201 protein-coding genes and 2 pseudogenes are annotated in these 211,129 nt (G+C 50.5%); 175 read left to right on the top strand and 28 right to left on the bottom strand.

What is annotated here, in order from left to right; all coding sequences use genetic code 11:
• Positions 1-299 precede the first annotated feature (299 nt).
• The 26 genes from NSB25_RS10890 to NSB25_RS10765 all read left to right on the top strand — a co-directional run bounded on the left by NSB25_RS10890 (position 300) and on the right by NSB25_RS10765 (position 20,560).
• Positions 300-965 (top strand): DUF3800 domain-containing protein, encoded by a 666-nt coding sequence (locus tag NSB25_RS10890; RefSeq protein ID WP_103239334.1) that lies wholly within the window; start codon positions 300-302, stop codon positions 963-965.
• A gap of 31 nt (positions 966-996) precedes the next feature.
• Complete coding sequence (locus NSB25_RS10885) at positions 997-1,149, top strand: hypothetical protein (RefSeq protein WP_172455050.1); 153 nt, start codon at positions 997-999, stop codon at positions 1,147-1,149.
• Positions 1,150-1,814: 665 nt separating this feature from the next.
• The gene (locus tag NSB25_RS10880; RefSeq protein ID WP_103239335.1) at positions 1,815-2,546 is read left to right on the top strand and encodes a LytR/AlgR family response regulator transcription factor; all 732 of its coding nucleotides are present in this window, start codon (positions 1,815-1,817) and stop codon (positions 2,544-2,546) included.
• Positions 2,543-3,961, top strand: coding sequence for a sensor histidine kinase (locus NSB25_RS10875; RefSeq protein WP_103239336.1), 1,419 nt, complete (start codon positions 2,543-2,545; stop codon positions 3,959-3,961). The genes NSB25_RS10880 and NSB25_RS10875 overlap by 4 nt, the downstream gene beginning before the upstream one ends.
• 42 nt (positions 3,962-4,003) lie before the next feature.
• On the top strand, positions 4,004-4,678 hold the full coding sequence (locus NSB25_RS10870; RefSeq protein ID WP_103239337.1) for a hypothetical protein: 675 nt from the start codon (positions 4,004-4,006) through the stop codon (positions 4,676-4,678).
• Positions 4,679-4,775: 97 nt separating this feature from the next.
• The gene (locus NSB25_RS10865) at positions 4,776-5,507 is read left to right on the top strand and encodes a DUF6033 family protein (protein ID WP_103239503.1); all 732 of its coding nucleotides are present in this window, start codon (positions 4,776-4,778) and stop codon (positions 5,505-5,507) included.
• Positions 5,508-5,645: 138 nt separating this feature from the next.
• On the top strand, positions 5,646-6,365 hold the full coding sequence (locus NSB25_RS10860) for a DUF6033 family protein (protein ID WP_103239338.1): 720 nt from the start codon (positions 5,646-5,648) through the stop codon (positions 6,363-6,365).
• Between the two features lie 136 nt (positions 6,366-6,501).
• Positions 6,502-7,164, top strand: coding sequence for a hypothetical protein (locus tag NSB25_RS10855; protein ID WP_103239339.1), 663 nt, complete (start codon positions 6,502-6,504; stop codon positions 7,162-7,164).
• Between the two features lie 100 nt (positions 7,165-7,264).
• Positions 7,265-7,597 carry a hypothetical protein gene (locus tag NSB25_RS10850; RefSeq protein WP_103239340.1) on the top strand — a complete coding sequence of 111 codons (333 nt, stop codon included), beginning with the start codon at positions 7,265-7,267 and terminating at the stop codon, positions 7,595-7,597.
• Between the two features lie 134 nt (positions 7,598-7,731).
• Complete coding sequence (locus tag NSB25_RS10845) at positions 7,732-8,943, top strand: DUF4885 family protein (RefSeq protein ID WP_103239341.1); 1,212 nt, start codon at positions 7,732-7,734, stop codon at positions 8,941-8,943.
• Positions 8,944-8,980: 37 nt separating this feature from the next.
• Positions 8,981-9,253: a hypothetical protein gene (locus NSB25_RS10840; RefSeq protein ID WP_242982383.1), complete on the top strand. Its 273-nt coding sequence runs from the start codon at positions 8,981-8,983 to the stop codon at positions 9,251-9,253.
• An 84-nt stretch (positions 9,254-9,337) separates the two neighbouring features.
• Positions 9,338-9,496 (top strand): hypothetical protein, encoded by a 159-nt coding sequence (locus tag NSB25_RS10835; RefSeq protein ID WP_172455051.1) that lies wholly within the window; start codon positions 9,338-9,340, stop codon positions 9,494-9,496.
• A gap of 323 nt (positions 9,497-9,819) precedes the next feature.
• A complete protein-coding gene (locus NSB25_RS10830) occupies positions 9,820-10,260 on the top strand; it encodes a sigma-70 RNA polymerase sigma factor region 4 domain-containing protein (protein ID WP_103239343.1) in 441 nt (146 codons plus the stop codon).
• Positions 10,261-10,404: 144 nt separating this feature from the next.
• Positions 10,405-10,563, top strand: coding sequence for a hypothetical protein (locus tag NSB25_RS10825; RefSeq protein ID WP_172455052.1), 159 nt, complete (start codon positions 10,405-10,407; stop codon positions 10,561-10,563).
• Complete coding sequence (locus NSB25_RS10820; protein ID WP_103239504.1) at positions 10,563-10,862, top strand: DUF7768 domain-containing protein; 300 nt, start codon at positions 10,563-10,565, stop codon at positions 10,860-10,862. The genes NSB25_RS10825 and NSB25_RS10820 overlap by 1 nt, the downstream gene beginning before the upstream one ends.
• A gap of 12 nt (positions 10,863-10,874) precedes the next feature.
• Positions 10,875-11,198, top strand: coding sequence for a hypothetical protein (locus tag NSB25_RS10815; protein ID WP_103239344.1), 324 nt, complete (start codon positions 10,875-10,877; stop codon positions 11,196-11,198).
• Positions 11,198-12,331, top strand: a complete 1,134-nt coding sequence (locus tag NSB25_RS10810; RefSeq protein ID WP_103239345.1) for a DUF2800 domain-containing protein — start codon at positions 11,198-11,200, stop codon at positions 12,329-12,331. Before NSB25_RS10815 ends, NSB25_RS10810 begins: the two co-directional genes overlap by 1 nt.
• A gap of 5 nt (positions 12,332-12,336) precedes the next feature.
• Positions 12,337-12,891 (top strand): DUF2815 family protein, encoded by a 555-nt coding sequence (locus NSB25_RS10805; RefSeq protein ID WP_016227732.1) that lies wholly within the window; start codon positions 12,337-12,339, stop codon positions 12,889-12,891.
• A 66-nt stretch (positions 12,892-12,957) separates the two neighbouring features.
• Complete coding sequence (locus tag NSB25_RS10800) at positions 12,958-14,898, top strand: DNA polymerase (RefSeq protein ID WP_103239346.1); 1,941 nt, start codon at positions 12,958-12,960, stop codon at positions 14,896-14,898.
• 12 nt (positions 14,899-14,910) lie between these two features.
• Positions 14,911-15,315 carry a hypothetical protein gene (locus NSB25_RS10795; protein WP_103239347.1) on the top strand — a complete coding sequence of 135 codons (405 nt, stop codon included), beginning with the start codon at positions 14,911-14,913 and terminating at the stop codon, positions 15,313-15,315.
• Positions 15,312-17,693: a virulence-associated E family protein gene (locus tag NSB25_RS10790; protein WP_172455053.1), complete on the top strand. Its 2,382-nt coding sequence runs from the start codon at positions 15,312-15,314 to the stop codon at positions 17,691-17,693. The genes NSB25_RS10795 and NSB25_RS10790 overlap by 4 nt, the downstream gene beginning before the upstream one ends.
• A 201-nt stretch (positions 17,694-17,894) precedes the next feature.
• On the top strand, positions 17,895-18,107 hold the full coding sequence (locus NSB25_RS10785) for a hypothetical protein (protein WP_016293643.1): 213 nt from the start codon (positions 17,895-17,897) through the stop codon (positions 18,105-18,107).
• Positions 18,053-18,346: a VRR-NUC domain-containing protein gene (locus NSB25_RS10780; protein ID WP_172455054.1), complete on the top strand. Its 294-nt coding sequence runs from the start codon at positions 18,053-18,055 to the stop codon at positions 18,344-18,346. Before NSB25_RS10785 ends, NSB25_RS10780 begins: the two co-directional genes overlap by 55 nt.
• Positions 18,327-19,673 carry a DEAD/DEAH box helicase gene (locus NSB25_RS10775; protein ID WP_103239348.1) on the top strand — a complete coding sequence of 449 codons (1,347 nt, stop codon included), beginning with the start codon at positions 18,327-18,329 and terminating at the stop codon, positions 19,671-19,673. Before NSB25_RS10780 ends, NSB25_RS10775 begins: the two co-directional genes overlap by 20 nt.
• Entirely contained in the window at positions 19,670-20,155 is a 486-nt protein-coding gene (locus NSB25_RS10770; RefSeq protein ID WP_103239349.1) for a hypothetical protein, read from the top strand. The genes NSB25_RS10775 and NSB25_RS10770 overlap by 4 nt, the downstream gene beginning before the upstream one ends.
• A 102-nt stretch (positions 20,156-20,257) precedes the next feature.
• The gene (locus NSB25_RS10765; protein WP_242982384.1) at positions 20,258-20,560 is read left to right on the top strand and encodes a hypothetical protein; all 303 of its coding nucleotides are present in this window, start codon (positions 20,258-20,260) and stop codon (positions 20,558-20,560) included.
• A 28-nt stretch (positions 20,561-20,588) separates the two neighbouring features.
• Here the strand turns inward: NSB25_RS10765 and NSB25_RS10760 are convergent, their stop codons facing one another.
• Positions 20,589-20,867, bottom strand: coding sequence for a hypothetical protein (locus tag NSB25_RS10760; protein WP_103239350.1), 279 nt, complete (start codon positions 20,865-20,867; stop codon positions 20,589-20,591).
• A gap of 189 nt (positions 20,868-21,056) precedes the next feature.
• Between NSB25_RS10760 and NSB25_RS10755 the strand changes: the two genes are divergently transcribed.
• From NSB25_RS10755 to NSB25_RS10585, 35 genes are all read left to right on the top strand, one after another.
• On the top strand, positions 21,057-21,476 hold the full coding sequence (locus NSB25_RS10755) for a hypothetical protein (protein WP_103239351.1): 420 nt from the start codon (positions 21,057-21,059) through the stop codon (positions 21,474-21,476).
• A gap of 21 nt (positions 21,477-21,497) precedes the next feature.
• The gene (locus NSB25_RS10750) at positions 21,498-21,851 is read left to right on the top strand and encodes an HNH endonuclease (RefSeq protein ID WP_103239352.1); all 354 of its coding nucleotides are present in this window, start codon (positions 21,498-21,500) and stop codon (positions 21,849-21,851) included.
• 318 nt (positions 21,852-22,169) lie between these two features.
• The gene (locus NSB25_RS10745) at positions 22,170-22,589 is read left to right on the top strand and encodes an RNA polymerase subunit sigma-70 (protein WP_103239353.1); all 420 of its coding nucleotides are present in this window, start codon (positions 22,170-22,172) and stop codon (positions 22,587-22,589) included.
• Positions 22,590-22,592: 3 nt separating this feature from the next.
• A complete protein-coding gene (locus tag NSB25_RS10740) occupies positions 22,593-23,834 on the top strand; it encodes a site-specific DNA-methyltransferase (protein WP_103239354.1) in 1,242 nt (413 codons plus the stop codon).
• A complete protein-coding gene (locus NSB25_RS10735) occupies positions 23,827-24,006 on the top strand; it encodes a hypothetical protein (protein WP_103239355.1) in 180 nt (59 codons plus the stop codon). Before NSB25_RS10740 ends, NSB25_RS10735 begins: the two co-directional genes overlap by 8 nt.
• Positions 23,999-27,028, top strand: coding sequence for a DNA cytosine methyltransferase (locus NSB25_RS10730; RefSeq protein ID WP_146040023.1), 3,030 nt, complete (start codon positions 23,999-24,001; stop codon positions 27,026-27,028). Before NSB25_RS10735 ends, NSB25_RS10730 begins: the two co-directional genes overlap by 8 nt.
• 104 nt (positions 27,029-27,132) lie before the next feature.
• The gene (locus tag NSB25_RS10725; RefSeq protein ID WP_103239356.1) at positions 27,133-28,017 is read left to right on the top strand and encodes a hypothetical protein; all 885 of its coding nucleotides are present in this window, start codon (positions 27,133-27,135) and stop codon (positions 28,015-28,017) included.
• 192 nt (positions 28,018-28,209) lie between these two features.
• Positions 28,210-29,100 (top strand): amidoligase family protein, encoded by an 891-nt coding sequence (locus NSB25_RS10720; RefSeq protein WP_103239357.1) that lies wholly within the window; start codon positions 28,210-28,212, stop codon positions 29,098-29,100.
• A gap of 76 nt (positions 29,101-29,176) precedes the next feature.
• Positions 29,177-29,839, top strand: a complete 663-nt coding sequence (locus NSB25_RS10715; protein ID WP_103239358.1) for a gamma-glutamylcyclotransferase family protein — start codon at positions 29,177-29,179, stop codon at positions 29,837-29,839.
• On the top strand, positions 29,829-30,095 hold the full coding sequence (locus NSB25_RS10710) for a DUF4314 domain-containing protein (RefSeq protein WP_103239359.1): 267 nt from the start codon (positions 29,829-29,831) through the stop codon (positions 30,093-30,095). The genes NSB25_RS10715 and NSB25_RS10710 overlap by 11 nt, the downstream gene beginning before the upstream one ends.
• Complete coding sequence (locus NSB25_RS10705) at positions 30,065-30,391, top strand: hypothetical protein (protein ID WP_103239360.1); 327 nt, start codon at positions 30,065-30,067, stop codon at positions 30,389-30,391. Before NSB25_RS10710 ends, NSB25_RS10705 begins: the two co-directional genes overlap by 31 nt.
• 28 nt (positions 30,392-30,419) lie before the next feature.
• Entirely contained in the window at positions 30,420-30,638 is a 219-nt protein-coding gene (locus tag NSB25_RS10700) for a hypothetical protein (protein WP_103239361.1), read from the top strand.
• A 29-nt stretch (positions 30,639-30,667) separates the two neighbouring features.
• Positions 30,668-30,847, top strand: coding sequence for a DUF5049 domain-containing protein (locus tag NSB25_RS10695; protein WP_103239362.1), 180 nt, complete (start codon positions 30,668-30,670; stop codon positions 30,845-30,847).
• A 157-nt stretch (positions 30,848-31,004) separates the two neighbouring features.
• Positions 31,005-31,241, top strand: coding sequence for a DUF7678 domain-containing protein (locus NSB25_RS10690; protein ID WP_016229200.1), 237 nt, complete (start codon positions 31,005-31,007; stop codon positions 31,239-31,241).
• A 14-nt stretch (positions 31,242-31,255) separates the two neighbouring features.
• Positions 31,256-31,441, top strand: coding sequence for a hypothetical protein (locus NSB25_RS10685; RefSeq protein WP_103239363.1), 186 nt, complete (start codon positions 31,256-31,258; stop codon positions 31,439-31,441).
• A 20-nt stretch (positions 31,442-31,461) separates the two neighbouring features.
• Entirely contained in the window at positions 31,462-31,656 is a 195-nt protein-coding gene (locus NSB25_RS10680) for a hypothetical protein (protein ID WP_016229198.1), read from the top strand.
• Positions 31,657-31,737: 81 nt separating this feature from the next.
• The gene (locus NSB25_RS10675) at positions 31,738-32,214 is read left to right on the top strand and encodes a phage terminase small subunit P27 family (protein WP_103239364.1); all 477 of its coding nucleotides are present in this window, start codon (positions 31,738-31,740) and stop codon (positions 32,212-32,214) included.
• Positions 32,214-33,764 carry a terminase large subunit gene (locus NSB25_RS10670; protein ID WP_103239365.1) on the top strand — a complete coding sequence of 517 codons (1,551 nt, stop codon included), beginning with the start codon at positions 32,214-32,216 and terminating at the stop codon, positions 33,762-33,764. Before NSB25_RS10675 ends, NSB25_RS10670 begins: the two co-directional genes overlap by 1 nt.
• 19 nt (positions 33,765-33,783) lie before the next feature.
• Positions 33,784-35,043: a phage portal protein gene (locus NSB25_RS10665; RefSeq protein WP_103239366.1), complete on the top strand. Its 1,260-nt coding sequence runs from the start codon at positions 33,784-33,786 to the stop codon at positions 35,041-35,043.
• 64 nt (positions 35,044-35,107) lie between these two features.
• Positions 35,108-35,821 carry a head maturation protease, ClpP-related gene (locus NSB25_RS10660; protein ID WP_103239367.1) on the top strand — a complete coding sequence of 238 codons (714 nt, stop codon included), beginning with the start codon at positions 35,108-35,110 and terminating at the stop codon, positions 35,819-35,821.
• A gap of 20 nt (positions 35,822-35,841) precedes the next feature.
• Positions 35,842-37,056: a phage major capsid protein gene (locus NSB25_RS10655; protein ID WP_103239368.1), complete on the top strand. Its 1,215-nt coding sequence runs from the start codon at positions 35,842-35,844 to the stop codon at positions 37,054-37,056.
• A 17-nt stretch (positions 37,057-37,073) separates the two neighbouring features.
• Positions 37,074-37,352: a head-tail connector protein gene (locus NSB25_RS10650; protein ID WP_103239369.1), complete on the top strand. Its 279-nt coding sequence runs from the start codon at positions 37,074-37,076 to the stop codon at positions 37,350-37,352.
• The gene (locus NSB25_RS10645; protein ID WP_103239370.1) at positions 37,352-37,690 is read left to right on the top strand and encodes a phage head closure protein; all 339 of its coding nucleotides are present in this window, start codon (positions 37,352-37,354) and stop codon (positions 37,688-37,690) included. Before NSB25_RS10650 ends, NSB25_RS10645 begins: the two co-directional genes overlap by 1 nt.
• 30 nt (positions 37,691-37,720) lie before the next feature.
• Positions 37,721-38,104 carry an HK97 gp10 family phage protein gene (locus NSB25_RS10640; protein WP_103239371.1) on the top strand — a complete coding sequence of 128 codons (384 nt, stop codon included), beginning with the start codon at positions 37,721-37,723 and terminating at the stop codon, positions 38,102-38,104.
• On the top strand, positions 38,101-38,418 hold the full coding sequence (locus NSB25_RS10635; protein WP_016293603.1) for a hypothetical protein: 318 nt from the start codon (positions 38,101-38,103) through the stop codon (positions 38,416-38,418). The genes NSB25_RS10640 and NSB25_RS10635 overlap by 4 nt, the downstream gene beginning before the upstream one ends.
• A gap of 1 nt (position 38,419) precedes the next feature.
• Positions 38,420-39,016: a major tail protein gene (locus NSB25_RS10630; protein WP_103239372.1), complete on the top strand. Its 597-nt coding sequence runs from the start codon at positions 38,420-38,422 to the stop codon at positions 39,014-39,016.
• Positions 39,017-39,032: 16 nt separating this feature from the next.
• Positions 39,033-39,410 (top strand): hypothetical protein, encoded by a 378-nt coding sequence (locus NSB25_RS10625; RefSeq protein WP_016229187.1) that lies wholly within the window; start codon positions 39,033-39,035, stop codon positions 39,408-39,410.
• A gap of 272 nt (positions 39,411-39,682) precedes the next feature.
• Positions 39,683-40,846: a hypothetical protein gene (locus NSB25_RS10620; RefSeq protein WP_103239373.1), complete on the top strand. Its 1,164-nt coding sequence runs from the start codon at positions 39,683-39,685 to the stop codon at positions 40,844-40,846.
• Positions 40,847-40,963: 117 nt separating this feature from the next.
• Entirely contained in the window at positions 40,964-44,047 is a 3,084-nt protein-coding gene (locus NSB25_RS10615) for a phage tail tape measure protein (protein WP_103239374.1), read from the top strand.
• Entirely contained in the window at positions 44,044-44,880 is an 837-nt protein-coding gene (locus NSB25_RS10610; RefSeq protein WP_103239375.1) for a phage distal tail protein domain-containing protein, read from the top strand. The genes NSB25_RS10615 and NSB25_RS10610 overlap by 4 nt, the downstream gene beginning before the upstream one ends.
• Entirely contained in the window at positions 44,867-45,946 is a 1,080-nt protein-coding gene (locus tag NSB25_RS10605) for a hypothetical protein (protein WP_103239376.1), read from the top strand. The genes NSB25_RS10610 and NSB25_RS10605 overlap by 14 nt, the downstream gene beginning before the upstream one ends.
• Positions 45,939-48,059, top strand: a complete 2,121-nt coding sequence (locus NSB25_RS10600) for a glycine-rich protein (RefSeq protein ID WP_103239377.1) — start codon at positions 45,939-45,941, stop codon at positions 48,057-48,059. Before NSB25_RS10605 ends, NSB25_RS10600 begins: the two co-directional genes overlap by 8 nt.
• A gap of 58 nt (positions 48,060-48,117) precedes the next feature.
• Positions 48,118-48,522 (top strand): phage holin family protein, encoded by a 405-nt coding sequence (locus NSB25_RS10595; RefSeq protein ID WP_103239378.1) that lies wholly within the window; start codon positions 48,118-48,120, stop codon positions 48,520-48,522.
• Positions 48,523-48,591: 69 nt separating this feature from the next.
• Positions 48,592-49,905: an N-acetylmuramoyl-L-alanine amidase gene (locus NSB25_RS10590; protein ID WP_103239379.1), complete on the top strand. Its 1,314-nt coding sequence runs from the start codon at positions 48,592-48,594 to the stop codon at positions 49,903-49,905.
• Positions 49,906-50,137: 232 nt separating this feature from the next.
• Positions 50,138-51,850, top strand: a complete 1,713-nt coding sequence (locus NSB25_RS10585) for a recombinase family protein (RefSeq protein ID WP_103239508.1) — start codon at positions 50,138-50,140, stop codon at positions 51,848-51,850.
• 64 nt (positions 51,851-51,914) lie between these two features.
• Here NSB25_RS10585 and NSB25_RS10580 read toward each other — a convergent pair whose 3' ends face one another.
• Both NSB25_RS10580 and NSB25_RS10575 read right to left on the bottom strand, forming a co-directional pair.
• The gene (locus NSB25_RS10580; RefSeq protein WP_103239509.1) at positions 51,915-52,223 is read right to left on the bottom strand and encodes a hypothetical protein; all 309 of its coding nucleotides are present in this window, start codon (positions 52,221-52,223) and stop codon (positions 51,915-51,917) included.
• A 1,285-nt stretch (positions 52,224-53,508) separates the two neighbouring features.
• Positions 53,509-54,102: a transposase gene (locus NSB25_RS10575; protein ID WP_242982385.1), complete on the bottom strand. Its 594-nt coding sequence runs from the start codon at positions 54,100-54,102 to the stop codon at positions 53,509-53,511.
• Between the two features lie 130 nt (positions 54,103-54,232).
• Between NSB25_RS10575 and NSB25_RS10570 the strand changes: the two genes are divergently transcribed.
• From NSB25_RS10570 to NSB25_RS10545, 6 genes are all read left to right on the top strand, one after another.
• The gene (locus NSB25_RS10570; protein ID WP_242982386.1) at positions 54,233-54,478 is read left to right on the top strand and encodes a helix-turn-helix domain-containing protein; all 246 of its coding nucleotides are present in this window, start codon (positions 54,233-54,235) and stop codon (positions 54,476-54,478) included.
• 144 nt (positions 54,479-54,622) lie between these two features.
• Positions 54,623-55,621, top strand: coding sequence for a tyrosine-type recombinase/integrase (locus NSB25_RS10565; RefSeq protein WP_242982387.1), 999 nt, complete (start codon positions 54,623-54,625; stop codon positions 55,619-55,621).
• A gap of 462 nt (positions 55,622-56,083) precedes the next feature.
• Complete coding sequence (locus NSB25_RS10560; RefSeq protein WP_103239380.1) at positions 56,084-56,920, top strand: tyrosine-type recombinase/integrase; 837 nt, start codon at positions 56,084-56,086, stop codon at positions 56,918-56,920.
• A gap of 2 nt (positions 56,921-56,922) precedes the next feature.
• Complete coding sequence (locus tag NSB25_RS10555) at positions 56,923-58,110, top strand: BTAD domain-containing putative transcriptional regulator (RefSeq protein ID WP_103239381.1); 1,188 nt, start codon at positions 56,923-56,925, stop codon at positions 58,108-58,110.
• Between the two features lie 67 nt (positions 58,111-58,177).
• Positions 58,178-58,555, top strand: coding sequence for a hypothetical protein (locus NSB25_RS10550; protein ID WP_103239382.1), 378 nt, complete (start codon positions 58,178-58,180; stop codon positions 58,553-58,555).
• A 15-nt stretch (positions 58,556-58,570) separates the two neighbouring features.
• Positions 58,571-66,730, top strand: a complete 8,160-nt coding sequence (locus NSB25_RS10545; RefSeq protein ID WP_103239383.1) for a DUF7601 domain-containing protein — start codon at positions 58,571-58,573, stop codon at positions 66,728-66,730.
• Positions 66,731-66,909: 179 nt separating this feature from the next.
• Here NSB25_RS10545 and NSB25_RS10540 read toward each other — a convergent pair whose 3' ends face one another.
• A complete protein-coding gene (locus tag NSB25_RS10540; RefSeq protein WP_257479251.1) occupies positions 66,910-68,397 on the bottom strand; it encodes a hypothetical protein in 1,488 nt (495 codons plus the stop codon).
• 220 nt (positions 68,398-68,617) lie between these two features.
• Between NSB25_RS10540 and NSB25_RS10535 the strand changes: the two genes are divergently transcribed.
• The 16 genes from NSB25_RS10535 (at position 68,618) to pstB (ending at position 86,672) form a co-directional block, all read left to right on the top strand.
• Positions 68,618-71,596, top strand: coding sequence for a DUF7601 domain-containing protein (locus tag NSB25_RS10535; RefSeq protein ID WP_103239386.1), 2,979 nt, complete (start codon positions 68,618-68,620; stop codon positions 71,594-71,596).
• A 263-nt stretch (positions 71,597-71,859) separates the two neighbouring features.
• A complete protein-coding gene (locus NSB25_RS10530; RefSeq protein ID WP_103239388.1) occupies positions 71,860-73,545 on the top strand; it encodes a SpaA isopeptide-forming pilin-related protein in 1,686 nt (561 codons plus the stop codon).
• Positions 73,546-73,793: 248 nt separating this feature from the next.
• Complete coding sequence (locus NSB25_RS10525) at positions 73,794-74,678, top strand: class C sortase (protein WP_103239511.1); 885 nt, start codon at positions 73,794-73,796, stop codon at positions 74,676-74,678.
• The gene (locus NSB25_RS10520; protein WP_103239389.1) at positions 74,675-75,553 is read left to right on the top strand and encodes a class C sortase; all 879 of its coding nucleotides are present in this window, start codon (positions 74,675-74,677) and stop codon (positions 75,551-75,553) included. Before NSB25_RS10525 ends, NSB25_RS10520 begins: the two co-directional genes overlap by 4 nt.
• A 122-nt stretch (positions 75,554-75,675) precedes the next feature.
• Positions 75,676-76,962, top strand: a complete 1,287-nt coding sequence (locus NSB25_RS10515) for a DUF5979 domain-containing protein (RefSeq protein WP_103239390.1) — start codon at positions 75,676-75,678, stop codon at positions 76,960-76,962.
• A 22-nt stretch (positions 76,963-76,984) separates the two neighbouring features.
• Positions 76,985-77,602 carry a hypothetical protein gene (locus NSB25_RS10510; RefSeq protein WP_103239391.1) on the top strand — a complete coding sequence of 206 codons (618 nt, stop codon included), beginning with the start codon at positions 76,985-76,987 and terminating at the stop codon, positions 77,600-77,602.
• Positions 77,599-78,351, top strand: coding sequence for a hypothetical protein (locus NSB25_RS10505; protein WP_103239392.1), 753 nt, complete (start codon positions 77,599-77,601; stop codon positions 78,349-78,351). Before NSB25_RS10510 ends, NSB25_RS10505 begins: the two co-directional genes overlap by 4 nt.
• A complete protein-coding gene (locus NSB25_RS10500; RefSeq protein ID WP_103239393.1) occupies positions 78,348-78,875 on the top strand; it encodes a signal peptidase I in 528 nt (175 codons plus the stop codon). The genes NSB25_RS10505 and NSB25_RS10500 overlap by 4 nt, the downstream gene beginning before the upstream one ends.
• A 546-nt stretch (positions 78,876-79,421) precedes the next feature.
• Positions 79,422-80,231, top strand: a complete 810-nt coding sequence (locus NSB25_RS10495; protein WP_103239394.1) for a hypothetical protein — start codon at positions 79,422-79,424, stop codon at positions 80,229-80,231.
• Complete coding sequence (locus tag NSB25_RS10490) at positions 80,228-81,322, top strand: MucBP domain-containing protein (protein ID WP_103239395.1); 1,095 nt, start codon at positions 80,228-80,230, stop codon at positions 81,320-81,322. Before NSB25_RS10495 ends, NSB25_RS10490 begins: the two co-directional genes overlap by 4 nt.
• Before the next feature lie 114 nt (positions 81,323-81,436).
• Complete coding sequence (locus tag NSB25_RS10485; RefSeq protein ID WP_103239396.1) at positions 81,437-82,336, top strand: class B sortase; 900 nt, start codon at positions 81,437-81,439, stop codon at positions 82,334-82,336.
• A 64-nt stretch (positions 82,337-82,400) separates the two neighbouring features.
• Positions 82,401-82,934, top strand: coding sequence for an N-acetylmuramoyl-L-alanine amidase family protein (locus NSB25_RS10480; protein WP_103239397.1), 534 nt, complete (start codon positions 82,401-82,403; stop codon positions 82,932-82,934).
• 2 nt (positions 82,935-82,936) lie between these two features.
• A complete protein-coding gene (locus tag NSB25_RS10475; RefSeq protein WP_103239512.1) occupies positions 82,937-83,884 on the top strand; it encodes a phosphate ABC transporter substrate-binding protein in 948 nt (315 codons plus the stop codon).
• A gap of 221 nt (positions 83,885-84,105) precedes the next feature.
• The gene (pstC, locus tag NSB25_RS10470) at positions 84,106-84,966 is read left to right on the top strand and encodes a phosphate ABC transporter permease subunit PstC (RefSeq protein WP_103239513.1); all 861 of its coding nucleotides are present in this window, start codon (positions 84,106-84,108) and stop codon (positions 84,964-84,966) included.
• 34 nt (positions 84,967-85,000) lie between these two features.
• Positions 85,001-85,927, top strand: a complete 927-nt coding sequence (gene pstA / locus NSB25_RS10465; RefSeq protein WP_103239398.1) for a phosphate ABC transporter permease PstA — start codon at positions 85,001-85,003, stop codon at positions 85,925-85,927.
• A complete protein-coding gene (gene pstB, locus NSB25_RS10460; RefSeq protein ID WP_103239399.1) occupies positions 85,914-86,672 on the top strand; it encodes a phosphate ABC transporter ATP-binding protein PstB in 759 nt (252 codons plus the stop codon). Before pstA ends, pstB begins: the two co-directional genes overlap by 14 nt.
• 78 nt (positions 86,673-86,750) lie before the next feature.
• Here pstB and NSB25_RS10455 read toward each other — a convergent pair whose 3' ends face one another.
• A complete protein-coding gene (locus NSB25_RS10455; RefSeq protein ID WP_242982388.1) occupies positions 86,751-88,055 on the bottom strand; it encodes an HlyC/CorC family transporter in 1,305 nt (434 codons plus the stop codon).
• Positions 88,056-88,220: 165 nt separating this feature from the next.
• On the opposite strand from NSB25_RS10455, the gene NSB25_RS10450 reads away from it, so the two are divergent.
• The 6 genes from NSB25_RS10450 to NSB25_RS10425 all read left to right on the top strand — a co-directional run bounded on the left by NSB25_RS10450 (position 88,221) and on the right by NSB25_RS10425 (position 95,324).
• Positions 88,221-88,607 (top strand): TIGR04086 family membrane protein, encoded by a 387-nt coding sequence (locus tag NSB25_RS10450; RefSeq protein WP_103239401.1) that lies wholly within the window; start codon positions 88,221-88,223, stop codon positions 88,605-88,607.
• Positions 88,608-88,724: 117 nt separating this feature from the next.
• Positions 88,725-88,868 carry a six-cysteine ranthipeptide SCIFF gene (gene scfA / locus NSB25_RS10445; RefSeq protein WP_103239402.1) on the top strand — a complete coding sequence of 48 codons (144 nt, stop codon included), beginning with the start codon at positions 88,725-88,727 and terminating at the stop codon, positions 88,866-88,868.
• Between the two features lie 81 nt (positions 88,869-88,949).
• Positions 88,950-90,335 (top strand): thioether cross-link-forming SCIFF peptide maturase, encoded by a 1,386-nt coding sequence (gene scfB / locus NSB25_RS10440; protein WP_103239403.1) that lies wholly within the window; start codon positions 88,950-88,952, stop codon positions 90,333-90,335.
• A gap of 138 nt (positions 90,336-90,473) precedes the next feature.
• Entirely contained in the window at positions 90,474-92,735 is a 2,262-nt protein-coding gene (gene secD / locus NSB25_RS10435; protein ID WP_103239404.1) for a protein translocase subunit SecD, read from the top strand.
• A gap of 272 nt (positions 92,736-93,007) precedes the next feature.
• Positions 93,008-93,367, top strand: a complete 360-nt coding sequence (locus NSB25_RS10430) for a BlaI/MecI/CopY family transcriptional regulator (protein WP_103239406.1) — start codon at positions 93,008-93,010, stop codon at positions 93,365-93,367.
• Between the two features lie 7 nt (positions 93,368-93,374).
• Positions 93,375-95,324 (top strand): M56 family metallopeptidase, encoded by a 1,950-nt coding sequence (locus NSB25_RS10425; protein WP_103239407.1) that lies wholly within the window; start codon positions 93,375-93,377, stop codon positions 95,322-95,324.
• Between the two features lie 80 nt (positions 95,325-95,404).
• On the opposite strand, the gene NSB25_RS10420 is transcribed toward NSB25_RS10425, so the two are convergent.
• Positions 95,405-96,718, bottom strand: a complete 1,314-nt coding sequence (locus NSB25_RS10420; protein WP_103239408.1) for an OFA family MFS transporter — start codon at positions 96,716-96,718, stop codon at positions 95,405-95,407.
• A gap of 304 nt (positions 96,719-97,022) precedes the next feature.
• Between NSB25_RS10420 and pyrF the strand changes: the two genes are divergently transcribed.
• The 16 genes from pyrF to NSB25_RS10340 all read left to right on the top strand — a co-directional run bounded on the left by pyrF (position 97,023) and on the right by NSB25_RS10340 (position 112,762).
• The gene (gene pyrF / locus NSB25_RS10415) at positions 97,023-97,985 is read left to right on the top strand and encodes an orotidine-5'-phosphate decarboxylase (RefSeq protein ID WP_103239409.1); all 963 of its coding nucleotides are present in this window, start codon (positions 97,023-97,025) and stop codon (positions 97,983-97,985) included.
• A gap of 41 nt (positions 97,986-98,026) precedes the next feature.
• Positions 98,027-98,821 (top strand): APH(3') family aminoglycoside O-phosphotransferase, encoded by a 795-nt coding sequence (locus NSB25_RS10410; RefSeq protein WP_103239410.1) that lies wholly within the window; start codon positions 98,027-98,029, stop codon positions 98,819-98,821.
• 148 nt (positions 98,822-98,969) lie between these two features.
• Positions 98,970-100,226, top strand: coding sequence for a CobW family GTP-binding protein (locus NSB25_RS10405; protein ID WP_103239411.1), 1,257 nt, complete (start codon positions 98,970-98,972; stop codon positions 100,224-100,226).
• A 53-nt stretch (positions 100,227-100,279) separates the two neighbouring features.
• The gene (locus NSB25_RS10400) at positions 100,280-101,212 is read left to right on the top strand and encodes a TIGR03943 family putative permease subunit (RefSeq protein ID WP_103239412.1); all 933 of its coding nucleotides are present in this window, start codon (positions 100,280-100,282) and stop codon (positions 101,210-101,212) included.
• A 12-nt stretch (positions 101,213-101,224) separates the two neighbouring features.
• Positions 101,225-102,001: a YlmH/Sll1252 family protein gene (locus NSB25_RS10395; protein WP_103239413.1), complete on the top strand. Its 777-nt coding sequence runs from the start codon at positions 101,225-101,227 to the stop codon at positions 101,999-102,001.
• A 75-nt stretch (positions 102,002-102,076) separates the two neighbouring features.
• Positions 102,077-103,051: a putative ABC transporter permease gene (locus NSB25_RS10390; protein ID WP_103239414.1), complete on the top strand. Its 975-nt coding sequence runs from the start codon at positions 102,077-102,079 to the stop codon at positions 103,049-103,051.
• Between the two features lie 321 nt (positions 103,052-103,372).
• Entirely contained in the window at positions 103,373-104,065 is a 693-nt protein-coding gene (locus NSB25_RS10385) for a response regulator transcription factor (RefSeq protein WP_103239415.1), read from the top strand.
• Positions 104,066-104,202: 137 nt separating this feature from the next.
• The gene (locus tag NSB25_RS10380) at positions 104,203-106,299 is read left to right on the top strand and encodes a sensor histidine kinase (RefSeq protein WP_103239416.1); all 2,097 of its coding nucleotides are present in this window, start codon (positions 104,203-104,205) and stop codon (positions 106,297-106,299) included.
• Between the two features lie 322 nt (positions 106,300-106,621).
• Positions 106,622-106,864 (top strand): hypothetical protein, encoded by a 243-nt coding sequence (locus NSB25_RS10375; RefSeq protein WP_103239417.1) that lies wholly within the window; start codon positions 106,622-106,624, stop codon positions 106,862-106,864.
• Positions 106,865-106,867: 3 nt separating this feature from the next.
• Positions 106,868-107,008: a hypothetical protein gene (locus NSB25_RS10370; RefSeq protein ID WP_172455055.1), complete on the top strand. Its 141-nt coding sequence runs from the start codon at positions 106,868-106,870 to the stop codon at positions 107,006-107,008.
• 48 nt (positions 107,009-107,056) lie between these two features.
• Complete coding sequence (locus tag NSB25_RS10365) at positions 107,057-108,268, top strand: RNA polymerase sigma factor (protein WP_103239418.1); 1,212 nt, start codon at positions 107,057-107,059, stop codon at positions 108,266-108,268.
• Positions 108,269-108,308: 40 nt separating this feature from the next.
• Positions 108,309-108,536: a hypothetical protein gene (locus NSB25_RS10360; RefSeq protein WP_103239419.1), complete on the top strand. Its 228-nt coding sequence runs from the start codon at positions 108,309-108,311 to the stop codon at positions 108,534-108,536.
• 64 nt (positions 108,537-108,600) lie between these two features.
• Positions 108,601-110,148 carry a hypothetical protein gene (locus NSB25_RS10355; protein WP_103239420.1) on the top strand — a complete coding sequence of 516 codons (1,548 nt, stop codon included), beginning with the start codon at positions 108,601-108,603 and terminating at the stop codon, positions 110,146-110,148.
• A 37-nt stretch (positions 110,149-110,185) separates the two neighbouring features.
• The gene (locus tag NSB25_RS10350; RefSeq protein ID WP_103239421.1) at positions 110,186-111,007 is read left to right on the top strand and encodes a hypothetical protein; all 822 of its coding nucleotides are present in this window, start codon (positions 110,186-110,188) and stop codon (positions 111,005-111,007) included.
• A 35-nt stretch (positions 111,008-111,042) separates the two neighbouring features.
• The gene (locus tag NSB25_RS10345; protein WP_103239422.1) at positions 111,043-111,780 is read left to right on the top strand and encodes a hypothetical protein; all 738 of its coding nucleotides are present in this window, start codon (positions 111,043-111,045) and stop codon (positions 111,778-111,780) included.
• Positions 111,781-111,898: 118 nt separating this feature from the next.
• Entirely contained in the window at positions 111,899-112,762 is an 864-nt protein-coding gene (locus NSB25_RS10340) for a DUF362 domain-containing protein (RefSeq protein WP_103239423.1), read from the top strand.
• Positions 112,763-112,864: 102 nt separating this feature from the next.
• On the opposite strand, the gene NSB25_RS10335 is transcribed toward NSB25_RS10340, so the two are convergent.
• The 4 genes from NSB25_RS10335 to NSB25_RS10320 all read right to left on the bottom strand — a co-directional run bounded on the left by NSB25_RS10335 (position 112,865) and on the right by NSB25_RS10320 (position 116,122).
• A complete protein-coding gene (locus NSB25_RS10335) occupies positions 112,865-113,305 on the bottom strand; it encodes an aspartate carbamoyltransferase regulatory subunit (protein WP_103239424.1) in 441 nt (146 codons plus the stop codon).
• 142 nt (positions 113,306-113,447) lie between these two features.
• Positions 113,448-114,362, bottom strand: coding sequence for an aspartate carbamoyltransferase (gene pyrB, locus NSB25_RS10330; RefSeq protein ID WP_103239425.1), 915 nt, complete (start codon positions 114,360-114,362; stop codon positions 113,448-113,450).
• A 111-nt stretch (positions 114,363-114,473) separates the two neighbouring features.
• Entirely contained in the window at positions 114,474-115,013 is a 540-nt protein-coding gene (locus NSB25_RS10325) for a nitroreductase family protein (protein ID WP_103239426.1), read from the bottom strand.
• Positions 115,014-115,429: 416 nt separating this feature from the next.
• Positions 115,430-116,122 carry a YjjG family noncanonical pyrimidine nucleotidase gene (locus tag NSB25_RS10320; RefSeq protein ID WP_103239514.1) on the bottom strand — a complete coding sequence of 231 codons (693 nt, stop codon included), beginning with the start codon at positions 116,120-116,122 and terminating at the stop codon, positions 115,430-115,432.
• A gap of 189 nt (positions 116,123-116,311) precedes the next feature.
• On the opposite strand from NSB25_RS10320, the gene NSB25_RS10315 reads away from it, so the two are divergent.
• Positions 116,312-116,806 carry a GNAT family N-acetyltransferase gene (locus NSB25_RS10315; protein WP_103239427.1) on the top strand — a complete coding sequence of 165 codons (495 nt, stop codon included), beginning with the start codon at positions 116,312-116,314 and terminating at the stop codon, positions 116,804-116,806.
• Positions 116,807-116,957: 151 nt separating this feature from the next.
• On the opposite strand, the gene NSB25_RS10310 is transcribed toward NSB25_RS10315, so the two are convergent.
• From NSB25_RS10310 to NSB25_RS10295, 4 genes are read right to left on the bottom strand one after another with little or no spacing between them, the layout of a single operon-like run.
• Positions 116,958-117,386 carry an RrF2 family transcriptional regulator gene (locus tag NSB25_RS10310; RefSeq protein WP_103239428.1) on the bottom strand — a complete coding sequence of 143 codons (429 nt, stop codon included), beginning with the start codon at positions 117,384-117,386 and terminating at the stop codon, positions 116,958-116,960.
• Positions 117,383-117,766, bottom strand: coding sequence for a Fe-S cluster assembly scaffold protein NifU (nifU, locus tag NSB25_RS10305; protein WP_103239429.1), 384 nt, complete (start codon positions 117,764-117,766; stop codon positions 117,383-117,385). Before nifU ends, NSB25_RS10310 begins: the two co-directional genes overlap by 4 nt.
• Before the next feature lie 10 nt (positions 117,767-117,776).
• Positions 117,777-118,967: a cysteine desulfurase family protein gene (locus tag NSB25_RS10300; protein WP_103239430.1), complete on the bottom strand. Its 1,191-nt coding sequence runs from the start codon at positions 118,965-118,967 to the stop codon at positions 117,777-117,779.
• A gap of 20 nt (positions 118,968-118,987) precedes the next feature.
• Positions 118,988-120,271, bottom strand: coding sequence for an O-acetylhomoserine aminocarboxypropyltransferase/cysteine synthase family protein (locus NSB25_RS10295; RefSeq protein ID WP_103239431.1), 1,284 nt, complete (start codon positions 120,269-120,271; stop codon positions 118,988-118,990).
• A gap of 726 nt (positions 120,272-120,997) precedes the next feature.
• Here NSB25_RS10295 and NSB25_RS10290 point away from each other — a divergent pair.
• The 3 genes from NSB25_RS10290 to NSB25_RS10280 all read left to right on the top strand — a co-directional run bounded on the left by NSB25_RS10290 (position 120,998) and on the right by NSB25_RS10280 (position 123,048).
• Positions 120,998-122,392, top strand: a complete 1,395-nt coding sequence (locus NSB25_RS10290) for a TrpB-like pyridoxal phosphate-dependent enzyme (RefSeq protein WP_103239515.1) — start codon at positions 120,998-121,000, stop codon at positions 122,390-122,392.
• Positions 122,393-122,557: a hypothetical protein gene (locus NSB25_RS10285; RefSeq protein ID WP_172455056.1), complete on the top strand. Its 165-nt coding sequence runs from the start codon at positions 122,393-122,395 to the stop codon at positions 122,555-122,557.
• 113 nt (positions 122,558-122,670) lie between these two features.
• Complete coding sequence (locus NSB25_RS10280; protein WP_103239433.1) at positions 122,671-123,048, top strand: PH domain-containing protein; 378 nt, start codon at positions 122,671-122,673, stop codon at positions 123,046-123,048.
• Between the two features lie 46 nt (positions 123,049-123,094).
• On the opposite strand, the gene NSB25_RS10275 is transcribed toward NSB25_RS10280, so the two are convergent.
• A complete protein-coding gene (locus NSB25_RS10275; protein WP_103239434.1) occupies positions 123,095-123,544 on the bottom strand; it encodes a putative ABC transporter permease in 450 nt (149 codons plus the stop codon).
• A 233-nt stretch (positions 123,545-123,777) separates the two neighbouring features.
• Between NSB25_RS10275 and NSB25_RS10270 the strand changes: the two genes are divergently transcribed.
• The 4 genes from NSB25_RS10270 (at position 123,778) to folK (ending at position 127,463) form a co-directional block, all read left to right on the top strand.
• Positions 123,778-125,082, top strand: coding sequence for a bifunctional folylpolyglutamate synthase/dihydrofolate synthase (locus NSB25_RS10270; protein ID WP_103239516.1), 1,305 nt, complete (start codon positions 123,778-123,780; stop codon positions 125,080-125,082).
• A complete protein-coding gene (gene folE / locus NSB25_RS10265; RefSeq protein ID WP_103239435.1) occupies positions 125,079-125,636 on the top strand; it encodes a GTP cyclohydrolase I FolE in 558 nt (185 codons plus the stop codon). Before NSB25_RS10270 ends, folE begins: the two co-directional genes overlap by 4 nt.
• A gap of 114 nt (positions 125,637-125,750) precedes the next feature.
• The gene (folP, locus tag NSB25_RS10260; protein ID WP_103239436.1) at positions 125,751-126,575 is read left to right on the top strand and encodes a dihydropteroate synthase; all 825 of its coding nucleotides are present in this window, start codon (positions 125,751-125,753) and stop codon (positions 126,573-126,575) included.
• 45 nt (positions 126,576-126,620) lie between these two features.
• Entirely contained in the window at positions 126,621-127,463 is an 843-nt protein-coding gene (folK, locus tag NSB25_RS10255) for a 2-amino-4-hydroxy-6-hydroxymethyldihydropteridine diphosphokinase (protein ID WP_103239517.1), read from the top strand.
• 23 nt (positions 127,464-127,486) lie between these two features.
• Here folK and NSB25_RS10250 read toward each other — a convergent pair whose 3' ends face one another.
• Positions 127,487-128,005 carry a Gx transporter family protein gene (locus NSB25_RS10250; protein WP_103239437.1) on the bottom strand — a complete coding sequence of 173 codons (519 nt, stop codon included), beginning with the start codon at positions 128,003-128,005 and terminating at the stop codon, positions 127,487-127,489.
• Positions 128,006-128,031: 26 nt separating this feature from the next.
• Entirely contained in the window at positions 128,032-128,457 is a 426-nt protein-coding gene (locus tag NSB25_RS10245) for a NusG domain II-containing protein (protein WP_103239438.1), read from the bottom strand.
• 129 nt (positions 128,458-128,586) lie between these two features.
• Between NSB25_RS10245 and NSB25_RS10240 the strand changes: the two genes are divergently transcribed.
• Entirely contained in the window at positions 128,587-129,711 is a 1,125-nt protein-coding gene (locus NSB25_RS10240; RefSeq protein ID WP_103239439.1) for an FAD:protein FMN transferase, read from the top strand.
• Between the two features lie 66 nt (positions 129,712-129,777).
• Here the strand turns inward: NSB25_RS10240 and NSB25_RS10235 are convergent, their stop codons facing one another.
• On the bottom strand, positions 129,778-130,896 hold the full coding sequence (locus NSB25_RS10235) for an MFS transporter (protein WP_103239440.1): 1,119 nt from the start codon (positions 130,894-130,896) through the stop codon (positions 129,778-129,780).
• Positions 130,897-131,014: 118 nt separating this feature from the next.
• On the opposite strand from NSB25_RS10235, the gene NSB25_RS10230 reads away from it, so the two are divergent.
• The 25 genes from NSB25_RS10230 (at position 131,015) to NSB25_RS10110 (ending at position 160,628) form a co-directional block, all read left to right on the top strand.
• On the top strand, positions 131,015-131,362 hold the full coding sequence (locus NSB25_RS10230) for a DUF2087 domain-containing protein (protein WP_103239441.1): 348 nt from the start codon (positions 131,015-131,017) through the stop codon (positions 131,360-131,362).
• A 111-nt stretch (positions 131,363-131,473) separates the two neighbouring features.
• Positions 131,474-132,532 (top strand): N-acetyl-gamma-glutamyl-phosphate reductase, encoded by a 1,059-nt coding sequence (argC, locus tag NSB25_RS10225; RefSeq protein ID WP_103239442.1) that lies wholly within the window; start codon positions 131,474-131,476, stop codon positions 132,530-132,532.
• 78 nt (positions 132,533-132,610) lie between these two features.
• Positions 132,611-133,039: a pyridoxamine 5'-phosphate oxidase family protein gene (locus NSB25_RS10220; protein WP_103239443.1), complete on the top strand. Its 429-nt coding sequence runs from the start codon at positions 132,611-132,613 to the stop codon at positions 133,037-133,039.
• A 26-nt stretch (positions 133,040-133,065) separates the two neighbouring features.
• Entirely contained in the window at positions 133,066-133,530 is a 465-nt protein-coding gene (locus NSB25_RS10215; RefSeq protein WP_103239518.1) for a GNAT family N-acetyltransferase, read from the top strand.
• Between the two features lie 77 nt (positions 133,531-133,607).
• Positions 133,608-134,831 carry a bifunctional ornithine acetyltransferase/N-acetylglutamate synthase gene (argJ, locus tag NSB25_RS10210; protein WP_103239519.1) on the top strand — a complete coding sequence of 408 codons (1,224 nt, stop codon included), beginning with the start codon at positions 133,608-133,610 and terminating at the stop codon, positions 134,829-134,831.
• A 69-nt stretch (positions 134,832-134,900) separates the two neighbouring features.
• The gene (argB, locus tag NSB25_RS10205) at positions 134,901-135,791 is read left to right on the top strand and encodes an acetylglutamate kinase (protein ID WP_103239444.1); all 891 of its coding nucleotides are present in this window, start codon (positions 134,901-134,903) and stop codon (positions 135,789-135,791) included.
• A gap of 197 nt (positions 135,792-135,988) precedes the next feature.
• Positions 135,989-137,179, top strand: a complete 1,191-nt coding sequence (locus NSB25_RS10200; RefSeq protein ID WP_103239445.1) for an aspartate aminotransferase family protein — start codon at positions 135,989-135,991, stop codon at positions 137,177-137,179.
• 88 nt (positions 137,180-137,267) lie between these two features.
• Complete coding sequence (locus NSB25_RS10195; protein WP_146040019.1) at positions 137,268-138,662, top strand: sugar ABC transporter substrate-binding protein; 1,395 nt, start codon at positions 137,268-137,270, stop codon at positions 138,660-138,662.
• 70 nt (positions 138,663-138,732) lie between these two features.
• The gene (locus NSB25_RS10190) at positions 138,733-139,164 is read left to right on the top strand and encodes a DMT family transporter (RefSeq protein ID WP_103239447.1); all 432 of its coding nucleotides are present in this window, start codon (positions 138,733-138,735) and stop codon (positions 139,162-139,164) included.
• Between the two features lie 134 nt (positions 139,165-139,298).
• Positions 139,299-139,943: a helix-hairpin-helix domain-containing protein gene (locus tag NSB25_RS10185; protein WP_257479250.1), complete on the top strand. Its 645-nt coding sequence runs from the start codon at positions 139,299-139,301 to the stop codon at positions 139,941-139,943.
• 117 nt (positions 139,944-140,060) lie between these two features.
• Positions 140,061-140,762 carry a response regulator transcription factor gene (locus tag NSB25_RS10180; RefSeq protein WP_103239449.1) on the top strand — a complete coding sequence of 234 codons (702 nt, stop codon included), beginning with the start codon at positions 140,061-140,063 and terminating at the stop codon, positions 140,760-140,762.
• 30 nt (positions 140,763-140,792) lie between these two features.
• Positions 140,793-142,352, top strand: a complete 1,560-nt coding sequence (locus tag NSB25_RS10175) for a sensor histidine kinase (RefSeq protein ID WP_306817588.1) — start codon at positions 140,793-140,795, stop codon at positions 142,350-142,352.
• Positions 142,353-142,360: 8 nt separating this feature from the next.
• On the top strand, positions 142,361-143,278 hold the full coding sequence (locus tag NSB25_RS10170; protein WP_146040020.1) for a GerMN domain-containing protein: 918 nt from the start codon (positions 142,361-142,363) through the stop codon (positions 143,276-143,278).
• On the top strand, positions 143,279-143,992 hold the full coding sequence (locus NSB25_RS10165) for a response regulator transcription factor (protein ID WP_242982389.1): 714 nt from the start codon (positions 143,279-143,281) through the stop codon (positions 143,990-143,992).
• Positions 143,993-144,037: 45 nt separating this feature from the next.
• Positions 144,038-145,717 (top strand): sensor histidine kinase, encoded by a 1,680-nt coding sequence (locus tag NSB25_RS10160; protein ID WP_103239451.1) that lies wholly within the window; start codon positions 144,038-144,040, stop codon positions 145,715-145,717.
• Positions 145,718-145,769: 52 nt separating this feature from the next.
• Positions 145,770-146,639 (top strand): ATP-binding cassette domain-containing protein, encoded by an 870-nt coding sequence (locus NSB25_RS10155; RefSeq protein ID WP_172455057.1) that lies wholly within the window; start codon positions 145,770-145,772, stop codon positions 146,637-146,639.
• A complete protein-coding gene (locus NSB25_RS10150) occupies positions 146,633-147,418 on the top strand; it encodes an ABC transporter permease (RefSeq protein ID WP_103239452.1) in 786 nt (261 codons plus the stop codon). Before NSB25_RS10155 ends, NSB25_RS10150 begins: the two co-directional genes overlap by 7 nt.
• Positions 147,419-147,470: 52 nt before the next feature.
• Positions 147,471-149,783, top strand: coding sequence for a DNA internalization-related competence protein ComEC/Rec2 (locus NSB25_RS10145; protein ID WP_103239453.1), 2,313 nt, complete (start codon positions 147,471-147,473; stop codon positions 149,781-149,783).
• A gap of 168 nt (positions 149,784-149,951) precedes the next feature.
• A complete protein-coding gene (locus NSB25_RS10140; RefSeq protein WP_146040021.1) occupies positions 149,952-150,686 on the top strand; it encodes a LytR/AlgR family response regulator transcription factor in 735 nt (244 codons plus the stop codon).
• Positions 150,683-151,873 carry a GHKL domain-containing protein gene (locus NSB25_RS10135; RefSeq protein WP_172455058.1) on the top strand — a complete coding sequence of 397 codons (1,191 nt, stop codon included), beginning with the start codon at positions 150,683-150,685 and terminating at the stop codon, positions 151,871-151,873. The genes NSB25_RS10140 and NSB25_RS10135 overlap by 4 nt, the downstream gene beginning before the upstream one ends.
• A 141-nt stretch (positions 151,874-152,014) precedes the next feature.
• A complete protein-coding gene (locus NSB25_RS10130) occupies positions 152,015-153,832 on the top strand; it encodes an ABC transporter ATP-binding protein (RefSeq protein ID WP_103239456.1) in 1,818 nt (605 codons plus the stop codon).
• 19 nt (positions 153,833-153,851) lie between these two features.
• The gene (locus NSB25_RS10125; protein WP_172455059.1) at positions 153,852-155,723 is read left to right on the top strand and encodes an ABC transporter ATP-binding protein; all 1,872 of its coding nucleotides are present in this window, start codon (positions 153,852-153,854) and stop codon (positions 155,721-155,723) included.
• Positions 155,724-155,957: 234 nt separating this feature from the next.
• Positions 155,958-157,727, top strand: a complete 1,770-nt coding sequence (locus tag NSB25_RS10120; RefSeq protein WP_257479249.1) for a sensor histidine kinase — start codon at positions 155,958-155,960, stop codon at positions 157,725-157,727.
• Positions 157,715-159,364: a response regulator gene (locus tag NSB25_RS10115; protein WP_103239459.1), complete on the top strand. Its 1,650-nt coding sequence runs from the start codon at positions 157,715-157,717 to the stop codon at positions 159,362-159,364. Before NSB25_RS10120 ends, NSB25_RS10115 begins: the two co-directional genes overlap by 13 nt.
• Complete coding sequence (locus NSB25_RS10110) at positions 159,324-160,628, top strand: MFS transporter (RefSeq protein ID WP_242982390.1); 1,305 nt, start codon at positions 159,324-159,326, stop codon at positions 160,626-160,628. The genes NSB25_RS10115 and NSB25_RS10110 overlap by 41 nt, the downstream gene beginning before the upstream one ends.
• A gap of 248 nt (positions 160,629-160,876) precedes the next feature.
• Here NSB25_RS10110 and NSB25_RS29200 read toward each other — a convergent pair.
• Positions 160,877-162,079: pseudogene (locus tag NSB25_RS29200) on the bottom strand (DUF6669 family protein); the annotation flags it as partial.
• Between the two features lie 241 nt (positions 162,080-162,320).
• On the opposite strand from NSB25_RS29200, the gene NSB25_RS10100 reads away from it, so the two are divergent.
• The 12 genes from NSB25_RS10100 to NSB25_RS10045 all read left to right on the top strand — a co-directional run bounded on the left by NSB25_RS10100 (position 162,321) and on the right by NSB25_RS10045 (position 176,899).
• Positions 162,321-163,253, top strand: a complete 933-nt coding sequence (locus tag NSB25_RS10100) for a metallophosphoesterase family protein (RefSeq protein ID WP_172455061.1) — start codon at positions 162,321-162,323, stop codon at positions 163,251-163,253.
• On the top strand, positions 163,250-164,008 hold the full coding sequence (locus tag NSB25_RS10095; protein WP_103239463.1) for an endonuclease/exonuclease/phosphatase family protein: 759 nt from the start codon (positions 163,250-163,252) through the stop codon (positions 164,006-164,008). Before NSB25_RS10100 ends, NSB25_RS10095 begins: the two co-directional genes overlap by 4 nt.
• A gap of 79 nt (positions 164,009-164,087) precedes the next feature.
• Positions 164,088-165,020 (top strand): ABC transporter permease, encoded by a 933-nt coding sequence (locus tag NSB25_RS10090; RefSeq protein ID WP_103239464.1) that lies wholly within the window; start codon positions 164,088-164,090, stop codon positions 165,018-165,020.
• Between the two features lie 54 nt (positions 165,021-165,074).
• Positions 165,075-166,883: an extracellular solute-binding protein gene (locus NSB25_RS10085; RefSeq protein WP_103239465.1), complete on the top strand. Its 1,809-nt coding sequence runs from the start codon at positions 165,075-165,077 to the stop codon at positions 166,881-166,883.
• 104 nt (positions 166,884-166,987) lie between these two features.
• Positions 166,988-167,911 carry a carbohydrate ABC transporter permease gene (locus NSB25_RS10080; RefSeq protein WP_103239466.1) on the top strand — a complete coding sequence of 308 codons (924 nt, stop codon included), beginning with the start codon at positions 166,988-166,990 and terminating at the stop codon, positions 167,909-167,911.
• Between the two features lie 29 nt (positions 167,912-167,940).
• Positions 167,941-168,123 carry a hypothetical protein gene (locus NSB25_RS10075; protein ID WP_103239467.1) on the top strand — a complete coding sequence of 61 codons (183 nt, stop codon included), beginning with the start codon at positions 167,941-167,943 and terminating at the stop codon, positions 168,121-168,123.
• A gap of 65 nt (positions 168,124-168,188) precedes the next feature.
• Positions 168,189-169,124, top strand: a complete 936-nt coding sequence (locus tag NSB25_RS10070; RefSeq protein WP_103239468.1) for a carbohydrate kinase family protein — start codon at positions 168,189-168,191, stop codon at positions 169,122-169,124.
• Positions 169,125-169,293: 169 nt separating this feature from the next.
• Positions 169,294-170,658 (top strand): family 4 glycosyl hydrolase, encoded by a 1,365-nt coding sequence (locus NSB25_RS10065; protein ID WP_103239469.1) that lies wholly within the window; start codon positions 169,294-169,296, stop codon positions 170,656-170,658.
• A 79-nt stretch (positions 170,659-170,737) separates the two neighbouring features.
• Entirely contained in the window at positions 170,738-172,057 is a 1,320-nt protein-coding gene (locus NSB25_RS10060; RefSeq protein ID WP_103239470.1) for a leucyl aminopeptidase family protein, read from the top strand.
• A gap of 179 nt (positions 172,058-172,236) precedes the next feature.
• The gene (locus NSB25_RS10055) at positions 172,237-173,535 is read left to right on the top strand and encodes a glycoside hydrolase family 125 protein (RefSeq protein WP_103239471.1); all 1,299 of its coding nucleotides are present in this window, start codon (positions 172,237-172,239) and stop codon (positions 173,533-173,535) included.
• A gap of 21 nt (positions 173,536-173,556) precedes the next feature.
• The gene (locus tag NSB25_RS10050) at positions 173,557-175,137 is read left to right on the top strand and encodes a hypothetical protein (RefSeq protein WP_103239472.1); all 1,581 of its coding nucleotides are present in this window, start codon (positions 173,557-173,559) and stop codon (positions 175,135-175,137) included.
• Complete coding sequence (locus NSB25_RS10045; protein ID WP_103239473.1) at positions 175,130-176,899, top strand: DUF4091 domain-containing protein; 1,770 nt, start codon at positions 175,130-175,132, stop codon at positions 176,897-176,899. The genes NSB25_RS10050 and NSB25_RS10045 overlap by 8 nt, the downstream gene beginning before the upstream one ends.
• 290 nt (positions 176,900-177,189) lie before the next feature.
• Here the strand turns inward: NSB25_RS10045 and NSB25_RS10040 are convergent, their stop codons facing one another.
• Complete coding sequence (locus tag NSB25_RS10040; RefSeq protein ID WP_103239474.1) at positions 177,190-177,726, bottom strand: TetR/AcrR family transcriptional regulator; 537 nt, start codon at positions 177,724-177,726, stop codon at positions 177,190-177,192.
• A 112-nt stretch (positions 177,727-177,838) separates the two neighbouring features.
• Here NSB25_RS10040 and NSB25_RS10035 point away from each other — a divergent pair, with 112 nt between their 5' ends.
• A complete protein-coding gene (locus NSB25_RS10035) occupies positions 177,839-177,973 on the top strand; it encodes a hypothetical protein (protein ID WP_257479248.1) in 135 nt (44 codons plus the stop codon).
• Entirely contained in the window at positions 177,970-178,974 is a 1,005-nt protein-coding gene (locus NSB25_RS10030; protein ID WP_103239475.1) for an alpha/beta hydrolase, read from the top strand. The genes NSB25_RS10035 and NSB25_RS10030 overlap by 4 nt, the downstream gene beginning before the upstream one ends.
• 2 nt (positions 178,975-178,976) lie before the next feature.
• On the opposite strand, the gene NSB25_RS10025 is transcribed toward NSB25_RS10030, so the two are convergent.
• Entirely contained in the window at positions 178,977-180,818 is a 1,842-nt protein-coding gene (locus NSB25_RS10025) for a DUF3298 domain-containing protein (protein WP_103239476.1), read from the bottom strand.
• Positions 180,819-181,042: 224 nt separating this feature from the next.
• Between NSB25_RS10025 and NSB25_RS10020 the strand changes: the two genes are divergently transcribed.
• The 13 genes from NSB25_RS10020 (at position 181,043) to hisC (ending at position 192,578) form a co-directional block, all read left to right on the top strand.
• Positions 181,043-181,909 (top strand): TrmH family RNA methyltransferase, encoded by an 867-nt coding sequence (locus NSB25_RS10020; protein ID WP_103239477.1) that lies wholly within the window; start codon positions 181,043-181,045, stop codon positions 181,907-181,909.
• Positions 181,910-181,977: 68 nt separating this feature from the next.
• The gene (locus NSB25_RS10015; protein ID WP_103239478.1) at positions 181,978-182,928 is read left to right on the top strand and encodes a pectinesterase family protein; all 951 of its coding nucleotides are present in this window, start codon (positions 181,978-181,980) and stop codon (positions 182,926-182,928) included.
• 78 nt (positions 182,929-183,006) lie between these two features.
• Positions 183,007-183,678 carry a rhamnogalacturonan acetylesterase gene (locus tag NSB25_RS10010; RefSeq protein WP_103239479.1) on the top strand — a complete coding sequence of 224 codons (672 nt, stop codon included), beginning with the start codon at positions 183,007-183,009 and terminating at the stop codon, positions 183,676-183,678.
• 143 nt (positions 183,679-183,821) lie between these two features.
• Positions 183,822-185,306, top strand: a complete 1,485-nt coding sequence (locus NSB25_RS10005) for an L-fucose/L-arabinose isomerase family protein (protein ID WP_103239480.1) — start codon at positions 183,822-183,824, stop codon at positions 185,304-185,306.
• Positions 185,307-185,449: 143 nt separating this feature from the next.
• Complete coding sequence (locus tag NSB25_RS10000; RefSeq protein ID WP_103239481.1) at positions 185,450-185,944, top strand: AAA family ATPase; 495 nt, start codon at positions 185,450-185,452, stop codon at positions 185,942-185,944.
• Positions 185,926-187,422 (top strand): alpha-N-arabinofuranosidase, encoded by a 1,497-nt coding sequence (locus NSB25_RS09995; protein WP_103239482.1) that lies wholly within the window; start codon positions 185,926-185,928, stop codon positions 187,420-187,422. The genes NSB25_RS10000 and NSB25_RS09995 overlap by 19 nt, the downstream gene beginning before the upstream one ends.
• Complete coding sequence (locus NSB25_RS09990; RefSeq protein WP_103239483.1) at positions 187,422-187,949, top strand: class I SAM-dependent methyltransferase; 528 nt, start codon at positions 187,422-187,424, stop codon at positions 187,947-187,949. Before NSB25_RS09995 ends, NSB25_RS09990 begins: the two co-directional genes overlap by 1 nt.
• A 17-nt stretch (positions 187,950-187,966) precedes the next feature.
• Positions 187,967-188,575 carry a pyroglutamyl-peptidase I gene (gene pcp, locus NSB25_RS09985; RefSeq protein WP_103239523.1) on the top strand — a complete coding sequence of 203 codons (609 nt, stop codon included), beginning with the start codon at positions 187,967-187,969 and terminating at the stop codon, positions 188,573-188,575.
• Positions 188,576-189,117: 542 nt separating this feature from the next.
• A complete protein-coding gene (locus NSB25_RS09980) occupies positions 189,118-189,312 on the top strand; it encodes a hypothetical protein (RefSeq protein WP_103239484.1) in 195 nt (64 codons plus the stop codon).
• On the top strand, positions 189,296-189,907 hold the full coding sequence (locus tag NSB25_RS09975; protein ID WP_103239485.1) for a GNAT family acetyltransferase: 612 nt from the start codon (positions 189,296-189,298) through the stop codon (positions 189,905-189,907). Before NSB25_RS09980 ends, NSB25_RS09975 begins: the two co-directional genes overlap by 17 nt.
• A 184-nt stretch (positions 189,908-190,091) precedes the next feature.
• Positions 190,092-191,102 (top strand): glycosyltransferase family 2 protein, encoded by a 1,011-nt coding sequence (locus tag NSB25_RS09970; RefSeq protein ID WP_103239486.1) that lies wholly within the window; start codon positions 190,092-190,094, stop codon positions 191,100-191,102.
• A 40-nt stretch (positions 191,103-191,142) separates the two neighbouring features.
• On the top strand, positions 191,143-191,274 hold the full coding sequence (locus NSB25_RS09965) for a hypothetical protein (protein ID WP_257479247.1): 132 nt from the start codon (positions 191,143-191,145) through the stop codon (positions 191,272-191,274).
• A 245-nt stretch (positions 191,275-191,519) separates the two neighbouring features.
• Complete coding sequence (gene hisC, locus NSB25_RS09960) at positions 191,520-192,578, top strand: histidinol-phosphate transaminase (protein WP_103239487.1); 1,059 nt, start codon at positions 191,520-191,522, stop codon at positions 192,576-192,578.
• Positions 192,579-192,640: 62 nt separating this feature from the next.
• Here the strand turns inward: hisC and NSB25_RS29920 are convergent.
• A pseudogene (locus tag NSB25_RS29920) lies at positions 192,641-193,159 on the bottom strand (helix-turn-helix transcriptional regulator); the annotation flags it as partial.
• Positions 193,160-193,504: 345 nt separating this feature from the next.
• Between NSB25_RS29920 and NSB25_RS09955 the strand changes: the two are divergent.
• The 5 genes from NSB25_RS09955 (at position 193,505) to NSB25_RS09935 (ending at position 200,091) form a co-directional block, all read left to right on the top strand.
• Positions 193,505-195,241: an AAA family ATPase gene (locus NSB25_RS09955; RefSeq protein ID WP_103239488.1), complete on the top strand. Its 1,737-nt coding sequence runs from the start codon at positions 193,505-193,507 to the stop codon at positions 195,239-195,241.
• Between the two features lie 115 nt (positions 195,242-195,356).
• Positions 195,357-196,202 carry a DUF368 domain-containing protein gene (locus tag NSB25_RS09950; RefSeq protein ID WP_103239489.1) on the top strand — a complete coding sequence of 282 codons (846 nt, stop codon included), beginning with the start codon at positions 195,357-195,359 and terminating at the stop codon, positions 196,200-196,202.
• 186 nt (positions 196,203-196,388) lie between these two features.
• Positions 196,389-197,186: a class I SAM-dependent DNA methyltransferase gene (locus tag NSB25_RS09945; protein ID WP_103239524.1), complete on the top strand. Its 798-nt coding sequence runs from the start codon at positions 196,389-196,391 to the stop codon at positions 197,184-197,186.
• 66 nt (positions 197,187-197,252) lie between these two features.
• Positions 197,253-198,131 carry an Hsp33 family molecular chaperone HslO gene (gene hslO, locus NSB25_RS09940; RefSeq protein WP_103239490.1) on the top strand — a complete coding sequence of 293 codons (879 nt, stop codon included), beginning with the start codon at positions 197,253-197,255 and terminating at the stop codon, positions 198,129-198,131.
• A gap of 49 nt (positions 198,132-198,180) precedes the next feature.
• Complete coding sequence (locus tag NSB25_RS09935) at positions 198,181-200,091, top strand: NAD(+) synthase (protein WP_103239491.1); 1,911 nt, start codon at positions 198,181-198,183, stop codon at positions 200,089-200,091.
• Between the two features lie 190 nt (positions 200,092-200,281).
• Here NSB25_RS09935 and NSB25_RS09930 read toward each other — a convergent pair whose 3' ends face one another.
• Positions 200,282-200,752, bottom strand: coding sequence for a hypothetical protein (locus tag NSB25_RS09930; RefSeq protein WP_103239492.1), 471 nt, complete (start codon positions 200,750-200,752; stop codon positions 200,282-200,284).
• A 193-nt stretch (positions 200,753-200,945) separates the two neighbouring features.
• On the opposite strand from NSB25_RS09930, the gene NSB25_RS09925 reads away from it, so the two are divergent.
• From NSB25_RS09925 to NSB25_RS09910, 4 genes are all read left to right on the top strand, one after another.
• On the top strand, positions 200,946-202,010 hold the full coding sequence (locus NSB25_RS09925) for an L-threonylcarbamoyladenylate synthase (protein ID WP_103239493.1): 1,065 nt from the start codon (positions 200,946-200,948) through the stop codon (positions 202,008-202,010).
• A 143-nt stretch (positions 202,011-202,153) separates the two neighbouring features.
• Positions 202,154-202,585: a ribose 5-phosphate isomerase B gene (gene rpiB / locus NSB25_RS09920; RefSeq protein ID WP_103239494.1), complete on the top strand. Its 432-nt coding sequence runs from the start codon at positions 202,154-202,156 to the stop codon at positions 202,583-202,585.
• A gap of 63 nt (positions 202,586-202,648) precedes the next feature.
• A complete protein-coding gene (gene upp, locus NSB25_RS09915; RefSeq protein WP_103239495.1) occupies positions 202,649-203,278 on the top strand; it encodes a uracil phosphoribosyltransferase in 630 nt (209 codons plus the stop codon).
• A gap of 26 nt (positions 203,279-203,304) precedes the next feature.
• Entirely contained in the window at positions 203,305-204,474 is a 1,170-nt protein-coding gene (locus NSB25_RS09910) for a cell wall hydrolase (protein WP_242982391.1), read from the top strand.
• A gap of 104 nt (positions 204,475-204,578) precedes the next feature.
• Here the strand turns inward: NSB25_RS09910 and NSB25_RS09905 are convergent, their stop codons facing one another.
• From NSB25_RS09905 to murC, 5 genes are all read right to left on the bottom strand, one after another.
• Positions 204,579-205,058, bottom strand: a complete 480-nt coding sequence (locus NSB25_RS09905; protein WP_103239496.1) for a ribonuclease FAU-1 family protein — start codon at positions 205,056-205,058, stop codon at positions 204,579-204,581.
• Positions 205,059-205,074: 16 nt separating this feature from the next.
• Entirely contained in the window at positions 205,075-206,268 is a 1,194-nt protein-coding gene (locus NSB25_RS09900) for a ribose-phosphate pyrophosphokinase (protein WP_103239497.1), read from the bottom strand.
• Between the two features lie 32 nt (positions 206,269-206,300).
• Complete coding sequence (locus NSB25_RS09895; RefSeq protein WP_103239498.1) at positions 206,301-207,281, bottom strand: ATP-binding protein; 981 nt, start codon at positions 207,279-207,281, stop codon at positions 206,301-206,303.
• Between the two features lie 83 nt (positions 207,282-207,364).
• The gene (locus tag NSB25_RS09890; RefSeq protein WP_103239499.1) at positions 207,365-208,486 is read right to left on the bottom strand and encodes a DnaD domain protein; all 1,122 of its coding nucleotides are present in this window, start codon (positions 208,484-208,486) and stop codon (positions 207,365-207,367) included.
• Between the two features lie 286 nt (positions 208,487-208,772).
• Positions 208,773-210,152 (bottom strand): UDP-N-acetylmuramate--L-alanine ligase, encoded by a 1,380-nt coding sequence (gene murC / locus NSB25_RS09885; protein ID WP_103239500.1) that lies wholly within the window; start codon positions 210,150-210,152, stop codon positions 208,773-208,775.
• Positions 210,153-211,129: the final 977 nt, after the last annotated feature.

Genomic DNA, 211,129 nt, shown 5'->3' with positions numbered 1-211,129 from the left:
ATGTCACTAAGAAGGAAGCGGTTTAACATAAGCTTTGCACCGGCACAGTTTATCGAAGAACTGATGAAAATTTAAAAATCCGCAATTTAGGATTTGAGTGGGAGTAAACATTCATGCGTTTGTCGTGGTTTTTTTCTGAACATCATTGACAGTGAGGTATATTTCCGTTAATATTAACATATAAATAAGTCAGTGGTATCACTGATTGGGCTGGTCGAAAGACCCTGGTCCACCGAACGGCGGGGAATTTCCCCGCTATTTTTGTTAGGGAAATCTGAGAGGGATGAAGGAAATAATCTATGGCTGAAAAGATTTTAAGTGTTTTTATAGATGAATCGGGCGATTTTGGGCCATACGATTTTCATGCGCCATTTTATCTGGTTGCAATGGTTTTACATAATCAGGATGTGGATATTAGCAAAAATGTTGATGATTTGGAGAGTCATTTGGCGAACATCGGATATAAGCAGCATGCCATCCATACAGGACCGCTGATTCGCAGAGAATCCGTTTATGCTAATGACCTTATGGAAGAAAGAAAACGCCTTTTTAATGCATTATTTAATTTTGCCCGTAAATTGGATTTCCGATATGTTTGTGCCAAAATAAGGAAAGATGAATGTCCGGATGTAATTACTTTAACAGCGAGAATATCAAAAGCGATTGCAGGAATACTAAAGGAACATCAAAATTTTTGGGAGCAGTTTAACCGCATTATAATCTATTACGACAATGGGCAGATTGAGCTTACCAAAATTCTGACTTCTGTTTTTAATACGCTTTATGCCAATGTAGAGTTCCGAAAAGTTAAGCCTGTAGATTATAAATTGTTTCAGGCGGCTGACCTGATTTGTACGATGGAACTGCTTGCGGAAAAAGCAGAGCCCAATTCATTTTCAAAATCGGAACAGGAATTTTTTGTTCAGTACGAGACTTTAAAAAGAACTATCTTAAGCCGTTATTGAAGAAACATTTATAGGGAGCAGATGTGTTAGAATGGAAAAGGATATACTGGATTATGCGAAAGACGGTAGATTGACAGAATCGTCAGACGGAAAGCGTTATGAATGGCGCAAAATGATTGATGAGGTAAAAGCGTTAGGCAGGCCGCTTATGGACGAGGAGGCCGAGCAGTACCGGGTAAAATAGCATTGGCGTAGCAAAAGCGCAATTTGTCGATTTGTCGAACCGCAAATTGGGGTGGGGTAAAAGGGGTAAACATTTTCAACCCGGGGTAAAAGTCATCAAAATTTAACAGCGGCACAGGCGGCTATCAATAATTGATGCCATAGGAATTTGAGTACGATTTGGCGAAAGTATAAAGAAATGGCTTGAAATCAAGGGATTTTGAGCGTAGAGGGGTTCACCGGAGCGGCTGGTGGGCTCCTCTTTTTTGCGTTTTGGGATAGGGCTGTGAATATGGCGATAAGGAAATATCGGATACAATTTGGCGAAACCCCGGACTTTTGCCAAAAAGTATGGTTTTGCCAAATTGTATAGGGTTTTGCCAAATAGTATAAGGGTTTCGCTAAATTGTCTGAAAATGCTGTTGAAATTTGGCAGATAAAGTGCTAACCGCCGCTATGGGAAATCGCCCCATATGCGGCGTTCTGTCATTTTCCCCCACACTGGATTATTAACTTGGCAGTTGGGGAGGTCAGAGGTAATAGGCGGATGGCCTTATCGGATGAAAGGCGAAAAATATTAGACCAAAAAAATGAAAAATCTGCGATTCACGTAGCCAGATTAACCATTCACGAAGTAGGCGTTAGAAATTCCCCTATTTTTTCCGATAAGTTAGTTGAAGACTGGAGGTGGCGGACACGGTAAAAATTGCAGTATGTGATGATGAAAAAAATATAAGGGGCTACCTTGTTTCACTCATCAAAAAGCAGGGTACAGAATGCAGCATTACGGAATATGCCTCTGCTGACGAGTATCTGGCGGATGGGAAAGAACACGATCTGGTGTTCTTGGATATAGAGATGGGAGACTCCGGCACGGAGCTGGACGGTATGGGGCTGGCAAGGCATATCCGGGGCATGGATGCACGCAGGCAGCCAATCATCATATTTGTCACGGGCTATGAAAAATATGTCTATGACGCCTTTGACGTAGGGGCGTTCCAGTATCTGGTGAAGCCCGTGGATGAACAGAAGTTTTCGGGGGTGTTTGGCCGGGCAGTGGGGCAGATTTTATCCGAAGCAGAACAGGGAAAGAAAAAACTTGTGATCCAGTATGGCGGCGAGGGAAAAGCCATACCGCTGAATGATATTTATTACATGGAGAGCCGGAACCATAATATCGTCCTGTACCTGAAAAGCGGAAATATAGAGTATTATGCAAAAATCGGTGACCTGGAGGAAGAACTGGCGGGGCAGTTTTACCGCATCCACCGGGGCTATCTTATCAACCTTTTCCATGTGGAAGGCTACGATAAGACAGAGGTAAGGATGGCGAATGGGGATAAACTCCTGCTTTCAAGGTATAAGTATGACGGCTTTGTGCAGGCATATATGGATTACATTTCGGAGGAAAGCCTATGAGCCAGTCAGGATTTGAAATGGCCAATAACATATTGGATATGTGGAAGATAATCATACAAGCCATAATGTTCCTTGTTTTGTGGGCGACAGCTTTCAATGTAAAGAAGGGGAAAAGGGATGGCATTGCGGCAGTCATATTCATGCTTGCAAATATGGGATTATGGTTTCTGCCATGTGCATCATGGGTCAGGTATGCCGTTTTAGCTTTGGCAATATTGGGATATGGGGCAGTGAATTATAAAAAACAGATTGGCAAAGCGGTCTTCGTGATACTTGGCTTTTATAACCTCCACTGCCTGAGCTTTCTGATAGCAAATAGCATTTATATAAAAATAACAGACATGATGATGAAGGATTTGGATGCTTTATCGGGGAATTATCAACAGCAGGTGTACCATTGCATAGCAGTCGGGATGGCTTTATCTGTTTTCCTTTATACGGCATTATTTGTGGCGATGACGGTCATTCTGCGCAGTATCATCAAAGGGACGGGCATAATGGCATGGCAGGACGTATTCCTGCTTTCCGTGTTGAATTTTGTGGGAAGCCTGATTGCAGGTGTGGTAAGCGGCCTGTTGATTGTAAATATAGGAAGCGGTGCGTTTATCCTGTTTGATGAAAAGCCGGATCTGCTATGGAAGGTTCCCATGATAGCAGTCTTCATATTTGCAGGGGAAGCCGCACTGATCTATTTCTGGCAGAGATACCGTATTCTGCTTGATGAAAGGCAGAAGCATTTTGTGGAGGAACAGCAGGTCAAAGCCATGAAAAAGCGGCTGGAGGAAGCAGAGAATTTTTACGGCAGTATCCGGAAGGTGCGCCATGAGATGAAGAACCACATGGCGAACATCAAGGGGCTGGCAGGAGCCGGGGAGTACGGGGAGATTGAGGATTATGTCCGGCGGATGGATGAGACCATGCAGGAGCTGGAGTATAAATATGTGACGGGAAATGCGGTGACGGATGTCATCATCAATGACAAATGCCGCAGGGCGGAGAAAGCGGGCATCCGGTTTGAAGCTGATTTCCGGTACGGCGGGGAAATCCCGGTATTTGACATGGGGATCATACTGAACAACCTTCTGGATAATGCCATAGAAGCCTGTGAGAAACTGGAGCCGGGAAAGGGATTCATAAGCCTTGTCCTGAAACGGAAGAAACAGTTTTTACTGCTGGATGTGGAGAACAGCTTTGACGGGGCTGTGCCTGTGCAGGTGCGTGGCGGCTCGGCACCGCCTACAACGAAACAGAGTACCCTGCCCGGAATCATCACGGAGCATGGAATCGGGCTTTCCAATGTGAGGGAGATGGCAGAGCGGTATTTTGGTGGTGTAAACATAAAAGTGAAAGGGGATGTATTCCATGTGACGGTCATGCTGCAGCAGGGGGAGGTGGAAGCGGAAAAGAATAAGTAACAGGATGCTTTTAACTGAAAACAAAAAATGGAGGATTAGAAAATGGCAATCAGCGGAGTAGGACAGAATTATTATCAGAACAATGTGGCAACAACGAAAAACACAAAAAATGTGAATGGCACGGAGAAATTTGCATTGGAGAAAACAGGCGAGACAAAGGAATTATCGGAAGCGGAAGAAATGGAATTATTCAAGAAGGAATTCTATGAAGACCTTTCCAAGATAACAATACATAAGACATTAAACAATGTTGCTATCAATATTTCAGAAGCAGGGTTTAAGGCTATGAAAGATGACCCGGAATACAGGGAAAAAATCCTTTCATTGCTCAAAAGGGATTTGGGGAGTTCGCTGGCGCCAAGAAACTGTTCTGGAGTGTTTACAGTTGGCGCAACAATAAAAGAATATCGGGGCGATTCGTGGCCTGTCGGTTATGATTCGGAATTTTATGCCCGTTCTGGGAACAGTTTTTTTAAGAAGACAAGTGAAAAGAAAGACAGGCAGAAGGAGATTCTGGAGGAATATCTGGAAAAGAGGGCGCAGACGAAAAAACAGCAGCAGGAAATATTGAATGAAAAGATTGCAAAGGCGGAGCAGGAGAGAAGCAGGCTGTCGCAGTCATGGAGCAGTGAGAGGCAGATGGCAGAAGCGGCAAATACTTATGACGCCAATGTTATGACGGAAACTGCCACGGGCAGTGCTTCCCTGCTTGGCTGATGAAGGGCATTATGCCCGGACTTACCATAAGGGGGCATGGGCGGCTCCGAATGACAGAAGGGCCACCATTCAAAAATTTTTAAGGAGGATGATTATTATGGCAATTTCAGGAGTAACGGATTACACAAACACTTATGCGGGGTACACAAATTCCGCAAAAAAGGCAGAGGAAAGTGTAAAAACAAGTACGGTGGAGCTGAAAACTCCAACCGGCGGAACCAAAACGGAGCAGATCAAGACGGGTTATAGCAATGTGAATGATTATTCCAAATATTTGCAGGGCAAGTACAGCTATATGAATACGGGGACTACCTCAATGCAGGGTGTTCCGACAACAGTATCTGTATCGGGAGCATTCTTAAAGAAGTGTATGAATGACCCGGAGAAAGCTAAATATTTGGAGGAAAATCTGGCGGCTATTCCCGATAGCGTTAAATCGCTTTGTAACTCTGTGAAAATGGCACCGGGTAGTCCTGTAGTGACCTATGCCACTTATAAGATAGATGATAATGGTAATATCTCCATGATGAGCGGCAGTACAAACGATCCGGATGGGAAAATAGCCAGAGAGAACGCTGAGAGGAAAGCAAAAGAAAAGAAAGAGCAGGAAGAAAAAGCGGCTAAAAGGCGGGAGGAGAAAAAGGCAGAGGAAGAAAAGGCCGCGGAAAGACGGGCAGAAAGGAAAGCGGCGAATGAAGCAGCGGCAGATACAGACGGATATACCGTAAGCGCCACAGGCACGGATATAAAAGCTGTTACGCAGAAAGTTATAGCAGCATCTTTGGGTATGTCTACGCCCGCAGGAGCAGGTTTTGATATAAAGGCGTAAATAATCCTTACATCCGATTCCGCAGAGGCGCATAAACCCTTGCCCCTGCGGAATGCCCGGACTTACCATAAGGGGGCATGGGCGGCTCCGAATGACAGAGGGGTCGCCATTCAAAATTTTTTAAGGAGGATGATTATTATGGCAATGGAGATTACAAACAATTACAGTAGTTACGTAGCAAGCTACACCGACACTACGAAGAAGACAGACAGCAAGGCGGCATCGGAGGTAAAGACAAACACATCAACAAACAGCAAGGATAAGGTGCAGGCATATTACGAGAAATTGTGCAAGAAGTTCCCTAACATTACTTTTAATACAGGTAGTGGTCTTATGAGCGGAAATGAAAATAAAGTGGTAATAAATCTTTCCAGCGAATGTTTAAAGAAAATGGCAAATGATCCAGAATTTGCTAAGAAAGTAGAGTTTAATTTAACTGGTGCAGTTCCAGGACAAAATAGAATGTTTGCACAAGCCAAAGCTGATAATGCAGTGATACATGGTGTTACAACTGTAATAGATGCCGATGGGAATGCTTCCGTTACTTGTGGTGGTATGACAAGAACAAGTGGTTCAAAACAAAATTCAACTACACTGAATACGGAAAAGAAGCAAAAAGAAAGATTAGAGAAAAAGCGAGAGGAAAGAAAAATTTTAGAAGAAAAGGCGACTAAGAGACAGGCGGAAAAAAGGGCAGAGAAGAAGGAGCAGATGGAAAAGTTGATAGAAGACAGAGGAGCAGATACGTTCACGGTAACGGCTACAGATACCGATGTAAAAAGCGTTACGCAGAACCTTATAGCTGCAATTTCTGGTACATCAGTATCTACGGGAGCAGGTTTTGATATAAAGGCGTAAATAATCTTTACACCCTATTCCGCAGAGGCGCAGAAACCTTTGCCCCTGCGGAATGCCCGGACTTATTGCGAGAGGGCATGGACGGCTCTGAACGACAGAAGAGCCGTGATATTAAAATAATTGGAGGATATTGGAAATGAGCATAAATGGAGTAGGACAGAATTATTATCAGAACAATGTGACGGTAACGAAAAGTTCAAAGAGTGTAAACAACACAGAAGAAACAAGCGGTATGCGGGAATTATCGGAAGCAGAGGAAATGGCGGCATTCAAAAAAGAATTTTATGCCGAACTTGAGAGGATACCAAGGGATAGAACAATAGCAAATGTGGCTGTTAACATATCAGAAGAAGCATTTAAGAATATGAAAGATGATCCAAAGTACAGGGAACAGATGTTATCTGTGATTAGGCGTGATATGACGGGTTCTGTTGCTCCGGCCCCGGATTGTTCTTTGGTAATTACAGTAGGAGCTACAGCTAAAGACTATAGGGCTGATGGATGGTCAGTTAATAATGATTCGGAATTTTACGCGCGTTCTCAGGACAGTTTTTATAAGAAGACGAGTGAAAAGAAAGACAGGCAGAAGGAGCTTCTGGAGGAATATCTGGAAAAGAGGGCGCAGGCAAAAAAACAGCAGCAGGAAATGTTGAATGAAAAGATTGCAAAGATGGAACTGGAGAAAAGCAGACTGTCGCAGTCATGGAGCAGTGAGAGGCAGATGGCAAAAGTGGCTGATGCATATGATGCCAATGTTATGATGGAAACTGTTGCGGGCAGTGCTTCTCTGCTTGGCTGATAAAGGGCATTATGCCCGGACTTACCATAAGGGGGCATGGGCGGCTCCGAATGACAGAGGAGCCGCCATTCAAAATAAAAATTTTTAGGAGGACAAAATTATGGCAATGGAGATTACAAGCAATTACAGCAGTTATGTAACAAGTTACACTGACAGTACGAAAAAGGTGGATATGTCTGGGAACGGTATGCTGACACATTTATCACAGATGATGGTGCAGCGCGCTGAGAACTGGATGAACGGCATCGGCGGGACAAACGATATCCTCGGAAGCACAGTGCAGTCAGCAATCAGGGCAACGGAACAGGCACTTTATGATTTAGACCATCCGCTTTCCCCGGACAGCGTAAAAAGCATTGAGGTGCAGAGACAGCAGGTGAAGGAGAGAGCATTTTATCAGTTGTTTTTGGTAAAACTGGAAGGCTGCTTATAAAGGATTATGATAGATTAACACCAATGCCCCACAGAGGATAAGCAGGCATCCCTGTTTTCCGGCAGATTGGCAAATCGGGGAGCAGGGGCGGCTTTGGTGGATGGCGGGGAGTAAAAGGAGTGGAGAAAGTATAAATGAATATTTTTCTTAATAATCAAATTAGGCGGAATCAGACACTGCTTGACATTATGTTTGGCAGAAAGGTACAGAACACAAAAACTAATAAGAATATGCAGTCCGGCAGGAGGGATACCGTCACCATAAGTAGCGAGGCGCAGGAACTGTCCATGAAGAAAAGCATATCGGGCAGGACGCGGAACACAAGCGTAGATAGCACGATTGACCTGCAGAAATATATAGATGATGCCAGGGAAAGCAATCGCGCGGCATTGGAAAATGCGGGTAGTGAGATTGATGTCAATGCTGTTACATACACGGACAGTTCCGAAGCATTCCGGGCGGCACTGACGGATAAATATTCAAAACTGGCGGCAGAGGCAAAGACGCATTCCAACCCAGAAGAATATATCTACGGGAAATATTATGACAAAGGCTCACAGTATTATGAAGCGAATCTGACAGAAACAGAGCGCCGGATTGCCTATAACTATGAAATGCAGATGTATAAGGACGGAAAGATAAACGGCGTAAGTTATCAGGATTCCCTTTTCAGGGGAATTGAGATATACGGGGATGTGAAGGATAATGACAGGATCATGTTTAAACGCCAGACTATAAACAGGCAGATATCCAATATCCTGTCGGGCGCGGGGATTGACACTGCAGGGATTCCGGACACCTGCTCTTTTACGGTTGATCCATACAGTTATTATATTTCAGTCGATGGCGTGGACGATTCGCTTAAGCAGCCAATGGAACAGGCGCTCAATCAGGGGAGCAATGGGAAGAACCTGTATAAGCATATCCTCACCTGCTCTACGCAGGACGGGTGCAACAGTTCGCAGGTTTCTGCGGATTCCAAGTTGAAGTTTCAGGCATTCCAGCAGGTGTATGAATATATCGGGCTGAAACTGAATGAACTGGATGAGAGGGGCGGAACTTATTATACAAAGGACGGAGAGGACATAAAGGAACTGGTCAGGACAGCAGTGGATAAGTCAGGCACGGTTCCGTGTGATTACAAGGCGCAGGTAAAGCAGTGGATATGCGGGATGATTTCAGAGATTTCCGGGAAGGGCTGGAACAATGTGGCAGATATGAATCTCAGCATACTCTTCCAGTCGGGCAGGCTGATTGACACGAAGCAGTCCATCGTTTATGCACAGGACAGCGAATGGATCAAGGACACGATAGGTTCCAGTTGGTACAGCGTGACAAATAAGTGATGAAAACAAATAATGCACAAGTGATAAAAGGGAATCGGTGGACAGGAGGTGGCTGTGCATCCTGTTTGGCGAGCCGTATGAAGCCGAGTTCCAGTCCGGCGGCGGAGTCCATGTGTATGATGAAAACGGTGACGAAATCCTTACATACACCGCAGGCGTGGGCTGGCATGAGAAGGAGTCGAAGGGGGAGACGGAAGTGCATGGCGCTTTGAAGGCTGCCTATTATGATGCGTACCATGCGGCAAGGCAGGAGATAAATTCCGGCATTGCCGGGATGGAAGTGCAGGGCGGGTTTGATGCGAGGGCGTAAGAAAAATAATGATGATGAGGATTTGAAGGGGAGGCGTTTATTGGGAGATTCCAATAGGCGCCTTTGCATTTTGCAGGAGAGGAGGTGGTAGGTATCCGGAGAATAAAATGTCCGAACAGGCAGTGCGGCAAGCGGGTCTGCGATATCTGGGAGACACGTTTCGGAGTCATTGTGATAGAACTGAAATGCCAGCACTGCGGTGAGGTAGTACGGATATACTGGAAACCAAAGGAGAAAAAATAAATATACATAGATGAAAAGAACGGCAGGAGGATATCCTGCTGTTTTGCTTTTATGGATTAAAGCATTCCTTTTATGGGCATAATAATTCTATCAATGGAAAATTTTGGTAATTCCATTGGGCGCAAAACTGAATAAAAAGTACCGAGCGAGTGGGACCGCATTGCGTCGAGTCACGAATGGCCGGAGTAAAGCTAGTGGGTTTTAATGTGTGTAGTTTTTAGATAGCTTTCCCTGGCCATTCTCTGTCCATTTTTCAAAGCCAGTCCCACATCTAAAATTAAAGCGTTCCTAACTTTACGAAGCCGTAAAGGAAGGAACGCTTTATGTCTGATAGGAAGATCACAGTCAGGTCAGGAAATGAAGAATTCACACTGGATGTTACGGAAGAAGAATACCAGAGATATTACCGTCCGTGGTGGCAGATGAAGAAAAGGGAACAGAGGAACAGGGAAGCGATGGAGTTAAACGGGTACACGGAAGAATCCTACGAGGAATGGAAAGAGAACGATATGCGTTCAGAACTTTTTGCGGAGAGCATGGAGGAACTGGCGGAAAGGAAGATGCTGCTGAATGTCCTCCGTGACGCTATGGATTCCCTTATGCCGGAAGAGCGGGAGCTTGCCATGAAGGTGTTTGGGGAGGAAATGAGCATTTGTGAGTTTGCAAAATCGAAAGGAGAGAACAGACGGACGCTGGCATTCCGCAAAAATAAGGTTATGGAAAAACTGCGCCATTTCTTCCGGGAACAGGGAATTGATGTGTGATTCCCCTTTATTCGACAGGAAAAGATACGTTTGTCGAACGGTTTTCAAAAAAGTTTCATTTTTCATTGCCAATTTTCAAAAAAGTGTCATTACGACAGTGAAGGGGTACAAGATTATCCGCCCCGGAAAGGAGGAATGGAACCTATGGAACAGTCACAGGAGCTTATCGGCATCCTGCAGGCAATCAGCATCGTTGCGAAGAGCCTCGCCGCCAAGCTGGTGCAGATCGAGAAGGAAGTGGAAGCCTATGAAGCCGCGAAAGCGGCCCATGACAGGAAAATGAAGAAAGGATGGAGGCGCTGATGCGTAAGAAGGTTTTTATCTGCAGCCCCTTCCGCGGGGACATGGAAGGGAATGTGAGAAAGGCGGCGGCCTACAGCCGCATGGCGGTGGAGGAAGGGCATCTTCCCATTGCGCCGCACCTTTTATTCCCTCAGTTCTTGAACGAGGGCATTGAGGAAGAAAGGCGGCTCGGCATCGCTATGGGGATGGAGCTGCTGAAAGGCTGTGACGAGGTGTGGGTGTTCGGGGAAGCCACCGAAGGGATGGCGGCGGAGATCGCTTATGCCACGGAGCAGGGAAAAGAAATCATATTCAAGTAGGAGGCAGTGTAAATGGGAAGTGAATTATTAAGGATTGCAGAAGGTTTCTCCATCGTTGCGGAAGGTCTGCGGGGCCTTGCCAAAGCGGAGGGAGGCACTAAGACAGCAGAGAAAGAAACGAGGAAAACACAGAAGGCACAGCCGTCAGTTTCGGAAAAGGCACAGCAGGAGCAGCCCGCCACGCTGGAGGGCATCCGTGCGCTGATGGCGCAGAAGACGCAGGAAGGGAAGTCAAAGGAAGTGAAGGAACTGTTGCAGAAGTTCGGCGCGGCGAAGCTCTCGGCGGTGAAGCCGGAGGACTACCCGGCGCTGATGCAGGAGGCGCAGGTGCTGTGATGGGGAAACACGCATTACTTTCCGCATCCGCCTCAAAGCGGTGGCTCTCCTGCACGCCTTCCGCAAGGCTGGAGGAGCAGTTTAAGGACGAGGCGGGCGGCAGCGTCTATGCCGAGGAAGGCACTGCCGCCCATGCCCTTGCGGAGCATAAGCTGAAAAAAGCATTAAAGAGGCGCTCCAAGCGCCCTGTGTCGGATTACCACTGTGACGAGATGGAGGAATGCACGGACGGGTATGTGGCCTATGCGATGGAGCAGGTGGAGCTGGCGAGGCAGGAATGCAAAGACCCTGTCGTCCTGATCGAACAGCGGCTTGACTATTCCGCCTATGTGCCGGAGGGGTTCGGCACAGGGGATTTACTGATCGTTGCTGACCATGTGCTTACCGTCATTGATTTTAAGTACGGGAAAGGCGTGGCGGTGGAGGCGGAATGGAACCCGCAGATGATGTTATACGGATTAGGGGCGCTGGAACTGTTCGATGCCCTTTATGACATTGACATCATCCGCATGGCCATTTACCAGCCGAGGCTGGAATCTGTCAGCACATGGGAGATCACCGTAAAGGATCTGATGGAATGGGTGGAGATGGAGTTAAAGCCAAAGGCTGTGCTTGCCATCAAGGGAGAGGGCGAGTTCCACTCCGGCGACTGGTGCCGTTTCTGCAAGGCGAAGAACACCTGCAGGGCAAGGGCGGAGGAATATTTGAAACTGGCGCAGATGGAGTTCAAGGCACCGCCGCTGTTATCGGATGAGGAGATAGCGGAAGTCCTGAAAGTGGCGGACGAGCTTGCCAAGTGGTCTGCGGACGTCTACGCCTACGCACAGGACGAGGCGGTCACGAAGGGGAAAAAGTGGGCTGGCTTTAAGTTAGTCGAAGGCAGGAGCAACCGGAAATACACGGATGAGGAGGAAGTGGCGCAGGCGGCACAGAAAGCCGGGTACACGGACATCTACAAAAAGACGCTCATCGGCATCACGGAGATGGAGCGGCTGCTTGGGAAGAAGAAATTTGCAGAGGTGCTTGGAAAACTGGTCTACAAGCCCCAGGGCAAGGTGACCTTAGTGCCGGAATCGGACAAACGGCAGGAAATAATGGCAGCAACCGCAGAGGCGGATTTTAAGGAGGAATGAATACCATGAGTAATGAAAACGCAAACCTTACAAAAGTGATCGTACCGTGCAGGTTTTCCTACCTGCACTGCTGGGAGCCAAACGCAGTGAGCGACGGCGACCCCAAGTATTCCGTATCGGCCATCATACCGAAATCGGACACGGAGACCATCGAGAAAATAAAAAGGGCAATCGAGCAGGCGAAGAAGGATTCCGTCTCCAAGTGGGGCGGCAAAGTTCCGGCGAACCTGAAACTCCCGCTCCGTGACGGCGACATTGACCGCCCGGAGGATGAGGCGTATGCGGACAGCTACTTCTTCAACGCCAACAGCAAGCAGGCGCCGCAGGTGGTGGATAAAAATGTACAGCCCATCCTTGACCAGTCGGAGGTATATTCCGGGTGCTATGGCAGGATCAGCGTGAATTTCTACGGCTTTTCCACCAACGGCAATAAGGGCATCGCCGCGGGGCTTGGCAACATCCAGAAGCTGCGTGACGGGGAGTCGCTGGGCGGCAGGACGAACGCAGAGGATGACTTTGACGCAGTGGAAGTGGATGATGAGGAAGATTTTCTTGGATAGGCATATCGGGGCGGCGGGGAACTGCCGCCCGTCATCCAAAGCAAATACGCAGGAAGGAGCCATGAAATGGAAAGGGTTTTAAGCGCCGATATTGAGACATTTTCAGATGTGGATTTAATCAAATGCGGGGTATACGCCTATGCGGACAGCCCTGCTTTTGAGATTTTACTGTTTGCCTATTCCTTTGACGGAGGGGAAACACAGATCATAGACCTAGCGCAGGGGGAGAAGCTCCCGGCAGAGGTGGAGGAAGCCATCTTTGACGTGTCAGTGACCAAGACGGCATACAATGCCAACTTTGAACGCACCTGTTTATCAAAATATTTCGGGAGGTACATTCCCCCGGAGTCTTGGCATTGCAGTGCGGTACAGGCGGCCATGCTCGCCCTGCCCCGTTCGCTGGAGGACGTGGGCAGGGTGCTTGGTCTGGACGAGCAGAAAATGAAGGAAGGGAAAGAACTGATCCGGTATTTCTGCGTACCCTGCAAGCCAACGAAAGCAAACGGCGGCAGGACGAGGAACCTCCCCTGCCATGCGCTGGAGAAGTGGGAGCTGTTCAAGACCTACTGCAAGAGGGATGTGGACGTGGAGAAATCCATCCGCAGGAAGCTGCACAATTTCCCCATCCCGGAAAGCGAGATGGAACTGTACCGCTTAGACCAGCGCATCAATGACCGGGGCGTACTGGTGGATATGGGGCTGGTGGAACAGGCCATTGCCTGTGAGCGGCTCCATAAGGAAGTGGTGACGAAACGCGCCTATGAACTGACGGGACTGGAGAACCCCAATTCTGTGGCGCAGCTAAAGGGCTGGCTTGGGGACATGGGGATGGAGGCGGAGAGCCTTTCCAAAAAGGCAGTGGCGGAGATGATAGCGGAAACGGACGGGGAAGTGGAGGAACTGCTCAGATTAAGGCTGCTGATGGCAAAAACGTCTGTGAAGAAATATGAGGCTATGGAGAGAAGTGTCTGCTCGGATGGAAGGATACACGGGATGCTGATGTTTTATGGAGCGAACCGCTCCGGGCGATGGAGCGGGAAAAACGTGCAGATACAAAATCTGCCAAAAAACGACATTCCCGATCTGGAACTGGCAAGAGACCTTGTGAAGCAGGGCAGATTTGAGGATATCGAATTATTATACGATTCCACACCAAATGTGCTTTCAGAATTAATCCGTACCGCTTTTATTCCAAAGCTGGGATGCCGTTTTGTGGTGGCAGACTTTTCTGCCATTGAAGCCCGTGTCATGGGGTGGCTCTCTGGCGAGGAATGGGTGCTGGACGTTTTCCGTGGTGACGGGAAACTGTATGAGATGACGGCATCAAGGATGTTCGGCATCCCGATGGCGGAGATTGGAAAAGGCAGCCCGGAGAGGGCAAAAGGTAAGGTTGCAAGTTTATCTTGCCAATATGGGGGCTCCACAAATGGGCTCATCTCAATGGGGGCTTTGGATATGGGGCTGACAGAAGAGGAACTTCCCCCGCTCGTAGCTGCGTGGCGGAAAGCCAATCCGCACATGGTGCAGTTTTGGTGGGATGTGGATGCCGCCGCAATAAAGGCGGTTACCGAAAAGCAGAAAACGAAGGTCGGGAAGATCATTTTTGAGTATATGAGCGGGATTTTATTTATCACGCTCCCGTCCGGGCGGAAGCTGTCCTATGTAAAACCGAGGATGGCTGTGAACCGATTCGGGCGCGATGGGCTGACCTATGAGGGCATTGCGGAAAACAAGAAATGGAGCCGGATAGAGACCTACGGACCCAAGCTGGTGGAGAACATCGTGCAGGGGACGGCCAGGGATTTGCTGGCGGAGGCGATGCTCCGTGTGGAGAAAAAAGGATACCCTATCGTCATGCACTGCCATGATGAGATCATAGCGGAAGTGCCGGAGGGCAGCGGCTCCGTGGATGAGATGTGTGAAATTATGGCGATTCAGCCCAAGTGGGCGGAGGGATTACCGCTCCGGGCGGATGGTTACCAGTGTAGTTTTTATCAGAAAATGTAGAGGGAGAAATATATGGAGAGAAGGAATGCGGAAGGGTACCATGACCCCACAGCCTACGGCGGGATGCGTATGGCGGAGCAGAAAGCGGAAAAGGAAACGGTGAAGATGGTTTATAAGAACGGGAGGATGGAGCTTTATATCCATGAGTTCTTCCCATGCACAGCGGCGGTGGCAAAGAAGGTGTTCCCGCTGATCCGGCGCTTTGCGAAAGAGGATGACAGGGAGAAACTGAAACAGTTTTTACGGATAAAGGCACGGGAGCATTCCGGGAAAGCACAGGCATTTTCGGAAAAGGCGGAGTCCCTTACTGCAAAATCGGAGGAATGGCATTTCTACCGGAGGAAAGCCAGGGAGGAACAGATCATTTATAACCAGTGCGTGAAAAATCTGAAATTATTGGAGGGCAGGAAGGAATGAGGATACAGATAGCAATAGGCAATTCAAGGATGGAGAAACGCTGGAATAACGTGGAGATGGAGCTGGGTGAATTTATAGAACGCATCTCTCACACCATCCGCACGGCGGAGACCGTGGAGCAGTATATGAAGATGACGAAAGCAAAGCAGGATGCCATCAAGGACGTGGGCGGTTATGTGGGAGGAAAACTGAAAGGCGGCAGGAGGAAAAAGGACTGCGTGGAATACCGTACCATGATTGTGGAGGATATGGACCATGCAGTTCCGGGCGTGATTGAGCAGATAGAAATGCTCTATAATTACCGCTGTCTTATTTATTCTACCCATAAGCACACGCCGGAGAATCCGAGGTATCGTTTAGCAATCCCGCTGTCGCGCCCGGTGTCGCCGGATGAATATGTGGCAATCGCAAGGAAGGTGGCGGAGGACATCGGGATTGAGATGTTCGATGACACCACCTACGAGCCGAGCCGCCTCATGTACTGGCCGTCCACCTCCGCTGACGGGGAATTTATTTTCCGGGATATTGAGGGGGAGCCGTTAAATCCGGACGATGTGCTATCACGGTATAAGGACTGGCGGGATTCCTCCGAATGGCCGGTGAGCAGCAGGCAGCAGAACATCGTCCAGAGGGAAATGCGTAAACAGGCAGACCCGCTTTCCAAAGACGGCGTTATTGGCGCATTCTGCCGGACGTATTCCATCGAGGATGCCATCGCAAACTTTCTCTCTGACGTCTATCAGCCAAGCACCATGCCGGGGCGGTATGACTATATCCCGGCAGACTCACAGGCGGGCGTGGTCATTTATGAAGGGAAATTCGCTTACTCCCACCATGCCACGGACCCGGCCTGCGGCAGGCTGATGAACGCCTTTGACATGGTGCGGATTCACAGATTCGGTGAGATGGATGCGAAAACGTCCGAGGACACGGAGCCTGCCAAGCTGCCCTCCTTTACCGCTATGAGTGAGTTTGCCGTGAAGGATGAGAACGTGAAAGCCACGCTGGCGCAGGAGCGGCAGAAAGCGGCGGGGGAGGAATTCGCCCCGTCCGATGACTGGCAGGGTGCGTTGGAACTTGACAGGCAGGGTGCGGTAAAGCCCACGCTGGATAACCTTGTGCTGGTCATGCGAAGCGATGAGCGCCTGCGCTCCATTGCGTTCAACCTCCACCGGGACGGGATAGATGCCGGGGAGGGACTTCCGTGGAAGCAGATCAAGCCGGGGTGGAATGATGCCGACTTCGCATCCCTGAAAGTATATCTGAGCAATGTGTATGGCGTGTACTCCCCGACCAGGACGAAGGACGCTGTGCTTGCGGTGGCGGCGAAGCGGGCATACCACCCGGTGCGTGAATACCTTGATGCCCTGCCGGAATGGGACGGCACGGGAAGGGTGGAGACTTTGCTGGTGGATTACTTCGCCGCAGAGGATACCAGCTACACGCGGGCGGTCACCCGTAAGACGATGGCGGCGGCTGTGGCGAGGATATACCAGCCGGGGATCAAGTTCGATTCCGTCCTTATCCTGAACGGTCCGCAGGGCATCGGCAAGTCCACGCTCTTTGCAAAGCTGGGTGGCGCGTGGTTCTCCGACAGCCTGACGCTCACGGATATGCGAGACAAGTCCGGCCCGGAGAAACTGCAGGGGTACTGGATACTGGAGCTGGGCGAGCTTGCCGGGATGCGCAAGACGGATGTGGAGACCGTGAAGTCCTTCCTCTCCCGGGTGGATGACAAGTACCGTGCAAGCTACGGCATGAACGTGGAGAGCCACCCGCGCCAGTGCATCATTGTGGGAAGCACCAACTCAGAAAACGGCTTCCTGCGCGACGTGACGGGCAACCGCCGCTTCTGGCCTGTCCGGGTAGGAAGGGAGAGCCGGAAGAAGCCCTGGCAGATCACCGGGGAAGAGATATGGCAGATATGGGCGGAGGCGGTGTCGCTGTACCGTTCCGGGGAGAAGCTCTACCTCGAAGGGGAGGAGGCACAGATCGCCATTGCGGAGCAGGCGGAGGCGATGGAGACGGATGACCGGGAAGGGCTGGTGCGGACGTACCTTGACACGCTGCTCCCGGAGGATTGGGATGAAATGAGCTTATATGACCGCAGGAATTTCTTAAACGGCAGTGAGTTCGGGGAATCGCAGCGGAAAGGCACCGTGCGCCGGACGCTCGTCTGCAACATGGAGATATGGTGCGAGTGCTTCGGGCGGGAGTCTTCTGCGCTCAAAAAGATAGATTCCTATGAGATCAATGCCATCATGCGCAAGATCGAAGGGTGGGAGAAGTACGCCGGGACGAGGACGGGGATGTATGTTTTCCCCGTTTACGGGAAGCAGAGGGCGTACTGCCGGGAACAAACGGAACAAGGCAGATGATTGTTCCGGCAGATTGTTCTCTGAAAAAAGCCAGCAACTATGGGCGTTAGCGGATTTATAGGAACAACGGAACAACCTTTACTATATGAGAAATATAAAAATAAAAGAGAAAGAGGATGTGTGTGTATGTCATATACGCGTATAGCAATATAGGGATTTTTTTGTTCGTTCGTTCCGTTGTTCCTGAGACTGGAGGCAGCTATGTTTTTGGAGGATATCCTGAAAGACGGATTCGTAAATTATAAAAAGGTGTATGAACTGGCAGAGGAAAACGGCATAAAAAAGACGGAAGTAAAGCGGCAGAAGGCCCTGCTGGGCGTGAAGTCAGTCCATGTGGACGGAGAGGAAGGTGGGACGTTATGGCTGTGGTTCATTCCGAAAAACGTGTGGAAAAGATATTCACAGACGCAGTGAAAAAGATGGGAGGCATGGCGGTGAAATTCACCTCACCCGGATTGGATGGGGTGCCGGACAGGATTGTTTTATTGCCTGGGAGGAAGATTGCATTCGTGGAATTAAAGGCTCCGGGGAAGAAGCCGCGGCCATTGCAGGTGAAGCGGATGCGGCAGCTTAAAAGTTTAGGCTTCCCCGTCTATGTGGTTGACGGGATAGAACAGATCGGAGGTGTGCTGGATGAGATATGTGCCACATGAGTATCAGGAATATGCAAAAGAATTTATCGTGAGCCACAAGGTGAGCGCGTTATTTTTGGACTGCGGGCTTGGCAAGACGGTGATCACGCTGACCGCCATATGGGAACTGCTGTATGACTATTTTGACATCCGAAAAATATTGATTATAGCGCCCTTGCGAGTCTGCTATTTAACATGGCCTTCCGAACTGGAGAAATGGGAGCATCTTTCCGGGATTGGGATGTCGGCGGTGCTTGGTTCGGAAAAAGAACGCACAGCCGCGCTTGGCAGGAAAGCGCAGGTGTATGTCATCAACAGGGAAAACGTGGAATGGCTGGTGGAAAACCATGCATGGGATTTTGACATGGTGGTGATCGATGAGCTTTCCTCCTTCAAATCCCATAAGGCAAAACGGTTCAAGGCACTAAAGAAGGTGCGCCCGATGGTGCGGCGCATCGTGGGGCTGACAGGGACGCCCGCACCCAATGGGCTGATCGACCTTTGGGCGGAGATCGGCATCCTCGACATGGGGCAGAGGCTTGGGCGGTTCATCGGCGGCTACCGGGAGCGGTTCTTCGTGCCGGACAAGCGCAGCCGGGAGATGGTATTTTCCTATAAGCCGCGGGAGGGCGCGGAGGATATGATTTATAATTTAATCTCCGATATCTGCATCAGCATGAAGGCCGTGGATTATCTGGATATGCCGGAATGTGTTTATAACCGTGTGGAGGTCATTCTGACCGAAAAGGAAATGGCACTGTATGAACAGTTGGAGCGGGATATGCTCCTTCCCTTTGCGGACGGCGATATTGACGCGGTGAATGCGGCGGCGCTTTCCAACAAACTTTTACAGATGGCGGACGGGGCGGTCTACGATGAGAACGGGAACGTGAAACACATCCATGACCGCAAGCTGGAAGCATTGGAGGACTTGATTGAGGCGGCAAACGGCAAGCCTGTGTTAATCGCCTACTGGTATAAGCATGATTTACAGAGGATCATGGAGCGGACCGGGGCGATGGAGCTGGACACGGCGGAGGATATGCAGAGATGGAATGCCGGGGAAATCCCGGTGGCGGCGATCCATCCCGCGTCAGCGGGGCATGGGCTGAACCTGCAGGCGGGCGGCTCCACGCTGGTGTGGTTCGGGCTGACATGGTCTTTGGAACTGTACCAGCAGATGAATGCGAGGCTGTGGCGGCAGGGGCAGGAGGAGACGGTTGTGATCCACCATCTGATCGCCAAAGGCACACTGGATGAGAGGGTGATGGCTGCACTGGAGAAAAAGGACTGCGGGCAGTCGGCACTTGTGGATGCGGTAAAAGCGAGGATTGGAGGCGTGGAATGAAAGCAGGAGAGATGTTCAAAGGGTATCAGGATATGAGGCAGGAGTGCATTGTGCTGGAATTCCAGATACGGCAGTTTGAAGGGGTTTCCCATGGGGATGTGATCGAGAGCATGACTTTTTCCAATCCGCAGGAGGAAAAGGTGCAGACAAGCGGGCTTTCCGACAGGACGGGGAAAACAGCCATCCGTTACCGCCGTGTGAAAGAGCGCCTGGATGATGACTGGTATGATTCCCTTCTGGACAGATACCAGTATCTGCAGGAAGAAATACAGTTTTTTGAATATGCGGTCACCAAACTGAGCGGGCGTCTGCCGGAGTTCATCCGTGACATGGTCATGGAGCGTATGTCATGGACGGAGCTGATGTCAAAATACAGTGTGGGGCATTCTATGGTCGGGAAATACCGGAAGATGGCAGAGAAGGAACTGAACGTGCTTTATGAAATCCGTGAAAAACAGGCGGACTCCTATATGCTGAGTTAGGCGGTGGACTATTGGTGGACTGTTGGTGGACAAAGAGTGGATTGAAATATAAAAATTTCTGTGGTAGTATTATGATGCGAAGAAGTGTAGGGAGCCTTGCGGATGAATCCGTGGGGCTTTTTTCATGCCTCCGCACAGGGCAGCGGGCTTTATCCTTTCACCGCTGTCCTTTTCTTTTGCAGAAAGGGTGGAAAGGAGACATTGATGGATTGTTTTGCGTTATGTGAAAATGGATACTGTAATGCGCTTGGCGGGAAATGCCGTGGTGAAACCTGCCACTTCCATAAGACGAGGGAAGAACAGGCGCACTCGCTGGAAAAGGTGAGTGAAAGATTACGGAGCCTGCCGGAGTACCAGCAGGAGGCCATCGCTGATAAATATTACGGCGGCGTGAAGAAATGGTGATGCTTTCCTTCACTGCCGCCCGTCCGTCTTACCCGCCGTTCACAAACCGGCAGACGGTAAAGCCGTCCTTAAGCCCCTCGCGGTAATAAAGCTCGTTTTCGCGGGCAGCCCTGCGGAACGCCTCCGTCTGCATCCCCTTTAACAGTTCCCGGTCATCTTCCGGGAGGCTGTCAAGGATGCGCCGGAACTGTGCATCCCTTTCCTGCCTCTCTGCCTTTTCTTCTTCTGTCGGCTCTTTGTTATTGCGCCGGAAGATAAGGTCCATCCGTTCTATGATGGTCTGGGTGAGGAATTCCCCGTCCGTCATGGCACGCCACCTCCTTTCGGGAGACAGTTTAAAACAGGAGGGGCGCAGCAGCCAATACCAGATAGTGACAAAGAAAGCGGCGGTATTTTAAGCATACTGCCACTTAGGAAGATAAGCGTGAAACCACCTTGCCATAAACGGGATTCAGAGTTAAAATGCCCACACCAAGAAAGGAAGGGAGGTTTTAGCATGATGCCGGAAGGCTGGGAGGAAGCGCTGGAGATGGCGGAGCGGTACCGGGATTATTTCTCGGAGCGGGATGCGGACATCGCGCTTGGCAGGAGCGGCACACATTTCTTTTATGTGTATGACCGTGAACACGGATATTTTGAAGTGTTCCACACATTCCATACGGCGGCGGAGCTGGAGGAACTGATCTTAGGGACGCTGGCAGAGGATCTGGAATGCATGAACGCGGTGATGGCGGAGAACCTGCATGAGCGGTTCGATCTGACGGACATCAACGAGACGCTGGACAATTACGCGCCGCGGTTCCATATGCACACGCTGGCGGAGCAGCTAAAGGCTGTGGCTGGTGAGCAGGAGAAGTGGGGCAGGATGATGGCGCAGACCTACAGGGCGCTGTGCGGCAGGCTGCCGCAGGAGTAAACAGGAAGGAGGCGTACAACCATGCCGAGGAAACCGATGAAACCGTGCAGGCATCCCGGATGCCCGAAGCTGACGGATGGGATGTACTGCACTGACCACGCAAAGCTGCACGCCTCTGACCGTGCCAGCGCATCCGTCCGTGGATACGATGGCCGGTGGGAGAAAGCACGGAAACGATTCTTGAAAGCACATCCCCTCTGCGTGAAATGCATGGAGCAGGGGAGATTGGTAAAAGCAACGGTTGTTGACCACATCATCCCGCACAGAGGGGATGCGAAACTGTTCTGGGATGAGAGCAATTGGCAGAGCCTTTGTAAGAGTTGCCACGACCATAAAACCATGACGGAGGACCGCTATCAGGAGTTCCATTACTGACGGTTTCCGTGATGGTTCTTTTCCTTCCATATTCCGACAAGGCACAACATTTCCCGTGGAAATCTGCATGGGGAAGGGGGTCGAGTTATCTCTACAACTGTCGAAAAATATCGACCGCCGCCCCCTCAGACGCGCGTTTTCGCAAATTCGCACAGGGGGGATAGGAAATCGCCCCAAAATCTTACATAAACATTGATTTTTCAAGGCTTTCAGGCACTTTAGTTTTGCGTGAAAGTACCGAAAAACCCATGTTTTTGGGCTTAAAAACCATCAAAAAACGGTGGTTTTTGGGCCTTTTTTGATGGAGGTGGAGGGAAAATGACCGATTTTGAGGCGGCGCAGGTGAAGGAAATGCGCTTAAACGGTATGGGCTACCGTGCCATTGCGGAGGCGCTGGGGCTTTCTCGCGACATCGTCCGCAACCACTGCAAGGCAAAAGGGATGGGCGGCTATGTGGCGGCAACCGTGAAGAACCTTAAGGAGCGGGAGGTGCAGAACGGCATCTGCCTCTGCTGCGGGAAGGAAACCGAACAGGCGGGGACGGGCAGGCCGAGGAAGTTCTGCTCAGAGAGATGCCGGAGGCAGTGGTGGAAAGCACATCCGCAGGAGGGGAACAGGAAAGCCATTGTCACAAAGAAATGTGAATGCTGCGGCAGGGAGTTTTCCTTTTACCGGAGCAGGAAACCGAAGTATTGCAGTTATGACTGCTACATCAAGGCAAGGTTCTGGAGGGATTAGAGAATGGAGTTTAAGAAGATCAGGATTGCCGACCTTATCCCGGCATCCTACAATCCGAGGAAAAAGCTGAAACCCGGCGATAAGGAATACCAGAAGATAAAAAATTCCATCACGGAGTTCGGTTATGTGGAGCCGGTGATCGTCAACTCAGACATGACCATTGTGGCAGGACATCAGAGAGCCACAGTCCTCACGGATTTGGGATATGAGGAAATTGACTGCATCGTCATTGACATTGACAAGCAGAAGGAGAAGGCGCTGAACATCGCCCTCAATAAGATCACGGGTGAATGGAACAAGGAGCTGCTGGCGGATTTGATCGCCGACCTGCAGGATTCGGACTTTGATGTGTCCTTCACCGGCTTTGAGCCGCCGGAGATCGAGCAGCTATTCAATTCCGTCCACGATAAGAAAGTGACCGAGGATGATTTCGACATTGATGCGGAACTGGAAAAACCCGCCGTGGCAAAGATGGGTGACGTGTGGACGCTTGGCCGGCACAGGCTGGTGGTGGGGGATTCCACCCTGCCGGAGACATACGATGTGCTGATGGCAGGGGCGAAAGCAAACCTTGTGGTCACAGACCCGCCGTACAATGCGAACTATGAGGGGACTGCTGGGAAGATCATGAATGACAACATGCCGGATAAGGAATTTTATCAGTTCCTTTTTGCAGCATTCGTAAACATGGAGCAGCACATGGAGAGCGATGCCTCTATCTATGTATTTCACGCTGATACGGAAGGGCTGAATTTCAGGAAAGCGTTCAAGGCGGCGGGATTTTACCTTTCCGGGTGCTGCATCTGGAAGAAGCAGAGCCTTGTTCTTGGACGGAGCCCCTACCAGTGGCAGCATGAGCCGTGCCTGTTCGGATGGAAGAAGGGCGGGAAGCACAACTGGTATTCCGACAGGAAGCAGACCACCATATGGGAATTTGACCGCCCGAAGAAAAGTGACAGTCATCCGACCCAAAAGCCAGTGGGATTAATTGCATATCCCATCAAGAATTCGAGCATGAGCAACTGCATTGTATTGGACCCCTTCGGCGGCTCCGGCTCCACGCTGGTCGCCTGTGAGCAGACGAACCGCATCTGCTACACCATAGAGCTGGATGAGAAGTTTGCGGATGTAATCGTGAACCGCTATATCGAGCAGGCCGGCTCTGCGGAGAATGTGTCCGTGGAGAGGGACGGGGTGAAAATCCCTTATTCGGAACTGGAAAAGGAGGCGGCAGGCAATGAGTGACAGGGGATTATTGGTTGAGATTTTCCGCAGGATACACGGTCTTGGCGGGTGTGACGCATCGGAATCATTCAGCCGCGGATGGGATGCGGCGGTGGCATCCTGCGAGGATGTGCTGACGGAACTGGCGGGCATCACCTGTGACGATCTGGACGGGGGTGGCTCTGATGGATGAAAATGGGAAACTGACGCTGGGCAGCCTGTTCTCCGGCTCCGGCGCTTTTGAGCTTGGCGGCCTGATTGCCGGAATCCGCCCGGTATTTGCTGCGGAAGTGGAGCCTTTTCCTATCCGGGTGACCACAAAACGGCTGCCTTTTGTGAAACATTATGGTGACGTGAACAGCATCCGCGGGGATGAAGTGGAACCCGTGGACATCATAACATTTGGCAGCCCGTGTTTTCCTGCGGGTACGCTGGTCCTTACCGACAAGGGCTATACCGAAATAGAACAGATAGAAGTTGGGATGCGTGTGCTTACGCACAAAGGTAGATGGAGGAAAGTAACGGCTGCCGGTTCCAGACAGGCTGAAACCATAGTCCTGAAGGGGAACCATTACGGGCTTGAATGTACTAAAAACCACCCTATTTATTGCAGCAGTGAATCGAAAATTGAAAATAAGATAAGGATCGAGGAAGAAAAATCATGGATACCAGCGGCGGATATGAAAGGCCGGCTGTGGGGCGTTCCAAGAAAGATTGAGAAAACACAGATGATAAGTCCGCATTATTCGGGGAGCAGGAAGCAGAAGCCGATGCCCCTGATGGATGGGGACTTTTTTTATTTTGTGGGAAGATGGCTTGGTGACGGGTGGGTCCGTGACGGGCAGAGACCCGGCAGGCCGGAGGGGCAGTGCAGCGGGCAGATTTACCTCTGCGATTCCTACGATAAGGAAGATGAGCTCCGCTCCATAGTGGAAAAGGTCACATCCTCGTACAGCGTGGAAAGGTGCAGGACCGCAATCAAGTTCAGGTTCTGCGGGCAGGTGCTTTGTAACTGGCTCACGGACAATTTCGGGAAATATGCCGGCGGAAAATATATAATGCCGTGGGTGTATACGCTGCCGGAAGAATACAGGCAGGCAATACTGGACGGGCTCTTTGACAGCGATGGGTACAGGCCGAAGGAGAATGAATGGAGGGTGACGACCATCAGCAAAAAGCTGGCGGAAGGGCTGCGGATACTTGGGGAAGTCCAGGGGTATTCGACTACTGTGTTCAGGACTGTGCCGTGTGAATACAGGATGATTGAAGGGCGGAAAGTCACACAGAAGCCCTGCTATATGGTGGTGTTTTCCAGGAATGCCAGCAGGCCGCACCTGACAGACGCAGCCCACGCATGGTACAGGGTGAGGAGCGCCGAACCGACAGGGGAAGTTAAGACGGTCTATAATCTGACCGTTGAGGATGATAACAGCTATGTGGCTGACGGAATCGTAGTCCATAACTGCCAGAATCTGTCGATTGCAGGCAAACGGGCGGGGCTTGACGGAAAGCAGTCCAGTTTATTTTTTCAGGCAATACGGATCATAAAGGAAATGAGGTGTGCGACAGATGGGAGATACCCAAGATTCATCGTATGGGAGAACGTGCCGGGGGCATTCTCCTCAAACGGCGGGGAGGATTTCAGGGCAGTGCTTGAAGCGGTCTGCTCCGTCAAAGACGGGGGCATTCATGTTCCTGGACCTCCAAAGGGAAAATGGGCGAATGCCGGATGCGTCATGGCAGACGGGTTTTCCCTCGCGTGGCGGGTATTCGATGCCTGCCTGTGGGGCGTCCCCCAACGTAGGAAACGCATCTACCTTGTCGCAGATTTTGCAGGCGGGTGTGCCGGAAAGATATTATTTGAGTCCGAGGGCGTGTCAGGGTATACTCCGCAGGGCTTCCGTGCGTGGCAAGGAACTGCCGGAGGTGCTGCGGAAGGCTTTGGAGAAACAGGCAGCATCAGCGTCTGTTTAAACGACCAGGGCGGGAGCCGTATGGACGTGACCGATGACGTGACGTGTACCTTAAGGGCGGAGGCGCACCATCCCCCGTGTGTGCTGGAGCAGGCAGTATTTGAAAACCACTCTCAGGATACGAGATACACGGGGCCTTTGGAGACCGCGCCCACGGTCAATGCCACCTACGGCATGGGCGGGAACAACCAGCCCTTTGTGGTGGAAACGCCAAAGACGCTGAAAATCCGCTCTGGATGTGAGGGCGGCGGAAAAGGTGCGCTGATACAGGATGATAAATCAGCAACGCTTTCCTGCAGCAATGACCAGACCCTCTTTGTGCCTTTCTGCAAAGGGACGCGCCCGCATTCCGCAGAGGAAGCGCCGACCTGGAAGGACGGGAAAGTGGCAAACACTCTCAACACATTTGATATCGGGGAAAGCCGCTGCAATGAACTTGTGGTGCAGGCATACGGCATCTGCTCCAAAGAGAGCAATGCCATGAAATCCGGCAATCCCCACAGCGGATTCTATGAGGCGGACACATCCCGGACGCTTGACGCCAACGGCGGGAATCCATCCTGCAACCAGGGCGGCATTGCCGTGGTGGCGGTGCAGGGCTCCATGATCGGGCGGGATGATAAGAACGGGCCGCAGGGCAGCGGCGTGAATGAGGATGTGTGCTTCAGCCTGACAGGGGCAGACCGCCATGCGGTGGCATACCCCACCTACTGCACGAGCAAGAATTCCCATTTCACGCGGGCGGAAAAGGAACTGGCAAACACGCTGGTGGCTACGGATTATAAGGACCCGCCCGTCATCAATGACGTGCAGACCGCATCCGGCAAAGAGATATTCGGCACACTTTCCGCAAGCATGGGCTCCAAGCAGTGGCTCGGCAACCAGGAAGCGTTCAGCGGCGATTATCATATCGTAGAGCCGGACTATATCGTCCGCAGGCTGACTCCTACGGAATGCGCGAGGCTGCAGGGGTTCCCGGACTGGTGGTGTGACGGGCTGGGTACGGAGAATCCCACGAAGGAAGAAATGATATTCTGGCGGGAGGTGTTCGAGACCCACCGTAAAGTTATAGGCACCTCCAGTAAACCGAAGTCTGACAGCCAGATACGCAAATGGCTGGAAGACCCCCATTCCGATTCGGCGGAGTACCGTATGTGGGGGAATGGCTGCGCCCTGCCCAATGTATATTTCGTGCTTTGCGGCATTGTGTACTATGCACAGTTCCCGGAATTTTTATTGTGACATTTATTCCGACATTTCAGTTGCTTTTATCCCCGTTCAGAGTGATTAATGTAGTACCGAAAGGGAAAACAAAGCCGGAGGGCTTAAAAACGGAGGAAAAAAGGATGAGGATTGAAACGAATGCAGCAAACAGGAAAGATGTGGTAAAGGCGGTCAGCGCCATTTTAGGGCAGCCTTCCCGGTACCTTGGGGTGCCGACCTGCAGCTACCAGATCGGGAACTGCACCATCGACAGGGGCGGCGCAGTGGAGACCGGGGATGAGAAAACAGCGGAGATGGTAAGGGCGGGGCTTCTGGAGCAGGGCCTTATCGACACACCGCAGACGGAGATTGAGGAAACAACGGTCAGCCTCCCGGTGGAGGGAATGACGGCGGAGGGGCTTAAGAACCTTATTTACCTCATCCACAGCAAGCAGTACCTTATCAACAGGGCATTTGCGGAGGAGGTCTTCCGGATTCCTGCGGAACTGGTGGAGGCGCTCGGCAGCGCGGAGATTCCCGATGCGGAAACTTTCCTGCAGACATTCCAGAGCCACGCGGAAGGATGCAGAGGCATCAGCTTCCCGGACGGGAAAGCGGCATTCACCCTCCCCGCCGTCAACGACCCCGACATGATACGGGCATTCACGCACCTTACAGCGGCGATGGCGCAGCAGGCAAAGGAGCAGAAACGCATCAGGCCGGATGAGACCATCGAGGAAAACGAGAAATACTACATGAGGATATGGCTCCTGCGCCTGGGCTTCGGCGGCGCGGAGGGGAAAGAGGTCAGGAACCTCCTGCTTAAGAACCTGAAAGGGCATTCCGCTTTCCGCACCGAGGAAAACAAACAGAGGTGGCAGGAAGCCCGCCGGAACGAGCGGGAGGCGGCAAGGCTGCAGGCGGCGGTGGAAGCCGCAGGGCAGCCGGAGGCGGAGCTTGCGGGGACGGAGGCGGACGCGGTCCTTATAGAGCAGGTGAACCAGAGTTTTGAAAAGGGAATGGAGTAAACCGCCGCCCGTATTTATACCATAGAAGATACCCGGAAAAGCACAGCAGAAAAGGCTGTAAAACACACAAATTTGCAGCCTTTTCCCCCGAAATCTTTGTGTACATTATGAGCAGAAATAAGTGGATAAATAGTGCGTTCAGAGTGATTAATAGACTACCAAAAGAAAAGCAAGCGCAAGGAGGAAACGCACATGAGGACACAGAGATTCGGGATCGAGATTGAAATGACAGGGATTACAAGGGAAAAGGCAGCAGAGGCCATCGCAGAATATTTCGGCACAGAGAGCTTTTACATCGGCACCTACTACAAGACCTACGGGGCAAAGGACAGGCAGGGCAGGACATGGAAAGCCACCTACGACTCCAGCATCATTGCACAGAAAAAGAGCGGCGGGCGCACGGTAGGCGCAAACGACACCTACAAATGCGAGATCGTCAGCCCCATCCTTACCTACGAAGACCTGCCGGATCTGCAGGAGATCGTAAGGCAGCTAAGACACAAAGGGGCTTTTGTAAACGGCCAGTGCGGCATCCACATCCATGTGGACGCCAGCCGCTACACGCCGCAGACCCTGCGGAACCTTGTGAACATCATAGCGAGCAAGGAGGACATCCTTTACAAAGCCCTCCGGATCGACCCCGCAAGGCTGCGGTGGTGCCAGAAGACCAACGAAAAGCTGATCGAGGCCATCAACCGCAGAAAGCCGCAGACGATGGAAGCCTTAAAGGACATCTGGTACGCAGGCTCCACAAGGGGCAGGGACGAGCATTACAACGATACAAGGTACCACGGGCTGAATTTACACTCGACCTTCACCAAAGGCACGGTTGAGTTCCGGCTTTTCAACAGCACCACCCACGCGGGCGAGATCAAGGCATACATACAGTTCAGCCTTGCGGTGAGCCACCAGGCGCTGACGCAGAAAAAAGCCTCCGCAAGAAAGACTGTGACCGACAACGAAAAATACGCATTCCGGTGCTGGATGCTCCGGCTTGGGCTTAGCGGGGACGAGTTCAAGACCTGCAGGCTCCACTTCCTGAAACACCTCGAAGGCAACTCCGCATGGCGGAACGCGGCTTGAAGGCCATAACGGGCGGGAAACCGCCCTTAAGGCAGTAGGAGGGCAGCCTCACTAAAAAGCGAAAGGATGATGGATTATGAAGAAACTGTACATTGCTTACGGCAGCAACATGGACGAGGGGCAGATGGCCTACAGGTGCCCCACAGCGCGGCTTTTGGGGCAGGCGGAGGTGGAAGGTTACCGCCTGCTGTTCAAAGGCTCGCTGACGGGGGCATACGCCACCATAGAGCCGCAGGAGGGCGGCAGGGTGCCGGCGCTGGTCTGGGAGATCGGGGAGGCGGACGAGGCAAGCCTTGACCGCTACGAGGGATTCCCTTCCTTTTACTACAAAAAGGACCTGACGGTGCGCCTTGACGGGCAGGAAGTGACGGCGATGGTTTACATCATGGACGAGCGGAGGCGGCTGGGCGAACCCGGCGGCGCTTACTACGGAGTGCTGGAACGCGCCTATGAGAAATTCGGGTTCCCGATGGAGACGCTGGAAACCGCCTGCAGGGAATGCAGGCCGGACAGGGCGCTTCCGGGCGGCTGGCGGACAGGCGACACCTGCTTCCTGCTGACCCATAAGAAAAAGGGGCTGACAAACCAGTACACCGTGCGGGGGTATGACGGCAGGTATTTTGAACTTTATGACAGGGCGCAGAATTTCTACCGCGTATCCATAGGCAGGATGTTCCGCAGCCGTGAGGCGGCGCTTGCCTCCCTGCGGGGGAACGGGGGTGTGCAGGATGAGGCTTGACATCAGGAAGGAGGAGCTGGAGGCCCTGCGGGCGGAATACCCGCGGGGCTGCCGGGTGGAGCTGGTAAGGATGGATGACCCCTACAGGGAGATGCCGCCCGGACTGAAAGGGGTGGTGACGGGGGTGGACGATTCCGGCTCCATCCATGTGGATTGGGAGAATGGCAGCACCCTGGCGGTGGTTTTCGGAGAGGATCATGTGATGAAAGCTGAGGAGGGAGCGGCATGGAATGGGCAGAAGCGGAGAGGCAGGTAAAGGCCATCATGGAAAAGCACGGGTACCGGACGATGGAGGGCGTGCCTGCGAAGATCGATTGGGAGGGCAGGGAACACCTGCTGGATCTAAGGTGCGTCCAGTGCGCCGGTCTCAGGGATGCCCTCAAAGGCGGGAAAAAGGTGGCGCTCCGGGTTGAGGCCGCCGTCCGTGGAAGGAAGGACAGGTGGATGACGGCGCGGCTGGTCGGTGCGCTTGCAGAGGAATGCCGCAGGGCAGAGGGGCTGATGCGCGAGGTGGCGGAACGGGAGATCACCTTTACCGACTATCTGGAATAAAGGGGAATTATGGGAGGAGATGACTGATATGGCGATGCAGCAAAAATCACCGGGAAATGCACACCAAAAGCGGAACTGCTGGCAGAGGGGCAATGGCTCCTACAGCATGAGGGGCGAGCTGCGCCGGGGCATTTCCCTGAACAAGAAGTATCTGAACCGGAAGGTGCGGTATGGCAGTAAGCAGGCACTAAAGCGCGGGGATTATAAGCGCATGTGCAAGACTTTACATATGGTGGAGTTCTCATAATCCGCCATAAATTTTCGGGAGGGAAAGGGATGCTGACGGAGAAGATAAAAGATCAGATATTTGCAGTCAGGGACAGCGGGGCGACCAACATGTGTGACACGGCTGCGGTGCAGCGGGCGGCATTTGAGAAGGATTTCTACGAACTGGTGCTTTTTATCGAGGAAAACAGGGAGTCCTATTGGGATTTCATCCTTACGGGCAAGGAATGACACAGCGGGGCGGCTTTCCGGGAAGGGATGCCGCCCACTGTAATGTACACAATTTCCTGCCATTATCTTTGTCACATTTATGCCTCTGAATTTAGTGGATAATACCTTCGTTCAGAGGTAACATGTGTCTAACAAAAGGAAAACGGAGGGAAAAAGGATGGTAAGAAAAGGGGTAATCGGGATACCGCAGGACGGAAGGATGACAGCCTGCAGCTATACGGTAAAGCATTATGAGGAAGGAAGCAGGTACGGGATTGACGGCGGGAGGATTTCCAAGCTGGCCATAAAGATAGACGGGAAGACCACCTGCTGCTACGACAGGGGATGGGACTGCGAGCCGGAGGATGACGCAACAAAAGCGGCGTTGGCGATCCTGATCATGGAATACAACTAGGAGGGAAAAACACGATGAAGGAAATTTACAACGGATATGATTTGCAGACAGAATGGGATGATGAGGCGCTTGGGTTTGGATTCAGCGTCCATGAAAAAAACGGCGCGGAGGTTTCCCGCAGCGTTGACCCATATTTTTATGAAGAGAACGCACTGACAGCGGCGAGGGCAGCGGCGGACGCGCTCCCGGAACAGGGATAAAGGCAGAGGAGGGAAAGAGGATGAAACTATACAGGGTGGATTACTACGAATGGAACTACACATTTTCAGATTTGTTACCGAGGCAGATGCTTTCGGTGGGGAAGGACGCGGAGGAAGCCATTGCAAACGTAAAGCCGAGGGCGGACAGCGACGCGAGGAATTTTTCCGCAAAAGAGATAAAAACAGTCATGGGCCATAAGATAATGGTCAGATAAAAGCACATACATAGCAGCAGAAAGGGTTCCTCCGGGAGCCCTTTTCTGCTGTGTGAATTTAAGGGGAAGGAGGCGGCAAAAGTGCAGAGCGGAAGGAAGCCAAAGCCCACGGCGGTAAAGGCACTGGAGGGCAACCCCGGCAAGCGGAGCCTTAACACGGGCGAGCCGAAGCCGGAGAAGAAAGCGCCCCGCTGTCCGGCATGGCTGGAGGGCGAGGCGAAAAAAGAATGGAAGCGGATGGCGGGGCAGATGGAAAAGCTGGGCATCCTCACGGAAATAGACATGGCGGCATTTGCCGGGTACTGCCAGGCATACGCCAGATGGAAAGAGGCGGAGGAATTCATCACCCAGCACGGCACCATCGTAAAGACGCCCTCCGGCTACTGGCAGCAGGTCCCGCAGGTGTCCATCGCACAGACCTACCTTAAGATCATGAACCGTTTCTGCGAGCAGTTCGGCCTTACCCCTTCCTCCCGGAGCCGCATCATGGCGGAGGGCGGCGAGGACAAGGAAAGCGATGCAATGGAGCTTTTGCTCTTTAAGGGAGGCGGGGGATAGTGTTTGATGAGGGAAAGGCGAAACGGACGGTAGATTTCATCAACTGCCTGAAACATACCAAAGGGAAATGGCGGGGGCAGCCCTTTGAACTGCTCCCGTGGCAGGAGACGGTCATCCGGGACGTGTTCGGCACGGTGAAGGAGAACGGTTACAGGCAGTACAACACTGCCTATGTGGAAATCCCAAAGAAAAACGGGAAATCGGAGCTGGCGGCGGGCGTGGCTCTGTACATGACCTGCGGTGATAATGAGTGGGGCGCAGAGGTTTACGGCTGTGCCTCTGACCGCCAGCAGGCATCCATCGTCTTTGACGTGGCGGTGGATATGGTGGAGCAGTGTCCGGCATTAAAGAAACGCATCAAGCCCGTTATGTCAGTAAAGCGGCTGGTGTATAAGCCAACGAACAGTTTTTATCAAGTGCTTTCCGCGGAAGCCTACACCAAGCATGGGCTGAACGTCCACGCAGTCATTTTTGACGAGCTGCACAGCCAGCCGAACCGGGAACTGTTCGATGTCATGACCAAAGGCTCCGGCGATGCCAGGACGCAGCCGTTATTCTTTTTAATAACTACAGCCGGAACAGACCGCCATTCCGTCTGTTTCGAGCAGCACCAGAAGGCGGAGGACATCCTGCAGGGCAGGAAGATAGACCCCACCTTCTATCCCGTTATCTACGGCGCATCCGATGATGCGGACTGGTCATCAGAGGATGTGTGGAGGAAAGCGAACCCCTCGCTGGGGCATACCATTGACATCGAGAAAGTGCGGAATGCGTATCTGAGCGCGAGGGACAATCCGGCGGAGGAAAACATCTTCCGGCAGCTCCGTCTGAACCAGTGGGTGAAGCAGTCCACAAGGTGGATGCAGATGGAGAAATGGGATGCCTGCGCCTTTCCCGTGGACGAGCGGGAGGTGCTGGGGCGGGAGTGTTACGGCGGGCTTGACCTGTCAAGTTCCATTGACATCACCGCTTTTGTTTTGGTATTTCCTCCGAGAAATGATACGGAAAAATATATTTTACTTCCGTACTTCTGGATACCGGAAGAAAATATGCGCCTGCGGGTGCGGCGGGACCATGTGCCTTATGACGTGTGGGAGAAACAGGGATTTTTGCAGACCACGGAGGGCAATGTGATCCACTATGGATTTATTGAGAATTTCATTGATAACCTCGGAAAGAAATTTCACATTAAAGAAATAGCTTTCGACAGGTGGGGAGCGGTGCAGATGGTGCAGAACCTTGAGGGGCTTGGATTTACAGTCGTTCCCTTCGGGCAGGGCTTTAAGGATATGTCGCCGCCCACCAAGCGGCTGATGGAGCTGGTGCTGGAGAAGAACATCGCCCACGGCGGGCATCCCGTCCTGCGGTGGATGATGGATAACATCTTCGTCCGCACAGACCCGGCGGGGAACATCAAGCCGGACAAGGAGAAGTCAACGGAGAAGATAGACGGCGCTGTAGCCACGATTATGGGGCTTGACCGTGCGATACGGAACGGTGGCATCAGCACGGGAAGTGTGTACGATGAAAGAGGGATTCTGACGATTTGACAGATACAGGGAGGTGCCTATGAAACTACCATCCATTTTTGGAACAAGGGGCGCAAGGGATAAGCCAAAGGACAGCTACGGCGGTCAGGCTTATTCCTTTTTCTTTGGGAGAAGCACCAGCGGGAAAAATGTGAATGAGCGTACCGCCATGCAGACCACGGCGGTCTATTCCTGTGTGCGGATACTGGCGGAGGCGGTGGCATCGCTCCCCATCCATGTGTACCGCTATACGGATACCGGGAAGGAGCGGGTGTATGACCACCCATTATATTATCTTCTCCATGACGAGCCGAACCCGGAGATGACTTCCTTCGTGTTCCGGGAGACGCTGATGAGCCATTTATTGATATGGGGTAATGCCTACGCACAGGTCATCCGTGACGGGAACGGCAGAGTATTATCTTTGTACCCATTGCTCCCGGACAAGATGGAGGTTGACCGGGATGAGCATGGGCGGCTTTTCTACACTTACACCCGGAACACGGACGAGAACCCCAACTTTTCCGAATACGGGCGCGTGAGGTTGAAGCCGGAGGATGTGCTGCATATCCCCGGCCTTGGCTTTGACGGGCTGGTGGGGTATTCGCCCATCGCTATGGCAAAGAACGCGGTGGGCATGACGCTGGCGTGCGAGGAATACGGCGCGTCCTTTTTCGAGAACGGGGCGACACCGGGCGGGGTGCTGGAGCATCCGGGGGTACTGAAAGACCCGGCGAAGATAAGGGAGAGCTGGCATTCCGTTTACGGCGGCTCTAAGAATGCCGGGAAGGTCGCCGTTTTGGAGGAGGGCATGAAGTACCAGCAGATCGGGATTCCCCCGGAGGAAGCACAGTTTTTAGAGACGCGGAAGTTCCAGATAGACGAGATTGCAAGGCTGTACCGCATCCCGCCCCACATGGTGGGCGACCTTGACAAGAGCAGCTTTTCCAATATTGAGCAGCAGTCTTTGGAATTCGTGAAATATACTTTAGACCCGTGGGTGATCCGGTGGGAGCAGTCCATACAGAGGGCATTATTTCTCCCGCAGGAGAAAAAAGAATATTTTGTGAAAATGAACGTGGACGGCCTGCTCCGTGGTGATTATGAAAGCAGGATGAAAGGTTATTCCATCGGCATCCAGAACGGGTTCATGTGCCCCAATGATATACGGCGGCTGGAAAGCATGGATTTGATACCCGTGGAAGAGGGTGGGGAATTTTTTCTCACCAACGGGAACCTATGCCGATTAAAGGACGCAGGACTTTTCGGGAGAATTCCGGGGGAGTCACAGAAGGAATAAAGATATAGAAACAGGCGGGTATGTTCTGCCTGTTTTTTCTATGCAGAAAGCGAGGTTAGCAGGAATGAAAAGGAAGTTCTGGAACTGGATCAAAAATGACGCGGGAGGGGAGGAAGAGCGCACCCTCGTGCTGAACGGTGAGATTTCGGATGAGACGTGGTACGGGGATGAAGTGACGCCCGCCCTGTTCGCAAAGGAGCTGAATGCCGGGAGCGGTAACATCACCGTGTGGATCAATTCACCTGGCGGCGATGTGTACGCCGCGGCACAGATTTACAACATGCTCATGGAGTACAAAGGCGATGTGACCGTGAAGGTGGACGCACTGGCGGCATCCGCAGCCTCCGTCATCGCTATGGCGGGTACCACGGTGCTGATGTCCCCGCTCAGTTTAATGATGATCCACAATCCGATTACAGTAGCAATCGGGGATTCCAAAGAAATGCAGAAAGCGGGGGAGATGTTAAATGAAGTGAAGGAAAGCATCATGAACGCTTATGAGATCAAGACCGGGATGGACCGTAAGAAGATATCCCACCTCATGGATGCGGAAAGCTGGTTTAACGCGAAGAAGGCCGTGGAGCTTGGCTTTGCGGACGGCATCCTGCACGGGAAGGAAGATACAGAAGAAGGGGATGGGGAGGAAGAACTGGAAGGGCTGATGTTCTCCCGGACAGCGGTGACCAATTCCCTGCTTACAAAACTGATTCCGAAAAAGCCGGAGGCAAAGGTACCCATAGAGCAGTTAGAAAAGAGATTGAACCTATTAACACATTAAATTTTATGGAGGGAAATGTTATGAGCAGGATTTTAGAACTGAGGGAGAAACGGGCAAAGGCATGGGAGGCGGCAAAGAAGTTCCTCGACAGCAAGCGCGGCGAGGACGGGCTGCTTTCCGCAGAGGACACCGCCGCCTATGAGAAGATGGAGAAAGAGGTAGTCGATCTTGGGAAGGAGATCGAGCGCCTGGAGCGGCAGGCCGCCATTGACGCGGAGCTGAATAAGCCCACCTCCGAGCCCATCACCAACAAGCCCAATAACCATCCCGATGGGGAGGAAAAAACGGGCAGGGCGACTGACAATTACAGGAGGACGTTCTGGAACGCCATGCGCCGGAAGAATTTCTTCGATGTGGAGAACGCCCTGCAGGTGGGCACGGATTCCGAGGGCGGCTACCTTGTGCCGGACGAATTCGAGCATACGCTGGTGGAGGCGCTGGAGGAAGAGAACTGTTTCCGGGGACTTGCCACAGTGATCCAGACCTCCAGCGGCGACAGGAAGATTCCCGTGGTGGCATCCAAAGGCGAGGCGTCATGGATTGACGAGGAAGGGGCGTACCCGGAATCGGATGATTCCTTCGGTCAGGTCTCCATCGGCGCTTTCAAGGTGGCGACCATGATCAAGGTATCGGATGAGTTACTGAATGACAATGTATTCAACTTAGAGGCTTACATCTCCAAGGAGTTCGGGCGCAGGATCGGCACCAAGGAGGAGGAAGCCTTTTTCATTGGGGACGGCAAGGGCAAGCCGACTGGTATTTTAAATGCCACGGGCGGCGCTTCCGATGGCGTGACCACCGCCACGGCGAATATCACCTTTGATGACGTAATGGATTTATTCTATTCCCTGAAAGCGCCTTACCGCAAAAAGGCTGTGTGGCTGCTGAATGACACCACGGTGAAGGCCCTGCGGAAACTGAAAGATAACAACGGGAATTATATCTGGCAGCCTTCCGTGCAGGCGGGCGTGCCGGACATGATTTTAAACCGCCCTTACCACACTTCCTCCTATGTGCCGGAAGTGGCGGCGGGCAGCAAGGTGATGGCATTTGGAGACTTTTCCTATTACTGGATTGCTGACAGGCAGGGGCGCTCCTTCAAGCGTCTGAATGAACTGTTTGCGGCAACCGGGCAGGTGGGATTCCTCGCTTCACAGCGTGTGGACGGCAAGCTGATCCTTGCCGAAGCGGTAAAGACCATGAAAGTGAAATCTTCTGCATCATCGGGATCATAAGAAGGGAGGCGGCATGGATGGCAGTCCTGACATTGGAGGAGACGAAACAGTATCTCCGTGTTGACAGCAGTGATGAAGATTCCTTTATTTTGGGATTGATCGAGACCGGGGAAAATCTGTGTGCAGATGTGGCACGGATGGAGATAGCAGAACTGGAAGCGCATCTTCCGATGGCGCGGATTGCCGTCCTCTATGCCGCCGCCTATCTGTATGAACACCGGGAGCAGGCAGACCACGGGGAATTAGTTCAGACGCTGCGCGCCTTTTTATTCGGCATACGGAAAGAGGTGTTCTGATGGCGCTTGGGGAATGGAAGGATAAGATCATTATTCAGAAGAGCGTGGCGGGCAATGACAGAGCCGGGAACCATGTGCTGGCATGGCAGGATTATTACACCTGCCACGCCTATGTGAACAACCTTTCCGGGAAGGAGTATTGGGAGGCGGCGCAGCTTAATGCGGAGAAAGAAGTGTTTTTCCTTATCCGTTATTGCAGCGAAGCCGCCGCCATTGACACGGAGCATTTCCGTATTCTGTTCCGGGGGCAGGTGTATAACATCACATTTATCGACAACGTGAAATATCAGAATAAAACCATAAAGTTGCGGGCGGTTTTGGAAAAAAGGGGAGGCTGAATAAATTCTCCCTTTGGAAAAGAGGTAAAAATGTCTGAAAAGAAAGTATCCATCGGGCAGATGGCGGAGGCGGTCATGGACGGCCTCATTGAATATGCCGGGCTTGCCACGGACGTGATGAAGGACTGTGTGACTAAAGCCGGGAACACGGTGAAATCGGAAGTGAAAGCAAACGCCCCGGTTCGGACAGGGCAGTACAAAAAGGGATGGGCTGTGAAAAAGCAGAAAGAGACCGCCAATGCACTAGAACTGGTGGTGCATAACAAAAAGCGTTACCAGCTCACCCATTTATTGGAGAAAGGCCATGCCAAGCGTGGCGGCGGGCGTGTCCGGGCATTCCCCCACATCGCCCCTGCGGAACAGGCGGGCATCCGGGAACTGGAGGAAGGCATCAGAAGGGGGCTGGAAGGATGAAGCACGATGATGTATTGAAGATGATGGAGGAAATGGGGCTGCCCTTTGCCTATGACCACTTTGTCGAGGGCGAATCCCCGGAGCCGCCTTTCCTGGTATTTTTATATCCCAAAGCTGCTAATTTCGCAGCGGACGGGATCACGTATTTCAAAATCAACCAGCTAGACATTGAACTGTACACCGATCTGAAAAATCCCGATCTGGAGGAAACCATAGAGGCTGTTCTGTTAAAGTACGGTATTTTCTATGGCAAGAGCGAGACGTGGATTGAATCGGAAAAATTGTACGAAGTCTTGTATGAAACGGAGGTCTGAAATGAAGAACAACAATAAAGTGAAATTCAATATCTGCAACTGCCACTATGCTTTGCAGAAAACACAGGAGAATGGGGAGATCGGATTCGAGAACCCGGTGGCAATGCCCGGCGCGGTTTCCATCGCCCTGGACCCCAACGGGGAGCCGGAATCGTTCTATGCGGACGGCATCGAGTATTACATCATAGCCAACAACATGGGCTATGATGGGGATCTGGAACTTGCCCTCATTCCTGAAAGTTTCCGCACGGACGTGCTGAAAGAGGAAGCGGACAGTAATGAGGTATTGGTGGAGAACGCCCATTCCGAGACTGCGGCCTTTGCGCTGCTCTTTGAGTTTGACGGCGACATCCGCAAAATCCGCCATGTGCTGTATAACTGTTCCGCAAGCCGCCCCAAGATCGAGGGCAAGACCAATGAGGAGAGCCGGGAGGTGCAGACGGAGACGCTGACCATCAAGGCAAGGCCGCTGGCAAGCGGCTATGTGAAAGCCAAGACAGGAAATAAGACATCTGCGGAGACTTATGCCAACTGGTATAAGAGCGTATATCTGCCGGAACCCAAAGCGGTGGATGCGGAGACAGAAGGACAGGGATGAAGGAGGCTGAAAGGATATGAGCATTGTCAGGAAGATAGAGATAGACGGGCAGGATGTGTTGTTCAAGGCATCGGCGGCAATTCCGCGTATTTACAGACTGAAATTTCAGAGAGACATTTATAAGGATTTGCGGATTCTGGAAAAGAGCATCGGTGAGGGGGATGAGGAAAACTCCAACCTCGATCTATTTTCATTGGAGATGTTCGAGAATATCGCCTACACGATGGCGAAGCACGCAGACCCGCAGATACCAAATGAAGTGGATGAGTGGCTGGACGGATTCAACACCTTTTCAATATACCAGGTTCTGCCGCAGCTTATAGAACTGTGGGGACTGAACGTGCAGACGGATGTGGAGGCTAAAAAAAACTTCGCCCAACTGAGCGGGAAATGACCACGCCGCTGTTCCTTCTGCGGTGTGTGCAGCTAGGGCTTTCGATGGCAGACTTGGAACTGCTTTCAATAGGATTAATCAATGATATGTATTGTGAAAGTATGAATGATACCTATTCCTACGCTGTACTTGGCGATCAGGCCGCGATGGATGCCTTTTAAGTTCCACATTTTTTTAGCGGAACACAGCACTTTATTGAATAATCAGCCGCTTTATTATATACTGGAAAGCGGTTGATTGTTCAATATTTTTAAGAGGGAAGGTATGGTGCTGTGGATTATTCGGACAGGGTGTTATTTGAATTGGAACGCTTGGAAAACATTTGTGACAGATATAAAACAGAACTGCGGTTTTTAAGTAAAAGGATTAGGCGGGATATATGGAAAGACGGGAATGATTATGTATTGGCAAGGATATTAAAATCTTTAAATGACTCATTGGAAGAAACGTATCCAGACAAAGCGGATTGTACGGTAGATACTGTACTGGATTATACACATACGTTGGGGAAATATAATATTTTTATTAACCCCAAGCTGGATGCGGGATATTATGAGAAATTGATAGATGATATTCTGCTTGAAAATGCAAAGGTAATCATAGATGAGAAATGGAAAAATATAAATGCATCCAGCGATGGTTCTAGAACATTTTTAGAGACATTTGGTGAGGTGTTTACACAGTCCATTGAATTGCGGAAAGAAGAATTTTTTCGCCCATTACAAAAATCAGATATATTATGCAGAGTGGTTGACGGGTGGGGGCATGATACAGACAGGTTTATTCCGTGGCCGAACAAAGCGCAGAACCGATGGAACCCACCGGGGAGAACATATCTCTATTTATCATTTGCAGAAAGTTTGCAGGAATATAATGCGGAGCTTTCCATTAGTGAGTATGTGTGTTTAGAAGAGTTCCGCGCCAAGAAAGGTGAAAAGTATTCTTTCTGCCTGTTTGAAAAGGCGAAAGAGGGAAACATCTTAGACTTGTCTTATAATGATATTGATTTAGGTGCATTCAGGAGAAAACTGGATAATTATAAGCATGGTCTGGAGAAGGTGATTTTTTCAGAAATCATATCTGACCCTAAGAAGGTCGAGAGGTATAGGAAGAATGGGAGGGAACTAAAACAGGCAATAAAGCAGAAATCAGAAAGCATGGTAGATCATCAGATTATAGCAGATGCCGTTACAAAGCAATACCTTAAAATGGTATGTAACTGTATATATAAAAAAGTAGATGAAAAAGATGATGATAAGAAGGAGGAGGCATATAGGTCATTTCACATTTTATCGGAATATCTGGAAAGCAGGGGAGTGACTGGAATTATTTACCCATGTACCCGGACAGATAAGGTTGTTGGAAAAAATGTGGTTTTGTTCAATATTCATGATGCGATTCCGATTGAAGGGAGTATTCGGGAAATAATTTATTAGCAGACAGAAAACATAAGTTCAATACATAGCATCGGTTAGAAATAATCGGTGCTTTCTTTATGCTCGGAGAAATCCGGGCTTCTTTTATGCCTGATTTGGGGAAGGAAGGTGAGGGGAGTGGCATCAAGGATACAGGGCATTACGGTAGAAATCGGCGGCGATACCACGAAACTCACCACCGCCTTAAAATCAGTCAATACTGACATCCGCACCACACAGTCTCAGCTTCGGGATGTGAACAACCTCCTGAAACTGGACCCCGGCAATACGGAGCTGCTGGCACAGAAGCACCGGCTCCTTGCGGATGCGGTGCGGGAGACGAAGGAAAAACTGGAAACCCTGAAAGCCGCTGCGGAGCAGGCAAATGAGGCACTGGCAAAGGGAGAGATCACCCAGGAGCAGTACGATGGTTTGCAGCGTGAGATCATTGAGACCGAGGAAAGATTAAAGAGCCTCGAAGAGCAGGCGAACCAGTCGGCGGTGGCGGTGCAGAAGATTGCCGCCGTGGGTGAGGATTTAAAGAACTTAGGGGATAAGATTTCCGGTGTAGGGACTACCCTGACCAAAAGCGTGACCACGCCCATTGTGGGGCTTGGCACGGTGGCGGTCAAGACGGCGGCGGACTTCGATACCGCCATGAGCCAGGTCGGGGCGGTTTCCGGGGCTACGGGGAAAGACCTTGATGCCCTGCGGGATAAGGCAAGGGAGATGGGGAGCAAGACCAAGTTCTCCGCATCGGAAGCGGCGGAGGCCATGAACTACATGGCGATGGCGGGCTGGAAAACTTCGGATATGCTTTCCGGCATCGAGGGCATCATGAACCTTGCCGCCGCCTCCGGGGAAGATTTGGCAACTACCTCTGATATCGTGACGGATGCGCTTACCGCTTTCGGTCTGACCGCAGCGGATTCCGGGCATTTTGCGGATATCCTTGCGGCGGCATCCAGTAATGCCAATACCAACGTCTCCATGATGGGCGAGACCTTCAAATACTGTGCGCCCATTGCCGGGGCTTTGGGATTCTCTGCGGAAGATACCGCAGAGGCGATTGGGCTGATGGGCAATGCGGGCATCAAGTCCACACAGGCCGGTACCGCCCTCCGCACCATCATGAGCAACCTTTCCGGGGAAGTGAAAATCTGCGGTTCGAGCATCGGGGAAGTGACCATTGCCACCACCAATGCGGACGGGAGCATGAGGGATTTGAGCGCCATCCTCGCAGACTGCCGGACGGCTTTCGGCGGATTGTCAGAGTCCGAAAAGGCAGCGGCGGCAGAGGCTTTGGTAGGTAAAAACGCCATGTCTGGATTCCTCGCATTGATGAACGCTGCCCCTGCGGACATTGAGAAGGTGAGCAGCGCCATAGCAAACTGTGACGGGAAGTCGGCGGAGATGGCGGCGACCATGCAGGATAACCTCGCCGGGCAGCTTACCATCCTGAAAAGCCAGTTGGAGGAACTTGCCATTTCTTTCGGTGAAATCCTCATGCCCGCCATCCGCCAGATCGTCACATGGGTGCAGGGATTCGTGGATAAGCTGAATGGCATGGATGAGGGCACCAAGAATACCATTGTCACTATCGGATTACTCGCTGCGGCAATCGGCCCCGTGCTTATCATCATCGGAAAAGTTGTGTCGGCAGTGGGCAGCATCATGACCTTCATCCCGACACTGATCGGCGGCATTTCCAGTATCGGCGGAGGTCTTAGTGCGCTGTGGGGCATCCTTGCGGCGAACCCGGTCACCTTAGTGATTGCCGCCATAGCTGCATTGATTGCTATCTTCGTGGCTCTCTGGAATAACTGCGAGGGCTTCCGGGAGTTCTGGATCAACTTATGGAATGTAATCAAAGAAGCGGCTGTTGCGGTATGGAATGGATTGAAGGATTTCTTCTCCAACATCTGGAACGCCATCACCGGGGCGGCACAGTCCATCTGGAACGGGCTAAAGGACTTTTTCAGCGGATTATGGGAAGGGATAAAAAGTATCTTCCAGACTGTCCTTGACGTGATAAAGACGCTGATCGTGGCGCGGTTCGAGTTCTATAAGATGATTATCACAACCGTGCTGAATGTGATACAGACAGTTGTATCCACGGTATGGAATGCGATTAAAACAGTGATTGAAACCGTCACAAACGCCATCGGCTCTTTCCTGTCCTCCGCTTGGGAAGCGATAAGGAATACCGTCACCACGGTAATGGAGGCGATTCGCAGTGTAATCACATCTGTATGGGAAGCGATAAAGTCAGCGGTGACGGCGGTGCTTTCCGCCATTAAGGATGTGGTGGTCTCTGCGTGGGAGGCGATCAAGAACGCCATTTCCACGGCAATGGAGGCGATACGTTCTGCGGTCATTGCCGCATGGGAAGCCATCAAGAGTGCGGTGTCCTCTGCGATTGAAGCGATAAAAAATGTGGCTGTGGCGGCTTGGGAGGCCATCAAGTCAGCGGTCATCTCCATTATGGAGGCAATTAAATCTGCCATCACCGCCGCATGGGAAGCCATCAAATCCGCAGTAAGCTCCGTGGTCAATGCGATAAAAGAGGTCATCACCAGTGTGTGGAATGCCATCAAGTCCACGGTCACAGTCATTGTGGGAGGACTGAAAGACGCGGTGGTAAATGTGTTTAACAGCCTGCTCTCAGGAATCAAGAATGCCATGAGCGGAATCGCCGGGGCGGTGAAGAGTGGATTCGATGCGGCGATTAACTTCATCAAGGGCCTGCCCTCACAGGCATTGCAGTGGGGCAAGGATATCATCGGCGGCTTAATAGATGGCATCAAATCCAAGATCAGCGGCCTTGTGGACAGCGTGAAGGACATCGCGGGAACCATTGCGTCCTTCCTGCATTTCTCCGAGCCGGACGAGGGGCCGCTTTCCAACTTCCACACCTTTATGCCGGATATGATTGACCTGCTGGGCAAAGGCATCCGTGGGAATTTAGGGAAGCTGACCGGTCCCATGAAGGAACTGGCAGGGATGCTCATTCCAGAGGCGGGGGCAATGGAAAGCATCACATCCTCCGGGAATGGCGGGAACGGGAATGCTTCACTGGCGGCAAGGCTGGATGCCATGTATGAAGTGGTTACAAAGTATCTGCCCAGGCTGGCAGACGCACAGGTGGTATTGGATTCCGGGGTGCTGGTCGGGGAACTGTCAGACGGGCTGAACCGGGAGCTGGGAAAGGCGTATTCATGATCAGGAAATTCAGGCTTATAAACGGGGAAGGGGTGTCATGGGATTTGAACGCCCGGACGTCCTTTTTCCATTCCATTGGCGGCTTCGGCTATAAGGACGGGACACAGTATGAACAGATCGGCACGGACTTCATCCCTCTGGAGGAATTATTCTCACAGGGTGTGATGACCGGGCGGATATTTTTCGGAGGCAGGAATGCCTATGTGAATTACCGTGCATTTTCAAGATTCGTCCGGGCGGTGCCGCTGACCCTCGTGTATGAGATGGAGGAGGCGTTCCGTGTTCCGGTGCGGATGACGGAGATTGCTAAGAGTGAGTTAATCACTGGCGGGGCGGGGCTGGATTGTGAAGTTGCATTTACGGCAACCGGGCTGTTTTATAAGAATGTTTCCGGCTACAGCGGCACAATCGCCATTGGCGGGAAGATTTATCCATACGAATACACCTATGCCTATGCGGACGTGACGCAGAACACGCTGATGATCGACAGCGACAGCCACGGGGACAGCCCGTGTAAAGTGACGGTATATGGCCCCTGCACGAATCCCGTATGGAAGCACTATGTGAATAATGTTTTGTATGAAACGGGAAGGTACGAGGGGAATATCCCGGATGGGCATAAGCTGGTCATCGACACCACGCAGATTCCCTACAGCATTACGGAGCGGGGCGTCAGTGACGAGGTGGTGGCGGACAGGTACCAGATGTGCGATTTCACCACGGAGCGGTTCTTCCATTTGCAGTACGGCAGCAACCGCATTTCCGTGGTGCATGAGGGGCTGAATATTCTGAATGTTATGGTTGAGGGGAGGATCAGCTATGAGACCGTATAACGTGGAGATATTCACGCAGGACTTTGAGATGGTAGGGAACACCAATGTAAATGAGATCACCTATAAAGAGGACTATTTATCTTCCGATGGGAACACGGTTACGGTGCTTGCTCTGCCCGGTGTGAAAAAGCAGGACTACATCCGCATCAGCCGGGGCAGTGAGGAATATGCCGGAATCGTGACAGAGATCGGGTATGGCACGGATAAATCCAAAAAGCTACAGACCATTTCCTATAAGCCCCTTATGGAACTGCTCAATACGGATGTGCTGTTTGATGTGGATTTGCAGGGGCAGGGGAGCATGGAGCAGTTTATCTGTGACAGGATAAAAGAAATGTTTATCATCAATGAAGATGAAATGCAGAATATCAAAGGTCTTTCCGTCAGCGCAGTTACCGCCACAAAGGACTGGAGTCTGCACATCACGCCCTCCGATAAGGGCGGACATTACAATATCGTGAACCTCATTGATTCCGTCATCATCCCGGCAATGGAGAAGTACAGCATCCTTGTAAAGACAAAGCTGGATATCCAGAACCGGGAAGTGCAGATTTCGGTGGGGAGGGCGGCGGCAGGAATCATCACCATAGAGAGCGATTTGCCGAACATTATCAAAAAGAGCGTCACCATCAAGCAGGTCAGCGCGGATGTGAATAAGCTGATTATTTATGATGCGGAAAACTATGCCAACACCCGGATTTATTATCTGCATCCCGATCTTGGCTACGATACGAAGGACCGTGACCGCATTGTTCCGGTGGTCTGTGAGATGCAGGCTGTTTCCCATGAGGAGGGGAGCAGCTTTGAGAGCGCGGCCATCAGCGCCGCCCATAACAAGTTCGCAAATTTATCCTATTCAAATTTAATCGAACTTACCATGATGAACGGTGACGCTTTGGTGAAGCCGGAAGAACTGGAATTCGGGCAGGTGGCGGACATCATATCGGATGGGGAGAGTTACCGCAGCATCCTCACGGGCAGGGAGCGTGGCAAAAATACAAAGCTGGTGTTCGGCACGGTGCGGCTGGATTTGACTAAGATTTTAAGGAGGCAGGAGAATGGCTGACAACATCACACTGAAAACCTATAAGGGCGGCAATGTCACACCGCAGGATGACGCCATCATCTACGAGACGGCGATCCCCGGCAGCGGCATCTTCAAAGGGTGCGAAGTGACCTATGCGAGAGGAAATGTGCTGCATATCTCGCAGGGCTTTGGCATGATACGGGGGCGGTTCTTTGAGGTGTATGAAACGGAGATTGACGTGCGCCTTGCGGACGTGGGGGAGACGCTGGACGGAAGGGTGTATATCCATCTTGATTTATCCAATGCGGATGAACCCATCAAGATACTGGCGCAGGCGGCAGCGGAGCTTCCGCCGCTGGATGCGGATGTAAATATCAATTACAACAATTCTTCCTACGATCTGGAACTTGCCATCTTCACCGTATCTTCCGCAGGATTGGACGGGCTGACAAAAGTGTTCCCCACGCTGAAAGCCGGGAGCGGAGGCGGCGGGGGAGGAGGGGAAACCCTCACCCGTGCCACTTCCTATGCCGTAGGGGATGCGGTGACCGCAGTGGGCGCTCCGGGGTGGGCGACACTGGTCTGCACACAGGCAGGAACCACGGCCGCCTCCGAGCCTTCCGGGTATTCGAGGATCACCAAAGTGGGGGACAGGGTTTTGGATGGAACCGCGGTATTCACGGCAAGGAACATCATCGGGGAGCTGGACGGCGTTATTTCTTCCAATGCATCCCTCGGAGAGTCTGTGCAGACTCTGGATGAAAGAGTGACGGAGATGATGAGCAGCACTGGCCTTGTGATGAAACTGGTGAGCCTTGACGAGTACCGGGCAATGGAAAGTTACAGTGCCACCACCATTTATCTCTGTTATGAGGATGAAGCCACAAAAAGGGTGACGCGGATTTTCGTGGGAGAGGACAGGGTATATGCGGCGGGTGTCAAAGTGACATATCAGATCGACACGGGGTATGCATTGGAAAGGACTGTGCCGGACAGGGAGGACGCCATTGCCGCCGCCCCGGATGCCGCGCTGGAGGGATACACCTTTGTGGGATGGCGGCAGGATGACCAGGCGGAAAAGAAAGTGCTTTCCGAGTTTATCATCAGTTCGGAGGAACCCGTTACGCTCTATGCAGTGTTCAGAAAGCAGATGACCGTAGGGCTGATGCCGAACGGCGGCACCCTTGCAGAAACCGGGGCGGCGGAGTCCTTTACGGCTTATTGCTATTACAATAACGGAAATGCACAGAGTGAACCCACCACGATCCCGGCAAGCCCCTACACGAGAAATGGTATGTCCTTCTGCGGATGGAGCATTGACTCCCTTTCCACGCCATCTTACAAACCGGGGGAGAAAGGGGTATTCCCTGCGGAGGCTGCGCTCTATGCCATGTGGGTGACCACGGAGTATGACTTCCCCTACACAGGGAATTATGTGCAGTTTGTTATCCCCCAGGACGGCATCTATGAGTTTGAAGTGTGGGGCGCATCCGGGGGCAGCGCAAAAGTGGACTCCCTTGTGGCGGAAGGCGGTCTTGGCGGTCATTCCAAAGGCTATAAGAAGATGAAAAAGGACGAGGTGGTCTATGTATATAATGGCGGCGCTGCAAATGGGACATCTCCGGGGACAAACGGCGGCGCTTATGGATACAGCTATACGAATGGCAGGCAATATGGGGCAGGTGGAGGCGGCGCTACCCATGTGGCAACAAAATACGGTTCGTTAGGGTACAGCAATGGGGTGAATTACTCCAACAGGGAATGCGTCCTGATCGTGGCCGGAGGAGGCGGAGGAGGCGCAATAGACAATGGCACAATCCACAAAGGCGGAGACGGCGGAGGGGAGCGGGGCGGGGATGGTTCCGGCGGTGCCCTGGGAGGGCGGCAGATATCCACGGGGAGCAGCCCTTCCACAAACTTTGGTTCAGCGCCGTCTTATGGCTCATCCAGCAGCACCTGCTATTCCGGCGGCGGAGGCGGATGGTTCGGCGGCAACTATGGCATGCGCGGCGAGTCAGGCGCAGGAGGCTCCGGCTATGTGGACGGTGTCGCGCCATTCACCCACAACGGGAAATATTATCCCGCAGAGACTGAGGCTGGGGTGAACGAAGGGCACGGGAAGGCATTCATTCGGTATGTGGAATGCGCGTAACAGTAACTGCACCCTATGAGGTGCTTTTTTTGATGTCAGATTTGAAGGAGGAACTGGAATGAAGAATTTTATCGAGGCGGCGCAGTATGCGTTCGCGGCGCTCGGCGGTGCGCTGGGCGCGGTCATGGGAGGTTTTGACGGCTTCCTTTATGCACTGGTGGTATTCGTGGTGGTGGACTACATCACCGGGCTGATGGCGGCAGCGGTGGAGAAGAAGCTCTCCAGCGAAGTGGGATTCAAAGGCATTTTTAAGAAGGTGGTCATTTTCAGCCTTGTGGCGGTGGGGCATATCGTAGATATGCACATCATTGGGGAAGGGAGCGTCCTGCGGACGGCGGTCATCTTCTTTTACCTCTCCAATGAGGGCATTTCCATCTTAGAGAATGCCGCGGGGACGGGGCTGCCCATTCCGGGGAAGTTAAAGGCCGTGCTGGAGCAGCTACGGGAGGAAAAAGAGAATTAATGGATTTTTAATCTGAGGCATCGGTGTAAAAACTGATGCCTTTTTCGTGCAGAAAGAGAGGGAAATGGGATGAATTTAAAACAGAATTACCTTACGGAGTCCGGCTGTTATAAAGCGGGAAAGCGCATCACCGTGAAAGGTCTTATGATCCATTCGGTGGGATGCCCGCAGCCAAAGGCGGATGTGTTCATGAAGAACTGGAACAGGGCAGAGGCATCCGCCTGCGTCCATGCCATCGTAGAGCCGGACGGGGATGTGTACCAGATTTTGCCTTGGAATCATAGGGGCTGGCACTGCGGAGGCGGAGCGAACAATACCCATATCGGCGTGGAGATGACGGAGCCTGCCACCATCCGATATACGGGCGGCTCAAACTGGACGGAGACAGGGGATGGGGAGAACACGAAGAACCATGTGCTTGCCACCTATAAATATGCGGTGGAATTGTTTGCATATCTGTGCAGCCAGTATAACTTAGACCCGCTTGCAGATGGTGTGGTGATTTCCCATTCGGAAGGATGCAGGAGAGGCATTGCCAGCAACCACGGAGACGTGGAGCATCTGTGGTCTAAGTTTGGTCTGACTATGGAACAGTTTAGAAAAGACATCAAAACGGCGATGAAGGGCGGCTCGGCGGCGGATTCCCTTACCGCCATTATGGGAAAAGCGAAAGCCACGGCGGATCAGATGAAATCCTATCTGAAAAAGAAAAATCCGTCCGTGCCGCAGTCCGTTCTGGATATGGTTCCGCTGTACCTTTCAGAAGGGGAAGCGGAGGGCGTGAGGGGCGATATCGCTTTTGCACAGTCCTGCCTCGAAACGGGGAACTTCACTTTCTCCGGCTCTGCGGTCACTCTTCCGCAGAACAATTTCTGTGGCCTTGGGGTGACACAGAGGGGCAAAACAGGACTGTCCTTTGAAACGGCGCAGCTTGGCATCCGGGCGCAGATTCAGCACCTCAAAGCCTATGCCTCCACGGATAAACTGCGGAAGGCAAGAATTGATCCACGGTTCCGCTATGTCACAAGGGGCTGTGCGCCATATGCGGAATGGCTCGGCCAGAAGAAGAATCCGCAGGGAAAAGGCTGGGCGGCAGGGGAGAAATATGGGGAGAAAATCCTCTCCATCCTGAAAGCCATTGTCAGCGAAGGAAAAGTGCAGTTCATGGAGAGCCTTACCCTTTCCGCACCCTACATGGTGCGCGTATCTATTCCCGATTTGAATATCCGCCGTGGCCCCGGAACGGATTTTCCCAAGACGGGCAAATTTACTGGTGTCGGCGTTTTCACCGTGGTCGAGGAAAAGGACGGTTGGGGGCTGCTCAAAGCCTATGCGGAAAAGAGGAACGGGTGGATTTCGCTTGCATTCACCACCCGAATGTAAGGTGGCATTCATATAGGAAGAAAGCGGCCAGACCGCTTGACTTTACGGCCTTTCAGAGTGATTAATAGACTACCCAAAAAGAAAGGAGCGCAGACGGTCATGGCAGATAAAGAGGGAAAAAAACTGAGGGCGTCAATCTACTGCAGGGTAGGAAACCCAAAGGATGCGGGGCCTTGTTTTAAAGAAAAATGCGGGAGCCCTGCGGGGCAGGGACGGAAAGGAGCGGATGCAGATGCGGATAAGGAAAGTTGCGATATATGCAAGGGTTTCAACAGAGCATGAGGCACAGCTTTCAGCATTGGAGAACCAGGTGCAGTATTACGATGACCTGATAGACAGGCACCCGGACTGGGTATTGTACCGCCGGTATATCGATGAAGGTATCACCGGCACCTCCATATCCAAGCGTAAGAATTTCGTGCGGATGATGGAGGACGCAAAGGACGGACATTTCGACCTGATCGTCACGAGGGAGGTGTCGAGGTTCGCAAGGAACACGGTGGACACCCTCCAGCAGACGCGGCTCTTGAAGCGGATGGGCATTGAGGTGTATTTCACCGAGGACGGCATATGGACCATGAACGATGAGGACGGGGAGCTGCGGCTGACCATCATGGCCACCCTCGCGCAGAACGAATCGAAAAAGACCTCCATGCGCGTAAAGGCGGGGCAGATGGTTTCCTTCCAGAACGGGGTGGTCTACGGCACCGGGAACGTGCTTGGCTACGACAAGGTGGGGCCGGAATACGTCATCAACGAGGAACAGGCGGAAACGGTCAGGAGGATATTCGACCTGTACCTTGCGGGCAACGGCTACCACAAGATCATGAAGCAGCTTGAAAAGGAAGGCCGCCGCACGGCGATGGGGAAGACGATGTGGCATTACGCCACCGTCGGCCATATCCTGAAAAACCGCCTTTACTGCGGCGAACTGGAATACCGGAAGGAATATGTGCCGGACTACCTGGAACAGAAAAGGGCGAAGAACAAGGGGGAGCTGGAGCGCGTCATCGTGGAGGGGAAGCACCAGCCCATCGTCACTAAGGAGGAATTCGAGCGGGTGCAGAAGATGATGGCGGAAAAGGACGCGCAGATGGGCCAGCGCCGGAAGAACAAGGGCGTCCACTCGGACGACCTCTGGCGCAGGAAGATGAGGTGCCAGTGCGGCCACGCCTTCGCAAAGACCAAGTGGCATACCAAGACGGACTTCATCACCTACACCTATAAATGCTACGACCAGACCCGGACGGGAACCATAGCGGCAAGGCTGAAAAACGGCCTGGGCATTGAGAACGTCTGCCGCTCGCCGCTGGTGCAGGACTGGAAGATGTACACGATGGCGCAGAAAGTCCTCCACGTCGTTTTCGATGACCCGGAGGGGACGCTCCTGGACGCGGCGGCGGTGCTGGGGTGCGGCATTGCGGGGGTGGAGCAGTCGGAAGTCCTGCGGGACAAGGAAATCATAGAAGAACAGCTCAAAAAGGAGCGGGGCAGATATGAGACGCTGCTCGATATGAGGATGAACAACGAGATACCGAAAGAGGTATTCAGCCGCAAGCAGCAGGAGGTGGGGGAGAAGATTGCGGAACTGGAGCAGCGGATGGCGCAGTACGGGGACGTGGAGCCCGCCACGGAGGCGGACGTGAGCGGCAAGCTGGAAAACCTGCAAAAGCTCATGGGGCAGTTCTCCATGCCGGAGGATGGCGAGTTTTCGGAAGAGGAAATGGATAGATATGTGTCAGGGGTGAGGGTTTACGAAGACCGCTTCGAGTGGCTCCTAAACTTAAGCCCCGATGCGGGAGGGGGACTGGATGATGCCGGTTCCCCCGTTTATTTCAAGAAGATAACGGTCACGCCGGATGACGAGCGGGCGTGGTTCAGGAAACACCCGCAGTGGTCGAAATCCAACAGGTACGCGGAGCTGGAGGCGTGGATATTCATTTAAAACGAAAGAGGGACAGGGCGGAAGGGCTGTGGCGCAGCCTTTCCGCCCTGTCACCGATTTGCGGTTACAGTTCTGAGGTCATTTCTTTTGCTTCTGTCGGCAGGCATTTCCCTAAAAACATGGCCTTGCAGTCGGAAAATCCCAACAGGTAGGCGAGCATCCCAAACCGGGAGCCGAGAGCGTTCTGCTCGCTGACGTAGCGGTCAATCAGCAGCCGGATTTCTTTTGATAAATCCATCCTGTCCAGTTCGCCGGAGTATATGTCCGACTTGCGGAGAATCGCCTGGTATTCCCCGTCACCGCTCACGATACCGTTCATGACGCTGTGCATGCGGGTATCCATCAATTGGTATAATGCAGAATCCTTTTCCAATCCAATCCCTCCTTCCGTGGTGTCGTAGCTTACCTCTGTTTTGTCTGGATTGCAAGCGGAAAAAGAAAAAAGCCGGAAACCGCTTGTAGCGTCCGACATTTTCTGATAAAATATTCATACGGGTACTGCCATAACGGTAGGCGGCTAGTTCTTCTACGGAGGGACTGTGACCCTCCGATTACATAGAAACCTGCTTGCAGGAATCTAGGAAAGGAGGGCTAAGTGGATGTTGACGATTGAAGGATTGATTTCAGTGCTTGGCTTATGCCTGACCTGCTTCGGTCTCGGATACGCCATCGGAAGCAAGGATAATAATAAACCACAAAAATAGCCGCCCCAGTCTGGAAAACTTAGCGGCTATTTTTGCAACTAATAATTTGGACTAGCCGTCTATCGGCAGTACCTTTATGTAAATATATCTTAGCAGATTTATGTGGAATTGTCAAACGCTGCGGAGCGTTCCGCTGAAATCATTTTATAGCGGATTCCGCAAAAAAGCAAAGGTTTTCTGTCGAATCCCGTTTGTCGAATGTCGAATTAGGTGGGGTAAATGGGGTAAAGAGGGGTAAAAGTCATCAAAGTATAACAGCGGCACAGGCGGCTATCTTAAATTGATGCCATAGGATTTTGGGTACTAATAGGCAAAAGTATTGAAGAATAGCTTAAAATTAAGGTTTTAGGCTTGGTGGGGTTCACTGGAATGGCTGGTGAACCTCACTTTTTGTTAGGGCATGGCCCTGTTCTCCAAAGTTTCGTTTTTCGCTGATCCGAAAAACGGAACTTTGGAGAACAAATAAACCACCTGCTCTACGCAACATCATAAACTTAAGCATGGATTTTATATATTTGAATTATCCAGGCTGAAACTTTATTAAACAGTGCGAATTAAAATTGAAAAATGCCCATAATCTCCCCTTAAAAGATTTATGGGCATTTTAAAAACTGTTCGAGGATGGGAATTACCGCCCGCATTATCTTGCCATTCAGGACTCCCAAAATCCCGGAATTTACTGGATGGTTCCTGTAAGTTCCAAGTTTGAAAAATATCAGAATATCTACAGCCGACAGGTTGCCCGGTATAAAAAATGCACCAAGATGTTTGCCATCAGTGAACTGTCCTGTACTTCCTCGAAAAAGGCATCTTTGATGTGGTAAAAAAATCCGGATTGTATATTTATGTTTCTCCTTAATAAAAATCCCCACCACAAAGGGTGGGGATAAATGTTCGCACCGAATAATTTATATCCCGCACCATCAGTAAGCGGCAACATTTTCTGTACTTTTATTATATGCAGAAAATAGGAAAAAAGCAATGACATATTTTTGAAATTTTGCATTTGGATACATAGGCACTTGCCATAACAGCGGGTGTCTTTTTAACGCATTTTTTAGGGAGGTATGAAATTGAACCAGAAGACGAAAGGAATTGTGCATAATGCTTTTTATCATACGCTTCGCCGATCAGCACCATCTGCGTACCGCAGACCGGGCAGACCTGATCTTCTTCCGAAAGAGGGATAACTGCTTTTTCAACCTTCAGGCCTTTGAAAAGCTCCTCATGGGCTGCTTTCTTCTTGCGGGTATGCTCCTGGATCATGGTCTCTTCTTCCAACAGCGATAGATCCTGTTCCACTTCGGCTTCATCAAAAAGGTTCTGCTGTCCTGGAATGTCATCGGTTCTTCTTTCACTGGAGGAACCGAAAAGCTTTTTGGTAAGATAGTCCACCTGTTCCTGAAGGGCTTTTTCGTGGCTGGTTTTTTCGTCAATAACAAGACGGAGAGATCTGATCAGTTCCGTCTGCTCAGAGATCATTGTTTTCAGCTGTGTTATAGTGTCCTTCAGCTCTCGCAGCTTGATGCCTTTTGCACTGGAAGCCATCGTTCTCTCCTTAGATTTGATACCTCTGTTATACCAGAAATACAGCCATTCCCAAAGATCTTTTGAGGAATCATTCAGCTGTACGGATATGGGTGTGAATTACAAAATCAGGCAGATGAAAGTGATATAGATGGCAATTATTTTAAGATTAGACAGGGTTATGGCAGACAGGAAGATTTCTTTGAATGATTTAGCGGATCAAGTGGGGATAGCAAATGTCAGTTTATCTAAGATTAAAACAGGAAAAGTAAGTGCTATCCGTTTCTCGACATTAAATGCCATATGTGACGCACTGGATTGCCAGCGGTTTTCGTTTTTCCATATTGGTTGCATGTTGCCTTGTGGGTATTGGGCATGTGCCCTTTTTCTTCCATAAAACAAAGGATGCTCAATTTCCCGATGCCGGCAGAAAAAGCCGCCCGCATATAAAATAACAGGAAACGGCTATGAGCGCAGGAAAATTTACAGTATAATAGGAAGGAAATTGCAGATTTTTACTACAGATAAGGAGAACAGGAGCATGACACACCAGATCTTTCATGAAATGATTGTGAGCTACCGGAAACAGCTGTTACAGGAGGAATATGCGGAAAGCACCGTACAGAAATATCTGAGAGATATCCGGGCTTTTACTGCATGGGCGAAAAGCAATCAGATACAGACGGAAGCACGGCCTGCTGACAGAGAACGCGGACATGACCGGGAAATGACAGAACAGGCTGTCGGTGCGGAAGCAGAAGCCGGCCGGACTGCAGAGTCCGGGTCAGAAGCCGGCCAGACTGTATATGCTGCCAGGTCGGACAGTGTGACTGTGGACAAGGAAGTGATATCCGGATGGAAGGCATATCTGGTGAAGACAGGGTATGCCCCGGTTACAATCAATGCCATGCTCTCGTCGATGAATGGATTCGTCAGCTACATGGGCTGGGAAGAGTGCAGCGTTAAATTCCTGAAAATACAGCGGAGAACTTTTCGGGACCAGGACAGAGAGCTGAGCAGAGCAGAATATGAAAGGTTGCTGCTGATGGCGGAAAAGCACGGAAATATCCGACTGATGCTTTTGCTGGAGACCATATGCTCCACCGGAATAAGAGTCTCGGAAGTGAAATACATTACTGTGGAGGCCATCAGACGGAAACGGGCGGATATTTCCCTGAAAGGCAAGATCAGAACGATTCTGATTCCGGGGAAGTTATGTAAAAAACTCAGAAACTATGCTAAAAAGCGAAAGATTACATCGGGCGAGATTTTTGTGACCAGAAATGGAAAAAGTATATGCAGACGTCAAATCTGGGGGGAGATGAAGCGCCTGTGCGCAGAGGCAAATGTGAATCCGACCAAAGTTTTTCCCCATAACCTGAGACATTTATTTGCCAGAACTTTTTACAAAATGTGCAAGGATATCGTAAAGCTTGCGGATGTGCTTGGGCACAGCAGTATAGAGACAACGCGCATTTATCTGATTTCTACCGGAGAAACCCACGCCCGTCAGATGGAGAAACTTGGGCTGGTCAGTTAAAGATAACGATACAATATGTGAATTGCCACAAATTCACCATTTTGTTTCGTGTAAGAATAAGAGGAATTCTGATTTGTCTGTTTCTTGCTATAGTATAGCACGGTAATATAGGATTTTCAAGATTATTTTATGTGCAGAGAGTTGGGAAAGTGACGGATTCAGACTCATTTTTGGAAATATTTGTATGACAAAAAAGAAATCTGGAAAAGTATTTTTCCAGGTTTCTTTTTTGTTATACTTTTTTCCGTTTTTTGAAAGATACAGTGTTTACTGTGTCTTTTTATTTTATGGAAATGCATTGTCAGAGGAGTTTGAATCCTGAAAAAAATCATAATATATCCGTTTTTTCGTTTTCTGAATATACAAGGTGGTCCTCTGCCTGCAAAATGGTGAATTTGTGGCATGTAAGGGCAATTAAAAAAGTAATTTTCTGCGGGGATATTGGAGAGAAAGGAGAAAAGGATGCCTGTCTCGGAATGGAAATCAGAACAGAAAACGGAAGAAAGGCTGACACCGGAAATGCTGGAACAGTTTCTGACACATCTGGCAGGGAAAGGATTCAGCCAGGCATCTCTGCAGGAATACCGCAGAGCGCTGTTGTTGCTGCAGGGCAATCTGCCTGACGGCGGGGCACTTACCGCATCCGGCGGTTTATGGTGGAAGCAGTGGCTGGAGGGACAGGGATTCAAGCCGCGGACAGTGAATATGCGTCTATCCGTATGGAACAGTCTGATGCAGTATCTGAATCATCGAGACTGGCAGGTAGAGACTTTTTCCGATATAAGGGAGGACGTGCAGCCGGAGCTTACCAGAGCAGAATACCTTCGCCTGCTGTCAGCAGCGAAACAGCTGGGACAGGAGAGAGCATATCTGCTGATTAAGGCTTTGGGCGGTATCGGACTGCGGATTCAGGAGCTTTCCCAGCTCACGGCGGAAGCAGTGCAGAAAGGTGTGATATATTCGGAATGTCAGAATGGTATGACTACCCGGGTGTTGCGGCTGCCCGCAGTGCTGCGGGGAGAGCTTCTGGAATACATGAAGCGGGAAGGAATTACGAAAGGGCCCATATTTATTACATCCGGGGGGAAACCTCTGGACCGCTCCAATGTAGGACAGAGCATTAAAAGGGTCAGCCGGGATGCCAGGGTGGCGGAGGAGAAGGCGAATCCCAGATGTCTGTGGAAAATGTACCTGTCTACCCAGGAGGGCATAAAGGCGAATCTCACAATCCTGCTGGAACAGGCCTATGACAGAATGCTGGAGCAGGAACAACTGACGACAGGGTGGGAGAATGGGTAAAAATGAATGAGAACAGGATTATCAGGTTTGGATTGCTGGGTTCCTTTTCCTGGGGAAACGGAGAAAATGGCAAATGGAAACAGAATACGGCCTCCGGCAGAAAGGCTTTGTCCTTTCTGCAATATCTGATTGTGAATCATACAAGGAATATATCAGCTGAGGAGCTTATCGACAGGTTCTGGTCTCAGCGCAGCAGTGATCCCATCAACGCGCTGAGAAGTATGCTCTTCAAGGTCCGGAAGTATCTGAGAGAGATGTTTCCCGGACAGGAGAATATGATTGTGACATTACAGGGATGTTATGCCTGGGACCCGGCGCTTCGGCTGGAACTGGATTCAGAGCAGTTTGAGCAGGCCTGTATAAAAGCCAGGAGACAGCAGGGAGAAGCAGGAGCGGAGACACTCTCCCAGGTTCTTCCTTTATATAAGGGAGATTTCCTGGCCGGGAATGACAGCGACTGGGCGATTCCCATGAGACGGTATTATCAGACTCTGTATCTGGATGCCTGCAGGGAGGTGTTGCCTCTTCTTCAGAAACAGGAGCGCTGGATGGAAATGGTGGCGGTCTGCGAACAGGCACAGAATATAGATTTTGCCGCGGAGGATTTCGTGGCGCATCGAATGCAGGCACTGATTTCTCTGGACCAGTCCGCACGGGCGGCGGAGCAGTATGAACAGTTCAGGGACCAGCTCTGGGAGGAATTCCAGATTGCGCCGTCAGAACATGTGGAACAGATTTACGCGCTGGCCATGGGTGTGAGCAGAGGCATTCAGGGAAATGAAGATATACTGAAAATGGTGACGGAGGAAGAGAGCGACGGCCGTGCCTTTTTCTGCAATTTTCGGATATTTCAGAAGATTGTGGCACTGGAGAGACGCCACATTGACAGAGACGGAGGCGCTTCCACACTGGTGGTAGTCAGACTGAGCAACAAGGTGATTCCTGCCACAGATGCAAAGCGGCTGGAGCGAATCCTGCTGGACGGTCTCAGAGCCGGAGACCCGGTGGCCAGGCTGGATGCGACTTCGTATATTCTGATGCTGACGGGGACTACCGAGGAAAATGCACAGATTGTGACAGAGCGGCTGGAGAAAGCGTTCCGCAGGGCATACTCACATTCCAAAGCCTGTATTTCGTTTCGGATGTCGCCTTTGGAAGCAGAGAGAAAAGTTTCTGTCGAGAATCTGTAAAAAACAATGGAAAAACAATGGACTTCATATAAAGTGGGTTCAAAGCTGAGAGAGAGGTGACGAAGGCATGGAGCTAAGCGGGAAGATGATTCCATGTGGAAGCCGGGAAGCAGTGGTGACAGTGCTGTCCTACAGCAACGGTATCATGGACGGATATCTGCAGCATCCGCGGCTGGATGGAAGAGAAAAGATTCAGAGCCTGTCTCAGATGGTTCTTCTCCTGAACAGCCTGGTAGACCTGGAAGATTGTCCGAACTGCTCTCTGCCATTGGTATCCAGGGAACAGGAAGCGGACGGGAAGCATTCCGTTTTTCGGATTCAGGTCCTGTTCCGGGAACATTACTCCTGGCAGGGCAGATTGATCTGGCAGAATGAAAATCAGGAAATCGTATTCAGAAGTGTCATCGAATTAATTCAGCTGTTTGATGAGATTCTTGGAGAATAGAGGAGGATATGACACATGAAACTCCATATAAACAGGAAAAAGAGAAAGAGCATCGAAAGAGTTATCAGCATAGCGATTGTTCTGTGCATGACCTTTTCCATGGGTTCATCCTATGTGGTGGCGGGAGCAGATGATATAGCTGCGGAGAGCCGGATGCCCGGGGAGGACCCTGCCGGTATGGCCGCCGGTCCGGAAAGCGGCAATATAAATGAAGATGCGAATCCGGAACAGCCGAATACTGAGCTGACAACGGGGACGACAGAAGAGGGACCGGACTCCGATGCAACTCTTTCTGAACCCACACAGGCACCTGATGGCACACCGGATCCGGAGACCAGTCAGAGTCCGGAAGGTACCCAGACCCCGGAGCCCACACAGAACCCGGAGGCTACCCTGAATCCGGAGACCAGTCAGAGTCCGGAGGCTACCCCGAACCCGCAGCCCACACAGAACCCGGAAAGTACCCGGGTTCCGGAGACCACCCAGAGCCCGGAAGCCACCGATAGTCCTGTGACGGAGCAGACACCGGTGCCGGAAGCCACCGGAAGTCCGGTGCCGACCCAGACACCACAGCCCACCCAGACACCGGCAGTTCCGGAGGAGGATTTCAGCGATCTGATGTCCTTTGACGAGCTGAGCGGCCTGGCCACGGAGACAGTGGGAGCTACCAAATTCAGAGCCAACAGGATATTGGGCGGCAATCAGAACAGCGTGGCAAATGACGGCTCATGGAGCTTTGATGCCTACTATGTAAACGAGGCCGACAGATATAACGTGACGAAGACAGATGACTTCAGCCTGAAATATCAGATGGAGTTCCACGCCAGCAGAGATTTCGGCGTGGGGGAGGTGAAAGTCAGAATCCACGGAGCCCTTTTGGAATATCGGTACGGATGGTCAATTGCCATGCCAAATGATATCGGCGTTCCTGTAACAGGCTGGGATGATGAGGGGAATCCCGCGGCAAACCCCAGCAGAAGCACTTCCTTTAACTATTACTATGCAAATGCAGACGAAAGTCAGAAAAGCCCTGATTACAGTCCGGAGACACCCTGGCTGATTTTCTGCAATTATAAAGAGATTGCCTCCGGCACCAACGCCGCCTGGCAGGTGCTCTACAGCAATCTGAAGCTGATGCAGATTGCAGATGAGACCAGCTGGAGCAAGACGCCGGAGATATCTGTGGACGGAGGGAAAAGCTATATGGAGGGGAGCACTCTCTCCGGCCGTGTGAATTCCTCTGTGGCGCTGACCAGCGTGGTCAAGACTCCTTATTACGAGGCGGGGAGGAAGTATACGCCGGGTCTGTATACGCTGAATCAGCTGCGGAATTATGCAGATAAGATCGGCAGCGAATTTATCCTGCGGGAAGACGGAAAGGAGAAGCTGAATCCCGCATACCGTTATGTGGTCTGGGATGTGAAGATAAGAGGAAACGCCACACAGCCCTGGAAGCTTTCCGTCATGGATACCCCGGGTGTGGATGGCAGCAGTGCAGCGGCGAAAGTGGTGGGTTATAAGGACAACTCGGACCAGACAACGGTTTATGATTATCCTGTAAATTCCCGCAGGATGGAGAGCAGTGCAGCCAGTGGAGAGCAGAAAAGCTGGGGCCACCGGTTCTGGGTGGTGACGGCTTACCCGGCTGACGAAGTGGAGGCCAATACTACAGTAAAGAATGACATCACCGTGACACTGCATCCTGTAGACGGGATAGACGAGGATGTGGTCCTGGCGGCGACTCCCTCTGCCTGGAGCTATAAAAATTACGACTGGAGCTACAGCGGAGACGTGATCGGTGTCACGAAGAAGAACAGCTGGAGCGCTGTAAATGACACCAGAGAATACACCGGATGGCTGGAAGCCTACAGAAGGGCAAAAGGCAATGGTGAGGATTACGGTGACATTCCCTTTACCGTCACAGGCCGCATGAACGGATACAAAACCACACATTATGTGGAAGGCGCCCGGCTGGGAGAGTATAAAGAGAATACATTCTATACACTCAGGACGGTGGATGATTTTATTTATGTACACTATGATGGGAAGGAGACGCTGCTGGGAGCGGATGACTATTACTTTTCCAGTGTCACAATCAGCCAGAAGGATTACGGCTATGATATCTATGAAGATAAAATGATAGATTCGGAGCGGCAGTCTCTGGTAAATGCAGGTAAATTAGACCCTGGGTTCGGAACGGTAAATGTCTATGCCATGTTTGCCAAATCTGCGGAGGGAACGGAGAATACGGGAGAAACCTGGGAACCTGCAGGCAGAGTCTCTATGGATGAGAAAGGAAATGCCGTTTACACGTTCACCGCAGAACAGATAGCTCGGGAACCCTACCGGGTGATGGTGGAACATGCGTCCATTGATTACAGAACAGTCTGTGAAATCAAGGCGGCCGTGAGAATCAAGGCGGATTCGCCGGTGCTGACAGAGATTGTAAATGCCCGTGAGGAACAGGCGGAAGACGAAATCAGCCCTGTACTTCGGTTTGAGAATCTCTCCGGCGTCCTGGGACTGCAGCAGGCAGATGGACAGCAAAGCACAGTGTGTGATACGGCGGATGCTTCTTCGGGCAATCTCAATTATGAGAACAGACCGGAATTGCAGGAAAAAACACAGGCGCTCTACAACCATCTCCTGGTCCGCGACAATGCTTTCCGGGATGTGAGCTGGCTCAACATGACGGCTCAGGCCAATAAGAAATATACAAGTAAGAATGATGCGAACAACAACCGTGTGCTGGTGGATTACTATCTGACAGCTTATGACGGCTATGAGATTTATGACAGAAGCTGCCTGGATTATCTGACGAAGCATGACCAGGATATGATGTCCCCGGGCAGGAAGCATGTGGTGTTTTATGACCTTCTTCCTTATGGAATGCAGTTCGACGCTTCCACGCCTGTGACCGCAGGCCGCATTAAGGAGCTGGATATAAAGGGCGACTATATGACCAGGACCAGAAGCTGGGACAGTACCCAGGTCTCCGTAACCGTGGATCCTGACAGAGACATTATACCTGATTACAAGGGAACCGGCAGGACCATGGTGGCCTTCCACATTTCTTACAGCGGAGCGGATTCTACTTCCTATACTGCAGGAAAGTGGATAGAGGGATGGGGCGTATCCTTCCGTGCCTACTATGACTGGAAGAACATGGACTCCATCAACAAGGTGGATGCCAACGCCAACCTCTGTGCCTTTATGCCGGATTTCAGTGTGAAAGACAGTATCAACGAGACCAATCCCACACTGTATGGTCTGAGGGACAGCGTGTATGCCGACGACGGTGAAATGACAGACCTGACGAAAGCTGCCGTGTACAAAGATCTGCTGGTGGGCAATGGGAAACTTGAAAATAAAGGAAATATCGACGGAATCAGTACGTATGATTCCTATCGCAATGTTCTCTATGCGGAAGAGAAGCTCAATGATAATGTGGCTGTTTCCTCGGAGTCCAGTATCACGAAACTGGTCCGTGCGGATGAAGACAGATTCGGAACCTTCCGGGAGAGCGCCACAGTGTCTTATGACGGCACAGAAGAGAATAAGGGTACATATACCTATGAGATCACGGTGAGCGCTGAAAATGACATCCAGGGTATCGCGGCGTTTGACCGCCTGGAGAATGCGGCGGTGGATCGGAAGAACTCGGGAAGCGAAGAGAAAGATCCGTTTGCGCCCTTCAGTGAGAAGACCTGGCATGGTTCTTTCCTGTCAGTGGATTTAAGCGGACTGGAGAAGCAGGGAACCACAGGAACAGTTTATTACAGCGATAACAGAAATGCTGCAATAACAGAAAATCAGGCGCCGGAAGAGATTCTCACGCAGAATAATGGCTGGTACACAGAGGATGCGTTCCGGGAAAAAATGAAATCGGAGCATCCGGAAGCGTCAGAGGCAGAGTGGACAGATTATGTTCAGGCTGTGGCAGTGAAAGTGGACCCTGATTTTACGCTGGAACAGGGCCATTCCATCTCCTTCCGGATTCAGATGCAGGCGCCCGCAGAAGAAGAGGCAACGAAAGACGCCTATGCTTATAATAATGTATTTTTCTCTTCTTATATAGAAGGCAATGCAGATACAAGAGCCACCGTAAGCAGCAATTCCGTCCGGGTAGGTGTAAACCGTCCGGAGAGGCTGGAGATTGTCAAGCGCACTGCAGGTGTAGTTCCCACAGCTCTTCAGAATGAGAGATTTGCCTTCCGGCTCTATGAGAAATATACCGAAGGAGGAGAGCCCCAGTACCTGGCTTTCCAGGCCTATGACCTCTATAAGGCAGACAAAAATGCAGGATGGGTAAAGCAGGAGGGCCAGCTCCATGCAACGGATGAGAATGGTTACCTTTACCTGAAAGCAGACGAAAAAGCAGTCTTCAAAGCAGCGGATACAGACCGCATTGTGGTGGAAGAGAAACCCAGCGTATTCTGGGAATCCAGCCCGGCTCCCGGCGAACCTGTCAGAGAGGTGACTTACAGGGAAGAGACAGATGCCAACGGGAATACCCGGAGAGTGCGCGATGACAACGGCGATATCCATGTGCGTACCTGGACCAATACCTATCGCCCGGTACTGTATGTGCAGAAGGAGCTGTCGGCTGTTCCGAACGGCGCGGCACTTTCCGAATCTGACAGAACTTTTACCTTCAAATTGCAGGTGAAGAAGAACGGAGTATATGAACCTCTTGCAAACGCGGAATTCTGGTATGTGGACAGCGTGCTCCTGGACGGAGGCGTTCCCACCAGAGTCAATAGGGACGGCGAAGTCTGGACAGAAGAAAACGGCAGAGGCGATATAAAGAAAACAGCTGCGGACGGCACGTTCACCATCAGAGAAGGGCAGATCATAGCTCTGTTCCCCGGTACAGCGGGAATGGAATATATGCTGACAGAGGAGAATCTGGATGAGAACGGTTACGGTCTGAATCAGAATCAGAACTGGTACTGCACCGTTCCGGAAGTAACCGGCACGATTCCGGCGGAGGGAAGCAGTGAAACCATCACCAACTATTACAGATGGAAAGACCTGTATCTGACCAAGAAAATCACCCATCAGGATCCGGCGGAATGCACGCAGGCATTTACCTTCCAGATCACGGAACTGGAGCTGGATGAGAATGGCAGGCTGAAGCTGGATGAGAATGGTAATCCCATCGAAGTCATAAAACGGGATGCGGAGGGCAATCCCGCGGTGGATGAGAGTGGAAAACCGATAACGGCAACCGCAGGAAAGGAATGGAAGCTTCTGAGCACAGAAGATGACGGCACAGGAAACAGCGCCGCCGGAACTCTGGACAGCGAAGGTAAATTTACCTGTGCTTTTGGAGGGCAGACCGTTATAATCAGCGGGCTGGAAGCGGGTAAATACTACATGGTGAAGGAGATGGCCATAGCGACTGATGAGAATGGCAACATACTGTACCGGCCGGTGAAGGACACGGAAGAGTTCAAGATGCCTCCCTACAGCGTGAAAAAGGAAGTGACCATCACCAACGATTATCTGAAACGGCCTCTGTCTGTGACGAAGACTGTCAGCGGAGAAAAAAATGAAACAGACCCGAATCCGGAATTTCTGTTTACTATAAAGGTCGACAATCAGCTTTTACCGGCAGGAATCTCCTATACTGTGACGGAACAGGGGAATGTGGTGGACGGCGGAACCGGAGTGACAGACGGAAGCGGAGAATTCAGGCTCAGAGACGGCCAGACAGTGACCTTTAAAGATGCCGGTATGCTGGGACAGAATTTTGAAGTGAGAGAGACTTCATATACCGGATATGATCAGCTGTATCCTGCCAATGGACAGCCGGCAACCGGTACTTTGTCCGGAGAAGGCGGAAAGGCTTCCTTTGTAAACGGCAGTACAAATGCACTTCGCATCAGCAAGGAGTATGTGGCTGCGGAGGGAGATATAATTGCAGAAAGAGTACTTCGTCAGTGGAAAAGTACGCTTAATGCCTGGGAACTTGATGGTATGGTAATATCTGATTATTCAGATGAATGTGCATCAGAATTTGTTTTAGAGGTGACAGGTGATCAGGGTACTTATATTTGGCCACAGCAAGGGCGGGGTGGTGTATATGTGACTGCCGTGAATCAACAAAACGGGAAAGAAAGTGCCTTCTTTTGGGAAATAGGAAAGGGTATAAAGCTGCCGCCATGGATCACTCTGATGATTGATTTTGGAGACGAAGAGAATCAGATTTCGAAAGATGTCACATACACCCTGAGTGAGGTGGAATCAAGTCAAAAGAGAATTGTTAAATTTGATGTTCCGAATAATGGAACATATTATCTGCAGATCAACCAGAAATATCCGGCAGATAACGGTTCCATTACAGGAACAGCAGCAGGCACACCCAATGCCACTATCGTCAATGAAATATCCACATTGACATTCGACGGCTCAAAGATAGGAAAGCAGATGACATCTGCCTCCAGTGAAGTACCCACAGGGGAGAAGTTGGTATGGCGGCTGGAGAAATACGACAACGGGACCTGGATTCCGGCAGAGGGAATCCGCTATGCAGTTTTCGATGATGAGGGCACACCGATTTCCAATGAAGTGAAAGCCACCGAAGCGGACGGTAAAATCCTGCTGACCAAAACGGAGGGGCATTATCCGGAAGTATGGTTTACAGAGAATACCGTGCATATCAACCTGTATAACGAGATAACTGAAACGCTCCTGGGGATATTGGGGCATGCAACCGGAACACCGTTACTGCGCCTTGTGGAAGTGCCGGAGGAATCCGGAAAGGAATGGGGCATGTTGGTTGGCTATGGAACGAAAGGAAGCGATTCTTATAGCTGGGAACCTGAACCGTCAAATCCTCAGAACCAGGTGAGAACCTTCTTCAACTCCAACAGGAAGTCTTCCATAGAAATCGAGAAATACATGGAGACCAAATCCTACCAGGAGTTCACCATGATACTGGAGCAGGTGGTAGCAGTTAACGGTCCTGTCAGTGAGATTACAAAGGAGAATCATGGAACCAAATGGAGATCTGAACCCAGAGGAGGCATCTCCTATACCATCCATAATGTGGATGGCAGCGAGGTAACCGGTAACAGAAACGGAACCACCGGACCCGGAGGAGAGATTCGCCTGAAGGCCGGACAGTACGTAATCCTGGATGTGCCGGACGGCACCATGTGGACTGTGTCCGAGGATGTATATGCCACACAGAACTATGAGCTGAAGAACCTTGCACCGGAGACGGAACAGTCCGGCGGAAAGCTGACCAAACTGGATGATAACCTGATGCTGATCAATCTGCCTGCAGCCATGCGGTATACGCTGATTTATGATGGCAATGGTGGAAATGTGACGAATCTGCCCGCAACTATGACCATAGAAACGGACAGTACGGCGGAAGGCTCCGCCTTCACCGTGTCCAGTGTGATACCGGTCAGAGCCGGCTACAGATTCCTGGGCTGGGCGGATAGAGCAAACGCTGTCACAGTTAATTATAAGCCGGGGGATAAGATTGAGACAAGAGACATGAAGTCCTCCCAGATGACGCTTTACGCAATGTGGGAAAAGGGATATCACTATAAGCTGATATTAAATGGAAATGGCGGGAAAGTTGATGGAAAAGATGAGTATGTGGCGTTTGAACGATACTCAGATATAGATAGTTCAAGTACTCATCTTAGTAGCTTTTCGAATAAAACGAAACGGGAAGGCTATATCCTTCTGGGATGGAGTGAAGACCGGCATGCTACAACAGTAACGTATGAACCAAATGACCATGCAATGCTTACCAGTGCGGAGCCGCAGAAAACCCTTTATGCAGTCTGGGAAAAAGTCAACGTGAGGATTACTAAGCAGGCCGACAATGACAACCCGAAGGTGGGAGAAGAGTTTAAATACACTATTACAGTGTCAAACGATGGTACTTCACCTGTATCTGTTACTGTCACGGATCGCCTGGATGAGAAGCTGGAGTTTGTAAAATTCAGTCAAAGTGATGGTGGTGTATATGATTCGGAGACTCGTATTGCGACCTGGGAAAATGTGACGATACCAGGCGAGGGGAGTAAGGATTTGAACGTATGGGTAAAAGCAAACGATGCCGGTGAGATCCCAAACACTGCCGAACTCAAAGTGGGAGACATTGATGTGAGCAGCAATAACTGTACAGTGACCGTGGAAAGTGAATGAGAAGCCATTGATAAATCCATAGTGATAACTTCTCGGAATCTCAATGAATGTGATTCTAACTGAAAATTGACAACTGAATATGGTGCAGGAAAAGAAATTTGAGAAAAATGGACATAAACATTGGACATAGCGGGTACTATGCCTTGAAAAATCTCATGGAATCGCTTAAGATATCATTATTAGGCGGCTAAACCTAAGAATGATTTTTGAAATGCCTTGACAGAGGGCATTTCCCAGGCATCAAGGTGTTGGAGCATCATGATGCCGTAGAGGCGGCAGTACCACATCTTCGTAGAGCGGTGCCTGCCGTCTTCTAATTTATAGTCCTCTTTCTCCCGCTTGTTGGAGCGCTCCACAGAAGTTCTTCTGTCATATTCCGTTTCCCATGCTTTAGAGTCCCTTGGCGGTATGTTGAATAACCTTGGATTATCATCGGTAAAAATGTGTACGGTCCTGCCGTATTTTGCCGGTGAACAAGGGTGTTCACAGAAGCAGCCACGTTTCCGGTTTGATTTCGGGCACCGGTATTTTGCCCGGTGTTTGGCAGCTTCATATCCATCTTTATGCATACGTAAGCCCAACTTACAGACAGGGACACCATCATCATCGATTGTAAAATCGTCCTTATAGGTAAAATGCCCGGTATGTCCGGGATTGAGGTCGATAAACGGTGTGATATGTTCCCGTCTGCAGTAATCATAAACAGGGTAAGCGTCGTGTGCAGAATCCAGAAGGAGCTTTTCAATCTGGAATTGCGGAAGATACGCTTTCATGGTGAAAAAGGAATGCAGGAAGGAAAGCATGTCATGCCGGGAAGCCCGCTCTAAAAGCGGAAACACAGGGAGGTCGCTGAAGGAATCGGAAGCCACATATATGTAGAGGTGGTAGCCAAAGAAATAACATTCCCTGTGAGAGTCCCATCCCCAGTTACAGTCGGGCTGGGAATAATGGCGTTTACAGTTACAGGAAGAACAGCCTTTGTCCTTACAATGGCAAATGCGCTTTTTGCGCTGCTGTGCGGCAGTACGGACAGGGGTGCCGTCACCGGCAAGAGCCAGGTGCCGGGGATTAACCAAACCCCTGTGGATGGAATGGTCCAGGAACTGCTGCTGATAAAGCCGGAAAATGAGGAAAAAGGGATTCTCAGGCTTTAAATGCCAGCGTTCCAGCAGGGGAAGAAGTTTTGAAGCAGTGGAGAAAGAATCGCAGGGAGTCTTATGGCCTTTCTTTTTCCCCTTGGGAGTTTTCTTCATTTTGGGGAACCGGTCTTTCGGGGAAAGGTTGTTGGAGTCATGCTGCCAGATGCGGGAAAAGAAATCATAAAAAGTACCGACACCAGGGGTATCACCGAAAGAGAAACCGCTGAGGATAGCATAAAGTGGAGTTTCCTTGAGCATGCGGCACCAGACAGTGACAGAAGACACTTTTAGTTTCAAAGCAAGCAGGTAGGAACGCAGCATGCAGGAAGGGAGCCGTGGCGGCGAGCCAAAGACAGAGTAGCAGTCCCGCATGATGGAATCCGTCTGGGAAAGGTCGAGGTACCAGAACTGCACGATATAGTCCCAGGTGCTTTTGGGAAGCACAAAGGGATTGGGGTAGGCCTTAAGGAAGTCGGATACGAAAGTATCCTGGTAGGCGGAATGTCCGCCAGGGTTACAAGGTAACATCAAGAATCGCCTCCAATCAAAAAATATACTTCATAATCAAGGGCGCGAAGCGCCGCATTTTTTGACTGGTTTGTCAAGTGTTTTTGAGAAAAAAGTGGGTGATTTTTGAAAAATAGGTTCTGAAAGCACCATGAAATAAGGGCTGAAGATTCCGAGAAGTTATTAGTGATGGAAAGGAGGAACAAGGCCTCCCATACCCGGAGGCCTCTGAAATAAAATCATGAATAAAGTGTTTAGAGTCATCACATCCTTCCTGACCATTATCTGCTGCCTGGCAGGAAGCATGACCACCCTGTCCGCAGCAGAAAATGATGGTACGGCTCCCCATGTCACCTTTACCAACGAGCCCAACCTGTCTCCGGACCTGCGCGTCACCAAAACGGTTCAGTCCACGGCGGCAGGTTATGAAGTTCCGGAGTATGTCAGGTTCCAGTTCGTGCTGAAGCTGAACGGAGAGATTGCGGCGGGAGAGAAGTATACCCTGTCTGACCGGAATGGAGAGATTATCAGGAAGTCCGGGAACAATACAGTAGATTTTGAGACGGACGAGAACGGTGTATTTACACTGGAGAACGGCCAGACCGCCGTCTTCGAGTATGTGGGGAATAACGTTCCGTACGAAGTGATCGAGCGGAATACGTATCTCTGTCCCCAAAAGGATGCAGAAGGTAATTTCCAGCCGGACAGCAGCGGTTATGTCCTGTATCAGAAGGACAGCAGCGGGAACGAAACGTTCCTGCACCCGGAATACAGGTATCAGCTGCGGGGCATGGAAAAGGACGGCTATGCGCCTGTGTCTCCTGTGGGCGGCAGCAGCGGGAATGTAGTGCCGGACATGGAGAGCGTAAAATTTGTGAACCAGTATACGCCGAAGGATTTGAATGCCACAGAACTGAAAGTGACGAAGAATATCTCCTTCCCGGCAGAGTATGAGATGCCCCAGGCTGTAAGAAACACGCTGTTCTGGTTTCATCTGGAAATCGAGGATGGTGCCAACAGGGAATACACGGTGCTCAATCCAATAGATGAACTGGTGGAAACAGTACGTTACACAGACGAGGATGGAGATTTTGCATTATATCCCGGTGAGACTGCTGTCTTCGCAGATGTTCCCGGAGATGCAGGCTACAGAGTGTCAGAGATAATGGATCCTGTCCTGGACACGATACTTCCTGACGACGGCGGGACAGAAATGCTGCCGGGAGACGGGGACGATGGCAGTATGGAGATGCTGTCGCTAAGCGTAGACAGAGGCCTGATCGGCGGGGGAGGCGGAATCCTGGACAGCGGAACAGGCGGTAACCTGAGCGGCGGAGACTTGCCGGTTTTAAGGCCCGTTATAATGAAAGGCTGGCCTGCCGGATGGTGGCCTGTGGGAGAAGTGGTGAAAGAGGGAGACAGGATTCCTGCGTCACCGGTGACTTTTCACAACGCCAATACCTCTTTCCGAGTGCGGAAAACCATGGATGACAACACGGAGCCGGAAAATGTGGAGTTCACTTTCCAGCTGGTGGATGCCCGGAATAATCCCATGGCAGGGGTGGTTTACTATCGCTACAATATGTCCACGAAGGAACTGCTGCCGAATCAGGAGGATTCTTTCGGCGATGGCGGAATTCTGATGCAGTCCTCCCTTCGGCCGATAAGGGGAACAGAAGAATGGACCACCGATGAGAACGGGTATTTCCGTCTGGCGGCAGGCGAGGAAGCCATCTTCTGCGGCATTGAACCCGGGACCTCCTATACCGTGAAGGAAATCGGCAGACTGATTGAAGTGGACGGCGAGATGAAAGTTGACCCCTCCTATGCGGAACAGCCGCCGCAGAGCGGAACCGTAAGCGCCGCAGGACAGCTGACGACACAGAATTTTGTCAATAGCAGGCTGGACATGGAAGGAACCCTGGCTGTTACCAAACAGGTGGAAAATGACGGACAGGAAGGCTCCGGAACAGAGGATGCGTTTCATTTCCTTCTATATAAGAGACTGAAGACAACGGCAGATGTGAAGAACGAGCTGACCAGGCTGGTGAAGGCGAACCAGGATCTGGAAGATGAGCTGGGCAGCATTGATGCCATAAAGGGATATACCGGCGAAGAGCTCAGCGAAAAAGTCGGAATCCTGCTTGCCGGAGAAGAGATCCGGGAAGAGCTGGGATGGAAATTAACCCCGCCTCTCCTGCGGGATTCCGATACGGAAGCGGATAAAAACTGGTATTACGACTCCGGCGAAGGACGCCGGGAAGTCTATGTCCCGGTGACAGGCGCTGTGTACAACATAGTGACAGGTGACATCACGGAAAACCATGCCACCGGACCGGATGCGGAGAAAGGCTGGGGCGCAGGCGAATTTACAGTCAAAGCCGGCCAGACGGCCAGATTTGCCACCCTTTCCGTTGAGGGACAGTATCGTGTGGAAGAAGTGGGATTAACCACAGAATACACGCCGAAGCCTGCCGTTACAGCAGGATTTAACCCCGATTCCAGTGAAGAACAGACCGCGACGGAATTTATCGGCGGAACAGTTCAGACAATCACCCGAAAGGCGGACGGCAGTTACGAGTACATCCAGACAGCCGTGATGCCCCGGGAGGGTCTGGCCTTTACCTTCACCAACCTGTATAAACCGAAAAAAGTGGATTTGCAGCTTCGGAAAGTAGACGAACAGAAAGAACCCCGCCAGGGCGCGGAATTCATGCTCTACCTGAATAAGGGCAAGGAAGACAAAGTACTTCCGGAAGGCGCAGACGATACTTTCCGCTATACTACAGATGAAAATGGAATTGTCAGAATCGAGAATCTGAAGCCGGGTACTTACTGGCTTTACGAAGAAAAAGCGCCCAGCGGCTATCGGATTCTGACGGACCCCATAGAGATTACAATTACCCAGACCCGGACGGGACTGGAAGTACAGGTGGACGGTATCCTCTATCAGGCGGAAGAAGCGGCTGACCCCATAGAGACCGGAAGCAGCACGGTGAGTGCGGTTCAGATTATCACAGACAGGGGAACAGATTCCACCACAGGCAAAGAGCTCAATGACGAACTTATTCTGACCATACCGAACATCTACCTTTACGAACTCCCCAATTCCGGCGGAATGGGAATCTACTGGTATTCGATCGGCGGAATGCTGCTGATGATGGCGGCGGCCCTGATCTTATATAGATATAAACATGAGGGGGAGGTGCTGAAAGATTAAAGAAAAAGCGAAAGCAACGAGATGTTTCGGCAGCCGTTCCTGCCGGGGGAGGCCGGATGCAGGTGTACCGGAATGGCCGGATCCGTACAGCCGGGGCTGATAACCGGGCCGGACGCGGAAGCATTCCGGAACACGGATGTAAGGACATCCGGAACATCTGGACACACCGGGCATTCCGGAGTACGAAAGATACATAGAACGGATACACGAAAGGAAACTGTAAACAGAAAGCGAGAGCAAGGCAAAAAGAAAGGAAAGAAAAAATGAAGAAGATGAAAAAGATTCTGGCCTTTGTGATGGCAATGGCGATGGTCCTGGGGATGTCGGTGACTTCCCTGGCGGAGGAACTTGCAGCTGATAAGCCAACGGCTGAGGATAAGGCAGAAGTAGTTGTGAAAAATGTGGAAGCTGGTGCTACAGTAACCGCATACCGCATTGTGGAAGCACAGTACAGCGATGCCGGATTTGAAAAATATGTGGCAGTATCAGGTGTTACCATTGCGAATCCGACAGCGCCTACATCGGAGGAAATATTAACAATTGCAAAGGGTAGTTTGGACGGTCTTGCATCAGTGACAAATAATACTGCTGCTGATGGCCAGGATCCTAACGGATTTGTGGCATCACAACCACATGTAAGTGAGAACCCTGCAGAGAATGGTAAAGTTGATTATAGTGCTTCTCTTGGTGCAGGTTACTGGCTGGTTCTTGTGACTGGAACAGAGAAAGATGTCTATAATCCCATGCTTGTTGGTGTTTATTACGAAAATGAAGACGGTACAGGAAATACTGTTGAAGGCGGAGACTTGGACTCAAACGGCAGATGGACATTAAATGGTACCGAAGTATATGCAAAGTCTACAAAGCCTGCCATTGATAAGAAAATTGTGAATTCTGACGGTAAAAATGATGATGGTGAGGTTGTTGAGGCAGGTAATGATGTGGCTGTTGGCGATAAGGTATCATTCCAGATTGATACAGTAATTCCTTCTTACAGTTCCGAATATGAAAATGTGATTGTTAAGATTACGGACGTATTAAGTGAAGGACTGGAGTTAGACGTAACTTCTATTGTAGTTGAAGTAAATGACACAAAGGTAGATCCAGGTCAAGATACTTATACAGTAGATACAGCTACAGAGGGAAAGTTTGAGATAGCATTTGCTTCAAGCTATGTGCTTTCCAATCGTGACACTATCAAAAATGTAAAAGTGACCTATACGGCAGAACTGACTGATAAAGCAGCAGTGAACTTTGTTCCCAATACTAATACGGCAACGTTAGAGTATAGTAATAATCCTGATGACAGCTCATCAACGAACACTGTAAATGACAAGACTTATACCTATACCTTTGCAATCGGTGCATTCACGAATGGTGAAAATGTAGAAGGTTCCGAAAAAACTGAGGAAATTGTGAAGGTAGACGAGAATGGAAACCTTATTGTACTTGAATCTAATACTACAATAGAACCTGGTGACACTGTTGTAAAAGTAACTGAAGGCGCAGAGTTTGAATTGAGAGACACGAATGGAGATGTGTTGGCTAAGGGTAAAACAGATGCAAACGGTAGATTACAGTTCACAGGACTTGATGCGGGAAGCTATAAGTTAGTTGAAACCAAGGCTCCTACAGGATTCCAGCTGGATCAGACAGAGCATGATGTTGAGATCAGCGCAGTATACAACGACAATGGTACTCTGGCTTCTTATACAATTACAATTGATGGAACGGCTACTAATACGTATAAGGCTACCTATGTAGCTGATAGTGATGAAATCCAGTCAATTGACAAAACAGTACAGCGGACGGAGATCAAGAACACCAAGCTTTCCTCCCTGCCTTCCACCGGCGGTATCGGAACCACCATCTTCACCATCGGCGGATGTGCCATCATGATTCTGGCGGCAGGCCTGTACTTCGCAAGCCGCAGAAAATCTGCGAAATAAGCAGGAAACCATATCGTGCAGTTTCTGCAGTCCATGCAGGACATGAGTACAAAAGAGAAAGGCACAGGTTCACCGGAATCCCTTCGGTGAACCTGACCGGAAGTACCAGAGAAAAAAGCATCACTGACCCGGGACGGCTCTTGCCCGCCCTGGGACTAAAAAGAAGCCGGGAGACAGGAAGAAGTTCCCCGGAGAAGCAGAAGGAAATGAAGAAGCTATTCCAAAATACAACCACAGGGAGAGAGCGGATGAAAAAGCATATCACCACCATCATAGTCTGTACCATGTTCGCAGCCGGTCTGTCCCTGCTGCTGTATCCCTTTGTATCCAACCAGTGGAACAATTACAGACAGTCAAAGCTGATTACCACCTATGAAGAGGCGGTCACCGAGATGGAGGAGACCGGCCGGGTGGACTATAAGGCGGAGTGGATCAAGGCACAGAATTACAACAACGACCTGATTCCCTACATTCTGCCGGACTCCTTCTCCACGGCGGAGGTGCCCCAGGAGGGGGACGCACAGTACCTGTCCTGCCTGAACCTGACGGAGGACGGCATGATGGGATACGTACAGATACCGGACATCGGGGTGAAGATTCCCATCTACCATACCACCAACGAAGACGTGCTCCAGAAGGCGGCAGGCCACCTGCCGGGCAGCTCTCTTCCGGTGGGCGGGGAGGGAACCCACACAGTGATTTCGGCCCACAGGGGCCTGCCCAGCGCAGCGCTGTTCACGGACCTGGATAAGCTGGAGGAGGGAGACCATTTCCTGCTGTCTGTGCTGGATGATACTCTCTGCTATGAAGTGGATCAGATTACTGTGGTAGAGCCCACGGAGACGCAGGCTCTGGCGGCAGAGGCGGGGAAGGACCTTGCCACCCTGCTCACCTGTACCCCCTATGGGGTGAACAGCCACAGGCTGTTAGTCCGGGGGCACAGAGTACCCTATGAAGCAATCCAGGAAGAGACGGCGCCCATGGCGGGATTTTCGGGGCTGGTGGGCCCCAGCATGCACACCAGCTATCTGCTGTGGGTGATGATTGGCCTGACGGTGACGGGCCTGTTCATTCTCCTCTTATACCTTTATGATAAGAGGCTGAAAAAGAAGGAAATAGGAGATGCCACATGAAAAGGAAACTGTCCGGCCTGTTTTTCGGCCTGCTGTTCCTGACCGGTTTGGGGATCCTGTGTTATCCCACTCTGTCAGATCAGTGGAACACCTACCGCCAGAACCAGCTGATCACCACCTATGAAGAGGCGGTGTCGGTGCTGGAGCCGGAGGATTACTCCAGGGAATGGGAGGCGGCCCGGGCCTTTGACGCACAATTGACCCGGAACAACCTTTACGGGGATGTGTTCGGAGAGGGAGAGGGAGACCTGGAAGAGACGGAGTACTGGAAGGTGCTGAATATCTCCGGAGACGGTGTGATGGGGTATCTGTCCATTCCGAAGATTAACCTGAAGCTCTCCATCTACCACGGCACAGGGGAAGCAATCCTGCAGACCGGGGTGGGACATTTAAACGGGACGAAGCTTCCCATCGGAGGAGAAAGCACCCACAGTGTGCTGGCGGCTCACAGAGGCCTGCCCAGCGCAAGGCTGTTTACCGATATAGACCAGCTTTACAAGGGCGACCGGATCTACATCCACATCCTGGATGAGACCCTTGCCTATGAAGTGGACCAGATCCTGCCCATGATCGACAAGGACGACATGGCGGCACTGGAGGAAGCCCTTCAGATCGAGGAGGGAAAGGACTACATCACCCTCTTTACCTGCACCCCCTATGGGGTGAACAGCCACCGTCTGTTAGTGCGTGGGAGCAGGGTGGCCTATGAAGGCGAAGAGGAAATCATCAGCACACCGGTGGAGACCATGCTGGAGGCGGTGCAGAATTACTACATGATCTACCTGATTCTGGGCCTGACGGTGACAATCCTGATGATACTGATCATGAAATTCCTGTTCCGGCCCCGCCGCAGGAAAGAGAAAGGCGGAGAGTGACGGAACTGAAATCAGCATGTGCCTGCATGGCCCTGGCGAATGAAAAAAAGCCTGCAGCGGCGGTGCATTTAATACAGGGACCGGAGCGGGCATATGCGGAACTATAATCAGGAGGGAGAAAAATGGCGGGAAAGAAAAAGAGAGCGAAAAGCACAGGTGTCCTGATTCTGGGGCTGGCCGTGCTGATTGGCGCTTTGACGGCAGGACCGGGAAGAGCATACGGCGCAGGGGCCATCGACACAGAGAGAAAGGACTGCAAAATCACCTTTACCCTGGATGTGGAGGCTCTGGAGAAGGCGGGAGAGCTGGCGGGTCTGGAGACGGCAGCCCCCGGCTATGAACAATACTATGGAGAACTGGCAGCCTGGCTGAAGGGCTCAGACGCACAGGGCGGCACCGAAGCCGGCGAACAGGAAGGCGATACCGCACCGGGACAGGAAGAGGGCAATGTACTCGAAGAGCCGGGAGAAGGAAGCGCTTCCGGAGAAAACGCCATACAGGCAGAGCTGTACCGGATAGCCGAAGTAAACGCGGGCGGGAAATACACCCTGCTTGCCCCCTGGAAGACCAGGGAAGCCCTGAAAGGGGTGGAGACAGCGGACGCGGACACCACGGCGGGAGAATGGCTGGAGTGGGCACAGGCAGCAGCGGAGACAGCCCTGGGAACAGAGCAGGAGGACGGAAGCTTTCTGCCGCCGGAGGGAGGACGCCTTCTGCCGGACAAAAGTGCGGAAATCCGCCTGGGAGAGGACGGAAAGGTTCAGGGGGCAGCGGAGGATCTGGAGACCGGTCTGTACCTGGTATGGGTGAAACCTGTGGATACGGATTTCTATCGTTACAGCTTCATACCATACCTGATTTCCCTACCCAATAATTACTACAATCCGGAGGACGCAGACAGCAGCGATGTATGGATTTACGGGGACGATGCCTCGGGTCCGGTCTATGTGGGCCTGAAGCCGGAGCGGGAAGACCGCTATGGGGACCTTGAGATCGAGAAAAAGCTTGCCTCCTACAACGAGACTCTGAAAGGAGCCTCTTTCGTGTTTGAAATCAGGGGGGTCAAGGACAGTGCTCTGGTGTACAGCGATGTGGTGTCCCTGACTTTTGACGGACCGGGAAGGGAGAGTGTGAAAATAGAGCACATTCCGGCGGGAGCGGAAGTGACGGTGACGGAAGTGTACAGCGGCGGGAGCTATTCCCCTGTGGACGGAGCAACCGTGAAGACCACAGTGATCCAGGCGGACAGCGCCGGCGCAAAGGTCGTTTTTGAAAACGAATACGACGGGAAGCTGAACGGAGGCGGAGCCAGCGTGGTAAACCATTTTATCTATGAGAAGGATGAAACCGGAAAGGAAGATTTGAAGTGGGAGAAGCTGGAGAACAGCAATGGGGTGACAACCAGGTAAAGCGGACAGGAGGTGGAGACAGATGAAAAAGAAAAAGATAACGGCAGTCCTTCTTCCGGCCGCCCTGGCGCTGGTACTGGCGGGGGGAATCCATGTGGGAGAGGCCCTGGCCTACTTTACCGCCTGTACATCTGCCTCCGGAAGAGTGCAGGTTGGCCTGAACTTTACGGAGACGGAGACAGGAGATGAGGTGAAGGACTGGACGAAACACATTTCCATTGAGAATACCGGAGCCAGTGAGTGCTTTGTGCGTGTGAGGGTGCTGGCCGGTGAAAAATATCAGAAGTATCTGAATTATACGTCCGGGAGAGAGGGCAGCTGGGAGCTTCGGGAGGATGGATACTGGTACTATGACAGGATACTGGCCTGCGGAGAGCGGACGGAGGAGCTTTTGGCCGCGCTGGACCGGACGCTGTTAAGTCAGGACACGGAAAACGGAAGCCAGGAAGAATTCAATGTGATTGTAGTGCAGGAATACACACCGGTGTGCTATGACGAAGCGGGAAATCCTTACGCGGACTGGACTATGAAAGTGGAAGGCGCAGACAGTGCGGCCGTTCCCGACGGGGAAGCCGTAGAAGGAACCAGTGGAGATACCGGAAGCGGCGCAGACGACGGCACAAAGGAGGGGACAGAATGAAAAAGAAAAGAAATCTCAAAATCCCTGTGCTGCTCCTGTGTGTATCAGCGCTTCTGCTGCTTGCAAGCACAGTGGGAAGCGCCAGAGCGGCTCTGACCTATTACAGTGAAAACTATGCCATGGAAGTGACAGTGTCCAGCATTGGTGTGACCCTTGCGGAGAACGGAAAGCCGGTGAGCTACCGGAATTATCTGAAGGATGACTGGAGCGACTCCGGAAGCGGGGAGCTGTTGACGGACCTGATCCCGGCAGGAGAGAGGCTGATACCGGGGAAAACCTATCCGGAAGCTTTAAGCATTACCAACAGCGGAGCCATAGACAGCTATGTGAGAGTGCTGTTATACAGAAGCTGGCAGGACAGTGCAGGCGGGAAAGTGACCAGCCTGTCCCCGGAACTGATTGAGTTTCAGCTGACGGAAGGGTCAGGCTGGGTGGTGGATGAGAAAGCCTCCACCCCGGAGCGGACGGTGCTGTACTATACGAAGCCACTGGCCTCCCAGGCGGATACGCCTGCCCTGTGCGAAGCAGTGCGGATTTCCAATGACATTTACAGAGAAGTGAGGGAAGAGATTGTGGAGGAGACTGCGGAGGGGAAGACCATCCGGACGGTGTACCTTCATGACGGATACTATATGAGTGTGGAAGCGGAAGTGGATGCGGTCCAGACCCACAATGCCGAAGAAGCCATTAAGAGTGCCTGGGGCGTGGATGTGACGGTGGAGGCGGACGGGACGCTGAATATAAGATGAGCGGGCGGAAGAAGAGTCCTGCGGCAGCTATCCTGCGTGCCGTGAGCATTCTTGTGCTGCTGCTCTTACTGGCGGCATGCCTGCCCCTGACCCTGCCCAGATTGTTTGGGTACCAGATTTACACAGTGGTCAGCGGAAGCATGGAGCCGGCTATCCCCACGGGAAGCCTTGTGTATATCAGAGAGGGGAAACCGGAGGAAGCGGTGGCGGGAGATGTGATTGCCTTTTACGGCGGTGCGCAGTCAGGCTCCATCATCACCCACAGGGTGGTGGAAAACCGTGTGGTGATGGGAGAGATTGTCACGAAAGGCGATGCCAACGAAGGCCCGGACATGAATCCGGTGCCCTATGGCCATTACCTGGGAAAAGTGGAACACTCCATTCCGGAGGCGGGAAAGACAGCAGCCGTATTCACCAGTCCGGCGGGGAAAAGCCTGGCAGGCTGCGGGGTGGGCCTGGCTGTGGTGCTGCAGGCGCTGGCCTCTTTTCTGGAAAACCGGAGACGGCGAGACTCTAATCAGTAACCGGGAATCAGCGGAACTCTAAACAGCGAATTTCGTGAACGGACCCGCAGAAAATTAACGGACTGTACTTGGCCGGGAATTTTCTGGCTGAGAGGGGTCCGGAGAGAAAAGAGCGGAACTCTAAACAGTAACCGTACCGAAGTGGCACACAAAAGATTTACAGGATGTATTTGCCTGGAAATCTTTTGTAAGAGGGGTGCCAGGAGGGGAGGTTACGGTACTGGAGACAGCGAATTTCGCGAACGGACCCGCAGAAAATTAACGGGCAGCACTTGGCCGGGAATTTTCTGGCTGAGAGGGGTCCGGAGGGAAATGAGCGGAACTCTAAACAGCGAATTTCGCGAACGGACCCGCAGAAAATTAACGGGCTGTACTTGGCCGGGAATTTTCTGGCTGAGAGGGGTCCGGAGGGAAATGAGCGGAACTCTAAACAGTAACCGTACCGAAGTGGCACACAAAAGATTTACAGGATGTATTTGCCTGGAAATCTTTTGTAAGAGGGGTGCCAGGAGGGGAGGTTACGGTACTGGAATCAGGAGGAAAAATATGAAGAGGAAATTGATATGTGCTGCCCTGGGTGTGCTTCTGCTTGGGGGAAGCCGCCTGACAGCGGAGGCGGAAGACTATCAGGGAGGAGACTGGAAGGTGGAGTTCACCGGCAAAGAGATGGTGAGCAACTTTACCTCTGCAGATCTGTCGGAGGCAGTGTACGCCCTGCAGCCCGGGGACAGCGTGACCATCAGCCTGGACCTGGAGAATAAAAGCGGCGGGAGCTCGGAATGGTACATGACAAACCGGGTGCTTGCCAGTCTGGAGGATAGTTCATCGGAAGCCAGGGGAGGCGCCTATGTCTACCGTCTGACCTATACGGAGGGAAACGGAACGGTGACCACTCTGTTTGAAAGCGAATCCATAGGAGGGGAAGGAAAGAGCGCCGCCGGCCTGGGACTCCATGAAGCGGCGGAGAGCCTGGACGAATATTTTCGTCTGGACACCCTTTCTGCCGGGGAAAAGGGGAAAGTGACCCTGATGGTGGCTCTGGACGGAGAGACCCAGGGAAACGCCTACCAGAACACCCTGGCGGACCTGCGGATGAACTTTGCGGTGGACACCCTGAATACCGTGGCAGACGACGGAAGTAACGGCGGAAATGATGGAAACGGAGGCGGGGACAGTGCAGACAACAGGGACCAGATAAGCGGAGGAGGAAGCCATTCCTACACAACAGGAGGGGTGAAGACGGGAGATTACAGCAACCTGGCTCTGTGGTCGGCATTGGCCTTTGCCAGCGGGGCAGTGCTGCTGGTGATGGCATTGCTCGGCATGAAGAAGGACAGAAAGGAGGAAGCGGCATGAGCGGAAGCAGAATCTGGAAGCTTCTGGCGGGAGCGGTAATGTGCTGTGCGGCTTTTGCCTTTGGGAAGACGGAATGCCGTGCGGAGGAATACACCTATACGGCCACCTTTTATCCGGGCAACCACGGAAGCTTTCAGGGGACGGAGCAGGTGACAGTGGACAACAGCAGCTCAGGCTCTTCCTGGGAGATTACAGGAGAAGGAGACGTAATCCGTGTCAGCGGCCTGAAGGCCGGGGACATTGTAAGCTTTGATGCGGCGTATGAGGGAGCGGTGAAGCTGGAGGAGGGAAGCCGCTACTATGTAAAAGGCATCCGTGTCAGCGGCAGGGACAACAGCACAGTGGACACCTCGGCCTTCCAGGTGGAGGGAGACAGGGACTATGTGGTGGCATACGGAATTAAAGGAGATCTGACTTCCTATGTGGTGAACTACCAGGACGAAAACGGGAATGCACTTGCCCCCAGCAGGACTTACTATGGAAATGTGGGCGATAAGCCCGTGATAGCATTTTTATATGTGGAAGGATATCAGCCCCAGGCCTACAACCTGACGAAAACGCTTTCCAAAAACGAGGCGGAAAATGTGTTTACCTTCACCTACCGAAGGCGGCCGGCAGCACCTGCAGGGGGAAATGAAGGCGGGGAGACCGGAGGTGGCACAGGCACGCCGGGAACAGGTACAGAAGGCACAGGAACCGGTGCAGGAGCGGGAAATGAGATACCCGCAGCGGGGGCAGGAAACGGAGCCCCCGGGACCACGGTGGTAACGCCGGGCGGCCAGGGAGGAACCCCGCAGACGCCGGGAGGAGAGCAGGAAGGCGTACAGCCCCCGAGTAATGCAGGCGGGGAACTTCAGGATCCGGATCAGAATCCCGGTGGAGAGAACCCGGAGGTGCCGCAGGATGTAGTGGACCTGGATGAAGGGGAGGTGCCTCTGGCGGGAATGGATGAAAAGCAGGATCATTCTTTCAGATTTCCTGTGTGGGGATCCCTGTGCATAGCAGCTGCAGGCGCTGTGGCTCTGGGAGCTGTCCTGTGGTTTATGCTGGTGCGGAGGAAAAAAGAGAAAGCGGAAGACGACAGACTGTGACTGGCACGGGCTGTCCGGAAGAGAAGCTGCACAGAACGGAGGCGGCCGGCGGGATCTGTCGGCCACTGTCCGCAGCCGCAGACTTTCAGAAGGAGACAGCACAGGGAGGCATGTATGGGAAAAGGAATCAGACGGGCGGTGACCGCGGCGGCATTTGTTCTCTTTGTCTTCTCTGCGGCCACGGCGGGAAGCATCCTTTATGAGAGATACAGGGACCGTGCGCTCTATCAGGAAGCACAGGACAGCTATGTCTCCTTCCGGGAGGAAAGCGGGGAAGCAGAAGGAGAGGGGACAGAGAGAACCGGAAACGCTCCGGAGGAGGGAGGACTTTCCGGAGGGATACAACCATACAGAGAAGGCGAAGCGGGGAAGGAAAGAGCCCCGCTTGTTGTGGACTTTGCAGCTCTGAGGGAGGAGAACGAAGACATAGAGGGGTGGCTGTACTGTGAGGGAACTCCCATTAACTATCCTGTGGTGAAGGGGGAGGACAACAGTTTTTATCTGGATCACAGCTATGACGGAAAAGCCAGCTCCTCCGGAGCCATTTTTCTGGATGCGGCAAACGAAAGCGGCTTTGCGGATGCCAACTCCATCCTTTACGGTCATCACATGAAGAACGGAAGTATGTTTGCCTGTCTGGAGAAGTGGTCGGACCAGGAATTCTATGAGGAACATCCGGAAATGTGGCTGCTGACGCCGGAGGGGGATTACCGGATTGTGCTGTTTGCAGGGTATACCACAGCTGCGGATTCGGAGACTTATACGATATTTACGGACAGCTGCGGAGAACTGGAGGCGTATCTGAAAGCGTGTGCAGAGAAGTCGGATTTTCAAGTGGAAGCGGCCGGGGAGGCAGGGAGGCAGGTAACAACTGTGGGGTCTCCGGGGGCAGAACCGGAGACGGCGGCCCGGGCGGGATATGTGGTGCTGTCCACCTGTGCCTACAGCTTTGAGGAGGCGCGGTATGTGCTGCATGGGGTGCTGGTGCCGGTGGAGAGGCAGGAAGATTCTTAAAACCAGGAACCATAGTCAGGCTTTCCGCATATCTTATAAAAAGGTATGCGGAGGGCCTTATTTTATGGCGTTAGTGGTAATGGATGCCGGACATGGCGGGGCGAATCCGGGAGCTGTGTATAACGGCAGACAGGAAAAGGATGACGCACTGAGGCTGGCGACAGCGGTGGGACAGATTCTGGAGAATAACGGTGTGGACGTATATTATACAAGGACGTCGGATATCTACGAGTCACCGTCACAGAAGGCGCAGGAAGGAAATGCGGTACAGGGGGATTATTTCGTATCCATTCATCGAAATTCCAGTCCTTATCCCAATCAGTATACCGGTGTGGAATCTCTTGTGCGCAATCGTTACGGGGAGGCGGCACGTCTGGCTGAGAATATCAATACCCGGCTGGAACAGGTGGGCTTTGAGAATCAGGGAGTGAACGAGCGGACCGATCTGGCAGTGCTGAACCAGACACAGATGCCGGCGGTACTGCTGGAACTGGGATTTATCAATTCAGATGCAGACAATCAGCTGCTTGATACAAGGTTTCAGGAGATTGCCGGGGCTGTTGCAGAAGGAATTCTTGCCACTGTCTGGAGTGCATGACCATGAAATCCTTTTGGGCGGAGGACTTTCAGGTACATTGCAGAATTCGACCAAATAATGTGGTTAAGACAAAAGGCAGCTTTCGGAAAAAGCTTTTTTTGATGGTTTTGCTTCTGGCGCTGGGAGTTACGGCAGGCTGCGGCGGGCATACAGGAGAAAGGGATGGGAGTGATGACGTGCGGACCCGGGTTTCCGGTTCGCTTCATATATCAGGTAGTTCTTCCATGGAGAAGCTTGTGAATATGCTTGCGGAAGGATTTATGGAAGAATACCCGGGGGTAAGTGTATCCGTTCAGTTTACCGGTTCCGGAGCCGGTATCCAGGCATTGACGGAAGGCAGCGCGGATATCGGGATTTCATCCAGATATCTGAAGGATGCGGAGAAGGAGGCAGGGGCGGCGGAAAACATTATCGGCCTGGACGGGATGGCAGTGTGTGTGGATTCGGATAATCCTGTGACAGGGCTGACAAAGGCGCAGCTTGCGGACATTTATACGGGAAGACTGCGGAACTGGTCTCAGCTGGGCGGAAAGGATGTGCCGATTGTGGTAATCGGACGGGAAGCCGGCTCCGGCACGAGAAGTGCTTTCGAAAAATTATTGCAGCTGGAGGAGAAGTGTGCTTACGGGAATGAACTGGACAGTACGGGGGCTGTTGCGGCGAGAATTGCTGTGACACCGGGAGCAGTGGGGTATGTATCCTTTGATGTGATGAATCATACTGCACTTGGGGGTATTGTGCCGCTTACACTCGATGGGGTGGAACCAACTGCTGAAAATGTATATTCGGGCAGCTATCTTTTGTACAGGCCTTTTGTGATGGCCACAAGAGGAGAGCTTTCGGAACAAAATCAGCTGGTGCAGCTCTGGTTTGCATATGTATACGGTGAGGAAGGGCGCAGAGCTGCGGAGGCTGTGGGGCTTGTTCCGGCCACTGCACTGTCACGCTGATGTACATAAAATGAATATGACAGGCAAAAGTCAGGAACTATGGTCAGGCTTTCCGCATATCTTGTAAAAAGGTATGCGGAGGGCCTTATTTTATGGCGTTGTCTGCAAAAGATGCCGGACATGCCGGAAATAATCCGGGAGCCCTGAATAACGGCAGACAGGAAAAGGATAATGCACGAAGGCTGACATCTGTTCATAAAATCTCTGAGGTGATTGCAGAAATGTTTTTTACATTCTGTGCCGCACTGGCCATTCTGGCAGTTGTCGCCATCTGTTTTTATATGATTCTGAAGGGGATACCGGCTGTCAGGCAGGTGGGGATAAAAGAAATATTTCTGAGAACGGAGTGGAGACCAACGGCAGAAGAACCGAAATTCGGCATTCTGTATATTATATTGACATCTCTGGTGGGGACCGCTGCGTCTGCCCTGATCGGTGTGCCGGCGGGAATTCTGACGGCGGTATATCTGGCAGAGCTGGCTGACCAGAGAAGAGCGGAGCTGGTCAGAGATGCTGTGGAGATTCTGGCGGGAATTCCCTCTGTAATTTATGGCCTGCTGGGCATTTGCCTGCTGAATCCGCTGATGTACCGGCTGGAGCGGCGGGTATTCGCCGATTCCGGAACACATCGATTTACAGGAGGGGCGAATCTGCTGTCTGCAGTTCTGGTACTGACTGTTATGATGCTGCCCACGGTAATCAGAATCAGCGAGGTTTCCATACGTGCGGTGCATCCCGGTGTAAAAGCGTCGTCGCTGGCACTGGGTGCATCCCGGATACAGACGATTTTTCATTGCCTTCTGCCGGCAGCGAGACCGGGGCTTCTGACGGCGGTAGTACTGGGCACGGGAAGGGCCCTGGGGGAAGCAATGGCTATCACTCTGGTGTCCGGAGGAAGTGTGAATGCGCCTTTTTTGTTCAACAGTGTCCGCTTTCTCACAACGGCGGTAGTCAGCGAGATGGGATATGCCCAGGGACTGCACAGACAGATGCTTTTCACCATTGGTCTTGTACTGTTTGGGTTTATTCTGCTGGTAAACGGGATAGCCGCCAGGATATTGAGAAAAGGCCGGGAACATTGAATAAGGGATGGGAGCAGAAGAAAGCTGAGCAGCTATGGTACGGTCTGCTCAAAAGTCTGGGGAGAAAAATGGAGTATTTTACCTTATATCGGAAAAAAAGAGGATCGGAGAACTGTTCCTTCTGGCGGCAATCTATGGGGCAGCATACTGTTCGGTATTTCTGCTGCTGGGAATCATAGGATATGTATTTTTCAGAGGATTCCGGATCTTAAGTATGCAATTTCTCCTGTCTGTTACCAGTTATCTGAAGGGGACGACAGGGATTGCCGGGAATCTGCTCAATACACTGTACATAATTGTCCTGACGTTGCTGGCGGCTGTGGTGATTGGTGTGGGGACAGCGGTCTATCTGAGTGAATATGCACAGCCGGGGTGGGCGGTACGGCTGCTCACATTTGCCATAGATACGCTGGCGGGAATCCCCTCCGTGATTTTCGGATTGTTCGGAATGGTATTTTTCGGGCAGGTAGCCGGACTTGGATTCTCTCTGCTGAACGGGGTACTGACTCTGACACTGATGGTTATGCCTTTGATTGTGAGAAATACACAGGATGCGCTGCGCGCGGTTCCGGAAGGATATCGGAAGGGTGCCCTTGGTCTGGGGGCCACAAAATGGCAGCTGATACGAAGGATTCTGCTCCCCTCATCCCGCAGTGGAATCCTGACAGGAGTTCTTCTGGCTGCAGGGCGTATCATTGGAGAGTCGGCAGCTCTGCTCTTTACTGCAGGCAGCGCAAGGATATTGCCTGTATGGGGAAGTGGATTCGGTGAAATGTCTGGAGGATTATGCCGAAAGATCCTGGAGCCCGGTGGAACGCTTACTGTGGAGCTCTATCTGTCCATGCAGAATGGAGAGTATGAAACGGCTTTTGGTATCGGCTGTGTGCTGATATTGCTGATTTTTCTGATGAATTCACTATTAAAACTGGTCTGCCGTCAGGAGGAGAATGAAAAACAGTAAATTGTCTGTGATGAATCTGAATCTGTATTACGGAGGAAACCATGCGCTGAAAGGCGTCAGCATGGAAATCAGGAAAAATACCATAACGGCGCTTATTGGACCCAGCGGGTGCGGAAAATCCACTTTTTTAAGATGCCTGAACAGGATGAATGATTTGACAGAGAAGGCGAGGATAGAGGGCCAGATACTTTTGGACGGGGAGGATATCTATGACAGTCGTGTGGATGTGACACTGCTGCGGAAGCGTGTGGGCATGGTTTTTCAGCAGCCTGCTCCCTTTCCCATGTCTGTTTATGATAATATTGCCTTTGGACCGAGGGTGCAGGGGATAAAAGACAGGCACAGACTGGAGAAAATAGTGGAGGAGGCTCTGAAAGGTGCAGCAATCTATGACGAAGTGAAGGAACGGCTTAAGTATCCTGCCCTGGGACTGTCAGGAGGGCAGCAGCAGAGAATCTGCATAGCAAGAGCTCTTGCGGCAGGGCCCGAAATATTGTTGATGGATGAGCCTACCTCAGCACTGGATCCGATTTCCACATTGAAAATAGAAGAATTGATAAAAGAATTGAAAAAAAAATATACAGTGGTGATTGTGACGCACAATATGCAGCAGGCGACCAGAATTTCCGATGAGACAGCCTTCTTCCTGGATGGAGAACTGGTGGAATTTGCACCTACAGAGGACATTTTCTGCAGGCCGGCGGACTGGCGCACAGAGAGATATATTACAGGGCGCTTCGGATAAGGATATCGAAACGCCCTGATATATAAGTCGGTTTATTTTCCGCCGTTTCAACACTGCACGGCTTTTTATTGTCTCAGTTTAATCGCCGGCATCATCGGAACCTTCCTCTTCATCGGAGTCTTCCTCCTCTGCTTTCGGTTCCGGCAGAGTCATCAGTACCTTTAGAATACGGTTTTGCTCTATTCCCTGTACTTTCAGACGGACACCGGTGTCCAGTGTGACTTCTTCATTGTCCTCCGGAAGCCGGTCCAGCGCTTCGATAATCATACCGCCGATGGAATCATAGTCTTCACTGTCCAGACTGGTTTCCAACTCATCGTTGATATCGTCCAGCTTCATGCTGCCCTCCACCAGATAGGTGCGTTCTCCCACTTCCTGAATGTATTCCTCTTCGTCGGCGTCGTATTCGTCACGGATTTCACCTACAATCTCTTCCAACAGATCTTCCTGGGTAATCATACCTACTGTGGCGCCATATTCATTGAGTACAAAAGTAACGCTGGTAGTTTTCTCCCGCAGTTCGTAAAGCAGATCGGCCACTTTTTTGTATTCGTATGTATAATAAGCGTCCCTGAGGATGGACTTGATATTAAATGTTTCCTCGTCCTCTTTCAGGATGAAATCCTTGATATTAATCAGGCCGATAATATTGTCCTTATCCTCCTGATAGACAGGAAGGCGGGTGTACATGGATTCCCGGAATACAGCCAGCACTTCGCTGTAGGTAGAATCCACATCTACGGTCACCATATTGAACCGGGGTATCATGATATCTTTGGCCAGCGCGTCGGAGAAATCAAACACATTGTAAATCATTTCCCTTTCCTCGGACTCAATGACACCGTCCGCATGCCCTACATCCACATAAGTACGCAGTTCTGCTTCGGTTATGGTGGTAATTTTCTTGCTGGGATCAATGCGCAGCAGGCGCAGAATGCCGTTGGCAAGTTTGTCAATCACGAAGATAACAGGGGTCATAAGCTGCATCAGTCCGTAGATAATTCCGCTGTAAACGAGGGTAATTTTCTCCGAAGATAGCATGGCCCAGGTTTTGGGGACGATTTCGCCGCAGAGCAGAAGGACAATGGTCAGGGTACCGGTAGCGATGGCTACGGCTATGCCGAACCGCAGGGCCAATGTGGTAGCCAGCGCGGAAGCTGACAGATTGACAATGTTGTTGCCAATCAGAACTGCGCTCAGCATTTTACTGTAATTTCCCAGTATTTTATTGACCTTTGCCGCACGCTTGCTCCCTTCCTCCTCGAGGGTCTGCATTCGCACACGATTGACAGTACTGAAGGCTGTCTCTGCAGATGAGAAAAAGCCTGAAAGAAGAATCAGAAAAAACAGAGCTAAAAATTGTATACCTTCCGGAACGTCCAAAAAAAAATCACTCCTTTGCATTTATGGCAGCTGCCATAGTAATAGTATAGCGCCTTGGCTATGAAGTAAATATACATAATATGGAGCCGGTTGTCAAGTTTTTGGACTGGAGTGCATATGATTTTATAAAAAGTTTATAGACTTTCAGGTCGGACAGGGGGAAAGATGGAACGTATGGAACGCAATTCAGATAAGGAAGGAATCCCTGCGGCATTCTTGCTGAAGAGCCTCCTTTTTTCGTACATACTTACGGGAGTGTTGCTTGCGGTGCTGGCGTTTTTGCTGTATAAGCTGGGGTTGAACGAGAAGGTTGTCTCCGTCGCCATCATTGTGATTTATGTAGCTGCAACATTTTTCGGAGGCTTTGTCACGGGAAAGAAGATGGGCAGCCGCAGATTCTTATGGGGACTGGTGATGGGCGGTGCGTATTTCCTGATACTGACAGTGGTCTCTCTGTGTGTGGGAAAAGGAAATATTCAGATTGGAAATTCCTTTTTCACCACATTTGCATTGTGCGCGGGAGGCGGTATGCTGGGAGGCATGATGAGCTAAAATTTTGAAAAAACCCTTTTACAAATACTCATTTTATGATATACTACATAAAGTTTCCTGATGGGATCAGTCAGGGAGATACGGAACTGAAATAAAAAGATAAGGAGAGTGTACGATATGAAGCACATTAAGACCTTGATAACCAGAAATTTGAAGGAGTCCATGAAGAAGGGCGGCTGTGGTGAGTGCCAGACATCCTGCCAGTCTGCCTGCAAGACTTCCTGTACGGTAGGCAACCAGAGCTGTGAGAACGCCAGATAGTGACAGAGGCAAAAAGGAAAAGAACAGTGCAAGCAGTGATTTCTCGCTGCTTGCACTTTGTGTACGGAAAGGAAAATTTAAGTGATACACCAGTTTAAAAGCAATGGGTATAACATTGTAATGGACGTGAACAGCGGTTCCATTCATGTGGTGGATGAAATTGTCTATGATATGATTCAGGTAGTTGAGCCTCTTATAAAGGAAGGAATCAAAGATGCCGACACGCTCAGGATGGCGGTGCTGAATCTGGATATTCTCCCCTATGACAGGGCGGAGCTGGAAGAGGCGCTGGAGGAAGTGCTGGCACTGGAGGCGGAGGGGCAGCTGTTTGCACCGGATGTCTATGAAAATTATGTGTATGATTTTAAAAAGCGCCAGACCGTGGTAAAGGCTCTGTGCCTTCATATCGCTCACGATTGTAATCTCGCGTGCAGATACTGCTTTGCGGAAGAGGGAGAGTATCACGGCAGACGGGCGCTGATGAGCTTTGAAGTGGGAAAAAGGGCACTGGATTTCCTGGTGGAAAATTCCGGAAACCGGACGAATCTGGAAGTGGACTTTTTCGGCGGAGAGCCCCTGATGAACTGGCAGGTGGTAAAGGAGCTGGTGGAATACGGCAGAAGCCTGGAAGAACCCTTTCACAAAAAATTTCGTTTCACGCTGACGACGAACGGGGTGCTTCTGAATGATGAGATTCTGGAATTCGCAAATCGGGAAATGGCCAATATTGTGCTGAGTATAGACGGCCGGAAGGAAATTAACGATACCATGCGCCCCTTCCGCGGCGGTCAGGGCAGCTATGAACTGATTGTTCCCAAGTTTCAGAAGGTGGCAGAGAGCAGAGGACAGACCAGGTATTATGTCCGTGGTACATTTACCCGCAATAATCTGGACTTCTCGAAGGATGTGCTGCACCTGGCGGATCTGGGCTTTCAGCAGATTTCCGTGGAGCCGGTGGTGGCCGGGCCGGAGGATGATTATGCCATCAGAGAGTCTGATATTCCACAGCTGAGGGAAGAATATGACAGATTGGCAGTGGAAATGATAAAGCGCAGAAAAGAGGGAAAGGGTTTTAACTTTTTCCATTTTATGATAGATCTGGAGGGGGGCCCCTGTGTGGCAAAGCGGCTTTCCGGCTGCGGTTCCGGCACGGAATACCTGGCAGTGACACCCTGGGGAGACCTGTATCCCTGCCACCAGTTCGTGGGAAATGAGAAATTCCTCATGGGAAATGTGGAGGAGGGGATTCTCAGGGAGGACATCCGGGACGAATTCAAATGCTGCAATGTATACTCGAAGAATAAATGTAAAAAATGTTTTGCCAAATTCTACTGCAGCGGCGGATGTGCGGCCAATTCCTATAATTTTCACGGCAATATCAACGATGCTTATGATGTGGGCTGCGAACTCCAGCGGAAACGCGTGGAATGTGCAATCATGCTGAAAGTGGCAGAGGCGGATTTATAAAAGCAGAGGCGGAACTTAAAACAGTATCTGTCCGAAGCAGTACCCATAGAATATACGGACGTACTTACGGCCGGAAATTCTATGTGGGAGTCGGGTACTGTCAGGGCTTGTACGGAACTTTAATCAGGAGGAAAAGACATGAAGAAAAACAGAGCGATAGCGATACTGCTTTGCATTTTCGTAGTTCTGGCAGGTGTCACATACATCGACATTGCCGGAACGGATGCGGACGGAAGCGGAAGCGCATCGGACATCAATCTGGGGCTGGACCTGGCAGGCGGTGTCAGCATCACCTATCAGGTGGTGGGAGAGGAAGAACCCAGTGCCACGGATATGGCTGACACTATTGCGAAGCTGCAGAAGCGTGTGGAGGGATACAGCACGGAGGCAATTGTGTATCAGGAAGGTTCCGACAGAATCAATATTGAGATTCCCGGAGTCAGTGATGCCAATACGATTCTGCAGGATCTGGGCAGACCCGGTGCATTGTATTTTATTTCTCAGACTGACCCGGATGGGAATATAAATTACAGTCAGCAGTCGGTTCAGAATGCAGACGGCACTTATGGAATTGGTTATGTGCTGCACAAGCCAATAGAGCAGCTTCTGGAGGATGGCTCCATTCTGGTACAGGGTACAGATGTGGGCAGTGCCAGTGCAGGGACCATACAGACGAATATGGGGTCCGAGTTCGTGGTAAGCCTGACCATGACAGAGGAAGGAACTGCCAAATTTACGCAGGCAACCCAGAACGCTTTTGACAAAAATGAAAGTCTTGCCATTTATTATGACGGAAATATTATCAGCGCGCCCAGTGTAAATGCAGTGATTACGGACGGAAGCGCACAGATTTCTCCCATGGAGTCCTATGAGCGGGCGGAGAGCCTGGCTTCTACTATCCGTATCGGTGGTCTGAGGCTGGAACTGGAAGAGCTGCATTCGAAAGTAGTAGGAGCGCAGCTGGGAGTGGAAGCGATTGATACCAGTCTGAAGGCAGGAGCCATTGGTCTGGCGATTGTCATGGTATTTATGATTGTGGTTTATCTGCTTCCGGGTGTGGCTTCGGCTATCGGTCTGCTGGCTTATGTGGCTCTGGTGATTCTGCTTCTGAATGGTTTTGACATGACACTGACACTGTCAGGTGTGGCAGGTATCATTCTTTCCATCGGTATGGCGGTAGACGCCAATGTGATTATTTTCGCTCGTATCCGGGAAGAACTGGCTGCTGGGAAAACGGTGAGAAATGCTGTTAAAATCGGTTTCGACAAAGCATTATCCGCTATTATTGACGGAAACATTACAACTCTGATTGCGGCGGGCGTTCTGCTTTGGCTGGGGCCTGGAACAGTGAAGGGCTTCGCGCAGACGCTGGCCCTTGGCATTGTGCTTTCCATGTTCACGGCGCTGGTGGTAACCAGATATCTGCTGTATGCTTTTTATGCGCTGGGTCTGAAGAGCGAAAAGCTTTATGGTATGGGAAAAGAACATAAGGTATTGAATATCCTTTCCAGAAAAGCTGTATTTTTCGGCATATCTGTAGCGGTGATTGCGGCGGGCTTTATCGTGATGGGCGTGAATAAAGCGGGCGGTGGAGATGCGCTGAACTATAGTCTGGAATTCAAAGGCGGCACGGCTACCACAGTTACTTTCCAGGAGGCCATGACCCTGGAGAAGGCCAATGCGGATGTAGTTCCTTTTATCGAAGAGATTACCGGCAGTGCCGTTCAGATACAGACTGTGCAGGACTCCAACGAAGTTATTTTTAAAACCACATCGCTGAATATTGACCAGAGAACAAAATTAAATCAGATGTTTGTCGATAAATTCGGTGTGGCTGAAAATATGATTACTTCGGAGACGATCAGCTCCACCATCAGTGATGAGATGAAATCAGATACGATAATTGCAGTGGTGGTTGCCATTGTCTTTATGCTGATTTACATCCGAATCCGATTCAGCGATATTCGGTTTGGTGTCAGCAGTATTGTTGCTCTGCTTCATGATGTGCTGGTGGTGCTTGCCTTCTATGCGGCGGCCCGTGTATCTGTGAGCAATACCTTTGTGGCCTGTATGCTGACCATTGTGGGGTATTCCATCAATGCCACTATCGTTATCTTCGACCGTATTCGCGAAAACATGCGGAGTATGACCCATAAGGATGATCTCAGGGAAATTGTGGACAAGAGTATTACCCAGACCATGTCAAGAAGTATTTTTACTTCCCTGACCACATTTATCATGGTAGCCGTGCTGTATATCCTGGGTGTTACCAGTATCCGGGATTTTGCTCTGCCGTTGATGGTAGGAATTATCTGTGGCGCTTATTCTTCCATCTGCCTGGCGGGAAGCCTGTGGTATCTGCTGCGGATAAAATTTGTGCCGAAGAAAAAAGAAAAATAAAGGAAACATTGCCGAAAGATATAAAGAAGCTGATTTCTCTCCAGGAGAAGTCGGCTTCTTTTTTTAGAGAGCAAGTATCTTCGCGTTTCGTTCACAAAGCTTTTGCAGGAGATTGTCCCTTTATAAATGAATCGCAGATTCTATCTCAAAACTATCAGAATAGTATTGACACAATAAAACTACTGTGATAGTATAAAACCACAAACTATTGCAATAGTATGATTTCCGGAAAAGAAACAACTTTCCGGTCATAGATTTCAGGAGGAATCAGGATGAACATCAAACTTTTTGACTCGGAGCTGAAAGTCATGAATGTACTCTGGAGAGAAGGCGACACCACTGCGAAACGCATCTCAGACATTTTAAATGAAGAGACAGGCTGGAATATTAATACCACCTATACCGTAATCAAGAAATGTATCGGGAAAGGAGCCATTGAACGCCAGGAACCGAATTTTCTGTGTCATGCGCTGATTTCCAGGGAGGAAGTGCAGGCGGCGGAGACAGATGAACTGATTGACAGAATTTATGAAGGTTCGACGGATATGCTGTTCGCCTCGCTGCTGAGCAGGAAAAAACTTTCCCCGGACCAGATCGACAGACTGAAAAAGATTGTGGAAGAAGGGAGGTAGAAGCGGCATGGGACTGATGCAGAGAAGTCTTTACGGAGGGATTCTGATATTGGTGATACTGATGGCTAGAGCACTGCTGCGGAATAAGCTGCCCAGAAGAACATTTCCCATTTTATGGGGAATTGCGATGGTACGCCTGCTGCTTCCTTTTTCCTTTTCTTCCATATTCAGTGTGTATTCTTTTCTGCAAAAGGAGACAGGTACATTCATAGCCGGCAATGCTGTCCAGGGGATGCCTGGAGGTGCGGCACCGGCCGGTGAGCTGCCTGCCTGGGATGGAATACAGAACTTTGTTTCGGGAGAGGGAATGGCTGCAATGCCTGATGAGAAAGGCATTCCGGTATTTTTCATTGTCTGGTGTATAGGTGTGCTTCTGTGCGTTCTGTTTTTTGCGACGGCGTATATTCGCTGCATGAGAAAGTTTCGAAGGGCTGTTCTGGTGGAAAGCGCCTGGGTGTGCCAGTGGCTGAGCAGTCGCAGAAGAGGAAGATTTATTTCCGTCAGGCGGGCACGCGGAATTGTTGCTCCGCTGACTTACGGGATCATCAGGCCGGTGATTCTGCTGCCGGAGAGAATTGTATGGGAGGAACGTAGAGAGCTGGAATATGTTCTTCAACATGAATATGTGCACATTTGCCATTATGATGCGGTGATGAAGCTGATGATGCTGGTGGTACTGTGTATGCATTGGTTTAACCCTCTGGTTTGGCTGATGGCGGCATTGCTCAACAGAGATATTGAACTTGCATGTGATGCGGGTGTTCTGCGCCGTTTTGGAGAACAGGCAAGGGCGGGATATGCCATGACACTGATTGGGATGGAGGAGAAAAAGAGTGTTCTGATGCCTCTTTATAACGGATTTAGTAAAAATGCCATTGAAGAAAGGATAAAATCAATTATGAAATATAAGAAAGTGACTTATGCGGCTGTCAGTGCAGCGGCATTGCTGGTAGTGTTTATCGTTCTGGTTTTTGCCACATCGGCACAGAATGCGGAGGCTGCGGAGGGCGGAATGAACCCGACTGAAAGCGGAATGGGAAACCAGGAAGATGTACTGATGGACCCGCCGAAGGAAGGCGGGGAGAATGAAAGTCAGACGTCTGTAAAACCGGAAGAGACAGAAGAACCGGATACTGCCGGTATACCCGGAGAAAATACAGACAATCAGATGGAGAACGATACGAATACAGGAAATGGAGAATATGTGCTCAGCTATACTGCGGAAGGTATGGAAGTGGAGGAGCCGGCGAACCTGTACACAGGTGACGGCTACTGCCTGTTGATTCCTGTGGAAGGGTGGAGAGGATATGCCCCGGATGCATGGATGCTGGAGGCTAATGAAATGGTACAGTTCTGGATAAATGACTACAGCGGAAGTACATGGGAACAGGTGGAAAAACAGCTGCAGGAGAATGGATATACCAGGACGGATGTGGATGGAATCATGCGAAAAGAGGATACGGACAGAATATATCATGTCAATATAAGAAGAAGCGGAGAGCAGGTTATGTGCTTCAATTACACCTATCCTGCAGATCCGGAATATATTGAGGGATTTGAATTGTTTCTGTCTGTAGTGGCGGCGAATTTTGCGATACTGCCGAAGGAAAACGGGGGAACTCAGTCGGAGGATGGAAAGCTGGCAGAGCAGGCGGCATTTGCATTCTGGGAGGCATATCTGGCGGGAGACAGTGATACTTTAAAACAGTACCTGACTGCTGATTATACCGGAGAGCTGGAGGTATTTCCTGACGGACAGGATGGGCACTCGGCACAGGAAGCGGAAGTTCTGGCCGTAAAGGGAACGGATATCGGAGAACAGGCCGTGGGAAACAAAATTGATGTGTGGGTGGAATTCAGGCCATCGGCGACAGCGGATACTCTGGAATATCTGTGGATATCCATGGTAAAGGAAGCAGAAGGGTGGAAAGCTGAATCCTATGGATTGGAGATGTAAATAAGAAAGTGAATGGTATCCAAAGTTAATTTCAGGAAAAAACAGGGCTGCTGCAGCCCTGTTTTTGACGATTCTGACAATTATTTTTTCTGATCTTTCACGGGACGAACCAGGAACAGACTGATCAGCAACGATACAATATACAGAGCAATGGTGACATACAATACATTCTGGTAACCTGTGGGGTTGACCTCAATGCCATGTATCTCCGTGGGAGCACCTGTGGTTTCCACAATCCAGTTCGCAAGCTGATTGCCTGTAAGACCTGCGAAGGCCCATGCGGAAAGGGTCAGACCGTGGATGGCACTGATATTACCCATTCCATAGTGATCGGAAAGCAGAGTGGGCACATTGGAGAAGCCTCCGCCGTAACCTGCGTTTACCACAAAAATCAGTCCCAGTACCAGGACAGTCAGCAGGATATTTCTCTCATCGCTTATAATATCAAAACTGTTCTTAATGCCGCTGGTGAATATTACAATGCCTGTAAATACGATAGAGAGTATGAAAATCAGTTTATAGATGGTATTTCTGTCCTTCATGGTATCGGCCCACGCGGAGAAGCCCAGACGTCCGCCTGCGTTGAAGATTGCAGACACAGTGGAAATAATACCGGCCGCACCGGCAAGTCCGATACACTTTACAATCATTTTCTCCTGAGAAATCAGGGCCAGACCGCAGGTGATGTTGATGTAGAACATCAGCCAGATACCTATGTAATTGGTGATGGGTCTGGACTTGATGACGGCCATCATACCCTGGCCCTTTTCCGCTTTCTGAGGCTCATGCCAGCTGGAAGGCTTTTTCAGCAGCAGATGGCCGGCAAACATCATAATAAAATAAACCACTGCAAGAATCAGGAACATTTTGTATATGCCGCCTTCGCCCAGATTGTCCAGCATTGCCTGCATAATAGGGCTGGCGATGGCTTTTGCCGCGCCGAATCCGGCGACAGCCAGTCCGGTGGCAAGTCCTTTTCTGTCCTCGAACCAGAGCATCAGTGTCTTGACCGGAGAGAGATAACCGGTGCCCAGGCCGATACCCATGATAAATCCATAGCAGACATAGATACCTACCAGGGCCAGAATGCTTCCCTGATGCTGACCGCCGTAATAGATGAAAAAGCCGGTTCCGGCCATACCGCAGGCAAAACAGATTGCGGCAATCAGAGAGGACTTGTGGATATCCTTTTCCACCACATTGCCGAGGAAGGCGGCTGACATGCCCAGGAAAAAGATGGCAAAACTGAAGGCCCATTCCGTCGCGCCTTTGGAGAAACCGATATAATCGGCTATGTCCTGGCTGAAGATGGACCAGCAGTAGACAGTACCTATGCTGCAGTGAAGCAGCAGCGCCGGAATCGCGGCGCGTATCCATTTGTTTTCACTTTTCATGTTGTACCTCATTTCTTATTATGTATATTTTCACATGTTATTTTACTCGCTTGCGTCTGAAAATGCAAGTGATTCCTTTATCTGTTTCGGCATTTCGTAAATCTTCCATATAACGGTTCAGACAGGTCACAGACAACTTGCCGGAGGGATTTGTAAGAAGCGCCTTCAGAGGAATGAAGAGGCAAAAAACAGCGGCAGTTATGTTGGTGTGATGATTTGGTCAGAATTACGTTGTAATAAATGTCGGGTTATGATAGGATTAGAAAAACATATCAAAAATTATAATAAAAGGATGGAGAGGGCAATGATTAATAAACTGATACAGAAAATTCAGAAAACAAACGCACCTATTGTGGTGGGACTGGACCCCACAATGAAATTTGTGCCGGAGCATATCCGCCGGGCAGCTTTTGCGGAGTACGGAGAGACGCTGGAGGGAGCGGCGGAGGCCATATGGCAATATAACAAAGGGATTGTGGATGCCATATATGATCTGGTGCCGGCGGTTAAGCCCCAGATTGCCATGTATGAGCAGTTCGGCATTCCCGGGCTGATTGCTTTTCAGAAAACGGTAAATTACTGTAAGGAAAAAGAGCTGGTGGTAATCGGTGACATTAAGAGAGGTGATATCGGTTCCACATCCGAGGCATATGCGGTGGGGCACCTGGGAAAGGTACAGGTAGGGCAAAGCTTTTGCAGCGGTTTTGACGAAGACTTTGTCACGGTGAATCCCTATCTGGGTTCCGACGGGGTCAGACCCTTTATGAATGTATGTAAAGCAGAACACAAAGGAATTTTTGTACTGGTGAAAACTTCCAATCCCAGCAGCGGAGAACTGCAGGATCGTCTGGTGAGTGCAGGGGAGAGCCGTACCGGAGGAGAGGAGGCCGGGGAAAGGCCTGTATACGAGATTGTGGGCAGTCAGGTGGCAGCCTGGGGTGCGGAATGTATGCCGGAGTCCGGCGATTACAGCTATGTGGGTGCCGTGGTGGGGGCCACTTATCCGGAACAGGGAAGGATTCTCCGGAAAATCATGCCAAGGACTTTCATTCTGGTTCCCGGGTACGGTGCTCAGGGCGGCAAAGGTGCGGACCTGGTGCATTTCTTTAACGAAGATGGTCTGGGTGCCATTATCAACTCTTCCAGAGGCATTATTGCGGCATATCAACAGGAAAAATATGCCCGTTTTGGTGAGGCCGGCTATGCGGAGGCAGCCAGGGAAGCGGTGCTGGATATGAAGCGGGATATTGTTTCCTGTCTGAACTGATAGAAGACGGGCGTGGACGCCTGCGGAGGGATAGTGTGAGAATGACGGAAATGCCCGGGAAAATCCGGGAAATAACAGGCAGCAGACCTTTTCGGACAGACGAAACGGGAATGTCGGATTCGGAGGTCATTTTATTTGAAGATATGGTGCTGAAAGTGCAGGACGCCGACAGAATGGGAGAGGCTGCAAATGAGTATCAGATGATGCAATGGCTGCGGGGCAGACTTCCTGTTCCCGAAGTCCTTGCCTGGGAGGAGAGAGACGGGAAAGCCTGGCTGCTGATGACGAAGCTTCCGGGGAAAATGCTCTGTGACGAAATGTATATGAAGAATCCGGAACTGCTGTCCGGCATTCTGGCGGAAAGCCTGAAGATGCTGTGGCGTGTGGATGTATCGGATTGTCCGTGTGCAAATGATCTGGACAGAAAGCTGCAGATGGCCAGATACAATGTGGAGAACGGCCTGGTGGATATGGATAATGTAGAGCCGGAGACCTTTGGAGAAAACGGGTTTCAAAGTCCGGAACATTTGCTGAACTGGCTGGAGGAGAATCGCCCCGCGGAGGAAATCGTGCTGTCCCACGGAGATTTCTGCCTTCCCAATATTTTCGCGGAGAAGGGAAAGCCGGGCGGCTTTATTGATCTGGGAAAGGCGGGAACTGCGGACAAATGGCTGGATATAGCGCTTGCGTTCCGCAGTATCAGTCACAATTACAGTGGAAAATACGGCGGCAGAGCATATGAAGGATTCCGGGCGGAGCAGCTGTTTGAACAGCTGGGACTGGAACCGGATTATGAGAAGATGAAATATTATATCCTGCTGGACGAGCTGTTTTAATGCAAAAATTTATTTTAAATTTATTGACAATTGCATCATTATGGAGGAGAATGAAGTAAAATGGCAGGGGTTCAGACAAAGTGTATGCGGAGAGTCCGTATACACTATCTTTGTTGCACGGGAAACCCTGAGAAAGGATGGAAGTAAAATGACTAAGATAGATGTGTTTTCTGGATTCCTGGGAGCCGGTAAGACCACACTGATTAAAAAGCTTTTAAAAGAGGCCCTGGACGGCAGCAGGACTGTGCTGATTGAAAATGAATTCGGAGAGATCGGAATTGACGGCGGCTTCTTGAAAGAGGCGGGAATCGAGATTAAGGAGATGAATTCCGGCTGTATCTGTTGTTCGCTGGTAGGTGATTTCGGTACTTCTCTGAAGGAAGTGATTGAGACGTATGCGCCGGAGCGGATTCTGATTGAGCCTTCGGGAGTGGGGAAGTTATCGGATGTGCTGAAAGCGGTTGAAAATGTGGCGGCAGATCTGGATGTGCAGGTGAACAGTGCAGTGGCTGTGGTAGATGCCTCCAAGGCGAAGATGTATATCAAGAATTTCGGCGAGTTTTTTGTGAATCAGATTGAATACGCGGGAACAATTCTTCTGAGCAGAACGGATAAGGTAAGTGACGCCAGGCTTCAGGAATGTGTGGAACTGATTCGTGAGCACAATGAGAAAGCGGTTATTATCACAACACCTCTGGCGGAGCTGGACGGCAGGGCCGTACTGGAGACGATCGAGGGCGTGGATACGCTGGCAGAAATGATGCGGGAAATGCTGGAACACGCAGGTGAAGAGCAGGAGCACCACCACCATCATGACCATGATGGACATCATCACCATGGTCACGAGGATGGAGAGTGCTGCCATGGTCACGATGGGCATCATCACCATGATCACGAGGGTGGAGAGTGCTGCCACGGTCATGATGGGCATCATCACCATGATCACGAGGATGGAGAGTGCTGCCACGGTCACGATGGGCATCATCATGATCACGAGGACGGAGAGTGCTGCCACGGTCACGATGGGCATCATCATGATCACGAGGACGGAGAGTGCTGCCATGGTCATGATGGGCACCACCATGATCACGACGGACACTGCGGCTGCGGTCACGACCATCATGACCACCACGCGGATGAAGTATTTACCAGCTGGGGGAAAGAGTCGCCGGCGAAGTTTACCAGGGAGCGGATTGAAAGCATCCTGACTGCCCTGGACAGTGGAGAGTACGGTGCGATTCTGCGCTCGAAAGGTATGGTCCCGGCAGAGGATGGTACCTGGATTTATTTTGATTATGTTCCGGAAGAGCATGACATCAGAGCAGGGAAGCCCGAAGTGACTGGAAAGTATTGTGTCATTGGAGCAGAACTGAAGGAAGATAAGCTGGAGGAATTGTTCCGCTGAGCTGGGTTGGACAGCTTCACCCGGGGGGCGGCAGCGGACGGATAGGAGCAGAGATGAAAACGGTATATATGATTAACGGATTCCTGGAAAGCGGCAAGACGCAGTTTATCAGTTTTACGCTGGGGCAGCAGTATTTTCAGGTTAAGGGGAAGACGCTTCTGATTCTCTGTGAAGAGGGTGAGAATGAGTATGAACCTGATTTACTGGCACAGAGCCGTACGGAGATAGAGCTGATTGAGAATGAAGAGGATTTTAATCCCGCACATCTGACGGAGCTGGAGAAAAAGCATAAGCCGGAACGTATCATAATTGAATATAACGGTATGTGGAATTACAAGAATATGAAGCTGCCCTGGTATTGGAAAATTGAGCAGCAGATCACGACAATCGACGGTTCTACTTTTCCCATGTACTACACCAATATGCGCTCTCTGCTTGCGGAGATGATTCGGAAATCGGAGATGATTATCTTCAATCGCTGCGATGAGGCGAAGGAGCAGCTGAGTTCCTACAAGCGGAACATCAAAGCGGTAAATCCTTCTGCCGATGTCATTTTTGAGGATGAGAAAGGGGAGATCGACGAGATTTTTGAAGAAGATCTGCCTTATGATCTGAATCAGGAGCTGATTGTGCTGGATAATCAGGGGTATGGAATCTGGTATCTTGACTCCATGGATCATCTGGAGCGGTATGTGGGGAAAAAGCTGCAGTTTGTGGCGATGGTACTGAAACCGGAAAATTTTCCGAAGGGATATTTTGTGCCGGGAAGAATGGCCATGACCTGCTGCGCGGACGATATGGCCTTTCTGGGATATACCTGTGAATTTTCGGGAGCTGATGGGCTGCGGCAGCGGGAGTGGGTAAAAGTGACGGCTGTGGTGGCAAAGGAATACTGGGAAGATTATAACGGAGAAGGACCAGTGCTGCATGCGGTCAGCGTGGAGAAGACAAGGGCGCCGAAGGAAGAGATTATCTCGTTTTCATAGGAGACACTCCGGATGGATAAAAGTCATTCAAATGAGAAAGAAATACAACAGCTGAAAAACCGGCTGCATGATCTGGCGGACAAGTCTTATCAGCAGAGCTGCTATACATTCACCGGATTCCTGGGGCTGAGCGAGCAGGATGTGTTCTGGCGGGAAGAGCCCGGACTGCGGTATGCCGGTTACTGCCTGAACGGTGGTTTTGAGACTGCGGAGAGGGTGATGATTCGATTTGGCAATGCCGGAGAACTGGGATATGAAGTGGAATTTCCTCTGGTATGTATTCAGATTCAGCCGCTTGCGATGAAGTTCGCGGAGGAACTTTCCCACAGGGACTTTCTGGGAGCACTGATGAATCTGGGAATTGAGAGGAGTACCATCGGTGACATAAAGGCAGGTGAGAAACGGGCCTGCCTTTTTTGTCTGGATACCATTGCTGATTTTATCTGTGGGAATCTGGACCAGGTGAAGCATACCAGGGTAAAATGCACTGTGGCAGAGAATGTGATGGATATCCCACAGGAAGAGCCGGAGACCATATGTGTACAGGTGCCGTCCCTGCGGGTGGATGCGGTGATGGCAAAAGTCTGCAATCTGTCCAGAGACAGGAGCCTGGACTTGTTCCGGGCCGGAAAAGTATATGTGAACGGGCGGCTCTGTGAGAACAATTCCCGACAGCTGAAGTGCGGGGAGACGGTAAATGCCAGAGGATACGGGAAATTTATCCTGATCGGTGAGCCCAGAGAGACAAGAAAAGGGAAACTGGCCATGGATGTGGCTGTTTACAGATAAGAGAAGATGGGATGAAAGCGGCGGAACCATTAACGGAGATTTCTGCCGGAAGAGTCAGAACAGTGAGGCGTATTTATGGAATCATATTCAGTACTTCAATGGATGTTTTTCTTCTATTTTTATTGTTTTGCAGGATGGTGTATTGAATCTGCATATGTTTCTGTAAAAGAGAGAAAACTTACCAACAGGGGCTTTATGCGGGGACCTTTTCTGCCACTTTATGGGAGCGGCGCTGTTATGATGCTGGTGGTGTCCATGCCTTTTCGGGAGAATCTTATCATGACTTATGTGGCCGGATGCATTGGAGCCACCGTCCTGGAATATGTCACCGGCGTGACTATGGAGGCGCTGTTCAAGGTGCGCTATTGGGATTACTCCAATCAGAAGTTCAATTTTCAGGGGCATGTGTGTCTCGGCACCACACTGGCATGGGGGCTTCTGACGATTCTGATGACAAAGGTGGTTCACATTCCTGTGGAACAGCTGGTTTTCTCGATACCTGATCGGGCATTAAAGGTGTCCACATACATTCTGACGATTTATATTGTTGCGGATTTCTCGCTTTCTTTTAAAGCTGCCATTGATCTGCGGAATATTCTTGTGAAAATGGAGCAGGTGAAAGAGGAGATGGTGCATATTCAGAAGCGTCTGAATGACATTTTTGCCCAGGTAAACCATGGAATGGAGAACTACAGGACGGCTTTCTCAGAAAGTGTAAGTGCGGCCAGGGAAGAACTGACAGAGGGTATGGCGGTACGCTTCGAAGATGTGAAATCAGGCGTGGAAGCCAGACTGGAGACGCTTAAGAATATGCTGCTGACAAAACCGACGGAATATGTGGAAAGTGTAAAAGAAGAATTTCTGGAATTGAAAACAAGGTATGCCGTTAACCTGGCGGACAGAAACCGGCTGGGCAGGATAAAGGACTTTTTCCAGAGGGATATGATTCGTTCCAATCCCGGAATGACTTCTGTAGAATTCAGCGAATCTCTGGAAGAGCTGAAGAAAAAAGCTGCGGAGAAGAAAGAGAAAAAGAAGGAAGAGGATTAAATCTACTTTCCTGTCATTGAAAGTAATATGAACACAGCACCCGGCTTTGGCTGAAGGGGTGCTGTTTTTGCATCCTGAGCAGGTGTGAACTTTATGAGGGGAATGTTAATTAATTCTTAAATAATTGCCCTGTTTTTTATTAAAAAATAATCTGATACAATATCTGTACCGACTGAAGAGATATCCGGATGACTATAAGTGTCTGAACAGTGCACAGATCTTTTTGGCAGGTATGTAGTAAGACCGGAATGGAATCCGTATGTGTAACAGTGAGAAGGACATGTATGAGAGAACTGGAATGAGGAGGGAATATCAGCTGATATGTACAACATTCTGATTTGTGACGATGAGAGGGATATTGTCAATGCCCTGAAGATTTATCTGAATGATGCCGATTATAATCTGTTTGAAGCTTTTAACGGGAAAGAAGCGCTGGGGATTGTGGAGAAGCAGGATATCCATCTGGTACTGATGGACATAATGATGCCGGAGATGGACGGTATTGAGGCCATGGTGAAAGTCAGGGAGAGAAGCAATGTGCCGGTGATTCTGCTGACGGCCAAATCAGAAGATTCTGATAAGATTCTGGGGCTTACCATAGGGGCGGACGATTATATTACAAAGCCTTTCAATCCGGTGGAGGTATCTGCGAGAGTGAAGTCTCAGCTGCGCAGATATATGCAGCTGGGAGCGGGAAATGTGAAACCGGATGTGCTCAGATGCGGCGGAATTGAACTGGATGATGTCAGAAAAAAGGTGCTTCTGGACGGGGAGGAGGTATTTCTGACCCCCACGGAATATGAGATTTTAAAATTGTTGATGCAGCATCCGGGACAGGTCTTTTCCCCTAAGGAGATCTATGAGAGAATATGGAATGATCCGGCCTATGGCAGTGAAAATACAGTGGCGGTACATATCAGACATATCCGGGAAAAAGTAGAGATTAACCCGGCAGAACCCCGGTATCTGAAAGTGGTATGGGGGCAGGGATATAAATGTGAGGCTGTGGGCTGAATGTTTTCGGAAGGAAAGCGACAAAACGAAAAATACAGAGAAAATGGTGCAAAACAGAATATCCAAAACTGAGATACCGGAACAGAAGGAACAAATAAATAAGAAATAAGTGCAATGAAAATAAGAAGAGGACAATTATGAGTGACAGATTACAGCAGGAAGCAATGGTAACAGAAGAAAGACAGCAGGAAAGTACGGAAAAAGAAGAAAGCATCCCGCGCAGATCCAGGAACAGGAAGTACCGCCTGACAGGTTCTCTGCCGGCGAAAATCATTGCCTTTTTCCTGCTGGCAGGAAGCTGCCTGGCAGGGCTTTTATTTACAGGTTTTTGCATATATATCGGGATAAACGGATATTACACAGAGGGCAGGAATGCGGCAATCACTGATGCTATGCGAAAAGAATGCATGGATACGCTCTATGAGTTTGCGTCTCTGGTGGACTGGGGGGATATTGAGGAGGCCAGGAAGTTATGTGAAAATAAAAATATTGACATTCAGCTGATCTGGATTGATGAAAGGGGAAGAGACAATGTTCTCCTGGATACAGGGGAGGGACGGGATGGGACAGTCATTATGGATCTGCATCAGCCCTTTAGAGGAGAAAGTGGAGAAGTGAGTGTGAACAGGCATACAATGAAGGAGGATCAGCAGTATCTGTATCGTGCCTTCATAGATATGGATTTTCCCTGTGACGACAATTTTCGGAGAAGTGCAGAGGAGGCCATCCGGCTGTATGAGCTCAGATATGGTGCTGCGGGGCTGGCTGTGGGAAGTATATTGTTTTGCATTATCTGTTTTATATTCCTGCTGTGCAGTGCGGGACACCGAAGTGGTCAGAATGACATTGTGCCGGGGGTATTGACGGGAATTCCACTGGATGTACTGACAGTGATATTTTTCTGCGGCGCAATGTTTTTTACCTATATTTTATTTAATTTTATATCTTTTATGGATGATCTGTCGCAGGTTGTCACACTGGCTGTGGGAGGGACCATACTTCTGGTCTGTATGACTTTCTATTTCATGGACTTTGCACTGAGAGTGAAAAGGGGCAGATGCTGGCGCTCCAGTCTGATATTTAAGATACTGCGGGGAATCTGGCGGGGAGGTGGTTTCCTGATCGGGAGAATCCCTCTGGTCATTACCACGGTGATGGTCTATTTCGGAATCTGCATCCTGGAGCTTGTGGGGGTGACCCTGTTTGTCAGAGCGGAGGCGGGGGTGCTGTTGTGGGCGTTGGAAAAAGTGATTTTGCTGTTCCTCATTCTGTATATTGCAGTGACCTGTAAAAAGCTGCTGAATGCAAGCAGGGCACTGGCGGAAGGGCGCGGGGACTATGAAGTGAATACTGCTGGAATGTTCGGCGAGTTTAAGGAGCACGGAGAGAATCTGAACGGCCTGGGGCAGGGTATTGCCAGAGCGGTAGCTGAGAAAATAAAGAGCGAGCATCTCAAAACGGAGCTGATTTCCAATGTGTCTCATGATCTCAAGACACCGCTGACTTCCATTATTAATTATACGGATTTGATTTATGAGGAGACGGCCAGGGCAGGGAAACAGGTTTCCGATGAAAACAGTGATGCTGCCTGTGCAGCAATGGATAATTGCCGGCCGGAAGAAGTTGACAGAGCGAAAATAGCGGAATATGCGGAGGTGCTGCTCCGTCAATCCAGGCGGCTGAAGAAGCTGATGGAGGATTTGATGGAGGCAGCCAAAGCTACCACAGGCAATCTGGAGGTAAATCCGGAAAGCTGCGAGGTGGGGGTGCTGCTTTCTCAGGCAGTGGGAGAATATCAGCAGAGGATGGAGGAAAAAGAGCTGGAGCTGATTACCAGGCAGCCTGAAGAACCGGTGAAGATTATGGCGGACGGCAGGCACCTGTGGAGAGTGTTTGATAATCTGCTGAATAATATCTGCAAATACGCACAGGAAAAATCCAGAGTTTATCTGAGTGTGGAAGAAAAGGAAGGCAGGGTATTGATTATTTTCCGAAATATGTCCAAATATGCGCTGAATCTTCCGGCGGATGAATTGGAAGAAAGGTTCGTGCGGGGGGATAAGTCCCGCCATATGGAAGGAAACGGATTGGGATTGTCCATTGCCAAAAGTCTGGTGGAGCTGCAGAAGGGACAGATGGAGATCCTGGTTGACGGAGATCTGTTCAAAGTGACGGTGAGCTTTCCCTGTGATTCCGGACTTTGGTATCTCCAGGCACACCCCAATAGCCTGTGAGGGCAATCTGGGATAGCCCCTGAAAGAGAATAGAGTAAGTTCAAGTGACCTTGTAGAGAGGAAGCATCCTTTCTATAAGGTCATTTTTTTCATGACAATAGATTTTTTGTGAAGCAGGAATTCTGTTTCATTACATGTTGTGCAGGCAATTTATTGCTTATATTTTCCTTGCACCTGATGGGATGATACGTTATAATCTGTAGGGGCAAAAAATTGAACATAATCTATTAAATGTGATATTAAGTGAAACCTTTCAGAGAGCCAGGCACTCCCTTATACAGGTAACCATAACAGGGATTTCCGAAAGGAGAGAAGCGAAGGAGTGGAGATATTCGGAATTGTACAGGGAGAACCGACACTGATTGGGAATTGTTGTGTGTTCTCCATGGAGGGAAAAGACGGGCTGTATCTGATCTTGTCTACTGACAGGCAGGCGGTAAAGGACCATATTTTTATAGGAAGGGGACAGGAGGTACAAGTGACAGGCAGTATTTTGGAACAGGATAATTTTAAGGGGGTTGTTATTACAGAAAGGGCAAAAATTGAATTAAGAAAAATATTGTAAAAAGTGAAACTTTTTTGGAAAAGTGAATCTCTCTTATATAACATGATAGAAAAAGCGAAAATTTCAGGAGGGCAAAATGAAAAGAATAAAAAAGAAATTCCTGTAAAAGCTGAAGGAAGTGAAACCGATAGAACAGGGGATTAAATTTAAAGAAGAAATAGAAAAACAGAATACTTATGAAGGAGCGGATTTATGGAACCAACAGCGGAATTAAGGCAGGCAGTGAGAAAATACAGGGAAGGAAAGGGAGAGGCTTTTAACCAGATCTATGAGGAATCGAGTAAATACATATATACCTGTATCTATAAAGTTATGAGCGGCAATGACAATGTGCAGGATGCGGTCTGTGATATCATGCAGGATACTTATGTGGAAATCAGTAAGAACATTGCACAGCTGGACAATGAAAACAGGTTCCTTTCATGGGCTGGGACCATTGCCACCAGAAAATGCTATGCATGGCTGAAAAAGAATAAGAAGTATGTGCTTTTGCACGAAGAAGATGATACTTTTGAAAATCTTACAGATAATGACAGCATCATTCCGGAAGATATCATGCAGGACAGGGAGAAGCAGAGGCTTGTCAGGGAGATCATTGACACCCAGCTCACAGAAATGCAGAAACTTTGTATCATAGCATTTTATTACAATGAACAGAAACAATCAGAGATAGCACAGGAGCTGGGAATCCCGGAGAATACCGTCAAGACAAACCTGTCAAGGGCAAGGGCAAAAATTAAGGAAAATGTGCTTGCACTGGAAAAGAAACAGGGTACAAAGCTTTACAGTGCTGCACCGCTTCTGCTTCTGCTTTTCAAAGAGGATGTGCTTGCATGTACTGTTCCGACAGGAGTTACCGAAAGTGTGCTTGCATCTGGTTCATCGGCAACGGGCATCGGAAGAATCATCAGGAAGCTTACAAAGGCCTCCGTGAAGACAAAAATGATGGCTTCCATATTGGCAGTTGGCATCATCGGTGGAACAGTGCTTTTGTGGAATGGGAAGCAGGAGAGGGACGATGCTGTGCCAGAACAGGTCCGGCAGCTTCAGGGAAATGAAACTGTCCAAAATGCAGATGCAATAGATATGGGCAGTTCCCAGGATACTGCTGAATCAAATGATTTTGAAAGTGGAGGATTACAAGAGGAAATCAGCTGGCAGAGTATCTATACAGAATACCTGTTGGGGCTGGATCATAGTGTATATGAAGGCTTTGAACTGCATGATCTGGATGCGGATGGGGTTCCCGAAATCCTGTTAAAAAGCACGGAAGAGAACCATACAATTGAAATATATTATTTCCATTATTTTACGAAAGAAGTAAAGCCATTCCCATCATATAGATATGGCCTTGGCCCTGCTGTGGGATATGGGAGTACACCAACGGAATTTATATATATCTGATAAGGATGATTATTATCAGCCCTACAATCCTGGTGATGGATTGGCTTACAGAATGGTAGATTTTGAGATCGTGGAAATGGTTCGGGTGATAACAGACAGCTTTGGAGAAGGCGTGTCCGCAGAAATTGAAGCAAATAATTCAATAACGGAGCTCACCTATGAACAGGGCCTGCAGAGGGTGGAAGAACTGGAGGCAATCTATCAGCCCATTGATTACAAGCCGCTGGATGAACAGACAATAGCGGATGCGATGAGTATATATTTATAATTGGAGCCGCGTTGAAAAACTGATTGTAAAAATAGAATGTGTAAATGGAGAAAAGGTGAAGACAATGAAAAAGAAGATCATACCTGGTTTGCTGATGGCAATATTGGCGGCATCCATTGCAGGATGTGGAAAGGGGAATATAGAATCCCGGCAGGAAACGGCGCGGGAAAGTGCCCCGATGGAGGAGACGGCAGAGGAACCGGTATCGGAAGAAAAGAATGACCCCACAGGGATACTCACTTTGTCAGAAAAAGAACAAAAAGACATTGAAACGCTGGCTGGCATGCTCTCCCTCAACAGCTATTTCTTTGGTGGCGATGCATATGGCAGCAGTTATCCCACGGATGACGTATCAATGAATATGAAGCTGATCGATGTGATTGGAAATATGGGTTTGACAGACAAGTCCTATACAGAGTATCTGCCGCCCACAGAGACAGATGATGCTACCCTGATCAGATATTGCAGGGAGGAGGATGTGCAAAGTTATCTGAAAAATGTGTTTGGCATGGAAAATGCAGATGTATCAGCATTTTGTGAAGGCGACAGGGTGGTGTTTGACATGGTGGGTGACTTCGTGCTGGAGGATACATATATTGACGGAGCAGAGGTAATGTCAGATGGCACATATAAGATAAGGGGTACTTTTTTCCTCTGGGTAGCAGAGGGTATCATGGAGACAGGTTGTCCTTATGAGCTTACAGCCATAAAAAATGATGACAGCCCCTTTGGATTCCAGATGATTTCCATGGAGTTCGGTGAGGCAATACCAGGGGATTATGCATGGATGGAACAGGCAGATGAAGATGGTCCGTTAAGTGATATACTGCTGAATTCAGCAGGAAACAGCGCATATTATCCCCGGGGGATGGAATATGAACATCTGATTTTTGCACTGCTGGATATTGACCAGGATGGGGAAGATGAGATTTTATTAGGGAGCGCCAGTGATATAAGTCCTTATGGGGGAGCAAAGTGGATCACCATATTCAATATCCTGAAATATGACAGAAACACAGGAGAAGTATCAGATTTCGACGGAGATAAAATTTACGAACCGCTGGATGCAAATTCATGGCATTATTATGACACAGGAATACTGATGACAATGGTTGAAGCAGGGCAGGGGCATACAAATTTCTGGAACCTCCGCACAGGGGAATTTACGGATGCGGCCTTACAGGTTTCCGAAGATCCAGATGGAAGCCCGGACAGCGAAGGTCACAGTAAGATATATAATGTTGACGGAAGGGATATAACAGGAACAGAAGCGGATCAGTATTATCAATCCCTGAAATCAGGCAATGAAATTCCTATCGTCTGGTGTGAGATTAATCAGGGTAATGTAGATGCGATTATGACAGGCGGCAATGCCATACCTGTGTATATTCCGAAACCATATGGAAGATATACTGCAAACAGAGGAGCTAAGCTGGAATTTTTTAATGATGATACAGTACTTGTCTCCGAAGGAAATTCAAGTAAAAAGTGTGCGTTTACTATTGATGGTTATGGAAATCTCGTTATTGATCCTGAAGGGGAAGCCGTAGAGGGAAGCTATGATGTACAGGCTGACGAGATAAGGATTTATGAACTGAAATTCAGGAGATAAGGCAGATAAGATGTCGGAGTGGAAAGGAAGTAGAAAAATGGGAAAGAAAACAGTGGTGACATTATTGACATGGATGTTTGCAGCATCGTTGCTTACAGGGTGTGGAGAGAAGACAGATATAACAAATCAGGAGATTCCTGAAAACAGTAGTGCTGTTGAGCATGAAGCAGATACGGATGATTCCCCTGCTGGTGAAAGTACAGGTTCAGAGGAAGCCGGCGGAGAGGAAGAAGCAGCTTCTGATACCACAGGTACAGAGAATGAGAGCATCGTGTTGTTTGATGAAATTGCAAAGTATGGAGACTATGAAGGGCAGAAAGATAAAACCTTTGAGCCTGTAAATGATGTTCTTAAAGCTCCTGAAGATGTTCCTGTTTTTAATGGTGATGGCATTGAAGTAGGATATATCAAAACAGGTTCGACGATATCAATAACAGGATCTGCTTCAAACTTTTGGGCAAGATTTGAAAATCCTGTTGAAGGAACTGACTATGATTATCTGTATGTGATGAAGGATTATATTACAGATGGTAATTTAATTGCACTTACCACTACAGAACTTGAAGCTATGATTAAAGAGAGTCTGGGAAATCGTAATTACGATGCTCCTGTCTTCACAGAATCTACAGATGATATGGAACTGTTGGAGTTCAGAATACCGATGTATTATAATCCTGAAACTGATACACCTGTCTACTGGGTATATGATTATTACTATAAATACAGAGAAGAAATCTCAATTCTGTCTTATAAGACATATTCTGTTGTGTGTACAGAGGATACGGATGATTACATTATCTGTCAGATTTACTATAAGGATATGATTACTGATGAAGAATTCAACAGCTATGGGCATTGATATCAGTGACTGATTTTACTTTAAGGAGAATCACTATGAAAAGGAAGAATCTTTTGGCAGTTGTACTGATTGCAGTGATGATGTCTGGAGGCTGCGGGAACAAAGAAGCAGAAACAGCCACAGGCACAGATATTACAGAAAGTTCTGAGGTTGAAGTATCACAGGAGAGGGAACCTCCTATAAGTTCCGAAGAGGTGAAACAGGAAGAAATTACTGCGTCCCCTGAACCGGCTGACACTGACAGCCTGATTACAGAAGAGACTGATGATGAATTGGATTTCTTCTATCTTGATGACAACCAAAGATTTGCAGGATTTGAAGATGCTTTGGCTAACAGTAAAACAAAGGAACAGGCAAAGGCAGAACCTGTAGAGGTTCCTGTTGATGATAAACCTGCAGAGGCTCCTGTTGATGATGAACCTGCAGAAGCTCCTGTAAGCGATAAATATACACCTGAAGAGGCCATAGCAGTTTATCGCTCTTTGATGGAAGCAGGCGGTATTACCTGGGATCCCTCATTAAAGGGTAACTGGGATGAGACAATCGGGAAATATCCAATAGAAGACTGGAATCTGCATATGGATGGCTATAATGGATGTAGTTGGGGGACAGGGTGGATTTACCTTGAAAAAGGACAACCTGAATGGTGTGCAGAAACCGATTTGGAATCTTTTGCAATAGGTAATAGTGGCGGAATTTCCTGGACAAAGTATTATTTAGAAGTGACAGGTTCTGATGATGAATGTGTTAATATCACTGCATGGCATAATTAAGCGTACAGGGAAGAATCCTCTCTGCAATTCCTGCTTGTCTCCCCGGTATAAACTGTGATAAAATAAGGATATTTCCGGCAGAAATCAAAACAGCCGGAGCAAAGAAAGGTGGTTTTATATGGGAAAGGCAAAGGTATATTTTACGAAGGAGATTACCCCGGAGGCTATGATTAAAATGTACGAGGCTATGGGCGTGGAGCTGACGGGGAAAGTTGCGGTGAAGCTTCATTCCGGCGAGGTGGGGAATCAGAATTTCCTGCGTCCGGAGCTGATGAAGTCTGTAATTGACAGGGTGAAGGGTACAATTGTGGAGTGTAATACCGCATATGAAGGAAAGCGGAATACCACGGAGGCACATCAGGAGACTATGAAGCTTCATGGATGGGCAGACATTGCGGAAGTGGATATTCTGGATGCGGAAGGCGAGATTGAATATTCCATACCGGAGGGGCAGAAGATACAGAAGAATTATGTGGGAAAGAATATTGAAAAATATGATTCCATGCTGGTTCTGTCTCATTTTAAGGGGCATCCCATGGGAGGTTTTGGCGGGGCGCTGAAAAATATCTCCATTGGCCTGGCTTCCTCTCACGGTAAGGCATATATCCACGGAGTTGGAGATGTAAATAATTTCTGGAATTCTGACCATGATTCTTTCCTGGAGTCCATGGCGGATGCCAGCAAATCTATTATGGACAGGTTCGGAGACAGGATTGCATTTATAAATGTGATGAAGAATATGTCGGTGGACTGTGACTGCTGTGCTGTGGCGGAAGATCCGGCCATGGGTGATATCGGCATTCTGGCTTCGCTGGATCCGGTGGCGCTGGATCAGGCATGTCTGGATCTGGTGTATGCATCCAAGGATACGGGCAGAGATCATCTGCTGGAGAGGATTGAGTCCAGAAACGGTGTTCATACAGTGGAAGCCGCCGCGAAAATCGGCGTGGGAAGCCGGGAATATGAGCTGACGGAGATATAGGAAGTCGGAAAGTTTTGATTCCGGGTGAAAAGCAGAAGTGCAATAACGCTCACTTACACAGTGAGCGTTATTTTTTCAGAAGTCTCTGTCCGCATATTCAGATCAGTTCCATTTTGCGGAAGCCATATACTTTTCTTCACAGTATTTGCAGCGGTACACTTCTCTGTCGATATCGGCCAGACAGAAAATATGGGGGAGCTCCTGCTCGATGGAGGTAATGCATCTGGGGTTGTGGCATTTGATGACATTTTTAATCTGCTTCGGCAGTGCCAGTTCTTTTTTCTCCACGATTTCTCCGTTTTTAATCACATTGACAGTGATATTGTGGTCAATGAACGCAAGCACATCCAGGTCAAGCATGTCGATATCGCATTCTACTTTCAGAATGTCCTTTTTTTCCATTTTATTGCTTCTGGCATTTTTGATGATAGCCACGGTGCAGTCCAGTTTATCCAGCTGCAGATGTTCATAAATGTCCAGGCTGCGCCCTGCTTTAATATGATCCAGCACGAAGCCTTCTTCGATTTTTCCCACGTTCAGCATATAATTTTTTCCTTTCTACTGCAATATTTATATCTGATAGACTCAGGCCAGTACAATTGCCATGTATCCAACCCGCCTGCTCCTGCGGTTCCTTTCCCTTCCTGCCAGCTGGGTGAAGGATGCATGAGAATAAGCCAACAGCTTAGGGTACAAGCTCCAGCAGCGTCAGAATCAAGGCCATACGGACGTACACGCCATATTTTGCCTGCTTAAAATAGACCGCTCTGGGGTCGGAATCCACTTCCACCGATATCTCGTTGACTCTGGGCAGGGGATGAAGCACCAGCATGTCTTTTTTGGCAAGGAGCATTTTGTCGGCATTCAGAATATAGAAGTCTTTTAGCCGAACATAATCTTCCTCGTTGAAGAATCGCTCCTTTTGAACTCTGGTCATATACAGAAGGTCCAGCTGGGGCATCACATTTTCCAGACGGATGACCTCCTGGAAGGGAATGCCCTTTTCTTTCAGCATATCCGTGATATAGTCAGGCACCCGAAGCTCTTCGGGAGAGATGAAGACAAAACGGATATTGTCATAGCGAATCAGCGCATTAATCAGGGAGTGCACGGTTCGGCCGAATTTCAGGTCGCCGCACAGACCTATGGTGAAATCCCCCAGTCTCCCTTTCAGGCTGCGGATGGTCAGCAGGTCAGTCAAAGTCTGGGTGGGATGCTGATGTCCTCCGTCGCCGGCGTTGATGACAGGGATACCGGATTTCTCCGCCGCCACCATGGGAGCTCCTTCCTTCGGATGCCGCATGGCGCAGATATCCGCGTACCCGGAGATGACACGGATGGTGTCCGATACACTTTCCCCCTTGGAGGCGGAGGAGGAGGTTGCGTCGGCGAAGCCGATGACTCTGCCGCCCAGCCTGGTCATGGCTGATTCAAAGCTTAAGCGTGTGCGCGTGCTGGGCTCATAAAAACAGGTGGCCAGAATCCTGCCGTCGCAGATATGGGCGTATTTGCCGGGATGGCTTTCAATGTCGTTTGCCAGGTCGAAGAGCCGGTCCAGCTCTTCGGGGGTAAAATCAAGGGGACTCATCAAATGTCTCATAGTGTTCGTTTTCCTCATTTCTGCGCTGTCATTTGAAAACGGGGCTTATGTCACAGCGCGGACACAGGCACCCGAAAAAGGAGTCGAAGAGAATAACTCTTCGACTCCTGCTTATGACTGATAAGATAATAATTCTTCCACTGCTTTTCTTCTGGGAGCCACGGGGGATTCGTCAGGATATCCAATGGGAATCAGAGCCACCAGCTCCCTGTCTTCCGGGAGTTCCAGCAGCTTTGAGGCGTCTTCTTCGTCGAACAGGCCCATGATAACGGTGCCAAGTCCCTGCTCATACGCGGCGAGACAAAATGCTTCACCCGCTGCGCCGGCGTCATACATCTGCCATCTGTCTCCTTTGGGAGTGGAAAAAGAACCGTCCCTCTCATAACCGCTGCGGCCTCTGATCATGGTGACGGCGATTACCATGGGAGCATTTTCCATAATTTTCCCATTGCCCGGATAGAGAGAGGTACATTTTGCCAGCGTGGCTTTCTTCTCCCCTTCCACTGCAATGTAGCGAACAATCTGCGTATGCTTCCAGCTGGGAGCATAGGAAGCCGTCTCCACAATCTGCGCAAGCAGTTCATGAGAAACCGGCTGGTTCGTAAATTTACGAATACTTCTGCGGCCTTTGATACATTCGTTTGCTGTCATCAGTGAACCTCCTTATTGTAGTTCCGCAGTCACCTGCAAGGACACAAAGCCCATTGATTCATTTCCGTCTGCAAAAGGTATGCATCCGTAACTGAATCAGTGTCCTTGCAGGAGACTGCTGATTATAGTTCCGCAGCCACCTGCAAGGACACAAAGCCCATTGATTCATTTCCGTCTGCAAAGAGTATGCATCCGTAATTGAATCAGTGTCCTTGGAGGAGGCTGCTTATTTTAGTTCCGCAGTCACCTGCAAGGACACAAAGCCCATTGATTCATTTCCGTCTGCAAAGGGTATGCAACCGTAATTGAATCAGTGTCCTTGCAGGAGACTGCTGATTTTAGTCCCGCAACATCCTGTTAGTATGATACCATGTTCCGGGGCGAGTTGCAATGATAATTTCAGATTGGTCTGTTCTTCAGAATAGAAGTTCCGGAATCTCCTGCAGGCTGCGAATCTCATAATCAACTCCTGCGTCCGTATCGTTACTCAGTCCTGCGGGATTGTACCAGCAGGTTCTGATACCGGCGCGATTGCCTCCTGTGATATCGCTGGTGAGAGAATCGCCTACAATGAGAACTTTACCTTTATCCACTGAGCCAATTGCCTGGAAGACACAGTCGAAGAATTCGGCTGCCGGCTTTTCATAGCCCACTTCCTCGGACAGAAAGACGCCGTCCATCAGCCGGTCAAAGCCGGAAAGACGAAGCTTTTTGGTCTGGGCAATTATGGTTCCGTTGGATACTGCATATTGTCTGATTTTGCCGCGCAATGAGGCCACCAGTTCTTTGCTGTTATCACGAAAGACGATGGTGTCGCCCAGGCGGAGCTGATAGGCTTCGTTGAACGAGGCTCCCAGAGAGGGATCCAGGCCTTCGCCCTGGAAGAAGTCCTCGAAACGCCCTTTTAGAATCTGCGGTTTGGTCAGCTCGCCCAGCTCCAGCCGTTTCCAGTATTGTTGATTGATTGCAGAGTAGCGCGCCAGCATTTCGTCGGTACATTCGCCCAGGCCGAATTCTGTAAAAAGGGACCTGACCGCGGCTTTCTCCGCTGCCGCGAAATCCAGCAGTGTCCCGTCTATATCCCACAGAAGTACTTCAAATTGATTCATCTTGTGCTCTCCATTGTTCATTTCTGAACGGACATATCATATAGTTTTCCTGCTCGCATTTTATCACAGATATGGGGTTTATTCCATCATTTTTTGGGAAGACGATAACAATAAGGTTTTTTATCAAGAGGAACTTTTTTGAGAGTATAATTTTCCGCAGTACAAACCGATAAATCTTATATATGGAGGATGAAACTCATGAAGATTAGAAGAGCAGCAGGGGATGAGTTGTTGGAATTGTGGGGATATGAGAATATTCACACCGCTTCTGCTAATGCAAAATTTTTTTGCGATAACATAACAAGAGGGAATACCGAATTCTGGACGCTCGACTATGATGGCGAACTGATTGGAGAGTTGTATGCTTTCTATGACCTTGAGGACAAAGATTTTGCAGATGGCAAAAAAACGGCATATCTTTGTGCATTTAGAGTCAGAACAGATTTCCGTGGTCAGGGATTGGGGACAAAGTTGATCTGCCATGTGATTGAGCACATAAAGGATTTGGGATATCAAAGGATATCTATTGGTGTTGACACCACAGATATGGCGAATATTCGTTTATATGAGCGGCTTGGTTTTACAATAAAGGTAAAGGAGTGTACAGAGGATCCCTGTGACAGAGACGAAAATATGCAGCCGAGATCATGTCCTTGCTTTTGGCTGTTATATAAAGAGGTCTAAAGCTCCATATTCACAGGTTTCATCGCATTCCGCAACAAAAAGGTTTTCTCCAAAACTGCCTGTTCGTATACTTCCAGGGGCAATACCGTTTCACTGTATGATATCAGGAACTGACGCATAGGTACCAGCGAATAGGGATGGTATTCCACAGTCAGGAATTCGTATGATTCGATTCCAAAGATTTCACGAAATCCGACAATAAGATTCCGTCAAAGTACGCATTGGTCAGTCTGTGGAATTCCGACCACATGGGCAGTGTCTTACAGTCGGCGGCACGCTCACAGGCATCCGCATCACAGCCCAGACAGGCCACCGGCGCCAGATCTCCTTCCGTAAGGCGCAGGATATCTCCCACGCGGTATCGGCCCGGATCCGCTGTCAGCCGGTAACCGCCGCCCCTTCCCTGAACTCCTTCAATCAGCTTATTCCTGGTCAGGACAGGAAGGATTCGTTCCAGATATTTCAGAGAGATATTTTGTCTCTCGGCTACTTCTTTCATGGGAACATAGCCCTTCCCGAAGTTTTCCGCCAGATCGATCATGACCCGAAGGGCATATCTTCCCTTTGTGGAAATCATCATAGTTTCATCCCCTTTTTCTCATAATAATCCTGCAGCGCTTTCTTAATTGCTTCCTCCGCCAGCACGGAACAATGAAGCTTGTGGGCGGGGAGTCCGTCCAATGCCTGAGCTACTGCCTGATTGGTAAGGGTAAGCGCTTCTGAGACAGGCTTTCCCTTAATCAGCTCGGTGGCCATAGAGCTTGACGCTATGGCGGAGCCGCACCCGAAAGTCTCAAACTTTGCATCTGTAATGATGTCATTCTCAATCTTCAGATAGATTTTCATGATGTCGCCGCATCTGGCATTTCCCACTTCGCCGATACCGTCGGCATTTTCAATAACACCTGCATTTCTGGGATTACGGAAGTGATCCATCACTTTTTCGCTGTATAAAGCCATAATAAAAACCTCACCTAAGTATAAATTCTTTTTTTCCGCTGACAAGATCCCGCCAGACAGGAGAAATGCCGCGCAGATATTCTACGGCTTCTGTTACCGATTTTACAGTGTACAGAATTTGTTCTTCTGTAGTATCCTCCGAAAGTGTAAGACGAAGAGAACCATGGGCAATATCGTGTATTCTGCCGAGTGCGAGAAGAACATGACTGGGTTCAAGGGAGCCGGAAGTACAGGCGGAACCGGAGGAAGCGCAGATTCCTCTGTCGTCGAGAAGCAGCAAAAGGGATTCTCCTTCGATGCCTTCAAAACAGAAGTTCACATTACCGGGGAGACGGTTTGTCGCATCACCGTTGAGAATCGAATGGGGAATATGCGAAAGCCCGTCAATAAGTTTATCACGCAGCAAACACATCCGTTTTGCAGCGTCCTCCATCCGGGAGCAGGATTCACAGAGCGCTGCGGCCATTCCCATAATGGCAGGAATATTCTCGGTGCCTGCCCGTCTGCCCTGTTCCTGGGCGCCGCCTTCAATCAGAGTTGTCAGAGGAATCCCTTTCCTGGCATAAAGAATGCCGATTCCTTTCGGACCGTGGAATTTATGGGCCGAAAGGGAAAGCATGTCAATATTCTGTTCGTTCACATTGATGTGCAGATGCCCTGCCGCCTGGACTCCATCCGTATGGAAAAGGACATTTCCGGCGCGGCATATCTTACCGATTTCCGCTATCGGCTGAATGGTTCCGATTTCATTGTTGGCAAACATTACGGTGACAAGGCAGGTGTCGTCACGAAGTGCGGTTTTTACTTGTTCCGGGGCAATGATACCGTTTTCATGAACGTCCAGAAGCGTAATTTCAAATCCTTCTTTTTCCAGTCTGTTCAGGGTATGCAGGACTGCATGGTGCTCAAAGGCCGTGGAAATAATGTGCCTTTTTCCCTTTCGTTCTCCTATTCGCGCTGCGGACAGGATTGCCTGATTATCCGATTCGCTTCCGCCGGAGGTAAAAGTGATTTCCTCAGGGGAAGCGCCGATGCAGGCGGAAATCTGCCGCCTTGCCTCTGCCAGCGCTTCGGCGGCTGCCTGCCCGGCAGAATGCAGACTGGAAGGGTTCCCGTAGACGGTGTCCATATAGGGATACATGGCATCTATTGCTGTTTTGCTCATTTTTGTGGTGGCTGCATTATCCAGATAAATTTTCATTATTTTCTATGTATCCTTTTTTATTTTACTGCGTCAAATCCATTCCTCAGATCGTCTATGATATCATCGATATGCTCTGTGCCAATGGAAAGCCGGATGGTATTGGGTTTAATTCCCTGATCTTCCAGTTCTTCCGCCGTGAGCTGACTGTGGGTGGTGGTTGCGGGGTGAATCACCAGGCTCTTCACATCGGCCACATTTGCAAGCAGTGAGAAAATTTTAAGACTGTCAATAAACCTGTGAGCTTCTTTCATACCGCCCTTAATCTCAAAAGTGAAGATGGAACCACCGCCGTTGGGGAAGTATTTGCAGTATAATGCATGGTCCGGATGGTCGGGCAGAGAAGGATGATTGACCTTTTCCACCTGAGGATGGGCCGAAAGGAATTCCACCACCTTTTTCGTATTTTCCACATGTCGTTCCAGCCGCAGGGAAAGGGTTTCGATTCCCTGCAGAAGCAGGAATGCCGCAAAGGGGGAGATGGTGGCTCCGGTGTCCCGAAGTAAAATGGCGCGGATATAGGTCACAAATGCCGCAGGACCGGCAGCTTTTACAAAGGATACTCCGTGATAGCTGGGGCTGGGATCTGCGATTGCCGGATATCTGCCGGAAGCGGTCCAGTCAAAATTGCCGGAATCCACGATGACACCGCCCAGGGTTGTACCGTGACCGCCGAGAAATTTAGTGGCGGAATGTACTACAATATCTGCGCCGTGTCGGATGGGGCGAATAAGATACGGGGTGCCGAAAGTATTATCCACTACCAGTGGAAGCCCGTGTCTGTGAGCAAGTTCCGCCAAAGCGTCCATATCGGGAATGTCGCTGTTGGGATTGCCGAGAGTCTCAATGTAAATCGCCCGTGTATTCTCCTGAATGGCGGCTTCCACTTCGGCAGGATCATGGATATTTACAAAACTTGCCGTAATGCCGAATGTGGGAAGTGTGTGTGCCAGAAGGTTATAGCTGCCGCCGTAAATTGTCTTCTGAGCGACAAAATGACCGCCGTTTTGTCCCAGAGCCTCAAGAGTATAGGCAATAGCTGCCGCACCGGAGGCCAGAGCCAGGGCCGCCGCACCGCCTTCCAGAGCGGCCACACGCTGTTCCAGTACATCCTGGGTGGAATTCGTCAGCCTGCCGTATATGTTGCCGGCATCAGTAAGGCCGAAACGGTCCGCCGCATGGGCGGAGTCCCGGAACACATAGGAAGTGGTGGCATAGATGGGAACCGCACGGGCGTCGGTTGCCGGGTCCGGATGTTCCTGTCCTGCATGGAGCTGTAAAGTTTCAAATTTGTAATCAGACATATAGGTTTCTCCTTTCAGTTGAAATACCTACCGATTTGATAGGTATTATAATAGACCACCTTTTCTGATCTGTCAACAGAGAATTTGCCGGAACATCTTTCTTACATTTTGAGAGGATAAATTTTCACCGACCTATTGACACGGGCAAAAAAAGGTGATATAGTGTAAAAAATTTAATACTTCAAACCGTTGAAGCGGAGATAACGGCAGCGATGCCTTTACAGAGAGCCTGTGATGCTGAGAATCAGGTGAGAAACAAGTTGTCAAATGGACCGCGGAGGGCGCAGTCAAATGTGAGTCATTTTCACAGAGTATTCTGCGACGCTGCAGGCAAGCGTATAAATGCCGGGGATATGTTGGTATCCTGCAAGAGCACGGGTCATACCGTGAATCAAGGTGGCACCGCGGATAGTGTCGTACTGTTTGTTATCAGTAACTGTTCGTCCTTGACAGAGAGGATCTTTCTGTCAGGGGCGTTTTTTTATGCACGGGCCGGAACATGGAAGTCTGCTGTCAAAACACCATGCGGACTCGACCGGATGCCCGGAACTTCCCTGACATGAGATATCATATCACCCAATATGCCCTGAAGGAGGGAAATGCAATGCTGCTGACAAAACGCTGGCGTCCGCAGGGGCGCGGAAAGAGAATGAATCATAAAGAGAACAGGAACCTGAAGACAATTATTTGAATGGTAAAATGAACAGAGCCCAGGGAGGTAATATAATGCAGAATACAACAAAAACAGGGAAAATCCCCTACAAAATATATCTGAATGAAGAAGAGATGCCGAAGACATGGTATAATCTGCGGGCCGATATGAAGCAGAAGCCGGCGCCGCTCTTAAATCCCGGTACCCATCAGCCCATGAAAGCGGAAGAACTGTCAGCCGTTTTCTGCGAGGAACTGATTGCCCAGGAACTGGATAATGACACGGCATTTTTTGAGATCCCGGAGGTAATCCGTAATTTCTATAAAATGTATCGTCCGTCTCCTTTGGTACGCGCTTACTGCCTGGAGGAAAAGCTGGGCACACCGGCGAAAATCTATTATAAATTCGAGGGCAACAATACCAGCGGAAGCCACAAACTGAATTCCGCCGTCGCCCAGGCCTATTATGCGAAGAAGCAGGGACTTCAGGGTGTGACCACCGAGACCGGAGCCGGCCAGTGGGGGACGGCCCTTTCCATGGCATGTGCCTTCTTCGGCCTTGACTGTAAGGTATATATGGTGAAATGTTCCTATGAACAGAAGCCCTTCCGCCGGGAGGTAATGCGTACCTATGGGGCTTCGGTAACGCCTTCGCCGTCCATGGAGACCGAAGTGGGCAGGAAGATTCTCGCCGAGCATCCGGGTACCACCGGAAGCCTGGGCTGTGCCATCTCCGAGGCAGTGGAAAAGGCGGTGTCCAGCGAAGGCCATCGCTATGTTCTGGGCAGTGTGCTGAATCAGGTGCTTCTCCACCAGTCGGTTATCGGCCTGGAGACAAAGGCTGCTATGGACAAATACGGAGTGAAGCCCGATATCATCATCGGCTGTGCCGGAGGCGGTTCCAACCTTGGCGGTCTGATTGCACCGTTTATGGGGGAAAAGCTCCGGGGGGAAACGGACTGCCGGATTATCGCCGTGGAGCCGGCATCCTGCCCCAGCTTTACCAGAGGCGTATATGCCTACGACTTCTGTGATACGGGAATGGTATGTCCCCTTGCCAAAATGTATACACTGGGAAGCGATTTTATCCCGTCCGCCAATCATTCAGGCGGCCTTCGCTATCACGGTATGAGCTCCACGCTGTCCGAGCTGTACCATCAGGGTCTGATGGAAGCTGTCAGTGTGAAGCAGACGGAAGTGTTTGACGCGGCAGAATACTTTGCCAGGGTAGAAGGGATTCTGCCCGCGCCGGAAAGCTCTCACGCAATCCGTGTGGCCATTGACGAGGCGGTCAGGTGCAGGGAAAGCGGTGAAGAGAAAACGATTGTGTTTGGTCTTACAGGTACGGGATATTTTGATATGATGGCTTATGAAAAATATCACGACGGAAAAATGAGCGATTATATTCCCTCGGACGAAGAACTGGCAATCTGCCGCAATAAACTTCCGAAGGTTGCTTCTGAAGGCTGAGTGAAAAAGTTGTATCAGCTGTTTTTCGACAGTTCCCAGGCATGGGCCCGGGGACTGCTCTTTGAAATGACGGCGCAGCGTCCGATTTTACCCGGCATGGCTGCGGGATACCGGCAGGAACAAGGCATTTTTGCGGAGAATATGCAGTCGTGGCAGCGGTGCTGAGCGGGAGGAAGCCAGGTTGACAGCCCAGGTAAAATAAAGTATTCTATAGGAAACGTCTGAGAAGAATCGAGACGTTTCTGACAGAAAGCAATTTAGAAAGGACGGTGCATGGAATGGAATTTGTGGAGAGAAAAAGATGGCTGTTTTTCGGACTTCCCTTTACGTTTACAAAATATACGATAAAGGAAGATATGATTACCGTGGCGGAGGGCCTGCTGAAAACTGTGGAGAATGACTGTTATATGTACAAGGTTCAGGATGTCACACACAGCACCACTCTGGCGGAGAAGATTTTCGGTCTGGGGACCGTGACCTGCTATACGGGGGATACCACACATCCTCAGCTGGTGCTGCAGCATATTAAGAATTCCAGAACCGTAAAGGATTTTATATTGAAAGAGTCAGAAGAAGCCAGACTGAAGAGGCGTACGGTGAATATGCTGGATATTGGTTCTGTGGACCTTGACGATATGGACGATGCGGATACATAAGGCCGGATTCAGGCAAAATGATTTGCAGCAGGAAGACGCAGAGCTGTCATGCAGATAAATCAATATGAGGCTCCGTTACCTGCTGCTTTCCGGATTCGGAAGAGAGCAGCTTTTCGAACAGCAGCCCGGCGAGAATCCAACAGGGAATAAAATCCAGGCGGATGATGCGGCCTATGTTCCAGCGGCTGCGGCTATAATCCCAGGGACAGACTCTGTGTTTTGAGAGGAGACGGCCTGTGAGATATTCTCCCGCGAAAATCAGACCGGCATAGGCCAGGCCTCGTACCCGGGCGGATTTCCGGCAAAGAAGGCGGCTGAGCGGTGTAAAAAGAGCGGCACAGCCATAGATAGGGAACATCCAGAGGGAAGTGCAGCCTTTCAGAGTCATATCCCTGCGGCGCAGGGAGTCCAGAGCTGTGAAGCTGATTTCCATACACCAGCCGGCCAGGCCGCATTTCAGGAAATTTTTCAGAAAAAGGGTAAGAGTCTGCCTCATAATGATTCTCCTTCGGGATGTGCGTGAATGCACTCTTATAACAGTTCGACAGGGCCCCGAACTGTTATGACGCTTTAGCGTGACATTTTATAGTATAACCGGAGGAATATAAAATTATGAGAATGGCTGAAATGAAGTTTAAAAGCAAATACAGGCAAGCTGCGGATCCAGGTATTAAATGATTTGAATTGATAACACAGCATATGGAAACAGACGGAATACAGGTAGGGCAGATGAATATCAGGGAAGTATTTGAATATATAGAACAGGCCGGGAAATACGGTATCGTGCCCGGGCTGGACAATATACGGGCACTTTGCGGGAAAATGGGCAATCCGCAGAAGGAATTGCGGTTTGTGCACGTTGCGGGTACAAACGGAAAGGGATCCGTGTCCGCATATCTGGCATCGGTGTTGAGACAGGGCGGTTACAGAGTCGGAAGATTTCTTTCTCCGGTTCTTTTCGAATACAGAGAACGTATTCAGATAAACGACAGACCGATTACAAAGAGCGCTCTCTGCGAGGGTATGGAACTGATCCAAAAGGCCTGCGGGGAGATGCAGCAGGAGGGGATGACACACCCGACACCTTTTGAGATGGAGACAGCGCTGGGATTCTGGTATTTTCAGCAAAAACGCTGTGATATTGTGGTGCTGGAAACGGGAATGGGAGGTCTGCTGGACGCCACAAATGTGGTGGAGAATACCTGTGCGGCAGTGCTGACTTCCATCAGCAGGGACCATATGAGCTACCTGGGCGACTCACTGGAGGAAATCGCAGTTCAGAAGGCGGGAATCATCAAAAAGGGCTGTGATGTGATTACCGCGGTACAGGAACCTGAAGTCATGAGAATAATTTCACAGAAAGCTGCGGAGGCGGGCTGCCCGCTGCATGTTGCGGAGGCGGCCAATATTTCCCGGGTACATTATGGCCTGGAAAAGCAAAAGCTTACATACCGCGGTGTGAAATTTGAGATTTCTCTGGCAGGAAAGCATCAGATAGAAAATGCCGCAGTGGCGCTGGAGGTGCTGGAAGTCCTTCGGGAGAAAGGGTTGCCGGTGACGGAGGAAAAAGAGCGCAAAGGTATGGCGGAGACCCGATGGCCGGGAAGATTTACGGTAATTGGGCGGAAGCCTTATTTTATTGTGGACGGCGCACATAATGAGGACGCGGCAGGAAAGCTGGCGGAGTCTCTGAAGGCATATTTTCCCGGCAGGAGAATGATTTACATCATGGGTATGCTGAAGGATAAGGAATATGAAAAAGTAATTGCCCGGACTCATTTTCTGGCCGATCAGATTATCACGATAACCACACCGGATGAACCCAGAGCGCTGCCGGCATATCTGCTGGCCGGGGAGGTGGCCAAAGTACATGCAGGTGTGACGGCGGCTGACAGCCTGGAGGAGGCAGTGGAAATGAGCTGTCTGCTGGCGGGGAAGGAAGATGTCATTGTCGCTTTCGGCTCTCTTTCTTTTCTGGGAAGACTGATGAAGATAGTCGATAATATGGCGGGGAAAGGAAACGGACGGAAATGATAGATCAGGAAAAAATCAGAAAAGCAGTGGCGCTTTTGCTGGAGGGAATCGGAGAGGACCCGGGCAGAGAGGGACTGGCTGAGACGCCGGACAGAGTCGCCAGAATGTACGGGGAAATCTTCTCCGGTATGGATGCGGATGCGGCGGAACCGCTGGCAAAGGTATTTGCCGTGGGTGACAGCGAGATGGTTCTGGAAAAGGATATTGTCTTCTACTCCATGTGTGAACACCATATGATGCCTTTTTACGGAAAGGCGCATATAGCATATATTCCGGACGGAAAGGTGCTGGGGCTGAGCAAGCTGGCCAGAACGGTGGAGATTTATGCCAGGAGACTGCAGCTGCAGGAGAGGATGACGGGACAGATTGCGGATGCGGTTATGGAACATCTGAGTCCCCGGGGCGTGATGGTGGTTCTGGAGGCGGAGCATATGTGCATGACCATGCGAGGGGTGAAGAAACCGGGCAGCAGAACGGTGAGCATGGCTGTGAGAGGGGCCTTCGAGGGAGACAGCGGGCTGCAGGAGCGTTTTTTCCGGATGCTGCAGATGTGAGTGGGGGATGGGACTGAGTTCCCCGATCAGACTGGAAGGGCGGCGGTATCAGCCGGTATCTGTCAACAGAAAATGTAACAGCAGTACAGGAGAAATAAGAAACGGAGAGAGCAGATGCTTATCGGAAAGAAAGAATTTCAGACTTCAGGACATACTTATGTAATGGGAATTTTAAATATGACGCCGGATTCTTTTTCGGATGGCGGAAAGTGGAACGACACAGACAGGGCGCTTCGACATGTGGAGGAAATGATTGAGGCGGGAGCCGATATCATTGACATCGGAGGCGAGTCCACTCGTCCGGGCTACACTGTTCTGCCGGAAGAGGAAGAAATCCGGAGGGCAGTTCCCATAATAGAGGCGGTGAAGGCGGCTTTTGACATTCCGGTTTCCCTGGATACCTATAAGCCGGGAGTGGCGCTGGCGGGTATTGCAGCCGGGGCAGACCTGATGAATGACATATGGGGACTGAAATATGATTCCCGCATGGGGGAAATAATAGCCGAGAGCGGACTGCCCTGCTGTCTGATGCATAACCGGAGAGAGGCAGATTACAAAACCTTTCTGCCGGAGGTGATCTCGGATTTGCAGGAGACTTTGCATCTGGCAAAAAAGGCTGGTATTCCGGAAGAAAAAATCATACTGGATCCTGGCGTCGGTTTTGGTAAAACCTATGAACAGAATCTGGAAGTGATTCGGAGACTGGAGGAGCTGAAGCAGCTTCACTGTCCTTTGCTTTTAGGATGCAGTCGGAAATCTGTGATCGGTCTGACACTTGACCTTCCCGTGGAACAGAGACTGGAAGGTACGCTGACGACTACGGTCATGGCGGTGCTTTCCGGCTGTATGTTTGTGCGGGTGCATGATGTGAGAGAGAATGTGAGAGCCATAAAAATGGCGGAGGCCATTATTCATATGCAGGAAGACAGAATGAACTGATGCGGATCCATGAATATTAGAAAGAATAAAAATGAGGAAGAGTTTATGTTTTCAGAATGGGCAGAAGATGAAATTCATATCGACGGACTGGAAATTTATGCACATCACGGCGCATATGAGGAAGAGAGGACGAACGGGCAGACATTCTATGTGAACGCTGTTTTGTATATGGATACACATGTGGCCGGAGTCAGTGACGAACTGGAATATACGACAGACTATGGAAATGTGTGCCGGTTTATGAATGACTGGATGCGGCAGAATACCTGCAGACTGCTGGAAGCTGTGGCGGAGAGGATGGCAAATGCGCTGTTGCTGCGTTACAGAATGGTTTCTGCCGTTGACCTGGAGATTCAGAAGCCTCATGCGCCGGTGCGCTTACCTTTTGAGATGATATCTGTGAAGGTACATCGAAGCTGGCACCGGGCATATATTGCGTTGGGGTCCAACATGGGAGATCGGGAAGCGTATCTGTCCGGAGCTCTGAAAGCGCTGAAGGAGCATCCGCAGATTGTGCTGAAAAAAGTTTCTGACTGTATTGTCACAGAGCCTTATGGAGGTGTGAAGCAGGAAGATTTTCTGAACAGTGTGGCGGAGATAGAGACACTTTTAAATCCGGAGCAGCTTCTGGAAGCTCTCCATGAGATTGAAAATGCTGCCGGCAGAGAGAGAACGCTGCGGTGGGGGCCCAGGACACTGGATCTGGATATCTTATTCTATGACAGACTTCTGATGGACAGAGAAGACCTGGTGATTCCCCACCCTGATCTGGAGAATCGGCGTTTTGTACTGGAACCTATGACTGCCATCGCACCGTATTTTCGGCATCCGGCCACGGGAAAGGCCATGCGGGAGCTCTTACAGGAACTGGAGAAAGGTCCGCTGTGACGGTCCGTAGGGAGAGTTTTTCATCAGGCGGAACGTTGGGAGGGCAGGTATTTTCCCAGGAAGCCTGCGCAGAAACCGGTGAATAAACCGGTGAGAATTCCGCTTAAAATCAGGAAAGGCCCATAGGAGAACACGCCTTTGGTGGAGGTGACGGCAAAAGCCAGAGCCAGCTGCCCCATATTGTGTGTCAGGCCGCCCATGGCGCCTGTGAGGAAGACCAGGTTTTTCTGCAACAGTCTCATGACCAGAGCCATTACCAGCAGGCTGAGCAGGCCGCCGGACAGGCTGTAGAGCAGAGAGAGGGCCTGGCCGAAGAGCAGGGCGGACAGCAGGATTCTGGACAGCAGTACAACGATGGCATCCTTCACAGAGAAGTGCCGCAGCAGAATCAGAGTGACAATGTTAGCAAGTCCCGGCTTGATACCTGGAATGGGTGCCAGGGGCGGAATGGCGCTTTCAATGGCATAGACGGCGAGAGACAATGTGGTGAAAAGTGCCAGGAAGGTAACTTTTTTTACGGGCATGGACGTTTTCCGGGACATAACAGCTCCTTTAGTATGTGATTTCTTCAATAACTGACAGCATCGGGGACGGCAGAAGTATCTGCGGAGCTGCCTTCGGAATTATCCGCAGGGCGCAGCATAATCACAAGTCGATTTGGCAGGCAGGTAATGGGCAGGCCGGAATTTTGGATAAAACCCTGACCCACGCAGAGCTTATCCGGGCAGTCGGCGGAGATGATGCCGATACTGTCCGGGCGGACTTCAATTTCATTGACGCAGCCATTTTCTCCTGTTATGGTAAAAGTATCAGGTTCTGTGTGATTATCTAACGGAATACTCATAAGCCGATTTCCGTTTTGAAAAATATCTGCAATATAGCGCGTATTGCTTTCCGGAGGACGCAGCAGGGCGGAAAGGCTTGCCAGGCACAGAACAAGTAGGAAGACTGTGATGGCTGCGGCAGCTTTTTTCCAGGATGGATATTTGTTCATCGGGACACCTTTCTGCTGATTCAGGCAAAATCAGGAAGCCGGCTATGCGGAACCTGACTGCGGATGACAGTCCGTTCAGGTCACTGAACTGTTACGATTGGAAACAGTATAACAAAAAGGAAAGAAAAAATGAAGAGATTTTTGAAATCAGCCACGGTACTGGTACTGTGGCTGGCAGTGTTTTCCTGCTGCGGCTGCGGGGCCGGAGGAGACAGACACTTGTCCGGAATGGAGGGAGGCGACACAGCTGAAGGACAGGAGGACAGTTCAGACAGCGACAAAGACAACGGGAAGACTGCGGCATGGCAATACGTGGATACTGCCATGGGAACAGTGATTCGGCAGACGATCTATGGGACCGAAGGCACTGCAGAAGCTTTTTCGGAGGAGGTAATGACGCTTCTGGCAGAATTGGAGAGCGGGGAGCTGTCCTGGCGGATGGAATCTTCGGAAGTGTATCGGATAAACGCTTCGGCGGGAAATGAGGAAGGCTGTACTTTATCCGAAGAAATGGCGCAGCTGCTGCAAAGCTGTGTGGAACTGTATGAGAAAGCGGAAGGCGCTTTTGACGTGACGCTGGGACCGGTAAGCAGACTTTGGAATATTGACAGATGGGCGGCGGAAGGGGAGGGAGAGAATTTCCAGCCGCCCTCTTCGGAGGCCATACGGGAAGCGGTGAGTCTGTGCGGAAGCGACAGACTCAGACTGGAGAAAGATTCAGCGCGCATTTTCCTGCCGGAGGGAATGCAGCTTGATTTGGGCGCTGTGGGAAAGGGAGTTGCGCTGTCGCGGATCTGTGAGCTGCTGGAAAAACAGACGGAAATAAGCGGGGCAGTGATTTCCCTGGGAGGAAGCATCCTGACTTGGGGGAGCAAACCGGACGGCAGCGTCTGGAAAGTGGGAATTGTCAATCCTTTTGACACGTCGTCCAATATAGGAATACTGAGTCTGGAGGGGCAGTGGTGCATTTCCACTTCTGGAGATTATGAGCGGTATGTGGAAGTGGACGGTGTGCGCTATCACCATATTCTGGACCCGGCAACAGGTTGTCCCTCCGTCAGCAGCGTCCGCGGTGTGAGCATTTTGTCACAGGATGGTTTTTCCGGTGACGGTCTTTCCACAGCCTGTTTTATTCTGGGGCCGGAGAAAGGAATGGCGCTGGCGGCGGCATATGACGCGGAAGTGCTTTTTGTGCTGGCTGACGGAGAAATCATTATGTCGGACGGAATGAAAGAATATTTCAAACCAATGTAAAAATGGAGCAACGACTTCTGCCAGGGTGTCATATTTCATCTGGGCGCATTTCATAAGTTCTCCTTTCTATTTTGTCTGTGTTTCAGGGTAGACGATCAGTCTCAGCCGGGACGCGGAAACCAGAGTCAGGACAATGACCAGTATCTGGACGACATAGACAGGTCTGACTGCGAAGACATTTCCGCCGGCACACATGGTAAAAAAGGGAAACTGTGTGTGCATGGCTGTCAGGCTGCAGACCGGTACGAGAAGTCCCAGGGATTCCGCAAAAATCAGCATACGTTTACAGCCGAACCGGGAAGAAACCCGTCCGGTGGAAAATCCGCCTGCTATCACCCCCAGGGTCTGAATGACCAGAAGTGTGGATACCTGGGTGGAAGGCAGCCTGAGGAAATTCTGGGCATAGAGATAAATGAAGGTATTGATCATGGAGGAAGTATGGGAGAGACAATTCGTTATCAAAAGCCAGTTAAAATCCCGGTTGCGGAAGCAGCGGAAAAGTTCACTCAGGTAGACCTTCACATTGCGCTCCTCTTTGGGACTTGCTCCCACAGGTTCTTCTCTGAGCGGAATAAAGCACAGAACCGAGGAAGTCAGAAGAATACCGGCAAGACCGAAGATAATGCCGTATTTTGTCCAGCGATCCAGCTCAGGAGAATCCCGGATGATTTTGACGAGATTGCTGGATATAAAGGTGATGAAGCCGGATATGGCAAAAAGTGTCCCTACCAGCTGCCCCCGCTGTCTGCCGGTCACACAGTCCCCGAGCAGATGATTCCAGATAATGCCGCTCATGGACTGGAAACAAAAATAAAGGAGCATGACCATAAAGAATGCTCCGACGATGACGGAATCCGGAAAGCGCAGAAGGAGCAGAAACGGAATCAGAAGAATGGCGCCGCGGGAAATTCCGTTTAAAAGCAGAGAGAGCGACTTCTTGCTCACTGCCGCGGCGATAAAGCCTCCTGCCAGAAGAGGGGTAATTCCATGCAAAATGCTCTGCATGCTGGAGAGAGAACCAATCAGTGTCAGGCTTGCGCCAAATTCTGCCAGAAAAAGGGGCACAATAGTGGTCATTCCGAGAACATCTGTGCCCAGCGTATTGAACAGACCCTCAAAAAGAATACAGTAATAATTTCTTCCCTTGTCAGATGGAAAACGAAATTTCTTTTTCATTTTATACATAAGCAGGCTCCTCAAGTTGTTCTGCTTTCATCATAATAGTCTGTTATTCCGGTTGCAATTGTCATAATTTCATATCACTGTCACAAAGCGTGCAATCTTCTGTGTCTCATGCCTTGAAATGTATATTCGGATACTGTATAATGCAATCCGTGGAGCTTTTCAGTTTTTATCAGGGAAAGCAGGAGTAAAGAGGATACTGGCGCTTTCGAAGATTGCGGAAAAGTTTGAGCTATCCGTAAAATATACGGAAAAAGAAGTAAACGAAATTATCAGGAATTCCATTGTATTTACAGATATAGAATTAATCCGGAGAGAAATGTTCCAGCACAGATTCATCGGAAGACTGAGGGACGGTTCGAAATACTGGCTGGAAGAGGACTGGAAATCTCTCTATGGGGATTACCTGGGAGAAGTTCGGGGCGCGGCTTTGGACTGCGGTGAGAATAGAACAGAAGAGAGTGAATAAATATTCATTTATAAAATATAAGCTGCATAAAAATAAAAAAGTAGTGGACATTTATACAAAAAGTGGTATGATTACAAAAGGTACACTTAAAAAGTGCGGAAGGGAGCAGACATGATAAAGGCAGGAATTATCGGTGCTACAGGCTATGCCGGCGCTGAGCTTGTGAGAATCTTAATGAATCACAGGGAGACGGAAATCGTCTGGTATGGTTCCCACAGTCATATTGACAGAAAATATGCCGAAGTTTATGGGAACATGTTCCGGATAGTGGAGAATGTGTGCAGGGACGATAATCTGTCGGAGCTGGCGCAGCAGGCGGATGTGATTTTTACGGCCACACCCCAGGGATTTCTGGCGGGAATGTTGACAGAAGAGATTCTGGAGAAGACAAAAATTGTGGATTTATCTGCGGATTACCGCATAAAGGATGTGTCTGTATACGAGAAATGGTACGGCATTGAGCATAAGTCACCGCAGTTTATTGGGGAGGCAGTGTATGGCCTGTGTGAAATAAACCGGGAGAAGATTACGGAGCGCACCAGGCTGGTGGCGAATCCGGGCTGTTATACCACCTGCTCTATCCTGACGGCGTATCCGCTGGTCAGGGAGGGACTGATTGATACGGATACATTAATTATTGATGCGAAATCGGGAACCTCCGGAGCGGGCCGCGGAGCGAAAGTGCAGAATCTTTTCTGTGAAGTGAATGAGAATATCAAGGCATATGGGGTGGCCGGCCATCGCCATACACCGGAGATTGAGGAGCAGCTGGGCTATGCGGGGAACTGTAATGTGACCATTAATTTTACCCCTCATCTGGTGCCGATGAACAGAGGAATTCTGGTGACGGAATATGCGAAATTGAATAAGAAGGCTGACGGTACTCTACCTTCTTACGAGGAGATAAAAGCTGTCTACGACAGGTACTATGACACAGAGAAATTTATCCGCGTGCTTGACAAAGGGATTTGTCCTGAGACCAGATGGGTGGAGGGCAGCAATTATGTGGACATTGGTTTTGTGATTGATGAGAGAACCGGCCGCATTATTATGATGGGCGCCCTGGATAATCTGGTGAAAGGGGCAGCGGGCCAGGCAGTGCAGAATATGAACCTGCTGTTCGGACTGAAAGAGAGCGAAGGACTGGAACTGGTGCCATGCTTTCCCTGAATGACAGGGGGGAGCTCAGATAACAGCAGGGATTTAGGGTGTCGGAGGGAGACTGCAGAACTCAGATAAGGAGAAAAAATGGGAGAAAAATTAACTGAAAAAACGGCGCAGATCATGGATGAAAGGTTTGGCTGCGATACATTGCTGTCCGTGGCCACTGTGGAAGAGGGAATGCCCTCTGTGCGGATTGTGGATGCTTATTACGAGAAAGGCGCATTTTATGTAGTTACATATGCGCTTTCCAACAAAATGAGACAAATTGCGGGGAATCCGGCCGTGGCTGTCTGCGGCGAGTGGTTTACGGCTCACGGCACCGGTGAGAATCTGGGACATGTGAAGGATGAGCGCAACGCGGAAATCATGTCCAAAGTGAGGGCTGCTTTTGCCGAGTGGTATGATAACGGTCATACAAATGAAGACGATCCGAATACCTGTCTTCTCCGCATACAGCTGACGGACGGCGTACTTTTTCATAATGGGACCAGATTTGATATTGATTTTACATGAAGATTACAGAAAACAGGACGGAAAATATGAATACCGGAACATTTACAATCAGAGCTATGGTGGCAGACGATTATGAGGGGCTGTACACGTTGTGGAAGACTATAAAAGGATTCGGCATGCGGAGCATTGACGATTCCAGGGAGGGTGTGGAACGGTTTCTCAGGCGCAATCCTGATACCAGTGTGGTGGCAGTGGATGAAGATGGGATTATTGTAGGCGGAATTCTCTGCGGACATGACGGCAGGAGAGGCTGTCTGTATCATGTGTGTGTCCGGGAGGACTGGCGCAGAAAAGGTATCGGCAGAGCCATGGTAGTCTACTGTATGAATGCGCTGAAGGATGAGAAAATCAATAAAGTCAGCCTGATTGCCTTTACGGTGAACGATGTGGGAAATGCATTCTGGAAGCGCATTGGCTGGACCAGGCGGGAGGACCTGAACTATTATGACTTTACGCTGAATGAGGCAAATATCACGGCGTTCAATCAATAGCTCCCTTAACAAAAAAGCATCAGCTTATGACCCAAAAGGGCGATAAATACATAACAGAACAGGAAAAGAGGAAGAATATGAAGCAAATAGAAGGCGGTGTGACCGCGGCGAAGGGGTTTCAGGCAGCCGGTGTGGAAGCCGGCATAAAATATCAGAACCGCAGAGACATGGCGCTGATTTACAGTACCAGGCCCTGTGCGGCGGCAGGTACCTTTACCTCCAATGTGGTGAAGGCAGCGCCGGTGCTCTGGGATAAGGAGCTGGTGGAGAACTCTCCTTTTGTACAGGCAGTGATAATCAATTCCGGGATCGCCAACGCCTGTACGGGAAAACAGGGAATGGATTGCTGTAAAACGGAGAGCAGGTGTGCGGGTGAGCTGCTGGGCATTCCGGAGTCTGCCGTACTGGTGGCTTCCACCGGTGTGATCGGGATGCAGATTCCGACAGAGCGGATTACGGATGGCATACGAAAGCTTGCGGCGGCGAAGGCGGAAGGTCCGGAGGCCGGACTGGATGCCGCGAAGGCCATTATGACCACGGATACCGTTCCGAAGCAGATTGCGGTGGAGGTAGAGCTGGACGGCAAGACGGTGACCATCGGCGGAATGTGTAAAGGCTCCGGCATGATTCATCCCAATATGTGCACCATGCTGGGATTCCTCACCACGGATGCAGCCATTTCCAAAGAGATGCTGCGTAGAGCGTTGCGCACGGATGTGGCAGATTCTTTTAATATGATATCCGTGGACGGGGACACCAGCACCAACGATACTCTGTTGATTCTGGCCAATGGTCTGGCGGGGAACCGGGAAATCACAGCCGAAGGAGAAGACTATGACCGTTTTTGCGAGGCACTGCATTTTGTCACTGTGTATCTGGCCAGAAAAATGGCGGGTGACGGAGAGGGTGCCACGGCATTGTTCGAGACAAAGGTAATCGGTGCGGCATCCAGAGAAGATGCGCGGACGCTGGCCAAGTCCGTGATCTGTTCTTCTCTGACCAAGGCGGCTATCTTCGGACATGATGCCAACTGGGGCAGAATTCTCTGTGCGCTGGGATACTCGGGAGCGCAGTTCGACCCGGAAAATGTGGACCTCTATTTCCAGAGCACAGGTGGCAGCATTCATATCTATGGGAACGGTACAGCCTGCGATTACAGCGAGGAGGAGGCAACCAGGATTCTCTCTGCCCCGGAAGTCACTGTTCTGGTGGATATGCATATGGGAGAGGCACAGGCTACTGCCTGGGGCTGTGACTTGAGCTATGATTATGTGAAAATCAATGCGGATTACCGAAGTTAGGACAGGCGGATTTGCGGTGAGGGGGATTCGGACAGACAAAATAACCGGGAGGAGAGGAGCCTGAAAGGTATGGAAAAGGATATGGAAAAGGTACTGCAGAAGGCGGAGGTGCTCATAGAGGCCCTTCCCTATATCCAGCGTTTCAACCGCAAAATCATTGTGGTGAAATACGGTGGCAGTGCCATGAGCAATGAAGAACTGCAGAAAAACGTGATTAAGGACGTGACACTTTTAAAGCTGGTGGGATTCAAACCCATCATCGTTCACGGCGGCGGCAAAGAAATCAGCCGCTGGGTGGGGAAAGTGGGCAAGGAGTCCACTTTTGTCAACGGACTGCGGGTCACCGACGGGGAGACCATGGAAATTGCGGAGATGGTTCTCAATAAAGTCAACAAGGACCTGGTGAGCATGGTGCAGGAGCTGGGGGTAAAGGCGGTGGGTATCAGCGGTAAGGACGGCGGCCTTCTGCAGGTGGAGAAGAAATACTCCGACGGACAGGATATCGGATTTGTGGGAGAGATTACAGAAGTGAACCCCAAAGTGCTCTATGATCTGCTGGAGAAAGATTTCCTGCCCATTGTGGCGCCTGTGGGCCTGGACAGCCAGTTTCAGACCTATAATATCAATGCCGACGATGCGGCCTGTGCCATCGCCAGGGCTGTGAAGGCGGAGAAACTGGCTTTCCTGACGGATATCGAAGGCATTTATAAGGATTTCAGGGAAAAGAAGGGATTCATATCCAGAATTTCCGCGGCCCAGGCCGAAGAGCTGATTTCCGGAGGATATGTGGGAGGCGGCATGCTGCCGAAGCTGAACAACTGTACTGCCGCTGTCCGAAACGGCGTCAGCCGTGTCCACATACTGGACGGCAGAATCCCCCACTGCCTGCTGCTGGAGATCTTCACAAAACAGGGCATCGGCACTGCGATCGTGGCAGACGAAGAAGCAGAGCAGAATTAGGGGAATCAGAGAAGCGCCGAAAGAACTTCACACTTTAGAGCCGTCGCGCAGCGACTGAAAATGTGAAGTCAGGAAGGCGCACGAGAGCAACTTTTATGAGTGCATTTCGAATGAAAGTTGCTCTCATGAGAGAAGCGCCGAAAGAACTTCACACTTTAGAGCCGTCGCGCAGCGACTGAAATAGGAGACTTAAAATCATGAACATGCAGGAATATATAGAGGAGGCGGAAAGCGCACTTCTCCACACATACAACCGGTACCAGATTGTGCTCGACAGAGGCGAGGGTGTCTATCTGTACGATATGGAAGGAATAAAGTATCTGGACTTTGTGGCAGGAATAGCTGTTTTTGCGCTGGGGTATCATAACAGAGAATACAATGATGCGCTGAAGGCGCAGATTGACAAGCTGATACACACTTCCAATTATTATTACAATGTGCCGGCTGTGGGGGCCGCGAAGAAGCTGAAAGCGGTATCGGAAATGGACCGGGTATTTTTTACCAATTCCGGTGCGGAAGCAGTGGAAGGGGCCATCAAAGCGGCACGCAAGTATGCGTATCTGAAGGATGGCAGAACGGATCATGAGATCATTGCCATGAACCATTCTTTCCACGGCAGAACCATGGGAGCGCTGTCTGTGACAGGGAATGCAAAGTACCGGGAACCTTTTGAACCTATGATCGGCAATATCCGTTTTGCAGATTTGAACGATATCGAGAGTGTGAAGGCGCAGATAACAGATAAAACCTGTGCTGTGATTCTGGAGCCGGTGCAGGGAGAAGGCGGACTTTTTCCTGCGGAGGAAGAATTTTTAAGGGAAGTGAAAAAAATCTGTCAGGAGAAGGATATTCTGCTGATTTTTGACGAAATTCAGTGCGGCATGGGCAGGACAGGTTATATGTATGCCTGGCAGCGTTACGGGGTGAAGCCGGACATTATGACCACGGCAAAGGCTCTGGGATGCGGTGTGCCTGTAGGGGCATTTCTGATGACGGAAAAGGTGGCGGAACATTCCCTGGCGGCAGGTGATCATGGAACCACTTACGGAGGCAATCCCCTGGCCTGTGCCGCGGTGGAAAAAGTCCTTGATTTATTCGAAGAGAACCATATAATAGAAAAGGTGAGAGAGACTGCGCCCTATCTGGAGAAATGTCTGGATGAATTAAAGGATAAATATGAGTGCATTGTGGAAAGGCGCGGTCTGGGCCTGATGCAGGGACTGGTATTTGACCGGCCGGTGGGAGACATTATCAACAGGGCGCTGGAAGAAGGTCTGATTCTGATTAATGCAGGGCCGGACATCATTCGTTTTGTGCCGCCTCTGATCATTTCAAAGGCAAATATTGACGAAATGATTGATATTCTGGACAGCTGTATCGAAGCATAAGCGGATGTCAGGCGGAGAAACGGGCGGCGGCATAGAGAGCCGCTGACAGAGAACGGAATGATTGCAGGATGATGAAGCGGAGGACAGAATGCAGTTTAAAAAGAGATTGATTGCAGCGGCGGCAGTGACGGGCCTGGCGGCAGTGGTATTATATGGAAGCACCCTGGAGGCGGGCAGCATGGACGAGTCGGGGGGACTGTTGTCTGCGTTTGAGCGCAGGGAGACAATTTACTTCTGGTATAACGATGAAGGCATGACAAACTTTATCAACAGTGCCGCCGTTACCTTCGGGGAAGAGGAAAATGTGCGGGTGATTCCGGTTCTGGCTTCCGAGAGCGAATATCTGGAAGCGATAAATGATGCCTCGATTCACACAGAGCAGACACCGGACGCCTATATCATCAGCCATGATTCCCTGGAAAAAGCGTATCTGTCAGGGCTGGCGGCGCGGATTGAGGACAGGGGGGGAATCTGCAGCGAGGCGGTTTTTCCGTCGTCAGCGCTTTCCGCTGTCTCCTATCAGGGGAAAAAGGTGGCGTATCCTCTGTTTTTCGAGACCAGCGCGCTTGTGTATAATGAGACCTTTCTGGCGGAATGGGCGGAGCAGATTGCCATGAAGGAGCTTCTGGAAGGCGGAGAAATCGGGGATAATCCGGAGGAGACGGACGGAATTGTCGTGGACGAAGGCGTGCTTAAGGAACGGACGGAGTATTATTTTGCAAATGCGGTTCCGGCCACGGTGGATGACATTCTGAATATAGCGAATACCTTCGATGTGCCCCAGGGCGTAAGTGTGCTGAAATGGGATGTGTCCGACATTTTTTATAATTACTGGATTGTGGGAAATTATATGATTGTGGGAGGCGATGCCGGAGATGCCCCCGAAAGGATCAATATCAATAATCCGGAGACAATACAATGCCTGGAAGTTTATAAGGCGCTGAATCAGTTCTTCTATATCGAATCAGATACCGTGACTTACGAATCTGTGATAGAGGATTTCTGCCAGGGCGGCATTGTCTTTACCATTGCGACCACGGATGTGGCGGAGAAGCTGGCGAAGGCAAAGGAGGACGGAACTCTGGGTTTTGAGTACGGGATAGCGAGATTGCCGCGGGTGAGCGGAGAGCTGGACAGCCGCACCATGTCCGTGACAAATGCGGTGGCGATCAACGGCTACTCGGAACATCAGGAGCTGGCCAACCGCTTTGCGGCGTATCTGGTAACCACATGCGCGGATTCCCTTTACGAGAAGGCCGGTAAGGTGCCGGCAAAGCTCGACTCAAATGGGGAGAACGGGGCACTGCAGATTTTTAAAGCCGAGTATGCTGACAGCATTTCGCTGCCGAAGATGATGGAGACGGGGAATTTCTGGCTTCAGCTGGAAGGATTGTTCTCGAAAGTCTGGAACGGAGCGGATGTGACAGCGTTGGTGCAGGAGCTGGCTGACAAAATAGCCACGCAGGTGAATGCGGCGGAGTAAAGAATAATCGTGCATATTTTTCCAATCATGGGATACACTTTTAGAAAAGCCTGAAAGGAAGGTGTAACCTATGATTGGATTTTTTATTGCTTTGATTTCAGGAGCGCTGATGAGTGTTCAGGGTGTCTTCAACACCCAGGTGACAAAGGCCTCCAGTATCTGGGCTGCCAGCGCTTTTGTGCAGCTGACGGCGCTTGTTGTCTGCCTGGGTGCCTGGCTCTGTACAGACAGAAGTAATCTGCTGCAGGTATTTCAGGTACAGCCAAAGTATATGCTTCTGGGAGGAGCAATCGGCGCGTTTATCACTTATACTGTGATTAAAAGCATGGACATGCTGGGACCGGCGAAAGCGGTTATGCTGATTGTGGTGGCACAGCTGGCGGTGGCGTATATCATTGAGCTTTTCGGATGGTTCGGCGTGGAGAAGCAGCCCTGGGAGTGGCGTAAGGCTGTGGGTATGGCAGTGGCGGTGGCCGGAATCATCATCTTTAAATGGAAATAGTTTTTTCATGAAGATTTCCGAAACCCACTTGTAAAATCCACAGGTTTCTATTACAATAAAAAAGTCAGCATAGAGAGGCAATCCCTTTCATGCCATGAGACATAAAAGTACTTATGGGGAAAGTGAGAGGGACTATGGTGAAAAAACGATATATTCAGGCAGCAGCATGTTTAGTGACGGCATGTATGCTGCTTTGTGGCTGTGGAGAAAAGGACGGAGCCCTTCTGATTGGAAATCTGGAAAGTCAGAATGCGGGAAATCGAACCGCTGAAGGCGAGGAGAGGGAGCGCGTCGGGGAAGAAAATGAGGTGCCGAAGTCCGGCCACGGGGAAGGACAGGCAGCAGAGCTCCGGGAGACCACTATCCGTGTATATGTGTGCGGCGCCGTGACGAATCCCGGCGTGGTGGAGATTCCGGAGGGAAGCCGTGCGGAGGATGCGCTGGCGGCAGCAGGCGGGTTTGCGCCGGAGGCCGGACGGGAGGCCGTAAATCTGGCCGAATGGGTGAAGGATGGTCAGATGCTGTATTTCCCCACGGAGGGAGAAGCCGAAGTGCAGAAGGCCCGGGAAGAAGATGCCGCGGCGGGATTGGTGAATATCAACACGGCGGACGCGGCGGGACTGTGCACCTTACCCGGGGTGGGAGAGAGCCGTGCGGCGGATATCATTGCCTACCGGGAGGCCAACGGCGGTTTTGAGAGCTGCGAGGATATTATGAAAGTGACCGGTATCAAGGAAGCCATGTACCAGAAGATTAAGGACAGAATTACCGTAAAGTGACAGATGCCGGACTCCGGCGGGAAATTGGATATGCTGCGGCAGCCGCCGGAATATTCCGGATGGGGACAGGTGTGCCGGTGCCTTTTCAGGCAATAATATAACGAACAGGAGATTGGTATGGCCAGAAGGAGAGCTTTGGTAGTAGACGACGAGAAACTGATAGTAAAGGGGATTCGGTTCAGTCTGGAACAGGATGATATGGAAGTGGATTGTGCCTATGACGGGGAAGAAGCCCTGGAATATGCCGGCAACAATGAGTATGATATTATTCTGCTGGACGTAATGCTGCCTAAGCTGACAGGGTTTGAAGTGTGCCAGCAGATCAGGGAATTTTCCAATGTGCCTATCATTATGCTCACGGCAAAAGGGGAGGACATGGACAAGATCCTGGGGTTGGAATACGGCGCGGATGATTATATTACCAAACCTTTCAACATTCTGGAGGTAAAGGCGCGGATTAAGGCAATCATGCGTCGGACGGAGCCGAAGCGGATTATCGGAGAGGCTCCTGCGGCCAAAACGGTGGAAAGAGGGGACGTGCGTCTGGACTGCGAGGGAAGGAGAGCGTTCATTGCGGGAAGGGAAATCGGGCTTACGGCGAAAGAATTCGAGCTGCTGGAGCTTCTGATGCTGAATCCCGAAAAGGTATACAGCCGTGAAAATCTTCTGCACCTGGTATGGGGAGCGGATTATCCGGGGGATGTCCGAACCGTGGATGTACATATCAGAAGGCTGCGGGAAAAGGTGGAACAGAACCCAAGCGAGCCTAAGTATGTACATACAAAATGGGGTGTGGGATATTTTTTCCGGAATGTATAGAAAATATAACAGTTTCGGTCAGGGTGAAAAATGATTGCAAAAATATACGGAGAGCTGAAGAATCTCATTTCTCTGCGCAGCCTGCAGGCGCGTATCTTTATCATTGTGCTGGCGGCCGGATTTATTCCCAGCGTAATTGTTCGGTATGGAATTATGAACAATTATGAGGAACGGTCCGTCCAGCAGAGAATCTATACGGTCCAAAATCAGCTGATGATTGTGGGAAATCATCTGATCAGCAATAATTACTTTAATACAAAGCCCGAAGGATACAGCAGCAGTGTGTCCAGAGAGGTAATAGACGCGGAACTGGAGATGATTTCCAATCTGTATGAGGGACGTGTCATGATTATAGATTCCAGCCTGAAAGTGGTGAAGGACACTTATGGCATCAGCACGGGGAAAACAATCATTTCCGAAGAAGTGATCAAATGCTTCCGGGGAGAAACGCTGTCCAATTATGACAGGGAACACGGATATATAGAGATGACCACGCCGATTATTGACAATACCGTGGACGACAGCCAGATTGTGGGCGTTATGCTGACCAGCATTTCCACGGATGCGATTATGACCATGCTGGAGGTGCTGAACCGGAAGTCAGTCATACTGCAGAATCTGATGATTGTGGCAATTGTCGCCATGGCAATGGTTTTATCTGTTATGCTGACCCGCCCGTTTAACCGGGTGACGGAGGCTATCAATGAGGTGAAGGCGGGCTACAGCGATGAGAATATTTCCGTGCCGGATTATGCGGAGACGGTACATATTGTGGATGCGTTCAATCAGCTGCTGAAAAGAATGAGAGCACTGGATGATTCCCGGCAGGAATTCGTGGAAAATGTGTCCCATGAGCTGAAGACACCCATGGCGGCCATAAAGGTACTGGCGGATTCTCTGGTGGGGCAGAGAGAGGTGCCTGCGGAGCTGTATCAGGAATTCCTCACGGATATCGTGTCGGAGATAGACAGGGAGAATCAGATTATCACAGACCTGCTTGCCCTGGTCAAAATGGACAAGAAGGCTCAGGAGCTGAATATTACCTCTCTGAATGTGAACGACCTGGTGGAGCTGATTCTGAAACGTCTGCGGCCGCTGGCCCGGAAAAAGGATGTGGAAGTAGTGTTTGAGAGCATACGTCCCGTGGTTGCGGAAGTGGACGAAGTGAAGATGACGCTGATCATGACGAATCTGGTGGAGAATGCCATTAAGTATAACAAAGAGCATGGCTGGGTAAAGGTGGAGCTGGATGCGGATCATCAGTTCTTTACCTTTAAGGTCAGTGATTCCGGTCTGGGAATCCCGGAAGATTCTCTGACCCAGATTTACGAACGTTTTTACCGGGTGGAGAAGTCACATTCCAGAGAAATCGGCGGAACCGGGCTGGGACTGGCCATTACGAAGAGTGCGGTTTTAATGCACCGGGGGGGCCATTACAGTGACCAGTGTGGAAGGAGAAGGGTCCAGCTTTACGGTGAAAATTCCTCTGACCGGAGGTGCCGTCATCGGGTAACAGTTCAGACAGGCAACAGGGCGGCTGCGCCGGCGGGACAGCCCTGGGATGGAAAGGCGCCCGTGCAGGGTGGATAGGAGTCAGAATGGTCAGGAAAATATGCGTTGTTATGATGCTGTTTGCGGGTCTTATTTTGATGAGTGCCTGCGGCGAGAACGATGAAAAAAGAGGAAATATATATCAGGTCTACTGTGTGAGCAATTCCGAGACCAGAGTGGAAGTGCATGATTACGAGATGACTGCGGCGGAACCGGAGGAACAGCTGATGGAACTGATGAACTGTCTTTCCACCAATCCGGAGAAGCTGGAATATAAGGTACCTTTTGCCATGGGATTTCAGGTGCTGGATATGGAGCTGAAGGAAGGCAATCTGCTGATTAATGTGGATGCTGCCTATAAGGAGCTGCCGGTGTACACGGAAGTGCTGGTCCGGGCCGCCATTGTGCGGACACTGACACAGCTGCCGGAGGTCCGCCTGATTATGCTTACGGTGGAAGGAGAGCAGCTCAGTGACAATAAAGGCAATGCGGTGGGCTGGATGAACGCGGAACAGTTTATCGACAATGACGGAAATGAGATTAACACCTATGAGATGGCCAGAGTCAAGCTGTATTTTGCTGACGAAAACGGGACTAATCTGATAGCGGCATACCGGGAAAAGCATTATTCCACCAATACATTGCTGGAACGCTTTGTGGTGGAAGAGCTGATTGCGGGGCCCAGCGGGCAGGTGGATGGACTTTACCCCTGTGTCAATCCGAATACGAAAGTGATTAATGTCACGACGAAGGATGGCATCTGTTATGTAAATCTGGATGAGAATTTTCTGACGGTGGTAAATAATGTGTCAACGGATGTGTCCGTATATGCCATTACCAATTCGCTGGTGGAGCTGAGCAATATCAATAAGGTACAGATTCTTGTGAACGGGGAAGTGCCGTCACAGTTTTCAACATCTACTTTTGAACGGAACCTGGATATTGTAACGACCAGGGAGCAGTAAATGCGGCTTGCGGAGGCAAAACAGGTGAAGGAAATGCCATACAGGGTATTATTTTTGGAGGATGATCCCACAATCCGGGAAGTACTGACGGAATATATGCTGGTAACCGGCTATCAGGTAATAACAGCAGAAAGAGGAGACAGGGCGCTGGAATTTCTGAAAGAGCAGACGTTTGACCTGGCGGTGCTGGACATCTGCGTGCCCGGAGTGAATGGTTTTGAGGTGCTGAAGTCCATTCACGAAAGCGGGAAAAGGACAGCGGTAATCATGCTGACTGCGCTGGAGGATGAGCAGACTCAGGTGAAAGCGTTTAATCTGTATGCGGACGACTATGTGATCAAGCCGGTTTCCCCCATTATTCTGCTGAAGCGCATGGAGACGATTCTGCGGCGTACCACACAGAATGCTGCGGACGAAAGGGGACAGGAAAAAGGGCTGATCTTGCAGGAGGAGGCTTACTGTGCCTTTTATGGTGGTGAGAAGCTGCCGCTTACACTGACGGAATACCTGCTGCTGCACAGACTCTGGCAGGAGCCGAACAGAGTGTTTACCAGGGAACAGCTGATTCTGAGCATTTTTAATGAAGATTATATCGGCAACGACCGGATCATTGATGCCCATGTGAAGAATCTGCGTAAGAAACTGCCCGCCTCCTGTATCAAAACCATAATCGGCGTGGGATATCAATTTGACCGGGAAGCAGGGGGACTTTAAACAGCGGCAGGCCGGGAACCGGGAGGAATACAGCGGGGCTATACTATGAAACTGGGACGAAAAAATCTGTTGTACAGCATGGCGCTTGCAGGCATGATGCTCCTGTTGCTGGTAGGATATTTCATTTATATGCTGCCTTCTCTCTATGTGGATTATGTGATGGAGCAGAATCTGAAATCTGTCAGGGAGCAGCACATAGCCTATCGGGATAAGGGCAGCTATGACGGCGTGAAAGTGAGGAATTCCACCGCCTGTTTTTCCGTGGAAATTCCCCTGGAAGGGAATCGGATTCTGGTGACCGGGAAATCTTTTTCGGCGGAGCTGATAATCAGAGATCTGCGACTGTCCGGGATTCTGGACAGGTGCCGGGAGAAGCTGACAGAAAAGCCGAATCCGGAGGAGGACGCGGACTATGAGCTGAGGACTGACCTGGATGAGCTGGGAGAGATTCTGCAGGAGACTGTGGGGGAGAATCCCGGGTTTCCCGTGGAGATTCATCTGCTGTACAAAAGGGACATGGGAAAAGAGTTCCGAAATGAGTCGATAAAAGTACATTCTTATTCTGATCATCTGCTTATCATTGAGTCAAGTGTGGAAGATTCTGCCAATCGATACGCCAATTATATTGTCATGGAACAGACGGACAGCCGCCTGATTCTGTCTGTTTTGCCTGTAGTAGCTCCCGAGGCGGCTGAAATCCGGCCGGTGGTCCTGCAGAGCCTGCCGATGCTGGGAGCGGTGATTCTTCTGCTGGTTCTGCTGTCTTCTCAGATGTATTCCAGGGGGATTGTGGGGCCCATTGCTGCGCTGGCGGAACATGCCGGTCAGATGAAAGCCGGGGAAGCGGTTCCTGTGCGCAGGTTTTCCGGGAGGCGGACAGAGAAAAGGGATGAGGTGCAGGCACTTGCGGACACCCTGGATGACTTCTATTTTCAGATTAGAGAAAGCTATCTGGCACTGGAGGAAAAGAACGGGGAGCTGGAGGAAGAAAACAAGCGTCAGGAAGTCTTTCTCAGGGCTTCCTCCCATCAGTTGAAAACGCCCATAGCCGCGGCACTTTTGCTGGTGGACGGCATGACAAATAAAGTGGGAAAATACCGGGATGTGGGGACTTATCTGCCAAAAGTGAAGGAACAGCTGCTCTCCATGCGGAAAATGGTGGAGGAGATTCTGTATCTGAACCGCTGTGCGGAACACATGAGACTTCAGGAGACGGATGCGGGACAGGTGCTGACGGAGTGCCTGCAGTCCTGCCAGGTTGCGCTGACAGACCGGTGTATTGCAGTGGAATTCCAGGAAAAAGAACGTCTGTGCATAGATACGGACGAAGTGATGGCTGCCCAGATTTTTGACAATCTGCTGTCCAATGCTGTAAAGTACACGCCCTGTGGCGGGAGGATAACCATAAGCGTCGGTGAGGAAGCGCAGGGAGGAAGTGTCAGGATTGAAAATTTCGGCGTGACCATTCCGGAAGCTTTGCTTCCCCGCATTTTTGAGCCCTTTGTCAGCGGAGACCATGGGAGGAGCCAGGGAACGGGAAGCCATGGCCTGGGGCTGTATATTGCATCTTATTATGCGAAGAAACTGAATATAAATCTGTCCATTTATAATGGGGAGAACAGCGTTGTCGCAGAAGTAACCTTTGACAGGACCGGAGTCTGCGGACAGATGGAGAAAAGTTCCATGTCGTCTTCATCCGAAATTCACACAGCTATGATAGAATGACCTTATTCCTGAGAGAAAGAACGGCCTTATTCCTGAGGCAGGAGGTAATTTTATGTTGTTGACCATTCAGAATCTGACTGTGCGTTACGGAGCGGAAACGGCACTGGCCATAGAAGCTCCTATTGTCATTGAGGAGGGGGACCGTGTGGGAGTCATCGGGTCTAACGGCGCAGGGAAGAGCACATTGATTAAAAGCCTGTTGGGAATCGTATCAGGTCAGGGGGTGATTGAGACCCGGCTGAAACCGGAGCAGATGGCAGTGCACATGCAGTTTAACGAATATACAGATGCCATGCCGGTAAAGTATATTATGGAGGCAATTCTGGGGACAAAGATTGCCCGGAATGAAAAGCTGCAGGAGCTGATTGCTTTCTTCGAATTTGAGGACTGCCTGAGAAAGAAGTACTCGAAGCTTTCGGGAGGACAGAAGCAGCGCTTTACCATTATCATGGTGATGATGCAGGAGGCTGCTCTGACCTTTTATGACGAGGTGACTTCCGGGCTTGACTTTGAGACAAGACAGAAGCTGGTGGAAAAGCTGGTGGAATGGTACAAAGGGAAAGAGACCAGCTTTCTGATGGTATCCCATTATTATGAGGAACTGGACCAGCTGGCGGATAAACTGCTGATTCTGGACAGGGGAAAGGTGATTGATTACGGCAGGAAAGAGGTACTTTTTCATAAATATTGCGGCAGAGCAGTGATTGTGGTGGAACACAGTGATAAAAATGAGGCCATTCTGGCAGGCTATGACAGGCTGGCATCGCCGGCGCATCTGATTGCGCTTTCCTGCACAAGTCAGGAAAAGGAACGGGAAATTACGGAGGTGCTTCTGAAACACAATGTGAATTATAAGCGGAGCAGCGACGATATCGAAATTCTTTACACCAATGCAAAACAGGAGGGGATGAGACCATGCTGAGAGAGGATAGAAGAAAAGGGCTGATTTCCCTGCAGATGCTGCTATTTGAATTTCGCAAGACAATCGGAAATCCGTATGTGCATATATTCGGAGTGGGAATGCCTGTGCTCATGATGATTGTCATCACCCGTGCCGTGGCAGGAGAGTTTACCGATGCGGAGGCTTTCCGCGTGGCGGTAACCAGTGTGTTTCTGGGGATAGGTGCATTGATTCCCATGGCAACCATTTTCATGGGGTATGGGATTTCCAATGCCCAGGAGATGGAAAAGGGCATTCCACAGAGAATGGAACTGTTCGGAATCAGGACCGGCGTCTCTCTGTGCAATCGGATTCTGTCAGAAACTGTTTTTATGGTGATTGCATTCTGCGTGTATTTTGCGGCAGGATATCTCTTTACTGAAATAAAAGCGCCGGAAATCACAGGAGCGATGCTGTATGTGATATGCATTCTGACCTTCAGTGTGATTTTGTTCTGCCTGGCTCATGCCATTTCCACACTGCTTAAGAAATTCTCACTGACCTATTGTGTGACCATGCTTCTGTATTTTGTCTTCATGATTCTGGGAGGTATGATGGGGATAACCTACGACAATATGCCATCCGCCGTGCAGGTAATCGCCAAATTGCTGCCGGTTACTTATATCAACAGAGACTTTTATACCGTGTGGACCGGGGGCAGCTATAACTTCGCGCCCATGGTACAGGCGTATCTTCTGATGGCCGCCATAGCCGGTCTTCTGCTGTTCCTGTCTGTGAAACGGACTGCAAGAAAACTTTGAGCTTTGCCCTTTAGTGACATCGCGCAGCGATTATAATAGGAGAAAATAGAATATGAGACGACCACTGTTTGCGGCTGCTCTGTTTCTGGTCATCATTGCCGCCGTCCGGCTGAAAGTCGGATGGGCGGACAATGTGAGGCCGGGGGAGGTCAGCTCCGGAAAAATGACATCCCGGGACACATTGCTTGTCACAGGGCAGGTGTATCAAAAGGAAGACACATCCATCTATCTGAAATCCATAGTGATATGGGAATCAAATGCCTTCGGGCTTTCATCCGCCGATTCAGGGCGGGAAATTCATTGTCAGGATAACTTCATATTGGAAACGCAGCAGACGCTGACCATTCTGCTGGGGAGCACCGTGGCGGTTCGCGGCGTTTTTTATCCATGCTCTGAAGCCACGAATCCGGGAGAATTTGATTCCGCTGTTTATTACAGAACGCTGGGAATCGGGGGAAGGCTGAAAAAGGCGGAAATTCTGGCTGTAGGCGGGGAGTGCTGGCAGGTGCGGGAAGGTCTGTACAGACTGAAGCAGTACTTTAAGGAGAGGCTTTACCGCATTTTTCCGGAAAAAGAAGCCGCAGTGATGAGCGCGCTGCTCCTGGGGGACAAAAAGGATTTGGACGATGAGCTGAAGGAGCTGTATAAGAGAAATGGTATTTTACACATTCTCAGTATCTCCTCGCTCCATATTACCATCATCGGCATGAGCGTGTATCGGCTGTTTCGGAAGAGGGGAATGCCGGTCTGGCCTGCTGCTGCGGCAGGCAGCGTGCTGCTTTTGCTCTATGGCTGCATGACAGGCTTCAGCGTGTCTGCCTGTCGTGCCATTGGAATGTATCTGATTAAAATGCTGGCGGAGGTGGCGGGGCGGACTTACGATATGCTGACCGCTTTGGGCGTCATGGGAGCGGTGATGGTTATCGGTAATCCGTATTATCTGCAGAACAGCGGATTTCTGCTTTCTTTTACGTCTGTTCTGGGAATCGGGGCAGTATATCCGGCACTGGCGCCGGAATCGGGGCGAAATAAGAGGGAAATGAGGGAAGACGGCGAAGGATTCCGGGGAAAAGCGGTTTCTGCCCTGTGGAGTCTGTCGGAGAATCTGCGCCAGTCCGCATTCGCCAGTCTGTCCATCACATTGACCACCCTTCCCGTGCAGCTATGGTTCTATTATGAAATTCCGGTCTATTCTGTCTTCCTGAATCTGTTTGTAATTCCCCTTGTGAAACCGCTGATGACAGCAGGCCTGGCCGCCATGGCAGTGCCTGGCCTTGGCATTCTGGGCATGGCAGACAGATGCATTCTGGCTCTGTACGAATTTCTGTGCGGTTGTTTTGACAGACTGCCCTTTCATACCTGGAATCCGGGCTGTCCAAAAGTATGGCAGATTGTGGTTTACTATCTGCTGCTTTCAGGTGTCGTGATATTCCGAACCAGCCTGAAGACCGGGAAAAGATATGTGGACGGTGCGGCAGGCGCCGGAATCCTGAGCTTTGCAGTGCTGCTTTTTGCCATGAAGCCATGGTCTGAGAACCGCGTGATTTTCCTGGATGTGGGACAGGGGGACTGCATCCTGGTACATACCGCTTCCGGAGAGAATTACCTCTTTGACTGCGGAAGCAGCAGTCGAAGCAATGTGGGGAGATATGTACTGCTTCCCTGTCTGAAATACAGCGGGATTCGGGACATTGATGCGGTTTTTCTGTCTCATCCTGACGCGGACCATGTAAACGGCGCTCTGGAACTGTTTGCCATTGGCGGAGAAAATAATATCAAAATACATCAGCTGCTGTTGCCTGCCGTGGATGAGAGTCTGCGGGAAGAGCAGCTGGGGACCTTGACGAAAGCGGCTGCTGCTGCGGAGGAAGGAAGAGGAATTCCGGTGGGGTATCTGGCCGCCGGGGACAGCTGGAGCTGTAAAAGTGCGGATTTTGTCTGTCTGCACCCCGGCGCGGGCTTTTCCTCTCAGGATGTCAACGCAGGTTCGGAATGTATTCTGGTGGAATTTAACAGTGCTTCCTCCGGCAGCTGGACACTGCTTTTGACAGGAGATGTGCAGGAGGAAGGGGAGGAAGCATTTCAGGAAGCGCTGGAGGCAGAGGATATCAGAAATATTACAGTGCTGAAGGCGGCTCATCACGGCTCCCGGAATTCCACGCCGGCGGCGCTTCTGGAGAGACTGAATCCTATGCTTACCGTGATTTCCTGCGGCAGGAATAACCGCTATGGACATCCCCATGCGGAACTGCTGGAGAGGCTGAAAGTCTCCGGAACGGACATTTTGCAGACGGACCGGTCCGGCGCCATCACCATCACAGACCGGGGAGGTGAACTTAAGGTGATGCAGTTTTGGGAGGAGTGAGAGGGCTTTGCGGGGAATGGTGCCGGCACAGAAGGGAGCGGAAAAACAAACAGTTGTTGAGAGCAGAAAAGCGTGGTAAACTGAACATGACAGTTATGGGTGCCGGGATATCGGCAGAAGAACAGGAGACATGGGGACACTGTAGATGAAAGGGGAGGGGAAGACGGATTGGGAAGCCTGTACATTGTGATTTGCGATGATGAGCCGGCGCAGCTCTCCTGGATGGAAGCGGCCGTGAAGGCCTGGGCTGAGGAGAGGAGGAGGCCGGTTTGTGTGGACAGCTGCAGGAATGCGGAGCAGTTCCTTTTTCTGCGGGAGGAGAAAAGGGAACCGGATCTTCTGCTTCTGGACATCGACATGCCGGGAGCAGACGGTATGTCCCTGGCCCGCAGGCTGCGGGCAGAGGGGAAGGATATGCAGATTGCCTTTGTGACAGGGCTTGCGGAGTATGCGCTGGATGGCTATGATGTGGAGGCTGCGTCCTACCTGGTAAAGCCGGTGGAGGAAAAGCGACTTTATGCCTGCCTGGACAAAGCTGTCATGAGGTGGGAGAAGGAGCCAACCTCGCTTTTGTTTGAGACGGCAGGGGGGATGGCCAGAGTGAAGCTGACGGAAGTGGCTTATCTGGAGAGCACTGCCCACAACACCTGGATTCATGGCAGGGGAGACAGGGAGCCCATCCGATGCATTACAGGAATTCAGCGGCTGGAGGAGAGGCTGCAGGAAATAAGCGGTAATTTTTTCCGGATTCACCGTTCCTGCCTGGTGAATCTGGCCTGTGTGGCCAGGATAAACAGGAAGGAGATCACGCTGGATACCGGAGAAGTGCTTCCCGTGGCCCGCGGCAGATGGGTGGCGCTGAATCAGGCTTACCTGGAGTATTACCGCGGGAGGGTGGAATGAGAGAACGGATGGTTTTCACGATTCTGTGGCTGGTTTTATACTGGTATTACATGGGGCAGACGGGCAGTATGGAAAAAGGAGCCGGAAAGAAAGCGGTGGGATTCGGGCTGACGGGAGCGCTTGCAATGCTTTCCTTTTTTCTTCCCCGCTGGCTGATATGGCTTTTGATTTCCGGGGTGATTTTGCTGTATGATCTGTTTTTTGACGCCGAACCGTTTGAGAGACAGTGGTGGAGAATTCTGCTGCCGGGTCTTTGCCTGGTGATAGTGGTCATGCTGCCGCCGGAGATGTATTTTGCGGCGGCCGGCGGCATTCTGTTCGTCTTCTTATTGCTTCTGTCGAAAAAAAGAGATAGCCTGAGGCTGGCAAACGGGGGACTCACAGCCGGGGCATTTGCTTTGATATCCGCCTTTTTGTGGCTGCTGGCCTGTACAGGGGAAATCAGGGCAGAGGAGCCGCTGAAAGGCGTTCTCCTGTGGGGAGGCGTAGTGCTGGAACTGCTGCTCTTTCTTGCAGTGGAGGGGACACTGTATTTCTATCAAAAAGGATTTGCCTTCCGGACAGAGGAATTCCGCAGGGAACTGATGGAACACAGCTATGGAGAAATCAGAGAAATTTATATGGACATGCGGGGCTGGCGCCACGATTATCACAATCATATGCAGGTGATGAAGGCCTGGCTGAGCATGGGAAATCTTGAAGAGGTCAGGACTTATCTGGACCAGCTGGAGAAAGAGCTGGACCGGGTAGACACTGTGGTCAGGTCAGGGAATCTGATGGTGGATGCCATTTTAAACAGCAAGCTGACGTTGGCCAGACGGCAGAAGATTTCTGTAAACTGCAAAGTGAAGGTGCCGGAACAGATAGCCGTGGAAGATGTGGACATGTGTGTGATTCTGGGAAATCTGCTGGACAATGCGCTGGAGGCCTGCGTCCAGACACAGGAGTTCCAGCGGTTTCTGCGGATTTATATGACGGTGAACGGGAGCCAGCTCTATCTCTCTGTACAGAATTCCGCCAGGGAAGAGCCTGGCTTTAATCAGAGGAATTATATCACTGAAAAAAGGGGAAATCACGGCCTGGGGATGAAGCGGGTGAAAGCCGCGGTGGACAGGTATGGCGGCTATCTGAACCTGGCAAACGAGCCGGGGATATTCGCGGCGGAGGTGACCATGCCGCTCACCTGACTTTTCATGAAAAATATAAGACATTTCGTGCGGGAATCCCCACAGACGGGGGTTCCTGCTTTATTATAGGGACAGAGCTGCCGCGGAGAGACTCTGTTTTACAGAGTCGTGGCGCAGCGACTAAATCAGGAGGCTGGAGAAATGCATGGAAATTTTCACTACACAATATCTCATCTGAGGCAGAAGGAAGGCAACCGGGCTGTCGCTGTCTGTGTCACAGACATTGGGCTCAGTGTGCTGCTGCCCTTTCTGGAGGCCGCGCTGGCGGGAGCGGTGGCAGCCTGTCTTGTGAGCGGCAGGAGACCGGAAGAGATTCTGCTGCTGGTGGCGGCCTATGTGCTTCTGCTGCAGATGGTCCGATTTTTGCAGAGTCATTTCAGCTCTCTGCGGCGGGAGAAGCTTTTTATGTTTCGGCTGGATATGGCGGAGGAATTTTACAGGAAAACGCTGACCATGGACGGACAGAGCCGGGAAAGTGCGGAAGGGCAGAAAAAATGGGAGGCGGCGCAGCGGAATCTGTATTCCGGAAACGATGCAGGGATAGAAGCCTATGCAAAGGGATTCTGTGAGCTGTTTCTGCATCTGGGAGGGCTTGTTCTGTACGGAGTGACTGTGGGGAGAGCCAGTCTGCTCATGCTGCTGCTTCTGACAGTACAGACACTGATTACTTCTGCCTTTCACATGCAGGCCGGCAGGAGAGTATATCAGATGGATGGCGAAGTGGAGCGGGAGTGGAAACGCTTTCACTATCTGCGGAGGGTATCCGTGGACGCGGGAAAAGGAAAGGACATCCGGCTCTACCGGATGGATGTCTGGTTCCTCAGGGCATTTCGGGAGTGCATCGGGAAAATCTGCGCTATCCTGGACAGGGGGAGGAGTGGATTCACAGTGGCCGGCATTGTGCAGAGCCTGTTATCCTTCGGAGGGAATATTATTCTGTATGGCTGGCTTCTCTGGCAGATGGCCGCAGGAAATCTGACCCTTCCCGGTTTCCTGCTGTATGTGGGGATTGCAGCGGGATTTGAATCCTGGATGCGGGGTGTGTTCGAGGCAGTGCAGGAGATAGCCCAGAATGAGAAGCTGATGGACGGATATCGGGATTTTATGGATTTCGGTATTGAGCAGGGAGAGCGGGAGGCGCCGACACATCCGGGAAGCATCCATGAAATCCGTCTGGAAAATGTGTGCTTTCGCTATGAAGGGAATGGGAAAGATACCATCCATGACCTGAATCTGAGGCTTCGGCCGGGAGAGAAGCTGGCGCTGGTAGGGCTGAACGGGGCCGGGAAGACTACCCTGGTCAAGCTTTTGTGCGGATTGTACCGCCCCACTGCCGGGAAGATTTATCTGGATGGTCAGGACATGAGCAGTCTGTCCCGGGAGAAATTATTTCGGGAGTTTGCAGTGGTATTTCAGGATGTGTCCGTCTTCTCCTTTCCGCTGGGAGAGAATGTCACCTGTGAGAGAGAGGGACAGGAAGACAGCGGGAAATTGCGGGAAAGCCTGGAAAAATCCGGACTTTTGGAGCGGGTGCGGGAGCTGCCGGAAGGACTGAACACTGTGATGAACCGGGATTTGGACCCGAAGGGCGTGACGCTGTCCGGCGGGGAGCTGCAGAAGCTGATGCTGGCCAGGGCCCTGTATAAAGATGCGCCCATTGTCATTCTGGATGAACCCACAGCAGCTCTGGACCCCATTGCGGAAAGCGAAATGTACGAGAAATATGATGAGATGATACAGGGGAAGACAACGGTTTTCATTTCCCATCGACTGAGCTCCACACGGTTCTGCGACAGAATTCTCTTTCTGGAGGAAGGACATATCATTCAGGAGGGAAGCCATGAGAGCCTGATGAAAGCAAATGGAGCATACGCGGAGCTTTTTGCGCTGCAGGCCAGGTATTATCGCAATGACGCAGACAGTGAGATGAACTGCCATGCAGTATCAGAATCCATATAACGGCAAGGAGAGGAGTAATATGCGTAATTTCATTTCTATTCACAAGACGGGGTTCCGGCTTCTGAGGATGATTCATTCTGAGGATTCCATTATCATTCCCCTGCATCTGCTGGAACTGTGTTTTTCTGTGGCACAGATTTATGTCAGCCTGTTTCTGACTTCTGCGCTGATTGACATTCTGTTGGCCGGGGCATACGAACAGGCGGCATGGCTGGCGATGGCCCTGCTGGGAACAAATCTGGTCTTCGGAGTGTCCATTCACCTGATACGGAGACGCTTCAAGGGACTTCGGACGAAAATATGGCTGCTTTTTTATGTATGGCTGCGGGAGAAATCCTTTTCCATGGATTACGAGACCATGGAGAAAGCAGAAGTGTCGGAGAAAATTCTCTTTTCGGAGAGAACATCGGACATGTACGGCGGGCTGGGCATGGTGCTGTACCATTACTGTGACATCCTGAAAGCAGTGCTGAATGTGCTGCTTTCATCGGGGCTGGTGCTGTATCTGTGTCTGGCCGGATCCGGGGACTTGTCGGGAATTCCGGGAATCCTGGCCGGTCCTGTGCCCTCTGTCATTTTATTTGCAGTGGTTCTGGGGGGAATGGCGTATGGCTCGTGGAAAGTATTCAGACGATTTGCCGTAAAGCAGACAGAAATCTTCCAGGCCCACACAGGGGTGGAGAATCAGCTGAGTTATCTGATGAATCATGTGTTCGGAGACCCGAAAGCGGGGAAGATGATTCGATTATATGGCATGGAGGAAATGATTCTGAAAAATGCTCATGTGTTTTACAGAAAATCCAGGGATTATTTCGGGAGAATGTGCAGAGTGGGAAGAGAAGAGAGCGATGCCAACAAGGTGGTGAACAGCTTTTTTACCATGGCGTCCTATCTTCTGGTAACTATGAAAGCGGTGACGGGAGCCATTACTGTAGGAGCCTTTACCCGGTATGCCGGGGCACTGAATCAGTTCGGCGGGGCCTGCTTTACTTTCATTACCGCTCACGGGGAGTTGCGGAAGATTTGCACTTATATGCAGGAGTTTCTGGCCTTCCTGGACATGGACAGCCTGCATGCAAAGGGGACCATTCCGGTGGAGAAGCGGTCCGACGGGGAATATGAGATTGCCTTTGAACATGTGAGCTTTCAGTATCCGGGAAGCTCAGGACCGGTGCTGAGGGATGTGAACTGCAGGATTCGAATCAAAGGGAAAATGGCTGTGGTAGGGAGAAACGGTGCCGGGAAGAGTACCTTCATCAAGCTTCTCTGTGGGCTTTATGAGCCCACGGAGGGACAGATTACGTTAAACGGGGTAGATATCCGGAAGTATGACGAAGAAGAATACCGCCGTCTGTTCGGTGTGGTATTTCAGGATTTCACACTCTTTTCTCTTCCCGTATGGGAAAATGTGGCGGCCGGCTTTCCATATCAGGAGGATAAGCTGTGGGAAGCACTGGAGCAGGCGGATGCCGGAGAGACAGTGAGGAAAATGGAAAAGGGAGCAGACACCTGGCTCTATAAAGATTTGGAGGACGGTGTGGAGGTCAGCGGCGGTGAGGCACAGAAGCTGGCGCTGGCCAGAGCGCTTTACAAGGATGCGCCGGTGGTAATTCTGGATGAGCCTACCGCCGCGCTGGACCCGAAGGCGGAGGCGGAGGTTTATGCCCGTTTTAACCAGATGGTGGAGGGCAGAACCAGTATTTACATTTCCCATCGAATGAGCAGCTGCCGGTTCTGTGAGGATATTATCGTTTTTGATGCAGGCAGAATCGTGGAGAGAGGCAGCCACGGGGAACTGATTGCCGCCGGAGGGTACTATGCGGGCCTGTGGAATGCACAGGCGAAGTACTACCGCGAGCCGGGAGACAGCAGCCGTGATTTTTCGCTGTAGTCAGGGGAATTTTCATATATTATGTGTACAGGATACATTTTCTGGTCAGACTTTCTTTCGGGAGAGTCTGATTTTTTACAGTTCGGACAGAGTGCTGAAGGACTGTGTGATTTTTCCGGTCTCAACGAAGCAGTTACAAAAAGTCCACATTCTATTTTAAATTTTCTTTATTTACGACACTGGAAATTATATCTATACTGGAAACTGAATCAGTAGGTAAAGGGGGCAGAAAGCATGCGGAGGAAGCGCTACAGCACAGTTTTTCATCAGCTGGCATTGTTTTTCATTCTGGCGGGCATTCTGCCGATTGCCGTTTTGGGGCTGTATATGTACAATCGTGTCAATGAACTGGCAGGACAGGAACTGACGCATTCTTATGAGATTCTCGCCTCTCAGTACCTGGGAGGGATTCAGGAGAAGCTGGCGCGGTATGAGACCAGCCTGAAGTTTATTACCCAGAATACCGTGATTGTTGAGCAGCTTGGAAGTACGGCACTGAACTCGTATACCAGGGGCGGCATGATCAGCGAGGAGGTGTCCAAATCTCTGATTTTGGATGAACAGAGTACGATCCGCAACTGTATGATTTATTCGGAATTGAAGAATGCGCCGGTATACGGCAGAAGGGTTACCATGAAAGACACGGCGGTCAGGGAGAAATGGTACCCGGTGTGGCAGGGCAAAATGGGAGAATGGTTTTTCTATGAAAATTCCGCAGGTACCGGTAACAATCTGGGGGTACTGGTGTATCCCATCTATCAGATGGATCTGGTTTCCCTGAAACAGGAACAGATTGGATTCGCAAAACTGGAGATTTACATGGAACGATTGTTTGCGCCGGCAACAGAGGATGGCAGCAGCTTTCGGACAGCAGTTTTTGACGAGGAGCTGCAGTGCAGATATCGGACTGAAGGAGTGGAAGAAACAGAGGCGCTGGCCTGTCTGGAGGAAATCGAGAAAAGTGGCCGGGATGAGGAATCTGTGAGAATTATCAACGGGCAGATGGTATGTGTCAGGAACCTGGAGACCTGTGGGCTGAAATTTCTGCTTTTTTTCGGGACGGATGGAATGGAACAAAAACATCGGGAGGTAAACAGTACGATTATACCTCTGATTCTGCTGGTGATGGGTATTGACAGTATAGGATGCTATCTGTTTGCCGGAATGTTTTCCAGGAGGGTTACGATTCTGGTAAATAAATTCAAAAGGGTGGAGACAGGAGACTTTTCCGCCACAGAGCCCATATCCGGAAATGATGAGCTGAAGGTACTGGACGATCAGTTTACCCATATGCTGGAGACCATCAATGCTCTGATCAGGGAAAATTATGTTCAGGAGCTGGAAAAGAAGGAGACGGAGCTGCAGAATCTGCAGCTGCAGATCAACCCGCATTTTCTGTACAACACACTGGAAACCATCAGTTCTATTGCGGCTGTGCGGCAGGCTTTTACGGTCTGTGATCTGTGCGGCAGACTGGGGGAGATTTTCCGTTACAGTCTGGGTAAGGACTATGGAGAATTTGTCACTGTGGAACAGGAACTGCATCATGTGGAAAATTATGTCTTCATTCAGAAGGTGCGTTACGGGGATAAATTTGAAGTGTTCTATCATATTGAGCCGGAAGTAAGGCAATGTATGATTCTGCGTTTTATTTTGCAGCCGGTGGTAGAAAATGCCATTCTTCACGGAATTGCACCCATGACGGGAAACGGTACTTTGAAGATCAGCGTGGGGAGACAGGGAGAGATACTGTATGTGAAAGTGGAAGATGATGGAATCGGGATGGACAGTACAAGGAAAAGCGAGCTGGAAGAATATATCAGCCGTCCGGAGAACAGTCGGGAAGAGAAGGGCAGTATCGGTGTCAGAAATGTGCATCGTCGTGTCCGGCTGGCCTGCGGAGACCGGTACGGAGTCAGCATAGAATCCCGGCCGTACAGAGGTTCCGGTTTCCTGATAACATTTCCGCTGCGAAGAAAAGGGGATGAAGAATGTACAGATTGATGGTTGTGGATGATGAGGCGTTGATTCGGCAGGGACTGCTGGCCCGGCTGGAATTTCTGGGGTTTTCTTTTGAACAGGTGCAGGAGGCGGGAGGCGGTACAGAAGCACTGAAGATACTGGAGGAGTCACCGGTGGATATCTGCATTGTAGACATTCAGATGCCCGATCTGGACGGCCTGACGTTTATCGAGCGCGCGAAGAAGCATGGGGGGGTAAATACACAGTTTATCCTGTTGAGCGGGTATGCGGAATTTTCTTATGCGGAGAGAGCTATTTCTCTGGGGGTGTCGGATTATCTGCTGAAGCCTCTGGCAAATGAGGAACTGTCCAGAGCCATAAATAAGGCAATGGGACAGCTGGAGGAGGTCGCCAGGCGCAGAGCCATGGATTCTTCCAGAAAACGTCTGGCCAGGACACAGCAGGATTTCTGGCTGGAGCGGGAGATCAATGTCCTGCTGAACGAGAAAAATGCATGGGACAATCGAAACCGCTATCCGCAGCTGCAGGAGCGTTATCCGGAGCTGCTCTGTGCAGGAGAACAGATACTGATGCTGGGAATCCTGAATATTGAAGCCGACAGCTATTGTCAGGGCAGCTTTGAACGGGAAGATGCGGAGCTGCTTCGATTTTCGGTGAGAAATGTATTTTCAGAACTGGTATCCTGCGGAGTAAAGCTGATTGTAGACAATCTGACTAATATGGAGCAGATGTACCTGATTTTCATTGGGGAGGACGCCATGAGCCTTCGGGAGGATGCAGAGCGTATCTTTGCCAGAATCTATACGCTGTTCGAAAAAAAGCTGGATGTGTTTCTGTCCATGGGAGTCAGCAGCTGCAGGAAGAATCTGGATGTCAATGCCAGAAGAGAGGCCGAGGAGGCGCTGAAATGGCGCAGCGCCCAGGACAGACTGAACCTTTGCTTTCATGCGGATCGGAAGATGCTGGAGGTAAAGAATTTTCCCACGGCGGAGCTGAATCTTCTGGGAGCGCTTATGGAGAGAGGAGATCTGGAGGGGATGCGCAGATCTGTGGGACGTATTTTTGCGGAGCAGCATCAGTCACGATACAGTGCGCAGTTCATCCATATGATTCTGGGGAGGATTCTCAATATGACACTTCTGGCTTTTCCCACCAGGGAGGGCAGGGAGGAGAGACTGGAGGAACTGATGTCAGGATTTGCTCTGGCGGATGAAACGACGGAACCGCAGGAGCTGGCAGAACGGTTATATGCCCTGCTTCTCGGGTATATCGGACAGGAATTCCAGGAGGCACATACGGAGGACAAAATCAAACTGGCCATTCAGTATATGCAGCAGAATTTTGAACGGAATATTGCCATAACCGAGCTGGCCGGCCGCTATGGTATGAGTCCCAATTATTTTTCCACCATGTTCAAAAGGGAGACAAATCAGTCTGCCATTGCCTATCTGACGAATCTGCGTGTGCAGAAGGCGGTATGGTACCTGGAGAACACGGAGGAGAGTGTGGTGGACATTTCGCAGAAAGTCGGATATGAAGACAGTCAGTACTTTTTCAGAGTGTTTAAAAAAATCATGGGGATGACACCCCTGATGTATCGAAAGGAATATAGAAAAAATGCGAGTGAAAGAAATGACAGAGAAAAAGATAACGGATAAAAAGCAGGCGTTTTTCCTGTTCTGTATCTGCTGGATGGCTTATTTTACCTGCTATATCGGGAGGCTGAATTTCTCCTCTGCAATGGCTGCCATGATTGAAGAGCAGGTTCTGACCAAAACCCAGGCCGGTACCATCAGCATGGTGTATTTTTTCATCTATGGTGCCGGACAGCTGCTGAATGGCTTCCTGGGGGATAAGCTGCAGCCCGGCAGAATGATTTTCAGCGGCCTGGCACTGTCCATGCTCTGTAATCTTCTGATGGGAACCGCAGGGGCTTTCGGAGTGATGGTGATTGTGTGGGGGGTCAACGGATATGCCCAGTCTATGGTATGGCCGCCGATTATCCGCATTTTTGCGAAACGGCTGGAGGAAGCCGTGCGGCTGCGCTATTGTGTGGATATTGTCTCCACCCAGGCGGCGGGCACCCTGGCCGCCTATGTGCTGTCGGCGGCGGTGCTGTCGGTGTCGGGCTGGCGGACAGTATTCTGGGGTGCGGGAATCTGTCTGTTGCTGGTGGCGATTCTGTGGATCCTGGGATATGCCAGAGTGGAGCGCCTTGCCGGAGAAAACGGGGTAGTCGAGGAGAACTCCACAGAGAATGTGCCGGCAGAAAGGAGTGTGGGAAAGAACGGCAGAAGCTTTGGCTCATTGCTGCTGGGGGGACTCTGGCTGATTATTCTGCCGGTGGTGGTGCACGGAATCTTAAAGGACGGTGTCACTTCCTGGGTGCCTACCTATATCCTGGAGACTTTTCACACTTCAGCCTCTCTGTCGGTGCTGGTGACCACCGTGCTGCCCATTGTCAACCTTTCGGGAGCCTACCTGGCCAGAGCGCTCTATCGAAAGTGCGCCGGGAACGAAGTCAGGGCTTCCGTGGTGTTTTTCAGCGTATCGGTGGCGGCTCTGTCGATTCTGTGGCTGGCAGGTTCCTTCTCCATGGCGCTGACGGTGGCATTGCTGGCGGTGATTACCGCCTCCATGATGGGTGTCAATACTTTGTTCGTAAATCTCCTTCCCCTGCGCTATGAAAAGGAGGGGAAGGTGTCAAGTGTGTCCGGCTTTCTGAATGCCTGTGCCTATATCGGCACTGCGGTATCCACGTTCACCATCGGCGTGATGGTGGAGTCGCTGGGCTGGGGTGTAACCGTGGGCAGCTGGCTGGCCGTGACTGCGGCGGGGCTGGTGGTCTGCCTTGCTGTCAAAGGCAGGTACAGAACCGGGGAAACGCAGAGCAGCGATTCCGGGTCCGGAGCCGTGTCGTAAGAGTTCCTGTCCTGCTCATAGAGCTTCGGAATCACGGGACATGGGTCGGCCTTCCCTGCATGGACCAAAAATCTTTCCCAGGATATGCTCAGGGGAATGTCCGGAGAAATGGGCTCTGCAAAGCTGCCTTCCGGCATTGTCAATGTCATCAGATATTTTTTGCGGCTGTCTGCAGGACAGCCGTTTTTCTGACCGTCAATTATCCGGAAGAGAACTTTCTTCTCATCAGGCATAGCTTCCGCCACAAGCAGAGGACCTCTGGAGACCCAGGTCTGTCCTGTCTTCACTGCCCGGGTCAGGGCCTGTGGGACAGCTGTGCCGTCGTTTCGGATAAAGGTCGCGTATTGTCCTGCAAAAGGTGCTCTGTTGTGGAGATCCATACCTGAGGTGGCTGCGATACGCAGGCCGTTCAGGACCAGATTCTCCCAGAGGGCAAGGGCCGGCAGATTGGTCTCACGGAGCGGTTCGGGATTGTTGAAAATTTCGATGAAATCTGCGGCGGCGTAGTCAGTCATCTGCATTTCGAAGCGGCATCCTGTGGCAAAAGGATATCCAAAGGAGAAAGGATGTGCAATGCCGGCCAGAGCTCCGGTTTTCAGTATCTGTGTGAAAATCAGCTCCGGTCTTTTGGGATCAATGGAATCCCAGGGGACATATTCGTGCAGGTTGAGACACAGAATGTGGCCGTAATAGGTAGTATATTCCATGCCGTAAATACACTGGATGGGGCTGGGAAAATCACGCAGCAGTTCTTTCATTTTCGGATGACCGGAAATGGTATTGTGATCGGTGAGGGCGAAGGCATCCACATTGTCCTGAGCCATGTGCTCAAGCAGGTCCCGGCAGGTCAGAGAGGCGTCGGATTCCGTGGTGTGATTGTGGAGCTCCAGTCTCAGAAAATCCTTTGATGTATTCTCTACCGTTGCGGCGGGGATTTCCTTCGATGGCCTTTTTGTCACTCTGGCTGATGCATTTGGTCCGGCTGCTCTTTTTCCGGATACTGTAATGGTATAAGGTGTGTCATCCATCAACACCTGAAAAGCCAGAACGGTAACCTTCAGCACTCCGTCCATGGTCTCCGGCATCAGACAACCTTCGGAGAGTTCGTCAGGGCCGAAATGCATGTGACGGCACAACAGCTGTTTGTGGATGCAGCCGATAAAGTGATCATTCAGGGATGCGGAAATGTGTATTTCGGTTTTCGTTTCTCTGAAAAACAGTTGGGCCAGCTGTTCCCGGCTGAAAGAATCATAGGCGGTGGTATTGTAATGGCGGCGACAGTAATCCGCCAGTTCCTCCACCGGCACCTGAGCGGGAGAGTCATAGTGCTGTTTTTCAAAAGTGAGACAGATGTCCAGTTCTTCCAGAACATACGGCAGACAGAAGGTATAGGTGATCTGCCCTGTGAAATCTTTGCTCAGCAGGCCTCTGGCCTGATATAGCTGCTGCATTTTAAAATTCCTCCTGCATTTTGATGGAAACAGGATAATCCATTTACAGCGGTTTGTCAACCAGGTACGGTGTGCATCCCGGGGATACAGTTCAGACAGAAAACTGAACTGTGTTTTTTTGCTGTAAAATTTCCCATTGGCAATCAGAGTTTTCTCCATTGTCAGGTTCCCGGGGATTTTTTTATACTGAATCAGTGAAAAAGGGACGGAAGTCCCCATTGGAAAAGGGAGGAAAGAAAGCGTGGAAAGGAAACTGCGTTTTAAAGAGGACGGAAGCTTTCGGATTCTTCAGCTCACGGATATTCACTATACGGAAGACGATGAGAGAGACCACAGAACAGTGGCGCTTATGCGGGATCTGATCCGTCGGGAGAAGCCGGATTTTATTATCACTACGGGAGATACTGTCTATGGGGAGAAGAACATGGAGTACCTTCCGCTGGCATTGGCGCCGCTGACAGAATCCGGGATTCCCTGGACATTTCTCTTCGGAAATCACGATGTGGAATTTGCCGGAAACAGGGAGGAACTGTTTGCGGCAGTGCGGAAACTGCCAGGGTGCATTGGGTATCATGATGCCGAATCGAAAGATGGTGTGGGGAACCATACGATTGGGATTGAGGACGGAGAAGGAAGGGTCAGATGGCTGATTATCGGTATAGATTCCGGGGATTATAATCCTCTGAAACAAGTGGGAGGCTATGGCTTTATTACACCCGCCCAGATTCACTGGTATCAGGAACAGATTCGCAGACAGGAGCAGGAGAATCCGGATTTTGGGGTTCTGGCATTTCAGCACATGGCATTGCCGGAGTATGCGGAGGTATTCCGCTATGAGACCTGCTACGGTACCAGACGGGAGGGGTACGGCTGTCCCAGGATCAATACCGGTTTTTTTGCGGCCATGCTGCAGGCGGGACATTCTCCCAGCCTTTTTGTGGGACATGACCATGCGAATGATTTTTACGGAAAGCTGTATGGCGTGACCCTGGGGTACGGACGGGCCACAGGCTATGGCTCTTACGGAGCACAGGATTTTGCACGGGGCGGAAGAGTATTTGTGCTGAACCAGGAGGACACGGCCTCTTATACCACCTATGTGAGTCTGGACGGCGGCATTGTGGTGGATGACCCATGGCGCTATGAGCCGCTGGAAAGGAGGGAGGAAGGATGATTCATTTTGTGACATTCAATATCCGCTGTGATTATGAGCAGGACGGCCCTAATAATTTCTGCTTCCGCCGGGAACGGATTCTGAAAAAGCTGGAAGAAGAGAGGCCGGATATCATCTGCTTTCAGGAGGTTCTGCCCCATGTGGCGGCATGGCTGAAACAGGAGCTTGCAGATTACTACGTGCTGGGCTGCGGCAGAAGCGAGGAATTTCAGGATGAGCAGATGGCGGTGGCCTACCGCCCGGACAAATTTGACCTGATATCCTGGGAGACCTTCTGGCTTTCTGATTCCGGCAGGCCGGGAAGTCGTTTTGAAGGACAGAGTATCTGCCCCAGAACCGCGGCGGAGGCGCTTTTGTATGACAGAGAGGAAAAGGAAATCTACCGGGTGTTCAACACCCACCTGGACCATGTGTCCGGTGATGCCAGAAAGCGGGGACTTGGACAGATTCTGGACAGAATAGAATGCCCCAGGACGTTCCCGGAGGCAGGAGTGATTCTGGCGGGAGATTTCAATGCGGAGCCTGACGGGCCGGAGCTTGCGGAGCTGTGGGGCAGAGGGAGGCTGACAGACGCCTCCGAAGGATTGGGAGGAACTTTCCATGATTACGGACAGTTATCACAGCCTGAGAAAATTGACTATATCTGCCTGGCAGAGCCTTTGCATTTCAAGGAAGCGAAGCGCTGGGAGGACTGTGTGGACGGTGTCTATTTATCAGACCACTATCCGGTCAGTGTAAAAATTTACAGAGAATAAAAGAAATTAGTCCATTGTTTCGGAAGACGGTATTTCGATATAATAAGCCCATTGAGAGCAAGGAAGAGGAGGGACTCACATGAAAAGTAAGGCAAAGATTCAAAAAGCGCCGGTGGGGAAGCGGATTATCAAGTTCTGGCCCTTGTATGTCATGTTGATACCATGCGTTGTCTACTACATACTGATCTGCTATGTGCCTATCGCGGGAAATGTACTGGCATTCAAGGACTATTCCTTTAGAAAGGGAATCTGGGGAAGCGATTGGGTAGGCCTACGGTATTTTAAGACTTTCTTTACCAGCTATGATTGCTTCAGGCTGATAAAGAACACGCTGACAGTAGGATTGATCAAATGTATTCTGGAGTTCCCTTTTGCGATTATTCTTGCGCTGATGCTGAACGAAGTGCGGAACATGAAGTTCAAAAAGATTTCTCAGACCATCACATACCTGCCCCATTTTCTGTCATCGGTTATCATCGTGACCATGATTCAGAGAATTCTGGCACCCAACAACGGTATGTTGAATCAGGTGATAGCGGCGCTGGGCGGCAAGGGAGATACCTTCTTCCTGATGGAAGCCAGTTATTTCTATCCCATTTTGTTCCTCATGGATCTCTGGCGTAATATCGGCTGGGATTCCATTATCTATCTGGCGGCTATAGCAGGTGTGGACACCGCACTGTATGAAGCGGCGGAGATGGATGGCTGCGGCAAGCTGGGACGGATGTGGCATATTACACTTCCCGGAATCAGAGGCACCATTGGCCTGTTGTTCATTATGGGCATCGGCGGTCTGCTCTCCTCCGGGTTTGAACAGATTTATCTGCTGCGTACGCCGGGCAACATGGAGCTGGCAGATACATTGGATGTGTATGTGGTTCGGGTTGGTCTGCAGGGCGGACAGTTCGGGTACGCTTCGGCCATCGGTCTGATACAGGGTATTGTGGGCCTGATAATAGTGATCACGGCCAACAAGATATGCAAGAAGATGACGGAAGTCAGTCTATGGTAGGAACCTTCAGGCGAAAGCCATTTATATAGAAGGAAAAATTAAGGAGGGAAAGAAATGAAAAAGAAAGTATTAAAACGCATGTTTTCCGTTTTGCTGGCGGGAAGCATGATGGCAACTGTTCTGACAGGCTGCGGCAGCGATGACGGGAATACCACATCCGGCGACGCGCAGCAGTCCGCACAGAATGAGTCTTCGGCACAGCCGTCATCCGATGATGCGGCAGGGGCAGGAGATGAAAGTCAGGGGGAAGCCGGACAGTCCGACGAATGGATTGCAGACCGTGAGATCGTTTTACATGCCTATGTGGATGATATCTACAATGCGCTGCCGGATGATCAGGTAAACAACCCGGTATTCAAGGAGATCAAGGAGCGCACAGGGATTCAGCTCAAAATTACGTTTACGCCTGGCGAGAGCAACAGCAAAACGCTGGCTGCTCAGCTGGCGGCAGGCACGATTCCCGATGCCATTGTCTGCTATCTGAACAACTCGGCCAGACCGGAGTTCCCGCTTCTGTATAAGGCGGCAAAGGACGGCCTGTTTGCAGATATCTCCGAATATATACCGAATTCAAAGGTGTATTCCAAGTACATGGAGGATGGATATCTTCCCAATGATACTTACAAGAATATTGTGTTCCGTGAGGATTTTGATGGCGCGGTGTATCTGCTGCATTTGGGTATAGACGAAGTAGACAGATCCTTGATCTATGATCCCACAGAAGCTTACATAGGCGGACCTTATATTCAGAAGTCTATCATAGATGCGCTGAATATTGATCCTACCTCTGTTCGTACCTCGGAAGATTTCTACAATCTGCTGGTAAAGATCAAAGAGGGCGACTTCAAGGATGACAATGGTAATGATGTGATTCCTCTGGGACCCAAATACTGGGGCGGTTCCGTGGATGCCATGGACTTTGACTTCCGTGGTCTGATCTGGGGTGTCAGTGACGACTACAACATGGATGAAAACGGAGAGATTTATCATGTAGCGGAGACTGACCATGTATATGAGCTGATCGATTATGTGCGTAAGCTTCTGAACGAGGGTCTGATGCATCAGGAATACTTTACCATGGATGAAACCAGAGCCGAGGAGCTTTACAGAAGCCATAGCTGTGCTATTATAGGCGATGTTCACAACTATGTGGATATTATTTATGAGTCGGAAGACTGGATTCCCCTTGGACCTCTGAACGATCTTCAGGGCGACAACAAGACTGTTACTTCCGGCAAGAGCGGACGCGGCTGTCTGGCAATTTCCGCGGACGCAGAGAATCCCGAAGAGATCTTCCGTTTCTTTGACTGGCTTTCCACTTATGAAGGACAGCTTCTGACCCAGTATGGCATAGAAGGACTTACCTATAATATGGTAGACGGCAAGCCTGTGCTGACAGACGAGGCGCTGGAGCATCTGAATGCAAGTGATGAAAAGTGGATGTGGAATGAAGTGGGTGCGGCATTCGGCGGAAGCGGAGTTTATCTGTTCGAGTTTATTACAACCAATAAGAATAATATCGATAATTTCGGCGAGGCAAGACCGGGTGCAACGGGAAGCTCTACTTTCCAGAGAAGTGTGGACCTTGCCACACAGTATCCCAGAGAATATAAGCTGGTCGAGGGCCTGGGAGCAACCAGTTATCTGAATACGGAAGATATGGCAGACGTGAAGGCACAGCTGGATCTGCTCAACTTTAATGATGTTCTGGTACAGGCGATTTTTGCCAAGGATGACGCTGAAGTGAAGACCATCATTGAAAGCTTCCGGGCGCAGTTGAAGTCTGCAGGTGTAGACAAGTTCAAGGAAAAACTGAAGGCGATTTATCAGGAAGATCCGAAGGCAATCAGTTTTTACCGCTAATATTTTACGAGACAATGACATTGATATGATACTGCGGGATTGTTCCCGCAGTATCATGAAAAAGTATGATTCATGAGTTGAAAACAATATGCAGGGAGGGTGCTATGAGTAGAAATAGGCATTTGCAAACAGGAACAAAAGTAAAGACAAATCTGAACGAAAGGATAATGCAGGCCTTTATTTATCTGATTCTGATTGCCTTCTGTCTGCTCATTATCCTTCCCTGTCTGAATGTTCTGGCATTGTCTTTTAACGACGGCAAGGATGCTGCAAAAGGCGGCGTGTATTTCTGGCCCAGAGAGTGGACTATGGACAATTACAATGAAGTGTTCAAGGATGGCAGCATTATGCGGGGGTACATAGTTACGGTTGGAAGAGTGGTAGTCGGTACTACCTGTACCTTGCTCTGTATCTCTCTTGCCGCCTTTGCACTGAAGGAAAAGCTGCTGCCCGGCGGTAAGCTGATTAATTTCCTGATTACGTTCACCATGCTGTTCGGAGGCGGTACGGTGCCTACTTACATTCAGTATAAGAATCTGCATTTGCTCAACAATTATCTGGTGTATATCATCCCGGGATTGTACAGTGTGACATATCTGATGATGATGCGAACCTTCTTTGAAGGGATTCCAGACAGTTTGGAGGAATCGGCTAAGCTGGACGGATGCGGGTATTTCAAAATCTACGCGAAGATCATGATGCCTTTGAGTAAGCCTGTTATCGCAGTGGTGGGACTGTATACGGCGGTAGGCCACTGGAACGACTGGTTCTCAGGCGCCTTCTATATGACGGATAATAAGAAATGGCCTGTACAGACTGTCATGCAGCAGATGCTTTCCAGAGCCATGTCCAGTGAGAAGGAGATTACCAGTGTGGCCCAGGCCATTGCACAGAGTGTCGGCCGAGTTACATCGGATTCCCTGAAGATGGCGGCGGTAGTGATTACTACGGTTCCTATCCTCTGTGTATATCCTTTTGTACAGAAGTATTTTGCACAGGGTGCCATGATTGGAGCAGTTAAGGGATAACTTTCTTTCCCAGAGGAAAGATATTTGGATTGCCGTTCACGGAGCTGACGGCAGCAGATTCTAAGGCGTGGAAATGCATTGAGCATTTAGCCGCCGCACAAAAGCCGGATGTGTTTGGAAGGCTGGACTTTGTGCGGCGGTTTTGTGTATATGAAAGAGCTGTGATCACTGTGTATAAGAGACATGGAATGTTGATTGTACAGGCATTTTAAGGAGCTGCAGCTCAAAGGAATAATTTGAGGAGCTATTTTGAGGCAGGGAAGGAAAGGATGCGCAGATGAAAAAGTGGGATGTATTTGTTTTCGGAGATATCAATATGGACTTATTGGTGCCAAATGTTAACAGATTGCCGCCGGCGGGAGAGGAGTGGGAAGTGCCGGTGATGGAGACAGCGCCGGGAGGAGGAGCTGCGCTTTTTGCTCTGGGACTGGCCAGACTGGGAATGAAACCTGTGTTCCTGGGACGTGTGGGAGATGATCTGTACGGGAATTATTTGAAGAAATACATGGAAGAGACAGGGGTGGACACTTCGCTTCTGGAGACAGGGATAAATGCTGAGACAGGTATTTCCATCAGTTTTACAGATGACAGAGATCGGTCTTTTCTCACTTTCCGGGGAGACTGCAAAGTGCCTGATATTGGGGAAGTTTCCATAGAACAGGTATCCCGGGCCAGACATATCCACCTGACAGGTTATACGGAATCGGTAAACCACCAGGCATACCTTGCTTTTCTGCAAAAGCTGCGCAGAGAGACAGATGTCACTGTATCTTTTGATGTAGGCTGGGACAGCACCGGGGAGTGGAGTCCAAGGATTTACGAATTGTTTCCCTATCTGGATGTGCTGCTGATGAATGAGACAGAGAGTCTCCATTACAGCAGAAAAGAAACTGCCCGGGAAGCGGCGTTGGATTTCTCATCCGCAGGCTGTATGGCGGTGATCAAGCTGGGCAGGAAAGGGGCGCTTTGCTGCCGGGACGGACAAGTTTGGAGTCGGGAGGGCTTCTCCGTGACTGCGGTGGATACCACAGGGGCAGGAGATTCCTTTAATGCAGGTTTTGTATACGGATTCCTGAAAGGAGAGGAGCCTGAGACCGCGCTGTGCCTGGGCAACGGCTGCGGCGCCCTGTCCTGCACCGGACTGGGCGGCAACACTATGTTCCCCACCCTGGAAAAACTCCGGGCATTTATAGAGACACAGAAAAATCAGTAGTTACGGAACTGGAAACAGTAACTGGAGTGCAGTTACGGAACTGAAAACAGTAACTGCACGAACAGTGTCCGGAATAATATACGGATGCATGCATTTGCAGCCGTATATTATTCATAGTATATGGATACTGGAGTGCAGTTACGGAACTAAAATAGGAGGATTTATTCATATGAAAATAGCAGTAATAGGAGGAGCCGGTGTCAGAACCGTCATCTTCATCAACGGACTTTTGAAGCGCTGTCATAAACTTCACATTGATGAGGTGGCGCTCTATGACATCAACAGAGAGAAGCTTCAGATAATTGAAAAGCTCTGTACTCATGTGGTGAGAAGAGGGGAATCGGATCTGAAGGTATATGCCGCAGAAGATGCAAAAGAGGCGGTTATGGGGGCGGACTATGTGGTGACCACACTGCGGGTAGGGGGAGATCATTCCCGGACGGTGGACGAGGAGATTGCCCTGCGTTGCGGTGTCATCGGCCAGGAGACCACAGGAGTAGGCGGATTTTCCATGGCGGCCCGGACCATTCCGGTATTGCTGGAATATTGCGAGCTGATCAAAAAATATGCTCCCGAGGCCTGGATTTTTAACTTTACCAATCCTTCCGGCCTGGTGACCCAGACGCTGAAAAATGCCGGATATGACAGGGTGATCGGTATCTGTGATGCACCCAGCAGCACGAAATTCCGGATGGCAAAGTACCTGAATGTTCCGGAAGAAGAATTGTATGTGGAATTTTTCGGGCTGAATCATCTCTCCTGGATTCGAAGTGTGAAGCTTTCCGGTAAGGAGATGCTGGGAGAGCTGCTGGAGGATAACGCTTTTCTGGAGGGTGTGGAGGAGTTCCAGAGATTTGAGCCGGGTGTCCTTCGGCTGACCGGCCTGCTGCCCAATGAGTATCTCTACTACTATTATCACCGGGAGAAAGCACTGGAGAATATAAAGAAAGCGGGAAGCGCCAGAGGACGCAACATTGAGGAGATTAACCGCAAAATGTTCGAGGAACTGCGGGGGATGGACGCGGACAGTGACCCGGAAGAGATGCTGCAGACATTCCTCTATTACATGCAGCAGAGAGAAAATTCCTACATGGCTGTGGAGACCGGAGGAAAGGGCCGTCCTATGAAAGAACGGGGACAGCTGCCCGTACCGGAAGGCATCGGCTATGCCGGAGTGATGCTGGACTGCATCGAGGGAATGCAGTCGGAGAAGGGAAGATATCTGGTGCTGTCCGTGGAGAACAGGGGCGCACTGCCGCAGCTCGCGGACAGAGATGTAGTGGAGATGACATGTCTGGTGTCAAAGGAGGGAATTCAGCCAGTGAAGGTGGAAAATCCGCCGGAAGACTGTATGCTTTTGATCCACAGCATCAAGCATTACGAGAGGCTGGCGGCCGAGGCAATTGTGGAGCAGTCCAGGGAAAAGGCTGTCAGAGCGCTGATGCTGCATCCTTTGATTAACTCTTACTCTCTGGCAGAAAAGCTGCTGACAGAATACGGAGAGGCTTACGGCGGATTGTTTGGAGCAAATTGAAGAGGGCGGAACTGCATTGCACACAGGATTCTTCCGGAACTGGAATGGAAGGAAAATTCAGGATAGAGGAGTATTGAATATGAAGTTTGTCCATAAAAAGGAAATGCAGAAGAACATTCCGGTGCTTACATTGGACGAAAATCAGGACAGAGAAAGTCTGCGGGACAGTGCAAACAGGCTGGGATATGCTCTGAGAGAAGACTGTCAGTTTGATGTGGATGCCTTTGCGGAAGGAGTGTTTGACGGTCCGGCAGGGGAAGCGGCAGAATTTTTTACAGAATGTCTGTTGCAGGGGGCGTATCGATTCGGAAGGGAAGCCCTGAAGCTGTGTTGCCGCGGAAATGTGTATGCACTGCGGGACAGACTGGCAGCGGTGCCGGATGTGACAGTCTGCTTGGTATCCAAGGAAGAGATTGAGGAGGCGACAGCAAAAGGGGAGGCTCTGGGCCGGTGCAGGAACTATGCCAGAATGCTGGGAGACCTGCCCTCCAATTACCTGACGGCGGATGACTTCTGCCTCTATGCAGAACAATTGGTTCGGGACAGGCCTTCCCTGTCTCTGGAGATTTATCGGGACAGGGAGCTGACTGAAATGGGCTGCGGCGGAATTCTGGCTGTGAATCAGGCTTCGGGAACACCGGCAGCCCTGCTGCATCTGCGTTACGGCGGAAAAGGGAAAGGCCCTGTGACGGCGCTGGTAGGAAAGGGTGTCATGTTTGACAGCGGCGGGATGCACCTGAAGTCCATGGGAGACATGGAGGGGATGAAATATGATATGTGCGGCGGGGCAGATGTCCTGTGCCTGCTGGAATATGCGGCGGACATATCCTGCGCGTTTCCGCTGGAGGGCGTGATTCCGCTGGCGGAAAATGCGGTGGGAGACAGGAGCCTTCGGATGGGAGATGTGATTACCATGTTGTCAGGCCGGACCGTGGAGGTATATAATACAGATGCGGAAGGACGGCTGCTGCTGGGAGACGGGCTTTTCTTTGCCGCGGAACGGGGGGACCGTCTGATAGACCTGGGCACACTGACCTGTTCCTGCAGAGAAGCTCTGGGAGATGAGACAACAGGCTTTTTCTGTAATGAGGAAGCACTGGCGGACCTTGTGGAAAAGGCTGCGGCGGGCAGCGGAGAGCCTGTGTGGCGGCTGCCTCTGGGAGAAAGGTATAAGCGGCAGCTGTTCTGGACCAAGACGGCGGACATGGCCAACTATATGCCGGACAAAAAGGCAGGGGCCAGCGTGGCGGGATGTTTTCTGGAGGAATTCACAAAAGGAAAGCCCTGGGCACATTTTGACATGGTGGGTCCGGCGGTGTCGCGCAGAGAAAACGGCAGGCTGCAGACCGGCGCCACGGGAACCATGTTCGCTGCTGTGGCAAAGCTTTTGGAGATGTGAGAGGAAAGTACTGGACAGCCTGTTGCGGAACTGGAAATTATGGATGGTAAAGTCACAAAGACGCCCGAGAGGAATTTTCATGAGTGTACTATCGAATGAGAATTTCTCTCTTGTAGGGGCGTCGAAGAGACTTTACCCTTTAGTGCCGTCGCGCAGCGACTTAATTAGGAGGAATCAGAATGGGACAGGAAGAGAACAGAAAGGCAGAGGCACTTCGGCAGGAGGTGTCTGCGCTGGCGGAGGAGCTGGCGGAAAAGCTGGAAGACGGAAAGCTGAAAGACATGTTCCGGCAGTGTTTTGTCAGCACAGCTGCCACAACGGCGCGTTTTCTGCCGGAGGGCAGGGCCTATGTGATTACGGGAGATATTGAGGCCATGTGGCTGAGGGATTCTTCGGCTCAGGTGGCGCATTATCTTCCTTATTTAAAGCGTTCGCCCATGCTCCGGGAGCTGGTGAGAGGATTATTGATACAGCAGATGGATTTTATCTGCATTGATCCTTATGCCAACGCGTTTAATCAGGAGCCCAACGGCAGATGCTTTGAGAAGGATGAGACAGAGACATCTCCCTGGATTTGGGAGAGGAAGTACGAGGTGGATTCTCTCTGCTATCCTGTCAGACTTCTGGCCCAGTATCGCAGGGCCACGGGGGATGACAGCATTTTCGGGGACAGAACGAAAGAAGCGCTGGAGAAAATTGTGACACTGTGGGAAGCACAGCAGCGCCACTGGGAGTGTGCGGAGTATTCCTTTGTACGCCGCAACTGTCCGGCTTCGGACACCCTGTCCAACGGGGGAAAGGGAAGTCCCTGTGCGTACACGGGTATGACCTGGAGCGGATTTCGGCCGAGCGATGACGCATGCATGTACGGCTATCTGATTCCCGCCAATTTCTTTGCGGCAGGAGTGCTGGAGTATGTGGCAGACTTTGCCGGGGAGATTTACAGGGACGAAGAGCTGGCGGCGCGCGCGAACAGACTTTCAGGAGAAATTCTGGAGGGAATCCGGACTCACGGTATCACACAGGTGGAAGGCCTGGGGCCGGTTTATGCCTATGAGACAGACGGTATGGGCCATTATAATCTCATGGACGATGCCAATGTGCCCAGCCTGCTTTCCCTTCCCTGGCTGGAGGCTCCGGGAGTGGAGGAAGAGATATATCAGAACACCAGAAAATTTGTTCTCAGTGGGGGGAATCCCTATTATTTTGAAGGAAAGGCAGCCTGCGGCATCGGCAGTCCCCACACGCCCCGGGGCTATATCTGGCATATTGCGCTGACTATGCAGGGGCTTACTTCAAAGTCCCGGGAAGAGCGGGAAGCACTGCTGCGGACCCTGACGGAGACGGACGCTGGTCTGGGGCTGATGCATGAGGGCTTTGACGCGGACTGCCCGGAAAAATTTACGAGGGAATGGTTTGCCTGGGCGAACTCACTGTTTGCACTGTTTGTGATGGAGCATCGGGGATTGTTGACTTGAAAATAAGTGCGGAGGAGAAGTATGGATTTTACATTTGACGGAAAAATAAGCAAACCAGTATTGGAAAATTATCTGAGTCGGGCGGTGACAGCTGCCGGATTATATGAGAGTGATACCCTGGAGGATGATTTGAGGGTATTGCAGAAAATCGGCGCCAAGTTTCTGGGCCGGGCTTCCGGTGTATGGTATATGGAAGAACCGGATGAGGAGCATTTTGAGAAATCCAGACTTCTGGCAGAACGGGTACATGAGATGGACCCGGAGATTATTCTCCAGGCCTGTGTCTTTGAGATGGTGGTAGAGAGGATGGAGGAAGTGGAAATTCCGCTTCCTGTGCTGCGGGCGTTTGGGCAGAAGGAGGAGAGACGGCATTTTCGGCTGGAAGACACTTTATTTCCGGGAGAGCCGAAGGATTTCCGGCACCAGAGAGAGGGAAAGGACAAAAACGGCGGCATTCCTGACTTAAGTCGGACAGAGGCTGCCATGTGGTTTTATTATCGAGCCACCCGCTATATTGACTGCGGTTATGAGGCGCTTCACATGGGACAGGTGCATCTGTATACGGCCAACGATCACGGCATGGTGAAAACGGTGGAGCTTTTTGACAAGATCCGAAAGTATGCCGCCATTCACGGGAGACGTCACAAAGTCCTGATGGATGCTCATACCCACGGCGTGAGTATTCGGGGGAAGCTGCTTTTTGACTATCATGCCATGCCCTTTACCAGGGTGGCACTTCTGGAGGAAGAAGGCCAGAAGCTGGTGCTGGTGCGGGAGGGCTTCAGCGAGGGCGGTGTAAATCCGGACGGATGGAGCGCGGAGGCCATGCCCTATCTCATGGAATATGACAACTGGGGCGGCCGGGTAGTGGAGGATCCGGAGAAGCTTACCAGACAGGAGCTGGCGGCCAGGGACTGGTGGGGCTATGATCAGATTGCCTGGTTTGCCAATCAGCCCGAGGAAGAGAGGAATCGCTTTCTGGAGTATACCTATCGCTGGACGGAAATCAGTAATGTGAACGCCTATTTTGAAGTTCCGTTCCGCAGGATGCTCAGCGACGCATGGATAGAAACGGAACGCGCCGACAACGGATGCCGGGATATACAGCACTTCTACCAGTGTAACCGGAAAAGTCCGGCCTGTCCCATGGGATTTTCGCAGGAGGATATCATCTGCAGGATATGGGGCCAGGGCCACAGCCTTCGGGAGAAGGCGGGAAATCCGCCGCTGGTGTTCGATCATGGGGCCAGGGAAGTCTATGATGAGAAGACAGGGTACAAGCTGCCCGAACGCGTGGTGGTGTACGGCAGTTTTCAGCCTTATGTGGGAGCGGTGCGGGACGATTCCAACAGTGAAGTTACAAGGATGTATTATGTGGGGAACAATACCTATGTACTGTCAGTGGTGATTCCTTTTCCCGGGGAATATAATTTCGGAGTATCCACTTATGGAACATTGTCGGCCACATACAGTACAGACCGTTTCCCGCGGAGTGGTTCGGGTCACAGAGGAATTTTCCGCACGGAAAAGGAGAACGCGGCGGTTCGCTTTACCTATGAATTTATGGGCGAAGGCGTGAAAGTGGAGGTTTTCAATGATTGAGAAAATAAAGTGGCTCAGCTCACTGGAAAAAGTGTTTCCGGACAGAGAGCCGGAGGGCGGCTTTGCTGATTTGAAGAAAATGCCTTCTTTTCTGGAAGGGGAAGTGTTCTCGCTGCAGTTTGCGTTTCTGACTTCCTGTGAAGCGGAAGGCTGGGCCGAGGTGGGGCTTTCGGGACTTTTTGCGGAGTATGCCGCGGTGCGGGAGGTCTGTCCCATGCCCTCCCGGAATCCGGGAAGGGCGCTGGTGGATAGCAGAGAGGAGGAGAACACCCAGGCGGAAGAGGATACTTCGGCAAAAGCGCAGACTCCGGCGGCGGAAACGGCTGGGGCGAAGAATTGCCCTCCCGGATTGTATCCGGATTTGCTCCGGGAGCTGAAAGGCGGCCGTGTAAAATTGTATCCCGGCCAGTGGCACAGCCTGTGGATTACCGTGGCATGTGGCAGGGAAAAAAGCGACAGGGGGGCGAAGGCGTTTTCCTGTGAGCTTCCTTATGGGATTCATAAGCTGGAGATTACGGTGAAGCCGGAGGAAGGGGAACCGGTGCGGGAGTGTCTGGAGCTGGAACTGATAAAGGCAGCGCTGCCGGAACAGACTCTGATTCACACGGAATGGTTCCATGCGGACTGCCTGGCGGATTATTACAGAGTGGAGCCCTGGAGCGAGGAGCACTGGTGCATTACGGAGAGTTTTCTGAATCACTATGGGGAAATGGGGATGAATATGGTTCTGGTTCCCGTGCTGACGCCGCCTCTGGATACGGCGGTGGGGCGGGAACGGACCACGGTGCAGCTGACAGATATCCGGGAGGAGGGCGAAGGCAGGTACAGCTTTGGATTCGACCGGGTGAAACGATATGTGGAGCTTTGCGGCAAGGCAGGGATTCGTTATCTGGAGATTTCCCATCTGTTTACCCAGTGGGGAGCCTGTGCGGCGCCGAAGGTGATGGTATGGCGGGGGGATACGCAGATTCGGCGGTTCGGTTGGGATACCCCTTCGGACGGCAGTGAATATCTGGGCTTCCTGGAGCAGTTTTTGAAGGCGCTTACAGGGAAACTGACGGAATGGGGCTGGGAGGGAAGGGCCTTTTTCCATCTGTCAGACGAGCCGGGAGAGGACGTTCTGGAGCGGTACAATTTTCTGCGAGGTAAAGTGGCCGGCTGGATTGCGCCTTATCCCATAATGGATGCATTGTCGGATTACTCCTTTTATGAGAGCGGCGCGGTGGACCGTGCGGTACCAAATATGGAAAAGCTGCCTTTGTTCGCTGAAAAGGGAGCAAGCCCTCTGTGGACGTATTATTGCGGGTGCCATGGACACGGTACGCCGAACCGCTACTTTGCCATGCCTCACTGCCAGATCAGGGTGCTGGGTGTACTTTTGTATTATTATGGTGCGGACGGATTCCTGCACTGGGGATATAATTTTTATAATTCGCAGTATTCCCTGGAGCATATCAATCCCTATGCCGTGACAGACGCAGGCGGCGCTTTTCCTTCCGGGGACTCTTTTCTGGTCTATCCGGGGGAGGACGGCAGACCGGAGGACTCCCTGCGTATGCTGCTGATGCTGGAAGCCATGCAGGATATGCGGGCGCTGCAGCTGCTGGAGGGGCTGTGGGGCAGAGAACGGGTGACGGAGCTTATCCGCCGGGAGGCGGGGGGCCAGTTATCGACAATAAAATGGCCCAGAGAATCGGCATTCCTGGCCGGCCTCCGGGAGAAAGTCAACGAAGCTGTCAGGGAGTGGGCGCACATGGCATAATGATTCTGCATTCGCAGAATATAAGCCAGCCTGCGCTGGCTTGACATCACTGCGTGATGCATTATACCAGGCAATCCATGGCTTGAAAAGGAAATGCCCTTCGGGGTGTTTCCTTTTCTGCGCACATGGTATAATGATTCTGCTATCGCAGAATTCAAGCCAGCCTTCGCTGTCTTGCCATCGCTGCGCGATGCATTATACCCGAAAGCCATGGCTTGAAAATCAAATGTCTCCTTCGGAGCCGCTTGATTTTCTGCGCACATGGTATAATGTGACCATATTCCTTTGCGTTACACAGTCTGGCCCGCCTTCAGATATCCGGCCAGTTCATGGGCTGTCTCCCGCATTCCGCGCCGGAACCAGACCTCAACCCAACCATACAGGAAGAATGCGGCATAAGCGGAGGAATAGGCAGAGACTACGTCCTGTTCCGGGTCAAAGCCGCACAAATCCAGAAGAATATCTTTGAGGAGATAAATCAATCCTCGTCTGTTCACCAGACTGTAGAAAGCACGGTTCTCTTCAAAATGGGAGAATACCTGATAAACCAGTTTATCCATAGGAAGATCCGGTTTACTTTTCCATTCCTTCAACCATCCCTGAAATAAATGTCTGATATGCGCTTTCAGAATATCCTCTTTCGTCTCAAAATTGCGATAAAAGGAGGTCCGGCCCACACCGGCCAGATCACACAGTTCGCTGATGGAAATCTCGGCAATGGGCTTTTGGGCCAACAACGTCAGAAGAGAATCTGTGAGATGCTCCAGCACATAGTTGTTGCGGCTCTCATTGCTGAACGGTGAAACACTTTTTGCCTTTTGTTCCATTTTGTCTTCCCTCATTGACAGGTATGATTATTGCTGTTACACTTGTATCGATGTTGCATTTGAAACATATGGTAGCACATATGAGTTATTCTGTCAAGGGAGGGTATTGAAAATGTCACTGATGCAAAAGCGTATTCTCATTTTGAGTGTGGTGGTCTTAATCGCCGTTGTCCTGGGGCGTCTGGCTGTGAGAGCAGTGATGAACCTGCTTCTGGGCGGCACATTGTTCGGAGGGAATTTTCTATGAGCGGGGAGAAAATGAAAAGGAGAGGACGTATGATGTGGGGATTTATCTATGCAGGTGCTTTTATGGCTGCTTTTGTCATTTCCGCCGTGGTGAAGATGACGGCAGATCCTTTTGGAGGAAAATATACGGTCCGCTGGGACAGCTCCATGGGAACGGTCTATACAGATCTTTCCTATGGCGATGGGGAAGCTAACAAGTTCGACCTTTATGTCCCCGCCGACAGCGGCAGGGAGAACTATGGTCTGGTCGTCTACCTGCATCCCGGCGGCTTCACCGGCGGCGATAAGAGCGGCGATGCGGAAATGCTTCAATGGCTCTGCGCCAGGGGCTATGTGGCGGCGAGCATCAACTATACGCTTTTTGGCGAGAAGAATCCCGACGCCAATGTATATACCCAGTCTGTGGAAATCCGGGAGAGCATCCCTTTTGTGATTGCAGAAGCGGAAAAGAAAGGATATCACATTGACAAAATGGCGGTGGCAGGCGGTTCTGCAGGTCATGCCCTTGCCATGCTGTACGCATACCGTGACGCTGATACCTCCCCGGTCCCTGTGAAAATGACCTTCGGCGCTGTGGGACCGTCCTGCTTCTATCTGGAGGACTGGATTAACATGGGAGCGGACCCCGGCCATCCGAATCCTGTAGACCCGAATGCTGATTACAGTGGATTGGCAGGACTGTTTTCCGTTATGGCAGGGAAAGAAATCACAGCGGATATGTTTGCCACAGGGGCTTATCTGGAACAGGTAAAGGATATCTCCGCGGCTATGTGGATCGACGAGAATTCCGTCCCCACCGTATGCGCCTATGGCGCATGGGACAGGGCACAGGCATTCGGCGCTTCCAGACGGCTGGACAGTATGCTGACGCAGTATGTTATTCCTCATGAATACATTGTCTTCGAACATTCCGGCCATGGCCTGCAGAACGACAATGCCCAGTATGAAAAGTACATGGAAAAAATCACCGAGTACCTGGATACCTATATGCCCACAGATTAAATTTATCTCATTTCAAATTCTTCATAAGGAACAATCACATCCAGACCTCCGGAAGCATAGCTTGTCATTTCATATACGTCGAAATGCATTCCGATACCTTCCGGGGTCAGGAAGAATCGTCCGTCTTCCAGAAGAACAGCTTCCCAGTCCTCACCGTCAGTGCCCCATTCTGCCTGTGCCTCCACATAGGGGCCGATGATGGCTTTGATTTCCGCCTCTGAATTTTTTACCACATCTGTGATTTGCAGCTGTTTGCCTGTGGAACGGCTGAACACATATTCTATGGTTCCGTGCAGTCCGTGAGCAGCGCCCTGCCAGTATCCATACCAGTTTCTGCTGAGGACGATATAATTGTCGTCCAGATAGCTGATGGAGAAATGGGTGCTGTGCTCCACGATGGTACCGCTGGCCCAGTCGTCTTCCGGCCATTCCCAGGAGACCGTTTCCCGCACGGATTCTGCCAGTTCTTCTATATAGTGGCTTTGTTCCTCATACAGTGTCTCCAGAAACTGATTGATGCCGGCGGCGGCAGGCGTCTGTTCCGTCAGGGATACCTTTGTCATGGAAAAGCTGCCCTTTGCGCCGCTTTCATTGACAGTAAAAGTGGTGTCAAAGGTTTCGCTGACACTGATATCCCTGAGAGGGTTGTCATAATAGACATAAACCAGTTCCGGCAGACAGTCAGAATCATTTTCTATTTGGACGCGATAGACAGCACTGTCCCCCTGATGCAGCCTGTTGTAATACAGCCAGGTGCCGTCTGAGTAGAAAAAGTCCAGACCGTCAGCGGACAGGGAAGTGGTGGGCCGGCTGATTCCATAATGCAGCCGGTCGCCTGTTCCATCCCAGTTCAGGCGTTCCAGATGAAAGGCGTCTTCATCGTATCTCTGATTTGCATAGTACATTCCCTTTTCATCCCAGAAATTTATGCCGTAGCACGCAAGCTCTCCGATTTCGGTCACAGTTTCAGGATGGTCCAGACTGGCGGCGTACCATATGTCCCTGTCCTGTTTATAGACCAGCGCTTCGTTGGTCAGAAAGAAATACCCGGAGGACTCCGGACTGGTCAGCGGAAATTCTTCCTTTTCTCCGGATTCGGGGAGGATGCGATAGAGTCTGCCTGCGCTGTCGGTGACAAAGGCATATCCAAAATGCGTCATACAGGACGCGATATCAGGCAGGCTGTTATATTTATAAGTTTTACAGGCATCTGTATATCCTTCCGGAAGCAGGCCGTAGAGTGTGTCGCTGACATCGACCGGACTGGCTGTTCCGTCCATTGAGATCCGGAAATAGAGATCATCTTCCGGGCCGCTGTAGGCGCTGGTGAGATACAAAATATCTTCGTGGAAATTCATTCTGTAGAACTGATATTCCTGTACGGGAATGTTCTCCGCCAGCAGAACCATATCGGAGCCATCGCATTTTATGCGCCTAAGATTCGCTTTGGCGCCATCCAGATAGTCAATGTTTCTTTTTTCGAGAAAATAAATATACCCGTCCTGGATACAGAAACAGCCATCCTGAGAAGACGCCGCTTCATAAAGGGTTTCTGCCTCCAGAGTGTCGATATTGATTCTGCACAGCCGCCTGCCCCAGTAGCCGTAAATCCAGCCATCTGCCATCTGGGTCCTGCTGCCGGTATCATCCCTGAACCACGGGACGCTGCCAAACGCGGAATATTCTGCTTCACTGTCTTTTTCTTCATTTTCTGCAGTGTCGACTGTCTCAGACTGTGGTTCTGTGTCCTCCGGGCTGCCTGTAAAGGCACTGTCTCCCGGATGGTTACAGGCTGTGAGCGCAAACGGCAATAAAATACAGACTGCCGGAATCAAAAAATCCATTTTTTCTTTTTCATCGTCGGTACCTCGCTTTTCCTTTTCAGTATAACATTTACAGGCATATATTTTGCATCATTTCTGCCGGTATGATGAAAAATCCGTAACCTACAGTTCAGACAGGTGTTTACAATTTCTGCTTTATGATGTATTGTAAAAACAGCATGTAATCTATCTGTCCAAAAAGCTGAAATAGAGATAACAGTTGTGGAAACTGATCGGAGGCGGGGATGCAGGAGACGAAAATATACAGCAGAAACAGTACGTTCCAGAAGTTCGAGGTGCTGAAGACAAATCGTAATAAACGTTATCGCTATCATGAGTTCCTGGTGGAGGGCGTGAGAAGCCTGAATGAGGCGGTAAAAAATAATTGGGAAATCCATTCTTTTTTATATGACAGGGCAAATCTTTCCGACTGGGCGAAGGATATGATAAGGAGCACCCACACAGAGATGAACTACTGTCTGACAGGGGAGCTGATGCGGGAGCTGAGCGGCAAGGAGGATACCTCGGAGCTGATGGCGGTAATCGGAATGAGGGAGGATTCACTGGAGAGTGTGAAACTTTCCGAAAGGCCGTTTGTCGTGTTGTTTGACAGACCGTCTAACAAGGGGAATCTGGGTACGATGATACGCTCCTGTGATGCTCTTGGAGCGGATATGCTGATTCTCACGGGACATGCGGTGGATTTGTATGACCCGGAGGTGGTTGTGGCGGCGATGGGTTCGTTCTTTAATATGCCGGTGATTCGGATGGAGGATAACAGGGAGCTCTTCGGATATCTGGAAAAGCTGAAGCGCAGATTCCCGGATTTTACTGTGCTGGGAACCACAGCCCATAACGAAAAGCCGATCTGGGAGGTGGATCTGACAGCGCCGCTTCTGCTCATGGCAGGAAATGAGACCATGGGCCTGAACCGGGCTTTTAAGGAATATTGTGATGTGCTCTGCACCATTCCCATGTCGGAGACATCCTATGCATCTTCCTTCAATGTCAGCTGTGCGGCGTCCATTATGATGTATGAAGTCACGAGACAGAGAGGACAATGCGGGAAGCAGCTGCAGTGCGGCGGTGCGGCCGGCTGCACGGGAGTTTAGACGCAGACAGACGAAAAGCGGCGGCAGCCGCTGTGAAAAGAAAATGATAACAGGAGAAGGGACAGAATATGAGACTGACAGTAGGAAAAGGCGGACAGTTCGACAAAATCGGAGAGGCGCTGCAATATGCGCAGGATTGCGGAGAGGAAGAACGGATTATACACATTTTTCCGGGTGTGTATTATGAAAAGCTGGAAATCAGGCAGGAAGGTCTGATTCTGGAGGGAGAGAGTGCGGAGGATACCATTATCACCTATGACGATTATGCCAATGCGCTTATGCCGGACGGGGAGAAGAGGGGAACTTTCCGCAGCTATACCATGCTGGTGGACGCGCCCCGGGTGCGGCTGGTGAATCTTACCATTGAAAACAGTGCGGCGCCTCAGAACATTGTGGGACAGGCCATTGCTCTGTACGCGGAAGGAGAGGGAATTGTGGTGCAAAACTGCAGACTGCTGGGAGCACAGGATACACTGTTCACAGGACCGCTTCCGCCGAAGGAAGTGATGCCCGGCGGTTTCCGGGGGCCGAAAGAATTCGCACCCCGGGTAAATGGCCGGCAGTATTATGAGAACTGTTACATCTGCGGAACGGTGGATTTTATATTCGGCAGTGCAACGGCTTATTTTGAAAACTGTACCCTGGAGTCTCTTCCGCGGAAGGAAGGCTATGTGACTGCCGGGTCCTCGCCGGAGGGGCAGAAATACGGTTATATATTTTCCCATTGCCGCTTTGTGGGAGGAGCTCCGGAGAACAGCATTTATCTGGGGAGGCCCTGGCGGGATTTTGCAAAAGTGGTGATCCTGAATTCCTATCTGGGTTCCCATATCCGTTGGGAGGGATGGCATGACTGGGATAAAGAACGAGCGCATGAAACGGCTTTTTATGCAGAATACCACAACGAAGGCCCCGGTGCGGAAGGAGAAAGAGTCTCCTGGGCCCATGTGCTGACGGATGAGGAAGCGGAAGAATACACAAAGGAGAAGGTATTTGCAGGCGGCAGTCCCGTGGGGGACTGAGGGTACTGTGATATCAGAGGGGACAGCACAGACTGACCAAAGGCAGAAATGCTGCGAAAGAAAAGGAGAAGAGGCGCGATGAACAAAATTATATGGGCGGGCGATTCCACGGTTGCCTTCAACCAGGCGGACACCTATCCTCAGACGGGCATCGGACAGGAATTTGACCGGTACTGTAAAAGGGAGTATCTTGTTCTGGATTATGCGAGGAATGGGAGAAGCTCCAAAAGCTTTTATCAGGAAGGCCTGTTGACAGAGGCTCTGAAAGTGATGGAGAGAGGAGACTTCCTGTTTATCCAGTTCGGACACAATGATGAGAAACCGGACGAAGAGAGACGCACGGAAGCACATACTACATTTCAGGAATATCTGATGATATATGTGAACGCGGCCAGGGAGAGGGGTGCACATCCGGTTCTGATTACGCCTTTGTCCCGGAGGCTGTTTCAGGCGGACGGCACCATCCGGAACAGTCATGGCGAATATCCCGGCGCGGTGATTGCGCTGGGCAGACGGGAAAATGTCCCCGTGGTGGATCTGACGGAGAAGAGCAGGGTGCTGTATGAGCGTACCGGAGAGGAAGAGAGCAGGAAATGGTTTATGTATTTCCCTGCCGGGACCTATGAGAATTATCAGGAGGATATGAAGGACAATACACATCTTCATTATGAGGGAGCGGTGAGAATGGGCGCTCTGGTGGCGGAGGGACTGCGGGAACTGGGCGGAATCTACGCGGAGATTCTGGCATAAAGTCCCGGCAGATTTACGGCGGTGACCGGGCTTTTGGGCAAAGTGATATAATTTATCCGAAGTATTTTCATAAAACTATGGAAATTTAGGTACAAAACAGTTATAATCTAAATATACATATCATATTTTAGGAGGGTTAAGACATGAACAATTTACCACAGGTAAAAATCGGCATCGTGGCGGTAAGCCGTGACTGCTTCCCCGAGAGTCTGTCTGTGAACAGAAGGAAGGCTCTGGTGGAGGCTTATACGGCAAAATACGGCACGGAAGCCATCTATGAATGCCCCGTCTGTATCGTAGAGAGCGAGATTCATATGGTACAGGCTCTGGAGGATATCAGAGCGAATGGATGTAACGCACTTTGCGTATACCTTGGAAACTTTGGCCCGGAGATTTCCGAGACGCTTCTGGCGAAGCATTTTGACGGTCCGGCAATGTTCATCGCTGCCGCCGAGGAGACCCAGAATGATCTGGTAGGCGGACGCGGAGACGCTTACTGCGGTATGCTGAATGCAAGCTACAATCTGAAGCTGCGCAATGTGAAAGCCTATATTCCTGAGAATCCCGTGGGCACCGCCGCGCAGTGTGCGGACATGATTCATGAGTTTGTTCCCATTGCCAGAGCAATCGTGGGACTGAGTGACCTGAAAATTATTTCCTTTGGTCCCAGACCGCTGAACTTCCTTGCCTGCAACGCGCCCATCAAGCAGCTGTACAATCTGGGCGTGGAGATCGAGGAGAACTCCGAGCTTGATCTGTTCGAGGCATTTAAAAAGCATGAGGGAGACGAGAGAATCCCTGCCAAGGTAAAAGAGATGGAAGAAGAGCTGGGCGTGGGCAACAAGAAGCCTGAGGTACTGCCCAAGCTGGCACAGTATGAGCTGACTCTTCTGGACTGGGTTGAGGCACATAAGGGATACCGCAAGTATGTGGCAATCGCCGGAAAATGCTGGCCTGCATTCCAGACCCAGTTCGGTTTCGTTCCCTGCTATGTGAACAGCCGTCTCACCGGCATGGGAATCCCCGTATCCTGTGAAGTGGATATCTATGGCTGCCTGAGCGAGTTCATCGGCACCTGCGTCAGCGAGGATATTGTCACTTTGCTGGATATCAACAATACCGTGCCTGATGACATGTACGAAGAGTCCATCAACAAAAAGTATGACTATACCCACAACGAGACATTCATGGGCTTCCACTGCGGCAATACCAATACGAAGAAGCTTTCTTCCTGCAACATGAAGTACCAGATGATCATGGCCAGAACGCTTCCCGAGGAAGTGACCCAGGGGACTCTGGAGGGAGATATCATTCCCGGCGACATCACCTTCTACCGTCTGCAGTCCACAGCTGACAACAAGCTGCGCGCTTATATCGCACAGGGCGAGGTGCTTCCGGTGGCCACCAGATCCTTCGGCGGCATCGGTGTGTTCGCCATTCCGGAGATGGGACGTTTCTACCGTCATGTACTGATTGAGAAGAACTACCCTCATCACGGTGCGGTGGCCTTCGGTCATTTCGGAAAGGCTCTGTATGAAGTATTCAAGTATATCGGCGTACCCGTGGAAGATCTGAATTACAATCAGCCGAAGGGTGTGCTCTATCCGACGGAGAATCCTTTCGCTTAATTAAGACGAAGTATGAAGCAGGAGCTGTCAGGGTGCAGGACATGCATTCTGGCAGCTTTTGAATATGCTGTGCCGGGAAAAGAAATCAGCAGTATGCCTGAGAGACGACGGTTGGGAGAATGTGGTCATGAAGGGAGCAGAATATGGGGATTTATGTAAATCCGGGAAATAAGGCTTTTGTAAGAGCCTTGAATTCTGAAATCTATATAGATAAGACGGATCTGATTACCGTAGTGAACAACAGGATTGACACAATGAACGGTTATCTGTGTGTCAGCCGTCCCCGCCGTTTTGGCAAATCCATGGCAGCAGATATGCTGACGGCATATTACAGCAGAGGCTGCAACTCGGCAGCGTTGTTTGAAGGACGGAAAGCGAAAACAGGAGAGGCTTTCCAGGAGCATTTGAACCGCCATCATGTGATTCGGCTGGATATACAGAAATTTCTTGAGACAACTGGCAGGATTTTTTGGTTTTACCGAAGAAGAGGCCAGAGAATTGTGTGCTCAGAGAAAAATGGATTTAAGGAAATCATCCAGGAATGCCTGCGGGCGGTAAAAGTCGGGGGATGGGAAGGGCATGAAAAAGGTAAAGAGACAGAGAGGAGCGACAAAGAATTATGGCGAAATTATATGTAAACCCAAAAGTAAAAAAAGGACATCTGAACCCGGAACTGCAGGGACATTTTTCCGAGCATCTGGGAAGATGTATCTATGAAGGTATTTATGTGGGGGAAAATTCAGACATCCCCAACGTGAACGGCATGCGCACGGATGTGGTGGAGGCGCTGAAGGAGATTCATGTGCCTGTGCTGCGCTGGCCGGGCGGCTGCTTTGCCGATGAATATCACTGGAAGGACGGCATCGGTCCCAAAGAAGGCCGGAAGAAGATGATCAACACCCACTGGGGCGGTGTGGTGGAGGACAACAGCTTCGGAACTCACGAGTTTATGGAGCTGTGCAGACAGGTTGGCTGCAAGACTTACATCAACGGCAATGTGGGCAGCGGAACGGTGCAGGAGATGAGCGAATGGGTAGAGTATATGACTTTTGAAGGGGTCTCTCCCATGGCAGACCTGCGCAAGAAGAATGGTCATGAGGAAGCCTGGACCGTGGATTATTTCGGCGTGGGCAATGAGAACTGGGGCTGCGGCGGCAATATGCGCCCGGAATACTATGGAGATCTGTACCGCAGATATCAGACCTACATACGCAATTACGACAGAGAGAAGCCTGTCTACAAGATTGCCTGTGGGGCGAATGCCGGGGATTATCACTGGACGGATAAGGTGCTGGAGACCACTTTCGACCATGGCCGCGGATTTATGAACGGGCTGTCCCTGCACTATTACACAGTGCCCGGCGACTGGGGCAAGAAAGGCTCCGCTCTGGAATTTGACGAGAAGGAATATTACCGCACACTGAAGGCCACTTTGAAGATGGAAGAACTGATCAAAAGGCACGGAGCCATAATGGACCAGTATGATCCCGAGAAGAAAATCGGCATGGTGATTGACGAATGGGGAACCTGGTATGATGTGGAGCCCGGCACCAACCCCGGTTTCCTGTATCAGCAGAATACCATGAGAGACGCGCTGGTGGCAGGCATTAACCTGAACCTGTTCAACAAGAACTGTGACCGGGTGAAGATGGCCAATATCGCCCAGATGGTGAACGTGCTTCAGTCCGTGCTTCTGACCGATGGAAAGCGGATGGTGAAGACACCTACCTGGTATGCGTTCCATATGTATCAGGTACATCAGGACGCGGAGCTGGTGGAATCCTTCGTGGAGACCAGAGAAGTGGGACAGGAAGAGGAGAACAAAGTGCCCAACCTGACAGAGTCTGTGTCTCAGTCTCAGGACGGAAAGCTTCATCTGACCCTGACCAATCTGTCTCTGGACGAGGCGGAGGACATCGAGAGCATTTTCGCGGACAGCCAGGTAAAGGCGGTTAAAGGTACGGTGCTCACAGGGAAGATGCAGGCACACAATACCTTCGATGAGCCTGACCAGGTGCACGAGGAGGCATTCTCCGCCATCACGGTGAAGGAGGATCGGATAAGCTTTACCATTCCGGCCTGCAGCGTGCTGCATCTGGAGGTTGAGCTGGCATAATGGGGATGAAAATTGAGCTGGTGCAGGAGATAGAGGGAAGCATACTCGATATCGGCGGTGGCGGCGAAGGGATTCTGGGCCGGCTGTACGGCAGCCAGGTGACGGCGATCGACAATTGTCAGGAAGAGCTGGACGAGGCGCCCGGCGGTTATGAAAAAATGCTGATGGACGGGACGGCGCTGACCTTTGAGGATAATCGGTTCTGTAACGTTACCTTTTTCTATACCCTGATGTATATGCAGAGGGAGGAGCAGAGACAGGCTCTCCGGGAAGCGGCCAGAGTTCTGAGACCGGGCGGCCGTCTGTACATATGGGATGCGGAAATACTTTCCGCGTACCCGGAGCCGTTCTGTGCGGAGCTTGATATCTCTCTTCCCGGAGAACAGATTCACACAACATACGGTGTGGTGAAAATGGATACCCAGGACAGAGCGTCCATAGAGGAAATGTGTGTGGCGGCGGGACTTCTGGCCGTTGATACAAGAGCGCAGGCGGGACATTTCTATCTGCATTTTCGGAAGAAATGAGTGCAAAAGGAGCAGATATGACGAGGAAACTTCTCATCACGGGCTTTGACCCTTTTGGAAAGGATAGTATCAATCCGTCCTGGGAGGCAGTGAAAAGGCTGCCGGATGCGATTGACGATTGTGAGCTGGTAAAACTGCGGCTGCCGGTCATATTCGGGGAAGCCGCGGAAACCGTTCTGCAGAAAGCGGCGGAAGTCTGTCCGGAGGCCATCCTGTGTGTGGGACAGGCAGGCGGCCGTAAGGCCGTCACGCCGGAGGTGGTGGGGATTAACCTGAGAGAGGCTTCCCTGCCGGACAATGCGGGGAAGACTCCCCGGAACCAGCCGGTGGTCGCCGGAGGTCCGGCTGCTTATTTCTCCACGATTCCTGTGCGGGAAATCATGGAGGCAGTGAAAAAGGAAGGAATTTCCTGCGCCCTGTCCTATTCCGCGGGAGTGTATGTGTGCAATGATCTGCTATATACTTTGCTGCATCATTATGCGGGGACGGCAGTCCGTGCAGGATTTATTCATGTGCCGTATCTGCCGGAGCAGACGGATGATCAGACGGCGAGTATGCCGCTGGAGACGATGGTTCGGGCGATTTCGATTGCGGTGGAGATCCTTGCCATCACGCAGACAGAGTAATAAAAGCACTAAAAGCATTGAAAAAACAGAGTCCGCGGGCTGTGAAGGGATTCACAGCCCGCGGACTCTGTTCTAATAAAATAAGAAATAATCCTTATGACTCTATATCCGAGTCGGCGGCAACAGCCGAAACCACACTGGAAATTACGGAAACAATCACTGCGATAATAATGATTAACAATCCGCCGCCTAAAACAATGAACATAACAGAACGCCTCCTTAATAGAATAAATACAGCTCACTCCCAGATGAAAAACGATTTAAATCGCCTTGAAGTTTCATTTCAATAATCTGATTATAGCATGTTCCGGGTTAAATCTCAACTATAAATTATATTTAAAAGGCCGGTGTCATGTGGACTGCATTTTCAAACACGCTCTATTAAGGGGAAAATAAGTTATAAAAAATTCATAAAAGATTTGTTGCGTTAACTGATATAAAATAATAAAATAAAGATAGAAAAGTATGAATTGAAACGGAAGAACTCATACTAAAGTCTGTAAGCAGACTTTAGTCATGTACTAACAAAGGAGGTGTTTATTATGGCAACTTCAAGTATCACAAAGAATTTTGTCATTTCCGGCAAGGAACAGGTGGAGATGTTTGTCAATGCGATTGAAGAATCTGCCAAGAACCGTCCTGTTCATATACCAGTAGCAGCAAGCGAAATAACAGATGATGCAGAACTGCTTGAATTTATGACAAAATGGGAGAAAGCAAATGTTGGAAACAAATAGGTATTCAGTTATCAACATTCGGCGTTATCTTAATAGTGATAATCCAAAACTCGGAGAGAGCAGACTTCTTCAAGTTCTCTCCAGTTTTTCTTGTCCGCGAAATCCGGATGTTGAGCGTTTTTTGAAAAAAAGTTCAATAGAGTTTACGAAAAAGAATCAGTCGGTTACATATCTTATATTTGACATAAACAGCATGGTGCTGGTAGGGTATTTTACCCTTGCATTAAAACCTTTAACAGTAAGGGGAGAAACAGTAAGCAATACCGTAAAGAAAAAGCTGCTGCGTGTCAGTGAATGGGATGAAAAATCAGATACATATACCATGTCTGCATACCTTATTGCCCAACTTGGCAAAAATTTTATCAATGGTGTAGACAAAAAAATTACTGGTGAAGAATTACTCGTACTGGCATGGAACAAAATTAAAGAGATACAGTATTTGGGTGGAGGCGTAGTGACCTTCTTAGAAGCTGAAAATAAGGAAAAGCTGTTATCATTTTACCGCTATAACCGTTTTTCACTGTTTGATACCAGACAGAACGCATCAGATACGGACGAATCTCATGAGCTGGTACAGCTTTTGAGGCTGCTCTAATGTGGCCGCTCCGCACTGAAAAGCATGGATTTTATTTGTAAAAGCGCATTTTGTCGAACTGCAAATTGGGTGAGGTAAATTCCGCACAGGTGGGGTAAAAGGGGTAAGTCATTTACCCCGGGGTAAAAGTCATCAAAGTATCACAGCGGCACAGCCGGCGAATAAAGGCAGGAAGAGGAAGCAAATGATTACGATTTCCCTGTGTATGATTGTTAAAAATGAAGAAAAAATACTGGCCAGATGTCTGGACAGTGTGGCTGAGCTGGCAGACGAGATCATCATTGCGGATACGGGCTCCACAGATGCCACAAAGGAGATTGCCGGACGATATACAGAGCATGTCTATGACTTTCCGTGGGTGGATGATTTCAGCGCCGCCAGAAACTTTGCATTTTCCAAAGCCAGTATGGAATATATTTATTCTGCGGATGCAGATGAGGTACTGTCTCCGGAAAACAGGGAGAAATTCCGCCTGCTGAAGGAGACACTGCTTCCCGAGATAGAGATTGTGCAGATGAAGTATGCCAATCAGCTGCAGTTTGGAACGGTTTACAATTTTGACGAGGAATATCGTCCCAAACTTTTCAAAAGAAAACGGGATTTCGTCTGGGAGGCGCCTATCCATGAGACAGTGCGGCTGACGCCTGTTATTTATGACAGCGATATTGTCATCACCCATTTGCCGGCGGAAAGCCATGCAAAGCGTGATCTGGAAAATTTTCACAGACATTGTATCAATGGGTATCGTCTGTCAAAGCGCCTGCACGGCCTCTATGCCAGGGAGCTGATGCTGGCAGGGGATGAGGAGGATTTTGCTCAGGCGGCAGATATATTTCTGGAGTCCGCGGCGGACAATGAGCGGGACGGCGAGGAGATGGCCCAGGCCTGCTGCGTGGTGGCGAAGGCGGCCAGACTGGCGGGAGATACCATTACTTTTTTCAAATACACTTCCAAAGTGATTGCGGAGGAGGCATGTTCGGAGATCTGCTGTGAGATGGGCCATTTTTATGAGGGTAACGAAGACTGGGAGGAGGCCGCGGTGTGGTATTACAACGCGGTGTATGAGACCTCGCCCATCCTGAATCTGCAGGCCGGAGGCCGGGAGAGCCTGGAGGGGCTGACTCGCTGCTATGAGCAGCTGGGATGTCCGGAACAGGTGCAGGTTTACAGGGAGGAGCTGCGCAGGCGCGGCTGAAATCTGTAAGCTGATCCAGAATTGGAATATGGAGTGAATTATGGAATTAAATATAAACGCACCTGCCTATTTCAAAGAGCATTATGGTATGGACGATGAAGTATATAAGTTCTGCCGGAAAGCATATAATTTTTTTAAGGACAGAGAATACAGCGATATTTTACATACTTGAAAATTATTACAAAGCGGATAGTTCAGGGAAAGTAGAACAGACTAAAGAAATGATTCTTGCGGCAGTGAAACGGATTTGCTCTAAAGGCAGATTTGATTATGATAAATTCAAAGCAGATTTATTGTCCTTAAAGGAATGAAATTCACAGTCGGGCATCAGCAGGAACCGGAAGTCGGAATTCTGACAGTGATAAACAGGATAAAATCGATAACGGAAAATAAGACAAAAAGAGACGGAGAGAAAAGATGAGCTGGGAAGAAAAGGTACGGAGAGTAACCCCTTATGTGGCGGGAGAACAGCCTCAAAAGAAAAATATCATCAAATTAAATACCAACGAATGCCCTTACCCGCCGGCGCCCGGGGTGGCCAGGCTGGCGGCGGAGATGGACTGGGAGGCTCTGCGGCTGTATCCGGACCCGAATACCTCTGTGCTGGTGAATGCGCTGGCGGCGTATTATGGCGTGAAACCATCCCAGGTGTTCGTGGGAGTGGGGTCCGACGATGTGCTGTCCCTGGCGTTCATGACATTTTTCAACGGAAATCAGCCCATACTGTTTCCCGATGTGACTTATTCCTTTTATGATGTATGGGCAGAGCTTTACAGGATTCCTTATAAAACCTGTGCACTGGATGAAAACTGGCACATACGCCCGGAGGATTACAGACAGCCCAACGGCGGCGTGATATTTCCCAACCCCAACGCGCCTACCGGGCTTTTGGAGAGCCTGGGGACAGTGGAGGAGATCATCAGGGCCAATCAGGATGCGGTGGTGATTGTGGACGAGGCTTACGTGGATTTCGGCGGCGTATCGGCGTTGCCTCTGGTGGAAAAGTACGACAATCTGCTGGTTGTGCAGACCTTTTCCAAATCCAGAGCCATGGCCGGTCTGCGGATCGGCTTCTGCATCGGCAGTGAGAAGCTGATTGGATACCTGAATGATGTGAAGTTTTCTTTCAACTCCTACACCATGAATCTGCCTTCTCAGATTCTGGGAGCGGAGGCGGTGAGAGACGATGCCTGGTTCAGAGAGACCACGGCGAAGATTATCACCACAAGGGAACGAGTGAAAAAAGAGTTGAAGGAGCTGGGATTTTCCTTTCCGGATTCCAGGGCCAATTTTATTTTTGCCGCCCATGAGAGCATTCCTGCGGAACAGATTTTCAGGGCGCTCCGGCAGGCGGATATCTATGTGCGGTACTGGAATAAGCCCAGGATATCGGAATATATGCGTATCACTGTGGGTACGGACGAGGAAATGGACCGTCTGCTGGATTTCCTGAAAGAATATGTGAACAGCCTGTGAACTGATGCCATCTCCCGGACGCCTGGAGATGGCGCATATTGTGTATGGCCTGCCGGATCTGCTTATACTAAAGATGGGAAAGCGGTCAAAGGCTTTCGTATAAGGTAAAGATGGAATTTCCAAAAAAAGAAAAGCAAGATGCATTGCTGTTGTGCGTACGTATTGGTATAATAAACCTGATAGAAAGAAATTCTGAGATAGCTGATCACCCTTGATGAGGTCCAGCAATATCCGAGAACACATCGAGATGTTTCCGCCGGACTTTGAAGAGTTCCTTTGGGCAATGGGCAATGGGCGACGAGGCGACCTATCCGCTGATTCGGCATTGCTTTGAAACAAAGAAACCTCTTGGGGCAGCTCTTCACCGAAAGATCATGAACGATTTCCGCCAGTACATCCTCGTAGGCGGTATGCCTCAGTCCGTTATTGCTTACAGGAACGGCGTTTTCATTCTTAAAGCTTCTAATAAACACCTCGTTGCTTAAAAATCCGCATTTTTCTGCTATTTTGGAAACCGTTTCGTCCGTATTTACAAGAAGGTCACGGCTTTTTGCTATGCGAAGGGACAACAGGTAGGAGAGGGGCTGATTCCCGTCTGGTCCTTAAACTGTTTGGACAGATAGGACGGGGAAATCAAGAATGCCTGCACTGGGATCTGAAACGGGGATATTGTGCTTACTTGAGGAAAGTGCTGTGAGACAATGGCCAGGAGAGTGTGATGGGAAATCTGGACAGACCTTTTATATTATTTGAGGATGGCAGACCGACATGTATTTTCTTTGCAACTCCGGATGGAACGGACAGTTTCATGGATGCGTTCGAAACCTGGAATATGGCAAAAAATCCTGCCTTGTATTTTTCGCAAAGATTCGCTATACTAAGGCAAAGAAGTTATTGCAAAAAGGCTCTGTCAGGAGGCGGGGAAAATGGCGCGTATAGTCGGAATCGGGATTCAGAATTATAATGAGATTATTGAAAAAGGCTGCTTTTATATTGACAAGACGGCTTTTATCAAGGAATGGTGGGATAGCAGGGACAGTGTTACCCTGATCACCCGTCCCCGGAGATTTGGAAAAACACTGACTATGAGTATGGTTGAGCAGTTCTTCTCCGTAGACTATGCGGGACGGGCCGACCTGTTTGAGGGGGTGTCCATCTGGGAACAGGAGGAATACCGGGCTATTCAGGGGACATATCCGGTGATCAGCCTGTCCTTTGCTAATGTGAAGGAGATTAATTATGCCAATACCAGGGAAAAAATCTGCCAGCTTTTGAAAAATTTGTACATTAAATATTCTTTCCTGCGGGACAGCAGTGTCCTGACAGACGGGGACCGGGAGTATTTTGACCGGGTTTCTGTAAATATGAGCGACAGTGACGCAAGCCTGGCTTTGTATCAGCTGTCGGATTATCTGCACCGGTATTATGGGAAAAAAGTGATCATTCTGCTGGATGAGTACGATACGCCCATGCAGGAAGCTTATGTGGATGGATACTGGACGGATCTGGTGGCTTTTACCAGAAGCCTTTTTAATTCCACATTTAAGACCAACCCCTGGCTGGAGCGTGGAATCATGACGGGAATTACCAGAGTGAGCATAGCTTCTTGCGAAGCATTGGAGTCGATTTTTTCAGATTTAAATAATCTGGAGGTAGTGACTACTACATCGGATAAATATGTCACTTCCTTTGGCTTTACGGAACAGGAGGTCTTTACAGCGCTGGAAGAATGCGGGCTGGGGGATATGAAAGCAAAGGTAAAGCAGTGGTATGACGGCTTTACTTTTGGAACACATAAGGATATTTATAATCCCTGGTCTATTTTAAACTTTCTGGACAAAGAAATTTTCACCACCCACTGGGCCAACACCAGCTCTAACGGCCTGGTGGGCAAACTGATCCGACAGGGCAGCAAAGACATCAAGACTTCCTTTGAAGCCCTGCTGGATGGAGAACGTCTGATAACGCCCATAGATGAGCAGATTGTATACGATCAACTGGATGACAATGAACAGGCTATTTGGAGTCTGCTGCTGGCAAGCGGTTATTTAAAAGTGGTAAATTATGAAAAATACGGACCGAAAGAGATTACAGAACCGAAGTATGAACTGGAACTGACGAACCTGGAAGTGAAGATCATGTTCCAGAACATGGTTCGGGGATGGTTTGGAGTGGTGAAATCGGATTACAATGATTTCATAAAAGCGTTGCTTCAGGGAGATGTGGACGCCATGAATGAGTACATGGGCCGGGTGGCGGCGGAGACATTCAGTTCCTTTGACACCGGCAGGCGGGTGTCGGGGAAGGCAGAGCCGGAACGCTTTTACCATGGCTTTGTATTGGGACTCATAATAGATTTAAGGGACAGATATGTGATCACTTCCAATCGGGAGAGCGGGTTCGGGAGATATGACGTGCTGCTGGAGCCGCTGTCATCTGAAGAGGATGCCATCATCATTGAGTTTAAGGTTTACAATTTCAGAAGAGAAAAAAATCTGGAGGAGACCATGCAAAATGCCCTGCGGCAGATAGAGGATAAACAGTATGAAACGAATCTGCGGGCTATTGGTATTCCGAAGGAGAGGATACGGAAATACGGTTTCGCTTTTGATGGGAAAAAGGTTCTCGTTGGAAGTGAAGGATTTCCGCATATGGAGGAGTGATTGGAGGTACTTTATGAAGACAAAAAGAAAATTGTTATGGAAATTTGATGGACGAACGGATAGAAAATGAGTATAATCAATAAGATATCAATGAAGGAAGGAATGGAGAATTTCAATGATTAAGAGTTTTTTCAAGGGAGTGGTAATCGGGATTGCAAATATTATACCCGGAGTCAGCGGAGGCACTATGATGGTCTCCATGGGAATTTATGACAAACTGATTCACTGTATTACACATTTGTTCAGCGAGCTGAAGAAAAGTATATTGTTCCTGCTGCCCATTGCAGTGGGTATGGTGGTGGCTGTGGCAGGCAGTTCCTTCGGCCTCACGTACCTTTTTGAGCATTTTCCCATTCAGACCAATCTGCTGTTTATCGGACTGATTCTGGGCGGTCTCCCCGCCGTGTGGAAGAAAGTGAAGGGGAAGGGCGTCAAGGTGGGACCGCTTGCGGCCTGTGTCTTTTTCTTTGCGCTGGTGGTGGGGATGGCCGCCATGGGAGAGACGGAAGGTAAGGCGGCGGATTTGTCCTTCAGCCTGGTCAATGCGGTGAAGCTGGTGGGGGTGGGGATTATCACTTCCGCTACCATGGTGATCCCCGGGGTCAGCGGTTCCATGGTCTTGATGCTGATGGGCTTTTACTATCCGGTGCTGAACGCCGTGAAGGACTTTTTTACGGCCCTTGCCGCTTTTGATATGGACGGGATACTCACGGGATGCGGGATTCTGATTCCCTTCGGCATCGGTGTGGTGGCGGGAATCTTCGGTATCGCGAAGCTGGTGGAGATTATTTTCGAGAAGTTTCCTCTGTACGCCTACTGGGCAATTATCGGACTGATTGTATCTTCGCCCATTGCGATTCTGCTGATGGGAACATTCCCGGCCCTGACCGTGGTGAGCTTCCTCACAGGGGTGCTTGCGCTGGCGGCTGGGATTGCCATTGCCATGAAGCTGGGCGAATGACGCCGGCGGATGGAGTGGGGATTTCCGGGTGAATGGGGATCAGGAGTCGGAGGCGGGGGCTTCCGGAAGCGGGCAGATCAGGGCCGGTGGGCCCGGGGAACAGGAGAAAGATTCCGGACAGGGACTCCGGAACCGGCGAGGGAAAAGGAACAGAGTGGAATAGAAGAATTGAGGGCGGAGACGGAGATGTATCAGGATTTTGCAGGGGTTTATGATGGACTGATGGATAACGTCCCCTATGAACAGTGGGCGGAGCGTCTGGATACCCTGATTCGAAAGTACGGTGTGTCAGGGCCGGAGCGGGACGCGGAAGGCGTTTTGGATTCGGAGAAGAATCTGGTATTAGATTTGGGCTGCGGAACGGGGACACTGACAGAGCTCCTGTATCAGAAGGGATATGATATGCTGGGGGTGGATGTCTCCGGGGATATGCTGAATATTGCCATGGAGAAAAAGGAAAAAAGCGGTTCGGAAATCCTCTATCTGCAGCAGGACATGCGGGAACTGGAGCTGTACAGTACGGTGGGAACAGTGTTCTGTGTGTGTGATTCGCTGAATTATATTTTGGAGGAGGATGAGCTGGCGGAAGTGTTTTCCCTGGTCAACAACTATCTTTTTCCCGGCGGCATCTTCATTTTTGATTTTAATACGGTATATAAGTACCGGGAAGTCATTGGAAACACAACGATTGCTGAGAATCGCGAGGACTGCAGCTTTATCTGGGAGAATTTTTATGATGATGAAGAGGAAATGAATGAGTATGATCTGACGGTATTTGTCAGGGAAGAAGGAGAACATTTCCGGCGGTTTACGGAGACACATTTTCAGCGGGGATATACCGTGGAACAGATGACAGGACTGGCAAAGCAGGCCGGCATGACAATAGTGGAAGTCATGGACGCAGACACCGGTCAGACGGTTACAGAACAGAGCGAGCGGGTATATGTGGTAGCCAGAGAGCAGGGCAAACGAAGAGATTCTTAAGAGACAGAGCATATGTGACAAGAGAGAGGAACAAAGCAGGAGCAACACACAGAAAGAAGGCAGAAAATGACGGATTACATTGTGCGCGCCACCGCTGGGGAGGCGCAGATTCGTGCCTTTGCCTGCACAGCGAAAGGCGTGGTGGAGAAGGCGAGACAGGCACATAATACAAGCCCGGTGGTCACGGCGGCGCTGGGGCGGCTGCTGTGCGGCGGTGTCATGATGGGGAGTATGCTGAAGGGGGAGGAAGATCTGCTTACCCTGCAGATCAAGGGAGACGGGCCCATGCAGGGACTGATGGTAACGGCGGATTCCCGGGGAAACGTGAAGGGATATGCCACAGTGCCGGATGTGATTCTCCCGGCCAGCGCCGCGGGAAAGCTGGATGTGGGCGGGGCCATCGGTCAGGGAACCCTGAGGGTCATTAAGGATATGGGATTAAAAGAACCCTATGTTGGGCAGACTTTACTGCAGACAGGAGAAATTGCGGAAGATCTGACGTATTATTTCGCCACCTCCGAGCAGGTGCCCTCTTCCGTGGGGCTGGGCGTGCTGATGGAGCGGGGCAATACGGTAAAACAGGCCGGGGGGTTTATCGTGCAGCTGATGCCCTTTGCGGAGGAAGGGGTGATTGCCAGGCTGGAGGAGAATCTGAGCCGGATCACTTCCGTGACGGCCATGCTGGACGAAGGAAAGACGCCGGAGCAGATGCTGGAATGTATCCTGGAAGGTCTCAACTGTGAGATAACGGAGGTCATGCCTGCGGCCTTTACCTGTAACTGTGACCGAAGCAGGATTGAAAAAGTGCTGATCAGCCTGGGAAAGCAGGAGCTTCATGATATGATAGACGAAGGACAGGAGATCGAGGTAAACTGCCATTTCTGTAATAAACAGTATAAGTTCAGTGTGGAAGAACTGAAACAACTGTACCATAAAAGCAGGTAGTCAGTATCGTGCAAAGGACATGCACATCGGGGAATGAAACAGGAGGAATATGAAGCAGGGATTTATCAAGGCGGCGGCGGTGACGCCGAAAATCAGGGTGGCGGACCCTGTGTATAACGGGCGGATTATCTGTGAGAGGATGGAGGAAGCATGTGCCGCAGGGGCGAAGATTATCGTCTTCCCGGAATTGTGTATTACGGGTTATACCTGCGGGGATCTGTTTCTGCAGCAGATTTTGCTGCAGGAAGCTTCCCGGCAGCTTCTGGAGATAGCGGCGCATACGAAGGATAAGGATGCGCTGGTTATGGTGGGGCTGCCCATAGAGCGGGAGGGACGGCTGTACAATGCGGCGGCGGCCCTCTGGAGAGGAGAGATTCTGGGATTTGTCCCGAAGGCCAATATCCCTTCTTATGCGGAATTTTATGAGGGCCGGCATTTTACCGACGGAAACAGGGAACCTGTCCCCTTTTCCTTTGAGGGGAAAACGATTCCCTTCGGAACCAATCTGCTGTTTGCATGTGAAACCATGCACGGACTTACGGTAGGATGCGAAATCTGCGAGGATTTGTGGGTGGCCGATTCTCCGGGCAAGGACCACGCCATGAAGGGGGCCACTGTGATTGTGAACCTTTCCGCCTCCAACGAGACCATCGGGAAGGACGAGTACAGAGAGCTTCTGGTGAAATCCTCCAGCGCACGTCTGATCTGCGGTTATGTGTACACTTCGGCGGGAGAGGGAGAGTCCACCCAGGATCTGGTGTTCGGCGGACACAATCTGATTGCGGAGAACGGAATTGTACTTGCCCAGGTGAAAAATTTCGGATGCGAGACGATTTACAGTGATCTTGACATAGAGAGAATTCTGTCGGACAGAAGGCGCATGGGAACTTTCGGTCAGGAACCGGCAGCTGCTTATGTGAAAGTGCCTTTCCGGCTGGAAGTGACGGAGGACCGTCTGGACCGTAAGTTCATGCCCCTGCCTTTCGTGCCGGGGAAGCAGGAGGAGAGAGACAGACGCTGTGAGGAAATTTTATCCATTCAGTCCCATGGCCTGAAAAAGAGATTCGAACATACGGGACTTCATACAGCGGTAATCGGCGTGTCAGGCGGTCTGGACTCCACACTGGCCCTGTTGGTCACTGTCCGGACCTTTGACCTGCTGGGACTGGACAGGAAAGGCATATTTGCCGTGACCATGCCCTGCTTCGGCACCACGGACAGAACCTGGGACAATGCGTGCAGGCTGGCACATACTCTGGGGGTTACGCTGGAGGAAGTGGATATCAGAGAAGCGGTTCAGGTTCATTTCCGCGATATCGGACAGGACAGCTCCAACCACGATGTGACTTATGAGAACGGACAGGCCAGGGAGAGGACTCAGGTGCTGATGGATCTGGCAAACCGGCACGGCGGTCTTGTCATTGGTACGGGAGATCTGTCGGAGCTGGCTCTGGGCTGGGCCACTTATAACGGAGATCATATGTCCATGTACGGTGTCAATGCAGGTGTGCCGAAGACCCTGGTGCGTCATCTGGTAAAATACTATGCGGATACCTGCAGCGACACGGAACTGTCGGCTGTGCTCTGTGATGTGCTGGACACGCCGGTGAGTCCGGAACTGCTGCCGCCTGTGGACGGGGTGATTTCGCAGAAGACCGAGGACCTGGTGGGCCCTTATGAGCTGCACGATTTCTTCCTGTACTATATGCTGCGCTGCGGATTCCCCCCGGCGAAGGTGTATCGTGTGGCGAAGCAGGCTTTTGCAGGTGAATATGAAGATACCGTTATTTTAAAATGGCTGAAGACATTTTACAGAAGATTTTTCACACAGCAGTTTAAGCGCTCCTGTCTGCCGGACGGTCCCAAAGTGGGAAGCGTGGCGCTGTCGCCCAGAGGGGATCTGCGCATGCCCTCCGACGCGTGCGTGAGCCTGTGGATGCAGGAGCTTGAGAAGCTGTGAAATACAGAATAAGACCCCATGAGTCTCGCTTTTGCGGCGGGAATGGGGCATGGAAACTTACGGGGCTGGGGCACTGAGGATCATGTATACAGAATATGGACCATGAAATATGAGGATGCCATATTGTGTATGCAGATTGTTCAGCGCTCCGGCCCCGGCTGCTCAGTCCGTTTTCCCCGACGGAGTGAAGTCATTCCTGTGCGGAGGACACGGAGGCCTTATCCAGGGAATTCTGAATTGCCTGCAGCAGTACAAGGGAAGTGTATTTGCTGTCGGAAGTATAGGTAATGTGCTCCAGTGACTGCTGGTCATAGACCTGTTCGCAGATAGAATCAAAGGTGGGCTGGAGCAGCGGATACATGGTGGTGACAGCATCGTTCAGATTGACCATGCGTATGGAGGTGATGGAATCTTTATCCACAATGACCTCCACATCGATGGACTGGGTGCCCAGTACCAGCTCTGTGGTATAGATGCCCGGTATGTATAAAGAGGCGGTTTCCGCAATATCCGGTTCCTGACCGGGGGTGCCGTCTTTGTCCTTATCCGGCAGAAACATCATAATCAGCAGGACAACAAACAGGATTCCCAGAACAGCAAATATTCCGGTATAAATCAGCTCTTTCATGTGAAGTACAACAATTTTTGTTTTAGCACTCATCCATAATCCCCTTAAGCTTTTATCTTGTCACTTTTTCTTTATAATAGATATGTGTGGAGACAGGGAAATATTCGTGTATAATTTTACAAGGGACTTTTCGCCTTGTCATTCGCCCGGAAGAATGGTAAAATGGTACAGACATAAAAAGAGAAAAGCGGGAAATCGGTGAATCCGTTTGGAAAGTGTTGGAATAATGGATACAGAAGTGATAAAAATAAGGCAAAACTGCGGGACGCTTTCCCCCGAAGAAGAGGAAGGACTGAAGCGGGCCGGAGAAATTATCAGGAGAGGCGGACTGGTAGCCTTTCCTACGGAGACAGTGTATGGTCTGGGCGGAGATGCCTTGAATCCGGAATCAGCCCGGAAGATTTATGCCGCAAAGGGAAGGCCGTCAGATAATCCGCTGATTGTCCATATCTGTCGGCTGGAAGATATCGAAAAAATTGTGACAGAGCTGCCGGCTGCCGCGGTCAGGGCGGCGGAAGCTTTCTGGCCGGGACCCCTCACCATGATATTGCCGAAAGCGGAAATGGTGCCACCGGAAACTACAGGAGGACTGAATACAGTGGCGGTCCGCTTTCCCTCTCATCCGGCGGCAAGGAAGCTGATTGCCTGCGCCGGAGGTTACATTGCCGCGCCCAGTGCCAATATCTCCGGGAAGCCCAGTCCAACCAGTGCAAAATACGTTCTGGAAGATATGGCCGGCCGGATAGAGATGATTGTGGACGGAGGCCAGGTAGAAATCGGCCTGGAATCCACGGTTTTGGACATGACGGTGGAGCCGCCGAGAATTCTGCGGCCAGGCTATGTCACGAGAGAAATGCTGGACAGGGTGCTGAAGGAGACGGATATTGACATTACCCTGATAAAACCGGACAGCGGGATAACGCCCAAAGCACCCGGGATGAAATACCGCCACTATGCTCCCATGGGCCGGCTGGTGATTGTGGAGGGAACATCCGGGCAGGTAACGGAATATATCAACAGACAGACGGCTCTGGACAAAGAAGCAGGGGAAAAAACAGGGATACTCGGAACAGAGGAATTACTTGAACAATACCATGCAGATGTGGTAAAATGTATTGGGAGTCGTGAAGATGAAGAAAGCATTGCCAGAAATCTGTTCTCTGTACTGCGGGATTTTGATGATGAACAGGTGACAAGCATTTATTCGGAGAGCTTTTCCAGTCAGGGACTGGGACAGGCGATTATGAATCGACTGCTGAAGGCGGCGGGACATCGGGTTGTCAGACTGTAAGCAGGCATTGGGGTATGGGTACGACCGTATCCGGATGTCTGTTGCCGGGGCTCCATGAGTCATGCATTGACCAGGGGAAGACCATCTTTTGTTCGATTTTGGAAGGTGGGTTAAAATATAAAGTATGGAGGCATTGACAGGTTATGATAGCAATCGGAAGTGATCATGGTGGTTTTGCACTGAAACAGAAAGTGATTCAGTATCTGGAGGAGAAAAGCATTCCTTATGAAGATATGGGATGTCACAGTGAGGAAAGCTGCGATTATCCTGTATTTGGGCATGCTGTGGCGAAGGCCGTGGCGGAAGGAAAATGTGAAAAGGGGATTGTAATCTGCACCACAGGCATCGGAATCAGTATATCGGCCAACAGGCATCCGGGAGTTCGCTGTGCTCTGTGTGCGGACAGTGTTTCCGCAAAGCTGACCCGGCTTCACAACGATGCCAACATGCTTGCCATGGGGGCCGGCATTGTGGGTGAGAATCTGGCTCTGGAAATCGTGGATGTATTTCTGAATACGGCTTTCTCCGGGGAAGAACGTCATTTAAGGAGAGTTCAGCTGATAGAAAAGATATAAAAGTTCTTCGACAGGGATACGTTTGGAAGGTTGTTACGGAACTCAAATGAGGAGGAAAGAAATATGGCAAATGTAGTCATCATGGATCACCCGCTGATTCAGCACAAAATCGGTCTCATCCGGAGAAAGGAGACCGGAACAAAGGACTTTCGGCAGACAATAGGCGAGATTGCCATGCTGATTTGTTATGAGGCAACCAGGGATTTGAAACTGGAGGACGTGGAAATTGAGACGCCTATCTGCAAAACCATGGCTAAGGAACTGCGGGGCAAGAAGATGGCTATTGTTCCGATTCTGCGGGCAGGCCTGGGTATGGTAGATGGAATGCTTTCTCTGATTCCTGCCGCGAGAGTGGGACATATCGGACTTTACCGCGATCCCGACACATTAAAGCCAGTGGAGTATTACTGTAAACTGCCGGCCGACTGTGCGGAGCGCGAGGTATTTGTGGTGGATCCCATGCTGGCTACCGGAGGCTCTTCCGTGGCGGCTATCCGGATGCTGAAGGAAAAAGGCTGCAGGAATATTCATTTTATGTGTATTATTGCGGCGCCGGAGGGAATTGAAGCCATGCAGGAGGAGCACCCGGATGTGGATATATATGTGGGGGCCCTGGATGAGAAGCTGAATGACCACGGCTATATTGTACCGGGGCTGGGAGATGCGGGTGACCGCATTTTCGGAACGAAATAATTACACTGTGAAAGGCGGTGTATGGGTTGAAGATCTGGAAGAAGATGGCAGTGCTTGCCGCTGTGGCACTTCTGATCGGCGCGGTGGATTCTGTGGCCGGTCCGGGATGGGTTTCGGCTATAACTGCGACCCGTGATAAAATCAACAAGACCCAGCGGGAAAAAGATGATCTTGAGGATGAACTGAATAAAACGCAGGATAATCTGGACCAGCTGGAGGGTAAGCGGGATACGCTGGAAAAGGAACTGAATTATCTGAATTCGCAGCTTTCCTCGGTGGTGGAGAATCTGGAGAATCTGGAGAGTCAGATCAGGGAAAAGGAACAGGAAATCGCAGACACACAGGCGGCTCTGGATGAGGCCAAAGCGACGGAAGCGTGGCAGTATGAAAGTATGGTAATACTTGTGCGCTGTATGTATGAGCAGCCGGAGGAAAACTATCTGACGGTTCTGCTGTCGGCGGGCAGCTTTTCTGAAGTGCTGAATATGGCGGATCGGATTGAAAAAATGGTGGCATACGATCAGAAAATGCTGGAAGCCTACAAAGAGAACAGAATCCTCATTGAGGAGAGCGAGGCAAGACTTCAGGAAGAGAAGATTCAACTGGAGGCTCTGCAGGCCCAGGCTCAGGAGGAGCGGGACAAGGTCTCCGGCATGATTAATCAGACATCTAATTCCATCGCAAAATATGGAAATCAGATATCCGATGCGGAGAAGAAGGCATTGGCCTATGAAGCACAGATTAAGGAAAAAGAGGAAGATCTGGAATACCTGAAGCAGGTGCTTGCAGAAGAAATAGCAAAGTCCCAGGCAGCGGCCAACGGCGTATGGCGGGATATTTCGGAAGTGAGCTTTGCGGAAGGGGATAAGAAGCTGCTGGCCAATCTGATTTACTGTGAAGCCGGCGCTGAGCCCTACGAGGGAAAGGTGGCAGTGGGCAGCGTGGTTATCAACCGCGTGCTGAGTTCCCAGTATCCGGATACCGTCTTGGGAGTTATCTATCAGAACAGACAGTTTTCACCGGTAGCCAGCGGGCGGCTGGACCTTGCGCTGGCTGCGGACATTGCCAATAACGACTGTTACAGAGCGGCGGAAGAGGCCATGTCAGGTATCAGCAATGTAGGAAACTGTGTCTATTTCAGGACGCCCATCGAAGGGCTGAGCGGTATCAGCATCGGAGGCCATATTTTCTACTGATTTCCGCGGGCAATGAGCCAGGCGGATGCGCGCAGCATCCATTTGGCGAAATGTCGCGAGGGTCAACAACCCCGCTGCAAGCAGCGGGGTTGTTGACTGCACGCTCACAGTCCCAGGCTGTTCAGACGTGACTGCAGCCTGTCAAATTTATCACGATATATCAGAGAGAGCAGATGATTCAGATTGCGCAGGCATGAGGTCATCTGCTCTTTTGTGATCAGACCGCGGTCCAGCGCTTCCGCCAGTTCATCCAGATCCACCACTTCCACAGTTCCCTCCGGCTGGACAACCACATCTGCAAGGAGGTCTGTGACAGTCAGAGTGGTTCCATCCGGGTCAAAAGTATATTCCACAACATCGCAGTACCAGTACAGCAGTGTATTGTCGCTGCGATAAAACTTGCTCAGTTTGATTCCGTCAGCCAGAAAATAACAGGAACAGCCGTGGGAAAAAGCGGTTTTGGAATTCAGAGTAGTCCACTTTGTGACAATGACCTCTTCGTCCTGCATGACAATAATATCATCCTTTAACAGAATACATTCAGCCGGAATAAATCGTTTGCGGTAAATTCTGGAAATGTTCATGTCAGACTCCTTTTGGTTATGCGGGGTACAGGGTGCCGTTTTTGTATCTGGTCAGGATGCTCTGAATCCTTTCATTTGGATTCAGCAGATCGCTGATGGAGGAATCGTGGTTCAGCGTGTCGATAATATAGGCAATATATTTGCTCATGTCGCAATTGATATACCATTCCCGCTGAAGGAGATCAGGTGCCTGGTAGATCAGATTGGTGGTCAGCACTTTGTCGATGAGCCCGGTTTCGAAAGCTTTGTCGAATTTATCGAATCCGCTGGTAAACAGGCCAAAGGTTGCAAACACAAAAATTTTGTGTGCTTTTCGTTCCTTCAGCGCAGCGGCCACTTCCAGCACACTGTCGCCGGAGGAAATCATGTCATCGATGATAATCATATCCTTGCCTTCCACGCTGGTACCCAGAAATTCATGGGCGATAATGGGATTGCGGCCGTTTACGACTCTGGTGTAATCCCGCCTTTTATAGAACATGCCCATATCCAGGCCAAGAACATTTGCAATATAGATGGCACGGCTCATGCCGCCTTCGTCAGGACTGATTACCATCATATGATCGGCGTCCAGCTTCAGATCTCTCACATGCCGGAGCAGACCCTTGATAAACTGATAGGCGGGCTGTACCGTCTCGAAGCCGTGAAGCGGAATGGCATTCTGTACTCTGGGGTCATGGGCGTCAAAGGTTATGATATTGTCCACACCCATCTGAACCAGCTCCTGCAGAGCCAGCGCACAGTCCAGAGATTCCCTGTTGGTTCTCTTGTGCTGACGGCTTTCATACAGAAAGGGCATGATCACAGTAATTCGCCGGGCCTTGCCCCCCACAGCGGCGATAATTCGTTTCAGATCCTGGTAATGATCGTCCGGAGACATATGATTTTCCTGACCGCACAGCCTGTAGGTCAGAGAATGATTACATACGTCGACCAGCAGATACAGATCGTGTCCGCGGACCGATTCCAGAATCATTCCTTTGGCTTCGCCGGAACCGAACCGGGGCACTTTTGTCTTTAACAGATAAGAGCATCTCTGATAGCCGGAAAAAGCCAGTGAATCCTTGTGCTCGCTTTCCCTTTCTGCCCGCCATCTGACCAGATACTGATCAATTTTTTCACCAAGAGGACGGCAGCCCTCCAATGCTATGATTCCCAGTGAGCCTACGGGAATGGTCTCCAGATTCCTTTTTTCTTCGCGGTTTCCCATACGTATTTATCCTTTCATAGAATTGTGTAAAGCTATTTTGCCAGCCTTTTTTTCAGTATTCTGATATCCGCTCCGGTGAGCTTGCATAACGCGAAATGACTTGTAATACGGGAAAAGATTCTGTCGGAATATCGATCCCGAAGTTCTTCCAGCGTTAAATTGGTAGAAATCAAAGTGGCTTTTCTGCGCAGATAACGTTCATTGAGACAGGAGAACAGCTGAGAAGTAATAAAGCCGTTGGTGGTCTCTGTTCCCAGATCGTCAATGATCAGCAGATCGCAGCCATATAAATCTTCACATAAATCATATAACAGCTCTTTTGACTTCGCGTCAAAAGAATAACGGGCCAGCATATCGAATAAGCCTGCAGCGCTGAAATAAATTACGGAATGGCCCTGCTGCAGAAGTTCTCCCGCGATACAGCCTGACAGAAAACTTTTTCCTGTACCCACGGTACCATAAAAGAAAAGGTTTTCATATTCATCGTTGAAATTCTGTACAAATTTCCTGCTCAACTGTACGGCGGCTTCAAAACGGCGTAAATCATCACCCTGGTAGTACTGATAGGAAAGGGTGGAGAAATTCTCCCTCTCAATCATATCCTGAATGTGAGACTGGGCATAGAGAAGCCGAATTTCCTGCTGTCTGAAACAATGGCATTTTTCTCTGGTACCATTGTCCAGAATAATGTAACCGGTATCACCACAGTCAGCACAATTGCAGACAGGTTTCAGATAATCTGCGGAAAAGCCATATTGTGTCAGCAGCTTTCTCTGACGGGAGACAATTTCCTGCAATTTATCATGCAGACTTTTCTGTGCGAGCTCGTCCCCTTCCAGCATACGGCGTGCGCTGTCCACGGAAAGAAAACTTATGGATTCTGCCAGCTCCTGAAAGCCGGGAATTGTCCTGTAGACTTCTTCACGGCGGTTTTCCGTGAGAATATGGTTGGAATACCGGGTGCGCTCGTATTCTTTTATGATTGCTTCATACTGGGAATTACTGAGTGCCACTGCGATTCTCCTTCTGTATTATAAGGTGCCATAATGTTTCCACCTTCGCTCCTGTAACTGCAGGTGATTTTGGCCGATAAAAATTAATTGCTTAAAAGCTCCTGCTCCAGCACATCGAAATCATAGTTGTTCTGGGGGAACTGATTAAAACGGTTATTGGTCTGTTTTGAGGGAGACTGAGGCTTCTTTCGCTGTCGGTATAAATCATCGATTCCGCGTATATCCGACTTCTGGTGTACATTCTGACGCTTCCAGCTGGATAAGATACTGTCAGCGTATTCAAAGCGGTGCTTGTCCGTGGCCAGGACGGTGCGCTCACAGGCTTCCAGAATAATATCGGTGGAAAAACCGTATTCCTTCAGCCAGCGATTGATATATTCCAGTTCCCGGCCTGTGGGAGAGCCATCCTTGCCCAGCCCGCGCATAATCGTATAAATGTTTTTATCATAGCGGCAGGCAGTTTTCCGGGCCTGCTTTGGTGTGGAGATTCCTTCTTCCGCCCAGTTGACGGCTACCTTTTCTATGTATTTAAAATCCTTTTTGCCTTTGTCCACGCAGTATTGAAGCAGATAATCAATCAGATCGTCGGAAAAATGCAGAACATCCGTAAAATAAAGGATTGTCTTGATTTCCGAGGGCGTGAGAGGCTTTCCGATATAGGATTCCGCGATAAACAGAAGCTGTGCGGTATCCTGACGGCTCTTAAACTCCCGAAGCTGATCGGCGGAATAAGACGGCTTCTCATAGGAAGTGCTTCTGTCGTCGGAAGCAGGTGCGGCAGGAGGTATCCCGGCGCTTTGGGGAGGTCCGTCCTTCTCGTCCGGGAATCCTGCGGAACCGGACAGAACAGGTTCGGGAATAAAGGAAGATACAGAGCCGGTACCGCGTCCGGCATATGATTCTGCCGGGGTATCCAGATCCCGGATATGAATTCCCGTAAGGTTTTTCCCGCTGTCGTAGTCCAGATCCAGAAGCTGCAGCTTCTGCCAGTATTTGAGGGCGCGGATGACGTCTTTTTCCGTGTGATTAAACTTGTCCGCAATATCGGATACACTGGTAGCCTGATGTGCATTCATCATGCGAAGCAGATACAGATATACTTTCAGCTGGGCATCATTGGCATCCTTCATATAATCATCAATAAACTGATTGGGAACAACGGTGGAATTTACCTGTTCATCCCTGTATATTGTCAAAAAAGGCATTGTCACACACTCCCTGTCTTAATTCCGCAGGCGACGGGCCAGACGGCTTCTCCTGCCGAATTACCCATTCTGCGCAGTAGAAAAAGTATAGCATAAGGTTTTTGAAAAAGAAATAGTCAATTTGGCTGAATTCACAGTAGTTCTCAGAGAAGCAGCCAAATTGTGGATATTGTGGATATTGTGGATAATATTGGAAAAGGCATGGTCTGCCGATATTGGGGAGAACTCTTTATCCACAGTCAGAGAAGCGACAGTTCTCTGTTCTGACTGTGGATATTGTGGATAATTATTTCCCCAGCAGGCTTTCACCGATTTTTACCACATCTCCCGCTCCCATGGTTATCAACATATCACCGTTTATGCAATTTTCCAGAAGAAAAATTTCTATCTCATCAAAAGTGGGAAAATAATAACATTCTTTTCCCAGGGCCTGAATTTCATGCTGCAGGGTTTCGGAGCTGATCCCCAGCGTATCCGTTTCTCTGGCCGCGTAAATATCTGCCAGAACCACTTTATCCGCCAGTGTCAGCGCCTGTGCAAATTCTTTCAGAAATGCTTTTGTCCGGGAATAGGTATGCGGCTGGAACACACACCACAACCTGTTATGCTTATGATTTGCGGCAGCCCTGAGGGTCATGGTGATTTCAGTGGGATGATGGGCATAATCGTCAATGACAGTGACACCGCCGATGGTTCCCTTATATTCGAAACGGCGGTCTGTGCCGCTGTAACGGCGGAGTGCTTCGGCTGTGACGGTGCTGTCGATAGAAAGCAGGTCGGCCAGAGCAATGGCAGCCATGGCATTGCTGATGTTATGCTCGCCCGGGACCTGCAGTGCAAAATTCCGCTCCCGGCCCCTTGAATCATGCAGAATAAATTCGGAATGTCCGGCTTCGTCGTAACGAATATCGGTGGGATAATAATCGGAATTGGCATCCATGCCGAAAGTGATGACACGACAGGCCAGGTTATCCGTTATTTCCTGAACATTCTCGATGGTTCCATTGACAATGAGACAGCCGTCCCCGGGCAGCAGCCCGGCAAACTTTCGGAAAGAAGAACGAATGTCTGCCAGATCTTTGAAAAAGTCCAGATGATCCTCCTCGATATTCAGAATAATTCCTATTTTAGGAGAAAAATCCAGGAAACTGTTAGTGTATTCACAGGCCTCCGTCACAAAATAGCCGGATTTGCCTATGCGCATATTCCCGCCGATATCCTTCAGAATTCCGCCGATGGAGAGCGTGGGATCCGTATCCGCTGCCAGAAGGATTTCACTGACCATGGAGGTTGTGGTGGTCTTGCCATGGGTACCGCTGACGGCGATTGGGGTGTGATAATTCTTCATAATCTGCCCCATAAGCTGACCTCTTGTAAGACAGGGAAGCTTCTTCTCATGGGCGGCAATATATTCCGGATTATCGGGATGAATGGCGCTGGTGAAGACCACACAGTCAATGGAATCAGTAATATTTTCGGCGCGTTGTCCATAGAATACGGTAATCCCTTTTGACTCCAGCATGTCGGTCAGAGCACTGGGACTGCGGTCGGAGCCGGATACCTGGAAACCGGCGTCAGCCAGCAGTTCCGCGAGCCCGCACATGCTGACACCGCCGATGCCTACAAAATATACAGAGACCGGATGGGTAAAATCAAGTTTATACATATATTTGCACTTCCTTCATTATAGTTTATCCTGTTACGGACTATATTATAGAAATTATTTTGCAGTTTCTATTATAAACTTTATTGTGGTAAAAAACAAATAGAAATGAGGGGGTGGACTAAATTTGCGTTTCATTTTCACAAAGGAGCGGCCTCCCGCAAGGACCTGTAAGGGCCCTGAGGCCAGCGCCGGATTCCCTGCCGGCCGACAGGAGTTCTGCTGCAATGCCTTACCGGGTCCTGCCGCCAGGGGCCGGGATTTCTGCAATGCTTTACCGGGTCCTGCCGTCCAGGGGCCGGGATTCCTGCAATGTTTTACCGGGTCCTGCCGCCAGGGGCCGGGATTCCTGCAGTGTTTTACAGGGTCCTGCCGCCAGGGGCCGGGATTCCTGCAGTGTTTTACAGGGTCCTGCCGCCTAAGACCGGTATTCCTGTAATGCTTTACAGGGTCCTGCTGCCAAAGTCCAGGATTCCTGCGGCAGTTCAGGGTGAAAGCAAGGGGACGGCAGAGGAGGCCGGAGGCTCTTTCCTCGGCGGGGTAACGCGCCGGTAAACTAAGCCTCAACTTCGACTAAAGCGCGAAAGTACCGCGCTTAAGTCTGCGTAGAGGCTGGATTTTACCTCTGCTAAGGGCACCCCTCAGCGCTTTCGGAAAGAGCCTCCGGCCTCCTCTGCCTGTTTCTCCGCAGGTTACACTGGCCTGGGGCAGATATGGACTAAGCGGTATGGTTCGTGAAAGTTCCAGCCAACTGAAGCCAAAAACTAATCTGCGGCACTTTTTTCTAAACCCAGCGGAAAGACAGGCGGAGAAGGGGTGGGTGGCTCTTTTCAAGTGTCCAACGGACACTTTGAGCACCAAAGGGGTGCCCTTAGCAGAGATGAAATCCACTGCCTACTGAAACTTGGGAGCGGTACTTTCGCTCCTTAGTTTCTGTTGGCAGTTAGTTCATCGGCGCGTTACCCCTGCCGAGGAAAGAA

The organism is Acetatifactor muris, from assembly GCF_024623325.1.
Taxonomy (GTDB): Bacteria; Bacillota; Clostridia; order Lachnospirales; family Lachnospiraceae; genus Acetatifactor; species Acetatifactor muris.
Note: the sequence above shows the minus strand (reverse complement) of the source record. Positions and strands in the feature narration are given on the sequence as shown.

What these genes read in the sequence shown, in the direction of transcription:
- NSB25_RS10485 (WP_103239396.1), top strand. Translation starts at nt 81,437, where the DNA reads ATGGGAAAAGGAATCAGACGGGCGGTGACCGCGGCGGCATTTGTTCTC.
- NSB25_RS10025 (WP_103239476.1), bottom strand. Translation starts at nt 180,818, where the DNA reads ATGGATTTTTTGATTCCGGCAGTCTGTATTTTATTGCCGTTTGCGCTC.
- NSB25_RS10660 (WP_103239367.1), top strand. Translation starts at nt 35,108, where the DNA reads ATGAAAAGGAAGTTCTGGAACTGGATCAAAAATGACGCGGGAGGGGAG.
- NSB25_RS10175 (WP_306817588.1), top strand. Translation starts at nt 140,793, where the DNA reads ATGATTGCAAAAATATACGGAGAGCTGAAGAATCTCATTTCTCTGCGC.
- NSB25_RS10520 (WP_103239389.1), top strand. Translation starts at nt 74,675, where the DNA reads ATGAAAAGGAAACTGTCCGGCCTGTTTTTCGGCCTGCTGTTCCTGACC.
- NSB25_RS10135 (WP_172455058.1), top strand. Translation starts at nt 150,683, where the DNA reads ATGAGAGAACGGATGGTTTTCACGATTCTGTGGCTGGTTTTATACTGG.
- NSB25_RS10235 (WP_103239440.1), bottom strand. Translation starts at nt 130,896, where the DNA reads ATGTATAAAATGAAAAAGAAATTTCGTTTTCCATCTGACAAGGGAAGA.
- NSB25_RS10635 (WP_016293603.1), top strand. Translation starts at nt 38,101, where the DNA reads ATGAAGCACGATGATGTATTGAAGATGATGGAGGAAATGGGGCTGCCC.
- NSB25_RS10090 (WP_103239464.1), top strand. Translation starts at nt 164,088, where the DNA reads ATGAAAAGTAAGGCAAAGATTCAAAAAGCGCCGGTGGGGAAGCGGATT.
- NSB25_RS10055 (WP_103239471.1), top strand. Translation starts at nt 172,237, where the DNA reads ATGGGACAGGAAGAGAACAGAAAGGCAGAGGCACTTCGGCAGGAGGTG.
- NSB25_RS10240 (WP_103239439.1), top strand. Translation starts at nt 128,587, where the DNA reads ATGAAGAGATTTTTGAAATCAGCCACGGTACTGGTACTGTGGCTGGCA.
- NSB25_RS10215 (WP_103239518.1), top strand. Translation starts at nt 133,066, where the DNA reads ATGAATACCGGAACATTTACAATCAGAGCTATGGTGGCAGACGATTAT.
- NSB25_RS10830 (WP_103239343.1), top strand. Translation starts at nt 9,820, where the DNA reads ATGTCTGATAGGAAGATCACAGTCAGGTCAGGAAATGAAGAATTCACA.
- NSB25_RS10540 (WP_257479251.1), bottom strand. Translation starts at nt 68,397, where the DNA reads ATGTTACCTTGTAACCCTGGCGGACATTCCGCCTACCAGGATACTTTC.
- NSB25_RS10250 (WP_103239437.1), bottom strand. Translation starts at nt 128,005, where the DNA reads ATGTCCCGGAAAACGTCCATGCCCGTAAAAAAAGTTACCTTCCTGGCA.
- NSB25_RS10220 (WP_103239443.1), top strand. Translation starts at nt 132,611, where the DNA reads ATGGGAGAAAAATTAACTGAAAAAACGGCGCAGATCATGGATGAAAGG.
- murC (WP_103239500.1), bottom strand. Translation starts at nt 210,152, where the DNA reads ATGTATAAACTTGATTTTACCCATCCGGTCTCTGTATATTTTGTAGGC.
- NSB25_RS10190 (WP_103239447.1), top strand. Translation starts at nt 138,733, where the DNA reads ATGATTGGATTTTTTATTGCTTTGATTTCAGGAGCGCTGATGAGTGTT.
- NSB25_RS10040 (WP_103239474.1), bottom strand. Translation starts at nt 177,726, where the DNA reads ATGGAACAAAAGGCAAAAAGTGTTTCACCGTTCAGCAATGAGAGCCGC.
- NSB25_RS10530 (WP_103239388.1), top strand. Translation starts at nt 71,860, where the DNA reads ATGAAGAAGATGAAAAAGATTCTGGCCTTTGTGATGGCAATGGCGATG.
- NSB25_RS10010 (WP_103239479.1), top strand. Translation starts at nt 183,007, where the DNA reads ATGAACAAAATTATATGGGCGGGCGATTCCACGGTTGCCTTCAACCAG.
- NSB25_RS10340 (WP_103239423.1), top strand. Translation starts at nt 111,899, where the DNA reads ATGGGAAAGGCAAAGGTATATTTTACGAAGGAGATTACCCCGGAGGCT.
- NSB25_RS10095 (WP_103239463.1), top strand. Translation starts at nt 163,250, where the DNA reads ATGATTCATTTTGTGACATTCAATATCCGCTGTGATTATGAGCAGGAC.
- NSB25_RS10475 (WP_103239512.1), top strand. Translation starts at nt 82,937, where the DNA reads ATGAAATCCTTTTGGGCGGAGGACTTTCAGGTACATTGCAGAATTCGA.
- NSB25_RS10780 (WP_172455054.1), top strand. Translation starts at nt 18,053, where the DNA reads ATGGCTGTGGTTCATTCCGAAAAACGTGTGGAAAAGATATTCACAGAC.
- NSB25_RS10060 (WP_103239470.1), top strand. Translation starts at nt 170,738, where the DNA reads ATGAAGTTTGTCCATAAAAAGGAAATGCAGAAGAACATTCCGGTGCTT.
- argJ (WP_103239519.1), top strand. Translation starts at nt 133,608, where the DNA reads ATGAAGCAAATAGAAGGCGGTGTGACCGCGGCGAAGGGGTTTCAGGCA.
- NSB25_RS10790 (WP_172455053.1), top strand. Translation starts at nt 15,312, where the DNA reads ATGAGGATACAGATAGCAATAGGCAATTCAAGGATGGAGAAACGCTGG.
- NSB25_RS10325 (WP_103239426.1), bottom strand. Translation starts at nt 115,013, where the DNA reads ATGACAGCAAACGAATGTATCAAAGGCCGCAGAAGTATTCGTAAATTT.
- NSB25_RS10030 (WP_103239475.1), top strand. Translation starts at nt 177,970, where the DNA reads ATGAGCGGGGAGAAAATGAAAAGGAGAGGACGTATGATGTGGGGATTT.
- NSB25_RS10365 (WP_103239418.1), top strand. Translation starts at nt 107,057, where the DNA reads ATGGAACCAACAGCGGAATTAAGGCAGGCAGTGAGAAAATACAGGGAA.
- NSB25_RS10125 (WP_172455059.1), top strand. Translation starts at nt 153,852, where the DNA reads ATGCGTAATTTCATTTCTATTCACAAGACGGGGTTCCGGCTTCTGAGG.
- NSB25_RS09900 (WP_103239497.1), bottom strand. Translation starts at nt 206,268, where the DNA reads ATGGGAAACCGCGAAGAAAAAAGGAATCTGGAGACCATTCCCGTAGGC.
- pstA (WP_103239398.1), top strand. Translation starts at nt 85,001, where the DNA reads ATGGTACGGTCTGCTCAAAAGTCTGGGGAGAAAAATGGAGTATTTTAC.
- NSB25_RS10860 (WP_103239338.1), top strand. Translation starts at nt 5,646, where the DNA reads ATGGCAATGGAGATTACAAACAATTACAGTAGTTACGTAGCAAGCTAC.
- NSB25_RS10845 (WP_103239341.1), top strand. Translation starts at nt 7,732, where the DNA reads ATGAATATTTTTCTTAATAATCAAATTAGGCGGAATCAGACACTGCTT.
- NSB25_RS10775 (WP_103239348.1), top strand. Translation starts at nt 18,327, where the DNA reads ATGAGATATGTGCCACATGAGTATCAGGAATATGCAAAAGAATTTATC.
- NSB25_RS10035 (WP_257479248.1), top strand. Translation starts at nt 177,839, where the DNA reads ATGTCACTGATGCAAAAGCGTATTCTCATTTTGAGTGTGGTGGTCTTA.
- NSB25_RS10570 (WP_242982386.1), top strand. Translation starts at nt 54,233, where the DNA reads ATGGCAATTATTTTAAGATTAGACAGGGTTATGGCAGACAGGAAGATT.
- NSB25_RS09950 (WP_103239489.1), top strand. Translation starts at nt 195,357, where the DNA reads ATGATTAAGAGTTTTTTCAAGGGAGTGGTAATCGGGATTGCAAATATT.
- NSB25_RS10795 (WP_103239347.1), top strand. Translation starts at nt 14,911, where the DNA reads ATGGAGAGAAGGAATGCGGAAGGGTACCATGACCCCACAGCCTACGGC.
- hisC (WP_103239487.1), top strand. Translation starts at nt 191,520, where the DNA reads ATGAGCTGGGAAGAAAAGGTACGGAGAGTAACCCCTTATGTGGCGGGA.
- NSB25_RS10355 (WP_103239420.1), top strand. Translation starts at nt 108,601, where the DNA reads ATGAAAAAGAAGATCATACCTGGTTTGCTGATGGCAATATTGGCGGCA.
- NSB25_RS10725 (WP_103239356.1), top strand. Translation starts at nt 27,133, where the DNA reads ATGAGGATTGAAACGAATGCAGCAAACAGGAAAGATGTGGTAAAGGCG.
- folP (WP_103239436.1), top strand. Translation starts at nt 125,751, where the DNA reads ATGCTTATCGGAAAGAAAGAATTTCAGACTTCAGGACATACTTATGTA.
- NSB25_RS10875 (WP_103239336.1), top strand. Translation starts at nt 2,543, where the DNA reads ATGAGCCAGTCAGGATTTGAAATGGCCAATAACATATTGGATATGTGG.
- NSB25_RS10050 (WP_103239472.1), top strand. Translation starts at nt 173,557, where the DNA reads ATGGATTTTACATTTGACGGAAAAATAAGCAAACCAGTATTGGAAAAT.
- NSB25_RS10275 (WP_103239434.1), bottom strand. Translation starts at nt 123,544, where the DNA reads ATGAGGCAGACTCTTACCCTTTTTCTGAAAAATTTCCTGAAATGCGGC.
- scfA (WP_103239402.1), top strand. Translation starts at nt 88,725, where the DNA reads ATGAAGCACATTAAGACCTTGATAACCAGAAATTTGAAGGAGTCCATG.
- NSB25_RS10200 (WP_103239445.1), top strand. Translation starts at nt 135,989, where the DNA reads ATGAACATGCAGGAATATATAGAGGAGGCGGAAAGCGCACTTCTCCAC.
- NSB25_RS10785 (WP_016293643.1), top strand. Translation starts at nt 17,895, where the DNA reads ATGTTTTTGGAGGATATCCTGAAAGACGGATTCGTAAATTATAAAAAG.
- NSB25_RS10590 (WP_103239379.1), top strand. Translation starts at nt 48,592, where the DNA reads ATGAATTTAAAACAGAATTACCTTACGGAGTCCGGCTGTTATAAAGCG.
- NSB25_RS10395 (WP_103239413.1), top strand. Translation starts at nt 101,225, where the DNA reads ATGGATAAAAGTCATTCAAATGAGAAAGAAATACAACAGCTGAAAAAC.
- NSB25_RS10710 (WP_103239359.1), top strand. Translation starts at nt 29,829, where the DNA reads ATGAGGCTTGACATCAGGAAGGAGGAGCTGGAGGCCCTGCGGGCGGAA.
- NSB25_RS10195 (WP_146040019.1), top strand. Translation starts at nt 137,268, where the DNA reads ATGCAGTTTAAAAAGAGATTGATTGCAGCGGCGGCAGTGACGGGCCTG.
- folK (WP_103239517.1), top strand. Translation starts at nt 126,621, where the DNA reads ATGTTTTCAGAATGGGCAGAAGATGAAATTCATATCGACGGACTGGAA.
- hslO (WP_103239490.1), top strand. Translation starts at nt 197,253, where the DNA reads ATGACGGATTACATTGTGCGCGCCACCGCTGGGGAGGCGCAGATTCGT.
- NSB25_RS09890 (WP_103239499.1), bottom strand. Translation starts at nt 208,486, where the DNA reads ATGCCTTTTTTGACAATATACAGGGATGAACAGGTAAATTCCACCGTT.
- folE (WP_103239435.1), top strand. Translation starts at nt 125,079, where the DNA reads ATGATAGATCAGGAAAAAATCAGAAAAGCAGTGGCGCTTTTGCTGGAG.
- NSB25_RS10695 (WP_103239362.1), top strand. Translation starts at nt 30,668, where the DNA reads ATGCTGACGGAGAAGATAAAAGATCAGATATTTGCAGTCAGGGACAGC.
- NSB25_RS10625 (WP_016229187.1), top strand. Translation starts at nt 39,033, where the DNA reads ATGAGCATTGTCAGGAAGATAGAGATAGACGGGCAGGATGTGTTGTTC.
- NSB25_RS10760 (WP_103239350.1), bottom strand. Translation starts at nt 20,867, where the DNA reads ATGACGGACGGGGAATTCCTCACCCAGACCATCATAGAACGGATGGAC.
- NSB25_RS10350 (WP_103239421.1), top strand. Translation starts at nt 110,186, where the DNA reads ATGGGAAAGAAAACAGTGGTGACATTATTGACATGGATGTTTGCAGCA.
- NSB25_RS10310 (WP_103239428.1), bottom strand. Translation starts at nt 117,386, where the DNA reads ATGATGATTTCCACAAAGGGAAGATATGCCCTTCGGGTCATGATCGAT.
- NSB25_RS10500 (WP_103239393.1), top strand. Translation starts at nt 78,348, where the DNA reads ATGAGCGGGCGGAAGAAGAGTCCTGCGGCAGCTATCCTGCGTGCCGTG.
- NSB25_RS10315 (WP_103239427.1), top strand. Translation starts at nt 116,312, where the DNA reads ATGAAACTCATGAAGATTAGAAGAGCAGCAGGGGATGAGTTGTTGGAA.
- NSB25_RS10400 (WP_103239412.1), top strand. Translation starts at nt 100,280, where the DNA reads ATGAAAACGGTATATATGATTAACGGATTCCTGGAAAGCGGCAAGACG.
- NSB25_RS10490 (WP_103239395.1), top strand. Translation starts at nt 80,228, where the DNA reads ATGAGCGGAAGCAGAATCTGGAAGCTTCTGGCGGGAGCGGTAATGTGC.
- NSB25_RS10110 (WP_242982390.1), top strand. Translation starts at nt 159,324, where the DNA reads ATGCGAGTGAAAGAAATGACAGAGAAAAAGATAACGGATAAAAAGCAG.
- NSB25_RS09990 (WP_103239483.1), top strand. Translation starts at nt 187,422, where the DNA reads ATGGGGATGAAAATTGAGCTGGTGCAGGAGATAGAGGGAAGCATACTC.
- NSB25_RS10730 (WP_146040023.1), top strand. Translation starts at nt 23,999, where the DNA reads ATGGATGAAAATGGGAAACTGACGCTGGGCAGCCTGTTCTCCGGCTCC.
- NSB25_RS10380 (WP_103239416.1), top strand. Translation starts at nt 104,203, where the DNA reads ATGAGTGACAGATTACAGCAGGAAGCAATGGTAACAGAAGAAAGACAG.
- NSB25_RS10555 (WP_103239381.1), top strand. Translation starts at nt 56,923, where the DNA reads ATGAATGAGAACAGGATTATCAGGTTTGGATTGCTGGGTTCCTTTTCC.
- pstC (WP_103239513.1), top strand. Translation starts at nt 84,106, where the DNA reads ATGTTTTTTACATTCTGTGCCGCACTGGCCATTCTGGCAGTTGTCGCC.
- NSB25_RS10450 (WP_103239401.1), top strand. Translation starts at nt 88,221, where the DNA reads ATGGAACGTATGGAACGCAATTCAGATAAGGAAGGAATCCCTGCGGCA.
- NSB25_RS10300 (WP_103239430.1), bottom strand. Translation starts at nt 118,967, where the DNA reads ATGAAAATTTATCTGGATAATGCAGCCACCACAAAAATGAGCAAAACA.
- NSB25_RS10145 (WP_103239453.1), top strand. Translation starts at nt 147,471, where the DNA reads ATGAGACGACCACTGTTTGCGGCTGCTCTGTTTCTGGTCATCATTGCC.
- NSB25_RS10720 (WP_103239357.1), top strand. Translation starts at nt 28,210, where the DNA reads ATGAGGACACAGAGATTCGGGATCGAGATTGAAATGACAGGGATTACA.
- NSB25_RS10600 (WP_103239377.1), top strand. Translation starts at nt 45,939, where the DNA reads ATGGCTGACAACATCACACTGAAAACCTATAAGGGCGGCAATGTCACA.
- NSB25_RS10070 (WP_103239468.1), top strand. Translation starts at nt 168,189, where the DNA reads ATGAAAAAGTGGGATGTATTTGTTTTCGGAGATATCAATATGGACTTA.
- NSB25_RS09925 (WP_103239493.1), top strand. Translation starts at nt 200,946, where the DNA reads ATGGATACAGAAGTGATAAAAATAAGGCAAAACTGCGGGACGCTTTCC.
- NSB25_RS09965 (WP_257479247.1), top strand. Translation starts at nt 191,143, where the DNA reads ATGGAATTAAATATAAACGCACCTGCCTATTTCAAAGAGCATTATGGT.
- NSB25_RS10800 (WP_103239346.1), top strand. Translation starts at nt 12,958, where the DNA reads ATGGAAAGGGTTTTAAGCGCCGATATTGAGACATTTTCAGATGTGGAT.
- NSB25_RS10595 (WP_103239378.1), top strand. Translation starts at nt 48,118, where the DNA reads ATGAAGAATTTTATCGAGGCGGCGCAGTATGCGTTCGCGGCGCTCGGC.
- NSB25_RS10535 (WP_103239386.1), top strand. Translation starts at nt 68,618, where the DNA reads ATGAATAAAGTGTTTAGAGTCATCACATCCTTCCTGACCATTATCTGC.
- NSB25_RS10890 (WP_103239334.1), top strand. Translation starts at nt 300, where the DNA reads ATGGCTGAAAAGATTTTAAGTGTTTTTATAGATGAATCGGGCGATTTT.
- upp (WP_103239495.1), top strand. Translation starts at nt 202,649, where the DNA reads ATGGCAAATGTAGTCATCATGGATCACCCGCTGATTCAGCACAAAATC.
- argC (WP_103239442.1), top strand. Translation starts at nt 131,474, where the DNA reads ATGATAAAGGCAGGAATTATCGGTGCTACAGGCTATGCCGGCGCTGAG.
- NSB25_RS10705 (WP_103239360.1), top strand. Translation starts at nt 30,065, where the DNA reads ATGGAATGGGCAGAAGCGGAGAGGCAGGTAAAGGCCATCATGGAAAAG.
- NSB25_RS10560 (WP_103239380.1), top strand. Translation starts at nt 56,084, where the DNA reads ATGCCTGTCTCGGAATGGAAATCAGAACAGAAAACGGAAGAAAGGCTG.
- NSB25_RS10130 (WP_103239456.1), top strand. Translation starts at nt 152,015, where the DNA reads ATGCATGGAAATTTTCACTACACAATATCTCATCTGAGGCAGAAGGAA.
- NSB25_RS10770 (WP_103239349.1), top strand. Translation starts at nt 19,670, where the DNA reads ATGAAAGCAGGAGAGATGTTCAAAGGGTATCAGGATATGAGGCAGGAG.
- NSB25_RS10335 (WP_103239424.1), bottom strand. Translation starts at nt 113,305, where the DNA reads ATGCTGAACGTGGGAAAAATCGAAGAAGGCTTCGTGCTGGATCATATT.
- NSB25_RS10420 (WP_103239408.1), bottom strand. Translation starts at nt 96,718, where the DNA reads ATGAAAAGTGAAAACAAATGGATACGCGCCGCGATTCCGGCGCTGCTG.
- NSB25_RS10405 (WP_103239411.1), top strand. Translation starts at nt 98,970, where the DNA reads ATGACTAAGATAGATGTGTTTTCTGGATTCCTGGGAGCCGGTAAGACC.
- pyrF (WP_103239409.1), top strand. Translation starts at nt 97,023, where the DNA reads ATGATTAATAAACTGATACAGAAAATTCAGAAAACAAACGCACCTATT.
- NSB25_RS10480 (WP_103239397.1), top strand. Translation starts at nt 82,401, where the DNA reads ATGGCGTTAGTGGTAATGGATGCCGGACATGGCGGGGCGAATCCGGGA.
- NSB25_RS10230 (WP_103239441.1), top strand. Translation starts at nt 131,015, where the DNA reads ATGTATATTCGGATACTGTATAATGCAATCCGTGGAGCTTTTCAGTTT.
- NSB25_RS10180 (WP_103239449.1), top strand. Translation starts at nt 140,061, where the DNA reads ATGGCCAGAAGGAGAGCTTTGGTAGTAGACGACGAGAAACTGATAGTA.
- NSB25_RS10735 (WP_103239355.1), top strand. Translation starts at nt 23,827, where the DNA reads ATGAGTGACAGGGGATTATTGGTTGAGATTTTCCGCAGGATACACGGT.
- NSB25_RS10865 (WP_103239503.1), top strand. Translation starts at nt 4,776, where the DNA reads ATGGCAATTTCAGGAGTAACGGATTACACAAACACTTATGCGGGGTAC.
- argB (WP_103239444.1), top strand. Translation starts at nt 134,901, where the DNA reads ATGGAAAAGGATATGGAAAAGGTACTGCAGAAGGCGGAGGTGCTCATA.
- NSB25_RS10550 (WP_103239382.1), top strand. Translation starts at nt 58,178, where the DNA reads ATGGAGCTAAGCGGGAAGATGATTCCATGTGGAAGCCGGGAAGCAGTG.
- NSB25_RS10295 (WP_103239431.1), bottom strand. Translation starts at nt 120,271, where the DNA reads ATGTCTGATTACAAATTTGAAACTTTACAGCTCCATGCAGGACAGGAA.
- NSB25_RS09935 (WP_103239491.1), top strand. Translation starts at nt 198,181, where the DNA reads ATGAAGCAGGGATTTATCAAGGCGGCGGCGGTGACGCCGAAAATCAGG.
- NSB25_RS10525 (WP_103239511.1), top strand. Translation starts at nt 73,794, where the DNA reads ATGAAAAAGCATATCACCACCATCATAGTCTGTACCATGTTCGCAGCC.
- NSB25_RS09975 (WP_103239485.1), top strand. Translation starts at nt 189,296, where the DNA reads ATGTTGGAAACAAATAGGTATTCAGTTATCAACATTCGGCGTTATCTT.
- NSB25_RS10185 (WP_257479250.1), top strand. Translation starts at nt 139,299, where the DNA reads ATGGTGAAAAAACGATATATTCAGGCAGCAGCATGTTTAGTGACGGCA.
- pcp (WP_103239523.1), top strand. Translation starts at nt 187,967, where the DNA reads ATGACGAGGAAACTTCTCATCACGGGCTTTGACCCTTTTGGAAAGGAT.
- NSB25_RS10690 (WP_016229200.1), top strand. Translation starts at nt 31,005, where the DNA reads ATGGTAAGAAAAGGGGTAATCGGGATACCGCAGGACGGAAGGATGACA.
- NSB25_RS10390 (WP_103239414.1), top strand. Translation starts at nt 102,077, where the DNA reads ATGGAATCATATTCAGTACTTCAATGGATGTTTTTCTTCTATTTTTAT.
- NSB25_RS10385 (WP_103239415.1), top strand. Translation starts at nt 103,373, where the DNA reads ATGTACAACATTCTGATTTGTGACGATGAGAGGGATATTGTCAATGCC.
- NSB25_RS10005 (WP_103239480.1), top strand. Translation starts at nt 183,822, where the DNA reads ATGAACAATTTACCACAGGTAAAAATCGGCATCGTGGCGGTAAGCCGT.
- secD (WP_103239404.1), top strand. Translation starts at nt 90,474, where the DNA reads ATGAAGAAAAACAGAGCGATAGCGATACTGCTTTGCATTTTCGTAGTT.
- NSB25_RS10805 (WP_016227732.1), top strand. Translation starts at nt 12,337, where the DNA reads ATGAGTAATGAAAACGCAAACCTTACAAAAGTGATCGTACCGTGCAGG.
- NSB25_RS10650 (WP_103239369.1), top strand. Translation starts at nt 37,074, where the DNA reads ATGGCAGTCCTGACATTGGAGGAGACGAAACAGTATCTCCGTGTTGAC.
- pstB (WP_103239399.1), top strand. Translation starts at nt 85,914, where the DNA reads ATGAAAAACAGTAAATTGTCTGTGATGAATCTGAATCTGTATTACGGA.
- NSB25_RS10545 (WP_103239383.1), top strand. Translation starts at nt 58,571, where the DNA reads ATGAAACTCCATATAAACAGGAAAAAGAGAAAGAGCATCGAAAGAGTT.
- NSB25_RS10640 (WP_103239371.1), top strand. Translation starts at nt 37,721, where the DNA reads ATGTCTGAAAAGAAAGTATCCATCGGGCAGATGGCGGAGGCGGTCATG.
- NSB25_RS10510 (WP_103239391.1), top strand. Translation starts at nt 76,985, where the DNA reads ATGAAAAAGAAAAAGATAACGGCAGTCCTTCTTCCGGCCGCCCTGGCG.
- NSB25_RS10015 (WP_103239478.1), top strand. Translation starts at nt 181,978, where the DNA reads ATGAGACTGACAGTAGGAAAAGGCGGACAGTTCGACAAAATCGGAGAG.
- NSB25_RS10630 (WP_103239372.1), top strand. Translation starts at nt 38,420, where the DNA reads ATGAAGAACAACAATAAAGTGAAATTCAATATCTGCAACTGCCACTAT.
- NSB25_RS09945 (WP_103239524.1), top strand. Translation starts at nt 196,389, where the DNA reads ATGTATCAGGATTTTGCAGGGGTTTATGATGGACTGATGGATAACGTC.
- NSB25_RS10155 (WP_172455057.1), top strand. Translation starts at nt 145,770, where the DNA reads ATGTTGTTGACCATTCAGAATCTGACTGTGCGTTACGGAGCGGAAACG.
- NSB25_RS10290 (WP_103239515.1), top strand. Translation starts at nt 120,998, where the DNA reads ATGCAGAATACAACAAAAACAGGGAAAATCCCCTACAAAATATATCTG.
- NSB25_RS09980 (WP_103239484.1), top strand. Translation starts at nt 189,118, where the DNA reads ATGGCAACTTCAAGTATCACAAAGAATTTTGTCATTTCCGGCAAGGAA.
- NSB25_RS10700 (WP_103239361.1), top strand. Translation starts at nt 30,420, where the DNA reads ATGGCGATGCAGCAAAAATCACCGGGAAATGCACACCAAAAGCGGAAC.
- NSB25_RS10575 (WP_242982385.1), bottom strand. Translation starts at nt 54,102, where the DNA reads ATGGCTTCCAGTGCAAAAGGCATCAAGCTGCGAGAGCTGAAGGACACT.
- NSB25_RS10065 (WP_103239469.1), top strand. Translation starts at nt 169,294, where the DNA reads ATGAAAATAGCAGTAATAGGAGGAGCCGGTGTCAGAACCGTCATCTTC.
- NSB25_RS10645 (WP_103239370.1), top strand. Translation starts at nt 37,352, where the DNA reads ATGGCGCTTGGGGAATGGAAGGATAAGATCATTATTCAGAAGAGCGTG.
- NSB25_RS10045 (WP_103239473.1), top strand. Translation starts at nt 175,130, where the DNA reads ATGATTGAGAAAATAAAGTGGCTCAGCTCACTGGAAAAAGTGTTTCCG.
- NSB25_RS10815 (WP_103239344.1), top strand. Translation starts at nt 10,875, where the DNA reads ATGGGAAGTGAATTATTAAGGATTGCAGAAGGTTTCTCCATCGTTGCG.
- NSB25_RS10170 (WP_146040020.1), top strand. Translation starts at nt 142,361, where the DNA reads ATGGTCAGGAAAATATGCGTTGTTATGATGCTGTTTGCGGGTCTTATT.
- NSB25_RS10825 (WP_172455052.1), top strand. Translation starts at nt 10,405, where the DNA reads ATGGAACAGTCACAGGAGCTTATCGGCATCCTGCAGGCAATCAGCATC.
- NSB25_RS10150 (WP_103239452.1), top strand. Translation starts at nt 146,633, where the DNA reads ATGCTGAGAGAGGATAGAAGAAAAGGGCTGATTTCCCTGCAGATGCTG.
- NSB25_RS10740 (WP_103239354.1), top strand. Translation starts at nt 22,593, where the DNA reads ATGGAGTTTAAGAAGATCAGGATTGCCGACCTTATCCCGGCATCCTAC.
- NSB25_RS10515 (WP_103239390.1), top strand. Translation starts at nt 75,676, where the DNA reads ATGGCGGGAAAGAAAAAGAGAGCGAAAAGCACAGGTGTCCTGATTCTG.
- NSB25_RS10755 (WP_103239351.1), top strand. Translation starts at nt 21,057, where the DNA reads ATGATGCCGGAAGGCTGGGAGGAAGCGCTGGAGATGGCGGAGCGGTAC.
- NSB25_RS10870 (WP_103239337.1), top strand. Translation starts at nt 4,004, where the DNA reads ATGGCAATCAGCGGAGTAGGACAGAATTATTATCAGAACAATGTGGCA.
- NSB25_RS10655 (WP_103239368.1), top strand. Translation starts at nt 35,842, where the DNA reads ATGAGCAGGATTTTAGAACTGAGGGAGAAACGGGCAAAGGCATGGGAG.
- NSB25_RS10715 (WP_103239358.1), top strand. Translation starts at nt 29,177, where the DNA reads ATGAAGAAACTGTACATTGCTTACGGCAGCAACATGGACGAGGGGCAG.
- NSB25_RS09955 (WP_103239488.1), top strand. Translation starts at nt 193,505, where the DNA reads ATGGCGCGTATAGTCGGAATCGGGATTCAGAATTATAATGAGATTATT.
- NSB25_RS10750 (WP_103239352.1), top strand. Translation starts at nt 21,498, where the DNA reads ATGCCGAGGAAACCGATGAAACCGTGCAGGCATCCCGGATGCCCGAAG.
- NSB25_RS10345 (WP_103239422.1), top strand. Translation starts at nt 111,043, where the DNA reads ATGAAAAGGAAGAATCTTTTGGCAGTTGTACTGATTGCAGTGATGATG.
- NSB25_RS10685 (WP_103239363.1), top strand. Translation starts at nt 31,256, where the DNA reads ATGAAGGAAATTTACAACGGATATGATTTGCAGACAGAATGGGATGAT.
- NSB25_RS10430 (WP_103239406.1), top strand. Translation starts at nt 93,008, where the DNA reads ATGAACATCAAACTTTTTGACTCGGAGCTGAAAGTCATGAATGTACTC.
- NSB25_RS10820 (WP_103239504.1), top strand. Translation starts at nt 10,563, where the DNA reads ATGCGTAAGAAGGTTTTTATCTGCAGCCCCTTCCGCGGGGACATGGAA.
- NSB25_RS10270 (WP_103239516.1), top strand. Translation starts at nt 123,778, where the DNA reads ATGAATATCAGGGAAGTATTTGAATATATAGAACAGGCCGGGAAATAC.
- NSB25_RS10085 (WP_103239465.1), top strand. Translation starts at nt 165,075, where the DNA reads ATGAAAAAGAAAGTATTAAAACGCATGTTTTCCGTTTTGCTGGCGGGA.
- NSB25_RS10810 (WP_103239345.1), top strand. Translation starts at nt 11,198, where the DNA reads ATGGGGAAACACGCATTACTTTCCGCATCCGCCTCAAAGCGGTGGCTC.
- NSB25_RS10745 (WP_103239353.1), top strand. Translation starts at nt 22,170, where the DNA reads ATGACCGATTTTGAGGCGGCGCAGGTGAAGGAAATGCGCTTAAACGGT.
- NSB25_RS10000 (WP_103239481.1), top strand. Translation starts at nt 185,450, where the DNA reads ATGGGGATTTATGTAAATCCGGGAAATAAGGCTTTTGTAAGAGCCTTG.
- NSB25_RS09930 (WP_103239492.1), bottom strand. Translation starts at nt 200,752, where the DNA reads ATGAGTGCTAAAACAAAAATTGTTGTACTTCACATGAAAGAGCTGATT.
- NSB25_RS10495 (WP_103239394.1), top strand. Translation starts at nt 79,422, where the DNA reads ATGAAGAGGAAATTGATATGTGCTGCCCTGGGTGTGCTTCTGCTTGGG.
- NSB25_RS09905 (WP_103239496.1), bottom strand. Translation starts at nt 205,058, where the DNA reads ATGAACATTTCCAGAATTTACCGCAAACGATTTATTCCGGCTGAATGT.
- NSB25_RS10410 (WP_103239410.1), top strand. Translation starts at nt 98,027, where the DNA reads ATGACGGAAATGCCCGGGAAAATCCGGGAAATAACAGGCAGCAGACCT.
- NSB25_RS10120 (WP_257479249.1), top strand. Translation starts at nt 155,958, where the DNA reads ATGCGGAGGAAGCGCTACAGCACAGTTTTTCATCAGCTGGCATTGTTT.
- NSB25_RS09995 (WP_103239482.1), top strand. Translation starts at nt 185,926, where the DNA reads ATGGCGAAATTATATGTAAACCCAAAAGTAAAAAAAGGACATCTGAAC.
- NSB25_RS10850 (WP_103239340.1), top strand. Translation starts at nt 7,265, where the DNA reads ATGGCAATGGAGATTACAAGCAATTACAGCAGTTATGTAACAAGTTAC.
- NSB25_RS10080 (WP_103239466.1), top strand. Translation starts at nt 166,988, where the DNA reads ATGAGTAGAAATAGGCATTTGCAAACAGGAACAAAAGTAAAGACAAAT.
- pyrB (WP_103239425.1), bottom strand. Translation starts at nt 114,362, where the DNA reads ATGAGACATTTGATGAGTCCCCTTGATTTTACCCCCGAAGAGCTGGAC.
- NSB25_RS10245 (WP_103239438.1), bottom strand. Translation starts at nt 128,457, where the DNA reads ATGAACAAATATCCATCCTGGAAAAAAGCTGCCGCAGCCATCACAGTC.
- NSB25_RS10765 (WP_242982384.1), top strand. Translation starts at nt 20,258, where the DNA reads ATGAATCCGTGGGGCTTTTTTCATGCCTCCGCACAGGGCAGCGGGCTT.
- NSB25_RS10680 (WP_016229198.1), top strand. Translation starts at nt 31,462, where the DNA reads ATGAAACTATACAGGGTGGATTACTACGAATGGAACTACACATTTTCA.
- NSB25_RS10320 (WP_103239514.1), bottom strand. Translation starts at nt 116,122, where the DNA reads ATGAATCAATTTGAAGTACTTCTGTGGGATATAGACGGGACACTGCTG.
- NSB25_RS10425 (WP_103239407.1), top strand. Translation starts at nt 93,375, where the DNA reads ATGGGACTGATGCAGAGAAGTCTTTACGGAGGGATTCTGATATTGGTG.
- NSB25_RS10160 (WP_103239451.1), top strand. Translation starts at nt 144,038, where the DNA reads ATGAAACTGGGACGAAAAAATCTGTTGTACAGCATGGCGCTTGCAGGC.
- NSB25_RS10665 (WP_103239366.1), top strand. Translation starts at nt 33,784, where the DNA reads ATGAAACTACCATCCATTTTTGGAACAAGGGGCGCAAGGGATAAGCCA.
- rpiB (WP_103239494.1), top strand. Translation starts at nt 202,154, where the DNA reads ATGATAGCAATCGGAAGTGATCATGGTGGTTTTGCACTGAAACAGAAA.
- NSB25_RS10115 (WP_103239459.1), top strand. Translation starts at nt 157,715, where the DNA reads ATGTACAGATTGATGGTTGTGGATGATGAGGCGTTGATTCGGCAGGGA.
- NSB25_RS10855 (WP_103239339.1), top strand. Translation starts at nt 6,502, where the DNA reads ATGAGCATAAATGGAGTAGGACAGAATTATTATCAGAACAATGTGACG.
- NSB25_RS10165 (WP_242982389.1), top strand. Translation starts at nt 143,279, where the DNA reads ATGCGGCTTGCGGAGGCAAAACAGGTGAAGGAAATGCCATACAGGGTA.
- NSB25_RS10610 (WP_103239375.1), top strand. Translation starts at nt 44,044, where the DNA reads ATGATCAGGAAATTCAGGCTTATAAACGGGGAAGGGGTGTCATGGGAT.
- NSB25_RS10605 (WP_103239376.1), top strand. Translation starts at nt 44,867, where the DNA reads ATGAGACCGTATAACGTGGAGATATTCACGCAGGACTTTGAGATGGTA.
- NSB25_RS10585 (WP_103239508.1), top strand. Translation starts at nt 50,138, where the DNA reads ATGCGGATAAGGAAAGTTGCGATATATGCAAGGGTTTCAACAGAGCAT.
- NSB25_RS09970 (WP_103239486.1), top strand. Translation starts at nt 190,092, where the DNA reads ATGATTACGATTTCCCTGTGTATGATTGTTAAAAATGAAGAAAAAATA.
- nifU (WP_103239429.1), bottom strand. Translation starts at nt 117,766, where the DNA reads ATGGCTTTATACAGCGAAAAAGTGATGGATCACTTCCGTAATCCCAGA.
- NSB25_RS10505 (WP_103239392.1), top strand. Translation starts at nt 77,599, where the DNA reads ATGAAAAAGAAAAGAAATCTCAAAATCCCTGTGCTGCTCCTGTGTGTA.
- NSB25_RS10565 (WP_242982387.1), top strand. Translation starts at nt 54,623, where the DNA reads ATGACACACCAGATCTTTCATGAAATGATTGTGAGCTACCGGAAACAG.
- NSB25_RS10885 (WP_172455050.1), top strand. Translation starts at nt 997, where the DNA reads ATGGAAAAGGATATACTGGATTATGCGAAAGACGGTAGATTGACAGAA.
- NSB25_RS10020 (WP_103239477.1), top strand. Translation starts at nt 181,043, where the DNA reads ATGCAGGAGACGAAAATATACAGCAGAAACAGTACGTTCCAGAAGTTC.
- NSB25_RS10280 (WP_103239433.1), top strand. Translation starts at nt 122,671, where the DNA reads ATGGAATTTGTGGAGAGAAAAAGATGGCTGTTTTTCGGACTTCCCTTT.